This window comes from Pseudomonas sp. SO81 (assembly GCF_030374125.1).
GTDB lineage: Bacteria > Pseudomonadota > Gammaproteobacteria > Pseudomonadales > Pseudomonadaceae > Aquipseudomonas.
In genome coordinates this window covers 3,982,997-4,204,169 of sequence record NZ_CP126126.1, presented here as the reverse complement: position 1 = coordinate 4,204,169, position 221,173 = coordinate 3,982,997, and the positions used below count along the sequence as shown (strand labels likewise).

Genomic DNA, 221,173 nt, shown 5'->3' with positions numbered 1-221,173 from the left:
GTACTCGGCGGTAAAGAGGTCGCCGTGCAGCTGGTTGAACAGCCGGCGCTGGCCGATATCGACGAACAGGAAGCGCGGGAACTCCTCGGGGAACACGTCGTTCGGCCCCACCGAATACCAGGGCTCGCTGGACATCTCATCCTCGTCGTAGCGTGGCGGCGGGATGCGGCGGAAGTTCACCTCAGTCAGGTAGCTGATCTCGTCGTAGTCGTAGAACACCACGCGACCATGGCGGGTGACGCCGAAGTTCTTCAGCAGCATGTCGCCGGGGAAGATATTGGCGGCGGCCAGTTGCTTGATGGCCAGGCCGTAGTCTTCCAGCGCCTCGCGCACCTGGGCCTCGTTGGCATGCTCCAGGTAGATGTTCAGCGGGGTCATGCGCCGCTCGGTCCAGCAGTGGCGAATCAGCACGGTATCGCCGTTCTCGACCTCCACGGTGGACGGCGCCACTTCCAGCAGCTCGGCCAGGCACTCCGGATCGAACTTGGACAGCGGGAAGCGGAAGTCGGAGAACTCCTGGGTATCGGCCATGCGCCCGACCCGGTCGACGCTCTTCACCAGGCGGTACTTCTCGATCACCGTGTTGCGGTCGACGTTCTTCGACGGCGAGAAGCGGTCCTTGATGATCTTGAACACGGTGTTGAAGCCCGGCAGGGTGAACACGCTCATCACCATGCCGCGCACGCCGGGGGCCATGATGAATCGGTCGTCGGTGCCGGCCAGGTGGTTGATCAGGGCCCGGTAGAACTCCGACTTGCCGTGCTTGTAGAAGCCGATCGAGGTGTACAGCTCGGCGATGTGCTTGCCCGGCAGGATGCGCTTGAGGAAGCCGATGAACTCCGCCGGAATCTCCACCCGCACCATGAAGTAGGAACGGGTGAAGGAGAAGATGATCGAGACTTCCGCCTCGTCGGTGATCAGGGTGTCGATCTGCACGCCCTGCCCCTCGCGGTGCAGCAGCGGGAATACCAGCGGCCACTGTTCGTCCGGGGTGAAGATGCGCCCCACCAGGTAGGCGCCCTTGTTGCGGTACAGGGTCGAGGAGAACAGCTCGATGGTCAGGTCCTGGTCCTTGCACACCCAGTCCGGCAGGTTGCTGCGCAGCTGCTGCTCGAGCTTGGCCAGGTCGCGGTCCAGGTCCTCGAACGGGGCGTTGTAGCTGTAGTCGGTGAAGATCTGTCGCAGGGCCTGGTTGAGGTCGCCGCGCGGCTGGTAGCTGCGGGTCTGCGGCGTGCGCTCGTGGGGGCGCAGCGAGGGCCGGGTGGTGTGGATGAACATGCAGCCATCGCTGATCTGGTCATGGCTGAACAGGCCGCAGAAGATCGAGTTGTACCAGGTCTCGGCCAGCTCATCGTCGTTGCGCAGGTCGATCAAGCCGATGTAGGCGCTCTTGGCCAGCGGCCACAGGTCGATGTCCAGCAGCTGCTCGTCGGCGAAGGTCGCGCGCAGGCGCCCACTGACTTCCGCCACCTTCTCCTCGTAGAGGTTGATGCGCGCTGCCGAGGCGAGCTGCGCCTCCTGCCATTGGGCCAGTTCGAAGCGGGCGCGGGCGCCGTTGGTGATCTCGCGGAAGTGCGCGCGATAGTCGTCGAAACCGTCGAGGATCATTCGGGCGATATCGGCGGCCGGCCGTTGCTGCGACATGGGAAAGCCTCTGCTGCATGTGCGGAACCGCGAGCTTAGCCACAGCCGACGCCAAGGAAAAGCCGCAGTGTCGAGGAGTCCGGGTGGCCAGATTGCGAATGGGCAAAAAAAGAGGCGATGCCGGGGAGGACATCGCCTAAAGGCTCTCGGGTCGAGCAGAAGGGTCAGATCAGTGCGGGCTGGCTGCCGACGTGATCGAAAATGCGGGCGTCATCGGCGCAGGAGAAAGCGCTGCGAGCGGCTACGCCGAGGCAGGCAGGAAGACTGGACAGGCAGTGATTGGTGCAGTGCCGCAGCAGCATGGCTTCGGCTTCGCGGGACGCAGAGGCGCGCGGTGGGTTCGACATGGCATCCGTTCCAGAGTCGTTACGCAGGCCGCATTTATGCCCTGCGCCGCCCCGCTTGGCTCGCGCCATGTCGCCAGGCTGTGAAGCCGGTCAAACAAATGTTCACTGAAATAAAAAAAGCCCGCAGGGGAGGACGGGCCAGGAGAGACCGCCCGCAACGCGGGCGGTGAGAAAACACTCAGACGATCTCGGCGCTGGCCGGCAACTGCGGCTTGCCACCACTGGCTAGCTGGCGCTGCAGGGTGTCCTCGTCCAGCTGCTTGCACCATTTGGCGACCACGATGGTGGCCACGCCGTTGCCGACCAGGTTGGTCAGGGCGCGGGCCTCGGACATGAAGCGGTCGATGCCGAGGATCAGCGCCAGGCCGGCCACCGGCAGATGGCCCACGGCCGAGAGCGTCGCCGCCAGCACGATAAAGCCGGACCCCGTCACCCCCGCAGCGCCCTTGGAGGCGATCAGCAGCACGGCCAGCAGGGTCAGCTGGTGAGTGATGTCCATCGGCGTGTCGGTGGCCTGGGCGATGAATACCGCGGCCATGGTCAGGTAGATCGAGGTGCCGTCCAGGTTGAACGAGTAGCCGGTGGGGATCACCAGGCCCACCACGTTCTTCTTCGCGCCGAGCTTCTCCATTTTATCGAGCATGCGCGGCAGGGCCGACTCCGAGGACGAGGTGCCGAGCACGATCAGCAGCTCCTCGCGGATGTAGCGGATGAACTTGAGGATGCTGAAGCCGTGGGCGCGGGCGATGCCACCGAGCACCACCAGCACGAAGAACACGCAGGTGATGTAGAAGCACAGCATCAGCTGGCCCAGCTGCACCAGCGAGCCGACACCGTACTGGCCGATGGTGAAGGCCATGGCGCCGAAGGCACCGATGGGCGCGACCTTCATGATCATATTGATGATGCCGAACATCACCTGGGCGATGCGATCGATGAACTCCAGCACCGGCTTGCCGTAGTCGCCCATGCGCTGCAGGGCGAAGGCGAAGATCACGGAGAAGAACAGCACCTGCAGGATGTCGCCGGTGGCGAAGGCGCCGACGATGGTCGCCGGGATCACGTTGAGCAGGAAGGCCACTGTGCTCTGCGCCTCACCGGCCTTGGCATAGGCGGCGATGCCGCTGGCATCCAGGGTGCTCGGGTCGACGTGCATGCCCACGCCAGGCTGCACCACGTTGACCACCACCAGGCCGATGACCAGGGCCAGGGTGGAGACGATCTCGAAATACAGCAGCGCGTAACCGCCAGTCTTGCCCACCGCCTTCATGTCCTGCATGCCGGCGATGCCGCTGACCACGGTGCAGAAGATGATTGGCGCGATGGCCATCTTGATCAGCTTGACGAAGCCGTCGCCGAGCGGCTTCAGCGCCACGCCGGTCTCGGGGTAGAAGTGGCCGAGCAGTATGCCGATGGCAATGGCCACCAGGACCTGGACATACAGGCTCTTGTAGAAGGGTTTGCGGGTCATGGCAGTTCCTCGCTCGCTGCCGCCGGACCGCCATCCCTGGGTGATCATGCGACTGCTCAAAGTGCTAACCCTCCTGCTCTGGAGGGATTTGTTGTTGGTGCCCGACTGCGGGGCTGTAGCACTCATGGCAAGCGTTATGCCAGGCCATCGAAAAATAAAAATCCCTTTATTTACAATGACTTATTAGAAAAACGAATTCGAGCGAGATGGATTTTGGCGGCTTTCCGCCAACGGCGCGGCGGGATTTCGCCCACGCGAGGGTGGCGCGGAAGGTCAAAGCCATCGCCCTGCCGAGGCGACCTGGCGAAGTGCGTCCGGCGATGCACCAGCGCGGATCACAATGGGGCAACGCAACGCTGCCGCGCCTCCTTTTGGGTCCGTGATCCGGCCGCACCCTACCCCGCCAGATCGCCGCCAGGCCGCGCCGGCAAAGGGCTGCAGCCCTGCCAGGTGAAACTGGCACAGCCACTGCATAGTCCGCTCTGAGCCCGCTACATCCGGGCCGTCCATTCGATCAAAGGCGATCGACAGCCAACGCTGGCAATGGGCATTACGGCGCCTCTCGCAGGCGACGGACAGAACAGGCAAAGGCGCCTGAGACCGAGAGGTTTCAGGCGCCTTTTTATTTGCCGGGAAAAAAACTGATGAGCTTTGGCCGGGAAACGCTATGAACAGCACAGACGCTACCACTGACAAGCAACGACTGATCGTCGTCGGCAACGGCATGGTCGGCCACAACTGCGTCGAGCAACTGCTCGCCAATGGCGCCCTGGCGCACTACCGCATCGAGGTGTTCGGCGAGGAGGCGCAGCGCGCCTACGACCGCGTGCACCTGTCCGAGTACTTCGGCGGCCGCGATGCCGAGTCCCTGGCCCTGAGCGCCGCCTCCCTCTATGAAGAGGACGGCCTGACCCTGCACCTCAGCGCCCAGGTGCTGGAGATCGACCGCGCCAAGCGCGAGGTGGTCACCGCCAAGGGCCGCTTCGGCTACGACAAGCTGGTGCTGGCCACCGGCTCCTACCCCTTCGTGCCGCCGATCGAAGGCGCCGAGGGCGACTCGCGCCTGGTCTATCGCACCCTCGACGATCTCGACGGCATCCGCGCCGCCGCCAAGGGCAAGCGCCGTGGCGTGGTGGTCGGTGGCGGCCTGCTCGGCCTGGAAGCGGCCAACGCGCTGAAGTCCCTGGGCCTGGAAGCCCACGTGGTGGAATTCGCCCCGCGCCTGATGCCGGTACAGCTGGACGACTTCGGCGGCGCCGCGCTGAAGCAGCGCATCGAGGACCTGGGCGTCGGCGTGCACCTGTCCAAGGCCACCCAGAGCATCAGCGCCGGCAGCGAGTACCGCTACCGGATGAACTTCGCCGGAGACGACTTCCTCGAGACCGACCTGATCGTGTTCTCCGCCGGCATCCGCCCGCAGGACGCCCTGGCCCGCGCCTGTGGCCTGGAGCTGGGGCCGCGCGGCGGCATCAACATCAACGACCAGTGCCTGACCAGCGACGAGCACATCTTCGCCATCGGCGAATGCGCGGCCTGGAACGGCAGCATCTTCGGCCTGGTCGCCCCCGGCTACCAGATGGCCCGCCTGGTGGCGGCCCAGTTGTGCGGCCAGGAAGGCTTGCCCTTCCTCGGCGCGGACATGTCGACCAAGCTCAAGCTGCTCGGCGTGGACGTCGGCTCCATCGGCGACGCCCATGGCGCCATGCCCGGCGCCAAGAGCTACCGCTACATCGACGAGGCCACCTCCAGCTACCGCCGCCTGGTGGTCTCCGCCGACGGCAAGCAGGTGCTCGGCGCCGTGCTGGTGGGCGACAACAGCTACTACGACACCCTGCTGCAGTACGCGCAGAACGGCATCAAGCTGCCGGAGGACCCGGCCAGTCTGATCATGCCCGCCGGCGAAGGCGCCCCGGCGCTGGGCGCCGACGCCCTGCCGGACACCGCCACCATCTGTTCCTGCCACAACGTCAGCAAGGGCGCGATCTGCTCGGCCATCGACGGCGGCTGCAGCGACATCGCCGGGGTCAAGTCCTGCACCAAGGCGGCCACCGGCTGCGGCGGCTGCGCGGCGCTGCTCAAGCAGGTGGTTGAGCACGAGCTCACCGCCCGCGGCGTGGAAGTAGACAAGAGCCTGTGCGAGCACTTCGCCTACACCCGCCAGGAGCTCTACCACTTCGTTCGCGTCGAGGGTCACGAGACCTTCGAATCGCTGCTGGCCAAGCACGGCCGTGGCCATGTCGGCTGCGACATCTGCAAGCCGGCGGTGGGCTCGATCCTCGCCTCCTGCTGGAACAAGCCGATCATGAACCCGGCGCTGGTGCCGCTGCAGGACACCAACGACACTTTCATGGCCAACATGCAGAAGAACGGCACCTACTCGGTGGTGCCGCGCATCCCCGGTGGCGAGATCACCCCGGACGGCCTGATCGCCATCGGCGCGGTGGCGAAGAAGTACGACCTCTACACCAAGATCACCGGCGGCCAGCGCATCGACCTGTTCGGCGCCCAGCTGCACGAGCTGCCGGAAATCTGGGGCGAGCTGATCGCCGCCGGCTTCGAGACCGGCCACGCCTACGGCAAGTCCCTGCGTACCGTGAAGAGCTGCGTCGGCAGCACCTGGTGCCGCTACGGCGTGCAGGACAGCGTCGGCATGGCGCTGCTGCTGGAGGACCGCTACAAGGGCCTGCGCTCGCCGCACAAGATCAAGTTCGCCGTCTCCGGCTGCACCCGCGAATGCGCCGAGGCGCAGAGCAAGGACATCGGCGTAATCGCCACCGAGAACGGCTGGAACCTCTACGTCTGCGGCAACGGCGGCATGCGCCCGCGCCACGCCGAGCTGTTCGCCACCGACCTGGATGACGCCACCCTGGTGCGCTACATCGACCGCGTGCTGATGTTCTACATCCGCACCGCCGACAAGCTGCAGCGCACCTCGGTGTGGCGCGAATCGCTGGAAGGCGGCCTGGACTACCTCAAGGACGTGGTGATCCACGACAGCCTGGGCCTGGGCGCCGAACTGGAAGCGCAGATGCAGCTGGTGGTCGACCGCTACGAATGCGAATGGGCCAACGCGCTGCAGGACGAGGAGAAGCTCAAGCGCTTCCGCACCTTCGTCAACGAGAAGGGCGGCGACCCGGACATCCACTTCGTCCGCGAACGCGGCCAGCGCCGCCCGGCGCGTGACAACGAACTCGAACTGATCCCCGTGACCATGGAGGCCGTCTGATGAGCACAGCAACCCAACTCGACAACGCCTGGCAACCGCTGTGCAGCACCGCCGACCTGGTGGCCAACTCCGGCGTGGTCGCCCTGGCCGGCGGTGAGCAGGTCGCCCTGTTCTACCTGCCGGATACCGAGCAGAAGGTCTTCGCCATCGGCAACCGCGACCCCAAGTCCGGGGCCAACGTGATCGGTCGCGGCATCATCGGCCACCTCGGCGGTGACCTGGTGATCGCCTCGCCGCTGTACAAGCAGCACTACCGCCTGAGCGATGGCGGCTGCCTGGAATACCCCGAGCAGCAGCTGCCGGTATGGCCGGTGCGCCTGCACGGCGAGCAGGTGCAGATCCTCCGCTGAGCCCTGGCGCCGCCCCGCGGCGGCGCCCTCCCCGTTTCCGACAGAGAGCACTGCCATGTCCTATCTGGTCCCTGCCGAGTTCGCCACCAAGATGGTCGATGCCGGCGAATCGAAGATCTACATGTCCACCCGCGACACCCTGATCCGCGCCTTCATGGCCGGCGCCATCCTCGCCCTGGCCGCCGTGTTCGCCGTCAGCATCAGCGTGCAGACCGGCTCGCCGCTGCTCGGCGCCGTGCTGTTCCCGGTCGGCTTCGTGATGCTCTACCTGATGGGCTTCGACCTGCTCACCGGGGTGTTCGTGCTCACCCCGCTGGCCCTGCTGGACAAGCGCCCCGGCGTCACCGTCGGTGGTGTGCTGAAGAACTGGGGCCTGGTATTCACCGGCAACTTCGCCGGCGCCCTGACCGTCGCCTTCATGATGGCCTTCGTCTTCACCTACGGCTTCTCCACCACGCCGGGGGTGATCGGCGAGAAAATCTCGCACATCGGCGAGGCCCGCACCCTGGGCTACGCCGAGTACGGCGTGGCCGGCTGGCTGACCATCTTCCTGCGCGGCATGCTGTGCAACTGGATGGTATCCATGGGCGTGGTCGGCGCGATGATCTCCACCACCGTCAGCGGCAAGACCATCGCCATGTGGATGCCGATCATGCTGTTCTTCTACATGGGCTTCGAGCACTCGGTGGTGAACATGTTCCTGTTCCCCTCGGCGATGATCATGGGCGGCGACTTCTCGGTGATGGACTACATGCTGTGGAACGAGATCCCCACCGCCCTGGGCAACCTGGTCGGCGGCCTGGCCTTCACCGGCCTGACGCTCTACGCCACCCATGTGAAGACCGCACCGAAGCGCTCCTTCGTCTGAGCCCCGCGGCCCCGCCAGCCGGCGGGGCCCGCATCGTTCCAGCATGAGCAGCCAACTGCGGATTTCCGTCGGCCAGCACTCCGACAAGGGGCGCAAGGAGGTCAACCAGGACTTCCACGGCCTGTGCATCCCCGACGAACCCCAGCTCTCCACCAAGGGCATCGCCATCGCCCTGGCCGACGGCATCGGCAGCAGCTCGGTCAGCCATGTGGCCAGCGAGGCGGCGGTGAGCAGCTTCCTCGAAGACTACTACTGCACTTCCGACGCCTGGTCGGTGAAGAAGTCCGCCTGGCGCGTGCTGATGGCCGCCAACTCCTGGCTGCACGCGCAGACGCGGCAGAGCCAGTACCGCTACGACATGGACCGCGGCTACGTCTGCACCCTCAGCGCCCTGGTGCTCAAGGCCACCACCGCGCACCTGTTCCATGCCGGCGACACACGCATCCAGCGCCTGCGCGACGGCGCCCTGGAACGCCTGACCGAGGACCACCGCCTGTGGGTCTCGCGTGACACCAGCTACCTGAGCCGCGCCCTCGGCGTGGGCCCGCACCTGGAGCTGGACTATCGCCAGCTGGCCATGGAGCCGGGCGACATCTTCCTACTGACCAGCGATGGCGTGCACGAATACCTCGAACCAGCCGCCATGGCCGCCCTGATCCGCGCCTATGGCGACGACCTGGACGGCGCCGCGCGCACCCTGGTGCAGCAGGCCTACTCACGCGGCAGTGACGACAACCTCACCGTGCAGCTGGTGCGCATCGACCAGCTGCCACGCCAGGACGCCGGCGAGCTGCAGCAACGGGTCGGCGACCTGGCCCTACCGCCGCTGCTGCAGGCGCGCATGGAGTTCGACGGCTACCGCATCGTGCGCGAGATCCACACCAGCAGCCGCAGCCACGTGTACCTGGCGCTGGACGGCAAGACGCCGGTGGCGCTCAAGGCCCCGGCCACCGAGCTGCAGCACGACCGCGCGCACCTGGAGCGCCTGCTGACCGAGGAATGGATCGCCCGCCGCATCGACAGCGCCCACGTGCTCAAGGCCCCGGCACAGACCCGCCGGCGCAGCTACCTGTACAGCGTCACCGAGTACATCGAGGGGCAGACCCTGCGCCAGTGGATGGTCGACAACCCGCGGCCGGGCGTGGAGAAGGTGCGCGCCCTGGTCGAGCAGATCGCCCGTGGCCTGCAGGCCTTCCACCGCCTGGAGATGCTGCACCAGGACCTGCGCCCGGATAACCTGCTGATCGACGCCACCGGCACCGTCAGGCTGATCGACTTCGGCTCGGCGCGGGTCGCCGGCCTCAGCGAGCAGGCCCCGCAGCGCGTGCAGAACCCGCTGCCGGGCACCCTGCAGTACATGGCCCCGGAATACTTCATCGGCGAGGCCGGCTCGCCGCGCTCGGACCTGTTCTCCCTGGCCGTGATCGCCTACCAGCTGCTCAGCGGTCGCCTGCCCTACGGCGCGGAAGTCGCCAAGTGCCGCAATCGCAGCGAGCAACTGCGCCTGGTCTACCACTCGGTGCAGGACGCCGAGCGCAGCATCCCGCCCTGGATCGACGAAGTGCTGCGCAAGGCCCTGCACCCCGACCCGAACCGGCGCCACGCCGAACTCTCCGAGTTCGTCCATGACCTGCGCCAGCCCAGCGCCGAATACCTCGACCGCGCCCGCCCGCCGCTGCTGGAACGCAACCCGCTGCTGCTCTGGCGTGGCGCCAGCCTGATCCTGGCCGCACTGCTCGCCTGGCAACTACTGAGTCGTTGATCTCTGCAGACCAACACACCCTCACCCCCGGCCCATCTCCCGGTGGAGAGGGGTGACTGACCTCAACGGCCACGCGCTTCTATCCCCTCTCCCCCCGGGAGAGGGCTAGGGAGAGGGGCTTCCACAGCCTCGCCCACGAAACTTGTTCCCTTCCGCCATGCCGCCTTACCATCCGGGCACCTTCACGCCGAGCCACGCCATGCGCGAACGCACCATCGCCAGCCACTTCGTCCGCGCCGCCTTGCGCGGCGCCGACCGCCAGGGCTACGACTACGCCGCCCTGCTGCGCGAAGTGGGCATCCAGCCGGCGCTGCTCGAAGAACCGCGCGCCCGCCTGGCCCCCGAGCAGTTCACCCGCCTGCTGCAAGGCCTGTGGGCGCTGCTCGACGACGAGTACATGGGCTTCGGCGCCATCCCCAGCAAGCGCGGCACCTTCGCCATGATGTGCCACGCCATCATCCACTGCCACAGCCTGGAAAAGGCCCTGGTGCGCGGCATGCTGTTCTATGGCCTGTTCCCCGACGCGCCGCGGGTGCAACTGCAGCGCGAAGGCGAATGGGTGCGCCTGACCCTGGACAGCTCGGCCCTGTGGGACCCGGACCACTTCCTCACCGAGAGCCTGCTGGTGATCTGGCACCGCCTCGGCAGCTGGCTGATCGGCCAGCGCATCCGCCTGGAAGAAGCCAGCTTCGTCCACCCCGAGCCATCGCACAGCGCCGAGTACGACCTGCTGTTCCCAGGCCCGCGCCGCTTCGACGCCGCATACACCGGCCTGCTGTTCCACAGTCGCTACCTGGGCATGCCGCTGCTGCAGGATGAACGCACGCTCAAGCAGTTCCTCGAACACTCGCCGGCCGACCTGCTGGCCCGTCCGGATGGCGGCGACAGCCTGACCAGCCGCATCCGCCGCCTCCTCGGCCGCGACTGCGCCCATTGGCCGGACCTGGAGAACGTCGCCATGCAGCTGCACATCAGCCCGCAGACCCTGCGCCGCCACCTGCGCGAGGAAGGCAGCAGCTTCCAGGAACTCAAGGACCATCTGCGCCGCGACCTGGCGATCTACCACCTGGGCCGCGACGAACTGTCGATCCAGGACCTGGCCGAACAGCTCGGCTTCTCCGAGCCTTCGGCCTTCCACCGGGCGTTCAAGAAATGGACGGGGCTGACACCGGGAGCCTATCGGGCTCAGGAAAGCTGATTCGCCGCAGCCCCGATTTCGCCAGCTTCCACCAAGCCAGAACTGCCGCCCCTTCACCAACAGACCCGCCGATGACCACATCTCTGCAGATCGACCGCAACACCGGCCACGTGCACGTGGCGGGCAGCCTTATCACCCCCGCCACCACGCCTGAGCAACTGGGCGCCGGCTTCCAGGTCGGCGACTCGCGCCCGGTGTTGGTCGGCGAGCGCGAGGTACCCTGCCGCTCCACCCGCATCAGCCTGCAGGAGGGCCGCCTGGGCATCGACCTGAGCCTGCGCTTCGAGGCGGAGCAACTGGTCAGCCTGTTCATCGAACTGGCCGATCCGAGCATCCCGACCGATTCCGACGACGACTTCTACGCCTCCATCCCCCTGCGGGAAAAGCTGCACCAACGCTGGCTGAGCGAGCAGCTGGGCAAACTGGACGGTACACTCGCCCACTTCCCCTGGGGCACCGCCGGCGTCGCCCGTGACAAGAGCGAGAACGTCTTCATCTACCTGCATAATCGCAACAATAGTTGGGTGTTCGGCGACTGAACCCCTGAGACAACACCGCATGGATGCGCGATGAAAATAAAGAAACCCCGCAAACGCCATCTGCTTCTGGCCCTGCTGCTAGCCTGGCTGATCGCCCCCGAATGGCTGCGCGTGCCGGTACAGGGCGCCACCGCCCGCGACTGGAACCAGCAGAGTTTCTGGTTCGAACCCTGGGGCCGCTCCGGCGTGCACAAGGGCATCGACATCTTCGCCCGCAAAGGCACCCCGGTAGTGGCCCCAACCTACGGCCTGGTGCTGTTCCGCGGCGAGATCGACATGGGCGGCAAGGTCGTCTTGATGCTCGGCCCCAAATGGCGCCTGCACTACTTCGCCCACCTCGACGACTACAACGCCCTGCCTGGCCAACTGGTATCGTCCGGCAGCCACATCGGCAGCGTCGGCGACACCGGCAACGCCCGCGGCAAACCACCCCACTTGCACTACACCATCCTCAGCCTGCTGCCCTATCCGTGGCGTTGGGATAGCAGCACTCAGGGCTGGAAGAAGATGTTCTACCTCGACCCAAACGAGGCCTTGGGTGGTGTGCGTGAAGCACCGTAGACAGCTGGAAAACAAGTCAGTAGCGTCGGCTACAAGTCAGCAGAGTGCTGGCATCAGGTCTTGCCGCTCTCGTGTCGCTTTTCATCCCGCTGCTGTCGCGTTTGGCGAGGTGGTAGCGTGGAGAATCAAGGACTTGCAAGGTGACAAGGAACATTATCCGACATTCGATCGGATGTTATGCGACAGCAATGTCGCCTAATAATAGTTAGAGGTCGCAGTGGAAATTCACGGATATTCCAAGGAAGAGCAGGATGCAGAGGATCTAATTCCGGCCGAACTAGCAGAAATCACGCTAGTTGCATCTCCTAATGAGCTACGGCGCATTGCTAAATTTCTTGAAAATTGTGCGAGCGGAATCGAGGAGCGCGGAAAGTCTTGGACTCATGAGCACTTATCTGACCAAGACAAGAGCTTTGAAAACTCGCCACACTTCGTTGTTTACAACCCGGAGTACGAGCTGTGACCTCTAACAAGTCGCTCAAAGCGCTCACTTCGTTCGCTGGGACCGGCGAAGCCGGCCCCTTAGCTTAATCGTTAGAGGGTCAGCACATGGCAGTGCAGCAACTCGGGCCAACAACAGTTTCCGTAACCGAAATCACATGGAATGGGAGCGGCTTCGAACACACCAAGGCCAATGAATTTTGGTTACAGCTATCGGCTCAGCTACAAGAAATAGCCACTTCTGAGTTTTTAGCAGGAAATCTTCCAAGGAATATTCTGCGCAACGATGCACGAAAAATTATTATTCTTACTTTCTCATTACCACCAAAGTCACTAAAGCAAACATCTGATTCGTTGCGCGTGCACACAGAATTTCACCAAGGCAATTACTGTTACGACGAAACCGTCTGTACTTACGAAGATTTAGAGTCTGGAGACTTTCTTGCATTCGACACAGCGGAGTCGGCGCATGCCCACTAACAAATGGTTCAAGCCGTTCGCTTCGCTCACTCGGGACCGGCTAAAGCCGGCCCCTTAACCAAACGTTATGCACCAAAGGTGAATCAGTGTTCGTAATTGGCCAGCGCGACCAAATCCGTTTTGAGCTTGAGAACACGCCACAAAACGGCCTGCTCCAAGTAGAAATATGGTGCGCAGGTCTCCACGTAACCTACTTCGACAATCATGTTCACATCCCATCTTTTAAGCACTCAATGCAATGTGAGCTAGAGCGTCTGCAAACTGTAAAGCAACAAAGTAAGCAACCGGTTCTGCGCTTAGGGCCAACAACTGACGACGCAAGCTCTTCAATCAAAGTCAAAGGCTCAGCAGCATACATTGAAACTAACCTTTCAAATGGCAAAAAGGGAAGCATCACTATCCCCCTAGCGGATCTTCTAAATATTTATTCAAAGGTCATTACCCAACTGGAGGTCACTACAAGTGCATAACAATGCGCTCAAAGCGCTCACTCCGTTCGCTGGGACCGGCGAAGCCGGCCCCTTAGCTTAATCGTTAGGCAGCAAGAGCAATCAGGAAAGTAAATGCATGGAAAGCTCGCAGGCCATCTTCAAAAATGCGCAACAAAGAAGCAGCCGATTAAGTTCATGGCTGCAGCCATCGCGCCGCCTGCAAGGCCATTGCGGTAAAGCAAATGCGGGGTTTTCAGCGGCAGTGTCCGGCTCAGCTCCGAGCCTAACAATTGCCTCAAGTCGTTCGCTCCGCTCACTTGGACGTCCGCAAGCTACGCTCGCGGCCGCCCCTTAGCCAAACGTTAGGCCCACAACAGAGATTCATCCACCCAAACCTCAAGGAAGAAAATGAAGTACATCATCCTCATAATCCTGGTCGCCGGCGGTTACTACGCATACAAAAACTATGCAGTAGAAAACGTCACCGTAGATAGCTATCAAGCGCTACTCAAGAAAGTAGAAAAAACAGAGGTAACGCTGCAGGAGGTAAAATCAGGCTCAAACATGTTGGCCGAATTCTTCTGCAATGACGCTGAATTCCAAAAAAGTGGCGGCTCTAGCGTTAGCGCTTGCCTGAGTAAGCTCAACAATTATCGTGAAATGTGTGAGTCCCGCATATTTAGTGATGCACCCGCCACCTTTACCACCAAAGAACAAGTAACAACCATCGCCAAAAGCTATGCCGCTTGCACTGGCAGCACCAGCTAGTCTAACAATTGGCTCAAGTCGTTCGCTCCGCTCACTCGGGACGTCCGCAAGCAGAGCTTGCGGCCGCCCCTTAGCCAAACGTTAGGTGCCAAAAATGTTCAGTAGCCACGCTAAAGGAATAGCACGCGACAGCCTCCTATTTTTTATCACGGCAATGGTGCTGACTGTAGGGGCAGTCGCTTTGTACGGACTAATTATTGGAATTGGGTTTTTCATCATTGGCATTCTTACCAAAACCGGCGCCGGAGCTGCGGTAGGAGCATTCTCAGTAGTCGGCATGCCCTTTGTGTTTGCGCTATTTATTGGGATATTTAGCATTCTGCCATCAGCAATTGCCGGCATAATTTTTGGATTTTCAGCGTTCATATCACGCTCGCTAAACCTCCCTAAAGTGGCACTACTACTATTCTCAATGGGGGCAGGATATTTGGCAGGTCACATCGGAATGCCAGCAAGTGCTAAAGACTACATACCATCACTGGCCTTATGTGCCGGCCTGGCAGTATCAGCAACAATCTGCTATGCCAGCTACTTCAAGAAATTTTTCAACTATCCACTGTAGGCACCTAACAATGCACTCAAGTATCGCTCACTTCGTTCGTTGCACGGTCAAAAGCTACGCTTTTTCCTGCCCGCTAGCTTAATTCTTAGACCACAGCGAGTTTCTCGATGACCTATGAAAGCTTTGATCAATACTGGCTTGCATACCTCGCCGCTCACTCAAAACCGGCTACCCGTGTATGCCACTACATTGGTACTGTTCTGGGCCTGTTCCTAGGCATTGCGGCGTCATTTTTTGTGGTTTGGTGGGCGCTCCTAGTCCTCGGCCCAATCGGTTATGGCATTGCGCTAGCTAGCCATCCCTTGGTTCAAGGAAATCGCCCATTTGCTACCCGCCCACTTTGGGGCCTAGCTAGCGACTTGCGCATGCTTTGGTTTGCAGTTACCAATCAACTTCGCCCGCATATTGAAAGGGCTGTGCGTACTGCCACCTAACAAATGGTTCAAATCGTTCGCTTTGCTCACTCGGGACCAGCTAAAGCCGGCCCCTTAACCAAACGTTAGGCACTCATAGCGGAACGTCATCATGGAATTTAGAGTTAGACCAGTAACCGCTGATGATCTTGCCAAAATAAATTCGGCCATTGAGCACTCCTCCTCACACAGCGGAGGAGCAATTGATCTTAGATATCGAGTTAGCCCAAACCGGCTTTTCGAGCACAAAATATGCTCAAGCGCCAATCAAAATCATCTACTTATAAATCTGCCGTCACACCCGGAACCATAGAGCAGTATTGGTGCAACCAAGACACACTGCATGAAGCAATGCTTGGCCTAACCCAAAACTCTCCAAAACTAGGAGCACCCGATGCACCTGCGTAAGCTCCTAACAATGCGCTCAAAGCGCTCACTTCGTTCGCTGGGAATGGCTAAAGCCGGCCCCTTAGCTTAATCGTCAGGGCATATGAAAATAATCCGTACACTTTTGCTCCTACTAGCTGCAATAAGCACTACGTTACATGCTGAAAGCTGTTCAGTTTCAGAAAAAGATATTTTAGGAGCTTGGAGTAGAGCAGGAGACCAAGGGTTTTTCGAGGAGTTCTCACTCGCGACATACTCTGGCTCAAACGATTTCAGCTCATGGATTCACCATAGGCCAGAGATTTTCGGTGCAGCTTGGGAGGTCAAAGATTGCCGATTATTAATTACAGGTCGCCACAATGAATTTCCGCCATTTCAACTAAAAATTCTTGGCCTTAAAAAAGACCAGCTCCACCTGCATGATGAGTCAGAGAATTCACAATCAGTGTACAAACGAATTCCGAGCCAGCCCTAACAACTGGTTCAAGCTGTTCGCTCTGCTCACTCGGGACCAGCTAAAGCCGGCCCCTTAGATTAATCGTAAGGGCCCACTAACTCATGCACATACCAGCCCTGATCATCATTGATATGCAGCGCGGCATGCAGGAGCCTTCCGCAGGCTCTCGCAACAATCCCCAAGCGGAGCAGGCAATCGCTACGACGCTCAAGGCATGGCGGGAGGCGAAGGCGCCTGTTGTGCATGTGCGTCATATCTCGCGTACACCGGGCTCTCCGTTCTGGCCTGGGCAATCTGGCGTCGAGTTCCAGGAGCAGCTGCAGCCACTGGATGCCGAGCATGTGGTTGAGAAGAATGTCCCGGATGCATTCATCAACTCCGGGCTCGAGCGCTGGCTTCGCACCAGAGGTATCGAGGCCGTTGCGATCGTGGGTGTCAGCACCAACAACTCGGTCGAGGCTACGGCTCGTACGGCTGGCAACCTTGGCTTCGCTACATACGTCGCTGCCGATGCGACGTTCGCCTTCGCCAAAGCCGACTACAACGGCGTTATGCGTAACGCCGAGGACGTACACGCGATGGCTCTGGCAAACCTCAACGGCGAGTACGCCACGGTGGTCACCTCCAGCGAACTACGAGACTTGCTCTAGCCATGAGTGCACAAGCGACTCTCGACATCTTCGGCCCCGCGGCGGCCCTTGCGTCGCTGGAAGATATTGAAAGCCTGATCCTGAGCAACCCTGCGAACCCGAGGCTGTGTACCCAGGCTGCGGCATTCGGCCTGTCGCTCGCGGCCGCTCAAGCCGTGAGAGGAACGAGCTTCCTCGAGGACGCTCGCCATGTGGTGGACGCGGTCGCCAAGGCGAAGGCTCCTATCGACATCGCTGCGTGGCATTCCCTGGAGGGGGTGCGGACCACGGCGGCGGTGCTCCTTGCTGCGCAGCTGTTCCTGGATGAACAGACCATCGCCTGTACGGAGTGGCCGGCCCCTGGCGAGGTGGCAACGGCGGTGCTGGAGTCCGCTCGCCGCGCGGTGGAGACCTGATCCTTGCCCAGAGCCATGCTGTTGCTCATCAAGATCGCCCTCAGCCTACCCATCGCCTATGGCCTGGCCTATCCCTTCCTGCATCCAGAATCAGGTGGCGGCATCCTCAAGGAAGTGGAGATGCTCGGCACGGTCGGCAGCCTGATCGCGGTGCTGCTGTTCCTGATCCTGGTGGCGCTCTACTGTCGCGATCTGCAGCGCGCGCTGGCACTGGTTCGCCCCGAGGCGCGCAAGGCGCGGCCGCGCAGTGTGTGGCTAATGTTCCTGCTGCCGTACAACTTCATCGAGGACTTCTTCATCGTCGCCAACGTCGCCGCCTCGCTGCGTGAAGAAGTAAGACATAACGAGCGGCTGAAGTTGCCGCGCGATGCAGGGCTGGTGAGCGGTTGGGGCTGGTGCGCGGCGCAGGTCGTCTCGCTGGTTCCTCACCAGTTGGGCTCGGCGGCCGGCGCGTTGGCGATTGTGCTGTGGATAGTGCATTGGCGCTTCGTGCGCAGGGCCAACGCCGCGCTGACGCATGCGCCTTGAGCCAGGACTGCGATCGCCGCCCTGCACAAGAGCGGCGCTTTGCAATAGCCTTGGCGTGCCTTCGCCACGGACTCCCGCCATGTTCAAGAACAGCTTTCACTCCATCGCCACCACCTGGCTGGCCGGCGTGCTCGCCCTGCTGCCGCTGGCCCTGTCGCTGGCCCTGCTGGGTTGGGTGGTGAGCCTGCTGAATGGCCTGGTCGGCCCCTCCAGCATGGTCGGCAAACTGTTCGCCGAGCTCGGCCAGCCCTTTGTCAGCAGCCAGGAACTGGCCTGGCTGCTCGGCACCCTGGTGCTGCTGGTGGCGCTCTACCCGCTTGGCCTGGCCGTGCAGCTCGGCCTCAAGGGCCCGCTGAGCCGGCTGTTCGGCTACACCCTGCGGCGCATCCCTCTGATCGGCCCGTTGTATGGCCTGGCCGACCGCTTCGTCGGCCTGCTCGACAAGAAGGAGGATGCCGACCTGGCGGCCATGAGCCCGGTCTGGTGCTTCTTCGGTGGCGACGGCACTGCCGTGCTGGCCCTGCTGCCCAACCCGCAGCCGATCGAGATCGACGGCCGCGCCTATCACGCCATCCTGGTGCCCACCGCGCCGGTGCCGGTGGGCGGCGGCCTGCTCTACGTGCCGGTGGAATGGGTCAAGCCGGCGGAGATGGGCATGGACAGGTTCACCAGCATCTACGTCTCGATGGGCATTACCCCACCCTCTCAACCCCACGCATAAGGAACCGCTCATGGGCTACTTCGAAGGACTCGCCGATGCCGTCTTCAAGCAGGACAGCAACGGCGAAACTGTGTTCTATCCCTGGGGCGTACTCGGCAAGGGGCGCATCATTCGCGACCCGGCCACCCGCGACGCCCTACGCAACTTCATCATGCTCTACTACAAGGTCTCGCTGCCGCTGATCGTGCTGCTGGTGGTGTTTCGCCTGTGGTGGCTGGCAGCGCTCGCCTTTCCGCTGATGCTGCTGTGGTTCGTGCTCAAGTCGCGTGAGCTGCTCAAAGACTGCCCACCGAGCAGCGAGCGCCTGACCCTCAGGGAGGGTTATCGCAACTCTGCGGCCAGCCACAACAGCCTCACCCTGTGGCTGCTGTTGATCGTCTCGCTACTGTTCTGCGCCGGCAGTGTGCTGCTCCTGGTCGCCGGCAACCCCCTGTTCGGCATCTTCGGCCTGGTACTGTTCGGCGCCTGCAGCGGGGCCTTCGTCTACATGATCAAGGCCAAGCGCGAGCGGCGTTGAGCTGCCCAAACAGGTGAACATGCATAACCGATCCGGGCTGGCTAGGCTTGCCCCTTACCCACCTTTCAGGAGATTCCCATGCGCACCCTGCTGACCGCTCTGCTGCTGTGTTGCAGCCCCCTCGCCCTGGCCGCCGTGCAGACCCAGGAGATTTCCTACACCAGCGCCGACGGCACGCGCCTGATCGGCTACCACGCCTGGGACGACGCCATCGAGGGCAAGCGCCCCGGGGTGATCGTGGTGCATGAGTGGTGGGGCCTGAATGATTACGCCAAGCGCCGCGCCCGCGACCTCGCCGCCCTCGGCTACAGCGCCCTGGCCGTGGACATGTATGGCGACGGCAAGCACACCCAGCATCCCAAGGATGCCGGTACCTTCATGCAGGCGGTGATGGCCGACCCGGCCACGCCGCGTGCGCGCTTCCAGGCCGGGCTGGACCTGCTCAAGGCGCAGCCGCAGACCGACGCCCAGCGGATCGCCGCCATCGGCTACTGCTTCGGTGGCCGCGTGGTGCTGGACATGGCCCGCCAGGGCCTGCCGCTGGCAGCCGTGGTGAGCTTCCACGGCGCGCTGGTCACCGACACCCCGGCCAAGCCCGGCAGCGTCAAGGCCAAGGTCCTGGTGGAGCATGGCGCGGCGGACAGCTTCATCACGCCGGAGCAGATCGCCGCGTTCAAGACCGAGATGGACCAGGCCGGCGCCGACTACCGCTTCGTCGAGCTGCCCGGCGCCAAGCACGGTTTCAGCAACCCGGACGCCGATGCGCACAAGGGCCATGGCCTGGACCTCGGCTACCAGAAAGAGGCTGACCAGCGCTCCTGGGCCGATATGCAGCAGTTGCTGAAACAGGTTTTCTGAGCAAAAAAAACGGGAGTCCCGAAGGACTCCCGCACTCGATCAGTAGAGTAAAACCACGGTGGCGACAGGCCTGCCGTGGCTGCAACCTCACCAGCGTTCATAGGGAACGCATGGCGCATTCTTACCAAAAACAAGCGCTTGCTCTGTAGCGCTTCGTTATCGCCGTGCAAAGAAATGTAAACGGCTGGCCCGGCCACCCCGGCCACGGCAGAATGCCGGCCATGAATTCGCACATCCCGCCCTTCTGCCAGCTGCTGCTGGAGCCCGCGCCGCTGCAGCTGCCCGGCGCCCGCCTGGTGCGCGCCAGCTTCGATCCTGCGCGCCTGGCCGCCGAGGACTTCCCGCGTTGCGCCATCGAGCCGGTGCGCGGCGTGGCCAAGCGCCAGGGCGAATACCTGGCCGGCCGTCTGTGCGCCCGCGAGGCCCTGCGCCAGCTGTGCGGCCAAGCGCTGGTGCCCGGGCGCGACGAGGACGGCGTGCCGATCTGGCCGGCCGGTGTGGTCGGTTCGATCACCCACGGTGCCGGCCAGGCGGCCGCCATGGTCGCTTCGCGCCAGGATTGGCAAGGCCTGGGCCTGGACCTGGAGAAACAGCTGAGCGCCGAGCGCGCGGCCAAGCTGGCCGGCGAGATTCTCACCGCCGCCGAAATGGAGCGCACCGCGGGCCTGGACCAGCAGGCCTTCGCCCGCCTGGTCACCCTGACCTTCTCGCTCAAGGAGAGCCTGTTCAAGGCCCTCTACCCGCTGGTGCTGACCCGCTTCTACTTCCACGACGCGGAGCTGCTGGAAGTCTGCGGTGAGCAGGCCCGCCTGCGCCTGCTGCTCGACCTGCACGCCGACTGGCCACGCGGCAGCGAGCTGGATGGGCGCTTCGCCGAGTTCGACGGCTATCTGTTGAGCCTGGTGGCGGTCTAGTCCCTCCTCCCTGGGAGAGGGATGAGGAGTGAGGGAAATACCGCGAGTTGCCTGGAAGTCCCTCACCCCTGCCCCTCTCCCATAGGGAGAGGGGAGTTCTACGCCAGCTCCGCCCGCAGCTGCCGTGCCGCGGCCACCATGTTCACCAGCGCCGCTTCGGTCTCCGCCCAGGCGCGGGTCTTCAGGCCGCAGTCCGGGTTGACCCACAGCCGCTCGGCCGGCACGCGCTGCGCGGCCTTGCGCATCAGGCGGACCATCTCGGCACTGTCCGGCACCCGTGGCGAGTGGATGTCGTACACGCCGGGGCCGATCTCGTTGGGGTACTCGAAGCGCTCGAAGGCGTCCAGCAGCTCCATGTCCGAGCGTGAGGTCTCGATGGTGATCACGTCGGCGTCCATGGCGGCGATGGACTCGATCACGTCGTTGAACTCGCTGTAGCACATGTGGGTGTGGATCTGCGTCTCGTCGCGCACCCCGCTGGCGGTCAGGCGGAAGGCCTCGGTGGCCCAGGCGAGATACTGCTGCCACTGGGCGCGGCGCAGCGGCAGGCCCTCGCGGAAGGCCGCCTCGTCGATCTGGATGATCTTGATGCCGGCGGCTTCCAGGTCGATCACCTCGTCGCGGATGGCCAGCGCCAACTGGCGTGCCTGCTGCTCGCGGGAGATGTCGTCACGCGGGAAGGACCACATCAGCATCGTCACCGGGCCGGTCAGCATGCCCTTCATCAGCTTGTCGGTGCAGCGCTGGGCGTACTCGATCCAGGACACGGTCATGGCCCGTGGGCGCGACAGGTCGCCATAGATCAGCGCCGGTTTCACGCAGCGCGAACCGTAGCTCTGCACCCAGCCGAAGCGGGTGAAGGCGTAACCGTCGAGCTGCTCGGCGAAGTATTCGACCATATCGTTGCGTTCCGCTTCTCCATGCACCAGCACGTCCAGGCCCAGCTGCTCCTGGATGCTCACCGCATGGCGAATCTCGCTGTGCATGGCCTCGGTGTATTCGGCCGCCGACAGCTTGCCGGCCTTGAACGACTGGCGCGCCAGGCGGATCGCCGAGGTCTGCGGGAAGGAGCCGATGGTAGTGGTGGGGAACGGCGGCAGATCGAGCAGCGCGCGCTGCTTGGCGATGCGCTCGGCGAACGGCGACTGGCGCTGGCTGTCGGCGGCACTGATGGCAGCCAGACGCGCCTGCACGGCCGGCTTGTGGATACGCGGCGACTGCGCCCGACTGGCCTGCACCGCGCGGCTCGCGGCCAGTGCTGCCTGCACCTCGGCAGCCTGCGGCTCGCGCAGGGCCTGGGCCAGCACGGCGACCTCCCGGCACTTCTGCACGGCGAAGGCCAGCCAGCTCTTCAGCTCGGCATCCAGCTGGTCTTCGCGGCCCAGGTCGACCGGGCTGTGCAGCAGCGAGCAGCTAGGCGCCACCCACAGCCGCGAGCCCAGGCGCTCATGGGCCTGCTGCAGCACGACCAGCGCAGCCTGCAGATCGGTACGCCAGATGTTGCGGCCGTTGACCACGCCCAGCGACAACACCTTGTATGAAGGCAGGCGATCGAGGATGGCCGGGAACTGCTCCGGCGCGCGCACCAGGTCGATGTGCAGGCCATCTACCGGCAGGCTGGCGGCCAGGCCGAGGTTGTCTTCCAGGCCGGCGAAGTAGGTGGCGATCAGCTTCTTGCCCGGCTCCTTCTGCAGCAGGTTGTAGGCACGCTCGAAGGCGTTCTTCCAGGCCTGCGGCAGATCGAGGGCGAGGATCGGCTCGTCGATCTGCACCCACTCGATGCCCTGGGCGGCCAGACGCTGGAAAATCTCGCCGTAGACCGGCAGCAGACGTTCGAGCAGGTCGAGACGATCGAAGTCACCGCCCTTCTCCTTGCCCAGCCACAGGTAGGTCAGCGGGCCGATCAGCACCGGCTTGAGGTTGTGGCCCAGGGCCTTGCCCTCCTCCACTTCCTCGAACAGCTGCTCCCAGCTCAGGGCGAACTGCTGATCAACGGAGAATTCGGGGACCAGGTAGTGGTAGTTGGTATCGAACCATTTGGTCATCTCTTGCGCATGGGCACCGCCGCAGCAGCTGTTATGCGTAACGCCCCGCGCCATACCAAACAAGGTGTCCAAAGTCGGCTTGCCGCCATGGCTGTGGAAGCGTTCGGGGATCACGCCGAAGGTCAGCGAGTGGGTCAGCACCTGGTCGTACCAGGCAAAGTCGCCGACCGGCAACAGCTCGATGCCGGCGTCCTTCTGCAGCTGCCAGTGCGCGGCGCGCAGTTCGCGACCCACGGCGCGCAGGCCGGTCTCGTCCAGCTCGCCCTTCCAGTAGGCCTCCAGGGCCTTCTTCAGCTCGCGGTCGCGACCGATGCGCGGAAAGCCGAGGTTGTGTGCCAATGCCATCTGTCCATCTCCAGTGTTCGTCAATGGCGCTCATTCTCGACAGCGAAGGCATCATGAGACAAACTCAACCTATTCGTGATGATCACAAGTTTCATTCATTGAGATTCGCTCATGTTGGAATTGCGCCACCTCAAGACCCTGCACGCCCTGCGCGAGACCGACAGCCTGGTGGAGGCCGCCGAGCGCCTGCACCTGACCCAGTCGGCCCTGTCCCACCAGTTCAAGGAACTGGAGGAGCGCCTGGGCATGCAGCTGTTCGTGCGCAAGACCAAGCCGGTGCGCTTCACCAGCGCCGGCTTACGCCTGCTGCAGCTGGCCGACAGCCTGTTGCCGCAGCTGCGCGCGGCGGAGCGCGATATGGCGCGCCTGGCCGGCGGCACTGCAGGGCGCCTGCATATGGCCATCGAATGCCACAGCTGCTTCCAGTGGCTGATGCCGACCATCGACCAGTTCCGCGACGCCTGGCCAGAAGTGGAGCTGGACCTGGCCTCGGGCTTCTCCTTCGCCCCGCTGCCGGCCCTGGCCCGTGGCGACCTGGACCTGGTGGTGACGTCCGACCCGGTGGACCTGCCCGGCATCACCTACGTGCCGCTGTTCACCTACGAGGCGCAGTTGGCGGTAGCCAACCAGCACCCGCTGGCCAGCCGCTCCTACATCGTCGCCGAGGACCTGGAGAAGGAAACCCTGATCACCTACCCGGTGGAGCGCGACCGCCTGGACATCTTCACCCGCTTCCTCGAGCCGGCCGACGTGGAACCGGCACAGGTGCGCACCTCGGAGCTGACGGTGATGATGATGCAGCTGGTGGCCAGCGGCCGCGGCGTGTGCAGCCTGCCCAACTGGGCGCTGCATGAATACAGCTCGCGCGGCTACGTCACCGCCAAGCGCCTGGGCGAGCGCGGCCTGTTCGCCACCCTGCAGGCCGGCATCCGCAGCGACATGCTCGATGCGCCGTTCATGCGCGACTTCCTGCTGACCGCCAAGGACACCTCCTTCGCCACCCTGGCCGGGGTCAGCGCCGCACGCGGTTGAAGCGAGGCGGCAGGACGGCGCCGCTGACGCTACCCTTGCCTGGCCGCACCCGCCATAAGGAAGCCCCATGAGTCTGTCGCTGCTGAACCGCTATGCCTTCTTCGCGTTCTGCGTGCTGTTCACCCTGCTCAGCCTGCCCTTTGTCGGCGCCCATGAGTGGCTGTGGGCGCTGACCCTGCTCGGCGGCGTGCTCAGCCTGGTCGGCATCAACGACCTGCTGCAGACGCGCCAGGCGGTGCGGCGCAACTACCCGATTCTCGGCAACATCCGCTACCTGGTGGAGAGCATCCGCCCGGAGATCCGCCAATACCTGCTGGAGGCCGATGGAGACAAGCTGCCGTTCTCCCGCGCCCAGCGTTCGCTGGTGTATGCGCGGGCCAAGAACGAGGGCGCCGACAAGCCGTTCGGCACCCTGAGCGACGTGTACCAGAGCGGCTTCGAGTTTATCGGCCACTCCATGCTGCCGGCCGACCACTGCGACCCCGCCACCTTCCGCGTCAGCGTCGGCGGACCGCAGTGCACGCAGCCCTACTCGGCCTCGGTGTTCAATATCTCGGCGATGAGTTTCGGCTCGCTCAGCGCCAACGCCATCCGCGCGCTCAACCAGGGCGCCCAGCTCGGCGGCTTCTACCACGACACCGGCGAGGGCAGCATCAGCCCCTACCACCGCGAACATGGCGGCGACCTGGTGTGGGAGCTGGGTAGCGGCTACTTCGGCTGCCGCGGCGAGGACGGTCGTTTCGACCCCGCGCGCTTCGCCGAACAAGCCGCCAGCGCCCAGGTGAAGATGATCGAGATCAAGCTGTCGCAGGGCGCCAAGCCCGGCCACGGCGGCATCCTGCCCAAGCACAAGGTGACCGAGGAAATCTCCCTGACCCGCGGCGTGCCCATGGGCCAGGACTGCATCTCGCCGGCGCGCCACAGCGCCTTCGCAACGCCGATCGAGCTGCTGCAGTTCATCGCGCAGTTGCGCGAGCTGTCCGGCGGCAAGCCGGTGGGTTTCAAGCTGTGCCTGGGCCACCCCTGGGAATTCATGAGCATCGCCAAGGCCATGCTGCAGACCGGCATCCTGCCCGACTTCATCGTTATCGACGGCAAGGAAGGCGGCACCGGCGCGGCGCCGCTGGAATTCACCGATCATATCGGCGTGCCGCTGCGCGAGGGCCTGCTGCTGGTGCACAACACCCTGGTCGGCATCAATCTGCGCGACAAGATCCGCCTCGGCGCCAGCGGCAAGATCGTCAGCGCCTTCGACATCGCCAGCGTCATGGCCCTGGGCGCCGACTGGGCCAACTCGGCGCGCGGCTTCATGTTCGCCATCGGCTGCATTCAGTCGCAGTCCTGCCACACCAACAAGTGCCCGACCGGCGTGGCCACCCAGGACCGCCTGCGCCAGCGCGCCCTGGTGGTGCCGGACAAGGCCCAGCGCGTGCACAACTTCCACCGCAACACCATGATGGGCCTGGCCGAGATGATCGCCGCCGCCGGCCTCAGCCACCCCTCGCAGATCGAGGCCAAGCACCTGGTGCGGCGCATGTCGGCCAGCGAGATCAAGCTGTACTCGCAGCTGCACGTGTTCCTCAAGCCAGGCGAGCTGCTCGATGGCCGTATCGACGGCGAGTTCTACCGGCGCATGTGGGCGATGGCGCGGGCCGACAGCTTCGCGCCGAGCGCGACTTCGTAGTCAGCTGAGGCTTCATTACACTGCGGCCCTTCCTCCCGCGAAAGGCCGCCGCCCATGCGCACCCTGTACCAGTTCCCGATCTCCCACTACTGCGAGAAGACCCGCTGGCACCTGGACCACAAGGGCCTCGACTACCGCGTGGACAACCTCTTCCCGGGCTTCCACCGCCTGCAGAGCAAGCGCCTGGCCAATATCGTCACCCTGCCGATCCTGCGTGACGGCGAGCAGGTGGTGGGCGATTCCACCGCCATCGCCCTGCACCTGGAGCAGCGCTACCCCGAGCAACCGCTGCTGCCGCAGGACGCCGAGCAGCGCGCGCAGATCATGGAGCTGGAAGAACGCTTCGACCGCCTCGGCGTACACGTGCGCCGCTGGCTTTACGGCCAGATCGAGGACTGGAGCACGGTGATGCACGCCATGCTCAAGGTCTACCGGCCCTGGTTCGGTCTGCGCGACTTGATGAAGCCGCTGCTGATCGACGGTGTGAAGAAGCTCTACGGCATCCGCCCGGACCGGGTGGCCAAGTCCCGCGAAGAGCTGCTGGCAGGCCTCGACCTGATCGAACAGCTGACCGGCGGCGACCCGGCGCGCTACCTGGTCGGCGACCAGCTGAGCCTGGCCGATGTGGCCGCCGCTTCACTGTACGGCCCACTGTTCACCCCGGCCGGCACGCCCTGGGAACATATCGCCGGCCATGGCCAGGAGACCCAGGCTTTCCTCGACCAGCTGTTCGCCCGCCCGGCCGGGCAGTGGGTGCTGCGCCGCTACGCGGAAGACCGCCAGCGCCGCACCTGAAGGCTTATTCGCTCCAGGGATCGTAGCTGCCCACGCTCCACAGCTGGCCTTCCAGGTCGCGGCAGGTGAAGCCGCGGCCGCCGTATTCCTCGTCCTTGATCGGAATGAGGATCTCGCCGCCGGCGCGCTGCACCCGGGCGTAGGCGCCGTCGACATCCTCCAGCAGCAGGTAGATGCCCTGGGTATTGCCGCCGATCTGGCGCGGATCGCGCAGGTTGCCGGCGTATTCGCCGTCGCGCAGGGTGCCGAGCATCAGCATGCCGTTGCCGTGCAGCAGCTGGGCGTGGTGGATGCTGCCGTCCTCGCCCGGCACGCGCAGCTGCTCGCGCAGACCAAAGACCTCGCCCAGCCAGGCGATGGCGGCCGGGGCGTCGCGATACAGCACGCAGGGAATCAGGCTGGAACCCTTGTCCATGGTCGTTCTCCTTGAGGGGGTTGCCGCGACAGTCAAGCAGGGTTGACCGCGGCGCGCCGCTGCCCGTTCGCGCCAGCCGACGAACAGCCGCCGCAGAGCAGAAAGCGCTCTGCAACGGGCGATAAAAAGCCGTGCGGCGCCCCGCGGCGAACTACGCTTGAAACAAGAGCAGGCATCCAGGCCAGTCGATCATGGGCGCACTTTGGCAATCGGACGCACCCCAGACTGCGCTCCCCGTGAGCGACCCGGAAGCGCTTTACACCCAGAATCCCCCGCCTCGCCGACGCAAGCTGAAAACTCTGTTCTGGGTGAGCCTGCTGGGCGTGGTCGTGCTGCTCGGCCTGGCCGTCCATCGCGAGATCGAAACCGCCTATTTCCAGGCCCGCCAGTTCAGCCAGTACGCCAGCGAGCTGGGCTACAGCCTGCAGCCCGGCCCCAGCGAAGACATCGCCTTCCCGGCCGACGGGCCGTTCGACAAGCGCCTGGGCTACGCCCACCTGCCGCTGCTGCTGGAGCGTCTGCAGCAGCGGCATTTCCTGATCACCGCCCAGGTCCAGCAGTCGCCGGCCCTGCTGGCCTATGGCGAACACGGCTTCTTCCCACCGTTCAGCGAGAAGGTGCAGGCCGGTCTGGCCATCAGCGATTGCCGTGGCGAGCCGCTGTACCTGTTCCAATACCCGCAGCAGCTGTATCCGAGCTTCGCCGACATTCCGCCGCTGGTGGTGAACAGCCTGCTGTTCATCGAGAACCGCCACCTGCTCGACCAGGACCAGCCGCGCGCCAACCCGGCGGTGGACTGGCCGCGCTTCGCCAAGGCGGCGCTGTCGCAGGTGGGCAAGAGCTTCGCCATCCAGGAACAGTCGGCCGGCGGTAGCACCCTGGCCACCCAGCTGGAGAAATACCGTCACTCGCCGGACGGCCTGACCCTCTCGGCCATGGAGAAGCTGCGGCAGATGATCTCCGCCAGCGTGCGCGCCTATCGGGCGGGACCGGAAACCTTTGCCGCGCGCCAGCAGATAGTGCGCGACTACCTCAACAGCGTGCCGCTCTCCGCCGCCCCCGGCCACGGCGAGGTGCACGGCCTGGCCGATGGCCTGCGGGTTTGGTTCGGTGCCGACTTCGCGCGGGTCAACGCCCTGCTCGACCCGGCGCGCACGCCGGTGGCCAGCAGCGCCGAGCGCGGCCTGGCGCTGCGCCAGGTGCTGGCGCTGATGATCGCCCAGCGCCGCCCCTCCTATTACCTGGCCCAGGGCCGCAAGGAGCTGGAGGCGCTGACCGATAGCCATATCCGCGTGCTGGCCAACGGTGGCGTGATCAGCTGGGCCCTGCGCGACGCGGCGCTGGCGCAGAAGCTGCGCTTCCGCGACCTGGAACAGCACCCGGCGATCCAGCCGGTGCAGGGCAACAAGGGCATCAGCGTGGCCCGCTCGCGCCTGTCCAGCCTGCTCAACATGCCGCTGTACGACCTCGACCGCCTCGACCTGGCCGCCAGCAGCACCCTCAACGGCCCGCTGCAGGACCAGGTCAGCGCCTACCTGCGGCGTCTGGCCGACCCCGAGTTCGCCGGGCAGATCGGCCTGTACGGCGAGCGCCTGCTGTCACCGGAAAAGACCGCCGACGTGCGCTACAGCTTCACCCTGTTCGAACGCAGCCCGGACGGCGCGCGGGTGCGGGTACAGACCGACAGCACCGACCAGCCCTTCGACATCAACGAGGGCAGCAAGCTGGAACTGGGTTCCACCGCCAAGCTGCGGGTGCTGACCACCTACCTGGAGGTGATCGCCGAGCTGCATGCCCGCTACGCCGGGCAGAGCCCCGAGGCGCTACGCAAGATCGAGGTGGCGCCGCAGGATCACCTGAGCCGCTGGATGCTCGACCAGCTGATCGCCAAGCCCGAGCAGAACCTGCGCGACACCCTGGAGGCGGCGCTGGAGCGCAAGTATTCGGCCAGCCCCTACGAGACCTTCTTCACCGGCGGCGGCGCGCACACCTTCGGCAACTTCAAGCGCGAGGACAACGCGCGCATCCCCACTCTGCGCGAGGCCCTGCGCGAGTCGATCAACCTGCCCTTCATTCGCCTGCTGCGCGACCTGGTGCGCTACAGCACCTACCACGGCGAGAGCAGCAGCGCCGCCCTGCTGCAGGACGACAAGCACCCGCTGCGCGAGGGCTACCTGAAGCGCTTCGCCGACCGCGAGGGCACCACCTTCCTCCTGCGTTTCTGGCGCAAATACCAGGGGCAGAGCGCCCAGGAGCGTCTGGACACCTTCCTCGAGGGCCTGCGCCCCACCGCGGTGCGCCTGGCCGCCGTGCACCGCTACCTGATGCCGGAGGTGGACGAGGCGACCTTCGCCGCGTTCGTCCGCGCCCACGCCAACGTCAAGACCGAGAAGCTGACCGAGAAGAAGCTGCACAGCCTGTACCTGGACTACGGCCCCGGCGCCTGGAGCCTGCCGGATCAGGGCTACATCGCCCGGGTGCACCCGCTGGAGCTGTGGCTGCTGGGCTACCTGATCGAACAGCCGCAGGCGACCTTCAAGGACGCCGTGGCGGCCAGCGCCGAGGAACGCCAGGAGGTCTACGGCTGGCTATTCAAGACCCGCCACAAGAGCGCCCGCGACAGCCGCATCCGCACCCTGCTGGAAGTCGAGGCCTTCCTCGATATCCACCAGCGCTGGCAGCGCCTGGGCTATCCGTTCGAACACCTGGTGCCATCGCTGGCCACCGCCATCGGTAGCTCCGGCGACCGCCCGGCGGCGCTGGCGGAGCTGATGGGCATCATCCAGAACGATGGCATCCGCCAGCCCAGCGTGCGCATCGACCGCCTACATTTCGCCGCTGACACGCCCTACGAGACGCTGCTGCAGCAGAACAGCCAGCGTGGCGAGCGGGTACTGCCCTCGGAAGTGGCGGCGGCGCTGCGTGGCGCCCTGTCCCAGGTGGTCGAGGCCGGCACCGCTCGGCGCCTTCATGGCAGCTTCCAGCTGGCCGACGGCACCCCGCTGGTGCTCGGCGGCAAGACCGGCACCGGCGACAACCGTATCGAGAGCACCACCCGCGGCGGCCATGTGCTGAGTTCGCGGGCGATGAATCGCACGGCGACCTTCGTCTTTTACCTGGGCCCGCGCCACTTCGGCACCCTCACCGCCTTCGTCCCGGGGCAGGCGGCGGAAGGTTTCCGCTTCACCTCGGCGCTGCCGGTGCAGGTGCTCAAGGGCATGGCGCCGATCCTTACGCCCTACCTGGAGCCGGCCGGGCAGACCGGCTGCGGCCTGCCGCCTGCTCCATCGCAGGTGCGCCTGCTGTAGATCCCGCGGGCACAAAAAAGCCGATGCAGGGGCATCGGCTTTTTCTGAAGCGACTCGGCTTATTCGGCCTTGGCCTTCTCGGCGGCGTCCTTGATCAGGGTCTGCAGCTCACCCTTCTCGAACATCTCGGTCATGATGTCGCTGCCGCCGACCAGCTCACCGGCCACCCACAGCTGCGGGAAGGTCGGCCAGTTGGCGTACTTGGGCAGGTTGGCGCGGATTTCCGGGTTCTGCAGGATGTCCACGTAGGCGAACTTCTCGCCGCAGGCCATCACCACCTGCGCGGCGCGGGAGGAGAAACCGCACTGCGGCGCGTTCGGCGAGCCTTTCATGTACAGCAGGATGGTGTTGTTGGCGATCTGCTCTTTGATGGTATCGATAATATCCACGACTCACCTCGTCTGAACTTCCCCGGACCAGCGCCGGGCGGGATGGCTCGATTGTAACCGAAAGAATCTGCAATTCCGATTGCACGATGATTCAACCACCCGCCGCAGCGCGGGCTTGCTCAAAAAGACCTACATGCTTCGTGAGCTTGGCATCGTCGCAATGACGACAAAGGACTGGTTTCCCTTTGCCAGTAACCATAACCATGGACTTCTCTCCGCAGGAAGCGCATGGAGAGTAACCAGATTCAGATAGATCGAGGTACGGCTGGAACCACTGACATTCGGTGTTCGGAAGCTTCGCCGATAGCCAAGCGTACTCATCATAAGGAAGGCGCCCACCAATGCCTAAGCTCTTCAGGTTGGCGAGCGGCTCAAGAGCCCGCAGGGACTTCACGTTGGACGTATCAACGCAGAGCGAGGATAGCCAAGTCATCTGCCCAAACGGCTCGAGGCTGGCTGCGGCTTGCTTGCTCCACATACTGCCTGAGACGGACAAGTGACGAAGTGAGCGAAGGTCAACCAAGGGCGAAAAATCCGTGATCAATTTGAAGTTCTCAATTTCGAGAAGCTCCAGGGATTGCAGCGCAGTCAGCGGAGCAATTGATTCGACCTGGGTTGAACTGCCAATCGACAGTGCCTTGAGGGCGGATAAGTTCCTGATCGCATCCAAACGGCAGACGTTGCTCCACTTGATCTGAAGCACTTGAAGGTTGCTTAGCTCGCAAATCGCGTCAAAAAGAGGCTGAGTCACGCGCGACCACACGCGCAGATGTGTGAGGTGGGAAAGCGAGGGCAGCGCCTTTACCCAAGCGGCAATAACCCTTTTCTTCTCTGAATCAGAGATATCACCTAGATCCCAACTGAGGCTAAGCGTGGTTCCCGACTCGTATTGGTCGGCATGTGTGATCGACTTTGGCCAACGACTGGTATGAAACGGCTTATCCGTAACCATGCTTTCACCTAGAAGAGATGGGGAACGAGTTGAGGCGATTGAGCAAAAATCCAGAAGCGCAGCCTGGGGGCGGTCCTTTTGACGGAATGGCAATGTCGCGTTTTCAACGCTTTCACCTGCTGAACCTTAGGAAAACCAGACGCGCCAGCAGCAGAAGTGCGATGCCATATGTCGACCGTGCAATACGCCCGCGCCGTGTTTGACTCTCATCGTGGAAGGTGACCGCCAGTTCCCAGCGCATGGGTTTAGCGTCCGACATCTTAGTGATTCTAGAAAGTCGCCGCTCTGCGTCGCGGTCTAACGGATCAACCGATCTTTCTCGTGCGTACACAACGGCAGGTGTGAAGTACGCTTTTTCACCCAAAACGTCGACCTGAACAGCCCCAGGCAGAGTGGCGCCGTTTTTGAGGCGATAGGTTGCAGCGACTAGGTAGCTTCCAAACGTGCCGAGAGCGAGTGGCTCGTTGTGTGGAGCTACGTGCGATTCATCCACTTCCTCGCCACCCTCCGCATCTGTGCGGAAGCGCCATATCGGGTTGGTTCTCAGGTCGGCGGCGGAGAGCTTGTTGGCGGAGATCAAGCCACTGCTGGTCATGTGCTACCTAACGGCAGAGCTCAGCGGCCGGCCGCTGAAATGGACTCTCAGGCGCTATGTGCGAATGTACTTGTTGCGCTTAGATGGCCTGCTAGAGCCCTAGCAGCTTGAGCGTTGAACTTTGGCCATGCCATATCAAGGCTAGGGCGACTGCCATGAAAGCTACAAACACCCAAATAATCGCCCCATTCTGTCGCTTGCTCTTTGCAACAAAGGAATCAGCATTGGCCGCGTACTCCAGACTTTTGGTGTTTTGCGCCATGGCTCGCTCATTCATCTCTGCAATACGTGTCATGAGCTTGTTCTGCTCTGCCAGCAAATCGCGAATCTCAATGAGCAAGCCTTCGTTGTCCATGACATCCCCTGTAGCGCTTGGATCAGCGCAGTGACGAACTTGAAAACGTTATTGGAATATTGCCCCAGATAGCCACAAAGCAAACAGACCTGTCCACACGGCAGCGATAATCCACAACCAAAAACCCAGCAGCGGGCCCGGGGATGGCGCGCCACTCCCTGGCGAGCCGCCGGATGGCTAGACTGGGTGGCAGGCGACGGCGGGAGTCGAGGACGATGCAGTGAAGTGGCTGATCAAGGCGATGGCCATGTTGTGCCTGTGCGGCTGCGCGCAAGGCACTGTCGCCGAGACCTTCCGGGTGGGCTTCTACGATTATCCGCCGATGATGATCGAGAACGGCAGGCGCGGCATCTACCAGGACATCCTCGATGAACTGGCCAAGCTCACTGGCGATCGCTTCGACGTGCAGTACTACCCCTACCCGCGCATCGGCCTGCTGTTCAACGAAGGGCAACTGGACATCGAGCCCGGCGTCTATCCCGGCTGGGTGCAGAACCAGGCGACACCGGGCGTGTTCTCGGTGCCGTTCGGCAAGGTGGTCGACGTGCTGGCGTTCGCCCCGCACAAGGCCTTTCCGGTCAAGCAGCCTGAGGACCTGCGCGGCAAATCGGTGGGCATGGTGCGCGGCTACGCCTATCCCGAGCTGGCGGCGCTGGTGACCTCGGGGCAGATCGATCGGCGCAATGGCCTGAACGAACAGCAGCTGCTGAGCATGCTGGCCAAATCGCGCTTCGATCAGATCATCGTCAACAAGGCCATCGCCCAGTACCACAGGCGCGAAGTGCCGGAGTACCGCCGCCTCGAGATCGGCGATGTGATCAGCTCATACGACGTGAGCATGCGCGTCCACCCGAGGCATGCGGCCTGGCTGAACAAGCTGGACGCGGCGATCGTCCAGCTCAAGCAGCGCGGCATCATCGAAGAGATCTACGCCCGCTACGGCGTTCATCTCTGACCCGCAAGCGCTAGGCGGCTTCCACCCGCACAGGCACCCCGTTCAGCGCCGCGTTGCCGGACACCGCGTCCAGCTGGCGGTCGTCGGTCAGGTCGTTGGCGCTGGCGCCCGGCTGGGCGCTGGCGATGCCCATCTGCACGCCAGGCCGCGCATGGCCCCAGCCATGCGGCAGGCTGACCACGCCGGGCATCATCTCGTCGCTGGCCACTGCCTCGACTTCGATCTCGCCGACCCGCGACTGCACGCGCACGCGCTGGCCGTCACTCAGCCCTCTGCCGGCCATATCCTGCGGGTGCATCAGCAGCTGATGGCGCGGTTTGCCCTTCACCAGACGCTGGTAGTTGTGCATCCAGGAATTGTTGCTGCGCACGTGGCGGCGGCCGATCAGCACCAGCTCGCCCTCGGCCGGCAGCGGCTGGGCGGCGAAGCGCGCGAGATCCGCCACCAGCAGCTCGGGCGCGGCCTCGATGGCTTTCGATTCGGTCCTCAGCCGCGCCGCCAGGTTCGGCTGCAGCGGCCCCAGGTCGATGCCGTGCGGGGCGTCGCGCAGGGTGGCCAGGCTGAGCTTGTGCTCGGACTTGTCGCCATAGGGGCCGAAGCGCAGGCCCATGTCGATCATCTGCTGCGGCGGCATGGTCGGCTTGAGCTCGGTGCCCTGCTTGGCGGCGAAGGCCTTGGCCAGACCGACGAAGATCTCCCAGTCGTCCAGCGCGCCTTCCGGTTTGGCCAGCACCGGCTCGTTGAAGCGAGTGACGTTGCGCACGGCGAACACGTTGAAGGTGGTGTCGTAATGATCGTGTTCCAGCGGTGCGGTGGGCGGCAGGATCAGGTCGGCGTGGCGGGTGGTCTCGTTGATGTACAGATCAACCGAGACCATGAAGTCCAGGCCGTCCAGCGCCTGTTCCAGCTGGCGACCGTTGGGCGTGGACAGCACCGGGTTACCAGCCACGGTGACCAGCGCGCGGATCTGTCCTTCGCCGGGGGTGAGCATTTCCTCGGCCAGGGCCGCCACCGGCAGCTCGCCACCGTATTCCGGCAGGCCGGAAACGCGGCTCTGCCAGACATTGAAATGACCGCCAGAGGTAGTCGCCACCAGGTCCAGCGCCGGGCTGGTGCACAGGGTGCCGCCAACCCGGTCGAGGTTGCCGGTGACCAGGTTGATCAGCTGGATCAGCCAGTGGCACAGGCTGCCGTAGGCCTGGGTGGAAACACCCATGCGCCCGTAGCACACCGCCGACTCGGCGGCGGCGAAGTCGCGGGCCAGCTGGCGGATGTCCTCGGCCGGCACGCCGCAGCGGGAGCTCATGACTTCGGCGGTGAATGGGGCCACGGCCTCCTTCACCTGATCCAGGCCATGGACCGGCAACGGGCCATCACGGGTCAGGCCCTCGTCGAACAGGGTGTTGAGCAGGCCGAGCAGCAGCGCCGCGTCATTACCCGGGCGCACGAAGATGTGCTGGTCGGCCATGGCCGCCGTCTCGCTGCGCCGCGGGTCGACCACCACCAGCTTGCCACCACGGGCCTTGAGCGCTTTCAGGCGCTTCTCCACGTCGGGCACGGTCATGATGCTGCCGTTGGAGGCCAGCGGGTTGCCGCCGAGGATCAGCATGAACTGGGTGTGGTCGATGTCCGGGATCGGCAGCAGCAGGCCGTGGCCGTACATCAGGTAGCTGGTCAGATGGTGCGGCAGCTGGTCCACCGAGGTGGCGGAGAAGCGGTTGCGCGTCTTCAGCTGGCCGAGGAAGTAGTTGCTGTGGGTCATCAGCCCGTAGTTGTGCACGCTGGGGTTGCCCTGGTACACGGCCACGGCGTTCTTGCCGTGCTCGGCCTGGATAGCCGAGAAACGTTCGGCGACCAGCTCGAAGGCCTCGTCCCAGGCAATCGGTTGCCACTGGCCATTGACCTTGCGCAGCGGCTGACGCACCCGGTCCAGGTCGTTCTGGATGTCCTGCAGAGCCACCGCCTTGGGGCAGATATGGCCACGACTGAACGTGTCCAGGGCGTCGCCCTTGATCGACAGGATCTGGCGGCTGCCGTCGTCGTGGTCTTCGGTTTCGATGGTCAGGCCGCAGATGGCCTCACACAGGTGACAAGCACGGTGATGGAGGGTCTTGGTCATGGCCTAGCCTCTGTTGTTCTGATCGAGACGACCGGTCTAGTCGCATGGACCTGACTATGGCGGCTGAAGCCGGGCTTGGCCAGGGTTCTCAGCCTCATGAATCGACGAGCATCATAGCCGCCGATTCAGCCCCGCCCGAGCCGCCGGTACATCCGGAAAACCTGCCAACCGGGGCTAATTTGCTCCAGTGCGTCCTTTCCTTATAAGATCGCGCCTCCCCCATTTGTCGCCCTCTCGCGGCTCCAGCCGCTGTGTGGGCTGCTTTTCCCCTGAAAAACGGGGCCGCGACAGTTGTCGAATTAAGGTAGTGAACAAGATGAGCGCCAGGCACTTTCTCTCGTTGATGGACTTCAGCCCGCTGGAACTGAGCGGCCTGATTCGTCGAGCCATCGAGCTGAAGGACCTGCGCCGACGCGGCGTGCTGTTCGAGCCGCTGAAGAGCCGGGTGCTGGGCATGATCTTCGAGAAGGCCTCCACCCGTACCCGCCTGTCCTTCGAAGCCGGCATGATCCAGCTCGGCGGCCAGGCCATCTTCCTCTCCCCGCGCGATACCCAGCTGGGCCGTGGCGAGCCGATCGGCGACACCGCCATCGTCATGTCCAGCATGCTCGACGTGGTGATGATCCGTACCTACGCCCACAGCAACCTCACCGAGTTCGCCGCGCACAGCAGCGTGCCGGTGATCAACGGCCTGTCCGACGACCTGCACCCCTGCCAGCTGCTGGCCGATATGCAGACCTTCGAGGAGGCCCGCGGCAGCATCAAGGGCAAGACCGTGGCCTGGGTCGGCGACGGCAACAACATGTGCAACACCTATCTGGAAGCCGCCGTGCAGTTCGACTTCCAGCTGCGCATCGCCTGCCCCGAGGGTTACGAGCCGAAGGCCGAGTTCCTCAAGGCCGCCGGCGACCGCGTGCGCATCGTCCGCGACCCGAAGGAAGCGGTGGCCGGCGCCCACCTGGTCAGCACCGACGTGTGGACTTCCATGGGCCAGGAAGAGGAAAGCGCCAAGCGCCTCAAGCTGTTCGCCCGCTACCAGGTCAACCGCGCCCTGCTGGACGCCGCCGACCCGAGCGTGATCTTCCTGCACTGCCTGCCCGCCCACCGTGGCGAGGAGATCAGCGAAGATCTGCTCGACGATCCGCGCTCGCTGGCCTGGCAGCAGGCCGAGAACCGCCTGCATGCACAGAAGGCGCTGATGGAAATGCTGGTCGCCCCGGGTTGCCGCCCGGCATGAGCGAACTGCTGCTGTCGCTGCGCGACCTGGCCTGCGGTTACCACGAGCACCGCATCGTGCAGTCGCTCGACCTGCACCTGAACGCCGGCGACATCGGCTGCCTGCTCGGCCCCTCGGGCTGCGGCAAGACCACCACCCTGCGCGCCATCGCCGGTTTCGAGACGGTGCTGCAGGGCGAGATCGAGCTGGGCGGCGAAGTGATTTCCCGCGCCGGTTTCACCCTGGCCCCGGAGAAACGCCGCATCGGCATGGTGTTCCAGGACTACGCCCTGTTCCCCCATCTGTCGGTGGCGGACAACGTGGCCTTCGGCATCCGCAAACACCCGCAGCGCGACAAGATCACCGCCGAGCTGCTGGAGCTGGTCAAGCTCAGCCAGTTGGGCAAGCGCTTCCCCCACGAGCTGTCCGGTGGCCAGCAGCAACGCGTGGCCCTGGCCCGCGCGCTGGCACCGGAGCCGCAACTGCTGCTGCTCGACGAGCCCTTCTCCAACCTCGATGGCGAGCTGCGCCGGCGCCTCAGCCATGAGGTGCGCGACATCCTCAAGGCGCGCGGCACCAGCGCCATCCTGGTTACCCACGACCAGGAAGAGGCCTTCGCCGTCAGCGACCATGTCGGGGTCTTCCACGAAGGCCGGCTGCAGCAGTGGGACACGCCTTACAACCTGTACCACGAGCCGCTGACGCCCTTCGTCGCCAGCTTCGTCGGCCAGGGCTATTTCATCCGCGGCCAGCTGCAGAGCCCGGACACGGTGCAGACCGAGCTGGGCAGCATCCGCGGCAACCGCGCCTACACCCTGGCGCCCGGCAGCGCGGTGGACGTGCTGCTGCGCCCGGACGACATCGTGTATGCACCGGACAGCGACCTGCAGGCGCAGATCGTCGGCAAGACCTTCCTCGGCGCCGCCACCCTGTACCGCCTGCAGCTACCCACCGGCACCCAGCTGGAGGCGATCTTCCCCAGCCACGCCGACCACGCACCGGGGCAACAGGTAGGCATTCGCGTCGCCGCCGATCACCTGGTGGTATTCGCCGCCCAGGGCAGCGTGGCCGCGCAGGTCAGCCTGGGTGAGTCCGGCGTGCGCCGCCACAGCAGCAGCTGATCGTCGAACCCACCTTCCGAACACAGTCAGCAGACGACCGTAGGCGGATGAAACCCGCGCCTGAGGTGATGGTGCTCGCGGGCTGCGCCCGCCCTACTCCGGTTTAGACAAACAGCTTGCCGCTGGCCACCAGCACGGCCTGGCCGGCGATCTTCACCCGCTCGCCTTCCAGCCGGCAGTGCAGCTCGCCGCCGCGGGCCGAGCACTGGTGGGCGCGCAGCTCGCTCTTATCCAGGCGCTCGGCCCAGTAAGGCGCGAGGATGCAGTGGGTGGAACCGGTAACCGGATCTTCATCGATACCGATGCCCGGGGCGAAGTAGCGCGAGACGAAGTCGTGCTCGCGGCCCTGGGCCGTGACGATCACCCCGAGGCCCGGCAGTTTCGCCAGCGCCGCCAGGTCCGGCGTGCACTCGCGCACCGCCTGCTCCGACTCGAGCACCGCCAGCAGCTCCTTGCCGCCCTGCACCGCCAGTACCTTCTGCCCGAGAATGGCCGCCACCTCGGCCGCCATTTCCACCGGTTCCAGCCACATGGCCGGGAAATCCAGCACCAGCCGGCCACTCTCGCGACTCACCGCCAGCGCGCCGGACATGCAGACGAACTGCAGCCGCTCGCCCGGCTCGTCATACAGCTCGAACAGCGCATGGGCGGTGGCCAGGGTGGCGTGGCCGCACAGCGGCACTTCGCATGCCGGGGTGAACCAGCGAATCCGCCAGCCCGCACCCTCGCGCACGGTGAAGGCCGTCTCGGCCTGGTTGTGCTCGGCGGCGATGCGCTGCATCAGCTCGTCCTCCAGCCAGGCGTCGAGCCGATAGACCACGGCCGGGTTGCCGCGAAACGGTCGGTCGGTGAAGGCGTCGATCTGGTGGAATTCGAGTGGCATGTGGCGCTCCCTGGCATTTGGTCTTGAGGTCGCCAGCATGCCGCGCCCCACGCCCGGCGACCCGATACAGTCGGGGCCGATTGCGCCATTACAGCTGCACTGTCTCAAGGCGTCGCGAGCGAGCGCGGTGCAGACGCTTTATCGCGAAAGGCTCTAGATAGTCATTAATTCGCAATAAATCAGTCACTTGCCAATCCTGGCATGCCGCCTGCTATTGCCGACCCCGGTCAGCACAACGGCGTGTCTGCCAACTCAACCGACAACGACGTCACGGAACCCTTCCCCTTACCGGGAGCGCGGGTGCTGTGGCGTTTTTTTTTGCGTTAATTGGCTAACAGGAAAGACCCCCATGTGCATGAAACCAACCCTACTGTCGCTCGCCATCGCCTCCGCCACCCTCGCCCAGGGCGCCTTCGCCGCCGAGGACTTCAGCAACCTGTTCACTCAGGGCAAGCCGATCCTCGATGCCCGCTACCGCTTCGAGAACGTCGACCAGGAAAACGCCCTGCGTGACGCCAACGCCCAGACCCTGCGCACCCGCGCCGGTTTCCAGAGCGGCAAGTGGTATGGCCTGTCCGGCCTGATCGAAGTGGACAACGTCAGCCGCCTGGGCGACGCCGCCTATAACGACACCCGCAACGGCCAGCGCGAATACGCGGTGGTGGCCGACCCGGACGGCACCGAGGTCAACCAGGCCCTGCTGCGCTACGACCACAAGCTCGGCAGCGCCGTGCTCGGCCGCCAGCGCATCAACCTGGACAACCAGCGCTTCATCGGCAGCGTGGCCTGGCGGCAGAACGAGCAGACCTACGACGGCGCCCTGACCCAGCTCAAGCCCATCGACGGCCTGACCCTGAGCTACGCCTACATCGACCAGGTCAACACCATCTGGGGCCCGGAGAACGGCCGCTATGACAACCGCACCAACCCGGCCAACATCGACGGCCACAGCCACTTGGTCAACGCCCAGTACGTGTTCATGCCGCAGCTGACCGCCACCGCCTACAGCTACCTGCTGGACCTCGACAACATCGCCGTGGCGCCCACCGCCGCCGAGGGCACGCTGTCCAGCCAGACCAGCGGCCTGCGCCTGAACGGCGCCGTCGCCGGCATCAACTATGTGCTCGAATATGCCCAGCAGAAGGACTACGGCGACAACCCGCTGGACCTGGACAGCGAGTACCGCCTCGCTGAACTTGGTTATACCTTCAAGGGCGTGCAGCTGAAGGCCGGCTACGAGGTGCTGGGCGGCGACGGCGGCTCCGGCAACCGCGCCTTCCAGACTCCGCTCGCGACCAAGCACCTGTTCCAGGGCTGGGCCGACCAGTTCCTCACCACCCCGGCCGACGGCATCGAGGACGCCTACTTCGGCGTCACCGCGCCGTTGTTCGGCGGCACCCTGCAGGCCTGGTACCACGACTTCGCCACCGAGCGGGGCAGCGATGACTACGGCGACGAGATCGACCTGTCCTACGCCCACCCGATTCCCGGGGTGAAGGGCCTGGTTGGCCTGGTCAAGTACGCCACCTACGATTCCGCGGACGAGGCCCGCACCGTGGATACCGACAAGGTCTGGCTGCAGCTGCAGTACACCTACTGAGCCGCCTCGCGGCCTTCACCGGCGGCCCCGCAACGGGGCCATTGCAGCGCGCGGCCCGGCCGCGCGCCTTCGGAGATATCCATGATGAGTCGTCTTGCCCTTCTGTTCGGCCTCGCCTGCGTCCTGCTCGGCCAGCCCGCCAGCGCCGCCATCGGCGATGCCGAAGCGATGAACCTGTCCGGCATGCAGCGCATGCTCAGCCAGCGCATCGCCAAGCTCTACCTGGCGCTGAGCTGGAAACTGCCGGCCGAGGGCCTGGAGCAACAGCTGCAACAGGCCACCACGGAATTCGAGGCCGCCCAGCAGGAGCTGCTGGCTGCCGAGCAGAACACTCCGCAGATCGCCGCCGCCCTGAAGAAGGTCGAGGCCCAGTGGCGCTTCGCCCGCGCCGGCTTCCAGCTGTCCGCCGACTCGCGCTATGTGCCGACGGTGATCACCACCACCACCGAGACCCTGCTGTGGCAGATGAACGAGCTGACCAGCGCCTATGAGCAGGTGATGCAGCGCGAATCCTAGCGTTCCTCGACGCCATAGGCCTTGAGCAACGCCTGCAGACGACCGTCGGCGTGGTAGCGCTGCAGGCCCTGCTCGAACAGCTCGACATAGCGAGCGCTGTCCGCGCGGGTTGGCGAGAAGGCCAGGTAGATCGGCACGTCCGGCTCGCGGCAACCGGCCTCGCGTAGCTCGCCGCTGCGGCCGAGCTCGGCCAGGCGCGACTGGATCACCCAGCTGTTTTCCACCAGGGCGTCCAGCCGACCATGGCGCAGCTTGGTCAGGTTGAGGTCGAGGGCGTTGTCGCCGGCCGCCACCTGCACCCGATCGCCGTCGCGGTGGGCGGCCACATAGGCATTGAGCGGCTCGCCGTAGCTGTAGTTGTTGATCACGCCCAGGCGCACCGGCGCCAGCGAGTCGACGCCGCCGAAGCGCCAGGTGGAATCCCGGCGGGTGTAGAAGCAGTTGCGCGACATGGCCACCGGCGTGCGGGTGAACAGGAAGTCCGGGGCATCCTCGTGGCCGGCGCCCACCGCGGCGTTGAGCTCACCGCGGCGCACCTCCTGCAGCACCCGCGCCCAGTTGCGCGTCTCGTAGCGCACGGCGATGCCGACCTCGGCGAAGATATCGCGCGCCAGCTCGACGAAGATGCCCGGCCGTGGCGAGTCGGCCGCGCAGTTCACCGGGCACCAGAGATCGGCGGCGATGATCAGGGTTTCGTCACGCGCGCTGCCCGCCGGCGCAGGGCCGGCGAGCAAACACAGGGCGAGAGCAAGGAGCGGCAGGCGACGGCGCGGCTGCATGCGGCGACCTCAAGGGGAACTTGGCACCCTTGTACCACCTCAGCCCTCGCTGCGCACCCTCTTCACCGCGTCCAGCCAGCCGGCGTAGAGCTTGCCCCGATGGGCGTCGGCCATGCGCGGGGCGAAGCGCTGCTGGCGGTGCCAGTGGCTGGCCACTTCATCCAGATCGCGGTACAGCCCGGCCTGCAGGCCGGCCAGGTAGGCCACGCCCAAGGCCGTGGTCTCGGTCACCACAGGGCGTTCCACCGGCACGCCGAGGATGTCGGCGAGGAACTGCATGACCCAGTTGTTAACCACCATGCCGCCGTCCACGCGCAGCGCGCTGGGCTCGGCGGCGCCATCCTGGCGCATGGCCTGGAGCAGGTCGCGGGTCTGGTAGCACACCGACTGCAGGCCGGCGGTGACGATCTCCTTGATCCCGGTGTCGCGGGTCAGACCGAAGATCGCGCCGCGCGCCTTGGGGTCCCAGTACGGCGCACCGAGGCCGGTGAAGGCCGGCACCAGGTACACGCCGCAGGCATCGCCGGTCTGCTCGGCGAGCAGCTCGGTGTCACGGGCGTCGCTGATCAGCTTGATACCGTCGCGCAACCACTGCACTGCGGCGCCGGCGACGAAGATGCTGCCCTCCACCGCGTAGGTGACCTTGCCATTGAGGCGGTAGCCGACGGTGGTGAGCAGGCGGTTCTTTGACACCACCGGCTTGTCGCCGGTGTTCTGGATCATGAAGCAGCCGGTGCCGTAGGTACTCTTGACCATGCCGGGCTCGAAGCAGGTCTGGCCGATCAGCGCGGCCTGCTGGTCGCCGGCCATGCCCAATACCGGAATGCCGGCGCCGAGCAGCGCAGGCTCGGTGACGCCGAAATCGGCGGCGCAATCCAGCACCTCCGGCAGCAGGCTGCGCGGGATGTCGAACAGCTGCAGCAGCTCGTCGTCCCACTGCTGGCTGTGGATGTTGAACAGCAGGGTGCGCGAGGCGTTGCTGGCGTCGGTGCGGTGCGACTTGCCATCGGTCAGGCGCCACAGCAGGAAGCAGTCCACGGTGCCGAAGCGCAGCTCGCCGCGCTCGGCGCGCTCGCGGGCGCCGGGCACGTTGTCGAGAATCCAGCGCAGCTTGGTCGCCGAGAAGTACGGGTCGATCAGCAGACCGGTCTTGTCGGCCACCTTGGCCTCGTGACCCTCGGCCTTGAGCCCGGCGCAGTAATCGGCGGTACGCCGGTCCTGCCAGACGATGGCCGGGTGGATCGGCGAGCCGCTGACCGCATCCCATACCACGGTGGTCTCGCGCTGGTTGGTGATGCCGATGGCCAGCACCTCATCGGCCTTCAGGCCCTTGCTGGCCAGGGCCTCGCGGCAGACCTTGAGGGTGGTCAGCCAGATTTCCTCGGCGTCGTGCTCGACCCAGCCGTCCTTGGGAAAGTACTGCTTGAACTCCTGCTGGGCGCTGGCCAGCGGCAAACCCTGGGCACTGAAGACGATGGCGCGGGAGCTGGTGGTGCCCTGATCGATGGCAAGCAGGTATTGGGACATGCGCGTTTCCTTGTTGTTATGCGTGAGCTCCGCTCGGGAGCCGGATCATTCCCTGCCGATGGCGGCGAAGGTGCCCTGGGTGTGCAGGGCCAGCACCTCGGCCGCCAGCTCCACTTCCAGGCCACGACGGCCGGCGCTGACATGGATGGTCGGGTACTGGCGTGCGGATTCGTCGATAAAGGTGCGCAGGCGCTTCTTCTGCCCCAGCGGGCTGATCCCGCCGACCAGATAGCCGGTGCTGCGCTGGGCCTGCTGCGGGTCGGCCATGTCGGCCTTCTTCGCTCCGGCGGCATGCGCCAGGGCCTTGAGGTCGAGGCTGCCGGCCACCGGCACCACCGCCACCAGCAGCTCGCCCTTCTCGGTGGCGGCGAGCAGGGTCTTGAATACCCGCGCCGGCTCCAGGCCGAGCTTCTCGGCGGCCTCCAGGCCATAGGACGGGGCCTTGGGGTCGTGGTGGTAGCTGTGCACCTGGTGCTCGGCCTTGGCCTTTTTCAGCAGATCGATGGCAGGAGTCATGTTCGAATGTGAAAATCCCTGACGAAGGCGCGTACCTTAGCGGAAAAAACCTGGCGGGAGCAGCCCTCGCCGTCACACCGGGTGGCCACCACGGATGCCAGGTCATAACGGTCGCCAGCAGGCGGCTCCTCGCTATAATCCGCCGGCCGATAAAAAAGGAAAGCCCATGAGCCTCCCACCTCGCCAGCAGAGCATCCTCGAACGCGCCCGCGAGCGCGGCTACGTCAGTATCGAAGAGCTGGCCCAGGCCTTCGCCGTCACCCCGCAGACCATCCGCCGCGACATCAACCAGCTGGCCGAACAGGGCCTGCTGCGGCGCACCCATGGCGGCGCGGCGAGCGAGGCATCGAGCATCCAGAACACCGCCTACGCCATGCGCGCCGGGCAGATGCGCGACGAGAAGCAGCGCATCGCCGAGGCCATCGCCGCGCAGATCCCCGACTACGCCTCGCTGTTCATCAGCATCGGTACCACCACCGAAGCCATCGCCCGTGCCCTGCTCGGGCGCAAGCACCTCAAGGTGATCACCAACAACCTGCACGTGGCGGCCACCCTGGCCGACAAGGCCGACTTCGAAGTGCTGGTGGCCGGCGGCAGCGTGCGCAGCGACGGCGGCGTGGTCGGCCAGGCGGCGGCGGACTTCATCCAGCAATTCAAGGTCGACTTCGCCATCATGGGCATCAGCGGCATCGACGAGGACGGCAGCCTGCTGGACTTCGACTACCAGGAAGTGCGCGTCTCCCAGGCCATCATCGATAACGCCCGCCAGGTGCTGCTGGCCGCCGACTCCAGCAAGTTCGGGCGCAACGCCGTGGTGCGCCTGGGCTCCATCGCCCTGGTCGACCACATCTTCACCGACGCTCCGCTCTCCGCCGGCCTGAGCCGTCTGCTGGCCGAGCAGAAGATCCAGCTGCATATCGTCTGATCCCGCCCCTTAGCCAATCCGGGAACAGAGTCACCTGCACTCCCGGATTGCATCCGGCTACGCGCCCCCTCGTAACCCGCGCTGCGCTTGTGCGAGTCATCTCGCCTTTCTGATGGTCGGCCGCCCTTCGGGCTGGCGGAAGCGCGCCTGCTCGGCTAGCATATTTTCGAAATCGAACATTCATACGTTCACATTACAACTTACGGTGCCTTGCCATGTCGCTCAGTCAGACGCCCCCCATCGCTGAAATCTACGACCTGGCCGTGGTCGGTGGCGGCATCAACGGTGCCGGCATCGCCGCCGATGCGGCCGGCCGCGGCCTCTCAGTGTTCCTTTGCGAACGCGACGACCTGGCCCAGCACACCTCCTCCGCCAGCAGCAAACTGATCCACGGCGGCCTGCGCTACCTCGAACACTACGAATTCCGCCTGGTCCGCGAGGCGCTGGCCGAGCGCGAAGTACTGCTGGCCAAGGCCCCGCATATCGTCAAACCGATGCGCTTCATCCTGCCGCACCGCCCGCACCTGCGCCCGGCCTGGATGATCCGCGCCGGCCTGTTCCTCTACGACCACCTGGGCAAGCGCGAGAAGCTGCCGGGCTCCAACGGCGTGCGCTTCGGCGCCGGCAGCCCGCTCAAGGCCGAGATGGCGCGCGGTTTCGAGTACTCCGACTGCTGGGTGGACGATGCGCGCCTGGTGGTGCTCAACGCGATGGCCGCCCGCGAACGCCACGCGCATATCCACACCCGCACCCGCTGCGTCAGCGCGCGGCGCAGCAAGGGCCTGTGGCACCTGCACCTGGAGCGCGCCGATGGCAGCCTGTTCTCGATCCGCGCCCGCGCCCTGGTCAACGCCGCCGGTCCCTGGGTGGCGCGTTTCATCCAGGACGACCTGAAGCAGAAGTCGCCCTACGGCATCCGCCTGATCCAGGGCAGCCACATCGTGGTGCCGCGCATCCACGAGGGCGAGCAGGCCTACATCCTGCAGAACGAGGACCAGCGCATCGTCTTCGTCATCCCTTGGTTGGAGCGCTTCAGCCTGATCGGCACCACCGATCGCGAGTACCAGGGCGACCCGGCCCAGGTGCGCATCAGCGAGGAAGAAACCGACTACCTGCTCAAGGTGGTCAACGCCCACTTCAAGCAGCAGCTGCAGCGCAGCGACATCCTGCACACCTACTCCGGCGTTCGCCCGCTGTGCGACGACGAATCCGACGAACCCTCGGCAGTGACCCGCGACTACACCCTGTCGCTGTCCGGCGCGCCGGGCGAGGCGCCGCTGCTGTCGGTGTTCGGCGGCAAGCTGACCACCTACCGCAAGCTGGCCGAGTCGGCCATGAGCCAGCTCGCGCCTTACTTCCCGCGCCTGTGCCCGGCCTGGACCGACCAGGCGCCACTGCCCGGCGGCGAGAACATGGACAGCCGCGAGGCCCTGGTGGACAAGCTGATCGCCCGCTTCGGCTGGCTCGACCGCGAGCTGGCCACGCGCTGGGCCGGCACCTACGGCAGCCGCACCTGGCGCCTGCTGGACGGCCTGCAGTGGCAGAACGAACTGGGCGAGCACCTGGGCGCCGGCCTGTATACCCGCGAGGTGGACTACCTGCGCCGCGAGGAATGGGCCGTGGAGGCCGAGGACATTCTCTGGCGCCGTACCAAGCTCGGCCTGTTCATGACGCCCGGCCAGCAGGCCAAGCTGCGGGACTACCTGCAGGCCAGCCGCCAGCCACAGCCCCTGGCAAGCGCTCGCGCCATCTGATCAGAGCGGCGACTGCGCCCCACTCTCCTGCCGTTGGGCCAGCTGCGCGTCGTCCATGCGATGGGCGCGCAGGTGCGGCAGCACGGCGGCCAGCAGCGGCTCCTTGAACGCCGCCTGGAAGCGATGGGCCAGACCCGGAATCAGCTTCAGCTCGCTGCCCTTTATATGGGCGGCCACGTGTACGCCATGCATCACCGGCAGCAGCGGGTCGGCGGTGCCGTGCACCACCAGGGTCGGCACCCGCAGGCGATTGAGCAGCTCCACCCGGCTCGGCTCGGCCAGTATTGCCAGGATCTGCCGCTGCACGCCCTGGGGATTGAAGGCGCGATCGTAGCTGTGCTCGGCCTCCACCAGCAGCTGTGCGCGATCCACCGCCAGACTCGGACTGCCGAGCGCGGCCAGCAGGTCGGCCTGTTGCTCGATGGCCGCGGCGCGATCCGGTGCCTCGCGCCGCGCCAGCTGCTGCCGCAGGCGTGCATCCGGTGCCGGCAGGCCCGGCGCGCTGGAGCTGGTCATCAGCAGGGTCAGGCTCTCCACCCGCCGCGGTGCCAGGTCGGCCATGTGCTGGGCGATCATCCCGCCCATGCTGGCGCCCAGCACATGGAAGCGCTGGACACCCAGCAGATCCATCAGCCCCAGGGCATCGCCGGCCATGTCGCGCAGCGAATAGGGCGCGGCGGCGCCGAGCCCCACCTGATAGCTGAGTAGCTCATAGCCCAGGTTGACCTCGGGAGCGGCGCCCGCCCAGGTCGATAAGCCAACGTCGCGATTGTCGAAACGGATCACCCGGAAGCCCTGCTCGCACAGGCGCGCGAGTACCTCATCGGGCCAGTGGATCAGCTGGCCACCGAGCCCCATGACCAGCAGCAGCGCCGGATCGCTGTCGCGGCCGATGCTCTGGTAGGCCAGGCGTACCTCGCCGACATCCGCCATGGCGGTCGGCACCTGCAGATCACAGCGAGAAGCCGCCAAGGACGGCACGCCGCACAGCAGCGCGACGAGGAAGAGCAACGCACGCATCGAGAACACCCAGAACGCAGAACCCCAGTGAAGCGCGAGTCTGCGGATGTTCGTGCGTTGGCGCTGCCACAGTTCGATGACAATTTGATGAAGGGTGCCGAACGGTAGTGACTCGGCCTCAGAGCGGCTCCGTCGTCGCCGGCTGCTCACGCGGCCACACCAGGCTGAAGTGGGCGCCACCGAGGTTGGCGCTGCGGCCGACGTGGGCGCGGCCGGCGTGCCAGTAGATGATCCGGCGCACGATGGACAGGCCCAGGCCGTGGCCGCCGGAGGCGCGGGTGCGGCTGTCGTCCAGGCGCAGGAAGGGGGTGAAGATGCGCTCCCAGGCGTCCTCGGGCACGCCGGGGCCGTCGTCCTCCACGTCCACCCGGCAGCGCTCCGGGCCGATGTTGTAGGTCAGGCGCACCCGGGCCTCGGCGTGGCGCATGGCGTTGCTCACCAGATTCTGCAGGGCGCGGTGCAGATAGCGCGGCTCGGCTTCCACCAGGGCGCTGCCGTCCGGTGCATCGCGGCACTGGCCACGGTCGACGCGGATCTCGGCACGCAGCGGTGCCAGCTCCTTGATCACCTGGTCGAGCAGCGCGCGCAGGTCCACCCGCTGATAGATCAGCTCCGGCGAGCCCTGCTCCAGGCGGGCGTAGACCAGCATCTCGTCGACCAGCTTGTCCAGCTCCTGGATGTCGCCGTCCATGCCGTCCATGTACTTGCGCCGCGCCTCGTCGCTTTCCGCGTCGCCGACCATCTCCAGGCCGAAGCGCAGCCGCGCCACCGGCGTGCGCAGCTCGTGGGACACGGCGCGCACCATCTCGCGCTGCACGTTGAGCAGGCGCTGCAGCTGCTCGGCCATGGCGTTGAAGGTGGCGGCCAGGCGCCCCACCGAGTCGGCACCCTGGGTCGGCGCGCGGGCATCCAGGCGGCCGCTGGCCAGGTGCGAGGCGGCGTTTTCCAGGGCCAGCAGACGACGTTCCAGGCGCCGCACCAATAGATAGAGGATCAGCCCGGTGAGGGTCAGGCCGAGCACGCCGATCAGCACCAGCAGCTCGGTGGGATAGGGATTCATCTGGTAGATCGGGCCGACTTCCAGCACCCAGGGCGTGCCGACCATGCCGGCGATCACGCGGATCGAATCGCCGCCCTTGCCCAGCGCCAGTACCGTGTCGCCCTCGTCCACCCGGCGCTGCTGGTCCTCGTCCAGGTCGACCCTCTCCAGGGTGACCAGGCGCAGGTCGAAGCCGAACTGCTTCTCCTCCTTGAGCGCGGCCAGGCGCCTGGGCTGCTCGACAATGGGGTAGCGCACCAGTTCGTCCATCAGCAGGTAGACGGTGGCGCGCGCCAGCTGCTCGCTGATCTGCTCCACCTCGGTGGTCAGCACCAGCTGCTGCTCGGCGCTGACCAGCGCGTAGACCCGCGCGGCGTGCGGGCCGGTCTGCTCCACCAGCACCTGGCCGCGCAGCAGACGCCCGCGTGCGCGGCCATCCAGCGGTTCGGCGGTCAGCTGCTGCAGCTCCAGCGACACGCCGATCAGCCGGCTCCAGGTCACCAGCGCCCGGCGCCGGTCCACCTCCCCCATCGGCTGCAGGCTGTCCGCCATCAGGCGGAAGGTGCCGCGCGCCAGTTGCTCGCGGTATTGATCGCTGCGCACCTCGTTGGTCAGCTGCAAGGCGCCGACGCCGAGCAGCGCGACCAGCACCAGGGCGGCGATGATGCCGCCATAGATGCGCAGGAAAATGGTGTTCATTGCAGCGCGCTGGCGGCCTCGGCGACGAACAGGTAGCCCTTGCTGCGCACCGTCTTGATCAGGCGCGGGTGCATCGGGTCATCGCCGATCTTCGGGCGGATGCGCGAGATGCGCACGTCGATGGAGCGGTCCTGGCCGTCGTACTCGATGCCACGCAGGGCGGTGAAGATCTCCTCGCGGGAGAGGATGCGCCCGGCGTTGGCCACCAGCAGCCAGAGCAGGTCGAACTCGGCGCTGGTCAGCTCGATGCCCTCGCCACGCAACCAGGCCTCGCGCATGGCACTGTCGATCACCAGCGGACCGAACTCCAGGCGCCGCTGGTTTTCCGCCGCCGGTGCCTCGGCCACGCCCTCGCTGCGCCGCAACAGGGCACGGATGCGCGCCAGCAGCACACGGGGGCGCACCGGCTTGCACACATAGTCGTCGGCGCCCATCTCCAGGCCGAGCACCTCGTCCATGTCATCGGTTCGCGCGGTGAGCATCAGGATCGGCCCGGCGAACTGACCACGCACCTTGCGGCAGATGGACAGGCCATCCTCACCCGGCAGCATCAGGTCGAGCACCACCAGGTCCGGCTGCTCCTTGAGGATGCGCGCCGCGGCCCGGGCGCCATCGGATTCGATCGCCACCTGCAGGCCATTGCCTTGCAGGTACTCCTGGGTCAACTCCGCCAGCCGCTGATCGTCCTCGACGATCAGGATTTGCCAGGCCTCTTGCTCCACGAATTCTCTCCAGCGGGAACGCCATAGTGGCGGCATTGTAACAACCGCGAACGGTTAGCACAGCGCATGCCAGAAACACTAGATATTGTGTTAGCTTCCATGCCCGCAGAATACTTTTCCCGGCCGGCAAACCCGCTCACCAGGGTCGACGAACGGTAGAAGCCAGGGTTCATGGGGCCTGCCGCGATTCCGGCGAATTTCACCCACAATTCACCCACAAGTTATCCACAGAATTGCCTTCCACCCTTCCCTTGCAATGCCCCCGTTAGCGCATTATCTTGTATCCCCATCGCGCCTCACACCTACATATGGTGTTTTACGAGGCACCGGACACTAAGAAAAAAGAATGCAGAGGGGCCCGATCCGCTCGCTACCGGTAGCACTTCCCACGCATCCGCCGCAGCGGTGGATGGTCGCGGCACGGACAGCGCAGCAAGCCCCCCAGATACACCGAACCGGTACGCAGCCACAGGCACCCACCACTATCCCTAGTGGTACAGCCCTCGGCCTCGTCACCGACTTTGGAGCCAGGAAGGCGCTTGAAGTCCGCGCCCTTACCGCCCCAAAGAATGCTTTTCTCGATGCCTGGCTGGAACGCCGGATTTCGTGACGTTTTTCAATGGAATGAACACAAGGCACCTCGGGTGTCCAAACCAATTAGAAGTGGAGAACCTCATGCACACCGACACAACTCGCGAGAACCCGCAGGCCGTGGCGCCGCAGGCAGCCGAATCCAGTCAGGATCTGGTCGCCACCGCCCCGGGCCAGCTGCGCGTGATCAAGCGCAACGGCACCGTCGTCCCCTACACCGACGACAAGATCACCGTGGCCATCACCAAGGCGTTCCTCGCAGTTGAAGGCGGCAATGCCGCCGCCTCGTCGCGTATCCATGAGACCGTCGCGCGCCTGACCGAGCAGGTCACCGCCACCTTCAAGCGCCGCATGCCGTCCGGCGGCACCATCCACATCGAAGAGATCCAGGACCAGGTCGAACTGTCCCTAATGCGCGCCGGCGAGCAGAAGGTCGCCCGCGACTACGTGATCTACCGCGAGGCCCGCGCCAACGAGCGCAAGAGCAGCACCGCCGACGTGGCCCAGCCGCACCCGAGCATCCGCGTGACCCGCGCCGACGGCAGTGTGCAGCCGCTGGACATGGGCCGCCTGCAGACCATCATCCGCGAAGCCTGCGAGGGCCTGGCCGAAGTCGACGGCTCGCTGATCGAAGCCGAGACCCTGAAGAACCTGTACGACGGCGTGGCCGAGAAGGACGTCAACACCGCCCTGGTGATGACCGCCCGCACCCTGGTCGAGCGCGAGCCGAACTACTCCTACGTCACCGCCCGCCTGCTGATGGACAACATCCGCGCCGAGGCCCTGAGCTTCCTCGACATCGCCAGCAGCGCCACTCACCACGAGATGGCCGACCTCTACGCCAAGGCCCTCCCGGCCTACGTGGAGAAAGGTGCCGAGTTCGAGCTGATCGACGCCAAGCTGAAAGAGTACGACCTGGAGAAACTGGGCCGCGCCATCAACCACGAGCGCGACCAGCAGTTCACCTACCTGGGCCTGCAGACTCTGTACGACCGCTACTTCATCCACAAGGACGGCATCCGCTTCGAACTGCCGCAGGTGTTCTTCATGCGCGTGGCCATGGGCCTGGCCATCGAAGAGCCGCAGAAGGAAGAGCGCGCCATCGAGTTCTACAACCTGCTGTCCTCGTTCGACTACATGGCGTCGACCCCGACCCTGTTCAACGCCGGCACCCTGCGCCCGCAGCTGTCCTCCTGCTACCTGACCACCGTGCCGGACGACCTGTCGGGCATCTACCAGGCCATCCACGACAACGCCATGCTGTCCAAATTCGCCGGCGGCCTGGGCAACGACTGGACTCCGGTGCGCGCGCTGGGCTCCTACATCAAGGGCACCAACGGCAAATCCCAGGGCGTCGTGCCCTTCCTGAAAGTGGTCAACGACACCGCCGTGGCCGTGAACCAGGGCGGCAAGCGCAAGGGCGCCGTCTGCGCCTACCTGGAAACCTGGCACCTGGACATCGAGGAATTCCTCGAGCTGCGCAAGAACACCGGTGACGACCGTCGCCGTACCCACGACATGAACACCGCGAACTGGATTCCGGACCTGTTCATGAAGCGCGTGTTCGACGACGGCCAGTGGACCCTGTTCTCCCCGTCCGAAGTGCCGGACCTGCACGACCTGACCGGCAAGGCCTTCGAAGAGCGCTACGAGTACTACGAAGCCCTGACCCAGTACGGCAAGATCAAGGTGTTCAAGACCATCGCCGCCAAGGACCTGTGGCGCAAGATGCTGTCCATGCTGTTCGAAACCGGCCACCCGTGGCTGACCTTCAAGGACCCGTGCAACCTGCGCAGCCCGCAGCAGCACGTGGGCGTGGTCCATAGCTCCAACCTGTGCACCGAGATCACCCTGAACACCAACAAGGACGAGATCGCAGTCTGCAACCTGGGCTCGATCAACCTGGTCAACCACATCGTCGACGGCAAGCTGGACACCGAGAAACTCGGCCGCACCGTGAAGACCGCTGTGCGCATGCTCGATAACGTCATCGACATCAATTACTACTCGGTACCGCAGGCGCGTAACTCCAACCTCAAGCACCGTCCGGTCGGCCTCGGCCTGATGGGCTTCCAGGACGCCCTGTACCTGCAGCACATCGCCTACGGCTCCGACGCGGCCATCGAGTTCGCCGACAAGTCGATGGAAGCGATCAGCTACTACGCCATCCAGGCTTCCTGTGACCTGGCCGACGAGCGCGGCAGCTACAGCACCTTCGACGGTTCGCTGTGGTCCAAGGGCATCCTGCCGCTGGACTCCCAGCAGATCCTGATCGAGGCCCGTGGCCAGAAGTACATCGACGTCGACCTGAGCGAGTCGCTGGACTGGGCGCCGATCCGCGAGCGCGTGAAGAAAGGCATCCGCAACTCCAACATCATGGCCATCGCGCCGACCGCGACCATCTCCAACATCATTGGCGTGTCGCAGTCGATCGAGCCGACCTACCAGAACCTGTACGTGAAATCGAACCTCTCCGGCGAGTTCACCGTGATCAACCCCTACCTGGTTCGCGACCTGAAGAACCGCGGCCTGTGGGACAGCGTCATGGTCAACGACCTGAAGTACTACGACGGCTCCGTGCAGCAGATCGAGCGCATCCCGCAGGACCTGAAAGACCTGTACGCCACCGCGTTCGAAGTGGAAACCAAGTGGATCGTCGACGCCGCCAGCCGCCGCCAGAAGTGGATCGACCAGGCCCAGTCGCTGAACCTGTATATCGCCGGCGCCTCGGGCAAGAAGCTGGACGTGACCTACCGCATGGCGTGGTTCCGTGGTCTGAAAACCACCTACTACCTCCGTGCCCTGGCCGCCACCAGCACCGAAAAATCCACCATCAACACCGGCAAGCTCAACGCCGTGTCCAGTGGTGCGATCGACGAGGGCAACTTCGCCGCTCCGGCCGGTCCGGCGCCAGTGCCAAAAGCCTGTGCCATTGACCAGCCCGACTGCGAAGCGTGCCAATAAGCGCACGAACCTGAGCGGCGCCCGCGTCGTTGCCCGGCAGGTCCGCCCCCATCACGTGCAGTAGCACGCTCAGGGGCTCGGACCAGCCAGGCGCCTAGCGCTCACTCGCTCAGCTTCGCGCTTGCTGCGTGTTGTTTGTAAGTAGAAGCCGCAAGCAACACGGACTGCTTCTAGTCCCCTCTCCCTCTGGGAGAGGGCTAGGGAGAGGGGCCAACAAGCAGCACCGCCCTCCCCCACGAATACAGCCCAAGCCAGTCCACCGGCAGGGGCGCCGCCCAGACAGGCGGCACGGTTTTACCCTTGCGTGCAGATCGCAACGGAACATAATCAGAATTACTGGACATTCATACAGGCCGCACAAGCCCGGCCCGATGACCAAGCAGGAGACCACCATGCTCAGCTGGGACGAATTCGATAAGGAAGATGCCACCGAAGCGGCCGCCAAGCCCGCCGCTCCCGTAGTCGGCGCCGCCATCGACAAACTGGACGACGAAGCCGCCGGCTCCGTGGAAGACGCCCGCGCCGTATCGGCCGACGACTCCGACGCCGTCGCCCGCGCCAAAAAGGCCCTGAACGACCTGGACGTCCAGGAAGGCCTGGACGATCTGGAAGGCTCCGCCGCCCGCGTACACGTCGGCGACAAGCAGATGATCAACGCCCGCGCCGACCTCAACCAGCTCGTACCCTTCAAGTACGACTGGGCCTGGCAGAAGTATCTGGATGGTTGCGCCAACCACTGGATGCCGCAGGAAGTGAACATGAACGCCGACATCGCTCTGTGGAAGAGCAAAGACGGCCTCAGCGACGACGAGCGCCGTATCGTCATGCGCAACCTCGGCTTCTTCTCCACCGCCGACAGCCTGGTTGCCAACAACCTGGTGCTGGCCGTCTACCGCCTGATCACCAACCCCGAGTGCCGCCAGTACATCCTGCGCCAGGCCTTCGAGGAAGCGATCCACACCCACGCCTACCAGTACTGCATCGAGTCGCTGGGCATGGATGAAGGCGAGATCTTCAACATGTACCACGAGATCCCGAGCGTCGCGAAGAAGGCCTCCTGGGGCCTCAAGTACACCCGCTCGATCTCCGACCCGCAGTTCCAGACCGGCACCCCGGAGACCGACCGCCAGTTCCTGCGCAACCTGATCGCCTACTACTGCGTGCTGGAAGGCATCTTCTTCTACTGCGGCTTCACCCAGATCCTCTCCATGGGCCGCCGCAACAAGATGACCGGCACCGCCGAGCAGTTCCAGTACATCCTGCGCGACGAGTCCATGCACCTGAACTTCGGTATCGACGTGATCAACCAGATCAAGATCGAGAACCCGCATCTGTGGGATGCCCAGATGAAGGACGAAGCGACCCAGATGATCCTGCAGGGTACTCAGCTGGAAATCGAATACGCGCGTGACACCATGCCGCGCGGCGTACTGGGCATGAACGCGGCCATGATGGAGGACTACCTCAAGTTCATCGCCAACCGTCGTCTGACCCAGATCGGCCTGAAGGAAGAGTACCCAGGTACTTCCAACCCGTTCCCGTGGATGAGCGAGATCATGGACCTGAAGAAGGAGAAGAACTTCTTCGAGACTCGCGTCATCGAGTATCAGACTGGTGGTGCGTTGAGCTGGGACTAAGCTCGAAATCGCCAGAAATAAAAAGCCCCGCACAGTGCGGGGCTTTTTATTTCTCTATGGAGAAAAAGCTATACCCCCCCACAGGCAAACAGCTTGCACCGTCTAACTCCTGAGCTATCGTCATCATGTATACACATCCATTACAAGGAAATACATAATGGCGAAACAATTACCATACATGAGCGCACCAGGAACCCTAACAAAAATACTGAATAAAGTTAAAGACGCAGCAGTACCAAGCACATTCAACTCAGACTTTCTCTCCACAGTACTAGGATTTAAAGGTGGAAACGCCAGAACATTTATCTCCTGGGCAAAGAAGTGCGGAATACTCAACACTGACGGGTCACCCTCAGATATCTATAAAAAATTCCGAAACCCAGGCACCTCTGGCGCCGCGATGGCTAGCGCATTAAAAATAGGCTACGAAGAACTATTTAGAAGAAACGAGTACGCGCACAAACTAAAACCTAATGAGATAAAGGGCCACATAATAGAAATTACAGGCGCCGAAGCAAAAAGCCGCACTGCAGAAATGATTCAACAGACATTCATGAATGCCCTCGCATTTGCAAATTTTGACACTGCAAATGAATTACATCTCAACACCGACACTCCTGATGAAGAGATACAGCAAACTCCAGATCGGCTAGAAAGCCTTGGCGCACCTAAAGCCCATAGCTCGCAGCTTAAGCTAGGCCTGAATTACACCATTAATCTTGTCTTACCAAAGTCAGATGACCCCAAAGTTTATTCAGCCATATTCAAATCAATCAGAGAACATCTTCTGGATTAAAGATGAACGATCTCGAGAAAATCCAGCTATTTCAAATGAAAAATATGCTACTCGAAAGCTCATTAGATGAGATCGAATCAGCACACTCATACGACTTAGGGCGAAATACACAAAAGCCTCTAGAGAAAGATCAAAGCTACTACCCTCAATTTGATCAAGACCTGAGAGTTGAAGCCAAGATAATGTCTAGCCACTACGAAGCCTTCTACTGCTTAGAGCGCTCCATCAGAAGGCTTGTCACAGAAAAAATGATTGACTTCTATGGCGCCAACTGGTGGAGCGATCAAGTCAAAGAGGAAATACAGAAAAACGTAGAAGCAAATATAAAACGTGAAATAGATGCAGGAATAACCCAGCGCTCAGAAAATCAAATCGACTACACCACATTCGGAGAACTAGGAGACATAGTTAGAAAAAACTGGGAAGCATTTGATGATCTCTTTAATTCTCAAAAAGCATTCAACCGAATAATGACAAACCTCAACATACTGCGCGGCCCAATTGCACATAGCTGCCCACTCCACAGAAGTGAAGCCCTACGACTTGGTCTTTCAATAGAAGACTGGTTCCGACTTATGGAGTAGCAAGTAAAATTGTGAAGCTTTCCAACCTACACAGTGACTTTGTTGATTGGACAATGCCGAAAGCCTGTGTCAACTGAGGTCACTCAAGACTTTTAATTCGGCCGAATCACCACTTTTCGCCCTTATGGCGAGTCACTTTCTCTTGCGTGCCCAAGAGAAAGTAACCAAAGAGAAGGGCACCCCGACATCCGGGTCTGGCCTGCGGCCAGACTTCCCTCCTTCCGGTGCCGCTCCGGGGGCCGGCGTACAAGGGGCGTCCCTGCCCCTTTAAGCGGGGACGCCTAGTTCTCTCGCCGCATCCATGCGGCTCGTCCCCCTGCGCAACACCTCCACTCGGCCTCCTGACGGGGACTCAACTCCGAGTCGCTTGAGGGTTTGTCCAAGCGCTGCGCGCCCTAACCAAGTTAGCAGGACTCGCTTTCGTAGGGTGGTCTCGCCGCAGGCAGCCCACCACACCGGAACGGTGTACTGCCCTTCGGGCACCCTACAGAAGCGACACCGCAGCCACAGGCAACTCCTCGCCCCTTCAGGAGGGTGAGCGGAATCGTTGTGTAGAGGGGTGAGCCGCATGGATGCGGCGAAAGGCTTAAAGGGCCAGGGACGGCCCTTGTAAGCCGACCCTCGGAGCAACGATGGAGCGAACGAACCCGGAGCGAAGCGCAGGGCCGGATGTAGGGGCAAGCGTTTTTGGTTACTTTTTCCGCGACTGGAAAAAGTAACCCGCCCAGCAGGGCGGAACTGATGCCACAGCCAACACGAAAACCAGCAGCGGCACGAAAGCCCCAGAACCAAAGATCAGGCCGAGCCGCCAAAGCGATCTCGGCCTGAACACACCGCCGTCAGCCAGCCCTAACCAGCACCATCGTCACCCTCCTCACCAGCGGCAACACCAGCAACAGCACGGGAAACGCGATCACCCAAGAAAGCCCCCAAGCGGCGAGCCACTTGTGCGCAAACTGCGGCGACCAGCCGATGCCCTTGAGCGTACTGATCAAGGACACGATGCAGGTCATGAAGATGGACAACAGCAGCGGCATGACCCATGCGCCATAACGCGCAGGAAGCTTGGGAATGCCGAAGACGATGGTGGATTTGGTAGAAGCGTTCATGGAGTGATCTCCTGATCCGGTCAAGCAAAGGCGCCTTTCGCCCAGCGATGGGCAAACAGCCCCGGCAATGCCGGAGTTGATGGGGCGCGTTGGTTGACGTGAACGCTTACGGTCGACGCGGAACGCGTGGACGGGGCGATGCTAAACCGCCCGGCGAACGGCTGGCAAGGCGAACGGAGCCATCTAGCAGGCAGCCCGGATATCCCGGTGGAAAACGCTTCGCGGTTTCACCACCCCAATGCGGGCCGGGTGGATAACCCTGAGTATTCCTACGTGGGACGCGGGAACGCAGCCCTCGACACTCCAGCTGCCAAGTGCCAGAGCCTTGCTATCAGGCCTTGTCGACGCCTTTTTTGATCGCGTCCTTGACGTCGCCCTTCACCTGCTGGGCTTTGCCCTTCACCTGCTGGGCATCGCCTTCGCCCTCAAGACGAGGGTTATCCGTGGCCTTGCCGACACCCTCTTTGACTTTACCGATGGCTTCGTTGGCGTTGCCTTTGATCTTGTCTTTCGTGCTGCTCATGGGGCACCTCATTCTTGATGGCTTACGGAGAATGGAGCCCGGCCGGCTTCAATCGTTTCGTTTTTCTTTTTGACCGTTCGGCCCGCCTGGAAATCAGTGGCAGTCAGGGTTGATCGAGATGGTCAGCTGGGTGTGAGGGGACGCGGAGCGTCGGGGAATGCTCAACGCGAGCGGAGCCGACGAACCTACAGCGTACAAAGCCCCCCAGGCACCGCCATCACCCAATCCCGCACCGCCCGAATCGCCGGATCATCCCGCCGGCTCTCCAGATACACCAGAAAGAACGGCTTGCCCTCCACCTCCGGCCCGAATGGCTGCACCAACCGCCCTTCCCTCAGCTCATCCTCGATCAGCTGCCGGCTCATCAACGCCACCCCCTGCACACCGATGGCGGCGGAGACCGCGTGGGTCTCGTCGGAGAACACCAGCCCGGCGCTGACATCCAGCCCCGGCACCTTGGCCTGCTTCTGCCACAGCGCCCAGTCCAGCGGCGAAGAGACCACGGCTTGGTTACGGAAGTGGATCAGCGTGTGCTTGGGCAACTCTGCCGCATCCTGCAAACCAAGCCGCGGGCTGCAGGCCGGGATGAAGGTGTTGTCGAACAGCTTCTCCGCCACCAGCCCCGGCCAGCGGCCGTCACCGTAGCGGATGGCGATGTCCGCGGTGACGCCATCCAGCGCCACCGGCTCGTGGGAGGCGTGGATGCGCAGGTCGATATCCGGGTGGGACTCACGCAGCAGGCAGACCCAGGACAGCAACCAGCGCACCGCCACGGCCGGCGTGGTGCTGAGGGTGATGGCCTGGCGGCAGGGCAGCGCGCTGAGGCGCATGGCCGTGGCGCTGATGCTGTCGAACGCCGACTCCAGCGTCTGTTGCAGCTCGCGGCCCTGGGCGGTGAGTTCCAGCTGGCGCGGCTTGCGCAGGAACAGCGCCACGCCCAGCGATTCCTCCAGGGCACGAATCTGGTGGCTGATCGCCGTGGCGGTCACCGAGAGTTCTTCCGCGGCCTGCTTGGCGCTCTCGTGGCGAGCGGCCGCCTCAAAGGCGCGCAGAGCCGAGAGCGAGGGTAGCCAGCGCTGACTCATGAATGAATTCCTCTCAGGTGTAGTGAAAAATAATGATCGTTTGTCGCCGCCACTGGCCGACCAGTGCCTGAGTCTGCTGCGAATTACAGATGAGCACAACTTCAAGCAGGAGACTCGACATGCCACACCTACTGCACCTGGATGCCAGCGCCCGCCCCGGCCTCGCCGGCAAAGACCTGCACGGCTCGCACAGCCGCAACCTGAGCCAGCGCTTCGTCAGCCAGTGGCTGGCCCGCCGCGCGCAGGACAGCCTCACCTACCGCGATATCGGCCAGAACCCGCCGACCATCATCGACCACGACTGGATCGCCGCCGCCTTCACCGCGGATGAACAGCGCGAGCCATGGATGAACGACACGCTGCAGGAGAGCGAACTGCTGATCGACGAACTGCTGGCGGCGGACGTGCTGGTGATCGGCACGCCGCTGTACAACTTCAGCATGCCGGCCGCGCTCAAGGCGTGGATCGACCAGATCGTGCGCACCGACCGCACCGTGGCGTTCGACGCCAGCAACCCACTCGATCCGTACATCCCGCTGCTGGCCGACCGGCCCCGGCACGCGGTGATCCTCGTGGCGCGCGGCGGGGTCGGCTTCGACGCGGGCGGGCAGATGGCGCACATGAACCATCTGGAAGCCAGCCTGATCACCGCCCTCGGCTTCATCGGCATCACCCGCGTGCACCAGATCGCCATCGAGGGCCAGGAAGTCGGCGGCGAGCTGCTGGCCGCGTCGGTGGCCCAGGCCATGGGCCAGGTCGATGCGCTGGTGGAGCATTTGCAGGAGGAATTGCAGGCGCGGCGTACGCCGGAGCCGGCCTGAGACGGGCTTGGGGAAACCATCGGCGGCGGCGGACGCTACAATACCGCTCCGCCGATTTCCCAAGCGGGCCTCCCCGCCTCGGAGCCACCCTGCCGATGTTCACCCTCACCCACCTGACCACCCCGCCGCCCGAGTCGCTGAAGAGCCAGGTGCTGCAGATGGTGGTCGACTACTTCAGCGACATCAGCCCCGCCCCGCTGACGCCGAGCAACCCGCTGTACCAGCTGTACCAGTACGTGATCGGCTTCGAGGTGCACCTGTACCTGCAGGCCATGGGCAGCGAGCCGGAGAGCAGCGCCCGCCTGATTCTCGCCCTCGACAATCAGGATCCATCCCTGGTGCTGGGCTTCGCCCTCTACCTGCCCAGCGCGGATGATCCGCACGCCTGCACCCTGGCCTATATGGCCGTGCAGGCCAGCCAGCGCCGCCAGGGCATCGCCCGCGCCATGCTGCAGCAGATGCAGCTGCTCCACCCGCACGCCGCGCTGGCCTGCGTGGCGAGCCGCGTGCCGACCTTCGAGGCCATGGGCTTCCGAGTGCTGGCCGCGCGCGGGCCGCAGGTGCTGATGAACACCCGCGACCACGCCTCGGACGGCCTGGTCGCGGTGCAGGACCTGGCGCCGATCTTCCAGTCCAAGGAAGTCGGGCAGATCCACGCCTACCTGGTCAAACAGCATGGCCAGAAGGCCATGCGTGACGCCGAGAAGCAGCGCGACCGTCTGCTCGACCATCTGGCCCGCCAGGCCGAGGCGGTGGTCGAGGAGCGCCGCAGCACGCGCCTGCACTGAGCAGCATCGGGGCACTAGACTGTTCGCAGAACCGCACAGGAGCCCCGCATGCACGGAATCACGATCACGCTTTTGCTCGCCCTCGCCTTGGCTGGCTGCGCCGGTGGCGGCGGCTCCGGCGATCACGTTCAGGTCAAGCTGGCCGGCACCGCCAAGAACGCCGGCAGGATCGGCCAGGCGACCCTCTCGCCGCGGGGCGATGTAACCGACATGTCGGCCTTCGTCAGCGGCGTGCCCTTCGGCGTGACGCTGCCGGTACGCCTGCTGGCCTTCATCTACCCGGGCAGCTGTCAGCAGCCCGGCGCGCAACCGGCCTACGAGCTGAACGACACGCTGCTGACCCAGCACCGGGGCTCGGCCGATGGCTGGCGCCTGTCGCGCACTGCCAAGGTGCCGCTGGCCACCCTGCGCGCGACGCCCCATGCGCTGGTGCTGCGCACCTCGGCGTCCGACGGCGGTTACGACATCTTCTGCGGGGATATCCGCTGACCGACCCAGCCTGCGCATGCCCTGGCAGCTCATCCACTTAGACAGAGGCGTATCCGGCGGCCTGCTCGGCCACCGACGGCGCTCAGCCCGGCACCCGTCGCTGGCGGGCGGCGAGCGCCTTGCGCGCGGTGTCGACGAAGGGCAGCACGATCAGGCTGTAGAGCGAGAGATAGCGGTGCGGGTCGCGCTCGGCAGTGCCGAAGTTGAGCCGCTCCGGTTCGGCCGTGGTGGTGTAGAGCGTGCCGAACATCCAGTCCCAGATCGACAGATTGGTGCCGAAGTTCTTGTGGAAGTGCCGCGGCGCATCGCTGTGGTGGATCTGGTGCTGCGCCGGGCTGTTGATGACGTGCTCCAGCAGCGGGCCGAACGATAGCCAGACCTGGCTGTGACGCAGGTTGGCGGCCAGGCTGTTGAAGATGAACACCAGATAGGTCACGCCGAACAGGGTGTAGCGACTGACCTCGCCACCGCACAGGTACCAGAACGCCCCGGCATAGGCACCGAGCAGCACAGCGGTGAGCAGGTTGTCGGCGAGCTTCTCGAGGAAATGCACGCGGCTGGCCGTCAGCGGCACCAGCACCGGCGCCGAGTGATGCACCTTGTGGAACTCCCACAGCCAGCGCGAATGGAAAGCGCGGTGGCTCCAGTAGCTGGCGAAGTCATTGATCAGGAACACACCCAGGCCATAGAGCAGGCTCAGGCCCAGATTTTCCCCCAGTTGCGGGCGGGCGCCCCAAAGCTGGGTGAAGAAGGCCACGTAGTCAGCCGAGCGCAGCACATAGGGATCGACCAGCCCGATAATGGGCACCACCAGCAGCACCTTGAGCAGGGCGCGCACGAAGTAGTAGCGGTAATCCAGCAGGGCAGACGGATGCAGATGCACGCGCCAGCCGCCGAGGAACTGCCAGAAGGAAGGCGCCTCGGTCAGCCCCTGCCGCCGGCGCCAGCGGTACAACAAGTAGGCGGTGCCGTAGGATAGGCCAATGAAGAACGCACCGATGCGCCCGTTGAGGTCGAACAGCCCCTTGAATTGCTTAACCACTGCAGCCAGCAGCCAGCTCAGCTGCTCGTAGGCAAGCGACAACTCGTCCACGTCCGGTGCCCTCCCCATTGAAAGCGGCAGCCATGATAGGCAAGTCGATCTCGTTGGCAAATGAGAATTTGTCCCCTCAGCTCATGACCAGGAGACTCCGCAATTTCAGGAGTGGATCACTCGCCCGTCATCGGGTCGGGCACAACGCCGTACGGCACGGCCCTGCGCTAGAACCCCCGCGCCAAGACGATATCGAACACCCCACGCCGCCCTGCTTCCGCCATCTCCAGCGCGATCACGTTGGCCGGATGCTGGCTGGCCCAAGGGTCCTTGGCGATGAAGGGGTCGCCGGCGAAGTACAGCTGCAGGGTCACCGGCACGTGCAGCGCTTCCATCACCCGGAAGTGGATATGCGCCGGCCGGGTGATTCCGCCGTACTGCTCCAGCCCCGGCAGGTTAGGCGGCACCGGGTAGCGGCCGGGCATCACCGTCTCGATGCGGTAGCGGCCCTGAGCATCGGTGTAGAGCATGCCACGCAGGTGGAAGCGACCCTTGTCGGTGTAGTTGCCGGGAGTCTGGGTGTCGTACAGGCCGGCACCGTTGGCCTGCCAGATTTCGACCAGGGCATTGGCAACCGGTGTGCGGCAGTCCGCGCTGAGCACCGTGCCGCTCACCACCAAACGCTCGCCTGTCTCCTCCGGCCCGGCCAGTTTGGCCAGGAAAGGCGCGCCGAAGCGGTAGTAGGGCCCGAGGATATCGCCCTCGGCGGGCCGGCAGAGCTGCTTCGCCAGGGCCGGCGCGGCCAGCAGGCCACCGCCCAGGAACATCGCACCACCGCAGAGGAAATGGCGCCGAGAGAGGCCGGCGCCTGCCTTTCGCTGCTTGTCCACGCCAACCTCCCGGCTCGCCGACGCTGCGCTTCGTTCAGCCTAGGCCGCCGCTACCGGTACCGCTGCGCCGTTCATCCGCGCTCGCCGCGTGCAGGGTTCACAGTTGAACGAAGCGGAGCGGCAAGCGAGGAACCTTCCTGGGTTGCCTGACCCTAACGCGCTTTCGCCACTACCACAGGACCCGACCATGCATACCCTCGCCCGCCTCTGCCTGCTCAGCGCCGCCGCCTTCTCCCTCGGCGCCTGCTTCGACCAGGAGCAGAACGAAACCCAGAGCAAGATCTGCATCTACAACACCGACCCTCAGGCCGAACGCTGCAAGGCCGGCCAGATGGCCTGGTTCCGCCCCGATGACGGCCAGCTGATCAGCGAACAGATGGCCCTGAGCGTCGCCGCCGCTTACTGCGACTTCGACCACCAGGTGATGCACAACCGCGCCGGCGTGGTGTGCGTGTTCACTGACCAGCGCCTCGGCAACGTGCAATAGCAATCGATCGAGCCGACTGCATGGCATGCGTTCGGCTCGAAATCCCACCTCGTTCCCTCGGCACGAAGCCGGAAAATGATCGGAATCTGCCGGAAGCAGCTTGCTTTCCCGAGTCGCCACAGTAAGGTAGCGACCGCTGGCAGAATGATATCGCGCCGGCCATACACCAAAACTCAGGAACGAGTAATTCATGTCTAAGAAATCGATGATGTGTGCAGCAGCGCTGAGCGTTGCCCTGCTGTCGGGTTGTGCATCTGTTCCCATGGAATCCAACGAGAAGGATCAGGAACTCAAGACGTTCCCCGCCCCGCCCCAGGACCAGGCTGGGCTGTATATCTTCCGTGACTCCTCCATGGGCCCGATCCTCAAGAAAACCGTCAAGGTTGACGATCAGGTGATCGGCGAGACCGCAATCAACACCTACTTCTATCGCCCCCTCGCTCCCGGCGCGCATGTGCTAGCCACCGAGTCCGAATTCAGCGACAACAAGCTGAACCTGAACGCCGAGGCCGGCAAGAACTACTACGTTCGCCAGTACATCAAGTTCGGCGTCTTCGTCGGCGGCGCGAACCTGGAGCAGGTGTCCGAAGCCGAAGGGCAGAAGGGCGTAGCCAGCACCAAGCTGGCCCGCTAAGCAGAACGTCCGGCCATGCCCAACCGAGCGGGCATGGTCGGAACCGACCAAACGCAGAATCACCCAACAGAATCCAGCCATCCGGCACCTCGGCGTGCCACCCTCCCCTCGCCCCGCTACAATGCGCGCCTTGCCGTGCCACGCCTATAAAGAAGAAACACCATGTCCCTGCCCAAGAACCATCTGGAACTGCTCAGCCCTGCCCGTGATGTAGCCATCGCGCGGGAGGCCATCCTGCATGGGGCCGATGCCGTGTACATCGGCGGGCCGAGCTTCGGCGCGCGGCACAACGCCTGCAACGAGGTCAGCGAGATTGCCGAGCTGGTGAAGTTTGCCCGCCGCTACCACGCGCGGGTGTTCACCACCCTCAACACCATCTTCCACGACGACGAGCTGGAGCAGGTGCGCACGCTGATCCACCAGCTGTACGACGCCGGAGTCGATGCGCTGATCGTGCAGGACATGGGCGTGATGGAGCTGGATATTCCGCCCATCGAGCTGCACGCCAGCACTCAGACCGATATCCGCACCCTGGATCGGGCCAAGTTCCTCGACCAGGCCGGCTTCTCCCAGCTGGTACTGGCACGCGAGCTGAACCTGCAGGAAATCCGCGCCATCGCCGACGCCACCGACGCGGCCATCGAGTTCTTTATCCATGGCGCGCTGTGCGTGGCCTTCTCCGGCCAGTGCAACATCTCCCACGCGCAGACCGGGCGCAGCGCCAACCGTGGCGACTGCTCGCAGGCCTGCCGCCTGCCCTACACCCTGAAGGACGACCAGGGCCGCGTGGTGGCCTTCGAGAAGCATCTGCTGTCGATGAAGGACAACAACCAGAGCGCCAACCTGCGCGCGCTGGTCGAGGCCGGCGTGCGCTCGTTCAAGATCGAGGGACGCTACAAGGACATGGGCTACGTGAAGAACATCACCGCCCATTACCGCAAAGAGCTCGACGCCATCCTCGAAGACCGCCCGGACCTGGCCCGTGCCTCCAGCGGCCGTACCGCGCACTTCTTCCTGCCCGATCCGGACAAGACCTTCCACCGCGGCAGCACCGACTACTTCGTCACCGACCGCAAGGTCGACATCGGCGCCTTTGACTCGCCGACCTTCACCGGCCTGGCTGTGGGCAACGTGGAGAAGGTCAACAAGCGCGACCTGATCGCCGTCACCCATGAGCCGCTGTCCAACGGCGACGGCCTCAACGTGCTGGTCAAGCGCGAGGTGGTGGGCTTCCGCGCCAACATCGCCGAGCTCAAGAGTGAGTTCGAGGAAGACGGCGAGAAGCGCTACCGCTACCGCGTCGAGCCCAACGAGATGCCCGAGGGCCTGTTCCGCCTGCGCCCCAACCATCCGCTCTCGCGCAACCTGGATCACAACTGGCAGCAGGCGCTGCTCAAGACCAGCGCCGAGCGCCGTATCGGCGTGAACTGGAAGGCCGAACTGCGCGAGGAACAGCTCAAGCTGACCGCCACCAGCGAGGAAGGCATCGCCGTGGAGGTCGCCCTGCCCGGCCCGTTCGGCGTGGCCAACAAGCCGGAACAGGCGCTCGACGGCCTGCGTGACCTGCTGACCCAGCTCGGCACCACCGAATACCACGCGCTGGACGTGGCGCTGGACGCCCCGCAGGCATTCTTCGTGCCCAACTCGCAGCTCAAGGCATTGCGCCGCGAGGCCGTCGAGAAGCTGACAGAGGCCCGCGTCGCTGCTCACCCGCGCGGCAGCCGCAAGGCCGAGACCACCCCGCCGCCGGTGTACCCGGAGTCGCACCTGTCGTTCCTCTACAACGTCTACAACCAGAAGGCCCGCGACTTCTACCACCGCCACGGCGTGCAGCTGATCGACGCGGCCTACGAGGCCCACGAGGAAGAAGGCGAAGTGCCGGTGATGATCACCAAGCACTGCCTGCGCTTCTCCTTCAACCTGTGCCCCAAGCAGGCCAAGGGCGTCACCGGCGTGCGCACCAAGGTGCAGCCGATGCAGCTGATCCATGGCGACGAGGTACTGACCCTCAAGTTCGACTGCAAGCCGTGCGAGATGCACATCATCGGCAAGATGAAGGGGCATATCCTCCACCAGCCGCAACCGGGTAGCGCGGCCCACAGCAAGATGGTCGCCAGCATCAGCCCGGAAGACCTGCTCAAGACTATCCGCAACAAGCCGACCGGCTATAGCCACTAGGCCGCGGGCCCGGATGCAATTCGGGAAACGCCCTGCCCCGGATTGCATCCGGGCTACAACCGAGCCACCAGCCAGCCCGTCAGATACAGGCCCAGGCCGAACACCAGATGGGTGAGCAGCGCCCGCGAGCGAACCTGCCAGGGCTTCGCCGTGCGCGCCGCGGCGATGCCCATGCCGAACGCCGGCTGCATCAGCAGCAGCGGCGCGGCCACGGTAAGCCCGCCAAACGCCAGCGCCGGCCATAGCGTCGGCCACTGCAGCCATTCGCCGCCCACCAGCGCCAGAAACGCTCCGGCGAAGGCCAGCCCGGTCAGGTAGTGAAAGGCCCAACCCAGCGGCCGCTCGCCGCGTACCGACGGCGCCTTGCCGATGGCCGAGTGACGAAACCGGCCGTGACGCATATGCCCCAGCCAGCGCCCGACCAGTCCGTAGTCCAGCGCGGGCACGCCGAAGAAGCGTTTGCGCGCCAGCGCCCACAGGTCCATCACCAGCGTCGCGCCGATACCCAGAACGATTGCCTGCACGATCATCTCGACTGCCATAGCCACCTCCATCTACCCTGTCTGAAAAGCCTGCAAAGCAAGGCTGCCAGTTGAAGTCGACTTGAGGTCAAGCGATGAAAGAGATGGATATCGGCAAGGTCGCGCGCTGGTCCGGCCTGCCGGCCTCGACCCTGCGCTACTACGAGGAAAAGGGGCTGATCCGCTCCATCGGCCGCAACGGCCTGAAGCGGGTGTTCGGCGAGTCGGTGCTACAGCGTCTGTCGCTGATCGCCCTGGGCCGCACCGCCGGCTTCTCGTTGGACGATATCGCCGAGATGCTGGCGGCCGAGAACGGTCCGGCCATCGACCGGCAATTGCTGGAAGACAAGGCCGATCAGCTGGACTTGACCATCAGGCGCCTGTCCGCCATTCGCGACGGCCTGCGCCACGCCGCGGTCTGCCCGGCCGAAAATCACCTGGCCTGCCCCAAGTTCCAGCGCCTGATGGGCATCGCCGCCAGGCAGGCGGCGAAGAGCAAGCAGGCGCCCACGCCGCCGGAAAAGGCTTAGAACCTATTTACGATCTCCTGGCCGTCGGCCATACGGCGTTAAAAACAGTCTCGGAATGCTCATTTACAGCTCGTAAACTCCGCTTCCTCGACTGTTTTTGCCTTGTCTGGCTCTAGCCCAGAAGATCGTAAACAGGCTCTTAGGCGCTGAGCATCTCGATCTCGCGAATCTCGAAGTCGCGGCGCAGGTAGTCCATGCGCCGCTCGCTGAACTCGCGCATATGCGGCATGGCCGTGTGTTCGGCGAAGGCCTCCCGCGATGCCCAGACCTCGAAGAAGATGAACAGCGTTGGATCGGCCGCATCGCGCAGCATGTGGTACTGCACGCAGCCGGCCTCGGCGCGGCTGGGCTCAACATAGGCGCGGAACAGCTGCTCGAAGGCCTCGGCCTGCTCGGCTCTGGTATGGGCGTGAAGGATAAAGCCGTACATGGTGCGCTCCGGGATGGGTGATGGGCACACCCTAGCGCAACAGCAACCTCTGCATTCATGACTTGTCAGCAACAATCATTTGCCCGGGAGCGGCTGTTTCCAGCGGGAGCGCCTGCGTAACCTGCCGGCCATTCGATATGCCCGGAGGCTCCCATGAAAAAGATCCTGCTTCTCAACGGCGGCAAGCAGTTCGCCCATTCCGACGGCCGCTACAACGCCACCCTGCACGACGCGGCCGTGGCCTACCTCGACCGCGCCGGTTTCGACGTGAAGACCACCTTCATCGACGGTGGCTACGACGCCGAAGAGGAAGTGCAGAAGATCCTCTGGGCCGACCTGGTGATCTACCAGATGCCGGGCTGGTGGATGGGCGCGCCCTGGACCGTGAAGAAGTACCTCGACGAGGTGTTCACCGCCGGCCACGGCAGCCTCTACGCCAACGACGGCCGCACCCGCTCGGATGCCTCGCAGAAGTACGGCAGCGGCGGCCTGATCCACGGCAAGAAGTACATGCTATCGCTGACCTGGAACGCCCCGCAGCAGGCCTTCGACGACCCCACCGACTTCTTCGAGGCCAAGGGCGTGGACGCGGTGTACTTCCCCTTCCACAAGGCCAACCAGTTCCTCGGCATGAGCGCCCTGCCGACCTTCCTCAGCACCGACGTGATGAAGATGCCGAACATCGAGCGCGACGTCGCCCGCTACGAGCAACACCTGACCGAGGTGGTGAAGGCGCTGTGATTCAAACCATATGCAGCGCCATCATGGTGCTGCATCGCTTCACCTTAGACGCGGCCTTGAGATAGCCTTGCGACCACTTTTTTCGCAAGGAAGCTCCCATGTCGCAGGATCTCCAACCACATCCCCTCACCAAGCCCATTCGCCGCCTGACCTTCGCCGTTTGGGTGGTTGCCGCCGGGCTGTTTTTCAGCACCCTGGCGCCCTACATCGCCTTATTCTTTCCGCAAATCTATGTCGCCCAGGCGGAAAATATCGAAGAGTCACTTAACAAGACGCTAAGCAAAGAGAAATTCAGCGTCAGCACCAAGCCCACCGTCGAGAAACAACCATTCAGCACTATTCCCGGTGAACAATTTCATGCCATGTCACTGGACGAAAGGATTGAGCACGCCAGCGCGATAGCAGTGACCCGCATTGAAAAGACCAGCGATGGGAAGCAACGCCAGGTTATCCAGGAGTTCCTGAAAAAGGCCCCCGGTGTAACCCTCTACCACGAGGTGGGCAGCGAATTCCAAAGCCGCTATGCCAGTGGCGATGACATGGACTATGGAGACGGCGCCATCGTCTTCTTTCTAGGCTCGCCAGCGCGCGCCATCTCTTGGTCGTACTTCAGCGGCGACCGTGTCGATAGCCTCGAAGGCATTCCCCTCACGCTGCTGCGTGAAAAGTGCAAACAGGCTCAGGGCGCGCCGAACAGCGCCGTCCAGTAGATGCCGGCGTCGCTCTTCGGGTCCACCGCGTAGGCGGCGCCCAGCTCGCTGAGTTCGGGGCTCATCAGGTTGGCGCAATGGCCGGGGCTGGCCAGCCAGCCATCGACCACGTTGCGTGCGCTGTCGCGCCCGGCGGCGATGTTCTCGCCGATGCGCTGGCCGGAGTAGCCGGCCAGTTCGGCGCGGTCCCCGGGGGTGCGGCCATCACGGTCGCGGTGGTCGAAGAAGTTGCCGTTGGCCATGGCCCGGCTGTGCGCCTCGGCCGTGCTGCCCAGCACGTCGTTCCAGGCCAGCGGCGCGGCGGCGGCGAAGGGCTGCTCGCCACAGTTGCGCGCCTGGCCGCGGGCCACGTTGATCTCCGCCAGCAGCTTCTTGCCCTCCGTCTGCCAGTCGCCCAGGCGGCCGCCCAGCAATGGGCGCGCCAGCACGATGCGCCAGTCGCGGTCCGCGCGGCTGACGCCGACATCGACGAACTGCGGGTCCAGCACCACCTTGCAGAAGCTTTCGCGCAGCGCCTGCATGGCTGCGGCCGCATCGCGCGGGCCGGACAGGGTGATCGCCTGCACGTTGACCATCGGGTAACCGGCGCGGGCCAGGGCGTCCTGCAGGTCGCCAGCGCCAGTGGCCGGCAGTACCAGGCGGATATCCGCGGTCAGCGGCGGCAGCTCCGGCGAGGCCTGTTCGGCGCAGCGTTGCACCTGGCTGCGGTAGGCGTTGATCGACTCGATCAGTTCGGCCTCATCGGCGGCCTGTACGGTCGTGGCGAGCAGACCGAGCGACAGGGCGGCGAGGCGCAGAGCGGATGACATCAGGTGCATTGGAATCCCCAGTTCTTGTGGCCCCATCATGCCGCTTATGGCGGCGCCGGGAAATGCCGAGCTTGCCCGCTGAAGACCAGCAGACTACCGTCGCGTTCCCGAGCAACGGAGTGCCGCCATGGACAAGTCCCCCGACCTGAACTCGTTCGCGCTGAACAGGGCCAACTGGAACGAGCGCGCCGACCTGCACGCCGCCTCGCCGGACTATGAAGCGGAGCGCTTCGTCGCCCAGCCCGCGCATCTATCCGCCGTGGTGCGCTTCGACCTGCCACGCCTGGGCGATATCGCCGGGCTGCGCGCGGTGCACCTGCAGTGCCATATCGGCACCGACACTCTGTCGCTGGCGCGGCTCGGCGCGAGCATGACCGGCCTGGACTTCTCCCCCGCCTCACTGCAGCAGGCACGCCGGCTGGCGGCGCGCTGCAGCACCGCCATCGACTATGTCGAGGCCTCGGTGTACGACGCTGCCACGGTACTCGCGCCCGCCTCGTTCGACCTGGTGTACACCAGCATCGGCGCGCTGAACTGGCTGCCCCGCATCGACGACTGGGCACGCAACGTCGCCGCCCTGCTCAAGCCGGGCGGGCGCCTGTTCCTGCGCGAGGGCCACCCGCTGCTGTTCTGCCTGGACGAGGACTGCCAGGACCAGTTGGTGATCCGCCATCCCTACTTCGAACAGACGCAGCCCATGGTGTGGGACGACGAAAGCACCTATGTGCAGACCGACCAGACGCTGAGCGCCACCATTACCCACGAATGGAACCACGGGCTCGGCGAGATCATCTCAGCGCTGCTGCGCCACGGCCTGGACATCAGCGGGCTGGAGGAGCACGACAGCATCCCCTGGGAGGCCCTGCCCGGGCAGATGGTCCTCGGCGAGGACGGTGAATGGCGACTGCGCAGCGGGCGTGAGCGCGTGCCGCTGAGCTACACGTTGCAGGCGGTCAGAGCCGGTTTACGGTCTTCTGAATTAGAGCCAGACAAGGCAGAAGCGGTCGAGGAAGCGCAGTTTACGAGTGGTAAATGAGCATTCCGAGACCGCTTTTAACGCCGTATGGCCGACAGTCAGGAGATCGTAAATCGGCTCTCAGACGTAGATGCTGATGCCGCCCTTTTCCTGCAACCAGTCGCGGTAGGTGGTCAGCGAGTCGGTGCTCTTGTCGCCGTTGCTGCCGGTGAAGGCCTTGCTGTCGCCCAGGCCCGCGTCGATCAGCTTGTTCACCTGCACCAGCAGCTTGGCGGCGTCCTCGCGATCCAGCGTGGCCACGTCCGGCAGCTCGATCTGGGTGCTGTCGCCGTTCAGGTTGGGATCCAGCGAGGCGCGATCGCTGGCCAGCTGAGGGCCGCTGCCACCCTGCAGCGCCCGCAGCAGGCCGCCCTCGCTGCGGGCGACCATCTGCCGGGCCAGGCTGCGCAGCTCGGCAATCGGGTCCTTGGTGCTCTCGGCGGGCTTTTCCTGGCTGGCTGGCGTGGCGGCGGTGGCGGCCTTGCCACCACTGGCGAGGTAGCTGGCCAGCGGCGAGTTGGTGCTGATGGTGGTCATGGCGGTTCCCTGCTGAAGTCCGTTGCCCCTTCGCAAGCAGAATGCGGGCCAGGCCGCCGCAGGCCCCATATTTACTGGCTTCGACTGAGTTTTCCGACACGCTGGACAGGAAAGACTTTGCCGTCGCGGGCAAGGCCTTGCCGTCTCAGCCGGGATGGCCATCTACTCGCGCCGTCCAGAACATCGCCGCGTAGTGACGCAGGAACAGGGCGAACGCCAGGCACCAGCCCGCCGCCGCCAGCCACAGGCCGTAGACGCTGAAGCCAGCCAGCAGCACACGGCACAGCGTCGCCCCGTGCAGCAGGGCGAAGGCCCAGGCGATGGCTGGCGGCGGCGTCAGAGGCCGGCCGGTATGACCGAGGCTGACGCGTGTCAGCATGGCCAGGATCAACCCACCCATGGCGCCCACTGCCAGCGCGTGGCTGGCCAGGCTCGGCTGCTGCACCAGGCCCAGGTGCCACAGGGTCATGCCGAATGCCGCCACGGCCATCCAGGCATAGGCCAGGTGCAGCGACCAGAGCAGCGGCACGCGCCAGATGCCCGGTTCGTACCAGCGCCACAGGCGCAGGCCGTGCAGAGCGGCCACCAACAGGAACAGTGGCACCAGCAGTGGCCGCGGCTGCAGGTTCAGCCCGGCGGCGGTGAGTGCGGCGATGGCCAGCGAACCGCCGAGCAGACTCCACATCAGCCAGAGACTCATTGGCACCTGGCTGGCCAGGCCCAGGCCGCGCTGGGTAAAGAACGGAATCACCCGCCCGCCGATGACGCCCATCAGCGCCGCCACCAGCCACAGCGCGGCCAGGGTGCCACGGCGCTGCAGGGCATCATCGCCCAGGGCCACGCCATACAGGGTCAGGGCCTGGCAGGCGGCGAGCAGCGCGAGTACCAGGACGATGGGCGCGTTGTGCTTCTGCCGCGCCTTGAACACCAGACGGCCAAAGGCCCACGGCAGGGCCAGGGCGAAGGCCAGCTCGATAGCCGCCAGCGCGACCATGGGTAGCGGCAGGAACCAGGCCAGACGCCCGGCAGCCCAGATGGCGAACAGCGCGATCAGCGGACGCCCGGACAGGCTGGGCAGCCCGGTCCAGGTCTGCACGGCGGTGAGCAGGAAGCCGGCGATGATCGCCAGGCCGAAGCCGAACAGCATCTCGTGGCGATGCCAGGCCAGCAGGCCTCCCAGCGGTTGCAGGCCGGCGTGGCCGGACAGCGCCGCGCCCCACAGGGCCACGGCGATCAGGGCGAACAACGCGCCGCCGAGGAAGAAGGGCCGGAAGCCCAGGCGCCAGAGCGGCGCGATGGCCAGGGCGGCGTGGCGATCAAGCAACTGCACAGTTCGCCTCCCAGCCAGCCTTGCGCATGTAGTGCTGGGCGATCAGGCGCATCACATAGCCGATCTTCAGCATGGTCGGGCCGATCACCACGCCGGAGTGGGCGACCACCAACGCCGGGATGCTGAGCTGGCCCTCCATGCCGTAGCCGGCGCCGATGCCGGCCAGCAGAATCGCCAAGCCGGCGACCAGCAGTTGAGTGGATACACGCAGAACGTTTTTCGGGCAGCTGAGGAACTCGATCATGGCGATGTCTCCCTGGAGAGCGGGGGCGGTAGACCCCCTTTGCTCTGGCTGTATCAGGAAGCGTGCCAGTCATTTTTCTCATTATTTTCATATAGTTGAAAATATATGTGTTCGAATGACACGCAGGCATTCGCAGTCAAGATGACTGCAAGCTGTCATCTTGACTGCATCGAATCCAGATCTCGGCTACTCATTAATGGCCTCTCGCGCCCCTACGCCGTAGGAACTTACCAGCGCCAGCGAACCCCAATCCCAGGTAGCCCACTCAACGAGCCCATGCCATGGCCGACGACGAAGCCACCCCGGAACCAGCAGCCGAGCCAGACGCCAGCACCGAGGAACTGTCGGAGGAAGTGCTGGAAAACCTCGAGGAAGTCGCCCCGCTGCCCGCTCCCATCCCCGAACCGGGGCCGCTGTAGCGCCGCTGCGCTTGCCGCGCTGCCGCTTCGCTAGATCGACCGGCGGTATATCCGCTCGTCCCTGATCGCTTAAACCGCCGTGGCCGATGCCGATAATCCGCTCGCGTGCCGAATCGCTGCTATTGCAGCGGCCTCTCGCGAGCGGAGCTCGATGCCGCCTGGATTGCCCACTCGTGGGCGCTGTATGACTGCACTCCGGGATCGCCATGACCAAACGATTTATCCACCGCCACCGCCGCCTGCTCGGTGGTGTTTCGCTCTGTGTCGCCCTGCTCGCCATGGTCGCCGTCGGCTACTGGCAGTCGATTCGCCCGACCACGCCGCCTGCCGGCGATGTCTCGGCCGTCATGCTGGTCGAGCTGCAGCGTTCCACCGCGCCCTGGACCGCCAACCGCCGCGACCTCTCCACCCTGGTCGGCGACATGCGCGGCGGGCGCATCGCCAGCGCCGCCCTGAGCGACGAGGCGGTGTACGTCTCCACCCATGACGGCCGGCGCTACTGGCTGGCCGACCAGTCCGGACGCATCGGCGAGATGATCCTGCGCGACTACGGCAGCGGCGCCGCGCTGTTCCCCATCAGCCTGTTCGATACCGACGGCGAGGCGCCCTGGTACCGCGAGCTGCAGAGCCAGTGGCCGTTCCTCCTGCTGCTGTTGCTCGGCGCCGGGTTCGGCGTGTGGAAGCTGCGCCCGCAGCAGGCGCTGAAGCACAACACCGGCATCCGCTTCGCCGACGTGATCGGCGCCAGCGAGGCCAAGCAGGCCCTGCAGGACGTCACCAGCTACCTGCGCGACCCGGCCGCCTTCGCCGCCCTCGGCGCGCGGCCGCCCAAGGGCGTGCTGCTGACCGGCGAGCCCGGCACCGGCAAGACCCAGCTGGCCAAGGCCCTGGCCGGCGAGTGCGGCGCGCACTTCATCCAGGTCACCGGCAGCGACTTCTCGTCGATGTACTTCGGCGTCGGCATCCACAAGGTCAAGACGCTGTTCCGCACCGCGCGCAAACATGCGCCGTGCATCGTGTTCATCGACGAGATCGACGGCATCGGCCGCCGCGGCGAGCAGAGCCGTGCCAGCGACGCCGAGGCCAACCGCATCGTCAACCAGTTCCTCACCGAGATGGACGGCTTCGCCGCCGACAGCGGCGTGCTGGTGCTCGGCGCCACCAACTTCCCCAACTCGCTGGACCCGGCCCTGCTGCGCGAGGGGCGCTTCGACCGCAACATCGCCGTGGGCCTGCCCAGCCTGGCCGATCGCGAGCAGCTGTTCCGCCTGTACGTCGGCAAGGTCAAGGCCGCCGGCGACATCGACCATGCCCTGCTGGCGCGCAACAGCGTCGGCCTGACCCCGGCGGCCATCGCCTACATCGTCAACCACGCCGCCCTGCTGGCCGCCCGTGGGCGCTCCGCCCAGGTGAGCATGCGCCACTGCGTGGAGGCCCTGGAAACCTGCCGCATCGGCGAGCAGCCGCTGGGTGTCAGCGCCCTGTCGGAGGCCGAGCGCACGCGCATCGCCGTGCACGAGGCCGGCCACGCCATCGTCGCCGCCGCACTCAACTGCGGGCGGGTGGAAAAGGTCACCATCCTGCCGCGCGGCCAGGCCCTGGGCGTGACCCTGGTCACCCCGGTGGAGGACAAGCGCCTGCACTTGGAATCCGAGCTGCGTGCACGCATCCAGATGCTGCTGGCCGGCCGTGGCGCCGAGCGCCTGCACTTCGCCGAGATATCCTCCGGCGCCGGCCAGGACCTGCACGAGGCCAGCAAGCTGGCCCTGTCCATGGTCGCCGCCCTCGGTATGGGCCCGAACGGCTCGCTGCTGAGCCTGCAGGCGGTACGCGAGGCGCACCTGGACAGCGACCCGCGCGAAGCGTTGGCAGCCGCCGACCAGCTGCTGCAGGACCTGGACCGCGATTGCCTGGCCCTGCTGCAACGCCTGCGCCCGGCACTGGAGCACATCACCCAGCGCCTGCTGGAGGAGGAGACGGTGGCCGGAGAGGAAGTGCTGGAAGCGGTACGCGCGCTGCTCGACGATCCGCTCGCCGCGCCTCGCCCGCATCCCGCCCGCCCCTGCCACCTGGAGCGGGTCGCCGCCAGCCCGATGGTCGAGCTCGATCCGTTCTTCGACCTGGCGGTGGAGGAAGCGCAACCCGGCCCGGGCATGGCCTGAGGTCGTCGACAACCCGGCACCGCCCGGCGCCGGGCGTGCCATGGACGGGCCGTTTGCGTTAGGCTCTGCGCCTCTTCAACTGGAGGTAATTCCCATGGCTCGCGCCACTGCCCGTCACATCCTGGTTTCCAGCGAAGCCAAGTGCAATGAACTGAAAGCCGCCATCCAGGGCGGCGCCGACTTCGCCCAGGTGGCCAAGGACAACTCCACCTGCCCGTCCAGCCGCGACGGCGGCAATCTCGGTACCTTCGGCCCCGGCCAGATGGTGCGCGAGTTCGACCAGGTGGTGTTCAGCGCCCCGGTCGGCGAAGTCCAGGGCCCGGTCAAGACCCAGTTCGGCTACCACTTGGTGGAAGTCACTGCCCGTCAGGACTGATGCATCCGGCGGAGGCTAGTCCTCCGCCACCCTCCACAACGTCGGCCACTCTCCCGGGTTGCCCGACGCACAGCGCGACATCAGCTGGTAGGACTGCACCCGGAAGCGCTCGCCATCGAAGCGCCAGCTGCCGGCCTCGCCGCAATCCCCTACGCCCCGCGCCTTCACCCGGTATTGCAGGATCCCCGTCTGCGGGTCGTAGTCGACCCAGCCGGTCGGCTCGCTGCCCTGCAGCGGCAGCGCATCCAGGCGCAACTCCACTTCCTCGTAGGGCGGCTTGCGCTGCAGCCGGTACAGCGAGTACTCGCAGTTGTAGGCCGCACACCAGCTGCGCACCAGCACCAGCGCCTCGCTCGGGCTCAAGGCGAAGGCCTCGCCCACGGGAGCCTCGCCCATTTCCTCTTCCTGCTGCGGATCACGGGTCGCCTGCAATACCGCCTGCACGATGCGCTCGGCCTCGGCTGCCGGCATCGGTGCGGTTACGGGATAGGCCGGTAGCTTCGCTACCGGCGGTGGCGGCGGCACCTCGGAGTCCGCGCGGGCGCCAGGGCGATAGAGTGCGCCGCGGGTGTCCAGGCGGCCCTGCACCGAGTCCATCAGCAGCAGCGCGGCGGACAGGCCACTCAGCGACACCGTCACCTCCTCGTCGCCATCCACCGCCATGCGCAGCCGACCGGCGTTGCGCAGCTCGCCCAGCAGGCCCCGCGCCGCCTCGCCCTGGGCTTCCAGGATCAGCTCGTTCTCGGCCGGTACCAGCTGCAGGGCGTTGGTCAGCGCATCGGGCAGCAGCCGCTCGTCCGCCAGCAGCGGGAAGTACTGGGTCTGGCCGGCATACACCAGGCGCAGCCGCGGCTGGCCCGCCGCGCCGGCGTCACGCTGCAGCACCAGCCGCAGCGCGCTGTAGTCGCTGGTCTGGCCGGCGCTGAGGGCCTGGCAGCTGCGCCGGTTGTCGCAGGCCACCACCCAGTCCTTGATCTCGCGATACAGCGGTACATCCTCGGGCTCGGGCTCGGCCTGAGCGACGCAGGCCAGCAGGCACAGGGGTAACAGACGTAACGAAGCGGGCATGTTGGCTCCTTGCACATGGCCTGATGCAGCAGCTTGGCACAGCCGCGGCGAAAACTGGTTGAGCGTTCCGCCCGCTTCGCCGGTCGCAAGTTAGGAAGTACCTTGCCGAGGACTCTTCCATGACTCGCCGACTGCCCTGCCTCTCCGCCCTGCTACTCGCCATCTGCGCCCCGCTGTACGCCGCCGACGAACCGCTCGACAGCACTGGCCAGATCAAGGACGACCAGTACCACGCCGTCCTGGCCGGCGACTGGCGCTCCCCCGAGCATCGCCTGCGCGACCCGGATCGCCGACCGATGGAAACCCTGCGCTTCTTCGACCTGTCGCCGACCCAGACCCTGATCGAAGTCGGCCCCGGCGATGGCTGGTACAGCGAGATCCTCGCCCCGCTGCTGCGCGAGCGCGGCCAGTACAGTGCGGCGTTGCCCAGCAGCGGCGATGCCGAGCAGCGCGAAGCCGCCAGCGCGCTGCGCAACAAGTTCGAGCAGGATGCCAAGCGCTTCGACAAGGCCCGCATCATCGAATTCGACCCGCAGGCGCCCAAGCTCGGCGAGCCGGAGTCGGTCGACCTGGTGGTGAGCTTCGACGACCTGCACAACTGGGCAGAGGCCGGCAGCGAGAAGGCGATGTTCGGCGCCATCTACCAGGTGCTCAAACCCGGCGGCAAACTCGGTATCACCGCCTACCGGGCGGCCAAGAACGCTACTCTCGAGCAGACCAAGGGCAGCGGCTACCTGCCCACCGACCACGTGATCGGCAAGGCCAAGGATGCCGGCTTCGTCCTCGCCACCATCGAGCAGATGCACTCCAATCCCCGCGACACCCGCGACCACCCCAACGGCGCCTGGAGCCTGCCGCCCCACCTCAAGGGCGGCGCGGAGGAGCGCAGCAAGTACGAGAAGATCGGCGAGCCCGACCGCATGACCCTGCTGTTCGTCAAACCGAGCGGGCCGAGGCCCTGAGTGATCAGCGCGCCGAGAAGCGCCGGTCCAGCCCCTGGGCGCGGAACTGCTCGACCAGGAAATCGATGAACACCCGGGTCTTGTGCGGCAGCAGTCTCTGCGCGGCGAAGTGGATGGAGATGATGCCGGTGTCCACGTACCAGTCCGGCAGCACCCGCTGCAGCGTGCCGGCCTGCAGGTGCGGTAGCGCGTGGGGCATGGCTACCAGGCAGATGCCGAGATGCATGAGCGCGGCCTGACAGGCCGCCTCCGGGTCGCCCATGACCAGCCGTGGACGCAGCTCGATGCCAGCCTGCTGGCTCTCGCGATTGCGCAGCAGCATGGAGCGGATGCGACCGGTCTGCGCAGCGCGGATCAGAATTCCGTCGTGTTCCGCCAGCTCGTCCGGTTCGCGCGGCTGGCCGCGTTCGGCCAGGTAGGCCGGCGAAGCCAGCAGCACCCGATGCGCCGGCGCCAGCTCGCGCGCCACCACGCCAGGCGCCTGCTCGAAGCCGCCGCCGATGGCCGCGTCGAAACCTTCGGCAATCAGGTCCACCGGGCGGTTGTCGAAGTGGAAATCCGGCTGCACGCCGGGATAGCGGGCGAGGAACTCTGGCAGCAGCGGCATCACGTAGTAGCGACCGAACGCGTTGCCCATGCTCACCTTCAATACCCCGGCAGGCTGGCCCTGGCGGCTGGCCAGATTGGCCATGGCCGCCTTCAGGTCGTTCAACCCGCCTGCCGACTCGCTCAGGAAGCGCTCGCCGGCCTCGGTCAGCGACAGGCTGCGGGTGCTGCGCTGGAACAGCCGCACCTTCAGCTCCGCCTCCAGGCGCGCCACGTTCTTGCCCACCGCTGCCGGCGTCAGACCCAGGCGCCGCGCGGCCTCGGCAAAGCTGCCGGCCTCCGCGCTGCGGATGAAACATTCGATGCAATTGAGCGTATCCATGCTGCGACTATAAACCTTTTGTATCGAAAGAAACGCAGAAATACCGACTAATCAGAATTCAATCGACGGCAGATACTCGTCTCCAGCAACCCACCTCACTCGGAGACATACACCATGAGCCAGACTCTCAACCTGCAAGACAAAGTCGCCTTCATCCAGGGCGGTTCCCGCGGCATCGGCGCCGCCATCGTCAAACGCCTGGCTCGCGACGGCGCCGCCGTGGCCTTCACCTACAGCCAGTCCGCCGCCAGCGCCAACGCGCTGGTCGCCGAAGTCGAAGCCGCCGGCGGCCGCGCCCTGGCGATCCGCGCCGACAGCGCCAGCGAGCAGGAAATCCGCGGCGCCATCGGCGAAGCGGTGCGCACCTTCGGCCGCCTCGACATCCTGGTCAACAACGCCGGCGTGCTTGCCATCGCGCCCATCGAGGAGTTCAGCATCGACGACCTCGACCGCACTCTCGCCATCAACGTGCGCAGCGTGGTGATCGCCAGCCAGGAAGCCGCCCGGCACATGGGCAACGGCGGGCGCATCATCAGCATCGGCAGCACCAATGCCGATCGTATGCCCTTCGGCGGCGGCGCCGTGTACGCCATGAGCAAGTCCGCCCTGGTCGGCCTGACCAAGGGCCTGGCCCGCGACCTCGGCCCGCGCGGCATTACCGTCAACAACGTGCAGCCCGGCCCGGTGGACACCGACATGAACCCGGACAACACCGACTTCGCCACCTCGCTGAAACCGCTGATGGCCGTCGGGCGCTACGGCCAGGTCGAGGAAATTGCCAGCTTCGTCGCCTACCTGGCCGGCCCGGAAGCCGGCTACATCACCGGCGCCAACCTGCTGATCGACGGCGGCTTCGCCGCCTGATCCATCAGCCAACAACCCCGTGCCGGCCTGCCGTGCACGGGGTTTCTTGCATTGCCCCTCAACCCTGCTGGACCTGGCCATCGCTTTCACCAAGCATCCTGGCAAAGGCGTCGACCTCCCCCGATGGCGAACAGACGCGGCAACCCGCTAGAATCTGCCCCCTCAATTCGCCTCGCACGTGCGGGGCTCCGTCAGACGCAGCCAGCGAGAACACCGCCATGGGCGCACAGTGGAAAGCCAAACCTAAAGAAGCCGCAGCCAACGCCAGGGGCAAGATCTTCGGTCGCCTGGTCAAGGAGATCATGGTCGCCGCCCGTAACGGCGCCGATCCGGACACCAACGCCAAGCTGCGCGTCGCCGTCCACGCGGCCAAGAAAGCCTCGATGCCCAAGGACACCCTGGAGCGCGCGATCAAGAAAGGCGCCGGCCTGCTCGGTGAGACCGTCAACTTCGAGCGCACCACCTACGAGGGCTTCGCCCCGCACCAGGTGCCGGTGATCGTCGAGTGCCTGACCGACAACCTGAACCGTACCGTCGCGGAAATCCGCGTGCTGTTCCGCAAGGGCCAGATGGGCGCTTCCGGCTCGGTGAGCTGGGACTTCAGCCACGTTGGCATGATCGAAGCCTCCACCGACAGCGGTGCCGACCCGGAGCTGGCCGCCATCGAAGCCGGTGCCCAGGATTTCGAGCCGGCCGATGAAGGCGACACCCTGTTCATCACCGAGATGACCGACCTCGACGCCGTGTGCAAGGCGCTGCCGGAGCATGGCTTCACCGTCAACTCGGCGAAGATCGGCTACATCCCGAAGAATCCGGTGAGTGGCCTGAGCGACGCGCAGATGGAAGAAGTCGAAGCCTTCCTCGAAGCCCTCGACAACCACGACGACGTGCAGAACGTCTACGTCGGCCTCGCCGGCTAACCGCCGCGCGTGAGCCGCAGCCAGTTCCACCAGCAGCACGCCGCACGCGCCGAGGCCGAAGCCCGGCGCCTGCTGGCAGAGCGCACCAACCTCGGCACGCGCTGGCTGGACTGGGTGGCCGCCGAGCTGTACCGCCTCACCCCGCCCGAATACGCAGCCATGGTGCGCCGTGAGCTGCAGCGCCTGAATACTCCGTAAGCCCTCTGCATATCGCCGCACACAGTCAGCTGCCTCCTTGTCGCCCAGCGGCAAAGCCTGGCGACGCACGACCGAACCACCCGCGCACTTCGCGACTATGCTCTAAGCAGTGTACGGATCAGGCTGGCTCAGCCTGGGAGGTGGAGATGACCGTCGAAGCATGCCATTCAAACTGAATCGCCATTTTCGGAGGACTCCACCATGAGCAAAGGTCTGGATCGACACAAAGAGGCGAAGAAAAAGCCTCTCAAGACCTCCCAGGAAAAACGCATGGCCAAGCGCAGCAAGAAATCCGGCACCACTCTGCTCGGCAGCCACGCCCCATCCAGCTAACCCTTCTCGCACCCGGCCAGCGCCGGGTGCTTCGTTTCAGCCCCGTGGAAAACCGAATGTCTCCAGAGGCCTGGCCAGGCGCCAGTACCCATTCGTCCAGAATCAAGCGCAACGCTGAACTTCCCGGCGTAGACGGGTCGGAACCCCGACCGTTACGTTTACTGCAAGGGGGACCCGATGCTCGACCTGACTACCTGGAACTTGACCATTCCCGCCACCGAATCGGCCACGGTGATCACCACCGAACGCCTCAAAAAGGGCTACAGCAGCCAATATTTCCGCCCGCAGAACAGCAGCGTGCGCTTCTGGGTGCCGGTCACCGGCTCCTCCACCGAGAACTCCCGCTACCCGCGCAGCGAGCTGCGCGAAACCTGGCCCAACGGCGAGCTGCGCAACTGGCACCACGGCGACGCCGACAACCTGCTCAGCGCCGAGCTGACAGTCAACCAGGTGCCGAGCAAGAACAAGCTGGTGATCGGCCAGATCCACAGCATCAACCGCCCCGGCGATGTCGGCGAGCCACTGGTGAAGCTGCAGTATCACTACCGCCCGGAGCTCAACAGCGGCAGCGTCGAGGCCCTAGTGCGCAAGCATCCCGACGATAAGCACGTGCAGAACATCATGCTGGTGAACGATGTGACACTCGACGAGCGCTTCGCCTATCGCCTGCGCCTCACCCCTAGCGGCCGCCTGGCCATCGCCGTGTACAGCGACGAGGACAATGGTGCCTACCACCGGCAGATCGCCTCCAGCTGGAGCAGACAGCTTCTTTACTTCAAGGCCGGCACCTATGCCCAGGACAACTCCGGAAGCAGCGCCGAGGGGGGCCGCGCGACCTTCTACCACCTCGATATCGAGCACCGGAAGCCGTAACCGTGGCGTCGGCGCCGGGCTTGATCCAGAGCAAGGCGCCGCCGCGACCATTGGCTAGGATGGCCGGCAAAAATAACGACAGCTCCTTGCGCGCAATCCTCGACAACATCCACAGGAGGTTTGCATGAGCATCACATCGTCCACCATCTGCGCCGCCGCCGAAGCCCTGCAGGGCCTGGTCGGCTACAACGCCAAGAGCGAGCAGCACATCGTGCGCTTCAGCGAGGACTCCTTCGGCCTCGACGTGACCGAAGAGAGCATCCAGCCCTGCGCCGAGTTCGTCTGGCAGCCGCTCAAGGGCGCGCTGATGACCCTCAGCCGTGAGCGCCTTGGCCTGCTGCTGGAACAGCGCATCGACGAGCGCCTGAACATCTCCGAGCCGCTGCTGGTGTACCTGCGCCGCAGCGATCTGCCGGAGATCATCGCCGAGCGCCGCCGCACCTGAGCGGCCGCACGAGCCAGTGCAGTCGGCGCGCACCACCCGGGCTGGCATAATGCGCGCACCGTAAGGTGCGCCGGCGCGCATCGCCCACGATTGAAAGGATTGCAATCGATGCCTGTGCGGCGTCTGACCTGGCTGCTGGCCCTGCTGCTGAGCGCCGCGCCCTGCCTGGCCGCGGAAGGCGTGCTGCGCTACCCGCGTGCGCCAGTCGGCGACGAGTTCCGCCCAGCCTATCCGCTGGCGCAACTGCAGCTGGCCCTGGACAAGGTCGGCAGCAGCCTGCGCATCGTCCCCTCGCAGCACCATATGGAACAGCAGCGCGCCCTGCTCAGCCTGGAACAGGGCGAGGCGGTGGACGTGGTGTGGACCATGACCAGCCTGGAGCGTGAACGACGCCTGCTGCCGGTGCGCATTCCGCTGGACAAGGGTCTGTACGGCTGGCGCATCGCCCTGCTGCGAGCGGACCAGCCGAACCTGCTGCAAGGCGTGCGCACCCTGAACGACCTGAGCCGGCTGCGCGCCGGCCAGGGCCACGACTGGCCGGATACCGACATCCTGCGCGGCCACGGCCTGCGGGTGGAAGTCAGCTCCAGCTACGAGAGCCTGTTCCTGATGCTGGAGGCCAGGCGTTTCGACTATTTCCCGCGGGCCGTGCTGGAGGTGGAGGACGAGCTGAGGCACAACCGGCAACGCCCGCTGGTCGCGGACAGCCACCTGGCGCTGCACTACCCCACCGCGCTGTATTTCTTCTTCTCGCCGCACGCTCCGCAGCTGGCGGAAACCGTGCGCCGGGGCCTGGAGCTGGCCCTGGCCGATGGATCCTTCGAACGGGTGTTCCAGCAGTACCACGGCGCCGACCTGCGCCGCGTTGCACTCGAGCAACGCCAGATCATCGAGCTGGACAATCCGCTGCTGCCGCCGCAGACCCCGCTGCAGCGCCGCGAGCTGTGGTATCGCCCCTGAGGCTTACTGCTTGGGCACAGTGGCGCTGAGCGCATTGCGGCTGTGCGCACCGAAGTGGCGGAACAGCTGCACCAGCAGCGCCTCAAGGGCCGGATCGGGCTCCACCGCCTGCAGGCGGTTGCCCTCGCTGAAGCCCTTGGCGGTATCGCCGCGGGCCAGCCACTCGCCGATCAGCGCATCGAACTCGCCGGCGCGCTCATGCGACTCCGCCGCCACCACCTGGGCCGCGTAGTCCACGTCGAAGGCCGGGTAGTCGGCATCGCCATCGCGTTCGGCATAGGCCGTGAGCAACGGATGCTGCGCCTGGCCGCTCTCCAGCAACGATTGCATGCGGTCGAACTGGTATTGCTCGATGGCGGTATGGCGGTCGGCCACGCGCTTGATCGCCGCCTCGCGGTCCTCGGGGTAGCCGGCCTCGGCCTTGGCCGCGATCAGCACCATGCCGGCGGTATCCACGCCCGGCAGCACGCTGGCGTGGTACGGCTGGGTGAGGTCCTGCAGGTAGTGCATGGCCCAGCCGAGGAAGCGATAGCCCCAGTAAGGATGACCACTGGCAAAGGCCAGGCGCGCCAGGCCACTGTACTGATACACGCGCCAGTGCGGCAGGGTCTGCCCCAGGTAGGGCGCGGCGGCGAAGATCAGCGCCGACTCGTGGTAGTAGCCGATATGGAACGGCGCCTGGGAGGAATACTCGAAGCGCGCATCGCCGAACGGCTGCGGACCGAAGTTGTAGCGCTGGCCGACGGCGCCGGGGTTGTCGCTGAACAGGTTGATGTCATGACCGTAGTCCGGCTCGTCGGCGGCACTGGCCACCACCTGCAGGGCCGCGACCTTCTCGCCATCCTTCAGCCCCAGGTAGCGCCAGTGGGTCCAAGGACCGACCTTGTGGAACACCAGCACATCCTCGCCGCCCAGCAGCGGCCGGCCGCCGGCATCCTGCCCCGGCAGCTGCTGGATGAAGCTGGCCAGCTTGATCTCCGGATTGACGCGCAAGGCCTGGAGGAAGGCGGTACGCCGATCGCCGCCACCGGCCGCCTGCCAGCGCAGCTGGTCCGGGCGCGGCGGGTAGTAGGAGAAATGCTCGCGGGCGTAGCGTTCCTGCTCGTCCAGCAGGCGCTCGATGGCCGGCGCCTGATCGGCGAGGAAGGCCTCCAGCGGCTCCACCGTTACGTCCTGGCGCAGCTCGGGCATCTCACGCAGGGCCAGCAGGCTGCCCAGCGAGTGGTTGGACCAGGCCAGGGCATGGGAGGACAGGCCGACCAGCAGGCAGGCGCAGGACAGCAGAACGAGTGACTTCACGGCTACTCCGATGCGTGAGGCGAATCGGCCAAGGCTAACCCCGCCAGCGTCGCCAGACACTGTCAGGCTGCGCCAGCGGCACTCACCGATCGGGCATCAGAGCAGCGCGGCAGCGGCCAGCCCACCGACGATCAGCAGCACGCCGATCACCAGGGCGACGCGCAGCGCCCCGCTACCGGCCTTGACGGCGGGTGCCGGGGCGGCCTGGGCGCGTGCGGCGGCGCGCAGCGGGTTGGCCGTGGGGGCGGCGCTGCTCGCCGGTCGCGCCTGGGGCTTGGCCTTGGGCGCGGGCAGGTCGACGGCGCGCACGAACACCGTGGCGTCCTCGCTCTCCTCCTCCACCTCCTGGGCATCCACCTTCGGCCCGATCACCAGCAGGATCACCGAGCCCATGCGCACCTGGTCGCCCGGTTTGAGCACGGCGGCGGCGCTCTTCTCGCCGTTGATCAGCACGCCGTTGGCCGAGGCCAGGTCCTTGACCTCCAGCACGTCGTCGCGCAGGAAGAACTCGCAGTGGCGGCGCGACAGCTGGGCATCGCTGAAGCACAGCTCGCACTTGACCGAGCGGCCAAAGGTCATCGAGCCGCTGACGTGGAATTTCTTGCCCTCGTGCTCGCCCTGGATCACCTGGAGGAACCAGCGCTGGCTGGCCTCGGCATGGGACTTGGCCTTGCCCGGGTCGACCAGCAGCAGCTCGACCTCGCCCAGGCGCACACGATCCTCGGAACGCAGCTGGTAGCGGCTGCCGATGCGCTCGTCGTTGACGAAGGTGCCCAGCTCGCTGTCGCAGTCGCTGATGTAGTAGAGGCCGCCGTCCTGGCGGATTTCCGCATGGAAGGCGTTGATCCCGGCATCCTCCAGGACCAGGTTGTTGCGCCGGTCCTGGCCCAGGGTGAAGCGTTCCTCCACCAGCCAGACCGGGGCCTGGCGACTGTCTTTGAAGTGCAGCTTGAGCATGTCTGGGTCCTACTGGCCGAAGATGTTGTTCCAGGCCCGCTTGATCGGGTTGCTGTTGCGCTCGCGCTCGGCCTGGGCCGCGGCGGCGCGTGTTCGGGCGGCACGGGCCTCGCCGAGCAGCTGTTCGTGTTCGCCGCGCATCTGCAGCAGCTCGGCGTTCTGCGGCTCCACTTCCAGGCCGCGATCGATCATCGCCAGCGCGCCGGGGAAATCGCTGCGCCGGTAGGCGGCGCTGGCCAGGTCGCGGTACAGCTGCGCCACGTGGCTGAGTCCGGCCAGGGCGTCGGCGTTGTCCGGGGCCCAGCCGAGGATCTGCCGGTAGTAATACACCGCGCTGTCCTCCTCGGGCAGCAGCAGGCGCTTGTCGGCGATGCTCTGCTCGGCCAGCTGCAGGTAGCGGGCGATGCGCGCGTCCAGCACGCGCTGCAGGCCGGCCAGCGTGGCGGCATGCTGCGGGTCGATGGCCAGGGCCTGGCGGTAGTAGTAGTCGGCGCTGTCCTCGGCCGGCTCGGTCAGCAGGCCATCGGCCAGGCGCTGTTCAGCGAGATCAGTGAACACCTTGATCCGCGCCTCGCGGATGCGCTGCAGGCCGGCCAGGGCCTCGTCGCTGTCGTCATCGAGCGCCAGCACCTGGTTGAAGTAGTGCTCGGCGCTGTCCTGCGCCGGCTCAATCAACTGACCGGCGGCGAAGCGCTGCTCGGCCTCGGCCAGCAGCGCGTCGATCTGCCGCTGCTCCTTGATGTACAGGCCGGCCGAGGTCAGGGTGCCGATCAGCACCAGCACGCTCAGCGTTATCAGCAGAGGCATGGCCGAGCGACGCTGGCGCGGCGCTGGCGCCTCCACGGCAACCGGCTCGCTGACCGGCTGGGCCGGGCGCAACTGGGTCTCTTCCAGGTCGCTCAGCTCCATCTCGTCCAGTGCGGCGAGCAGGGCGCGGCAATCGGCGAAGCGCTCGTCCGGCTTCTTGGCCAGCATGCGCGCCAGCAGACCACGGAAGGCACCGAGGCTGTCGGGCAGCGGCGGCGGCTCCATCTGCACGTGGTTGACCACGGTCTGGGTGTAATTGCCGCCGCGATAGGGATTGCTGCCGGTGAGCAGCTCCAGGAGGATCACGCCCAGGCTGTAGATGTCGCTGCGCGCGTCCAGCGGCTGGCACTGGGCCTGTTCGGGGCTGCTGTAGGCCGGGCTGCCGACGGCAACGCCGAATTGGGTCAGCTCGCTGTCGATGTCCAGGTCCTTGGCCACGCCGAAGTCGGTGAGCACCGCCGTGCCGTTGCTGCGAAACAGCACGTTGGCCGGTTTCACGTCGCGGTGCACCAGGCCCTTGTCGTGCACCACCGCCAGGCCGCTGGCGATCTCGCGGATGATCTGCAGCGCGCGCTCGGGAGCGAAAAGTTCGCCCTTGTGCCGCGCCAGGTCACCGCCGGGGAGAAACTCCATGGCCAGGTAGTAGCGACCATCGGCCAGGCGGTCGATGTCATGGATGGTGATGATCGACGGATGGTTGAGCGAGGCGACTATGTGCGCTTCCTGGATGAAGCGCTTGCTGAAGGCCTCGTCCTCGGCGCTGCGCAGGACCTTGATCGCCACCTTGCGGCTCAGCGACTCCTGGGTAGCCAGGAAGACTTCGGCCATGCCGCCTTTGCCCAACTGGCCGTGCACCCGGTAGCCGGGGATTTCAAGCAGAGTGGTGCTCATGGATGTGCGTCGATCATTCAATGCTTGCGGGAATGGAGCCAACGGCTGAGGAAGTTGCGGGGCTTGGCGTCGATCTCGGTCGATTCGGCCATGCTGCGCCCCAGCACGATGCAGGAGATATTGTCCTTGCCGCCCAGCTGATTGGCCAGCCCTATCAGCTGTTCGACCAGATCATCGAGGGTCGCCGCCCCAGCACAGACCTCCTGGATCTGCTCATCGTTCAGCTCGCCGGTCAGGCCGTCGCTGCACAGCAGCAGCAGTTCGCCGGGCGCCAGGCTGCCCTGCACGCGGCCGACTTCGAGGGCCTGTTCGCTCTGCCCCAGGCACTGGGTGACGATGTTGCGGCGTGGATGCTGACGGGCCTCCTCGACGCTCAGCTCGCCGGCGTCGATCATCGCCTGCACCCAGCTGTGGTCACGGGTCAGACGGGCAATGCCGTCCAGGCTGATGCGGTAGGCGCGGCTGTCGCCGATCCAGGCCACCTCAAACTCGCTGTCGAAGAAGCGCGCGGCGACCACCGTACTGCCCATGCGCCGGCCACCGTCTTCCTGCACCGCATCGAGGATCGCCTGGTTGGCCGCGTGGATCGCCGCCTCCAGGTCGCCGCCTGCCGAAATGGCCTGGCGCAGGGTGTCCAGGGCCATGGCGCTGGCCACTTCGCCGCACTCGTGGCCACCCATGCCATCGGCTACTGCCCACAGACCAAGCTCGGGGAGGCAGAGCACGGCGTCTTCGTTATGCCCTCGAACCCGACCCGAGACGCTCTGCGCCGCGAACCCCAGGGACTGCATCGACATGACTGCTGGCTACCTTCTGAATCTGCACTGCCGTGCATGATGCTGCGCCGAACCGAGACTGTCAGCCCGAAGCGCGCGAACTGTTAAGCAGTCGTCAGCGGCTGCGCTGTACTTCGTAGCTGTTCTGCCCGGGATACCGCTGCACCTCGATGCCACCGGGGTACTCGGTGCTCTGCCGAATGCCACCGTTCTGGCGCACGCTGGAGCCGCCCTGGATGATCTGCACCTGACGGCCATAGCCCTGGCTGGGTACCGCATGGCCTCCATAAACGTCGTAGCTCTGGCTGCGACTGGAAGAGCTGACGCTGCCGGAGGCACCGGGGCTGACGTACTCGATGGGAATCTCGCGGCGCACCGGCTCGGCGCCCAGCGCCGCGCCACTGAGTGTGGCGGCCAGCAGCAACAGAATGGTTCGCATGAGGTTGCTCCTCGTCGATCGATAGCCTCGATGCTACGCCCCAAGGCTCCCGGCGAGTAGCCTTGGCCAGCGCCGTGCCACGATTGGCAGGCACTTCCCGATCGGTATGATGCGGCGCTTTTTCCGGGATGCCGCATTCATGCCCACGCGCTTTGCCCTGCTGTTGCTCGCCTGCTGTCTCGCCCTGCCCGCAATTGCCGCGCCACCACGCACCTTCAGCGAGGCCAAGAAGATCGCCTGGCAGCTGTACGCCCAGCAGTCGGTGGAGTTCTATTGCGGCTGTCGCTACAGCGGCAATCGGGTGAACCTGAAGAGCTGCGGCTACCAGCCACGCAAGAATCCGCAACGCGCCGCCCGTATCGAGTGGGAGCACCTGGTGCCGGCCTGGGTCATCGGTCACCAGCGGCGCTGCTGGCAGCAGGGCGGACGCAAGCACTGCGCGCGCAGCGACGAGACCTTCCGCCGCGCCGAGGCTGACCTGTTCAACCTGGTGCCGAGCATCGGCGAACTCAACGGTGATCGCAGCAACCTGCCCTTCGCCTGGCTGCCGCAGCAGCCGAGCCAGTATGGCGCCTGCCCAATGGTGGTGGACTTCCAGGCGCGCAAGGCAATGCCGCGCCCCAAGGTGCGCGGCATGATCGCCCGCACCTACTTCTACATGAGCCAGCGCTATGGCCTGCAGCTGTCGCGCCAGGAACGCCGCCTGTTCGAGGCCTGGAGCAGGAACTATCCGGTCGAAGCCTGGGAACGCCAGCGCAACCAGCGTATCGCCTGCGTGATGGGCTGGAGCAACCCCTTCGTCGGCGCCGCTGATCTGCGTCGTTGCCCGGCACCGTTTACCGGAAAAGGCAGAAATGATTAGGTAAATCAGCGCAGTGCCTGTAAGGTGGCGGGACTGTGCTGCATGTGTCACCGCAAATCGACCGGTTTAGATCTCGGTCCAACCCCCCTCGGTTTCTTTACTCTTTGCACTCAGTCATGGCCTGGGCTGTTCCAGCGCCGTGTTAACTTTGTTCAAGGAGATTTTCCATGTCCGCACGTCAAACCGGCACCGTCAAGTGGTTCAACGACGAGAAAGGCTTCGGCTTCATCACTCCGGAAAGCGGTGCTGATCTGTTCGTTCACTACCGTTCGATCCAGAGCACCGGCTTCAAGAGCCTGCAGGAAGGCCAGAAGGTTTCCTTCATCGCCGTCCAGGGCCAGAAAGGCATGCAAGCTGACGAAGTCCAGGTCATCTGATCTGTACGACGTCCAAAGAACCGGCCTTCGGGCCGGTTTTTTTATCCCTGCTACTTCGCTGCGCCCCGCGTAGCCAATCATTCCTCGAGGGGGAACCATGCGAGTCAAGAAGTCCACCCAGCAGCCCAAGCCTCAGCCGGCTTCGGAAACCAGCGAATCCCTCGAAGCCCAAGTCGCCGCCTTCCTCAAATCCGGCGGCGAGATCCAGCAGATCGCCAAGGGCGTGAGCGGACAATCCTGGGCCCCCAGCCGCCAGATCAGCCTCGGCAAGAAGTAATTTTCGCGGCAATTCGGTAAGCGCAACGATACTGGCACTTTGCCTAACAGTTCCTTGCCGATACGAGCAAAGCCCTGCATCCTTGGTCCATAACAATGAAATGGGCCATGAGCCAGAGAGCCGCGCTGATGTTCAAGCGACTGCGTAACGACTTCCAGCTGTCCATCATCACCCTGATGGGCATCATCGGCGTGCTCGGCATTTCACCCTATGCGGTCTATCGCCTGCTGCACGGCAATCTCCTGGTCGGCATCGCCGATGCCGTGATCGTGCTCTCCACCCTGTCCGCCGTGGTCTATGCCTGGCGCACCGGTGACACGGAGAAGCCCGGCCTGTACCTGGCCGGCGTGTTTTCCGTGGGCTCCACGCTGATCGCCATCAACCTCGGCGTCAACGGCCTGTTCTGGATCTACCCGCTGATCCTCTTCAACTTCTTCATGGTCTCGCCCGGCAAGGCCATCGCCGCCACCCTGCTGGTGCTGGCAGGCCTGGTAGGCCACGCGCTGTGGGTGCCCGGCAGCGTGTTCGAAAGCCACTACCAGATGATCTCCTTCCTGGTCACCAACGCCATGGCCGGAGTGCTGACCTTCATCTTCGCCTACCGCACCCGCATCCAGCGCGAGCAGTTGCAGTTGCTGGCCATCCAGGATCCGCTGACCGGCGCGCGCAACCGCCGAGCAATGAACGAGGAACTGAAGATCGCCGTGTCCAGCAAGCGCCGCCACGGCCGCAGCTACGGCGCGCTGGCCATGGACCTGGACCACTTCAAGCAGATCAATGACCTCTATGGTCACCAGGCCGGCGATCAGGTGCTGATCGACTACGTGAAGCTGATCAAGGCCTGCTCGCGCCAGGAGGATCGACTGTTCCGCTTCGGCGGCGAGGAATTCCTCCTGCTGCTCCCGGACACCGATGCGGAGGGCCTCGAATCGGCAGCAGAGAACCTGCTGGCGACGGTCCGCGACAACCTGCGCGGGCCCGGCGGACCGGTCACCATGTCCATCGGCGGCGCCCTGCTGCGCGACGACGAGCCCTGGAGCCACTGGCTGCAGCGCGCCGATCAATGCCTGTATCAGGCCAAGAGCAGCGGTCGCGACCGCACCATCATCGACCGCCCGACGGTCAACCTCACTCCCAGCCACTGACTAAAATGTAACCAGGTCAACGTCGACCTGAGCACCGGCCGGCCGGGGGACCGCCAAGCAGAAGGTGGGAGGTATGCCATGAACCGGCACTACTACATCAGTGACAACCTGGACGATCTGGAGAACCTGGAAGGCGAGCTGGAGGCTCGCGGCATCAATACCGAGCAGATCCATGTGCTGAGCGAGCAGGACGCGGCAGTGGAACAGCACCAGCACTTGAACGAGGTGCCATCGATCCTCAAACAGGATGTCGTCCACTCCGGCTCGATTGGCAGCCTGATCGGCATCGCCCTGGCCGTACTGGTACTGCTGCTGGCCTGGCTGAACGACTGGGCCTCGACCCCGGCGGGCTGGATTCCGTTCGTCTTCCTCGCCGTGGTATTGCTCGGCTTCAGCATCTGGGAAGGCAGCCTGTTCGGCATGCAGCAGCCCAACAGCGCGTTCCGCCGCTTCGCCGACCGCCTGCACGAAGGCAAGCACCTGTTCTTCGTCGATGTCAGTCCAGCCCAGGAGCCGATACTCAGCCAGGTGGTGGCGCACCACCCTGGCCTGGAACTCGCCGGCACCGGCCCGGCCAGCCCGGGCTGGGCGGTGGGCCTGCAGCACCGCTGGCACCAGTTCCGCCGCATGATGTGAGATCTGGCAGGCGGGCCGCTGCGGCCCGCCACCTCATGCTGGGCTAGAATAGGTGGGCGGCCACCCCGGCCGCGCATGACCCAAGGCCCCTGCGCGCCCATGATGATCCGCCTGCTTCTGCCGCTGGCCACCGGTCTGCTGTTCGGCAGCCTGGCCAACGCCGCCTCGATCAGACTGGTGACCGGCGACGAATATGCCCCCTTCACCGGGCAGAACCTGCCCAATGGCGGCATGCTCACCGAACTGGTGCAGCAGGCCCTCCAGCAGGCGGGACACCAGACCAGCCTGACCTGGCTGCCCTGGAAGCGTGGCTATCAGGCGACGCTCAAGGGCCAGTTCGATGCCACCTACCCCTATCTGCCGACGACGGAGCGCCAGGCGGACTATCTGTTTTCTGCAGTGCTCTACGAAACCACCCAGCGACTGTTCAGCAGAGCGGGGCAACCGCTGGAGCCAGACCTGCAACAGCTGGCGGGCAAGCGCATGTGCCTGCCGCTGGGCTGGCAGCCCCCTCCCCGTCTCGCACCGCTGCTGGCGGCAGGCACGCTGCAACGCCACGAACCGCAGGATCTCACCGCCTGCGCACGCCTGATCGAACTCGGCCGCGATGACTTCTTCGTCGCCGACAGCCTGCTCGGCGAGCGCGCCATTCATCGCTCCGGGCTGGCCGCCGAACGCTTCAGCGAGTCGCAGGGGGTGGTCGGCAGCAACACCCTGCACTTCCTGGTGCCGCGCAACCGGCCGGGAGCCCAGCAGCTGATCGAAGAATTCGACAAGGGCCTGCGCCTGCTCCAGGAGAACGGCAAATACGCGCGGATCTTGCGCACCCACCGCCAGCACGCGCTGAACGCAGAGTGATCAGCCGCGAACGGACGCGGCCAGGATCAGCTGCTTCATCTCAGCCACTGCGCCCTTGAAGCCGACAAACAAGGCATGCGCGACGATGGCGTGGCCGATATTCAGCTCGTGCACGCCAGCAATCGCCGCCACCGGCTCGACGTTGTGATAGTGCAGACCATGGCCGGCATTGACGATCAGCCCATGGGCCAGGCCGCAGGCCACGCCGTCACGGATGCGCGCCAGTTCCCGGGCGGCCTCTTCCGGGGTATGGGCGTCCGCATAACGGCCGGTGTGCAACTCGATGGCTGGCGCACCGATGCGGCGAGCCGCCTCGATCTGCCGCTCCTCGGCATCGATGAACAGCGACACCTCGCAGCCCAGCTTGGCCAGACGCTGTACGGCGGCCTTGATTCGCTCCTCCTGACCGGCGACATCCAGGCCACCTTCGGTGGTCAGTTCCTGACGGGTTTCCGGCACCAGGCAGACGTGCTCGGGGCGAATGCTCTCGGCGAAGCCGAGCATGAACTCGGTGACGCCCATCTCGAAATTCATGCGCGTCTGCAGCACATCCTTGAGCAGGCGTACATCGCGTTCCTGGATATGCCGACGATCCTCACGCAGGTGCACGGTGATGCCGTCGGCGCCAGCTTCTTCGGCATCCAGCGCGGCCTTGACCGGGTCCGGATAGCGGGTGCCGCGGGCCTGGCGCAGGGTGGCGACATGGTCGATATTGACGCCGAGGAGGATGCGATTGGCTTCAGTCACGAGCGGGTTCCTTGAGATTCATGAAGAGTTCGCGGCTGACCAGCGGTCGACCGCCCAGATGAGGAGCGAGGGCCTGGCGCATCAGGCGCTTGGCCGCAGCCAGGGCGCCAGGTGAGGACCAGTCGGCGTCGGCCATGGCCAGCAGATCGGCGCCCTGAAACAGGCCGGGTTGCAGCTGGGCCACCGCCTCCAGACCGGCATCCGGCCGCAGGCGGTAGAGGCCATCGGCGGCAATCGGCTGGCCGGCAATATCGATATCCAGGGCGAAACCATAGCCCAGCTCGTCCAGCAGACGCCACTCAAAGGCGCGCAGCAGCGGCTCCAGCGGCGGGTTGGCAGCCAGGGCCTGGAGCGTCAGGGCGTAATGCTCGAACAGAGCTGGATGTGGATCTTCGGCGGGTAGCAGGCGCAGGAGGAGCTCGTTGAGGTACATGCCGCTGTAGAGCGTCTGCCCCTGCAACCAGTGCGCGATGCCGCTGGCTTCGAGGCGGCCGACGTTCTTCAACTCACCCCGCCCGCGCAACTCCAGCTCCAGCGGTGCAAACGGCCGCGCCAGGCTGCCGGCCTTGCCACGGGCGCCTCGCAGTACCGCGCGCAACCGCCCTTCGGGAGTGAAGAAATCGACCAAGGCGCTGGTTTCCTTGTAAGGCCGACTGTGCAGGACGAAGGCCGGCTGCGCGCTGGCGAGCATGGATCAGAAGTCGGTGTAGCCCAGCGAACGCAGGGCCCGCTCGTCGTCGGACCAGCCACCCTTCACCTTGACCCAGAGATTGAGCATGACCTTGGAGTCGAACAGCACCTCCATGTCCTTGCGCGCATCCTGGCCGATGCGTTTGATGCGCTCGCCCTTGTCGCCGATGATGATCTTCTTCTGGCCGTCGCGCTCCACCAGGATCAGACCGTGGATGTGCAGCACGCGCCCCTCCTGCTTGAACTCCTCGATCTCCACGGTGATCTGGTACGGCAGCTCGGCACCGAGCTGGCGCATGATCTTCTCGCGGATCAGCTCAGCAGCGAGGAAGCGACTGGAACGGTCGGTGATCTGGTCTTCCGGGAAGAAGTGCTCGGACTCCGGCAGATTCTCCGCCACCAGGCGTTCCAGGGTGTCGAGATTCTGCCCGTGCAGGGCGGAAATCGGCACCACTTCGGCCTGCGGCAACTGGGTGGCAAGCCACTCCAGGTGTGGCAGCAGCTCGCTCTTGTCGTCCAGCCGGTCGGCCTTGTTCACCGCCAGCAGGATCGGGCATTTCACGTACTGGACCTTCTCCAGCACCATCTGGTCCTCGTCGGTCCAGCGGGTGCGATCGACCACGAACACCACCACATCCACGTCCTTGAGGGCCGTGGATGCACTGCGGTTCATGTAGCGGTTGAGCGCCTTGTCGTTGTGCTTGTGCAGGCCCGGGGTATCGACGTAGACAGCCTGCACCTCACCCTCGGTCTTGATCCCGAGCATGTTGTGGCGGGTGGTCTGTGGCTTGCGCGAGGTGATCGCCAGCTTCTGCCCGAGGATATGGTTAAGCAGCGTCGATTTGCCCACATTGGGTCGGCCGACGATGGCGACGTAGCCACAACGGGTCACGGGTGCATCAGTCATGGCTATTCTCCACGCCCAGCGCCACCAGCGCGGCGGCGGCGGCGACCTGCTCGGCAATGCGCCGACTGGCGCCATGCCCCTGGGTCTTGTCGGTCAGCAGCGCCACTTCGCACTGCACGAAAAAGGTACGGCAATGGGGCTCGCCCTGGATATCCACCACCTCGTAGCGCGGCAGCTCAGCGGCGCGCGACTGAAGGAACTCCTGCAGGCGAGTCTTGGGATCCTTGTTGGTATCCACCAGAGTAAGACTGTCCAGCTCATTGGTCAGCCAGGCCAGCACCCGCTCACGAGCCACATCCATGCCGGCGTCCAGATAAATGGCACCGATCAGCGCCTCGAGGGCATCGGCGAGAATCGACTCGCGGCGGAAACCACCACTCTTCAGCTCTCCGGAGCCCAGACGCAGGTATTCACCCAACTCGAAGCCACGCGCAAGTATGGCCAGGGTCTCGCCTTTAACCAAACGCGCACGCAGACGCGAAAGCTGGCCTTCTCGGGCCTGGGGAAAGCGTTCAAATAGCGCTTCGCCAGCGACGAAGTTGAGGATGGCATCGCCGAGGAACTCCAGACGTTCGTTGTTGCGCCCGGCGAAGCTGCGGTGAGTCAGCGCCAGGAGCATCAGCTCCTGGTTCTGGAAGGTGTGGCCGAGCTGACGCTCGAGGCGAGGAAGGGAATAACTCACTGGACGCGGATTCGGAATTCTTTGTCGAACTTGGCAACAAGGTCGAGGTTCTCGATCAGCGGCTCACGCTTTTCATACTTCAAATGCACCAAGAACTCATTGCCTTCCATCTTGATGTCCAGCGCTTCATCCAGATTGAGATCGCGGATACCGTTCACGGTCATCATCTTGTCCACATGACCGTAGAAATCCGACACCGTGCTAATACCCAAGGCACGATCAGTCTCGACAGACTTGATGGACTTCTCCAACGACCAATAGTCCATATAGTGAGGCCCTACTTTGAACGCCGTACTGGCCAGGAATGCCACGATTGTCAGTACTACTACCCAGCCCAGCATGGACATGCCTTTCTGCGAACGCGCAAATGTCATGGTCGATTCCAATTTTCGGTGTTGTTGTAAGGCGATGACTATATATAAGCAGGCGCCGCACGATTGAACAGCGCCTCGCAATTTCGGAGCGTCAGCGGATCAGACCGACCCGGGAGAAGTTCGGCAGGCTGCGCAGCTTGGGATCAGGCCAGCTCAGCCATACGGCGAAAGCCTTGCCGACAATATTGCGGTCGGGAACCATGCCCCACAGCTCCTTGGGAATCGCACCATCATTCCAGTAGCGGCTGTCGTTGGAGTCATCCCGGTTGTCGCCCATCATGAAGTAGTGTCCTTGCGGCACCACCCACTCGTCACCCGGGCGTACATTGCGATGCAGCTGCTTGCGGATCAGATGCTCGGCTTCACCCAGCTTCTCGCGATAGACCAAGGTGCGCCCCAGGGAGCGCGGCTCCTCACCCAGCAGCTCCTCGGCAACCGACTGGCCATTGACCAACAGGCGCTTGTCCTGGGTATAGGCGATGCGATCCCCCGGCAGCCCTACTACACGCTTGATGTAGTTGATGCTGGGGTTGCTCGGATAGCGAAACACCATCACGTCGCCACGTTGCGGATCACCCACCTCGACCACCTTGGTATCGACCACGGGCAGGCGGATGCCATAGGCAAACTTGTTGACCAGGATGAAGTCACCCACTTCCAGAGTCGGCTTCATCGAGCCCGACGGAATCTGGAAGGGTTCCAACAGGAAGGAGCGCAGCACCAGAACAATGGCCAGCACCGGGAAGAAGGATTTGCCGTACTCGACCAGCAGCGGCTCCTTCTTCAGGCGCTGCAGCACCAGTTCGTCCGGCTGACCGACCTGGCCTTCGTAGGCCGCGATTGCCACCCGACGGCGTGGCGCCAAGAGCAGCAAGTCGATCAGAGCCAAGGCGCCGCAAACCGCAACGGCAATAACCAGAATCAGCGGGAAGTTGAACGACATAGGTCTTAGCTATCCACTTTGAGTACGGCGAGGAAGGCTTCCTGCGGGATTTCCACGCTGCCTACCTGTTTCATCCGTTTCTTACCGGCCTTCTGCTTCTCCAGCAGTTTTTTCTTACGGCTGACGTCACCGCCGTAGCACTTGGCCAATACGTTCTTGCGCAGCGCCTTAACCGTGGTCCGGGCGATAATCTGGCCACCGATGGCCGCCTGGATCGCCACATCGAACATCTGCCGCGGGATCAGTTCTTTCATCTTTTCGGTCAGCACCCGGCCCTTCTGGTGGGCACGGTCGCGGTGCACGATCAGCGCCAGGGCGTCGACCTTCTCGCCGTTGATCATCACATCCAGGCGCACCAGGTTGGCCGACTGGAAGCGGTCGAAGCTGTAGTCCAGCGAGGCGTAGCCGCGGCTCACCGACTTCAGGCGATCGAAGAAATCGAGCACCACCTCGTTCATCGGCAGGTCATAGGAAACCTGTACCTGGCTGCTGAGGAACTGCAGGTCGCGCTGCACGCCACGCTTCTCGATGCACAGGGTGATGACGTTACCCAGATGCTCCTGCGGCACCAGGATATTGGCGCGCACGATCGGCTCGCGCATATCGAGAATGCCGGCAGGATCGGGCAACTTGGATGGGTTGTCGACGGACAACGTCTCGCCGTTCTTCATCTCGACTTCGAAGATCACCGTCGGCGCGGTGGTGATCAGGTCCAGGTCGTACTCGCGCTCCAGGCGCTCCTGGATGATCTCCATATGCAGCATGCCGAGGAAGCCGATACGGAAGCCGAAGCCCAGGGCGTCGGAACTCTCCGGCTCGTACTGCAGCGCGGCATCGTTCAAGGTGAGCTTCTGCAGAGCCTCGCGGAAGTCCTCGAAATCATCCGAGCTGACCGGGAACAGACCGGCGTAGACCTGCGGTTTGATGCGTTTGAAGCCCGGCAGCACATCCACGTCGGGGGTGTTGGACAGGGTCAGGGTGTCGCCCACCGGGGCACCGTGGATGTCCTTGATACCGGCGATCACGAAGCCCACTTCACCGGCCTTGAGGTCGGCGGTCTCGGTGTGCTTCGGGGTGAACACGCCAACGCTGTCGATCTGGTGCGTCTTGCCGGTGGACTTGACCAGGATCTTGTCGCCCTTCTTCATCCGGCCATGTTTGACCCGCACCAGGGAGACAATCCCCAGGTAGTTGTCGAACCAGGAATCGATGATCAGCGCCTGCAGCGGCGCCTCGATGTCACCCTCCGGCGGCGGAATAACCTGGACCAGACGCTCCAGCACATCGATCACGCCCATGCCGCTCTTGGCACTGCAGGGCACCGCGTCGGTGGCGTCGATGCCGATGATGTGCTCGATCTCGTCCTTGACCCGCTCCGGCTCGGCCTGGGGCAGGTCCATCTTGTTCAGTACCGGCATGACCTCGAGGCCCTGCTCGATGGCGGTGTAGCAGTTGGCAACGGACTGGGCCTCGACGCCCTGACCGGCGTCGACCACCAGGATCGCGCCTTCGCAGGCGGCCAGGGAGCGACTCACCTCATAGGTGAAGTCGACGTGACCGGGGGTATCGATGAAGTTCAGCTGGTAGGTCTTACCGTCCTGCGCCGGGTAATGCAGGGTGACGCTGTGAGCCTTGATGGTGATGCCACGCTCGCGCTCCAGGTCCATGGAGTCGAGGACCTGAGCTTCCATCTCGCGGTCGGACAGACCGCCACAGATCTGGATGAAGCGGTCGGCCAGGGTCGACTTGCCATGATCGATGTGGGCGATGATGGAGAAATTGCGGATATGACTCAGATCACTCACGGATCAACACTCGAATAAAGCCGCAGGCAGGCTGCCCGCCGAAAAATAGCCGGAGATTCTACCCGATCGGCGACCGACCCGTCACGCGCGCCACACGGCCGGCAGCCACAAAAAAAGGGCGGCCAACGCCACCCTTCTTGCTTCCAACCAGGCCTATTCGGCCAGTTTGAAGGTAATGAAGCTGGCGCGTCCCTGGCGCAGCACGCGCATGGACACCGAGCGATTGACCGGCAACTCCTTGGCCACCTGAGTGAAAGTCTTGGCCGAATCGATGGCCTGGTTGTTCAAATGAGTGATGACATCGCCAGGGCGCAGGCCGATCAGCGCGGCCGGGCCGCTCTGCACTTCCTTGATGACCACACCACCGCGCAGGTCGAAGGCCTTCTTCTGCTCGGCGCTCAGCTCCGCCACCGACACCCCCAGGCGATTGCTGCTGCGCTCGACACCCGCCTCGCCAGCCACCGGCATCTCCTCGCCCTCTTCCGGCAGGGCGCCGATGCTCAGCGCAATACGCTTGCGCTCACCCTCGCGCACCACTTCCAGATCCGCCTGGCTGCCGGGCTTGAGAGCCCCGACCAGATGCGGCAAATCGGCCGACATGATGATCGGCTGACCATTCAGGCTGAGGATCACGTCTCCGACCTGCAGACCACCCTTGGCAGCCGGCCCCTCCTCCAGTACCTGAGCCACCAGCGCACCGGCCGGCTTGTCCAGACCGAAGGATTCGGCCAGGTCCTTGTTCACCTCCTGAATCACCACCCCCAGCCAGCCGCGACTGACCTTACCCTCGGACTTCAGCTGATTGGCGACATCCATGGCCACGTCGATGGGAATGGCGAACGAGAGCCCCATGAAGCCGCCGGAGCGGGTGAATATCTGCGAGTTGATACCAACCACTTCGCCGTCCAGATTGAACAGCGGTCCGCCGGAGTTACCCGGATTGATCGCTACGTCGGTCTGAATGAACGGCACGTAGCTCTCGTTCGGCAGGCTGCGCCCCTTGGCCGAGACGATGCCGGCGGTGACCGAGTGATCGAAACCGAAGGGCGAGCCGATGGCCAACACCCACTCGCCCACCTTGAGCGCCTGCGACTTGCCCAGCTTGACGGTCGGCAGGCCCTTGCCCTCGACCTTGAGCAGAGCCACATCGGTGCGCGGATCGGCACCGATCAGCTTGGCTTCCAGTTCGCTGCGGTCGGACAGGCGCACGATGATCTCGTCGGCATCCGCCACCACATGATTGTTGGTCAGTACATAGCCGTCGCCGGAAATGATGAAGCCGGAACCCAGCGACTGCGCCTCGCGCTGGCGACCGCCCCCCGGGCTACGCGGCATCTGCGGAATGTTGCGCTCGAAGAACTCACGGAACATCGGCGGCATGCCCTCGAGGTCCGGCATCTGCCCCGGAGCTGCCACCTCACGCTGCGGCAGGTTCTGTCGCGTACTGATGTTCACCACGGCCGGCGAGGCCTCCTCCACCAATTCGGTGAATTCGGGCAACTCGGCACGCGCCAGAGACATCTGCCCGAGCAACAGCAGGGCGCACAGACCGGACAGCGAGGATTTCAGGCTAAGCATCGACTTCAGCTCCATCCACTTAGAAGACAGGAATTTTCACGATCATTACAACAGATGCAACGAGGCCGACTCGGAGAAAGAAACCACCCCGAATCGGCCCATACCGCAGCAGATCACTGTGCAGAGCTCTCGACAGCCGTCGCAGTCTGCATAGACAGGGCCACGCGCTCGGCGGTACCCAAAGGAATCTCACCCACCACGGTGACCATCATGTCGCCGTCAGCGGTACTCATGCGGCGCGAGACAACAGCAGTCGGCCCCAACTGGCTACGAGCATCTTCCGCCCCAGCCCCACGCAGCGGCTCGAGGAACACTGTGAAGCGAGCCAGACCATCACCATACAGCAGGCAAGCCACCGGCTCGGACGAGGCCGGGCTGGTACGTTGCAGCGCCTGGCTCAATTCGAAGCCCGGCGGGACCCAGCCGGCCTTCCAGGACTGTGGCAACTCGGCCACCTTGCCCAGGCTGACCGGCTTGCACGACTCCCCCGGCTTGAGCGCGGCGTCATCGACATCGGCAGTCAGGTCCAGGCTGACGAACTGGAAGCGCTCCAACAACTGCCCCTTCTCGCTGATCAACAGCGACTTCAGAGGCAGCGCGGTCTCGTCGTCTAGATGCAGTTCGAAGGCGTATCGATGCTGGTCACGGGGAATCAGCGCCAGCACCGTGGCGGAACGCCCGGCCACCCGAGAACGCCCCAGCACGCGCATGTCGTAGCGCTGTTCCAATTGATCCGCATTGAGTTCACGTGCAGGCCACTGAGCATCGACCACCTGCTCGGCCAGCGCGCCACTCATGCATTGCGGCTTGCCATCGACCCGCAGCACTTCTTGCGCGGGTCCATCGAGCTGCAGCAAACGCTCGCTGACGCCAGATTCGCTACCCCGGTGCCAGATGCCATGGGTAGAGAAGCTGCCATTGCGCTCGTAGATGAAAGTACCTTGAAAGCTTTGCCGGTCGGCCTGAGCCAACCGCTGCAACCAACTCTCGGCAGCCTGTGCGGGCAAAACCAGACAGCTGCCGAGTAGAGCTATAAGGGGGATGACGCGCATGTACCCTCTCAGCGATTTTCCAGGCTGGCGGCTCGGGCGTATGGCAGCGCGGTATCAGCACCGGTGGCGGCAGCCTGTTGCGCATGCTGACGCAGATAAGCAGGCAGACGCTGTTCGTGCCAACCCGAACTGGACTGTTCGGCGCTCTGTTGCAACGGCGACGCTGCCTCAGTATAGCCAGCCAGCACAGCGGGGCCTTGCACTTGCGGCAGAGTCAGGCTGGGCTGTACGCCCTGCTGCGCCAACTGGGCGCCGGCCAACTCGTCCTGATTGTAGAAGCGCACGCCAGCCAGCACGGCCAAGGTCACCGAGGCAGCTACCGCCACTCGTCCAACCATGCGCCACGGACCACGAGCAGTCGCAGTCGGCATTGCCTCTTCGGCCAGCGCCGCAGAAACGGCGGCCGCGATATCGAGACGCGGCTCGAGCAGTTCTTTGTGCATCACCGCACGCGCGATCTGGTAACGCGACCAGGTGCCACGCAGTTCGGCATCGTCGCCGGCAGCCGCCAGCACTCGACGCAGTTCCAGTTCGTCCGCTTCGTTATCCATCACCGCGGACAGCGATTCCTGCAGGGCTTCACGACTCATGGTGTTTCCTCTCTTGGCTGTCGCCGCTGTCTCACATTCAGGCTTCCTGCAGCAAAGGCTGCAGGGCTTTGTCGATGGCCTCGCGGGCCCGGAAGATCCGCGAGCGCACGGTACCGACTGGACACTGCATGACGCTGGCAATGTCCTCGTAACTCAGTCCATCGAACTCGCGCAGGGTCAAGGCCGTGCGCAAATCCTCAGGCAGTTGCTGGATGGTCCGATGCACCGTGGCCTCGATCTCATCCCGCAGCATGGCGCGCTCGGGCGACTCTATGTCCTTGAGCGCGTGATCTCCGTCGTAAAACTCCGCATCCTCGGAACTGACATCACTGTCTGGCGGACGCCGCCCCCGCGAGACCAGATAATTCTTCGCCGTGTTGATGGCGATGCGGTACAGCCAGGTATAGAACGCGCTGTCACCGCGGAAATTACCGAGTGCCCGGTAGGCCTTGATGAAAGCTTCCTGGGCGACATCCTGGGCCTCATGGCTGTCGTGAACGAAGCGCACCACCAGGCCGAGGATCTTGTGCTGGTACTTGAGTACCAGCAGATCGAAGGCCCGCTTGTCGCCGCGCTGCACCCGCTCGACCAGCTGCTGATCGTCTTCCTGGGCTAGCATGAATACTCCTCGTTCGTTCCGGAGGAGATCCGCGCCGGCCAGTCTTTCCGTCTGCCAAGATAGACTCGGGCGTTGCGCAAAAGTTCTCCCCTCCGAAGAAGCTTTGCTCGGCTCTCGATGGCCTTGCAAAGCGTTACAGCATCGTCGATTCGACTACTGCATGAATAACCTGGCCAATCTGGCCGCCGCTCCAATACGACAGGCACATTTGGCAACTGTCGTTGGAACTTGAACGACTAAGAAAGTTCCAGAGTGTTCTTCTACGTCATAAGCCCAGCTATTGTGCCGGCCACCCCCTCTATATACTAGGCGGCGCCATTTCGATCCCTGCGGAATCAGCAGTAGATGAGCCAACACTATCAGCACGACGTTCTGGTCATCGGCAGCGGCGCTGCCGGCCTGACTCTGGCCCTGACCCTGCCCGAGCACCTGCGCATTGCCGTGCTGAGCAAGGGTGACCTGGCCAACGGCTCCACCTACTGGGCCCAGGGCGGTGTTGCCGCGGTGCTGGACGATGCCGACACCGTGGAGTCCCACGTCAGCGACACCCTCAACGCCGGCGGCGGCCTGTGCCGCGAAGACGCCGTGCGCTTTACCGTAGAGCACAGCCGCGAAGCCATCCAGTGGCTGATCGAACAGGGCGTGCCCTTCACACGCGACGAAGAACAGGATCGCGAGGACGGCGGCTTCGAGTTCCACCTCACCCGTGAGGGCGGCCACAGCCACCGGCGCATCATCCATGCCGCCGATGCCACAGGCGCGGCCATCTTCAACACCCTGCTGCTGCAGACCCGCCAGCGCGCCAACATCGAGCTGCAGGAGCAGCGAGTGGCGGTCGACCTGATCACCGAGCGCAAGCTCGGCCTGCCCGGCCAGCGCTGCGTCGGCGCCTACGTGCTCAATCGCAACAGCGGCGAAGTGGATACCTATCACGCGCGCTTCGTGATTCTCGCTACCGGCGGCGCGGCCAAGGTCTACCTCTATACCAGCAACCCGGACGGCGCCAGCGGTGACGGCATCGCCATGGCCTGGCGCGCCGGCTGCAGGGTTGGCAACCTGGAATTCAACCAGTTCCACCCGACCTGCCTGTACCACCCGCAGGCCAAGAGCTTCCTGGTCACCGAGGCCCTGCGCGGCGAAGGCGCGCACCTTAAGCTGCCCAACGGCGAGCGCTTCATGGCGCGCTTCGATGCGCGCGAAGAACTGGCCCCGCGCGACATAGTCGCCCGCGCCATCGACCACGAGATGAAGCGCCTGGGTATCGACTGCGTGTACCTGGACATCAGCCACAAGCCGGCCGAATTCGTGAAGGCGCACTTCCCCACCGTGTATGAACGCTGCCTGACGTTCGGCATCGACATCACCCGCCAGCCCATCCCGGTGGTGCCGGCGGCGCACTACACCTGCGGCGGAGTCCTGGTCGACCAGCACGGGCGCACCGACGTGCCAGGCCTGTATGCCATCGGCGAGACCAGCTTCACCGGCCTGCATGGCGCCAACCGCATGGCCAGCAACTCGCTGCTGGAGTGCTTCGTCTACGCCCGCTCGGCGGTCGAGGACATCCTCGCCCAGCTCGACGAGGTACCGATGCCCCAGTCCCTGCCGGCCTGGGACGCCAGCCAGGTGACCGACTCGGACGAGGACGTGATCATCGCGCACAACTGGGACGAGCTGCGGCGTTTCATGTGGGACTACGTCGGCATCGTGCGCACCAACAAGCGCCTGCAGCGCGCCCAGCACCGGGTGCGTCTGCTGCTCGACGAGATCGACGAGTTCTACAGCAACTACAAGGTCAGCCGCGACCTGATCGAGCTGCGCAACCTGGCTCAGGTCGCCGAGCTGATGATCGAGTCGGCCATGCTGCGCCGCGAGAGCCGCGGCCTGCACTACACCCTGGACTACCCGCAGCTGCTGCCGCAGGCCCACGACACTATCCTGGCGCCGCCCACCTACGCCGGCTGAACTTCAGCCGCACGCGCAGGCGCCGGTGCGCCTCGCGCGGCAATGCGTCGCGCGGGATGCACAGACCACGCACCCGCCGCTCGCCGGCCAGGCGGAAACGCAACACCACGACCAACGGCAGGGCAAGGCTGTCCGGACGCAGCTGCACCGGCTGCCAGCCATCGCGACTATTGAACAGCTGCCAACCCTCCTCGTCGCGACGCAACCCGGTGAAGGCCATCGGATGGCGCAGCAGGATCTGTCGCGGCACCACCCAGGCGGCATGCAGCAGGCAGGCGCCGACACCGAGCAGGGACGCCCAGAGCGGAACTTCGACGACGAACAGGGTGATCAGCGCCAGGACCAGCGCCGACAGGTAGACCGCCAGCAGCAGGCGCGAGGCCTGCCAATGGCATTCGAAGACTTCACTTCGGCTGGACACGATCCAGGATCATGCGAACCATGCGGCGCAGATCGGGGTCTTCCGGCTCGCCGCGCTGCATGAACCAACCGAACATGTCCTGATCCTCGCACTCCAGCAGCTTGCGGTAGCGCGCCTGATCCTCGGCATCCAGGGTGGCGTAGACCTCCTTGACGAAAGGAACCAGCAGCACGTCCAGTTCCAGCATGCCGCGGCGGCTGTGCCAGAAGAGTCGATTGAGTTCGGTAGCGTCGGCCATGCAGCGGCTCCTGTGCAAAGGAGCGGCAGTATACCGACGCCGCACGCACTCGGCACGCTGACAAGGCTCCGGGGGGCCTCTATGATGACGCCCTTGTCTTTTGCAACCAGCGATCGCCCATGGCCGACTCCGCCTTCTTCACCCTGCTGAACCACGAAGCCCTGCTCGCCGTGCGCGGCCCCGACGCCGCCAAGTTCCTCCAGGGCCAGCTCACCTGCAACCTGAATTATCTCGACGAACGTACCTCCAGCCTGGGCGCGCGCTGCACGCCCAAGGGCCGCATGACCTCCAGCTTCCGCATCCTGCAGGACGGCGACGGTTACCTGCTGGCCATGGCCAGCGAACTGCTGGAGGCGCAACTGGCGGACCTGAAGAAGTACGCGGTGTTCTCCAAGTCCACCCTCGCCGACGAATCCGCCAGCTGGGTGCGCTTCGGCCTGGACGGTGGCGACGGCGCCCTGCTCGACCTCGGCCTGGACCTGCCGCAGCAGGCCGATGTCGTGGCCCGCGCCAACGACCTGACCGCCATTCGCCTGCCCGGCAGCCGCGCCGAACTCTGGGCGCCGGCAGACCAGGCCGAGAGCCTGCACAGCCGTCTGGCCGCGCAACTGCGCGAGGCGCCGCTCAACGACTGGCTGCTCGGCCAGGTGCACGCCGGCGTCGGCCAGGTGTTCGGTGCCACCCGCGAGCTGTTCATCCCGCAGATGATCAACCTGCAGGCCGTCGGCGGCGTCAGCTTCAAGAAAGGCTGCTACACCGGCCAGGAAATCGTCGCGCGCATGCAGTACCTCGGCAAGCTCAAGCGGCGTCTACAACGTCTGAGTCTGGCCCAGGGCGAGCTGCCGGCCGTGGGCAGCGAGCTGTTCTCGCCGGTCCACGGCTCCAGCGTCGGCGAAGTGGTGCTGGCAGCCGCTACCGAAGGCGGTGCCGAGCTGCTGGCGGTACTGCAGGAGGATGCGGTCGCCGATGGCCGAATCCACCTCGGCAGCAATGACGGCCCTGGCCTGAAGCTACTGGAACTGCCGTACCAACTGGACGCGGATCGCGAAATCCAGCGCTAGGTAAAAAAGCTGATGCATGACCCCGGGCAAACGCGGTACAACCCCGGCATCCCTGAACGAAGTCCGCTTCAGCACCTAAACTGAAGCGGTCGAGTGACCCGAGAACCGAGATGAGCAAGCTTGCCGAGAAAGTCCAGGAAGAACTGATCCACGCCATCGAGAACGATGAGCTGGTGCTGCCGACCCTGCCCGAGGTGGCATTGAAGGTGCGCGAGGCGGCGGAAGACCCGAACATCAGCATCCCTGCCCTGAGCAAGGTGATCGGCAACGACGCGGCGCTGACCGCGCGCATCATCAAGGTGGTGAACAGCCCGCTGCTGCGCACCAGCAAGGAAATCACCGACCTGCAGATGGCCGTCGGCCGCCTCGGCATCAACTACACCTGCAACCTCGCCACCGGTCTGGCCATGGAGCAGATGTTCCAGGCCACCAGCGACGTGGTCGACCGCAAGATGCGCGAAGTGTGGAACAAGAGCACCGAGATCGCCGGCATCTGCCACGTGCTGTGCCGCCACTACACCCGCCTGATGCCCGACCAGGCCACCCTGGCCGGCCTGGTACACCAGATCGGCGTGCTGCCGATCCTTACCTACGCGGAAGAAAATAACGCCCTGCTGGCCGACTCGATCAGCCTCAACCACGTGATCGAGAAGATCCACCCGATCATCGGCGACAAGATCCTGCGTGCCTGGGAGTTCCCCGAGCCGATCGCCATCGTACCCAGCCAGCACCTGGACTTCAGCCGCAACTCGCCGAAGGCCGACTACGTCGACATCGTCCAGGTCGCCACCCTGCAGAGCTACCTGGGCAGCGAGCACCCCTACACCCAGCTGGACTGGAGCCAGATCCCGGCCTTCGCCAAGCTCGGCCTCGACCCGAACGTCGACATGCAGGCCGACGAAGACCTCTCCGCGGCGATGGAAGCCGCCGCCAGCATGCTGCAATAAGCGCAACGGGCGACGCTTGGTCGCCCGCTCCCGCAAGCCACGCATATCCTGACTAGACTGCAAGCAAGCCCGGCTCACCCCGGGCGGCGATAGAAGCCGTACGCCACGGCGCCGAAGGACCCGGCTCCGCCCCGCTCAGTCAAGGAAACCTGCCATGCGCCTGCTGCCACTGCTGCTCGCCCTGCTCATGCCTCTGGCCGCCACGGCCGACGAGGTTCGCCTGACCAACGGCGAGTGGAGCCCCTACCTCGGCCAGAACCTCCCCCACCATGGCGTCGCCTCGCGCATCGTCGAGGAAGCCTTTGCCCTGGAGGGGGTGAAGGTGAAATGGGAGTTCTATCCCTGGGCCCGTGCCCTGCGCAGCGCCGAGCGCGGCAACAGCGAAGGCAGCGCCGTGTGGCTGCGCAGCCCCGAGCGCGAACAGGCCTTCTTCATCAGCGATCCGGTGGTGGAGAGCGGCTACTACCTGTTCCACCGCAAGGACCAGCCGATCGAATGGAGGGAGGTCGCCGACCTCAAATCGCTGCGCATCGGTGGCGCCATCGACTACGACTACGGCCAGGCCTTCCAGCAGGCCGAGCGCGACGGTCAGCTCAAGGTCAAGCGCCTGAGCAACGAGGAACAGGGGCTGCGTATGCTGCTGGCCGGCCGCCTGGACGTGTTCCCGATGGACAAGGTGGTGGCCTTCGACCTGCTGCACAGCCAGTTCAGCCGCGAGGCGCGCAGCCAGCTGAGCTTCCACCCGCAACCGCTGCGCAGCGACAGCCTGCACCTGCTGCTGTCGAAAAAAGTGCCCGGCAACGAACAGCGCATGGCGCAGTTCAACCGCGGTCTGAAGGCCCTGCAGGACAGCGGCAAGGTGTCCCAGTACCTGCTGGAAATCCAGCAGCCCCTCAGCCTGGCCTACTGAGCGACTGGGAAACTCACCCGCACCAGCAAGCCACCCAGCTCGCCCTGCGCCAGCTCGATCTCGGCGCGATGGGCACGGCAGATTTCGCCGACTATCGCCAGCCCCAACCCGGCGCCACTGCCCTGTGGATTGCGCCGGTAGAAGCGCTCGAACACCCGCTCGCGCTCCTCGGCGGGAATGCCCGGGCCGTCATCCTCCACCTCCAGCACGGCCGGGCTCAGCACCCGCAGCACCACATTGCCGCCGACCGGCGTATGGGCCAGGGCGTTGTCGACCAGGTTATAGATCAGTTCGTGCAGCAGCATCGGCTCGCCGCGCAGCGGCACTTCCACCTCTGCCTCCAGGGCCAGGGCGATGCCACGCTGGTGCGCCAGCGGCGCCAGGGCCAGGCCCAGCTCGCGGGCCAGCTGGGCCAGCTCCACCCGCTCCGCACCGCCCTCTTCGACGGCGCGGGCGGCCCGTTCGATGCGCGCCAGCGACAGCAGCTGGTTGGCCAGATGGGTCAGACGGTCGGTGCTCTGCGCCGCCTTCTCCAGGGTGCTGTGCCACAGCGCCGGCTCGCGCTCGCGCAGGCCCAGCTCGATGCGCGCCTTGAGCGCGGCCAAGGGCGTGCGCAGCTCGTGGGAGGCGTCGGTGATGAACTGCGCCTGGCGTTCGAACTGCTGGCGCAGGCGCTCGGTGAAGTGGTTGAGGGAGGCCACCAGCGGGCGCAGCTCGTCCTGCGCCTCGACCAGCGGCAGCGGGCGCAGGTCGTCCGGCTGGCGCTCTTCCACCGCCGCGCGCAGGCGCTCCAGCGGACGCAGCGCGGCGCTCACCGCCAGCCACACCAGGGCCAGGCTGATCAGCGCCAGCAGGCCCATGCGCCACAGGGTATCGAGCAGCAGGCCACGGGCCATGCGCACGCGGGCCACGTCGGTCTCGGCCACGCGGATCTCGGCCATGCCGTTCATCCCCGGCTCGCTGACCGGCTGCAGCAGACTGACCACCCGCACGCCGACGCCGTCGAACTCTCCGTCGTAGAAACGCGCCAGGGCCGGATAATCATCGGTGCGCGGCGTGGTCGGCGGTGGCGGCGGCAGCCCGTCGTAGCCGGACACCAGTTTCCCCTGCAGGTCGCTGACCTGATAGAAGATGCGCCCCTCCAAGTCATAGGCGAACGGGTCCAGCGCCACATAGGGCACGTCGGCGCGCAGCAGCCCGTCCTCGGTGTACAGGCCGTCGGCGATGGCCCGGGCAGAGGCCAGCAGGGTGCGGTCATAGGCGGCGTCGGCCGCATGCCGGCCATTCCAGTAGGCGCTCAGGCTGCCGATCAGCAGCGGGATGGCCAACAGCGCTGCCAGGCGTCGCAGCAGCCGGCCACGCAGGCTGCCGGCGCTGGCCTCACTCACCCGCAGACTCCAGCAGGTAGCCGAGGCCGCGGAAGGTGACGATGCGCACCGCATCGCCCTCCAGCTTCTTGCGCAGGCGGTGGATGTAGATCTCGATGGCGTCCGGGCTGGCGTCCTCGTCCAGGCCGAACACCTGGTCGGCCAACTGCTCCTTGCTCATCACCCGCCCCGGCCGGGCGATCAGCGCCTCCAGCACGGCCTGCTCGCGGGAGGTCAGGTTGAGCAACTGTTCGCCCAGGGTGAAGCGCCGCGTGCCCAGGTCATAGACCAGCGCGCCGCAACGCTGCTGTTGCTCGCCGCCGAGCACGCTGCGCCGCAGCAGGGCCTTTACCCGCGCCTCCAGCTCGGTCAGCTCGAAGGGCTTGGCCAGGTAATCGTCGGCCCCCAGGTTGAGGCCGTGGACGCGATCCTTGACCTCGCCACGGGCGGTCAGCATCAGCACCGGCAGGGTCTTGCCGCGCCCGCGCACACGGGCCAGCACCTCGAAGCCGTCGAGCCGCGGCAGGCCCACATCGAGCACGGCCAGGGCGTAGTCCTCGCTGGCCAGGGCGTGTTCGGCGGCCACCCCGTCATGCAGCACATCGACGGTCAGGCCCGCGCCACGCAGAGCCTGGGCCACGCTTTCGGCCAGGGGCAGATGGTCCTCGACCAGCAGGATTCGCACGGCGGCACTCTCCACAAACCTCGTATTTATTCGCCGAGTGTAACCAGCGCCGGCGGCCTGTGAAGGCCGCCGCGGGTTTCTTTCACCCTGAAAGGCTGGCGAAAGTTTCGCCCCCTAGGATCGCGACCAGGGTGGCAAGAACCACCCATAAAACGCCGGGTGCGTGGTTGCCCCGGCGTGACAAGAACAACAATCGGAGACCACATGATGCGATCTGCCCATCGGCAGGCCACGGCGCCTGTCCGTCGCTTCAGCCTCAGCCTGCTCGCCTGCGCCCTGGCGCCTGCCGCCGCGCAAGCCGCCTTCGTCGAAGACAGCAGCGCCACCCTCACCACCACCAACATCTACCTCAATCGCGACTTCCGTGAAGGCAGCGGCCAGAACAAGCGCGAGGAATGGGGCCAGGGCTTTCTGCTCGACATCCAGTCCGGCTACACCGAAGGCACGGTCGGCGTCGGCCTGGACGCCCTCGGCATGCTCGGCGTCAAGCTCGACTCCGGCGGCGGCCGCACCGGCACCGACCTGCTACCGGTACAGGACGACGGCGGCACCCCGGACGAATTCGGCCGCCTGGGCCTGACCGGCAAGGTCAACCTGTCCAAGACCGAGCTGCGCTACGGCTCGCATATCCCCGAGCTGCCGGTGGTCAAGGCCAGCGACAGCCGCCTGTTGCCCCAGGTGTTCGAGGGCGGCCTGCTGAGCTCCAGCGAGATCGACAACCTGAGCCTGCTCGGCGGGCGTCTGGACAAGGTCATCGACCGCGCCTCGACCAACTCCGAGGACATCATCCTCAACAGCAAGAACGGCCGCTTCGCCGGCGGCGTCACCGCCGAGCACATGGACCTGGCCGGCCTCGACTGGACCTTCGCCAAGGGCCTGACGGCGCGCTACTACTATGCCGATGTCGAGGACATCTACCGCCAGCACTTCCTTGGCCTGCTCGCCAGCCAGCCCCTGGGCGGCGGCAGCCTGAGCGCCGACCTGCGCGTCTCGATCAGCGACGACAGCGGCTCGGCCGAGGCCGGCAAGGTCGACAACAACGCCTGGAACGGCCTGGTCTCCTACGCCCACAGCGGGCACAAGGTCGGCCTCGGCTACCAGCACCTGACCGGCGACACCGGCTTCGCCTACGTCGATGGCAGCGACCCGTTCCTGGTCAACTTCGTGCAGATCAACGACTTCGCCAACGCCGAGGAACGCTCCTGGCAGGCGCGCTACGACTACGACTTCGCCACCCTCGGCGTGCCCGGCCTGAGCTTCATGACCCGCTACATCAAGGGCGACAACGCCCAGGTGACCGGCAGCAGCGAAGAAGGCCACGAGTGGGAACGCAACACCGAGGTCAAGTACGTGGTGCAGAGCGGCCCGCTCAAGGACCTCTACGTGCGCCTGCGCAACGCCAGCTTCCGCTCCAGCTTCGCCCGCGATGCGGACGAGAACCGCTTGATCGTCGGCTACTCCCTGCCGATCTGGTAAGCCACAATAAAACTCCACAGGAGAAGATGATGAACACTGCCCTGTCGCGTATCGCCCTGGCGTTCGGCGCCCTCGCCCTGTCCGGCCAGCTGCTGGCCGAACCCAAGCGTCCCGAATGCATCGCCCCGGCCAAGCCCGGCGGCGGTTTCGACCTGACCTGCAAGCTGGCCCAGAGCGGCCTCAAGGACAACGGCCTGCTCGAGGCCCCGATGCGCGTGACCTACATGCCCGGCGGCGTCGGCGCCGTGGCCTACAACGCGGTGGTCGCCCAGCGGCCGAAGGACGCCGGCACCATCACCGCGTTCTCCTCTGGCTCGCTGCTCAACCTGGCACAGGGCAAGTTCGGCCGCTACGACGAGAATGCCGTGCGCTGGCTGGCCGGCATCGGCACCGACTATGGCGCCATCAGCGTGCGCGCCGACTCGCCGTACAAGACCCTCGACGACTTGGTCCAGGCCCTGAAGAAAGACCCCGGCGGCATCGTCTTCGGCGCCGGCGCCACCATCGGCGGCCAGGACTGGATGCAGACCGCGCTGATCGCCCGCGCCGCCGGCATCGATCCGAAGGCGCTGCGCTACGTGGCCTTCGAGGGCGGCGGCGAGACCCTCACCGCCATGCTCGGCGGCCATGTGCAGGTCACCTCCAGCGGCCTCGGCGAAGTCACCCCGCAGCTGGCGGCGAACAAGATCCGCATCCTCGCCGTGCTTTCCGACCAGCGCCTGCCGGGCAAGCTGGAGGGCCTGCCGACCGCCAAGGAACAGGGCTACGACATCGTCTGGCCGGTGATCCGCGGCTTCTACATGGGCCCGGAGGTCAGCGATGCCGACTTCGCCTGGTGGAAGGCCCAGTTCGACACCCTGCTGGCCAGCCCGGAGTTCGCCAAGCTGCGTGAACAGCGCGACCTGTTCCCGCTGAACATGACCGGCGACGAGCTGAAGGCCTACGTGTTCAAGCAGGTGCAGGACTACAAGGCCCTGGCCGGCGAATTCGGCTTGGTTCAGTAGGGAAGCTGCTGCGCCAGGACAGGCTGTGTTGGAAGGCGGCTCGGCTCGGTCATTGGGTTAACCCAACTCCCTCCCCTCGCCGCCTTCCGCCTTGCCTTTCCCGGCGCTCGCGACGCTTCCCGCCGCCCCCTATCACGAGGAATTCCTCATGTACGTCCGCCTGTTCGCCGCGGTGTGGCTGCTCGTCTGCGCCTTTCTCGCCGTGGTCGCCTGGGGCTTCCAGGCCCCCTTCTCGTATGACCCGGTCGGCCCGCGTGCCTACCCGCTGTTGCTGCTGACCCTGATGGCCGCCTCGGCCCTGTGGCTGCTGTGCAAACCCAGCGGCGAGCCGACCCTGCCGATCTCCTGGGCCCTGGCACGCAAGGTGGCCCTGTGCATCGGCGCCCTGCTCGCCTACGCCCTCTTGTTCGAGCCACTGGGCTTCATCCTCAGCACGGCCCTGATCGGCTTCGGACTCGGTTTGCTGTTTGGCGGCCGCGTGCTGCTCAGCGCCGTCAGCGGCGTGCTGATGGGCGTCCTGCTCTATGGCCTGTTCGACTATCTGCTGGACGTGCCGCTACCGCTCGGCCTGTTCGCCGCTTTCCTGGAGAGCTGAGATGGAAACGCTGAATTTCTTGATGCAGGGCTTCGATGTCGCCACTCGCCCGGTCAACCTGCTGGTGGCGCTGTTCGGCGCCTTCGTCGGCACCGTGGTCGGCCTGCTGCCGGGCCTGGGGCCGATCAACGGCGTGGCCATCCTGCTGCCGCTGGCCTTCGCCCTCGGCCTGCCACCGGAGACCGCGCTGATCCTGCTGGCGGCCGTGTACCTGGGCTGTGAGTACGGCGGACGCATCTCCGCCATCCTGCTCAATGTGCCGGGCGACGCCGCGGCCATCATGACCACCCTCGACGGCTACCCGCTGGCGCGTCAGGGCAAGGCGGGCATCGCCCTGTCGCTGTCGGCCATGAGTTCGTTCATCGGCAGCACCATCGCCACCATAGGCGTGGTGCTGTTCGCGCCGATCCTGGCCAACTGGGCGATGGCCTTCGGCCCGGCCGAGTACTTCGTGCTGATGGTGTTCGCCATCGCCTGCCTGGGCGGCATGGTCGGCGACAAACCGATGAAGACCCTGCTCGCCGCGCTGATCGGCCTGGGCCTGGCCACGGTCGGCGTGGACGCCACCACCGGCGTGTATCGCTTCACCTTCGACAGTGTCGGCCTGTCCGATGGCATCCAGTTCGTCATCGTGGTGATCGGCCTGTTCAGCGTCAGCGAGGTGCTGCTGATGCTCGAACACACCGCCACCCGCCAGCAGGCGGCCAAGGCCAGCGGGCGCATGCTGTTTAACGCCAAGGAATTCGCTTTCACCTGGTGGAGCAGCGTGCGCAGCTCCCTGGCCGGCTTCGTCATCGGCGTGCTGCCGGGCGCCGGGGCGACCATCGCCAGCGCCATCACCTACATGAGCGAGAAGCGCATGGCCGGTGCCAGCAGCCGTTTCGGCGAGGGCGACCTGCGCGGCGTGGCAGCGCCGGAGGCGGCCAACAACGCCTCGGCATGCGGCTCGCTGATCCCCATGCTGACCCTCGGCGTGCCGGGCTCGGGCACCACCGCGGTGATGATCGGCGCCCTGACTCTGTACAACATCACCCCCGGCCCGCTGCTGTTCGAGCAGCAGCCGGACGTGGTCTGGGGCCTAATCGCCTCGCTGTTCATCGGCAACGTCATCCTGCTGGTGATGAACATTCCGCTGGTCGGCCTGTTCGCCCGCATGCTCAGCGTGCCGACCTGGATCCTTGTGCCGGCCATCACCATCATCTCGGTGGTGGGCGTGTACGCCGTGCACAGCACCACCTTCGACCTGGTGCTGATGGCCGCGCTCGGCCTGTTCGGCTACCTGCTGCGCAAGATGGACTTCCCGCTGTCGGCGCTGATCCTCGGCTTCGTCCTCGGCGAGATGATGGAGTCCAACCTGCGCCGCGCCCTGTCGATCAGCAACGGCGACCTGGCGATCCTCTGGTCCAGCCCGATCACCGTCGGCCTCTGGGCCCTGGCCGCGCTGATGCTGGCCCTGCCCGGCCTGCGCTGGTGGCGCAACCGGCGCAAACTGCAGGCGGCCCGTGCCTAACTGGCTGCTCACCCCGGTCGCCGGCGCCGCCGGCGGCTACCTGGCCAGCCTGATCGGCTGGCCTTTGCCGTGGATGGTCGGCTCCCTGCTGGCGGTCATGCTGCTGCGCTGCCTCGGCGGCCTGGAGCTGGGCGAGGTGCCGGGTGGGCGCAAGCTCGGCCAGTGGCTGGTCGGCACCGGCATCGGCCTGCACTTCAGTCCGGCGGTGCTGGAACAGGTGCTCGCCCATGGCGGCGTGCTGCTGATCGGTGCACTGGCCACCAGCCTGACCTGCATGATCGGCATCGCCCTGCTGCGCCGCGCCGGCGTCGACCGCGCCACGGCGTTCTTCGCCAGCATGCCCGGCGGTGCCAGCGAGATGGTCAACCTCGGCCAGCGCAATGGCGCCAAAACCGGCGAGGTGGCGGCCGGGCAAAGCGTGCGCCTGCTGCTGGTGGTGCTCTGCGTGCCGGCGCTGTTCCAGTGGTGGCTGGGCGCAGCTCCCGCACTCGCGCATGCCGGTGGCGCCAGCGATCTGCCCACGCTGGCGCTGCTACTGGCCGGTGGTGCGCTGTTCGCCCTGCTCTGGCAGCGCCTGCGCCAGCCCAACCCCTGGCTGCTGGGGCCGATCTTGTTCGCCGGCGCCGGCGCGGTGTGGCTGGATCGCCCGCTGAGCCTGCCGCCGGGCACCAGCGAGATCGGCCAGTGGCTGATCGGCAGCGCCCTGGGCTGCCACTTCAGCCGCGAATTCTTCCGCCGCGCGCCGCGCTTCATCGGCCTGGTGGTGCTCGCCACCCTGCTGGCCATGCTCGCCGCCGCGCTGGTGGCCGAGGCGCTGAGCTGGCTGGGCACCCTGGATCACCGCTCGCTGATGCTGGGCATGATGCCCGGCGGCATCGCCGAGCTGAGCCTGACCGCCGAGGCGCTGGCCCTGTCGGTGCCGCTGATCACCGGGCTGCAGGTGCTGCGGCTGATGTGCGTGCTGTTCCTCGCCGAGCCGGCCTTCCGCCTGTGGCAGCGGCGCCGCTAGACCACGTTTAGGCCCGCAATGTGCGGGCCTCTTTTTTCGCGGGCAAAAAAATGGGCGACCGGAGTCGCCCTAAATGCCTTGCGTGCACTGTTGCGGAGGGATTACTCGGCCTTGACGATTGCCTTGGCCTTCTTGTGTGAATCCTTCCAGATGAAGAGACCGACGCCACCGAAGAAGGCGACCATCAGGGCGACTGTGCCGATGCCAGCGAGAACTACGGTATCGAGGAACATGGCTGCCTCCTGAGCTGTGCCGTGTCGTGATGGGCTCAGATTAGAGGAGGCGTGGCGGCGGCAATTGATCCGGATCAATGTCCGGTGGGGTGGGCGCCGCGACAGGGCGCCGCAGGCGGATGGCAGCTAGCGTGCGAGGACGCTCAGCGCTTCTTCTTCGGCTTGGACTTGCTCTTGCCCTTGAGCGGCATGGCCTGCTCGAAGGCCTGGCGCATGTCGTCCAGCTTCTTGTCGTGCAGGTCGTGGATGCGCTTGCCGCGCTCCGCGATGAAGTCGATCAGCTTGTCGTCGCTCATGGTCGGGACCGGATCAGGCGGAAAGTGAGGTTGATGCGTGGCGCTACCGGCTTGCGGGTCTTCGCCACCTGGTGCTGCCAATGATGCTGCGTTGCGCCGGCCATGACCAGCAGCGAACCGCTATCCAGTTGCAAAGAATGCTCGATGCGCCCGCTGCCCTTGCGCCGCAGATCGAAACGGCGCGGCCCGCCGAGGTTGAGCGAGGCGACCAGCGGATTGCGCCCCAGTACGGACTCGTCGTCGCTGTGCCAGCCCATGGAGTCGTTGCCGTCGCGATAGAAATTGAGCAGCACGCCATTGAACGGCTGACCGGCCACCTCTTCGACCCGCGCACGGATCTCGGCCAGCAGCGGCGTCCACGGCAGTGGTTGATGCAGCAGGCCGGAATAGCGGTAGCTGGCCTCGGGGTCGCCATACCAGGCCAGTAGACGCGGCACGGGAAAGTGCTTGCCGTGGATCAGCAGCCGCGGCTGCTCCCAGGGCGTCTCGGCGGTCAGTTGCTGCAGCCATTGGTCGGCGGTGGCGACATCCACCCAGTGCGGGCGGAAATCCAGCTCGGCGTCAGGCAGTTGCAGTACTTGGGAATCGAACAGGTCCACGGGGGTCAGACTTCCACGTCCACCCACAGGCCCTGGCGCGGCAGCTCTTCCAGGAGCTTTTCCTCTTCGGGGCTGTGGGCCTCCAGCTCGGCCAGCTCCTCGGGGGTGTAGCCGCGGCGCCGGCGGCGGCGCTGCTCCTCGCGCAGCAGCTCCTCGGCCTCTTGCGGGTGCCGCTTGTCCAGCTCCACCTTGCCCTCGTTGGAGCTCTCGTTGGTCGGCGTCACCGGCGGAATTTCCGGGCGCGGCTTGACCACGTCCTGCTGGGCGGTGACCGGGACCAGGCTGTGGGGGATGGGCGGCAGCATCGATGCTCTCCGTGGTTAACCCAACTGTCGGCCGGACAGACTCCAACTTGAACCGGCGCTCGCTACACTTTCGACTCAGGCCGCACGCATTGATTCAGCCGCGGGCGTCGCCCTCGACGCGGCGTTCCGCTAACATACGCGGCTTTTTTCGCAGCTGGGGCATTTCATGGCAAGTAGTGGCATTGTGCAGTATCAACCGGGGCAACGCTGGATCAGCGACAGCGAGGCGGAACTCGGCCTGGGCACCATCCTCACTTCCGACGGCCGTCTGCTCACCGTGCTCTACCCGGCAACCGGCGAGACCCGCCAGTACGCCCTGCGCAACGCTCCACTGACCCGCGTGCGCTTCGCCCCGGGCGACGAGATCACCCACTTCGAGGGTTGGAAGCTCACCGTGCAGGAGGTCGAGGACATCGACGGCCTGCTGGTCTACCACGGCTTCGACGCCCAGCACGAACCCTACAGCCTGCCCGAGACCCAGCTGTCCAACTTCATCCAGTTCCGCCTGGCCAGCGACCGCCTGTTCGCCGGGCAGATCGACCCGCTGAACTGGTTCGCCCTGCGCTACCACACCCTGGAGCACCAGAGCCGCCTGCTGCAGTCCAGCCTCTGGGGCCTGGGCGGCGCCCGTGCCCAGCCGATCGCTCACCAGTTGCATATCGCCCGCGAGGTTGCCGACCGCATGGCCCCGCGTGTCCTGTTGGCCGACGAAGTGGGTCTGGGCAAGACCATCGAGGCCGGCCTGGTGATCCACCGCCAGCTGCTCTCCGGTCGTGCCAGCCGAGTGCTGATCCTGGTGCCGGAAAACCTGCAGCACCAGTGGCTGGTGGAGATGCGCCGCCGCTTCAACCTGCAGGTCGCCCTGTTCGACGCCGAACGCTTCGCCGAGAGCGATGCCAGCAACCCCTTCGAGGACACCCAGCTGGCGCTGGTCTCCCTGGAATGGCTGAAGGACAGCGAGAAGGCCCAGGACGCCGCATTCGCCGCCGGCTGGGACCTGCTGGTGGTCGACGAGGCCCACCACCTGGTGTGGCACCCGGAAAAGGCCAGCGACGAATATCGCCTGGTCGAGCAACTGGCCGAAACCATTCCCGGCGTGCTGCTGCTCACCGCCACCCCCGAGCAGTTGGGCCTGGAAAGCCACTTCGCGCGCCTGCGCCTGCTCGACCCGGACCGCTTCCATGACCTGGAAGCCTTCCGCGCCGAGAGCGCCAACTACCGTCCGGTCGCCGAGGCGGTGCAGGAGCTGCTCGACGAGGGCCGCCTGTCCGAGAAGGCCCATGCCACCATCGCGCGCTTCCTCGGCGCCGAGGGCGAGGCCCTGCTGGCCGCCGTTACCGATGGCGACAGCGAGGCCGCCGCGCGCCTGATCCGCGAACTGCTCGACCGCCACGGCACCGGCCGCGTGCTGCTGCGCAACACCCGCACCGCCGTGCAGGGCTTCCCCGAGCGTCAGCTGCACCCCTATCCGCTGCCGCATCCGGCCCAGTACGCCGACCTGCAACCCGGCGAGCACGCCGAGCTGTATCCGGAAGTCAGCTACCAGGCCCAGGGCGAAGACGAGGCCTGGTGGCGCTTCGACCCACGTGTCGACTGGCTGATCGACACCCTGAAGATGCTCAAGAAGTTCAAGGTGCTGGTGATCTGCGCACACGCCGAGACCGCCATGGACCTGGAGGACGCCCTGCGCGTGCGCTCCGGCATCCCGGCCACGGTGTTCCACGAGGGCATGAGCATCCTCGAGCGCGACCGCGCCGCCGCCTACTTCGCCGACGAGGAATTCGGCGCCCAGGTACTGATCTGCTCCGAGATCGGCTCCGAGGGCCGCAACTTCCAGTTCAGCCACCACCTGGTGCTGTTCGATCTGCCGGCCCACCCGGACCTGCTGGAGCAGCGCATTGGCCGTCTCGACCGCATCGGCCAGAAGCACACCATCCAGCTGCACGTGCCCTACCTGGAAGGCAGCCCGCAGGCCCACCTGTTCCACTGGTACCACCAGGCACTGAACGCCTTCCTCAATACCTGCCCGACCGGCAACGCCCTGCAGCATCAGTTCGGCCCACGCCTGCTGGCACTGCTGGAGAGCAATGGCGACAAGGCCTGGCAGGCCCTGCTGGACGAAGCCCGCGCCGAGCGTTTGCGTCTCGAAGGCGAGCTGCACAGCGGGCGCGACCGCCTGCTGGAACTCAACTCCGGCGGCGCCGGCGAAGGCGAGCGGCTGGTCGAGGAAATCCACGAGCAGGACGACCAGTTCGCCCTGCCGATCTACATGGAAGAGCTGTTCGACGCCTTCGGCATCGACAGCGAGGACCATTCCGAGAACGCCCTGGTGCTGCGCCCCAGCGAGAAGATGCTGGACGCCAGCTTCCCCCTCGGCGACGACGAGGCGGTGACCGTCACCTACGACCGCAACCAGGCCCTGGCCCGCGAGGACATGCAGTTCCTCACCTGGGAACACCCCATGGTGCAGGGCGGCATGGACCTGGTGCTGTCCGGCTCGATGGGCAACACCGCCGTGGCGCTGATCAAGAACAAGGCGCTCAAGCCCGGCACCGTGCTGCTGGAACTGCTCTACGTCAGCGAGGTGGTGGCGCCCAAGGCGCTGCAGCTGGGCCGCTTCCTGCCGCCGGTGGCGCTGCGCAGCCTGCTCGATCCGAACGGCAACGACCTGGCCAGCAAGGTCGCCTTCGACACCCTCAACGACCAGCTGGAGACCGTGCCGCGCGCCAGCGCCAACAAGTTCGTGCAGGCCCAGCGTGACGTGCTGTCCAAGCAGATCAACGCCGCCGAGGCGAAGATCGCACCGCGCCACAACGAGCGGGTGAGCGAGGCGCGTCAGCGCTTCACCGCGACCCTGGACGAGGAAATCGCGCGCATGACCGCCCTACAGGCGGTCAACCCGACGGTGCGCAGCAGCGAGATCGAGGCCCTGCGCAAGCAGCGCGAGAGCGGCCTGGCCTTCCTCGACAAGGCGGCCCTGCGCCTGGAGGCGATCCGGGTGTTGGTGGCCGGCTGACCTGTTCGGCAAAAACAAAAAAGGGCAGCCTCGGCTGCCCTTTTTGATTGCCGCGCGACTCAGGCGCCGCCGATCTTGGCGCGCATCTTCTCGCACATCTTGGTCATCTCGTCGTAGATGACCTGCGGTTGCTGGCGCTTGATTGCCCAGGCCATGCGGCCCTGCTCGTGGGGCAGGATCATGAACTCGCCCTTGGCCACTTCGTCGTAGACATAGGCGGCGATGTCCGCGGCGCTGATCGGGCTGCCTTCCAGCAGCTTGCCGACCTGCTGCTTCATCTCCGGGGTCGGGCCACGGAACGAGTCCAGCAGGTTGGTCTGGAAGAACGACGGGCAGACCACGTGCACCGCCACGTCCTCGGGCTTGAGTTCGATCAGCAGGCTCTCCGAGAGCGCCACCACACCTGCCTTGGCCACGTTGTAGTTGCTCATCGCCGGGCCCTGCATCAGCGCCGCCATGGAGGCGATGTTGATGATCTTGCCCTTGCTGGCGCGCAGCAGCGGCAGGAAGGCCTTGCAGCCCTTGATCACGCCCATCAGATTGATCGACAGCTGCCAGTCCCAGTCTTCCAGGCTGAGGTCGGCGAAGAAGCCACCGGCCGCCACGCCGGCGTTGTTGACCAGCACGTCGAGGCCGCCGAAACGCTCCTCGCAGGCCTGAGCCACGGCGGTCAGCTGGCTGTAATCGCGCACGTCGCAGCGCAGGGTGAAGCCATCGCCACCGGCCTCGCGCACCAGCTTGAGGGTTTCCGCCAGGCCGGGTTCGTTGACGTCGCACAGCGCCAGGCGCCAGCCTTCACGGGCCCAACGCAGGGCGATCTCGCGTCCCAGACCGGAACCAGCGCCGGTGATCATCATGCGGTTCTGCATACTGCTTTGCCTTTGTTCTGTGGTGAAGTTGGGCCGAGTGTAGCCAAGGCATCCCGCGCGGCGGCACTGAATCAGGCGGCTGAATGACGGGCCACAAGTGGTCTATTGCCCTGCCCCGTCGAGGCGTTGGGTCACCGCCAGGATCAGGCTGGCGGTGAGCTTGCTGCGCTCCACCGTGCCCATGAAGAAGCCCTCGGCATTGATCACCGGCAGGCTGTCGGTGCGCAGCTGCTCCATGCGCTCCAGCGCCTCGCGCCGCGAAGTGCTGCTGGCCACCGCCGACTGCACGCCGACGAAGCCCGGCAGCTTGCTCAGCTCGTCCCAGCTGGCCGCGTCGCTGCTGTTCAGCAGGCGCTCGAACTGCTGATAGCCGGCCTGATCGGCCACGCGCAGGTAGCCAATCAGATTGGCCGCATTGAACATGCCGAACAGCTTGCCGTCCGGCCGATTAACCACCACCACACGCAGATAGGAACTGCCGGACAGCGACTCGAGGTAGGTCTTCAGTGCCTCGCCGTAGTAGCCGCCATGGCCCAGGCGCAGCTCCAGGGCCTCGATGCGCCTTTCGATCAGCACGCGCAGCTCGTTGATGCCGCCCTTGCCGGCCATCTGCACCACCTGCACGGCGTCCTGCACGGTCAGCTGCTTGGCCGGCGCCACCTGCTCCTTGATCTTGCCCTGGGCGGCATCGGCCAGCAGCTCGCTGAGGTCGGCCTTGACCCCGAACATGTCGATGCCCTTGAGCTTCCCAGTGGCCAGCGCCACCACCAGCAGCGGGATGACCAGGAACACCAGGTCGATGGTCTTGATCTCGTACTTGCCGGCGGAGAACACCCGCAGCAGCAACGAGCCGGCCACCAGCACCGCGCCGGCGATCAGCAAAAAGAGGATGGTTGAGGCTTGCATGGCGTGCGCTCCTTGCCGATCCGGGGTTCAACCCGCACCCGACACGCCTCCTCCGGCGCGCCACGGCAAGTGCAAAACGGGTACCGCAGTTGTAAAGCTAGGCCTGCGGAACCCTTGCGTTAGAGCAGTTCGCGATAACCGCTCCGCTCAGCGCCGTAGCAGGCGCCAGAGCAGCCACAGGTAGACCGGCACGTTGATTGCCAACACCACCGCGCCGAGCCACAGCTGGATCTGCGGGGTCAGCCCGGCCGGGTAGATCAGCGGGATCAGATAGTGCTCGACGAAGCCGCCGTCATAACCGGCCTGCCCCGCCGCCTGGCGCAGCTGGTTCTCCAGCGGCGTCAGCGGGCAATACAGGTGCAGCAGTTCCACTGCCACGCCCCAGGCCGCCGCCGGCAGATGCAAGAACGCCAGGTGCGGCCAGCGCAGCGCCAGCAGACCGCCGCCGAGCACGAACAGGATGAACAACAGGTGCACCACCACGACCGCATCGGCGGCCAATCGCAACAGCATTTCATTCTCTCCAAACAGCCTGTTGCGCCCGCCTCGTGAAATATTCGGCGAGCAGACTCGGCGCCATTAAACAGCCGCCCAATCTTTATCGCCATATATCAATGAGTTAGCGCCAAAACGCGGAAGCTAAACATTCTTATTTATATTAATTTTTGTATATAATTCAAAGACTTATATTTGACCGAAAGCAACTTCAGGCGCAAACTTCAAGCCTATCCAGCCGTATCCAACAATCACCACTCAGGGCGAGGCGCATCATGAAAGGCGACAAGAAGGTCATTCAGCATCTGAACAAGATCCTCGGCAATGAGTTGGTGGCGATCAACCAGTACTTCCTGCATGCACGCATGTACGAAGACTGGGGCCTGAAGAAACTCGGCGAGCACGAGTATCACGAGTCGATCGACGAGATGAAGCATGCGGACAAGCTGATCAAGCGCATCCTCTTCCTCGAAGGCCTGCCCAACCTGCAGGACCTGGGCAAGCTGATGATCGGCGAGAACACCAAGGAAATGCTGAGCTGCGACCTCAAGCTGGAGCAATCCGCGGTACCCGACCTGAAAGCCGCCATCGCCTACTGCGAGAGCGTCGGCGACTACGGCACCCGCGAGCTGCTGGAAGACATCCTCGAATCCGAGGAAGAGCACATCGACTGGCTGGAAACCCAACTGGGCCTGATCGACAAGGTCGGCCTGGAGAACTACCTGCAGTCGCAGATGGACGAGTGATCCGTCCGCAATGAAAAAGCCCCGCCAGCGCGGGGCTTTTTCGTTTCTGCCATCACGGCTTCGTATTGGCCGCCACGTAGGGCGGCTCGTCGGCCTGCATGATCTCGTCGATGATCTTCGCCGACAGCGCCTGCACCTGGCGTTCGGTCATGTTGGAGAAGAAGGTGCCCCAGCCAGACGAGGTGGTCCGGTAGGTACGGTTGCCCAACAGCTCTCCCGACTGCAGATCGTAGAAGGCCACCTTGGCATCGACCCAGGCGTTGCCGGTGGTGGGCCCGAGGAAGCTACGGCTGAGCTGGCTCAGGTAACGAAAATCGACCACGTCGACGCTGACCAGCACGCCCGGCGTCGGGATGATCCGCCGATCAGCGACATGGGTCATGCGGTAGAGCGAATGGAAGGCCTGGTCGTCGAGGTTCGAGTGCAGGGAATGGCGCAGGTCCTGCCAACTTTCGTTGCTCTCGGCCTGCTCACTGCCATTCAGGCTGACCAGCACATTGCGCCTGGCCGGCTTGTCGATGACCAGATCGCCCGAGGTGGCGCTGGTATCCACCTGAGAGGCACAACCGGTCAGCAGGGCAACGGCAAGCATCGTGATCGTGGCGCGCATGGCGGCTCCTTGTTTGATGGCGGGTGAGTTGTTCACAGGCAGTTCATATCCGAGCCACAGGCATCACCGTCGGCCAGTGCCGGCGACTGCATACGCACCATGGCTTCGGAGGTGATGACGATACCGCGCCGGCCGGCCTGGCAGATGTCCGCATAGTTGTCGACAGCAGCCCGCGAAGCCTCGCTGAAGCTGCCCTCGGTGCCGGAGCTGTTGAAGCTCGAGGCAGCGCTGAGCAGACGATCGACAATCGGCACCACCAGCTTCAGGCAGTACTGCACGCGAATCTTCAGCAGGTTGGCGTCCTGGATGCCGGTGCCCGGGCGATACATCAGGTTGTCGTTGGGTATGGCGTAGTCCGATTCGTCTGCATCGAACTCGCCATAGGCGCTGAAGTCACCCAGATTGGGGCTGATACGGGTAACCAGCATGAAGTTATCCACCTCGGCACCCGCCTCGATATTGGCCAGGTCCTTGCTCTCATCGGTGTTGTGGTGGACGAACATCGGCGTCATGCCGCGAATCAGGCCGCGGCGGATATCGTCGTACTTAGCACTGTTCACCGCTCCCAGGCGGGCGGCCTGGAAGGTGGCAAAGTTAAGGGTGTTCTTCGCCGAATAGATAAAGGCCGCCTGGATGGTACCGAAGATCAGCATGACCAGCACCGGCAGCACGATGACGTACTCCACCAGGGCCTGGCCATGCTGACTGCGTGGGCTCATCTCAGGGCTCCTGGCGATCCAGCGGCTGGAGAGGCACGTCGAAGGCCTGCATCACCGCCTCGGCCTTCTGTGCCACCGGGGCAACGCGTGGATCGTCGCGGTTGATGTGCAGATACATCTCCGCCACCGTGTGGCCGACTCCCTGCAGCTGCAGATAGATCAGGTTGTGCCAGGCCTTGGCATGCTTGGAGTCGCGTACCACCGCCTCGCGGTAGGCCTGCATGGCACCCTCGACGTCACCCTGCTTGGCCAGGCTGTTGCCCAGGCGATAGCGCACCTCGGCATCCTGAGGCAGCTCCTCGACCAGGGCGCGATAGCCGCGAGTGGAGCGGGCAAAATCGCCTTCGTTGTAGGCCGCGTTCGCCTGGCGCTGCACTTCCAGCAGATCACCACTCGGCATGCCGGCGCAGCCGGTCAGTGCCAGCAGCACGCCACAGATAATCAGGCCACGCATGTGATCACATCCCCCTCACCAATCTTCAGCCTTTCCGCTTCGCCCGCGGCCAGCTCCACAACGCTGCGCGCACCGCGACAGGCCGCCATGCGCCATGGCCGAAGCTGCGAGCAGAGTTTGAGTACACGCCCTTCGCCATCGAGAAACAGCACATCGATGGAGTAGCCCATAAGCCAGCAATGTACGGCATTACAGGGTTTCAGCCAGATACCCTGGCCGGGCAATGGCTGCGGTCGCCCGAGCAGGCCGCGGGCGCGGCGCAGCATGTCGTAGGCGGACAGCAGATGCAGCTCGGCAATCGCCTCGCCCTCTCTTTGCACCTGTACCACGCGATATCCCGCTTTCATCTTCATTGCGCCATGAACTTGACCGCGATCGGGAACAGCAGGATCACGAAGGTCAGAGGGAAGATGAACAGGATCAGCGGGATGATCAGCTTTACCGGCGCCTGCATGGCGGTCTTCTCCGCACGCTGGAAGCGCTCTTCGAGGCGCTGCTGGGCCTGGATCTGCAGGGTCGACTTGAGGCTGGAGCCCATCTTCTCGGCCTGCACCACCGCGCGGACGAAGGTCGCGATGTCCTTCAGGTTGACCCGCTGCTCCATGCGTGTGAGAGCCTCGGCACGCGGAAGGCCAGAACGTATATCACGCAGGACGATGCGAAACTCGTTCTTCATCGCGCCGTTGGGGCCTTTCTCTACCGCCTGCTGCAGAGCACCGAGGAAGTTGAGGCCGGCGTCCACGCACATGGTCAGGTACTCGAGGAACACCGGCAGGTTGCGCACGATGTCGCGGTCGCGGCGGTTGCGCGTGTCGTTGATCCATAGCTCGGGCAACACGGCGCCCAGGGCGAACATCAACAGCAATACCGACCACATCACCCCGCTCTTGCCACTGACCATCGGCAGCAAGGCAATCAGCGGCAGCAGGATGGCCAGGGACACGCAGAGACCGAAGTAGTCTTCCGGGGTCAGCACGTAGAGCGCCCCGGTGCGCTGCAGACGCTTGTCCAGCCAGTCGAGGAACTTGGGCGGCAGCATCGAGCCGATGAAATAGGAGACCAGACGCACCAGCGGCCAGATCGGCTTCATCAGCGGCGGCACCGGGTCCATGTAGGAGCGGTTTTCGTCCGGCAGGTAGCGGAACAGCGCCATGAACACCAGGATCGAGCAGGTGACCGCGACGCCGGTGCCGGCGCCGCTCAACAAGGCAAGTAGCTCGCTCATCAGGCGTCGATCCGGGTGATTTTCTTGATAAAGACGAAGCCAAGCACTTCCATCACCACCATCACCGCCAGCACCATCAGGCCCATGCGTGTGGTGTAGAGCTGGCTCATGGCCTCCGGCTCGATGGCGCTGAGAATGCCGGCGAGGAAGATCGGCAGCATGGCCATGAAGATGCCCTGGGCGCGGCCCTGGGAAGTCAGGCTGTCGATCTTGCCCTCCATGACCTTCTTGCGCCGCAGCATGGTGGCCATGCCGTTGATGGTCTCCACCAGGTTGCCGCCCACTTCGCGGCTGATGCGCACGGCCGAGCTGGCCATGATGAAGGACGGCAGCGGGATGCGTTCCTCCATCTTCACCAGGGCGTCCTCCAGGGTCACACCCAGACGCAGCTTCTTCACCAGCAGGCCGAACTCCTGGTTGAGAGGTGCCGGAGACTGCTGCACCACGTTCTCCAGCGCCATGTTCAGGCTGGCGCCAGACTGCAGGCTGCTGGACAGCAGCATGAATGCATCCGGCAGTTGCTCCTCGAACTTCATCAGGCGCTTGCGCTTGAGCATGCGGAAGAACATGCCCGGGACGAACAACGTGAGAATCGCGCCGGCAACGGTGATCACCAGGATGTCGAACAGCACGTGCAGAAACAGCGGTACGAACGCCAGCAGCATCAGGTTGAAGATGAACAGCTGCTGGCCGCTGGCGAAGATGAACATGTCGGCTAATTCCACCTCGGCGCTGGCGCTGAACTGGCGACGGTAGAAGCCCATGTTGGCCAGGATTACCCGGCCGAAGATGAGTGCCAGGCAAAAGGCGCAGAGGGCGATCGCCGCCACGCTGAGAATCAGCATCAGGCCGCCCATGTCAGACCTCCTGATCGCTCTTGAAGATGCTCATGTCCACCGGGATGCCGCGGCTGCGCAGCTCCTCGTAGAACTCCGGCACCTGGCCGGTGGCCAGGTAACGCCCCTTGACCCGGCCGTTCTGGTCGAAGCCCTGCTGGCGGAAGCAGAAGATCTCGTTGAGCAGAATGGTGCCCTGCTCCATGCCGGTGATCTCGGTGATGCTGGTGATGCGCCGCGAGCCGTCGCCGAAGCGGGTCTGCTGCACGATGATGTGCACCGCCGAGGCGATCTGCTCGCGAATCGCCTGCACCGGCAGGTCCATCCCCGCCATCAGGACCATCACCTCCAGGCGGCGCAACATGTCGCGCGGCGAGTTGGCGTGGCCGGTGGTCAGCGAACCGTCGTGACCGGTGTTCATCGCCTGCAGCATGTCCAGTGCCTCCCCGCCGCGGCACTCGCCGACCACGATGCGGTCGGGGCGCATCCGCAGGCAGTTGCGCACTAGGTCGCGGATGGTCACCTGGCCCTTGCCCTCCATGTTCGCCGGACGCGACTCCAGCGACACCACGTGGGGCTGCACCAGCTTCAACTCGGCGGCGTCTTCCACGGTCACCACCCGCTCCTCCGGCGGGATGAAGTTGGACAGGATATTCAGCAACGTGGTCTTGCCCGAACCGGTACCGCCGGACACCACCACGTTGAGGCGCTGCTCAACCGCGGTACGCAGGAACACCACCATGGGCTCATTGATCGAGCCGTAGCGGATCAGGTCGTCGGTGGTCAGCTTGTGCTGGGAGAACTTACGAATGGTCAGGCAAGGACCCTTGAGCGCCAGCGGCGGGATGATCGCGTTGACCCGCGAGCCGTCCTTGAGGCGCGCATCCACCATCGGCGAGCTTTCGTCGATGCGGCGGCCGAGCGGCGAGATGATCCGCTCGATGGTCGCCATCACCGTGGCGTCGGAGCTGAAGTTGATGCTGGAGCGCTCCAGTCGACCGGAGCGCTCGACGTAGATGTCGTCATGCCGGTTGACCATGATCTCGGTGATGCTCTCGTCGGCCAGCAAGTCCTCCAGCGGGCCTAGACCGACCGCCTCGTCCAACACGATCTTGTGCAGCACGGCGCAGTCGATGCACTTGGGCAGGCGCGCGCGGATCTGCTCCATGATCTCGTCGACCAGTTCGGCCAGCTTGGCCCGTACCTCGTCGTGGGCCATGGTCTCCAGGTCCATGCGGCGCAGGTCCATGGCACGGAACAGCTCACCATGGATGTACTTGGACCATTCCATATAAGCGGCCTGGTCGTGGCTGACGATACCGGCGGCCTCCGACTCGTTGAGCGGCTGCCCCTCGTCGGTCGGCGGCATGTCCTCGCTCTCGACCACCAGCGGGCGCACCCGCACCAGATAGCCACCGATGCCGATCTGATCGTTCTCGCTGAGCGGACCATAACGCCCCACCAGCTTGCCGTTGACCTCCAGCTCATAGCCACGACTGAGATCCTCGACGAACAGCCCGGCCAGGGAACGCTCAATGCGTGCATGCACCGGCGCCACCCGCCAGCCACGCAGACGCAGGATGCAGGTGCGCGCCTTGCCCAGCTCGCACTGGCTGGCGGCGCAGGTAACCTTGTCGACCGGCTGGCCGTTGCGGTAGCTGACTTCTAACTCGAACATCCGTCGCTCCTCAGTCCAGCAGGCCTTTCTTCACCGACTTCTCGAAGTCGCCGAGCATGCGTTCGGCACGATCCAGCTCACGCTGGTTGGCCGTGGCGGTGGCGCCGGTCATCAGCTCCGGCGTGATGAAGATCACCAGCTCGGTCTGGCCGCCCTTGAAGCTCTTGTTGCGGAAGAAGGGACCGAGTACCGGGATGTCCTGCAGCCACTTGACGCCCTCGTAGGTCTGCTGGGTGTCCTTGTTGACAAGGCCGGACAGCACCAGGGTCTCGCCGATCCTTAGCTGCACCTCGTTGTCGGTGCGACGGGTCTTGAACGCAGGGTAGTCGCCTACCTGGTTGGCCTTATCCAGCTGGCTGATCTCGGCCATCACCTTGGCCGCGACCCGGTCGCTGCCGTAGATCTGCGGCGAGATGTTGAGGATGATGCCGAACTCCTTGTACTCCACCGAGGGGCCGTTGATGCTGCTGGTCACCACCGGCACTTCGCCGCCCACGGTCAGCTCGGCGACGCCACCGCTGCGCGCGGACAGGCGTGGCGAGGCCAGCGTCAGGGCCGAGCCATTCTTCTCCAGGAAGTTGATGCGCGAGGTGATCTCCGTGGCGATGCCCCAGTAACCGTTGGTGCCGGTGTTGCCGACCTCTTCGTTGAGGTCGTCAAAGGTGCCCGAGTCGCTGGGGAACTGGCCACGGAAATAGGGGTTGGTGCGCTGGTCGGAGGAGAACACGAAGCTCGGACCGTTGATGCTGGTGCTCCAGTTGATACCCAGCTCTTCCACGTCGTCCTTGGCGAACTCGGTGATACGCACGTCGAAATAGATCATCGGCGCGACGAACTGCGACATCGGCTGGGCCAGCACCAGCATGTCCGGATAGCGCTCCTGCAGCAGCTTGATGCGATCCATATCGATCTGGTTGAGGTCGCCGTCCACCACGATCTGGCGGCCGACGGTCTTGATCGAAATGCCCGGAATCTGCCCGAGCATCGCGCGCACCTCCTCCAGCATCAGACCGGAGTCGGATTTGGTGGCGGCACCGTTCTGCTCCTCGGCCAGCACCAGCACATTGTCGTAGAACTTCACCGCATCCTTGACCCGCTGCAGGTCCTGGCTGTGCAGGCGCCCTTCCATCACCACCTGACGGCCTACTGTGCGAATCTTCAGGCCAGGAATATCGCCAAGCAGGGCGCGCAGTTCGCCAACCTGGCGATAGCCGTTGGCCTTCACCACCACCACGCCCATCTGCTCGCGATGGCCATCGGTGAACCAGGCCTGCACCGTGGTCTCGCCCTCGGTCTCGGCGGTGAGGACCATTTCCTGGTTCTTCAGCAGAGTGGCGCTGACCAGCTCCACGTTGCCGACCGCTAGGCGCTCGATACCCGGCGCCTCGATCACCCGCACATCACCCTTGTACAGCGTCAGCTGCGCCGGCAGGCTTTCTGCCGAGGCCAGCGGCACGGCCAGCATCCCCATGAACAGCAAAAGAAATCGTACTTTCATCGTTATTGTCTCGAGGCCCTAGCGTCTTTCTTGTTCATCGAGCGGCACTCTCGGTGCCGCTTCATCTTGCGATCTATTCCAGGCGCAGGTTCTGCACCGGGATGACGCCGTTCTTGCCGGTCCCCCCCGGAATGAACTGCACCATGCGGCTGGTCTGCTGAACAACGGCCTCGCCCTCCCCGGCTCCGGCCAGCGCAGTATCGGCCTGGGATTGGCCCTCGACCGCCGCATTCACTCCCGAGGCGACCACGTTGCCATTGGCATCCACCACCTTGCCGCCCACCAGTTTGCCAACCACCTTGCCACTGGCGTCGTAGACAGTGTCGCCCTTGACCGTGCCGATGGCCTTGCCGGAGGCATCGCGGGCCACGCGCACGGCGTTCTGCTGGATCTCGACCTCGACACCGTCGGCCAGGACCTGGCCATCCGTGCCGATCACCTTGCCGTCCACCAGCTTGCCGACTTCGCGGCCCTGCTCGTCCAGCACCCGGTCGCCGACCACAGTGCCGAGCACCTTGCCGGAGGCGTCACGAACCACGCGCACGGCGTCGTCCTTGGGCTTGCCACTGGCGTCCAGCGGCACCTTGTCCAGTTGGCCGATGGCCTTGCCGTCCACGCCCACCGCCTTGCCGTCGCGCACTACGCCGAGCACCTTGCCGCTGGCATCCACCACCTGGCCGTCGACCACTCGACCGATGATCTTGCCGTTGGCGTCGCGCACCACTTCGCCCATCTGCCCGACCACCTTGCCCTGGGCATCCACCAAGGTGGTCTCCACCTTGCCCAGGCTCTGCCCGTCGAGGCCAATGGCCCTGCCGTTCTTGACCTGGCCGATGACCTTGCCGCTGGCGTCGACCACCTTGCCGTTCACCACTTTGCCGATCACCTTGCCACTGGCATCGCGCACCAGCTGCTGCTCGCTGCCGCGTTTCTGCGGCGCGGCCTGGGCGCTGGACTTGCTCATGTCGATCACCCGGCCCTGGGCATCCAGCGCCGCGTTGCGCTCGACGCTGCCCAGGCTCTCGCCCTTGAGGCCCACGGCCTGGCCGTTCTTGACCACGCCAATGACCTTGCCCTCAGCGTCCAGCACCTTGCCGTCGACGATGCGGCCGATCACCTTGCCGTCGGCATCGCGCACCACATCGGCACGCTCGCGCATGCGCAGCAGCGGGTCATCGGCGGCCACGTCCTTGACCACCGAGCCGAGTGCCTTGCCATCGAAGGCCACCGCCTTGCCATCGACCATCTTGCCGACGATGCGGCCCTGGGCATCCACCACGTTGTCGCCGACGATGCGGCCAACCAGCTTGCCATCGGCATCGAGCACCACATCGGCCTTCTCGGCAGGCGGCGGCTCCAGCAGGTTGGCGACGGTGATCTGGCCCAGCTTGGCGAAGCTGGTGTCCTTGGGGTGGCGCAGCACCGCAACCAGGTCGCCGCTACGCTCGGCCAGCTCGACGCGCGCTACCTGTTGCGGGGTGAGCATCAGGCTGACGGTGGAGAAGTTCATGTTGAAACCGTCTGCCGAGTTCTGGTCGTAGAAGGTCTCGTACTTGCGGCCACTGGCATCCTCGCGGCCAGCGGCGACCACCACCACGTTTTCCAGCACGGTCATGATCACATCGTCGGCCAGGTTGGGTTGTTCCTGCAGGCCGATGTCGGTAGCGGCGAAGCTGCCCAGTAGGTCGACGTGGTCCCCCGGACGCAGCAGGCCGTCGAAGGAGTTGACCTTGCTGATCTTGACCGTCTTGGCGCGCTTGCCCAGCTCGACATTCTCGGAGAAGCGCGTCACCGAGCTGCCTTCAACTGCGCTCCAGGTGATCGGTTTGCCCTTCTGCAGCGGCGCTTCCACCATGCGCCCATCGAGCTTCTTCCAGTCCTGAGCCAGAACGGCGCCGGACGGCACGAACTGCGCGGGCACCTCCAGGACGGCCACCTTTTCCTTGCTGATCACTTCGGCCTTGCCGATATCCTGGCGCGGCACGATCAGCGCCACCTTGCGCTCCACTGGCGGCCTGTAGGCCTCACGGTACTGGGCCTCCTTGCTCTTCAGGTACATCCACGCCGCACCACCCGCGAGTACCCCGCAGATCACGGCGATGATCAACAACTTGCTCCCCGAAACCGGTTGCATGCCCTATCCCCTAGCGAATCAAAACTCTTGTTATGTCGGCCCGCGCCAGCACGGGCCTGTATTCTTTCGGCGGCTCTAGTAAGGCCCGCTCAGTGTCCAGTCGCTGGCACCCTCGGTGAGCAGCCAGCGGCCTCCGCAGCTGCCGCCCATATCGGCGCTGTCGATGTAGCCCAGGTTGTTGGTCGGCGACTCCACCACGGCGTTGTCGGTGGTGGTCACCTGATTGCCCGAGCCGTCGTCCTCGGTCTTGTCGAAGGTGTAATTGCCACTGCCCGGATAGGCGCTCAGCTCCGTATTGACCCAGTCCAGCCCGCGCACGACGCAACGTGAATAGCCATCCCAGTCGGCGATGGTGGAAGACTGGCTGAGAACCATCTCCACCAGCTCGCCATCGGGCACCTTCGTCGTGGAGTAGGTTTCGCCTGACACTTGGACCTTGGACAGGGAATAGATATAGCCGTCCACCTCGTAGCCGAAGTCGCTGGCCTTGCCGCTGCCGTCAAGCACCTTGACCGGGCGAGTGTCTACAACGGTGGCATTGCTCGGCACTTTGTCGGTCAATTCGCCTTCGAGCGGATCATAATATTGGTCGTTGACCTCATAGCCGAAGCCCACCACCTGGCCACCAACCACAAATGCCTTGAGCTCGAGCACGTTGCCATCCTCATCAACGAATACGCTGCCGGTACTGACACCGGTTAGAGTCTCCCCGTTGACTACGGCCACTGCCTCGCCGGTTTCTTCGTTGTAGGAGTAGATTCCGATGGCATCGCCATTGGCATCACGGATCACGTCGCCAGCCACGGTGCCGATCACATTGCCCTGCGCGTCGTATACGTAGTTGACCTTGCTCAGGGTCTCGGCCGGTGTGGGAGTGTCTCCTGTGCCGTCACCACCGGAAGTGTCGTCCTCTTCTTCTACCGTACCGCCATCGCCCTCGGGAGGGTCCGCTACCGCTACATCCTCGTAGTCCTGCACGGCACCGATGGTCGCTGAGTACCCTTCGTAGTTATTGTGCAAGGCATCAATCAGGGTCGGAATGCAACCACGGGTGGTGCCAGCAGGCTCGCAGGGCGCCAGGGTCAGGGCGGCGATGATGCTGCCCCCGACACCCAAGGCGACCAGGTACTCGGTCATCGATTGCCCGCACTGACGCTTCATCAGTGATCTACCCGGTTGAGCAGGATCTGCGTCTGGTCATCAGCAGCGGTTCGCAGGAAAACCACCGACAGCTGCTCCAGACCCTTGCTGTAGATCAGCGTGGCATTGTTCTGACTGAACGCTCGGCGGCTGAGCTGCCAGCCACTGCGTACCATTTCCGTCTGATACCAGCTCACCGCGCCGGCAATGCTGTCCGGGTGCAGCAGCATCACTAGCTGACCATCGCGATGAGCGTCCTGGCTCTGCATATCGGTCACCACCACGGCATCCGGCGGCACCGGCACGCCGGCGCCGAGCACGCGCCGTACTTGTTCATCTGCGGGAGGATTGACCAGCATCAGGCGCCCGGTGGTCTGGGAGCCAACGGTGCGAGCCTGAACCATCATCATGCAGTCTTCGTTAAGATGCAGTACCTGCTGCCAGGCGCCAAAGGTAGTGATGTCCTCCGCGCCCGCCCAGCGCTCTTGGTAAAAGGCGAGTACCGTCTGCAAAGCGGCATCGGTGCGAAAGCCCTTCACACTCATCGGCATGTTGTTCCACTGCATGGCCTCGGCCACTGTGGTCAGCTGCATGTCGTCCATGGTCGGGAAATCGTCGAAATCGCACTCACCCCGCGCGACCAAAGGCATCGCGAATACGGTGAGCAGCAGAAGAAGGTCGCGCTTATTCATCGAAGTAACAGAAGCCCAGGTCGCACTGCACATCGGCATCAGGAATCGGCTCGGTACCCACATAGCCGAAATCCACGTCGGCGAAGCTGGGCTCGAAGATGCCGATGAAGTCGATCACCGTGTTGATGACTGCGTTGTCCATCATGGTGCCAATGGCGAAGTCATCCACCCGTTCCTTGAAGTGGTGTTCACCCTGGGCGTTCCAGCCATCGGCGAGGATGGCGCCGTTGGCGGTCATGGTCAGCCCACCAGGAAGGAACTCCGGTCCGAGAAAACCAGCACCAGTCCTGGCCTCCAGGCCTGCATTGCCGAGATTGACATTGGCGCTAATGGAAGGCTTGAAATAGTTTTCTTGTGGGTGGGCGACCTGCAAGAAATTCTCATCGTCTTGCAGCTTGAGCATGGTCAGGGGACTGATCAGCGCTTCCATGCCGGTGTTGTAGAGTCCCAGCACGTCGTAAGCGACAGATTCGGTCTTATGCGGGTTGAGGCTGCCATTGTCGACCCCGCCGTCGCCGAGCATTGACGCACCGTTGCTCCAGCGCCACAAGGCATGTTGGCTGCCGGCGGCGATACCGGACACATCGCTACTGGCCAAAGGCTCCGGGGCGCTGGCGAAGCTCAGCAAACGTTTCTCACCACTGGCGCTGATGGCCGCGTCACTGCGTACCGCAACATCGTAGCCTGGCTCGGTGGTTTCGCCGGGCTGGTCGCCGTTGTCGAACCAGACGGTTCGTTCCCAGGTCGCATAGCGCCCCAGCTGCTGAGTCTGGAAGCTCATGTCGAGCAGCTTGCCCAGGGTTGGCACCACCAAAAACAGGATCAGCAGCACGCCCGCAGTCATCACCACGAACTCGGCCATCGCCTGTCCGGCGCAGCGACGATCAGGGCGCATATTTTTCCAACTCACTGAGTACCGCATCCTTGGCCGTGCCGGTGACCTGATCGAAGACCTCGTCGACTATCTCCTCGGCATAGGGTTTGACCGGGTCGTCCACGTTCTTCAGCAGTTGTTCCTTGGCCGGCTCGGTGAGCGACTCCATGGCCAGATCGATCACCCACTCGGCGACGCCCATCACTCCACTGGATAGATCCAACTCGCCGATCAGCTCGAAGGGGTCGATTTCGCCTGTGGCAATCATCATGACGATAGGGCTCGGCTCACGCAGGCGCGCGTCCCAGAACGGACTGAACTGGCTGGCCACCTCATCCGCGTCGCGCGGGCTGGCGAAGTAGGTCTCGGCCGAGGACACAGTCATCAGCGCGTCGGTTTCCTGCCACATGACAGTGGCGTAGGCACCGTCCAGCGCCCCGTCGATCGGTCCCTGGGTATCCAGCTGGAAGCGGTGCAGGTTATTCCCAGAAGAGCCCATTAGATTGAGCCCGTCCTGGCTGTCGGTGGTCGGCACGTCCCTGAGTTTCTTGGCCACCGCGATACTGAACTCGTGACTGGTGCCGGACTCGGCGAACGAGTCGTTGAGAGCGAAGAAGGACGGCGGCCCGGCGTAGTTGGTCTGCACATCGGCCGGCAGGGTGCCGTAGATGTTGCGCACCTGTCCCCAGCCATAGGTGACTAGATGCACCATGTCGAAGGCCTCGCCGTACATGCCCGGCGCCAGCCCGAATTCATCCATCAGCGGGAAGCCCCACTGTGGCGCGCTTAGCATGGCGTCCTCCTTCTCCGCCACCAGCTGCTGGGTCGCGCCGCTGATCGGCATGCCGAAGCCCAGGGGAATGTTGCCGTCGATCAGGGTGAGGCACTTAGTACCGACGAAGGGGAACCACAGGCATAGTTCGACCGCCAGGTCGACGTCCAGCTTGAAGCCCAGCGAGGTGTAGTCGATCGAAGTCCAGCCATAACGCTCGATACCGTCCGGGGTGGAAGCCGTACGTGCGGGATTGAAGCGGTATGCGGTACCACCGTCGTTGAACGAGCCCATCTCCAGAGTCAGGCTGAAGGTGATGCTGATGGGGCCCAGTGGCAGAGTGATCTCCGGTGTAGTCACTGCTGGTGGACCGAGGTTGAAGTGGCGGTCGCTCAGCCAATCGTTGCGATTGTCATTGATCACGGCCGCGAAGCGCTTGTAGGCCTCCTTGGCATCCTCATTGTCTGAAGGTTCGCTGGCACCGGGCTTGGGCTTCTTGTAACTCTCCGGGTTGGTATCCACCAGCATGGTTTCGGGACCATTGAGGCCACCGAGGAAGGAGCCAACTACTTCATCGGTAGTCGAGGGTTCCTCGTTGGCTGCGCCCGCACTGCCATTCGCGCCACCACTACTGCTCATGGCACTGCTAGCCTGGGAGTAGAGGCTTTCGTAGCTGAACATATCGCCGAAGTAGGTCAGCGCCGTGTTCTGGGTAAGGAAGTAGTAGCCCAGCAGAGGGATGTAGAGATCATCGCTGGGGTCGGCATCATTTCGGTTCTGGTGCGCCTCCACCACATCGATCATGCCCTCGATCTGCGACTCCACCGTGGCCAGGGCGAAGGCCTTCTGGAACAGGGACAGGGCCATGTTGAAGTAGGAGACGACGGTCGGATAGAAACCGATCATCGGATTGGCCACCATATCGATGCCGTAACCGATGGCAATGTAGGGGAGATACGCCAGCTTCAGCATGTCGGCCAAATTGGGCCGCGGCGCGGGTGGAACTACCGGAATTTGGTAGGCGGGAAAGGAATCCAGCCAGCTGGGAATATCCCTGTAGCGTTTGGCCCAGGAACCCATGGCCACCATCTGCCCCACGGACAGCTCGTTGGCGATCATCGCGCGATTGGTATAGGCGATGAAGTTCTGGTTACGGGCGAACAGCTTGGCCTGGGTGTAAACCGCCGCATCGGCGGCGTTTTCCAGCTGCACGCGGTCGCGGGTGAGGATGCCATGGTTGTACACCAGCAGCATCGCCACCACGGCCACACCCAAAAAGAGCAGGCCAAAGACGATGGCCTGCCCTCGTTGGGCAGCGCGACTGACCACCTGAGCCTCGCGAACGGGCTAGACGCTAATCAGTCTTCAGCTTGCTGGAAGTTGCCGAGATCGTAATCCTGGGAAGCTTCGGCGCCGGCAGCGGTACCGGAGGCGGCACCCTGGTTGGTGGCGGCCTGTCCCCCCAGCTCCGCTGCCATATCACCCACCTGACCGCGAACGGTATCGCCGAACAGGTTGTAGACGACGATGGCGGCGATCGCGATCAGCGCCACGATGATGATGTACTCGGTCATGCCCTGGCCGAGCTGGCGCGCGCGTGCTTTGAAATTCATGAGATTGCTCCTGTTTTCTTATGGTGATGGCGTATCTATGGCAGATGGCCAATACACTACCAAAGTTGTAGGAAATCGTCTCAAAAAACCTCAGAGAAACGCTTGACTTTGACCAAATGATCAGGTTTCAAGTCAAGGAAAAGGGCTGAGATAACCACCCTTGAGCGGCGCAAACCAAATCAGATGAGAAGCGATTGCAACAGCGCTTTGCCTTCCTGCCACTCGCCCAAGCCACTGTCGCCGTTGATATGCCCCTTCGCGCCGACGTTGTGCCAGCGGCTTCCCCAGCGCGTGGCGGCGCCATGGGCGTGTTCCAGGCTGCTGTAGGGATCGTCGCTGCTGGCCACCACCAGGCTGGGGAAAGCCAGTGGCAGGTCGGGCACCGGCACGAAGCCCTGGATGTTCAGCTCCTTCGCCGGCCCTTCCGGGTCGGGCGGGGCCACCAGCATGGCGGCGCGGATGCGCTGGCGGGTCTGCGCGGCCCAGTGGGCGACCAGGCCGCAACCCAGGCTGTGGGCGACCAGCACGGTCTGCGGTCCGCTGGCTGCCACGGCTTGTTCCAGGGTCTCGACCCACTCCGCGCAGACCGGATTCCACCAGTCGCGCTGCTCGACCCGGCGAAAGCGCGGGTCCTGTCGTTGCCACAGGCTCTGCCAATGCTCGGGGCCGGAGTCGCCGTAGCCGGGGATGATCAGAAAGGTGGTATCCATCGCGTTGACTGCCTTGTCGAAAAACCCGCGCACACCATGCCGCAAGCACGGCGCAGGCTCAAGCGCGGGGCTCAGCCGGCCCTGGACTGGAAGTAGAACACCCGCCAGCGCCCTTCCCTATCGCGGCGCAGCTCAACCGTCATCAGGCAAGGACTCTTCTCGAAACGGAGTTGAACGCTGGGCATTTCCACCTCATGGCCCGCCAGCCAGCGGCGCAGGCGATTGCCGTTGGACTGGGGCGGATGCGGCTCTCCAACCAGGGGCAGATGCTCCGCCGAACACAGCTGGCGAGCGGCAAAGGGCTGGAACTCCTTCAGGTCACGCCCTACCAGGCTTTGCCTCTTGAGCGTCAATTCGTAGGCCTGCTCCAGCCGTCCCTCCTGCAGCAGCGTGAGAAATTCGCGGGCCACGCCAGCCGCCGTCGAATAGGCATAAGGCACCTTCAGCCAGGCATAGCCGCCCGCCACGGCCACGGCCACGGCCAGCAATACGATCAATCCGAGCAGCCCCGCCGTACGCCGTTTCATAGATCCACCCCATCCACGTCACGAAACAGCCGACCGGGTTGACGCAGCAGCCAAAGCAGCAGGTTCACCGGCAACTCGACCAGCAGCTCCAGCGCATCGAACCAGGGGCTGTCCGCCTGCCGATTGCGCGGCCACAGCCAATAGGCCAGCAGGAAGCACAACGCCATGCCGAGCAGGCAGGGCCACAAAGGCCCGCCCGACAGGCCATGCACCAGGCAGGCGATGCCGGCGAGCAACACCAGCGTCGCCAGGAGCGCGCGCAGCGTCTCCATCAGCCGATCACTCGCGAATGACGAACAGCTTGACCACGAACCACTCCGCGCCCTTGTACAGGTAGCCCAGGGGCCCGTAGATGGTGGCCGGCTTCGGTGGTTCCTGCTGCTGCAGCGCCACGCGGATGGTGGACATCTGGATCTGGTCCTTGAGGATGCGCATGCGCGCCTCCATCGAGTCGATCTCGGACTGGATGCGATTGAGCTCCGCCTCGATCAGCAGGATGTCCTTGACGTCCTTGGCCTTGGCCAGCAGCTCGCGGAAGCGGTCGCGCAGGGCCAGGTTGTTCTTCAGGCGGGTTTCCACGTCGACGTACTGTTCGGTGACATCCTCGCCCTTGACGTGGCGACGCTGCACGGTACCGCTGCGTTCGACGTCGCCCAGCGCTTCATTGAAGGCGTCCTTGGGCACGCGGTAGACGAAGCTCTGGCTCTGGCTGCCGTAGTCGCTCTTCTCCTCCACATAGCCGCCGAGGGCGATCATGCGCGCGCTCAGCTGCTCGGCGGACTTGGCGAGGTCGGCCACTTCCACGGAAAAGTCGGCGGTCCACACCAGCAGGCGGCCGCTGGTCTTGCCCTGGGTGGGCGCATAACCGGCACTGACCGGCTCGGCACCTGCGCCGCCGACATCGCCGCCCCTGGAGGAGCAGCCCATCAGCAGGCTCAGGCAGACAGTCAGGGCAATGGCGCCCCAACGGCAGAAAGACGTGTTCATCCCTGAGAGTCCTCGGTTCATCCATACGAATGGGCGGCGATCATACAGACGCCCATAAAAAAGGGCAGCCCGAAGGCTGCCCAGTCACACGGAGATATCGCTATCAGTGAGCCGAGGCACCGCTGGCGCCGAGACCGGTCTGCGAGCGCACGAACTGCGGGTAGAAGCGCGCACGCTCCTCGTCCGCGGCGGTGGACTTGTCGGTGATGGAGAAGAACCAGATACCGACGAAGGCAACCAGGATCGAGAACAGCGCCGGGTACTCGTAGGGGTAGATCGGCGTGGCGTTGCCGAGGATCTGCACCCAGATGGTCGGGCCGAGGATCATCAGGCCAACGGCGGTGATCAGACCCATCCAGCCGCCGATCATGGCGCCGCGGGTGGTCAGCTTCTTCCAGTACATGGAGAGGATCAGCACCGGGAAGTTGCAGCTGGCGGCGATGGAGAAGGCCAGGCCGACCATGAAGGCGATGTTCTGCTTCTCGAACGCGATGCCCAGGCCGATGGCCAGCACACCGAGGATCACGGTGGTGATCTTCGACACGCGCAGCTCATCCTTCTCGTTGGCCTTGCCCTTCTTGATCACGCTGGCGTAAAGGTCGTGGGACACCGCCGAGGCACCGGACAGGGTCAGGCCGGCGACCACCGCGAGGATGGTGGCGAAGGCCACGGCCGAGATGAAGCCGAGGAACAGGCTGCCGCCCACGGCATCGGCCAGGTGCACCGCCGCCATGTTGTTGCCGCCGATCAGCAGGCCGGAGGCGTCCTTGAAGTCAGGGTTGGTGCCGACCAGCAGGATCGCGCCGAAGCCGATGATGAAGGTCAGGATGTAGAAGTAACCGATGAAGCCGGTGGCGTAGAACACCGATTTGCGCGCTTCCTTGGCGTCGGAGACGGTGAAGAAGCGCATCAGGATGTGCGGCAGGCCGGCGGTACCGAACATCAGCGCCAGGCCCAGGGAGATTGCCGAGATCGGGTCCTTCACCAGGCCGCCGGGGCTCATGATCGCCTCGCCTTTCGGATGGGCCTTCACTGCCTCGGAGAACAGGGTGCCGAAGTCGAAGCCGACGTGCTTCATCACCATCAGCGCCATGAACGAGGCACCGGACAGCAGCAGCACGGCCTTGATGATCTGTACCCAGGTGGTGGCCAGCATGCCGCCGAACAGCACGTAGCAAACCATCAGGATGCCGACCAGCACGACGGCCACGTGGTAGTCGAGGCCGAACAGCAGCTCGATCAGCTTGCCGGCGCCGACCATCTGCGCGATCAGGTAGAAGGCCACCACGACCAGCGAACCGCAGGCGGACAGGGTACGGATTTCCTTCTGCTTGAGGCGGAACGAGGCGACGTCGGCAAAGGTGTACTTGCCCAGGTTGCGCAGGCGCTCTGCGATCAGGAACAGGATGATCGGCCAGCCGACCAGGAAGCCGATCGAGTAGATCAGGCCGTCGTAGCCGGAGGCGAATACCAGGGCGGAAATACCCAGGAAGGACGCCGCCGACATGTAGTCACCGGCGATCGCCAGGCCGTTCTGGAAGCCTGTGATGCCGCCGCCGGCGGTGTAGAAATCAGCCGCCGACTTGCTGCGTTTGGAGGCCCAGTAGGTGATGTAGAGGGTGAAGCCGACGAAGGCGACGAACATGACGATGGCCGCCATGTTCAGCGGCTGGCGTTGCACCTCGCCTTCGAGGGCGCCGGCGGCCCACAGGGCCGGGGCGGCGACCATCAGGCCGACGGCGGTGAGGAGACGCGCGATCATTTCTGCACCTCGTCCAGGATTTCCTGGGTCATGCGGTCGAATTCGCCGTTGGCACGCTTGACGTAGATGCCGGTCAGCACGAAGGCCGAGAGGATCAGGCCGACACCCAGGGGAATGCCCAGGGTCATCGGCGAGTCGTCGCTGATGCGCGTGCCGAGCAGTTGCGGATCGAAGGCGATCAGCAGGATGAAGGCCACATAGAGGCCGAGCATGATGGCGGAGAGAATCCAGGCGAAGCGGTCGCGGGTGGCGACCAGCTCCTGGAAGCGCGGACTCTGCTCGATCCGCTTGTAGACGCTGTCGTTCATTGTTGTTGTCCTCCACAGCACGAGTTACTGGTGAGGCCACTCTGCGAGCGACTGGCGGGGCGAGACAGACGACCTTAGTCGTAACTGCCATGCGCTTTCGACCAAAGTCTTAGCGCCATCGGCGGCGGCCTTGGCATTTGGTACGAGCGTCTATACTCACCAACTCCCGAGCCTGTAGTCCCCTCCTTGCACCCTGTCCGCTGAGGTCGCCTGCTATGGATTGGCTAGGTCTGCGCTTTCTTACCACTCAGCCCGATGGGGCACAGATTCTGCTCGATTGCAGCCACGCCCCGGAGCTGGTGGTGCTGGCCTATGTGCTCGCCTGCGTCGCCGGTTACGCCACCCTCAGCTTCGCCGAACGGGCCGGCCATGCCGACCGCGCCGACGCGCGGCGCAACTGGTGCGCGGTCGGCGCCCTGAGCCTGGGTGGTGGCGTGTGGGGCATGCACTTCGTCGCCATGCTCGCCTTCCAGGCGCCGGTGGCGGTGCGCTACGACCTGCCGACCACGGTGTTCTCCCTGCTGATCGTGATCCTCGCCGCCCTGCTGGCCATGCCGGGCCTGGCCAAGGATCGGCCGACCCTGCGCCAGCGCCTGCAGGCGGCGCTGTGCATCGGCTTCGGCATCGGTCTGATGCACTACAGCGGCATGGCCGCCATGCGCTCGGAGGCGCAGCTTTACTACCGGCCGGGACTATTCGCCCTGTCCCTGGTGATCGCCGTGGTCGCCAGCCTGGCGGCCCTGCAGCTGTCATTATTCTTCCGCGGCCGCGAGGGTTTCCTGCATCAGCTGCTGCGCATCATCGCCAGCCTGGTGATGGGCGGCGCCATCGTCTCCATGCACTTCACCGGCATGTGGGCCCTGGAGATGGTGGTGCCGCTGGGCACGCCGCTGCAGTTGCAGAGCCCGGCCAATGCCCTGCAGCTGGGCCTGAGCATCGCCCTGATCGCCCTGCTCGCCATTGGTGGCGGCCTCGGCGCGGCCTGGGCCGACCGCAAGCTGCAGCGCAAGGAGCACGACCTGCTGCGGGTCAACTCGCTGCTCAGCCAGCTCAACCAGGCCCGGGCCTCGCTGCAACAGGCCGCCCACTACGACCCGCTGACCAACCTGCTCAACCGCCGCTCGTTCAACGAGGTGTTCGCCGAGAAGCTGCGCAGCCACGCCCAGCAGGGCCAGGCGCTGGCGCTGATGTTCCTCGACATCGACCACTTCAAGCGGATCAACGACAGCCTCGGCCACGACGCCGGCGACCAGTTGCTCAAGGAAGTGGCCGAGCGCATCCGCCATACCCTGCGCGACCAGGACGTGGTGGCGCGCTTCGGTGGCGACGAGTTCTGCATCCTGGTCAGCCTCAGCCGCATCGAGGAGGCCCGCGCCCTGGCGCGGCGGATCATGGCGCGGATGAAGAAGCCGATCACCCTGGCGCGCCGGCATATGGTAATGACCACCAGCGTCGGCATCGCCATCTACCCCCGCGACGGCGAGACCTGCGAGGAACTGCTCAAGCACGCCGACCTGGCCCTCTACCAATCCAAGGGCAGCGGACGCAACGCCGTGCACTTCTTCAGCGAGCACCTGCGCAACAAGGCGAGCATGGAGCTGGAGCTGGAAGAGGAACTGCGCCAGGCCCTGAAGAAGGACCGCGGCCTGCTGCTGCACTACCAGCCGATCCTCGACCTCGGCAGCGGACGCATCGGCAAGCTGGAGGCCCTGGTGCGCTGGCAGCATCCGCGCCTGGGCCTGCTCAGCCCCGACCGTTTCATCGGCATCGCCGAGGCCAACGGCTTTATCGGCGAGCTGGATGCCTGGGTGCTGCGCCGCGCCTGCCAGGATCTGCGCCAGCTCACCGCCAGGCATGCGCACCCGGACCTGCGCGTGGCGGTGAACTGCTCGGCGCTCAACCTCAGTCACGACGACCTGCCGGACGAAGTGGCGCGCGCCCTGAAAGCCTCCGGCCTGCGCGCCCAGCGCCTGGAGCTGGAGGTGACCGAGAACGCGCTGATGAGCAACGTCAATCAGGCCCTCACCCTGCTGCAGCGCATCCGCGATCTGGGCGTGGGCATCTCCATCGACGACTTCGGCACCGGCTACTCGTCGCTGGCCTACCTCAAGCGCCTGCCGCTGGACACCCTGAAGGTCGACCGCTCGTTCATGCTCGAACTGCCCGGCGCCAACGCCGACCGGCAGATCGTCCAGGCCATCGTCGGCATGGCCCACACGTTGAATCTGCAGGTGGTCGCCGAGGGCGTAGAGAATGCCGAGCAGCTGGCCTTCCTGCGCCAGCTGGGCTGCGACTATATCCAGGGCTATCTGCTCAGCAAGCCGCTGCCGCTGGAGTCGCTGGCGCAGTTCCTCACCGACTTCGAGGCCGGCCAAGCGGGCACCGAGGTGCTACCGGCCGGGGAGCGCGCGGAGAAAATCGATTTCCTGAAATCGATATAGTCTGACTATCGAAATCATGACCAAGGTCGATTTCCCCGGATCGGCAGCCAAGACTAAGGTTCACCTCAACGAAGAACAATTCTCATTCATCGAGGTGCGCCATGCTCAAGACAGTGACCTTCACCCTCATGCACTTCTGCATCGCCTTCAGCGTGACCTACGCGCTGACCGGCAGCGTCGCGGTGGGCGGCCTGGTCGCGGCGGTGGAACCGCTGTGCAACTCGGTGGGCTTCTACTTCCATGAAAAGATCTGGCAGCGCTTCGAGAAGCCGGGCCAGTCGCGCGATGCGATTCCCAAGCACGCCTGGTTGCATCATCACGCCTGACATCGCATTGCGCCCGAACTGTCCGCGGGCGCCCGGCTTCCGCTAAGATGCGCGGCTTTGCCACCTCGCAGCAGCAGCCGACATGACCTCAAGCCCACGCGCCACTCTTCTGCCCTACCTGTTCGCCCTCCTGCTCGCCCTCGCGGCGCTCGGTGCCGTCTGGTATGGCGTCGGCCGGCCCTTGGAGCTGGGCGACGTGGCCACGCCCACGCACAAGCTGCAGTGCGCCTCCTACACGCCGTTCGGCAAGGACCAGTCGCCCTTCGACCAGCCCCTGCAGATCCGCCGCGAGCAGGTGGAAATCGACTTCGCCCAGCTGGCCACCCGCTTCGAGTGCGTGCGCACCTACTCGCAGATCGGCCTGGAGGCGCTGCCGGAGCTGGCCCGCAAGCACGGCCTGAAGCTGCTGGCCGGCGCCTGGGTGAGCAGCAACCCGGTGGACACCGAGCTGGAAATCAAGGCGCTGATCGCCAACGCCAAGGCCAACCCGGACGTGATCCAGGCCGTGATCGTCGGCAACGAGGCCCTACTGCGCAAGGAAGTCACCGGCGGCCAGCTGGTCAAGCTGATCGAGCGGGTCAAGGCCGAGGTCGAGCAACCGGTGACCTACGCCGACGTCTGGGAATTCTGGCTGCAGTACCCGGAAGTGGCGCCGGCGGTGGACTTCATCACCATCCACCTGCTGCCCTACTGGGAAGACGATCCCACCGGCATCGACGCCGCACTGAACCAGGTCGCCAACGTGCGCCGCACCTTTGGCAATGCTTATGCCCCCAAAGACATCCTGATCGGCGAAACCGGCTGGCCCAGCGAGGGCCGCCAGCGCGAGACGGCGCTGCCGAGCCGGGTCAACGAGGCGCTGTTCATCCGCGGCTTCGTCAAGATGGCCGAGGAGAATGACTGGCACTACAACCTGATCGAGGCCTTCGACCAGCCGTGGAAGCGCGACAGCGAAGGCGCCGTCGGCGGCTACTGGGGCCTGTTCGACGCCGACCGCCAGGACAAGGGCATCCTCGCCGGCCCGGTGTCCAACCTGCCGCATTGGCCGCTGTGGCTGGGCGCCAGCGGGCTGCTGCTGCTCGCCGCACTGATCCTCGCCGGTCGCCCGGCCTCGACCCGCGCCGCCCTGCTGCTGCCGCTCACCGCCGCCTTCGGTGCTGCCTGCGCCCTGGGCTGGAGCGAACTGGCGCTGATCACCAGCCGCTACTGGAGTGAATGGCTGTGGGCCGCCGCCCTGCTCGGCCTCAATCTGCTGGTGCTGGCCCATGCCGTGCTGGCCCTGTCGGCCCGTGGCGGCTGGCGCGAACGCGCCTTCGCCTGGCTGGAGGCCCGTGGCGGCTGGTGGCTGGCCGCGGCCGGTTTCGCCGGTGCGGTGCTGATGCTCGGCCTGGTGTTCGACTCGCGCTACCGCAGCTTCCCCAGCCTGGCCCTGCTGCTGCCGGCGCTGGTCTACCTGTGCCGCCCGGTACGCGCGCCACGCCGCGAGATCGCCCTGCTGACCATCATCGTCGGCGCCGGCATCGCCCCGCAGCTGTATCAGGAAGGCCTGCACAACCTGCAGGCCATCGGCTGGGCGCTGACCTGCGCCCTGCTGGTCGGCGCCCTGTGGCGCAGTCTGCGCCTGTCGCGCGACTGAAGGACGGGGCAAGGATGCCCAAACTGCTGCTTCTACCGCTCCTGGCCTTCAGCCTGAGCGCCTGCGTGCCCTACCCCGCCTACCGCACCACCCAGCCCAAGGCCGAGCTGCGCGTGCTGGACGAACAGGGCCGGCCCCTGGTCGGCGCCAGCGTCACGCTGATCGGCCGCGCCCACCCGACACCCGTCGAGCAGTCGCGCGAAACCCGCCAGACCGATGCCGACGGCATCGCCCGCTTTGCCAGCCGCCACGCGTGGCAGAGCGAGGTGCTGTTCCTGCACGGCCGCCTGGATTACTACTGGGAGTGGTGTGTAACGGCGCCGGGCAGCGGCACCGTGCTCGCGCCCTATCAGGCGCAACAGCAGGTAGTTCAGCTGAAGCCAGGCGTTGTCGAGCCCTGCCCGACACCCCGCCACTGAGAATCAGGCGACGCGCGGCGCTCGCACTAGGCGCAGGCCGGCCAGCACCAGGGCGAACACCGCCAGGCTGGCGCTGTACAGCACCAGGGCCGGTATGCCGACGAACAGGGCCAGGCCGGCCAGCACGCGACCGACCTTGCCCGGCGCGATGAAGCCGAGCACGGCCAGCACCAGCGCCGTCCAGGCGATCACCCGGAAGTGGATCAGGTAGCCGAGGCTGGCACGAGCCTGGCACTCCCAGCGCGCCGCCTGCTCCACGCAGGTGCCCACCCACTGGCCGTCCTCCATCAGGGCGAAGCGCACGCCATAGCTGGCCGCCAGCCATAACGGCAACACCAGCAGCAACAGCAGAAGGGGAAAATGGCGGGACATCATGGCGCTCCGGTGGTCCGAAAAAGGCGCCCAGCTTAATCCGCTCGCGCCCGAGCGCAAGACCGGAACACTAGAATTGCCGTCATGAACGCCCGCCGCCTGATATTCACCCTGCTCCTGCTGACCGTCCTGGCGCTCGGTTGGCAGTGGCTGCGCCCGTCTCCCGAGCCGCCAGTGGCCACGCCGGACGGCGTGATGCGCATCAACGGCCACACCATCACGCCGCTGCAGCCGTTCCAACTGGAGGCCCTGGTGCTGGGCCGCGAGGACTATCGCTTCGACCGTGGCGCGCGGGTCTCGCCCACCGACCTGGCCCTGGGCTGGGGACCGATGGCCGATCCGCAGGTGCTGGCGCGCATCGACATCAGCCAGGCCAATCGCTGGTACCGCTGGCGCACCGACGACTTCCCCATCCCGCGTCGCGACATCGAGACCCACAGCGCCAACATGCACCTGATCCCGGCCGACGCCGCCGTGGCCCACGCGCTGGAACGGGTCGAGCCCGGTCAGCGCATCACCCTGGCCGGGCAGCTGGTACGGGTGGATGGCGACGACGGCTTCCACTGGCAGAGCTCGCTGAGCCGCGACGATATCGGCGAAGGCGCCTGCGAACTGATCTGGGTGCAGAGCCTCAGCTCGCTCGAGTAAACGAAACGGCACTCCCGCCGCTTGCACTTGTCATAAGCCCGGTATTCACTTCAGCAGTCCTTCGCCAAGGAATCCGGCCATGCCCCGCCTCCCCCTCCTTGCCGCCCTGTTCGGCGGTCTGTTGTTCGGTGCGCCCGCGCTGGCGGCCGATGTTCCTCTCGCCGGCTACGGCTACCCGCTGGACAACCCCTTCGAGGCGACCATCGCCAGCACGCCGCCGGAGCTGCGCCCAGAGCTGCCCAGCGACGACGACATCGACCAGGCCGACTACGACCTCAAGCTGCGCCCCGAACGCGAGTTCGAGCTGCCGGAAAACTTCTGGCCGGTGACCAAGCTGCGCTATCGCCTGGCCGAGCAGGACGGCCGCGCGCCGCTGATCTTCATCATCTCCGGCACCGGCGCCAGCTACGCCAGCGGCAAGACAGAGGAACTCAAGCGCCTGTTCTACGGCGCCGGCTACCACGTGGTGCAGCTGTCCTCTCCGACCAGCTACGACTTCATGAGCGCCGCCTCGCGCACCGCCACTCCCGGCCTGTCGCGCCAGGATGCCGAGGACCTGTACCGGGTGATGATGGCCGTGCGCGCCCAGCACCCCAAGCTGGACGTCAGCGAGTTCCACCTCACCGGCTACAGCCTGGGTGCGCTCAACGCCGCCTTCGTCAGCGAGCTGGACGAGCGCCTGCGCAGCTTCAACTTCAAGCGCGTGCTGCTGCTCAACCCGCCGGTCAACCTGTACACCTCGGTGACCAACCTGGACCGCCTGGTGCAGACCCGTGTCGCCGGCATCGACAGCAGCACCACCTACTTCGAACTGGTGCTGAGCAAGCTGACCCGCTACTTCGAGGAGCAGGGCCACATCGACCTGAACGACGCGCTGCTCTACGACTTCCAGCAGTCCGGGCAGAAGCTCAGCAACGAGCAGTTGGCCATGCTGATCGGCAGCTCGTTCCGCTTCTCGGTGTCGGACATGGCCTTCACCGCCGACCTGATCAACCGTCGCGGCCTGATCACCCCACCGAACTATCCGATCAAGGAAGGCACCAGCCTCACCCCGTTCTTCAAGCGTGCCCTGCAGTGCGACTTCGACTGCTACATAGTCGAACAGCTGATGCCCTACTGGCGCGAGAAGTACAGCGGCGGCAGCCTGCCGCAGCTGGTCGATGAGGTCAGCCTGTACGCCCTGGAGGGCTACCTGAAGAAGAGCCCAAAGGTGGCGGTGATGCACAACGCCGATGACCTGATTCTCGGCCCCGGCGACATCGGCTTCCTGCGCCGCACCTTCGGCGAGCGCCTGACCCTGTACCCGCGCGGCGGGCACTGCGGCAACCTCAACTACCGCGTCAACAGCGACGCCATGCTGGAGTTCTTCCGTGGCTAGAAAATGGACTCTCTCGCTCGCCCTGCTGCTCGCCAGTGGCCTGGCCCAGGCCGATACCGCGGTGGATGAAGACGGCTTCACCAATCCGCTCGACCGGCTGCAGTTCAACCCCTACCTGGACCAGCGCGAGTTCGAGCGCTCCACCACCAGCGCGCTGCATGTCTACGACCCCTGGGAGCCCTGGAACCGCCGGGTCTACCACTTCAACTACCGCTTCGACGAGTGGGTGTTCCTGCCAGTGGTGCGTGGCTATCGCTACGTCACCCCGGGCTTCGTACGCAGCGGGGTGAGCAACTTCTTCGGCAACCTGGGCGATGTGCCCAACCTGCTCAACAGCCTGCTGCAGCTCAAGGGCAAGCGCTCGCTGCAGACCACCGGGCGCCTGCTGGTCAACACCACGGTCGGCGTCGTCGGCCTATGGGACCCGGCCACCCGCATCGGCCTGCCCAAGCAGAGCGAGGACTTTGGCCAGACCCTGGGCTTCTACGGCGTGCCGGACGGCCCCTACGTCATGCTGCCGCTGCTCGGCCCGTCCAACCTGCGCGACACCGGCGGCAAGGTGTTCGACTTCGTCGCCGAGAGTCAGATCAACTACCTCAACGTGGCCGAGGTCAGCAGCGATCATCCGGAGATCACCGCCCTGCGCGTGGTCGACCTGCGCAACACCACCAACTTCCGCTATGGCCAGCTGAACAGCCCGTTCGAGTACGAGAAGGTGCGCTACGTGTACCGCGAGGCGCGCAAGCTGCAGATCGCAGAGTGATCTATTTGATCGATATATAAGCGGTAGATTTCGCAACCATTTATTCAATTCATGGCGATAGCATGGGCACATTCCACAGATGAAGGTGCCCCATGACCCAGTTTCGCCAAGTGATCGCCCAGCACATCGGCCAGCCCGCCTCGGACGGCGCCGGCGTGCGCCTGACCCGCGTATTCGGCGGTGCCGGCATCGAGCGTTTCGATCCTTTCCTGATGCTCGACGAGTTCGGCTCGGAGAACCCGGACGACTACATCGCGGGCTTCCCGCCGCACCCGCACCGCGGCTTCGAGACCATCACCTACATGCTCGAAGGGCGCATGCGTCACGAAGATCACCTGGGCAACGTCGGCCTGCTGGAAAGCGGCGGTGTGCAATGGATGACCGCCGCCCGCGGCATCATCCACAGCGAGATGCCGGAACAGGAGGAAGGCGTGATGCGCGGCTTCCAGCTGTGGCTCAACCTGCCGGCCAAGGACAAGCTGGGCGACGCCGGCTACCGCGACTACGCGCCAGGGGAAATCCCGCGTTTGACCACAGAGGGCGGCGTAGACGTGACGGTGATCGCCGGCCGTTTCGACGATGGCCAGGTGCAGCAGGATGGCGCCGTGCAGCGCCCGCATACCGCGCCGCAGCTATTCGACCTGCACCTGCCGGCAGGCAGCCGCCTCTCGCCGCGTCTGGCCAATGGCCAGCGGGTGATGCTCTACGTCTACGAGGGCGAGCTGGCGGTCAACGGCCACACCGTCGGCCAGAGCCGCCTGGCGCGCCTATCCGACGTCGGCGCCATCGAGATGGGCAGCACCGGTGGTGCGCGAGTACTGCTGATCGCCGGCATGCCGCTGAACGAACCGATCGTGCAGTACGGGCCCTTCGTGATGAACAGTCGCGAGGAGATCGAGCAGGCCCTGCGTGATTTTCGCGACGACCGCCTGACGGCCTAGCTCACCGACGCCGCTGCAGCCTCCGCCGCCTCTTCGGCCACGCCGAGAAAGCGGCACAGGGCGCCCTTCTGCGCCATGGCGTCCTGGTAGCCCAGCTCGATCAGCTCATTGCAGTAACCCGGCTCGAACAGCAGGTAGCTGAGCACGCCGGCGCCGCTGGCGCGGGTGGCGCCCGGGCCGCGCAGGAAGAAACGCATGGCCTTGGGCAGCTCGTGGCGGTGACGCGCGGCGATCTGGTCCAGCGGCTGGCTCGGCGAGATCACCAGCACCTCCACCGGCTTCAGGCCCAGGCCGCGCGGATGCAGCCCCGAGGGCACCAACTGGCTCATATGGTTGAGCCGCTCCAGGGTCTCGATGTCGCCTTCCAGGCTGTCGATAAAGGTGCTGTTGAGCATGTGCCCGCTGATCTGCGCCAGGGTCGGCGGCAGGCCGCTGCGCGGACGCACCACCTGCTGGTTGGCGCCCTTGCCCAGTGGATTGCCACTCACCCCCACCACCAATACCCGGTTGGCCCCCAGGTGCAGCGCCGGACTGATCGGCGCCGACTGGCGCACCGCGCCATCGCCGAAGTATTCGCGGTTGACCTTCACCGGCGGGAAGATCAGCGGGATGGCCGCGCTGGCGAGCAGGTGCTCCAGACTCAGGCGGGTGGGCACACCGACGCGACGGTGACGGAACCATGGATCGATGGTGGCGCGGCCCTGGTAGAAGGTCACCGCCTGCCCGCTCTCGTAGCCGAAGGCGGTCACCGCCACCGCGCGCAGCTGGCGCATGCGCACCGCCGCGGCGATGCCGGAGAAGTCCAGTTCGCGGCCGAGCAGGCCACCCAGCGGCGAGCTGTCGAGCAACGCCACTGGCAGGTCCTTGCCCATGCCCAGCATGCTGTGGCCGAAGAAGCGCCCGGCCTGGCGCAACACGCCGGACCAGTCGCTGCGATACACGTCGCCACAGTGGAAGGCCTGCCAGACCTCGGTCAGCCGGCGCACCGCGCTGGCGAAATGCAGGGCGCCACAGGCCAGGCCGACGGCGTTGATGGCGCCGGCCGAGGTACCGACGATCACGGGGAAGGGATTGCGGCAGGATTCGCCGAGCAGATCGGCGATCGCCCCCAGCACGCCCACCTGATAGGCCGCCCGGGCTCCGCCGCCGGAGAGGATCAGCCCGGTGACGGGCCGCGCTACTGCTACTGCTTGGGTCATGGAGCGGCTTCCGCTTTTTTCTAGCGAGTATAGGGGCCCGCTACTTGCCGCGCTTGCGATACAGCTTGGGCTCGCCTGGCGGGCGCGTCTTGAAGCGCCGATGGGCCCACAGGTACTGCTCGGGGTGCTGGCTGACCGCCTGCTCGATCCACTGGTTGATGCGCAGGCAGTCGGCCTCCTCGCTCTCGCCGGGGAAGTCCTCCAGCGGCGGGTGGATCACCAGGCGGTAGCCGCGGCCGTCGGCCAAGCGCTCCTGGGTGAAGGGCACCACCCGTGCCTTGCCCAGGCGGGCGAACTTGGTGGTGGCGGTGACGGTGGCGGCGCTGATGCCGAACAGCGGCACGAAGATGCTCTGCTTGGGGCCGTAGTCCTGATCCGGCGCATACCAGATGGCGCGGCCGGCGCGCAGCACCTTGAGCATGGCGCGGATGTCCTCGCGCTCGATGGCGGTGGCGTCCAGGTTGTGGCGCTCGCGGCCGCGGCGCTGGATGTAATCGAACAGCGGGTTCTTGTGCTCGCGGTACATGCCGTCGATGGTCTGCACCCGCCCCAGCAGCGCCGCGCCGAGCTCCAGGGTGGTGAAGTGCAGGGCCATGAGGATCACCCCCTGCCCCTGCTTCTGAATCTCCTGCAGGTGTTCCAGCCCCTCGATATGCCCCAGGCTGGCCAGACGCGGCTTGGCCCACCACCAGCCCATGGCCGTCTCGAAGAAGGCGATGCCGGTGGAGGCGAAGTTCTCCTTCAACAGACGCTCGCGTTCATCTGCGCTCAGGTGGGGGAAGCACAGTTCCAGGTTGCGTGCGGCGATACGCCGACGCGAACCGGCCACCCGGTACATCAGCGCGCCCAGGCCACGGCCCAGCACCAGCAGCATCCGGTACGGCAGCTGGGCGATCAGCCACAGCAGGCCCATGCCCAGCCACAGGGGCCAGAAGCGCGGATGGAGGAAATAGGCGCGAAATTGCGGGCGATCCATAGTGATTCCGGGCAGACAACGAGGCCCAGCATTCTACAGAAGTCCTCGCGGCTTGCGGCGCTGCGGCCTTCTCGTTATAAGTCGTGCCCATTCAATGCAGTGGGCGAACCATGAGCCAAGCCGATCTCCTCGACCAAGACCCCGTGTTCCAGCTCAAGGGCAGCATGCTCGCCATCACCGTGCTGGAACTGGCGCACAACGACCTGGAGCGCCTGGACCGGCAACTGGCCGAGAAGGTCGCCCAGGCGCCCAATTTCTTCCAGAACATCCCGCTGGTGCTGGCACTGGACAAGCTGCCGGAAGGCGAAGGCGAGCTCGACCTGGGCAAGCTGATGAAAGTCTGCCGCCAGCACGGCCTGCGCACCCTGGCCATCCGTGCCAGCCGCGAGGACGACATCAAAGCCGCCGAGGCCCTGGACATTCCCGTGCTGCCGCCATCCGGCGCGCGCGAGAAGCTGGTCGAGCCGGTGGAGGCGCGCAAGAAGGAAGTGAAGCCGGCCGAGCCGCAGTACAAGCCGACCAGAATCATCACCACGCCGGTACGCGGCGGTCAGCAGATTTACGCCCAGGGCGGCGACCTGGTGGTGATGGCGCCGGTCAGTGCCGGTGCGGAACTTCTCGCCGACGGCAATATCCATGTGTACGGTCCGCTGCGCGGCCGCGCCCTGGCCGGCGTCAAGGGCGATGCCAAGGCGCGGATCTTCTGCCAGCAGATGGGCGCCGAGATGCTCTCGGTGGCCGGCCAGTACAAGACCGCCGAGGACCTGCGCCGCGACCCTTTATGGGGGCAATCGGTACAGGTCAGCCTGTCGGGTGACGTGTTGAACATCACCCGCCTTTAACGGATACTGCGGCCCAATTTCAGGGACCAAAAGGGGCATTCGGAAGCCAGTTTACCGGCGCCGGATTTCCCGATTTTTCATATATTTGGGGTGAATCACCTTGGCCAAGATCCTCGTAGTCACTTCCGGCAAGGGCGGCGTGGGTAAAACCACCACCAGCGCCGCCATCGGCACCGGCCTCGCCCTGCGCGGCCACAAGACCGTTATCGTCGACTTCGACGTGGGCCTGCGTAACCTGGACCTAATCATGGGTTGCGAGCGCCGCGTGGTGTACGACTTCGTTAACGTGATCAACAACGAAGCGACCCTGACCCAGGCCCTGATCAAGGACAAACGCCTGGAGAACCTCTACGTCCTGGCCGCCAGCCAGACCCGCGACAAGGACGCCCTGACCAAGGAAGGCGTCGGCCGCGTGATCGACGAGCTGGCGCAGAACTTCGAATACGTGATCTGCGACTCCCCGGCCGGCATCGAGACCGGTGCCCACCTGGCCATGTACTTCGCCGATGAAGCGATCGTCGTGACCAACCCGGAAGTCTCCTCGGTACGCGACTCCGACCGCATGCTCGGCCTGCTGGCCAGCAAGTCGCGCCGCGCCGAGCAAGGCCAGGAGCCGATCAAGGAGCGCCTGCTGCTGACCCGCTACAACCCGGAGCGCGTGACCAAGGGCGAGATGCTGGGCGTGGAAGACGTCGAGGAAATCCTCGCCATCAACCTGCTGGGCGTGATCCCCGAGTCCCAGGCCGTGCTGAAGGCCTCCAACCAGGGCGTACCGGTCATCCTCGATGACCAGAGCGACGCCGGCCAGGCCTACGGCGATGCCGTCGACCGTCTGCTGGGCAAGGATGTGCCCCATCGCTTCCTCGATGTGCAGAAGAAAGGACTCATGCAACGCCTGTTTGGAGCGCGCTAATGAACATTTTCGACTTCTTTCGTGAACGCAAGAAAGAAACCCCTGCGTCGATCGCGAAAGAGCGTCTGTCGATCATCGTCGCCCACGAGCGCGGCCAGCGCAGCCAGCCGGACTACCTGCCGGCCCTGCAGAAGGAACTGGTCGAGGTGATTCGCAAGTACGTCAAGATCGAGCAGGATCAGGTGCACGTGGCGCTGGATAATCAGGGCAGCTGCTCCATTCTGGAACTCAACATCACCCTGCCGGATCGCTGATCCGCCCGTGGTGAGCGACGGCGGCCCTGGCCGCCGTTGTCATTTGTGGAATGCCCATGCCGCTGTCGAACATCGAGATTCTCCACCAGGACGACGCCCTGCTGGTGATCAACAAGCCCACCCTGCTGCTCTCGGTGCCCGGCCGCGCGGAGGACAACCGCGACTGTCTGGTGACCCGCCTGCAGGAAAACGGCTACCCGGAAGCGCGCATCGTCCACCGCCTGGACTGGGAAACCAGCGGCATCATCGTCCTGGCCCGCGACGCCGACAGCCACCGCGAGCTGTCCCGCCAGTTCCACGACCGCGAGACCGAGAAGGCCTACACCGCCCTGTGCTGGGGACAGCCGGAACTGGACAGCGGCAGTATCGACCTGCCCCTGCGCTACGACCCGCCGACCAAGCCGCGCCATGTGGTCGACCATGAACAGGGCAAGCACGCCCTGACTTTCTGGCGCGTGCTGGAGCGCTGCGGCGACTGGGCGCGCGTGGAGCTGACGCCGATCACCGGCCGCTCGCACCAGCTGCGCGTGCATATGCTGTCCATCGGCCACCCGCTGCTCGGCGACGGCCTGTACGCCCACGAACAGGCCCTGGCCGCCTGGCCGCGCCTGTGCCTGCACGCCAGCATGCTCAGCCTGACCCACCCGACCAGCGGCGAGCGCCTGCGCTTCGAGTGCCCGGCGCCGTTCTGACGCGACACCTGGCCGACGCAGTGCGATAAACTCGGGCCATCGCTGTCCGGAGTCCGTTATGCGCGCTGAGCTGAATCAAGGCCTGATCGAGTTCCTCAAGGCCTCGCCCACCCCCTTCCACGCCACCCGCAGTCTGGCCCAGCGCCTGCATTCCGCCGGCTTCCGTCCGCTGGACGAGCGTGAGCCCTGGCATACCGAGCCGGGCGGGCGTTACTACGTGACGCGCAACGACTCCTCGATCATCGCCTTCCGCCTCGGCAACCGCGCGCCGCTGGAAGGCGGCCTGCGCCTGGTAGGCGCGCACACCGACAGCCCCTGCCTGCGCGTCAAGCCGCAGCCGGAATTGCAGCGCCAGGGCTTCTTCCAGCTCGGCGTGGAAGTCTACGGCGGCGCCCTGCTCGCCCCCTGGTTCGACCGCGACCTGTCGCTGGCGGGCCGCGTGACCTTCCGCGAGGGCGGCAAGGTGCAGAGCCAGCTGATCGACTTCGAACAGCCGATCGCGGTGATCCCTAACCTGGCCATCCACCTCAACCGCGAGGCCAACCAGGGCTGGGCGATCAACGCACAGAACGAGCTGCCGCCGATCCTCGCCCAACTGGCCGGCGACGAGCGCGGCGACTTCCGCGCCCTGCTCGCCGACCGCCTGGCCAGCGAACACGGCATCGCCGCCGACGCGGTGCTGGACTATGAGCTGAGCTTCTACGATACCCAGGGCGCCGCGGTGATCGGCCTCAACCAGGACTTCATCGCCGGCGCGCGTCTGGACAACCTGCTGTCCTGCTACGCAGGCCTGCAGGCGCTGCTGGCGGCCGAGGGCGACGAGAGCTGCGTGCTGGTGTGCACCGACCATGAGGAAATCGGCTCCTGCTCGGCCTGCGGCGCCGACGGCCCGTTCCTCGAGCAGGTGCTGCGCCGCGTGCTGCCGGAGGGTGACGCCTTTGTCCGGGTGATCCAGAAGTCGCTGCTGGTGTCGGCCGACAACGCCCATGGCGTGCACCCCAACTATGCCGAGAAGCACGACGCCAACCACGGCCCCAAGCTCAACGCCGGCCCGGTGATCAAGGTCAACAGCAACCAGCGCTACGCCACCAACAGCGAGACCGCCGGCTTCTTCCGCCACCTGTGCCTGGCCGAGGAAGTGCCGGTGCAGAGCTTCGTGGTGCGCAGCGACATGGGCTGCGGCTCGACCATCGGACCGATCACCGCCAGCCAGCTGGGCGTACGCACCGTGGACATCGGCCTGCCGACCTTCGCCATGCACTCCATCCGCGAGCTGGCCGGCAGCCATGACCTGGCCCACCTGGTACGGGTGCTGACTGCGTTCTACGCCAGCGCCGAGCTGGCCTGAAGGAAGTAGCCCGGATGCAATCCGGGAGCGGAGCTGCCTGCCTCCCGGATTGCATCCGGGCTACGGGCTGGGTGAGGAAATAAGGGCGAGCGGCCTGCAGCTCCCCTCACCCTACGCGGGCCGCCCTGCCCCTCTCCCAAAGGGCGAGGGGAAATCAGCCGCTTCCTCCTTCTTCAATCCGGCACTTCGACACTGACCCGCACGGCGTCGTGGCGCCAGTACTCCACGTCGCAGTCGATGATCCGGCCGTGCTGGTCGCGGTTGACCCGGGTGATGCACAGCGCCGGGCTGCCCGGCGTCGCCTTGAGGTTGAAGGCGGCGTCCACCGGCAGCGCGGTGGGTAGGATGTCGAAGCCGACCCGGCCATAGCGGATGTCATAACGGCTGGCGTACAGCTCAGTCAGCGACGCGGTCAGGTCGGCGTCGAGAATGCCGGGGAAGTAGGTCGGATTGAGGTAGTGCTCGACGTACAGCACCAGCCGCCCATCGATGCGCCGCACCCGCCGGATCTGCAGCACCGCCGACAGCGCCGGCAGCTCCAGGCGCTCGCAGATATCCACCGGCGCCGGCATCAGCCGCGCACTCAGTACCTCGGTCGACGGCACTCTGTCCTGCTCGCGCACCATGGCGTGGAAGTGGCTGCGCACCAGCGGGTTGTAGGCCAGGCGTTGGGGCGAGACGAACCAGCCACGGCGCTCCTCGCGGTAGATCAGCCCCTCCGCCTCTAGCTGCCCCAGCGCCTCACGCAGGGTGATGCGGGTGGTCTCGAACAGTTCGCTGAGCTTGCGCTCGGCCGGCAGCTTGCCGCCCTGTGGCAGCAGGCCGTGGTCGATCTGTTCCTGCAGCGCACGACAGATGGCGGTGACGGTACGGGGCGCTTCTTCGCGCATGCATTTCTCCCAATCTGGCATAGACCAGCACCAAGCCGGTGCAGGCGCCGCCCATGCTAGGCAGCCTAGATGAATGTCCGATGACAGCCAGATTTCCTCGCCAACGACCTGCATGCCGCATGCCAGCTACCTCCTGGCAACTCTACCAAATCAGCCACTTAGCCATGGTCTACGCTTTCCAGCGCGTGCCTGGGTGCGCGGCATCGCCATAAAAGCGTCATACAAAGCCTCTAGATTTGGCCTGGGTCTTGCTGATCTAGACCAAACTTTCACCCTGACAAGGAGCTCCACATGAAACGCCTGCTGCTGGCTTCACTGCTGGGATCGGCCATCGTTCTGGGCAACCAGGCCATGGCCAACGAGGACTTGAAAGCATTGGAACAAGCCGCCCGCACCGAGGGCGAAGTCAACAGCGTCGGCATGCCCGACAGCTGGGCCAACTGGAAGGACACCTGGGCCGACCTGAACAAGCTGTACGGCCTCAAGCACCTGGACACCGACATGAGCTCGGCCCAGGAGATCGCCAAGTTCGATGCCGAGAAGGACAACGCCACCGCCGACATCGGCGACGTCGGCGCCGCCTTCGGCCCCATCGCCGTGCAGAAGGGCGTGACCCAGCCCTACAAGCCGAGCACCTGGGAACAGATCCCGACCTGGGCCAAGGATGCGGACGGCCACTGGATGCTGGCCTACACCGGCTCCATCGCCTTCATCGTCAACAAGCAGCTGGTCAAGGACGTTCCCAAGTCCTGGGCCGACCTGAAGCAGGGCAAGTACAAGGTCGCCATCGGTGACGTCAGCGCCGCCGCCCAGGCTGTCAACGGCGTGCTGGCCGCGGCCATCGCCAACGGTGGCGACGAGAAGAACATCCAGCCGGGCCTGGACTTCTTCGCCGAGATCGCCAAGCAGGGTCGCCTGTCGCTGTCCAACCCGACCATCCAGACCCTGGAAAAAGGCGAAGTGGAAGTCGGCGTGGTGTGGGACTTCAACGGCCTGTCCTATCGCGACCAGATCGACCCGAGCCGCTTCGAGGTGCTGATCCCGTCCGACGGTTCGGTGATCTCCGGCTACACCACCATCATCAACAAGTACGCCAAGCACCCCAATGCCGCCAAGCTGGCGCGCGAGTACATCCTCAGCGACGCCGGCCAGATCAACCTGGCCAAGGGCAATGCCCGGCCGATCCGCGCCGAGCACCTGACCCTGCCGGCCGAGGTGCAGGCCAAGCTGCTGCCCAACGAGCAGTACGCCAAGGTCCAGCCGATCAAGGACGCCGCCGCCTGGGAAGCCACGTCCAAGGCCCTGCCGCAGCAGTGGCAGGAAAACGTGATCATCGAAATGCAGTGATGCCGTGCGGGGCCCACCCGGGCCCCGCTTTCGCTGAGGACTATCGCGATGAAACACAAAGTCATCCTGGTGCTGCTGGACGGCCTCAACTACGAGGTCGCCCGCCACGCCCTGGGCCATCTGCAGGCCTACTGCGCCGCCGGCCGCGCCGCGCTGTACAAGCTCGAATGCGAGCTGCCGGCCCTGTCGCGCCCGCTCTACGAATGCATCATGACCGGCGTGGCGCCGATCGACAGCGGCGTGGTGCACAACGACGTGGTGCGCCTGTCGAAGGAGCGCAGCATCTTCCACTACGCCCGTGACGCCGGCCTCTCCACCGCCGCCGCCGCGTACCACTGGATGAGCGAGCTGTATAACCGCGCGCCCTTCGTAGCCGCCCGCGACCGCCACACCAGTGACGCTGCCCTGCCGATCCAGAACGGCCACTTCTATTACGCCGACCATTACCCGGATTCGCACCTGTTCGCCGATGCCGAGAGCCTGCGCCTCAAATACGCGCCGGACTTCCTGCTGGTGCACCCCATGAACATCGACGACGCCGGCCACGGCCATGGCCTGGATTCGCCGCAATACCGCAACGCCGCGCGCCGCGTCGACGTGATCCTCGCCGACTACCTGCAGGGCTGGCTCGATGCCGGCTACCAGGTGCTGGTGACCGCCGACCACGGCATGAACAACGACCGCTCGCACAACGGCCTGCTGGCCGAGGAGCGCGAGGTCCCGCTGCTGGTCCTGGGCGAGGCCTTCAGCCTCGACGCCAGCGCTCGCCCGCGGCAGACCGAACTGTGCGGCACCGTCTGCACCCTGCTCGGCGCCGCCCACGACAAACCCCTGTGCAAGGAACTGCTCAAGTGATGTCCGCGCTTCGCGGCAAGTGGCTAGCCCTGCTGTGCCTGCTGCCGTTCGCCGTGTTCTTCTTCGCCTTCCAGATCGCCCCGCTGCTGTGGGTGGCCGTGAACAGCCTGGTGGTCGGCGACACCTGGGGGCTGGGCAATTTCCATAAGATCTTCGCCTCCAAGTTCTATCTGCAAGCGATCAAGCACAGCCTGCAGATCGCCTTCTGGTCGAGTCTGTTCGGCATCGCCATCGCCATCCTCGGCAGCTACTCGCTGCGCCAGGTGGACTCGAAGCTGCGTGACTTCGTCATTGCCTTCTCCAACATGACCAGCAACTTCGCCGGCGTGCCGCTGGCCTTCGCCTTCATCATCCTGCTCGGCTTCAACGGCGCGCTGACCCTGATGCTCAAGCAGGCCGGGCTGATCGAGGACTTCAACCTCTACTCCAAGACCGGCCTGATCGTGCTCTACACCTACTTCCAGATTCCCCTGGGCGTGCTGCTGCTCTACCCGGCCTTCGACGCCCTGCGCCAGGACTGGCGCGAGTCGGCCCAACTGCTCGGCGCCAGCACCTGGGACTTCTGGCGACACATCGGCCTGCCGGTGCTGACCCCGGCGCTGCTCGGCACCTTCGTCATCCTGCTGGCCAACGCCCTCGGCGCCTACGCCACCGTGTATTACCTGACCACCGGCAACTTCAACGTTATGCCGATCCGCATCGCCGGCCTGGTGGCCGGCGACATCAGCCTCGACCCCAACCTGGCCAGCGCCTTGGCGATGGTGCTGGTCGGCCTGATGGCGCTGATCACCGTGGTGCACCAGTGGCTGCTGCGCAGGAGCTATCACGATGCGCGCTGAGGCCAAGTCCGTCGCCCTCTACCACCGCGTGGTGGTCTGGTTGCTGTTCCTGATCCTGCTGCTGCCGCTGGCGGCCACCCTGCTCTACTCGCTGTCTACCAGCTGGTCGGCGACCATTCTGCCGGACGGCCTGACCTTCAAGTGGTACCTGGCGCTGTGGAGCGACAGCCGTTTCCTCGCCGCCTTCGGCCAGTCGCTGCTGGTGTGCTTCGGCGCGCTGCTGCTGGCGGTGCTGCTGATCCTGCCGCTGCTGTTCGTGGTGCACTACCACTTCCCCAGGCTCGACGGGCTGATGAACATCCTGATCCTGCTGCCCTTCGCCGTGCCGCCGGTGGTGTCCTCGGTGGGCCTGCTGCAGGTCTACGGCTCCGGGCCGCTGGCGATGGTCGGCACGCCGTGGATCCTGATCGGCTGCTACTTCACTGTGGCCCTGCCGTTCATGTACCGAGCCATCACCAACAACCTGCAGGCGATCAACCTACGCGACCTGATGGACGCCGCCCACCTGCTCGGCGCCAGCACCTGGAAGGCCGCCTTCCTGGTGGTGCTGCCCAACCTGCGCAACGGCCTGATGGTCTCGCTGTTCCTCTCCTTCAGCTTCCTGTTCGGCGAGTTCGTATTCGCCAACCTGCTGGTGGGCACCCGCTACGAGACCCTGCAGGTGTACCTGAACAACATGCGCAACAGCAGCGGCCACTTCAATAGCGCGCTGGTGATCTCCTACTTCTTCTTCGTACTGGTCTTCACCTGGGCGGCCACCCGTCTGAACAAGGACAAGGCATGAGTTACCTTTCCATCCGCAATCTGCACAAGAGCTACGGCGCCACCCCGATCTTCAGCGATATCCAGTGCGAGATCGGCCAGGGCGAGTTCGTCACCCTGCTCGGCCCCTCCGGCTGCGGCAAGTCCACCCTGCTGCGCTGCATCGCCGGCCTCACCGAGGTAGATGGCGGGCAGATCCTCCTCGACGGCCAGGACCTGGTGCCGCTGTCGCCGCAGAAGCGCGGCATCGGCATGGTGTTCCAGAGCTACGCGCTGTTCCCCAACATGACGGTGCAACAAAACGTCGCCTTCGGTCTGCGCATGCAGAAGGTCGGCAAGGACGAGAGCACCCAGCGCGTCGACGAGGTGCTGCGTCTGGTGGAGCTGCACGATTACGCCGCGCGCTACCCGCACCAGCTCTCCGGCGGCCAGTGCCAGCGTGTGGCCCTGGCCCGCTCACTGGTCACCCGCCCGCGCCTGCTGCTGCTCGACGAGCCGCTGTCGGCCCTCGATGCACGCATCCGCAAACACCTGCGCGAGCAGATCCGCGCCATCCAGCAGGAGTTGGGGCTGACCACCATCTTCGTCACCCACGACCAGGAAGAGGCGCTGACCATGAGCGACCGCATCTTCCTGATGAACGCCGGCAAGATCGTGCAGAGCGGCGACGCCGAGTCCCTCTACACCGCGCCGGTGGATGCCTTCGCCGCCGGCTTTATCGGCAACTACAACCTGCTCGATGCCGACACCGCCAGCCGCCTGCTGCTGCGCCCGGTCAGCAGCCGCATCGCCATCCGCCCCGAGGCCATCCGCCTGGAGGACAGCGGCGCCATCGCCGCCGAAGTGCTCGGCCACAGCCTGCTGGGCAACGTGATCCGCTACCGGGTGCAGGCCAACGGCGTGGAACTGCTGGTGGACGTACTCAACCGCAGCGAGGGTGCGCTGATCGGCAAGGGCCAGTGCATCGGCCTGTCCATCGACGCCAACGCAATCCGGGAGGTGGCCTGATGGCCCTGGCAATCTTCGACCTCGACGAGACCCTGATCCACGGCGACTGCGCCTCACTCTGGGCCCAGCACATGGCCGATATCCAGTGGGTCGACCGCGACTCCTTCGTGCCGCGCGAGCAGGAACTGATGGCCCTCTACTCCCAGGGCAAGCTGGCGATGGAGGACTACATGACCTTTACCCTGTCACCGCTGGTGGGGCGCACGCCGGAGGAAGTCGAGTTCGTCGTCGGACCCTTCGTCGAGGACGTGATCGAGCCAATCATCTTCAGCGACGCCATGCGCTGCCTGGCCGCCCACCGCGCCGCCGGCGACCGCCTGCTGGTGATCTCGGCCTCGGCGCATTTCCTGGTCAGCGCCATCGCCGAGCGTCTGGGCATAGAGGAAGTGCTGGCCATCGACTGCGAGCAGCAGCACGGCTGCTACAGCGGCAACACCGTCGGTGTGCTGACCTACCGCGAGGGCAAGGTCACCCGCCTGCAGGCCTGGCTGGAAGCCGAGGGTGAAACCCTGGACGGCGCGCACTTCTACTCGGACTCGCGCAACGACCTGCCGCTGCTGCAGCAGGTGCCACACGCCCATGCGGTCAACCCGGACCCGACCCTGCGCGCCCACGCCGAGCAGGCCGGCTGGGAAATCCTCGCCTGGAAATAGCCCTAGCTCAGGCTCTCGTCGAGCAGCAACACCAGCTTGCCGGCCACTTGGTTGCTGGCCAGCGCGGCGAAGGCCGCCTCGGCATCCTTGCGGGGAAAACTTCGCTCCAGCTGGGGCTTCAGCCGGCCCTCGGCGAATAGCGGCCAGACATGCAGTTGCAGGTCGGCCATCAGCTCGGCCTTGAACTGCTCGTCGCGGTTGCGCAGGGTCGAGCCGGTCAGCTGGATGCGCTTGCCGAGCAGCAGAGCCATGTCCAGTTGCGCCTTGGTGCCGCCCATCAGACCGATATTCACCCAACGCCCATCGCGCGCCAGCAGCTGCAGATTGAGCTCGGCGTAGCTGGCGCCCACCGGGTCGAGAATCACGTCGAACGGGCCGAGGTCGCGCAGGCTCTCCAGCGCCTCGCCGCGAATCGCGCCGCCCTGGGCGCCCAGGCCCTCGCAGTAGGCCAGGCGCTCCGCCGAACCGACGCTGACCCAGCACGGATTGCCGAAGGCCTTGCACAGCTGGATCGCCGCCGAGCCCACGCCGCTGGCGCCGGCATGCAGCAGCACCTTCTCGCCGGGCTTGAGCGCGGCCAGCTGGAACAGGTTGAGCCAGGCGGTGGCGTATACCTCCGGCAGCGCCGCGGCCTCGGCCAGGGACAAGCCTTCCGGCACCGGCAGCACATGGCGCGCGTCCACCACCACTTCCTCGGCCATGCCACCACCGGCCAGCAACGCGCAGACCCGCTCGCCGACCTGCCACTGACTGCCGGGACCGACTTCGGCGATCACCCCGGAACACTCCAGGCCGAGGATATCGCTGGCCCCCGGCGGCGGCGGGTAATGGCCGGCACGCTGCAGCAGATCGGCGCGATTGAGCCCCGCCGCGGCTACACGAATACGGACCTGGCCCACATCGCAGACCGGAGAGGCGCGTTCGGCCCACTCCAACTGCCCTTCGACGCCTTGCAATGCCTTCATGCTGCCTCCATAGTGAGTGAGACCCCGGCATAGACAGCACGCGGCTTTGCGCCTGATGCCGGGCTTTTGCATTTTGCCGCCGGGATAGATGGAACCCGGCGCTCTACCAGACGGCCTAATATGCGTTATCACCTGCCTTCGCGTCGAACCAACATGCAGCGTTTCCTCCCCGCAACAGCCCTGGCCTTGCTTCTCGGTCTGCACGCCCTGCCCGCCGCCGCCAAGGCCGCCGCGGAGAACTGGGCCTACCTGCAGCCGGACCGCGAGCAGGTGATCGCCAGCCTCAACGTGGTCGAGCTGCTCAAGCGCCATCACTACAACAAACCACCGCTCAACGACCAGCGCTCGGCGAAGATCTACGACGGTTACCTGAAGATGCTCGACCCCGCGCGCAGCTACTTCACCGCCGCCGACATCGCCCAGTTCGACCGCTGGCAGGCCAAGTTCGACGACCTGCTCAAGAGCGGCGACCTGGAACCCGGCTTCATCATCTACCGCACCTACCTGCAGCGCGCCGAGGAACGCCTCGACCACGCCCAGGCCCTGCTCGAAGCCGGCGTCGACAAGTTCGACTTCAGCGTCGACGAGAGCCTGCTGGTGGACCGCGAGAAGGCGCCCTGGGCCAAGGACAAGGCGGAGCTGGACGACCTCTGGCGCAAGCGCGTGAAGGACGAGGTTCTGCGCCTGAAGATCGCCGGCAAGGAGCCCAAGGACATCCAGGAGCTGCTGCTCAAGCGCTACAAGAACCAACGCAAGCGCCTCGAGCAGACCCGCGGCGAAGACGTGTTCCAGGCCTACATCAACGCCTTCGCGCAGACCTACGACCCGCACACCAACTACCTCTCCCCGGACAACGCGGAGAACTTCGACATCAACATGAGCCTGTCGCTGGAAGGCATCGGCGCCGTGCTGCAGACCGACAACGAATACGTCAAGGTGGTGCGCCTGGTACCGGCCGGCCCGGCCGAGAAGAGCAAGCAGATCGTTCCGGCCGACAAGATCGTCGGCGTCGCCCAGGGCGACAAGGAAATGGTCGACGTGATCGGCTGGCGCCTGGACGAGGTGGTCAAGCTGATCCGCGGGCCCAAGGGCTCCAAGGTGCGCCTGGAAGTCATCCCGGCCAGCAACGCGCCAAGCGACCAGACCAGCAAGGTGGTCACCATCGTGCGCGAGGCGGTCAAGCTGGAAGAGCAGGCCGCGCAGAAGTCGGTGCTCAAGCTGCAGCACGAGGGCCGCGAGTACAAGCTCGGGGTGATCAAGGTCCCGGCCTTCTACCTCGACTTCAAGGCCTACCGCGCCCAGGACCCCAACTACAAGAGCACCACCCGCGACGTGAAGCGTCTGCTGGGAGAACTGAAGAAGGACAAGGTCGACGGCGTGGTCATCGACCTGCGTGACAACGGCGGCGGCTCCCTGCAGGAAGCCACCGAGCTGACCGGCCTGTTCATCGACCAGGGCCCGACCGTGCTGGTACGCAACAGCGACGGCCGCGTCGACGTGCTGGCCGACGAGGAACCGGGCGTGTTCTACGACGGCCCGCTGGCCGTGCTGGTGGACCGTCTCTCGGCCTCCGCCTCGGAGATCTTCGCCGGTGCCATGCAGGACTACCACCGCGCGCTGATCCTCGGCGGGCAGACCTTCGGCAAGGGCACGGTGCAGACCATCCAGCCGCTCAACCATGGCGAGCTGAAGCTGACCCTGGCCAAGTTCTACCGCGTCTCCGGGCAGAGCACCCAACACCAGGGCGTGCTGCCGGACATCGCCTACCCGGACATCGTAGACACCCAGGAGATCGGCGAGAGCGCCCTGCCCGAGGCCATGCCGTGGGACAGCATCAACCCGGCGCTGAAACCGGACAGCAACCCCTACAAGCCGTTCCTCGCCGAGCTGAAGTCGCGTCACGAATCGCGCACCGCGGGCAACCCGGACTTCGTCTTCACCCGCGAGCGCCTGGCGCTGGCGCAGAAGCTGATGGCCGAGACCAGCGTCAGCCTCAACGAGCAGGCGCGCCGCTCCCAGCACGCCGACATCGAGGCCAAGCAGTTGGCGCTGGAAAATACCAAGCGCAAGGCCAAGGGCGAGGAGTTGCTCAAGGAGATCAAGGCAGAGGACGAGGACGCCGCGCCGGTCGAGCCCGAGAAGACCAAGCCGGAAGACGACGCCTACCTGACCGAGAGCGGGCATATCCTGCTCGACTACCTCGGCCTGGAAGCCACCCTGGCCAAGCACTGACCCAGGCGTAATCAAACAGTCATCGTTCTGTCGTGAAATAAGGGGGCCGGTAGCGATACCGGCCCTTTTCTTTTCCGGCAGACCGAGACACCTCCATGACCGTCACCGAGCAGTTGAGCGCGCTGGAATCCATCCTCGCTCACGGCGACCTTCACAGCCTGTTCCAGCCCATCGTCAGCCTATCCGAGCGGCGCATCCTCGGCTACGAGGCACTGACCCGCGGCCCTTCCAACAGCTCACTGCACGCGCCCCTGGCGCTGTTCAGCGTGGCGCGCAATGTCGGCCGCTTGAGCGAGCTGGAGCTGCTGGCACGCAAGAGCGCCTGCCGCCGCTTCCGCGATCAGCAGCTGGGCGGCAAGCTGTTCCTCAACGTCTCCCCGGAGTCGTTGCTGGAGCCCAGCCATCAGCCCGGCCGCACCCTCAAGCTGCTGCAGGACTTCGGCATTCCGCCGGATCAGGTGGTGATCGAGTTGACCGAACAGGCGCCGATCGACGACTTCCAGCTGCTCGACACCGCCCTGCACCACTACCGCGCCATGGGCTTCTCCATTGCCCTGGACGATCTCGGCGCCGGTTATTCCAGCCTGCGCCTGTGGTCCGAGCTGCGCCCGGACTACGTGAAGATCGACCGCCACTTCATCGACGGCATCCACCAGGACGCGGTGAAGCGCGAGTTCGTCGATTCGATCCTGAAGATGGCCAAGGCCTCCCGCGCCCAGGTGATCGCCGAGGGCATCGAGCTGGTGGAAGAGCTGGCGACCCTGATCGAGATGGGCGTCGATCTGGTCCAGGGCTACCTGCTGTGCCGGCCTCAGGAGCAACCGCCACGCGACGCGCAGAAGCTGTTACCGCGCCTGGAAAGCGTGGCGCCATCTCTGGGTGAGGACAGCGGAGACCTCTCCGCCCTGCTCAACGAGCAACCCGCGGTGGCCCAGGACACCGCCATCGCCGTGGTGCTGGAGGCCTTCCGCGCCCAGGCCAATCTCAACTCCCTGGCGGTGCTGGACAGTCAGGGTCAGCCGGTCGGCATCGTCCATCGCCACTCGCTGTCCGATGCGCTGCTCAAGCCTTTCGCCACCGACCTGTTCGCGCGCAAACCGATCAGCCGCCTGATGAGCACGGACTTCCTCGCCGTAGACGTCAGCCAGTCGCTGCAGCAGGTCAGCCGCCTGCTCACCAGCCGCGCGCGCCAACGCATGGAAGAGGACTTCATCATCGCCCAGCAGGGTCGTTACCGCGGCCTGGGCCGGGTGATCGACGTGCTCAAGCTGATCACCGAGCTAAAGATCCAGCAGGCCCGCCACGCGAACCCGCTGACCCTGCTGCCGGGCAACGTGCCGATCCAGCAGTGCCTCGGCCGCCTGTTGCAGCAAGGCCGCGAGGCGGTGGTGTGCTATGTGGATATCGACAGCTTCAAGCCGTTCAACGAGTTGAACGGCACAAAAAGAGAAAACGATGAGCAGCTTGCGGAGCTGATCGCAACGATTGTGTCCACTATTGAGGAAAATTTTGAGTTAGTGCCAAAACAGAAGCTAACGCAGATAAAAAATGATCGACAGTGCAGTTGAGTAAGAACCTAAGCACTCAAATCCATAGCAGCAGATGAGAGAAAAAATCAGCCAACTTGAAAAATAAAAACCAAAATCGCTATTTATCACCCGCTATCTTTCTTATTAGCGCAATTGCAGCACCCACCCCAGTATGGGAAAGATCAAAACAAATCTTCCCACCCTTAACATAAGCCTCAAAATGAGGGCTAAAGCGCTGATTAAAGAATCTACTTACATTATTCTTATCTACAGGCATAGATTTCTTACCCTTCCGTCTAAGCCCCGGTATGTTCTCCTGCATATTCCTTGCAATTTGAGTTGTAGTTAGCGGCAATAGCCCCCTCTTACGATCAATAAGCATTGAAACAAGAACAGCCTGCTCCAAGAGCAAAAAATCATTAACTCCGGACACATCACACTTAAAAGGAATCAACTGCGCACCATTGGTCAAATGATCTAACGATGACCTTATATAACCAATCAAAGAGCCTTCATTCAAAATTATTTTTGCACTAGAGGCAATCTCGGACAGCCCCATAGAGTTTTGAACCTCATTCTTACTTTCAAAATCCTCTATAGTCATGAGAGCATCAGATCTTCTCCTTTTAATATTTCGCTCATATCGAACCTGAAGACTACTCTCAATAAAAATCACTTCCAGATCTATACCTGAGAGCTCAGATCGCAGTATCTCGATTTCCTTCGGCGAACGAAAACCCGTAATAACCAAGCCCGTCTTAGGCCCACCCTTCACATAATCAGATATTTGCCTTGCAACTATACCAGGATCTTTCTCTAAAGCATTTTTAGCAAAATCCTGAGTCTTCATATTATTATTGTAGCCATGCCTTGCATACAAGGCACACCTCATGAAATCACTTGCCTCAATATGTCTGTAGGCGTGCAGCCTAGCCAGCGCAGATGCTAAAACTGTTTTACCTGCACATGTTGGACCACATATGATGTAATTTCTTCTTGGAAAAAGCTCACCTTGAATCGGGCTTTCTTGTAGAGACTTACTCTCAATCAAATCTTTTGATTTAAGAAAATCCACAAGCCCTTGCACAGCCTTGCTTCTAAAGTCATATTTCAGAGCAACATTGATTGGAAGCAGGCTTATTGGTTTCCTTGCACCCTTCGGGACAAACCACTTATTAAATGTTTTATTATCCAACCAAGGATATAGCGTATTAGTCTTAAACTCTACCTCCTCACTAACCACCTCTCCCTCTGACTTCCCAACAAAAACCTTATAAATTTCGTCAGGAAACTCTCGCAAACGAGGTGGAAGATACAGAACTATATCCGACCTAACAGTTACCCTTCTATTATTTCCAAGCCTTTTAAGCTGCTCATCCAACTGCGAAAATGTTGTTTCTCTCATCCAATATTTTACATCTACGCCCGGAAACTCCTTTTCCCCACTTAAAGCCTCAATAGCTATAGAGGTATCTTCTATAAAAAAAAGCCGGTGCTGATGCAGCGAGGCATATTTTTCTAAGAGATCATCCCTTTCAATTTTTCCTTCGACAAAAATACCACCCTGCTGTGATTGATCACCGCTAATCGGGCTCTTAGCTAGCTTTACATTTGCGCTCTGTATACTCTCTTTAAGCAGTTTATCCCTATCTTCTATGCGCGGCTCATAATATGGCTTACCATAATTAGGGGGTGGAAGCAGCATAATCGGCTGCTCCCGTAGCAAATATTCAAAGTGAGCAATCTTTGTAAGATTGGATGAGAGAAAAACTAATTTAATCAAGCTTTATTTCTCTTCCAGAATTGTTAGGAGAGCAGCACATTGCAATATAACTATTCGGCAAATCTATTTTATCTATAACATTACCAACATCTGATGCCAGAAAATACAATGCAGGCCCAAAGCTAGAAAGACCAACACTTTCTGCACCTGAATCTTTCAATTTATCTCTTAGGCTACAAACCAAACTTGGCTGAATCGCCCACTCAGCTCTTTTCCACTCAGTCATTTGAATAGCACTTACAGATGCACCGAATGTTAAATAGTCATTTTCTAACGCTGCGCAAGCCATTCCCGATACAGCGTGATATATTGACGCATGCACAGATTGCTGAGAAACAGGGCAAGTTCTATTAAAAAAATCAATCTCATCTTTAGCAGAAACGCCACGAGCACCGAGAAAGACAATTACACCAAACTTCCAGCTTGTTGGAAGCTTAATATTCAACAACTGAAGCGGCTTTGCTAAAGGAGATGTTCTAGCCGAAGAAGGGGCTAGAGATAGACCGCTAGCCTTGATTCCAAAATCAACACTTAGCCCCCCATGGAAATAAGTGTTAATCCCTACACCTGAAGTACCTCCTCTACCTGAAGCCGATACTAGCTGCTCCTGATTAACTTTAATATTATTAATAAGAAATGCAGCCTCAACACACGCTAGCTTTGTGGCCGTGCCTGTACCAAAGCCACTGTGAGGAGGAGGACCAGAAAGAATATCGACAGCTACCTTTTTAGAAAGATCATTCACCCTATAAAGTTCTTGTAAATGATCGACAAGCGAAGCTATTTCAGCAGCAGAAAGCCCATTATCCCGCCTATCAATAACAGCAAACTCGTCACTAACTTTGAAATCAATAACAGTATCAAAACCACTTACACAGAAGCCCACACCGCCATTCTGTCTGTAGCCACAATCACTTAGATCAAATAGATTTACATGAAGCCTCGCAGGAACAGAAATCCTTATCATCCTACTCATATGCTTCACTTGCACCAGCCCAAGTTTCATCGACATACGAAAGATAGGGCTTAATATACTGACCTCCCTTATCAAACGTAATTGCCGGAGTATCTTTACTGCTTATATTCTTAAATATTGGCCCAACGATACAACGTGAGCCCGCAAGAAATATGCTGTGCGATGGCTCGAAGTCATAATAGCGAATGGAAAACTTATCAGGGTACTCTCTTTTTAATTTTCCAGCTATTTCCAATGTCTTGTTCGTAAAATCAGACTGATTTTTTTTATCAAGATAAGATATTTTTGGGAGCAAGAGCTTAACCTCTACCCCTCGAGACAATGCCTCTAACAAATCAGTAGATCCCGCAACATCAGAATTTGCAAAATCCTCGAGTAACCGATTACACGTCACTCCCACTACAATTATTTGATCACCAACTTCTGTATCTCTTATAAGCTGACGATAATAATCGGTATTCTTTCTATTTACCTGAAACTCTACAAGCCCATGCTTTCTATACTCGGCCAAAGCTTTTTGCTCTAAGTATTGAGTTAGGAACTGCAAAGAGGCAATTATAAGCCCCGCAAACAAGCCCGTAGCAACACCAATAACTCGACCGTCGCTTTTCTCCGTACTGAAAAAAACCAGAAGAGCAAGAATTATCAAAGCCAAAGCTATGAGCGACAAAAGATAGACAATCGGCGCCTGCACTACGAAATTTTTCTCGTTAATTTTCATCTCGGACTCCCTATTATAATAACTTCCTTCTTAGGGCTCTTGCTAAGTGCATGCGGCATATCGCACTCCAGCAGCGCAACCTTCTTAAACATCGAAGAAAAAAAATCATTGATTTCTTGAATGCTTGGATATGCTCCATGCACATAAGACAAGCAAACTATGGAGCGCCTATGCTTATCAACTAACTCAAATAAACTTTCCTTGAAGTGTTTTTTGGTATTCCATTTTAATATCTCATCCGAGCTACTAATCGGGAGATTCTTTTTTGAGTAATCTATACGCCCTTCCCAGTCACCCGGAAGGCATAACCCCTCTAAAAAATGATATCTATCCATATAGGATATATCTTGCTTTTTAGCCGGAACATACGGCGGATCAAGATATACAAAATCATAATTACTAGGCAAATCAATTGCGTCAGTACAGGGCATAATCACAGGCTTATGCTTAGACTCCCACCTAGCTTTTTGGACTTCACCGAGAGCCCGAACCATCAAAACAGAGAATGGCTTTTCCCAAGTAGCCCAATTACCAAACTTTGTATCCTTCTTGTTATTCTCCCTCAAATATAAATTTTTACGATGAAATAGATTAAATGGCCGCTTCTGCAAGCAAGCCTGCATCAAACAATATAAGACTTCAGACTTCTGTATAGGGTTTCTAATAGCCGACAAGGCGCTTAACGCTCCATCAAGCCATTTGTTTTCCTCATCCGTGTAATATACGCCATGGTAATTCTTCGATATAAAGCCTTTCCTTGGCTTAACACTCCCAATAAAATCCTCTAATCCTTGAACAGTTGTCACACATGGCTCATTCGAGAGCAATGCTACAGCTATATTTCTATTTGACTCCAATATATCATTATAAGTGACTTTTTTATTAAGGCGCTTTAATGCCAAAGACACAGTCGATGTCCCGCCAAAAACATCTAGCGCAGTCTCAAACTCATAATTTTTAAACTCTCTCATCATCCACTGAATCAGTCTTCGCTTACTACCATAGTATCGTGTCTGAGGAAGGTATACTTCCTCATTAACCGAGACTGCGGACTTTAAAAGAGTTTCATTTACTACTGTCTGAATTTCTACTCCGCCAGCAACACAACTTGATTGCGACAGAGCTGCTGTTAGGCCACAAGCGTCTCTATCCATGACAATTCTTAGCAATTCGCTTTTATCAGACTCAAGCATTCGAACTTCCAGCGCATCAACTAATAAACCACCCATAAATCTCATAACCCAGCAAGCTTCAACCTTGAAGCGCACCACTGACTCATGCATTCAACAACAGTTACCAACCATATAAAACAAAGTAAGTCGACACTAGGATATCAAAGTGTATACTTATAATTTTACTCATATTATTATTAGCCTTAACTCAATCATCGCTTATCTTTCACCTGAATTTAAACACTTAGAGCGATGACTCTGAGCAAGTTATATGCGAGCTGTTTAGCTTGCAAGCTTAACCTACCTACCGGCTGGGTTGTTCTGAGCGGTTGCAGATGAAGCTCACGTCGCTCTATGTAGAGCACGGCCTGCTGACCAGCCCGTAAAGGCTGGGCTGTATTGAGGTCACAATGGCGGATTTTCAGCTATACGGCTGGCATTTTTAACAGATTCGTCATCGACCTCTACGGCTACGCCCGCGGCGACGAGATACTGCTGTGCCTGGCGCAATGCCTGAACGAACGGGTCGACCCCAGCCGCGACTTCGTCGGCCATATCGGTGGCGATGATTTTCTGCTGGTACTCGGCCCGGGCAACTGGCGCGAGCGGCTCAACCAGCTGCTGGAGGACTTCCAGGCCCAGTGCCGGCGCTTCTACCGTGAGGAACACCTGCAGGCCGGCTGCTTCGTCAGCCACAACCGCCAGGGCAAGCGCGAGGAATTCCCCCTGCTATCACTGTCGATCGGCGTGGTGCATCTGCATCCGCAGAACTGCCCGCAGCTGGATGCCAGCCAGTTGGCCGGTTTGGCCTCGGAGGCCAAGCGTCACGCCAAGGCGGTGCCGGGCTATAGCCTGCACATCCTCGATACGCTCAGCCTCTCGGCCTGAAGCCCAGCTCCTCGGCACGCCGGGCATAGCGCTCGGCCAGCAGCGCATCCGCCGTCAGGCCGGGGCCGCCATCGCGATAGAGCTGGCACAGACGCTGCGCCGCCAGCGGATGGGCGAGCGCGGCGGCTCGCTCCCACCAGCGCGCCGCCTCGGCCGCATCCGGAGCCTGGCGGCTGTCGCCGGTGAGGTATTGCACACCGATCTGATAGGCCGCCTTGCCATCACCGCCCTCGGCGGCCAGACGCAGCAGGCGCAGGCCCTCCTCGCGCGCACCGAAGCCCTGGCCACGAAACAGCAGCAGATGTCCGTAGAAGCTTTGCGCCGGCGTATCACCGAGCGCGGCCATGCGCGCGAACTGGCCCTGCATCCAGCCCCAGGCGCGCGGCTGTTGCATCAGCCAACGCCAGTGAAACAGGCGCCGCGCCACCCAGTAGCCCAGGCGCGCACGCAGGCGCCAGAGCATCAAGGCTCCTCGGGGTAGCTGAACTCGAACACCCGCGCCACTTCCGCCGCGTGCCAGGAGGCGGCGGCGATGCCGTCGGAGGGGCCGGAGAAACGCCCGAGACGGTTCACGCACTCGAAGAAGCCGGTGCGCGGCAGGCGACTGGCGCCCTGGCTGATCACCAGCGCGCTGCGCAGGGGTCGCTCGGCGCGGGCATCGAGGGCGGCCAGGTGTTCCAGAGCGGCGGTCAGGGTCTGCATGGCCGGCGTCGGCAGCTGCAGGCGCTCGACCAGCGCACGGTAGGTCAGCAGATGGCGCTGGCGACGCGCATCTTCCAGTTCGCCGAGCAAGGCCTGCCAATGTTGCCGATGGATACGCACACTCAAGACGACTGCTCCCAGTCGCTCACACCCAGCACCCGCCCCAGCGAGCGCAGGATGGCGCCATCCGGCGCACGCTCACCGGTCTCGAACAGATTCAGATAATGCGGGCTGATGCCTACCGCACGCGCCAGGTCGGCCTGGGACATGCCCTTGGCCTCGCGCAGGCTGGCCAACTGATCGAGCCCGGAACCGGTGGTCGCCGGCGCGACGCTGGCGATGGATGCGGAGGCCTGACCGGCGGCCTTGAGCAGGGCCTGGTATTCGGCCCAAGGCAGCACGGCGTACTCCGCCTCGCCGTCGCGCGTGATCACTTGCACACTCATACAACTCTCCGTGGACCGCAGTGCCGAAACGCTCGGCACCTCCCTTCAGGCGCTCATGTTAACCGCCCGATGCCCCAAGAGCGTGACCTATACTGACCCAGCAGACAAGAGTCTGCGCCCTTGGCGCAGCGCGAATGCTGAGCAAGTCGCATGCAGTTCACAGCGACAGGCGATCGCGATAGATGCGCGGATTCGAGCAGAGGAATGTGGCTCGCACATGGATGTGGGCAGGATGAGCGCCCGATAGCGCGAACGGCATTGCGCCGCCACGCACATTAATCGTCTGGCAGTTACTCGGGGCGCCCTTCGTCCAGCGCCGGCAACGCCTCGACCCGCCGCAGCACCTCGGGCGCCTGTGCATCGCGCCAGACACGGTAGGCCTGCAGCTCCGCTTCCCAGGTACGCAGCACCCAGGCCAGCACCGCCAGATCATCCAGCAGGCCGACGCCCAGCAGCCAGTCCGGCACCATGTCCAGCGGCATCAGGAAGTACATCAGCGCCGCGACCACGGCCACCAGCGCCTGGCTGCCGATGGCGCGGTACTCGCCACGCCACCAGGCCGCACACAGGCCCTGCAGCAACTTCAGATCGCCGCGCAGGCGGGCGAAACGCGCGCCGCCCTCGCCCTTGCGGGTCACCGCCAGCAGCAACGCCGGTAGCCGGCCACGGGCCAGCACGCGCTGCGCCAACCTGAGGTAACGCATGGAATTGAACGGGGGATTCATGACCAACCTCCGCGATGACGCATGCCTGCTGGGCTCTGCCTGGTTATCCACCGAAGCTGTGGATAACCCTGTGAACAGTTGTTTGATGACTCGATCAAACGCCCGTACCACGCGGTCTCTCCACAGATCGGGTGTTTTTTGCTCACGAACAAAAAACAATATAAATCAGCTAGTTACGATACGAGCATTGCTCATGAAAGGCGTAACGGGCCTGGCAAGCCTGGTAACCGGCGCAATGTGCATAACCGTAACACCACAAGCGGCGTTACCTTCGTTCAGACCGACGGGTCGCCTGCCGGTTCGGCAAAAGAAAACGCCCCGGCAAGCGGGGCGTTCTGTGCAACCGAGGACTGTTACTGGGCAGCGCCAGGAGCAGCCTGGTCCTTGATGGCCAGCAGTTCCAGCTCGAATACCAATACCGAGTTGGCCGGAATGGCCGGGCTCGGGCTCTGGGCGCCGTAGGCCAGCTCGCTGGGGATGTACAGCTTGTACTTCTCGCCGACGTGCATCAGCTGCAGGCCTTCGACCCAACCCGGGATCACGCCGGAGACCGGCAGATCGATGGGGCTGCCGCGCTCGACGGAGCTGTCGAACACGCTGCCGTCGGTCAGCTTGCCCTCGTAGTGCACGGTGACCACGTCGGTCGGCTTCGGCTGAGCGCCATCGGCCTTCTTGATCACTTCGTACTGCAGGCCAGAGGCGGTGGTGACCACGCCATCCTTCTTGCCGTTCTCCTCGAGGAATTTCTTGCCGGCCTGGGCCGATTCCTCGTTGAGCTTGGTCATGCGCTCTTCGGCACGCTTCTGCAGGAAGGCGAAGGCCTCGGCCAGCTCCTCATCATTCAGCTTCTGCTCTTTCTTGCCGATGGCGTCTTCGATACCCATGGCCACGGCCTTGGAGTCCAGATCGGACAGGCCTTCCTGGGACAGGCTCTTGCCCATGTTCAGGCCGATGCCGTAGGAAGCCTTCTGCGCCGGGGTCTTGAGTTCCACTTCGCTGGTCTGCGCATCGCAGCCGGCCAGTACCAGGCCGACCAGGGCAACCGCCGCCGCTAGACGATGTTGTTTCATGCTTGTTCCTTGTTGTAGCCGCAGGGGCCGGAGAGAGACGCGAGCTTAGCAGCCTGCGGCAAGCACTGGCTACGGCACTGTAGGAGCCGCAGAAAGCGGATAAGTTCAGCCACCCCGGCCTTGTCTGGCACGCTCTGCGCGCTGAATGGAAATCGCGGGCAAAAAAAAAACGACCTTTCGGTCGTTTCTTCCAGTCCTGGTCTTCAGTCTAACCAAGGCTTATGTATGGCGCAGCGGACGGGACTCGAACCCGCGACCCCCGGCGTGACAGGCCGGTATTCTAACCGACTGAACTACCGCTGCGCGTAACTGCGAGATGGTGGGTGATGACGGGATCGAACCGCCGACCCTCTGCTTGTAAGGCAGATGCTCTCCCGGCTGAGCTAATCACCCTTCACTCTCGAAGTGGGGCGCATTCTAGAGAGCGACCCTGACCTTGGCAAGCTCTTTTTTAAAAAAAATCTGCAATTGTTCCAAAGGCTTAGCGATGGGTTGGCCAATCCGCCCCGGCGGAGAATAATGCGCGCTTTGCGTAATTGGAGAGTCAACCCCCATGTGGTTCCGCAACCTGCTCGTTTATCGCCTGACCCAGGACGTGCCCTTCGACGCCGAGGCCCTGGAAGCGGCACTAGCCGCCAAGGCCGCGCGCCCCTGCGCCAGCCAGGAGCTGACCACCTACGGTTTCATGGCGCCGTTCGGCAAGGGTGGCGATGCACCGCTGGTGCACGTCAGCGGTGACTTCCTGCTGATCTCCGCGCGCAAGGAAGAACGCATCCTGCCCGGCAGCGTGGTGCGCGATGCGCTGAAGGACAAGGTCGACGAGATCGAGGCGCAGCAGATGCGCAAGGTCTACAAGAAGGAGCGCGACCAGCTCAAGGACGAGATCGTCATGAGCTTCCTGCCGCGCGCCTTTATCCGTCGCTCCAGCACCTTCGCCGCCATCGCGCCGAAGCTCGGCCTGATCCTGGTCGACAGCGCCAGCGCGAAGAAGGCCGAAGACCTGCTGTCCACCCTGCGCGAGGCCATCGGCTCGCTGCCGGTACGCCCGCTGAGCGTGAAGATGGCACCGACCGCCACCCTCACCGACTGGGTCAAGACCCAGGCCGCCGCGCCGGACTTCTTCGTGCTCGACGAATGCGAGCTGCGCGACACCAGCGAAGACGGCGGCGTGGTGCGTTGCAAGCGCCAGGACCTGACCAGCGAGGAAATCCAGCTGCACCTGTCCGCCGGCAAGCTGGTCACCCAGCTGTCCCTGGCCTGGCAGGACAAGCTGTCCTTCGTGCTGGACGACAAGCTGACGGTCAAGCGCCTGCGTTTCGAGGACCTGCTGCAGGACCAGGCCGCCCAGGACGGTGGCGAAGATGCACTGGGTCAGCTGGATGCCAGCTTCACCCTGATGATGCTGACCTTCGCCGACTTCCTGCCGGCGCTGTTCGAGGCGCTCGGCGGCGAAGAGATCCCGGAAGGCATCTGACCTGCCGGATAACTTCCGCAACAACTGCACAGGGCCCGCCCGTCCTTCCGGGCTTGCCCTGTGCAGCCCTCTGTGCAGAATAGCGAACAACGCGAGGACGACCTCGCGACTCCTTTCGAGTGATCATCCGGGACGGCCCGTCGCCTTTTCAGCAGTACGGAGCTACCGCCATGTCCTGGATCATTCTGTTATTCGCCGGTCTGTTCGAGGTGTGCTGGGCCATCGGCCTCAAGTACACCGACGGCTTCAGCCGCCCCCTCCCCACCGTGCTTACCGTTGGCGCCATGATCGTCAGCCTGGCCCTGCTCGGCCTGGCCATGAAGGAGCTGCCGCTGGGCACCGCCTATGCGATCTGGACCGGCGTCGGCGCCGTCGGCACGGTGATCGCCGGCATCGTCCTGTTCGGCGAGTCCATGGCGCCGATGCGCCTGGGCAGCGTAGCGCTGATCGTCATCGGCCTGGTCGGCCTCAAGCTCAGCCACTGAGTTCGTAGCCATTAAAAAACGGCAGGACAGCCCTTTTCACAGCGAAGCTGCCCGAGGGGTGGCGCACAGGGATGTGCGCCATGAAAAGCCCGCCGATCGGCGGGCTTTTTTGTGGGCATCGAGCTTAGCGCTGGTCGCCACGCAGCAGGCTGACCTGCTCCTGCAGCGCCAGCCGTCCGGTGTCCGCCGGCAGCGCCGCGCCAGCGACTATGTTGACCCGCGACCAGAAGCGTTTGAACAACCCTTTGTGCGGCGCGCGACTGAAGAAGCTGCCCCACAGGCCCTGCAGCGCCAATGGAATCACCGGCACCGGGTTGGCGGCGAGGATGCGCTCGACCCCGGCCTTGAACTCGTCGATATCGCCGCTGGTGGTCAGCTTGCCCTCGGGGAAGATGCACACCACCTCGCCCTCGGCCAGGTACTGGGCGATACGCGCGAAGGCCCGCTCGAACACTTCCGGGTCCTCGTTGCGCCCGGCTATCGGCACCGTGCCGGCGGTACGGAAGATGAAGTTGAGCACCGGCAGGTTGTAGATCTTGTAGTACATGACGAAACGCACCGGCCGGCGCACCGCGCCGCCGATCAGCAGCGCATCGACGAAGGACACATGGTTGCACACCAGCACCGCCGCGCCCTCCTCCGGGATCACCTCCAGGTTCTGATGACGCACCCGGTACATCGAGTGGCTGAGCATCCAGATGAGGAAGCGCATGGTGAACTCGGGAACGATCTTGAAGATGTACAGATTCACCGCGATGTTCATCAGCGAGATGGCCAGGAACAGCTGCGGGATGCTCAGCTTGGCGACGCTGAGGAAGAGGATCGACACCAGCGCCGCCGCCACCATGAACAGCGCGTTGAGGATGTTGTTGGCGGCGATCACCCGTGCCCGCTCGTGCGCCTCGGTACGCGACTGGATCAGCGCGTACAGCGGCACGATATAGAAGCCGCCGAAGATACCCAGGCCGAGGATCGAGGCCAGTACCCACCAGGCCTCGCCCATCTGCAGCAGGCCCAGCCAGTCGCGCGCCGCGGCCGCCTGCGGGAAGCTGCTGGAGGTGGCCCACAGCAGGATGCCGAACAGCGACAGGCCGAAGGAGCCGAACGGCACCAGGCCGATCTCCACCTTGTGCCCGCTCATGCGCTCGCAGAGCATCGAACCCAGCGCGATGCCCACCGAGAACACGGTGAGGATCAGCGTCACCACGCTCTCGTCGCCATGCAGCAGATCCTTGGCTAAGGTCGGGATCTGCGTCAGGTAGATAGCACCGAGGAACCAGAACCACGAGCTGCCGATCAACGAGCGCGACACCGCCGGGCGCTGGCCGAGGCCCAGGCGCATGATCTGCCAGGACTGGCGGAAGATGTTCCAGTCCAGCTGCAACTGCGGCAGCACCGCGGCAAAATGCGGGATGCTGCGGCTGGCCAGGTAGCCGGCCGCAGCCGTGGCGATGATGGCGACGCCCACCGCCACGCGGTAGCCCTCGCCGGACATCAGCAGACCCGCACCGATGGTGCCGGCGAGGATGGCGAGGAAGGTGCCCATCTCCACCAGCGCGTTGCCCCCCACCAGCTCCTGCTCGCGCAGGGCGGCGGGCAGGATCGAGTACTTCACCGGGCCGAACAGCGCCGAGTGGGTGCCCATGGCGAATAGCGCGGCCAGCATCAGGTAGAGGTTGTCAAGCAGGAAGCCGGTGGCGCCGACCGCCATGATCACGATCTCGGCCAGCTTGATCGCGCGGATCAGCGCGTCCTTGTCGAACTTCTCGCCGAACTGGCCGCCGAGGGCGGAGAACAGAAAGAACGGCAGGATGAACAGCAGCGCGCAGAGGTTGACCAGCAGATCGCGGTCGGCGCTGACGCTGAGCTTGAACAGGATGGCGAGGATCAACGACTGCTTGAAGATGTTGTCGTTGAACGCGCCGAGCAGCTGGGTCACGAAGAACGGCAGGAAACGCCGGGTGCCGAGCAGGGCGAATTGTGAATTCTGGGTCATCGTCCTTGTACCTGTGAGAGGCCGAGCGGGCCGTCCGATATTGGACAGCATCTGTCCCAGGCAAAGCCACACCCGCCGGCCACTTTTGCCGCATCGGGCAGAAAAAAGGCGCCTCGCGGCGCCTTCTTCGTCGGCCTCAGAAACTGAGACTGGCCTGCACGTATAGCGTGCGCGGCTGCCCTACGTACTTGCCGTAGTTGTTGTCCAGCGAGCGGGTGAAATACTGGCGGTCGAACAGGTTCTTCACCCCGGCACCCAGGGTGAGGTTGGACAGCTGCGGACCGAAGGCGTATTCGCCACGGGCACTCCAGATGCCATAGCCGGGGATGTCACCGTAGCGACCGTCGGCGGTCTCGTCGCGGTAGTAGATGCGGTTGGCCAGATCGGCGACGTACTGGCGCGACTGGGCGTAGCCGTCCAGGTTCCAGGTCCAGCGATTGCGCTCGTAGCGCAGGCCCAGCGTCGCGGTCTGCCGCGAGTAGAAGTTGAGATCCTGGCCGGCGAAGGCGCCCTTGTCGGCGGTCGCCTTGGTGTAGGCGAAGCTGGCGTAGGTGGACAACCCCTCCAGGCCGCGGCTCAGCGTGCCCAGATCGTAGCTCAGCGCGGTCTCCACACCTTCGTGGGTGGTGGCGCCCATCTGGGTCCAGCCGTCCTGCTTGGCGTACTGCAGCTGGCTGTCGAACTCGATGCGGAACAGGGTGACCTCGCCGCTCCAGGCGCCGTTGTCGTAGCGGGTGCCGACCTCGTAGGTGTGAGCCTTCTCCGGCTCCAGCCCCGGGCCCACCTCGTTGCCATAGGACGGCAGCGGCGCGCCAGGGTCCTGACCCAGCTGGAAGTACTGCAGGCTGCCGAACGAGGTGTTGTAGTTGGCGTACAGCTTCCACTCATCGGACAGGTGATACATAACGTTCAGCGATGGCAGCGGCTCGAGGTAGTTGACCTCGCGCTGGTAGCCGTTCACCCGGCTGTGCCAGGTGGTGCGCACGCGCTCGTAGCGCAGGCCGGGCGTGACGGTCCAGTCGCCGACGTCGATGCGGTCGTCGATGTAGAGCGAGTGCGCCTCGGTGCCACCGGTGTTGTCCGCGGTCACGCTGAACGGGGCACTGTAGGGGTCACCGCCATCGCGCAGATAGGTAGCACCGCGCTCGGTGCTCTCGTGCATGCCCTCGTCGACGTAGCGGTAGCCGACGCCCACCTCGTGGGCCACGTCGCCCCAGAAGAACAGCTGCGAGTAGCGCGGCTCGATACCGAACACGTGGTAGTAGCGCGGATAGGAGAACAGCCGATCATCGGTGGCGCTCTGCTCGGTGACGATGTTGCTGCCGCGATAGCTCTCGTAATAGTAGGAGCCGAGTTCGAAGGTGCGCTCGTCGTCGGGCTTGCGGGTGTACTTGACGGAGATGTCCTTGCGCTCGCCCTCGAAGCTGTCGTAAGGCCGCACCGACTGATAGGGGTCCTCGTTGTACTGAGCGGCGCTCAGCCCGCCCGGCATGTCGGCGTCGGCGCGGTAGTAATGCAGGCTGGCCGCCAGCTCGTCGATCTCGCTGAGGGCGAACTTGCTCTTGAGCAGGAAATCATCGACCAGGGTGCCGTCGTTCTCGTCGCGATAACCGGCTCCGCGGATACCGGAATACATCAGCGCGGCACCGATGCCGTTGTCGGCGGTGCCGCCGAGGAAGGCGCTGGTCTGGGTCTTGAAGCCGCCGGTTTCCGCCGCCTCGGTGCCGATGCTGACGTTGCCGGCCGACTCTTCGGGAATATCGCGGGTGACGAAGTTGATGATGCCGCCGACGTTCTGCGGGCCGTAGCGTACGGCGCCGCCGCCACGCACCACGTCGATCGACTGCAGGTTGCCCACCGCCACCGGCGCCAGCGACAGCTGCGGCTGGCCATAGGGGGCGAAGGCCATGGGGACGCCATCGATAAGGATGGTCGAGCGCGGTGACAGGCGCGAGGTGAGCCCGCGTGCACCGACGTTCAGGGCCAGATCGCTGCCGCCGGTGCCATTGCTCTCCTGCACCTGCAGGCCCGGAACCCGGCGCAGCACATCACGCACATGCTTGGCGCCGCTCTCCTTGATCGTCTCCTCGCGAATCACCGTACGCGCACCGGGGTGATTCTTCACATCCTCGTTGTTCGCTTCGCCGAGCCAGTCGCCGACCACTTCCGCGCCTTCGAGCTCCAGGTTTTCGGCGATGGCCGGCAGGCCGGTGAACGCCAAGGCGACTGCCAGGGCCAGACGATTGTGCTTGCTGACGAGCATGTGTTCCCCCAGTGAACAGGCATAGCCTGAAAAAGGGGCGCACCTTAGGAGAAACGGCAACGATTGTAAATAGCAATTAATATCAATTGAACAAAAAGTCTCTTCTAGACAGGAAACTGTCCCAGCCACCAGCGCAACAGGAAGAACACCAGCAGCCCGCCGCCGATGGTGGCCAGCAGATGGCGGGTCACCGCGGCGATGGCGATGGTCGCAAGGCCAGCCAGCAGATAGGCGTTGTCCAGGCTCAGCGCCCAGCTCTTGCCATCCGGCAGCAGCATGCCGGGCACCACGATGGCGGTGAGCACGGCGGTCGGCACGTAGTGCAGGCCCTGGCGGATCAGCGGCGGGAAGCGCAGGTCGGGGAAGGCGAACAGGCTGTAGCGGGTGGTGAAGGTGATCACCAGCATGCCGAGGATCAGGATCCAGTTTTCCATCAGAACACCTCGTCCTGCAGCAGGCGGTAGCGACGCTCCAGCACCACGCCGACGACGATGCCGGCGAAGGCCGCGGCCATCAGACCGAGCTTGTAAGGCAGCCCGTGGCAGGCCACGGCAACACCCGCAGCGACAAATGCCGCTGCCACCTGCGGGCAGTTGCGCAGCATGGGCACGACGATGCCGATGAAGGTGGCGAGCATGGCGAAGTCCAGGCCCCAGTCACCGATGTTCGGCACCGCCTGGCCGAACACCAGGCCGACCAGGGTGCAGGCCAGCCAGTTGCCGTACATGGCCAGGCCCGCGCCGAGGAAGTACCAGTGCTTGTGCGGCGAGGCGTCGGTCTCGGCATAGCGGTGCTGGACCACGGCAAAGGCCTCGTCGGTCAGCCAGAAGGCCAGCGGCACACGCCAGCGCTTGGGCAGGTGGCGCACGAAGGGTTGCAGGCTGGCGCTGTACAACGCGTGGCGCAGGTTGACCACCAGGGTGGTCAGCCACAGCACGGCAAGGGTCGCGCCGCCGCCGAGCAGGCTGATGGCGATGAACTGGGCGGAGCCGGCGAACACCAGCACCGACATGCCGATGGTCTGCCAGGGCGTGAGCCCGGCCGCACCGGCCAGGCTGCCGTAGATGATGCCGAAGGGCATGGCGCCGAGCAGCATCGGCAGCATGTCGCGAGTGCCCTGCAGGAATTCATGATGACGGGACATGGGACCTCCTTGAATCGAGGAGGCTAGCCGGGCGTTGCGGCCGCTGTCTTGAACGATCTTGCGCGTCTGCCTCAGAAATCGGCACAGGCGCGGCGATACTCGCCGGGGCTGACGCCATAGCTCTGCTTGAACTGCCGACTCAGGTGACTCTGGTCGGAGAAGCCTAGCTGCAGGGCCACCTGCAGCGGCGCACAGCCGGAACGCAGCAGCGCCCGCGCCTGTTCCAGGCGCCGTTGCTTGAGCCAGGCATGCGGCGGCAGCCCGGTGGCGCGGCGGAACACCCGGGCGAAGTGGAAGGGCGAGAGATTCACCAGCGCGGCCAGCTCTTCCAGCGACGGCGGCTCGCCCAGGCGCGCGGCCAGCAGCTCCTTGGCCAGAGCCACGGCGCGTGGCTCGCGACCGGGCTCGGCCGGCTGGGATATCCGCGCGTGGCGCTGGAACAGCAGCAGGATCGCCTCGCGCCAGGCCGTCTGCTGCTGCAGGGCATCGGCGTCGCTGTCGAGCAGGCGGTGCAGCTGGCCGAAGGCCTGGTGCAGATCGAGGTCCTGCAGCACGCTGACGCCAAACGATGGCATGCCGCCACCGGCCAGTCCCAGCTCCGCCAGCACACCCTGGACCTGCGCCGGCGCCGGGTAGAAGCCACGGTACCACCAGCCCTGCTCGTGGGCCTTGGAACCGGTGTGCACCTCGTCCGGGTTGATCAGCACCATGCTGCCGACCGGCGCCAGATGATCGCTTCCGCGATGGCGGAAGCGCTGGGCGCCGCCCTCGATCACGGTGAACACGAAGCCCTCGTGCACATGTGGGGCGAAGCGCTGTTCGATGTAGCGCGCGTGCAGCAGCTCGACGCCGGTCAGCGCCTGGCTCTCCCAGAAGCGGGTTCGCTCGCCGCCGGCCAACGCCTCACGCGCCGAAGCGCGCCTCCAGACCGGCCTTGACCTGCGGCCACTCGCTGTCGGTGATGCTATACATCACGGTGTGATCGAGACGGCCATCGGCCAGGCGCCGGTGGTTGCGCAGCAGCCCCTCGCGCTGGGCACCGAGCTTCTCGATGGCGCGCTGCGAGCGCAGGTTGCTGGCGGCGGTCTTCAGCTGCACGCGCACCAGCTGCCACTCCTCGAAGGCGTGGCGCAGCATCAGGTACTTGATCATGCGGTTGAGGCCGGTACCGTGCTGGCGGGCGTCCAGCCAGGTCGCGCCGATCTCGGCGGCCGGCAGCACCGGATTGAAGTCGAAGAAGCTGGTGGTGCCGACCAGCTCGCCGGCCAGGCGGATGGCGAACACCACCTCGCGGCCCTCGCGCTGCTCGGCCAGGGCGTTGCGGTACCAGTCCGGGCGCGTGGTGCCGCTCATGTACTGCTGGGACTCGCGGTTGGCCTCGGCCAATTCCAGCAGGCCCGGCAGATCGCTCTCGCTCAGCGGGTCGAGGCGCAGGGCCCCCTGCTGCAGGGCGACGGGTTGAGGCTTGAACATGACACGAACTCCGGTAAAGCGACCACGGCCGGCCACGCTAGCAGGCGCCTGGCGGCGACTCAAGCCGTTGCGACCTTGGTCGGCCTGACGATTGCGGCGCCGCGTGCGAGACTAAACCCATAGCCAATGGTCTTGCTGACCATGCCCCACACGCGGAGTTCGCATGTCGCTGTCCGGCGGATTGATCGCCTTCGTCGCCCTGGCCTACATGGCCATCCTCTTCGCCATCGCCTTCTATGGCGACCGCCGCCGCACGCCGCTCAAGCCGCGCCTGCGCGCCTGGGTCTTCAGCCTCTCGCTGGCGGTGTACTGCACCAGCTGGACCTTCTTCGGCGCTGTCGGCCAGGCCGCCGGCCAGCTGTGGTCGTTCCTGCCGATCTACCTGGGGCCGATCATCGTCCTGCTGTTCGCCCCCTGGGTGCTGGAAAAGATGGTGGCGATCAGCAAGCGCGAGAACATCACCTCCATCGCCGACTTCATCGCCGCCAGATACGGCAAGTCGCAGAGCCTGGCGGTGGTGGTGGCGCTGATCTGCCTGGTCGGCGTGCTGCCCTATATCGCCCTGCAGCTGAAAGGCATCGTGCTCGGCGTCAACCTGCTGATCGGCACTACACCCAGCCCCACCCGCAGCCAGGACACGGCGCTGATCGTGTCGCTGATCCTGGCCCTGTTCACCGTGCTGTTCGGCACCCGTAGCCTGGATGTCACCGAGCACCACCGCGGCATGGTGCTGGCGATTGCCTTCGAATCGCTGGTCAAGCTGCTGGCCTTCCTCGCCGTCGGCGTGTTCGTCACCTGGGGCCTGTTCGGCGGTTTCGGCGACCTGCTCGATCGCGCCAGCCAGGCCCCGGCGCTGGAGGACTACTGGTCGCAGACCGTGAGCTGGCCGGCCATGCTGGTGCAGACCGGCCTGGCCATGACCGCGATCATCTGCCTGCCTCGGCAGTTCCACGTCAGCGTGGTGGAGAACATCGAGCCGGCCGACCTGCGCCTGGTGCGCTGGGTGTTTCCCGCCTACCTGCTGCTGGCCGCGCTGTTCGTGGTGCCCATCGCCCTGGCCGGCCAGCTGATCCTGCCGCAGGGCGTGCAGCCGGACTCCTTCGTGATCAGCCTGCCGCTGGCCGAGGCGCACCCGGCCCTGGCCATGCTGGCCTTCATTGGCGGCGCCTCGGCCGCCACCGGCATGGTGATCGTCGAGGCCGTGGCGCTGTCGACCATGGTCAGCAACGACATGTTGCTGCCGGCCCTGCTGCGCCGGCAGAACGCCGAGCGGCCGTTCGAGGCCTTCCGCCAGTGGATGCTCAGCGCGCGGCGCCTGAGCATCCTGATCATCCTGCTGCTGGCCTATGTCTGTTATCGCCTGCTCGGCACCAACGCCAGCCTGGCCACCATCGGCCAGCTGTCCTTCGCCGCCATCGGCCAGCTGGCGCCGGCCATGTTCGGCGCCCTGGTGTGGAAGCAGGCCAACCGCCGCGGCGTGTTCGCCGGCCTGGCTGCCGGCTGCGCCCTGTGGTTCTACACCCTGGTGCTGCCACTGGTGGCCGGCGGCCTGCGCTGGTCGCTGGACAGCTTCCCGCTGCTGCCGGAGCTGCTGTACTACCCGGTCGGTTTCGAGATCGATCCGCTGACCCGTGGCGTGGTGCTGTCGCTGGCCGGCAACTGGCTGCTGTTCGCCCTGGTCTCGTCGTTTTCCCGCACCCGCGTCTCCGAGCACTGGCAGGCCGGCCGTTTCATCGGCCTGGACACCGGCGCCAAGTCCGGCAGCCGCAACCTGTTGGCCGTGCAGGTGGCCGATCTGATGGCCCTGGCCGCGCGCTTCGTCGGCGAGGAGCGGGCGCGGCAGAGCTTCGTGCGCTTCGCCTACCAGCAGGACCGCCCGTTCAACCCGACGCAGAATGCCGACCCCGAGTGGATCGCCCACACCGAGCGCCTGCTGGCCGGCGTGCTCGGCGCCTCCTCGACCCGCGCTGTAGTGCGCGCGGCCATCGAGGGCCGGGAGATGCAGGTCGAGGACGTGGTACGCATCGTCGACGAGGCCAGCGAGGTGCTGCAGTTCAACCGCGCCCTGCTGCAGGGCGCGATCGAGAACATTACCCAAGGCATCAGCGTGGTCGACCAGAACCTGCAGCTGGTGGCCTGGAACCGCCGCTACCTGGAACTCTTCGAATACCCGGACGGGCTGATCGGGGTCGGCCGGCCGATCGCCGACATCATTCGCTACAACGCCGAGCGCGGCCTGTGCGGCCCCGGCGATGTGGAAGAGCACGTGACCAAGCGCCTCTACTGGATGCGCCAGGGCAAGCCGCACACCTCCGAGCGCCTGTTCCCCAACGGCCGGGTCATCGAGCTGATCGGCAACCCCATGCCCGGCGGCGGCTTCGTCATGAGCTTCACCGACATCACCGCCTTCCGCCAGGCGGAGCAGGACCTGCTGGCGGCCAACGAGGGCCTGGAGCAGCGGGTGGAGGAGCGCACCCACGAGCTGTCGCAGCTGAACCAGGCCCTGGGCGAGGCCAAGGGCAACGCGGAGAGCGCCAATCAGTCGAAGACCCGCTTCCTCGCCGCCGTCAGCCACGACCTGATGCAGCCGCTCAACGCCGCGCGGCTGTTCTCCGCCTCCCTCTCCCACCAGCAGGAGGCCCTGCCCGCGGAGGCACAGGAACTGGTGCGCCATCTGGACAGCTCGCTGCGCTCGGCCGAAGACCTGATCACCGACCTGCTGGACATCTCGCGCCTGGAGAGCGGGCGCATCACCCCCGAGCGCAGCCAGTTCCCCCTGGCCCAGCTGTTCGAGGCCCTCGGTGCCGAGTTCAAGGTGCTGGCCCAAGAACAGGGCGTGGACTTCCACCTGGTGCCCAGCCGCCTGCGCATCGACAGCGACCCCAAGCTGCTGCGCCGGGTACTGCAGAACTTCCTCACCAACGCCTTCCGCTATGCCCGCGGCCACGTGCTGCTAGGCGCCCGCCGCGACGGCGAGTTCCTGCGCCTGGAGGTGTGGGACCGCGGCCCGGGCATTCCCGAGGACAAGCGCAAGGTGATCTTCGAGGAATTCAAGCGCCTGGACAGCCACCAGACCCGCGCCGAGAAGGGCCTGGGCCTGGGCCTGGCGATTGCCGACGGCCTATGTCGGGTGCTCGACCATCGCCTGGAAGTGCGCTCCTGGCCGGGCAAGGGCAGCGTGTTCAGCGTGCGCGTGCCGCTGGTGCGCGGCGCCGCACCGCAGGTCGTACCGGCGAGCAGCGAGCTCAACGGCCACACTCTCGGCGGCGCCCAGGTGCTGTGCATCGACAACGAGGACAGCATCCTCACCGGCATGCACAGCCTACTGTCGCGCTGGGGCTGCCAGGTGTGGACGGCGCGCAATCGCCTGGAATGCGAGCACCTGCTCGACGAAGACGTGCGCCCGCAGCTGGCGCTGATCGACTATCACTTGGACGAAGGCGACACCGGCACCGAGCTGATGGCCTGGCTGCGCACCCGCCTGGGCCAGCCGCTGCCCGGCGTCGTGATCAGCGCCGATGGCCGCCCCGAACTGGTGGCGGAGGTGCACGCCGCCGGCCTCGACTACCTACCCAAGCCGGTCAAGCCAGCGGCCCTGCGCGCGCTGATCAGCCGGCACCTGCCTCTGGCATAAACCATTTATTTAATCGATAGGAAGTAGCGGTTTTTTGCGATTTTTATCCATAGATACTCGATAGATGATGCTCGCCATCCCTGCGGCGCAATACGGCGCCGCAGCCACGGAGTCATCACCATGATCGAAGTACGCCCGTTCGCTTCGCTCGGCCGCGCCCACCATGGCTGGCTGAACGCCCGCCACCACTTCTCCTTCGCCGAGTACCAGGACCCGCAGCGGGTCAACTGGGGCCGCCTGCGCGTGTGGAACGATGATGAGATCGCCGCCGGCTCGGGCTTCCCGCCGCACCCGCACCATGACATGGAGATCATCACCTACGTCCGCGAAGGCGCCATCACGCACCGCGACAACCTGGGCAACCAGGGCCGCACCGAGGCCGGCGACGTGCAGGTGATGAGCGCCGGCACCGGCATCGCCCACTCGGAATTCAACCTGGAGGACGTCACCACCAAGATCTTCCAGATCTGGATAATCCCGGACCAGCAGGGCGAAGCGCCGTCCTGGGGCGCCAAGCCCTTCCCGCAGGGCGAGCGCGCCGGCCAGTTCGTGATCCTGGCCAGCGGCCACGCCAGCGACGAGGAGGCCCTGCGCATCCGCGCCGATGCCCGCCTGGCCGCCGCTACCCTGAGCGCCGGGCAGAGCGCCGAGTACCCGCTGGGCCGCCTGCGCAAGGGCTACCTGGTGGCCGCCAAGGGCCGTATCGAAGTCAATGGCGTGCAGGCGCTGGAGCGCGACGGCGTGGCCATCGCCCAGGAAGAAGTGGTGCGGGTCACCGCGCTGGAAGACAGCGAGGTGATTCTGGTCGACGTGGCCTGAGCCGCGAGGCGGGCGAGTTACTCGCCCGTCTCGTCCAGCAGGGGCATGCCGGCGGCACGCTCGATGAGATCCGCCGGCAGGCTCTTGCTGGCGCGGGCGCCGAGCAGCTTGAGATTCTCGACCCGGTTGATCAGGTTGCCGCGGCCTTCGCACAACTTGTTGCGCGCCGCGTCATAGGCCTTGTCCAGCTGTTTGAGGCGGCTGCCCATCTCGTCCAGGTCGGCAATGAAGGCGACGAACTTGTCGTACAGCTGGCCGGCCCGCTCGGCGATATCGCGGGCGTTCTGGCTCTGCCGCTCCTGACGCCACAGGCTGTCGATGACCCGCAGGGTGGCCAGCAGCGTGGTCGGGCTGACGATCACCACATGCTGCTCGAAGGCCTCCTGGAACAGCCCCGGATCGGCCTGCAGGGCCGCGGCGAAGGCTGCCTCGATAGGTACGAACAGCAACACGAAGTCCAGGCTGTGCAGGCCCTCCAGACGCTGGTAGTCCTTCACCGACAGCCCCTTAAGGTGGCTGCGCAGGCTCAGTACATGCTGCTTCAGGGCATGGGCGCGGACCGCGTCGTCCTCGGCGACGATCATCGCCTGGTAGGCGGTCAGGCTGACCTTGGCATCGACGATCACCTGCTTGTCGCCGGGCAGCTGGATCAGCACATCCGGCTGGAAACGCTCGCCGTCGGCGCCCTTGAGGCTGACCTGGGTGTGATACTCGCGCCCCTTCTCCAGGCCGGCATGCTCCAGCACCCGCTCCAGCACCAGCTCGCCCCAATTGCCCTGAGTCTTCTGGCCCTTGAGCGCGCGGGTCAGGTTGGTCGCCTCGTCGCCCAGACGCTGGTTGAGCAGCTGCAGGCGCTCCAGCTCCTTGGCCAGGGAGAAGCGCTCGCGTGCCTCGTTCTGGTAGCTCTCCTCCACGCGCTTCTCGAACGCCTGGATGCGCTCCTTGAGCGGATCGAGCAACTGGCCGAGGCGCTGCTGACTGGTCTCGGCGAAGCGCTGCTCGCGCTCGTCGAAGATCTTCCCGGCCAGCTCGGCGAACTGCGCACGCAGCTCGTCGCGGGCGGCCTGCAGATCGCTCAGGCGCTGCTGGTGATGTTCCTGCTGCTCACGCAGCTCGGCGGCCAGGCCGGCGCGCTGGCTCTCCAGCTGGCGCAGCTGGCCTTCTTTATTCTCGCGCTCGCGCGCCCATTCCAGGGCTGCCGTCTGCGCGGCCTCGCGCTCGCGGCCGAGCAACTCGCTCTCGCGGCGCAGGGCGGCCAGTTCGGCCTGCTGGCGAGCGCTTTCCTGCTGCTGGCTGCGCAGATCATCGTTGGCGCCATCGAGCTGGGCGCTCAGGCCTTCCTGAGCCAGGCGCGCCTGGCTCAGGCGCTCTTCAAGCAACAGGCGCTCGGCCGCCTGGCTCGCCAGCCCGCGCTGCTGGCGCCACAACAGCACGGCCAATGGCGCGGCGCCGAGCAACAGGCCGAGCAGCAGATTGGGCAGATCAAGAACGAAGGAAACGGGCACGGGCGAACTCGCTGGCGGAAGGAATGCCCGGCAGTATACCCGCGTCGATCAGTGATCGAGACGCTGCAGCAGGCGCACGGCCTCGTGGGAACCCTGGGCAGCGGCCAGCTCCAGCCAGTGCCTGGCCTGCAGCGGCTCGCGCTGGCGCGGCTGGCAATAGAGACGGCCGAGCTCCAGCTGAGCGCGCAGATCGCCGGCGCGGGCCGCCTGACGCAGCAGCTCCTGACCGATGCGACGATCGCGGGCGTTGCCGCAGTCGCGACACAGCAATTGGCCGAGGCGGCTCTGCGCCGCGACCACGCCCTTGCGGGCCGGCTGCTTGAGCAGGCCTCCGGCGAAGCGCTTGATGGTGGAGTGGTGCCCCAGGCGGGGGCGATCGAGCAGCCAGAAGGCCAGACGAACCGGCAGATGATTGCCCATGTCGGGCTGATGCTGGACGGACAGAACGCGAGACTTCATGTAAGCGACGGCTGGCTTCGGGGCGCGCCACTCTACTCTCTTTTCCCGCCCGGTAAAGACTTGCCAAACGCGCAAAACCGCGCTCTAGAGCAACTACTCTGACAATCCACAGAAGCTGTGGATAACTACGTGGACAACTTGGTGGAAACCTTTCTTATCGCCCAGTGCCTGCGGCCTCGGCTCAAACTGATGCTTTTTTCACCAATGAAAAAATTCCTTATTTTTCATTGACTTGAAAAATGATCACGGAGAATCAAGCGGTTACGACGCTTTGTGACAGAAGCTTGACAAGCTGCTTCGCCAATGTGCACAAGTGCGCCGCCCTCGCCCTCTTTCAGCGCACGCGCAGGCCCTAGGCAGGCTGCGGCAGGTGCCCCTCGACCAGGTACAGCTCTAGGCCGAACAGGCGGGGAATATCCGGCGTCTGGGCACTCTTGAAGGCCACATATCCGGAGGTGGTTTCGCACAACCAGGGCTGCAGGTTGCGTGGACGTTTCTCGCTGAACGCGGCAGGTGCATACAGGGCGACATTGGTGCCCCGCAATGGGCAGCGCGCCGAGGGATACTCGAACGCCTCCACCCCCGCCTCGCGCATGGCGCTGCCCAGTTCATGGGTAGCCCGGTAGTCGCTGCGATGAGTCAGCGCCTGGCGGTACCGATCGAACGGCGGCAGCTGCAGGCGAATGCCGCGCTGCACCTGATAGCGCGCCTCGAAGGAAGAATGCTCGGAGAGGATGCGCCCGCTGGGCGGCGGCTCGGCCATGCCGTACCACAGCACGAAACGGTAGAAGGCGGTCTCGGCCATCGCCGTTTCCAGCTGGCAGGCGGCATAGAACAGGCTCGGCTCATGACGCCGGCCGAAGCGCGACCCCCAACGCAGCGGCGGGTAACGGAACGGCGTGTGCAACAAGTAGTGCAATGGCTCGTCGCTGGGTGGTAGCGGCGGCTTGCTGCCCTCCAGCAACTGCTCGAGCAGCGCCTGCTCTTCCAGGGTATCCACCAGCTGCAGGGTGGCCACCTGCTCCTGGTTCTCCACCAGGCGTACCAGCCGGCCGCGCAATGGAGTCAGCTGTTCTGCGCCGGCACAGGCCTGCCAGATATCCATATCGGAAACTCGCTTAGCTCCGCCAAGGCGGGGCATCGGGAAAGGAAGTCAGACCTTGCCGCGGATCGCGTCGAGGTACTCCACCACACGCACCAGCCCCTGCACCTGGCCCATCTGCTCCAGCGGCACACCGGCCAGATGGCGGTTCTCGGTACGCAGGAAATGGCGCATGTCATCAAGATTGCCGCCAAACAGGGCAAACAGGGCGCGGTAGATACGGATCAGCAGCAGCGCCAGTTCGCCAGTCTTGCTCTGCGGACGCAGACCGCCGCTATCGCCCCAGCGGCTGATGGCAGAACGGTTGACTCCGACTATTCCCGCCAATTCCTGCTGGGTCAGCCCCAACTGCTCGCGGGTACTGAGCAGGGCCTTGAGCAATACCGCATCGGCATCGACGCCGGGCTTGCTGAGCGCACTCATGTTCGCCTCCATATGTTCGTTTGAAACAAACATAGCAAATTAATTGCAAAACAAACACTAGAGAAGTTATTTGGGAGGTGAGCCTCAATACTAAACAGCGCACTGGCAGGCAACTTTTCCATGCCTAGAAACGCAAAAACCCCTGAAGTCCGAAGACTTCAGGGGTTTTGCACTTTGTATGGCGGGAAGATAGGGATTTGAACCCCGAGCGCCGTTCAGCGTGTACGCCGCAGGCCGCATTAGTCCAGGGATGATGCGCTGTAGCCTGGCCACGGGCGGACCTATCCGGCCCGCGTTTGGTCCTAAAATGGTCCTAAACCGTTTCGAGGACCAGGCATGTGCGGTCGATACGTCACACCAGATGAAGCAGCCATGGAGCGCCGCTGGCACATCGGGGCGCGAAACGTGGGGAAGTGGATCCGGACCGGATTCAATGTGGCGCCGACCCGGCAGGTGCCGCTGGTCCTGCTGAACGACGAAGGGCAGCAGGAGGTCGTGTCTGGGAGGTGGGGCCTAATTCCCCACTGGTGGAAGCAGCCGAAGCCGCCGACGCTGAGCTTCAATGCGCGCAGCGAAGAGGCGGCGACGAAGCCGATGTGGCGGGACGTTATCCGCCGGCAGCGCTGCCTGATGCCCGCAGCCGGCTGGTATGAGTGGAACGAGCACGAACAGGTACGGAACCGCGCCGGCAAGATCGTTAACCAGCCCTACTACCACCACGCGGCCAACGACGAAGTGCTGGCGATCGCCGGGCTATGGTCAGTTTGGAAGGGGCCCGAAGGTCAGGATGTCCTCAGCTGCGCACTGATCACGAAGGAGGCTGCAGGCCCGGTGGCAGCGGTCCACCACCGAATGCCTGTCATCCTGGCGCCTGAGCAGTTTGATCTGTGGCTCTCCCCGTCGACGTCGTCCGAGCAGGTGCACAGCGCGATCGCGCTGAGCCGTGAGGACTTCGAGGCATATCCAGTCAGCACCGACGTGGGCAATACCAAAAACGAGTACCCGGAACTGCTCGACCGGGTGCCCGTCACCCTGGCGTAATCAGTTGGAATGGATGCTCACCACGCCCTCTCCCCGAGCAATCCAGGTCTCCTCCGGGGCGTTTGGGGATGGCATCAGGAATACTTCGACGGTTTTGCCATCTGCCGGATCCGCTGGCCGGATGCGGGCATAGCGGTATGTCGTGCGGCCGTGGTCCACGGTGTAGGTGCTGGCCGAGCGATGGAAGTCCCAAACACCCCACCCGCCCGCGTCGCTCAGCTTGCGATCGAGGTGGTAAGCCGACCCGTGATTCATGCGGATGAGCAGCATCAACAAACTCCAGCTTTGATATGGCCGGCGATTGTACGGGCGACTACCCGCCACGCACAGCGCCGTAGGCCGCCTCGCATTGCCGGCCAGCTACTCGACTTCGGTCAAGCGCTGCCGCCAGCTCTCCCGCTCGGTGGTCAGCGCGCTCGAACAGGTCGGCGAGCACAGTGAAAGCTCGGTCTCCTGCCTGGCGCTGCTGGGCAGCGATGGTATTGCAGGTGGCTGCGCGGCTGGCGCGCAGTCGGTTGACCTCGAGCTGCAGCCGGTCACGAGCCCCAGCAGCATCAGCAGCATCCCCGCGCGCAGCGGCCAGTTTCCGTTGCCCATCTTCCTCTACCTCGTCTACGGCCACCTGCCGGCGGCGCTCCTCTTCTCTGGCTGCAGCAGTCGCGCGGCGATCGCGCTCCGATACCTCCAGCCGATAGTCACTCAGGCGCGTTTCGGCCTTGGCCTGCGCCGCTTGAGCATCCGACACATCCCCACGCAACCCGATCACCCGCAGCTGTTGCGCGCCGCCGACCAGGCAGGCCAGCAGCAGACCGCCCAGCAGCGCCCAGGCCCAGCTGGGGACCAGTTTCGCCCAGGTGATCACTGGAAGACCTTCAGGGCAGCGGCGTAGTTCTTAGCCCACTTATGCCGCAGCTCGGCGCGCTTCTCGGCTGTGCCTTTGGTGTATGCACCAGGCCGCCAGGTGTCCAGGTACAGCTGCCAGGCATCCTCCTCGTCGCCGATCGCCGGCAGCTTGTGCGGGTCCGTGTACAGCAGCAGGCGCGCACAGCCGGCGGCCAGCACGTCGTCATGCTGGAGGCGGTTGTAGATGGCCACCGGCTCGAACGCCACCCCGCGCGCGGCACACAGGTCGCGGAGTGGCGCTCGGCTGGCGTCGTGCAGGTAGATGCCCCACACGCCACCGCGCGATATCTCGGTGCCCAGCTCGAACTGCCAGAGCCCGCGTGCCGGGCCGGTGGGCCATTGGCGGCGCCGCTGATCGGGGTCTTCCTGCAGGGTGGTGGCCAGCAGCTGCAGCTCAGCCAACACGCTGGTCATTTTGGCAGGCAGCAGCAGAAGCGCCTCGGCCAACGGGCCGTTGCGAATTTCACGAAGAGTCATGGTGGCTCCAGAGACAAAAAAGCCCGCACAGGGCGGGCTGGGTGTGACGGGAAGGCGCTAAATCGTGGGCGGGCAGCTCGGAACGAAGGAGATGGCCACCGGTGGCTTCTTCAGGGTGTAGCCGCCCCACATGCCCATGGCAGAGGCGAGGCAGAAGAACAGCGTGAGGGTGAGGAGGTTCTTGAGGCGCATAGCAGATCCTTTGCTGGCGGTGCCGTCGTTGGCCGGGAGAGCGTAGATGACTTCCCCGCTGTTGCGCTACAGCAGCCCCTCAGAAGTCAGCAGGGCCTTCCATGCATTCGCGATGGTCTGGCGCCCAGCGTTATTGGGGTGGATGCCATCGCCGCCGTCGTAGGCCGCAGCCAAGTTCCCCACCCCGTCGTCCAGCGCAATGGTATGTGCGTTGATCCGGCCGTCCACGCCGGTGATCGGCGACCCGCCACCATTCATGATCGCGGTGTTCATATCGTTCCACTTGGCGAGGCTCGCCAGCGCCGGCGCGCCAGCGCCGTACCGGGTGATCATCCGCGCGTAAGCTGGCGTCATGGTAGCTATGAACACCTTGCAGCCGGCGGGCTTGCTGGCGTTCACCGCGTTGACCAGCGACTGCAGGGCGGCGATGGAGGTGGCGGTGGCCACGGCAGGATCGATGTCGTTGAGCCCCACCTCGATCATCACCCAGCGCAGGTCTGCTTTGCCGGCAAAGGCGTTCCAGTTGGTTGTTTGCTGGGCGATAGTCGCGCCGCCAATCGCCAGCGAGGCGATGGCGGAGTTTCGGCTGTCCGCTGCAGCGCGCAGCAGCGAAGCCGTGGGGACGCCTGCTGCCACATCGTAGCTGGCAATGGTCGAGTCGCCCAAGACGCACCCGTTGAAGGACTGCACCCGAGACGCCTGACGACTCATTACCGAGAAGGCCACCTGGGTGATGTCGGCGTTTGGCGAGCCGCCCGACAACGAGTTGAGATAGCCGGTGGACACCGCCCCAGAGAGCGGCGATGCGGCGGTGCCAAGCTTCGCGTAGGCGTACACCCCGTTCACAGCCATGTAGATGCCGGTGCTGTTGTTCGGGGCGTCCCACCAGGCGCGAACGGTGATGAACTGGCCGGCCACGGCGCGCTGCCCCGCCGCCGCGGTTGTGTCTATGGCGTTGGCGGTCAACACGTCGACGCCATTGATGCGCAGAATCCAGTTACCACTGACGCCGCCCGTGTAACGCAGAGAGTGGGCACCGCCGTTCAGGGACCAGGCGTAGAAGGCAGTGCTGCTCGACTGCGAGGCCCACTCGACCATCGCAGTCCATTCGATATCGAGGTAACCGCTGATCAGCGCCAGCACCGGCGCAGGTATCGCGCTGTCGGTAGTGGGCGTGGACGAGTTGTAGACGGCCAGCACCGGCGGGTCGAGCACGTCGGCGGTGAACCCTTGCGCGAACCCAGCCGGCGGCGTGCCCGACCAGGACGAAGGGGCGAACTTCGCTACCAGCCTGTTGCGGTCGGTCACTGTGCTGGCGTGGCCACGGCGCGGGCAGCCCATCGGGTAGACCGTGGAGTTTGGCGTGAAGGTGAAAGTCGGGGACGTACCCGCCGCCGGGTCGCCGCCGCCGATCCAGGCGCCCGAGTTGCGGTTGGAGATACCGCACCACGCCTTGCCCGCGCCGATGTCTACGGCCCACTTGTGGTAGTGCGCCAGGTTGGCCGCGCCGCCGGCGTTGTTGTTTGACGCCGATCCGTTCGACCAGGTGTCGGAGCCGGTGGAGGTGCTGGCCAGACCGAAGCTCGAGGCGGTGGCGCCGGGGTAGGAGGAAGTCGTTCCGGTCCCGATGCTGATGCCCGTCAGATACCCGGGGTTGGCCGCATAAAACTGGTCCGGCTGGACCTCGAAGTAGTACTTCCCACCGCTGGCGCCGATAACGGAAAGCACGCTGCCGCCACCGGTAGTGATGCCCGACTCGCACTGCATGTTGCCGGAGCGCAGCGTGATGTCGGCGGCCTTCTTGGCCGGATCCCAGGTCGTGTAGGTAACCGGCGAAGGCGGCGCGACGTTGGCGCCTGCCACCGCGGCCAAGAACATACTCATAGCGTGTTTCCAGCCAAGAAGAAGTCGTCGGCACCGCGGCGCTTCAGCGCGCAGGTACCGCCAGACGGGATCACCAGCGAGCCGCCGGCAGGGGCGCTGATGGTGACACCAGACCCGGCGACGACGGTCAGGTTGCTGGCTCCCTTGTTGTTCAGGATCAACTCCCAATCGCTCGGCAGTGCCGTGGTCGCCTCGGGGTCTATGGTCGCGGCCTTCGCTGCGGTGTTCGTGAAGACCAGGGTCTTCCTGTTATCCGACGCTGCCCCGGTATAGGTCGTTCCGGAAATGACGGACACGGGGGAGCTCGCGGCGCCGCTGGCTGCACTGACTGTCAGCGTACCCGCTGTGTCGTTGTAGCTCACGCTGACGTTGGCACCGGCAACGATCATGGCGCCGACTGTATCCTGGGTTACTTCGACCAGGTCGCTGATGGTGCTGGCCGCCTGCGTGCCAGTGTGGGTGCTGCGGTCGCGCAAGGCGGAGTCGGTAGCGTTTGCGGTGGCTCCGGCGGCAATACCGTCCAGCTTGGTTTTCATCGCCGAGGCGGCCCACCAGGCCGCGATGGCCTGCCAAACCCGTTGGGCCGTCCAGCTGCGCAGCACAGTGCTTGAGCCGGCCTCGGCCTCGGCCTGATCAACCGCGGCGTAGTTGACCTGGGCGCCGGCCTCGATGTCGTCGAGCTTCGCCTCGTCCGCATCGGTGAAAGCGTTGGTGTCCGGGTTGCTCTCGTAGAGAAGCTTGATGTCGGCAGCGGTCAGCGGCGCGCCGCTGCCAGAGGCGAGCCATTCGGCATCGCTCACGTCCCACAGATACCGCGCCGTCGCGCTACCCTCACCAGCGTCCACGTCCGCGTAGTCACCAGCTTCGGCACTGGGGAAGGCCGTCATCAGGGCGCCAAGGCTGGTGAAGAGGCCCTTGAAGTGGTTGCCTTCCAGGCCGGCCAGCTTGCTCTTCTCGGCCGGCGTGAAATTCTCCTGGCTCAAGCCGTAGCCGGTGAGCTTGTCCACCTTGGTGGCCAGGCCGCTGGCCAGCTCGGCAGGCTGCACCGCCGAGTCAGCCTTCGCGCCCTGGGCGGCTGTAGCGGCGCCGATGTCAGCCGGTGATGGGGCCGGATGCTGATGATCCTCGCGCGAAGCAGCTGCAGCCACGCCGGGGTCCGCCACCGGAGCCAACGGCAACGGCTCAGCATCCCCAACCACCGCGCGGACCTGCAGAGGCTCCGCGTAGCCTGCAGTGATGGTGCAACGCACCACAGTGCCAGCCGACCAGGTGGCAGGCGTCGGCGTGCCCTCGCGCCCGCGAGCACCGATGCTCAGCACACCACCAGCAGCACCAACTACCCGAACAATTTCAGGCGCCGCTCCCAACGGATCACAGGTGAGATCGACAAAGTCGCCAGCACCCAGAATCAACTGAGCGCCTTTGTCGGTTTCCACCACCAGCTCCACATCGGAGGCAAACAGGGGCGCCTGGAGCGTGGCGCTCCAGTTGTTGAAGAGTTTCTGCATGGGCTAAATCCAGTTGACTGGGCTGATGGAGCCGATCACGGCCTGCTCCGTCTTGGGGTTGAAGCTGCCGTAGTTGTTGACGGCAGGCGCTGCATCGCCAGCCATGGGAAGGAACGCAGTGCGCACGGCGGCGCCGACATACACCTGCGGGCCTGAACCGACCTTGCACGAGATGCCCACCAGATTGTTGCTGTAAAGGTCCAGCGCAACCCGGTAGCTGATGGGGCTGGGCAGCAGGCCGACCTCGCCGATCGACGCCACACACAAGGGCTGCCGGGTTGCTCCATCCCCCTGCAGTACAGCCGAGCTGACCGGCTGCATGTTCTCCAGCGCCAAGCCCGCCTGCACCAGGGTGAGCCCGCCGCTGGTGCCAGCAAGGCTGTAGCTGTTGCTCACCGCCGCAGACGGCAAGGGCGCCCCGTATGCGTACTCACCGGTATCCACCGTGCTGGTGGTGGTGATGGTCACGTCATCGGACCACGCACCACACTCCAGCCGAGCCACTGTAGTCACCACCGTCTCGCCCTGGATGGCGATTCTGCCGGTTTGGAGCACGTTGTTAGATCCGCTCAGGAACTCACGCACGATCCGACTCTCGATCGTCACACGCTCCAGCTCCGGCGCCGGCACCTCGCAGACGGACTCAACGCGAGCGCGCACAGGCACCGGAGTCTCGCCGTCAAACCCTACCTGCACCATCAGCTGGCGCGCGCCGGAGTATGTGCCGGGCTTGGTGTACGGGGTCGAACTGGGCGAGGCCTCCAGGGTTACCGCACTGTCCAGGGAGTATGTTACGTCGTAGGCCACCAACGAGCCGCCGCCACTGAACACGGGCACCCGGCTCACCTCCACCGGATCCTCGAAGGCCAGACGAACGAAGCCCGAGGGGCTAGCGCTTTCCGCGGGGGGCGCTATGTCGTCGATGCCGTACAGCAACGAGATGCTGACGGTGAGCGCCCCGCCCTCGCCCGTCACGGTGGCCAGGAAGAACCGGTAGGCACGAGGGCGGCGGTCGAGTGCGCCGCTGCCCGCGTTCTGGTAAGTCACCAGGGCCAGCACCGCATGCCTACCGGTTGGGCTCACTGCATGCAGCCGCAGCACCCCATTGGCAGCCGTTCGCAAATCGGCAAACACACGAGCCGCCTCTGAGCCTGTTGCCCGTCCTGCGGGCAGCGTGAAGCTCTGCAGGCGCTCCTCGGGCTCTCCACCGGCAACACCGAACCGGCGGCTGCGGATCTGCAACGCGGTTGAGGATGTCCCGACGGTGATGTTCTGCAACCGCAGCCACCACTTGCTTCCGCTGACAGCCTGATAGATCCAGCCATCCAGCCGCTTTCCGTAGAGATCTGTTCCGCTCAGCAGCGCCCGCCCCGCCCACCACTGGCCACCGGCAGGCGCCTGAGCGACCTCCTCGGCGGTGATGGCTGGGATACCGGCCACCTCAATCAGGTGCGTATCGCCAGGGCCGCTGGATTCCCCCACGTCATTGGGCGGCATCGGGTGAGCCCGCAGGCTGCCGTCCGCCAGAGTGATCAGCCCATCGCGCAGGCGGCCATGCCAGGGCCAGGTCAGGATACGTCGACTCATGCGGGCGGCTCCGCTAGGTAAAGATCTCCCGTGCGCCCCTCCGCGTCCGTAAGCACCAGTCGATCGATGGCGGGGAAGAAGAACAGACCGTCACTGCTCGCCATGCCGGATGAGTGATAGGTTCGGGCGCTGTAATCTGTCTCCACCAGAGGCCAGGCCACTCCCGCACCACCGCTCGAACTCGGGCGGCTCTCAGCCCAATCGGCGCGCCCGCGCTGCGCGGCGAGTGCGCCTCGCGGATCCAGCAGGCGCAGCGCCTTGGCTTGCTTGGGCCGGGCCACCACGCGATTCAGCGCATCCACCGTGCTCTGCCCGGTGCGCTGCTGCACCAGGGAGCGCCCGATGGCGCGGCGCTCGTCGGCAAGGCTGACCATAGTCACAGCTCCAGCAAGTCATTGGGTATGGCGATGCGGTAGGTCTGCCCCACCTGGATGATCTGCTCGTCCACCATCTCGGCCGCAATCTCTGGCGCGGTGATGGCGAAGCGGCGAGGAAAGCGCGGATAGGACGGATCGAAGTTGTCGTAGTTGCCGCTGAAGCCATCGGCATCGTCGTCGTAGTCGCCGCTATCCGGGCTGCCGCCAAGCTGAGTGATAAGACCTGGCGTCACAGGCTCCCCACCGGAACCAGGCGGGGGCTCGGCGGGGATGGGCGGCGGCGTGAGCGGGTCGTTGACCGAGCCGCCGCCGCGCATTACCGCAATCGTGAGCGTGGTCATAGCAACGCCGGAGGCCTTGTCGAGGCGGTGCTGGAGCCGGCTGCAGCGCCCGATGCCGGCCACGCCCTGATCGTTCATCTTGAGCGTATGGCCCAAGTCCACACCCATCACCAGGCTGGTCGGCGTGTCCCAGGCCAGGCCGCTGGCATTGTGAGCGCGCACGATGGTGGTGGCGGCCTGGTTGAGCTGGCAGCGCAGGAACAGCTGCCGACGATCCTCGGCCCGCAGGTCGTCATCCTCGGTGTCGTAGGAACCCTCGACAAGGCCGCCGCGCGACATCCGCTCCAAGCTCTGCTCCCAGCGCTCAGTCCGGTCGCTTTCAATCTCAACCGCCGAACCTTCGCGGACTATCACTTCGCCTACCGCGCTCACGCTGCTGATCGCCTCGACGCGCAACTGGTACTGCTCTGTGACGCTCTGCACCCAGCGCCGAATACCGCCCCAGGTGGCACCCAACACCAGCTCGGAATAGCCGTTGACCCATGGCACGCCCGTGCCGCAGGGGTCTCCGGCGCTCGGTGGCAGCCGAGTGAAGCTGGCGTTCACCATCACCTGGCCGCTGCTGTCGGTGGCCGAGCGCAGCATCTCCACATCCGGCAATTCAGTGGACTCAGGCCGCCAGGCGCAGAACCCAGGGATACCCGTTGCACCGCCGGTGCCAGGGTGCTGCCAACTGTAGTTCGTCACCAGCTGCCGCAGCCGCGGGTAGCGGTAGTCGGCCTCGATCTCTACGACGTTGGTAAGCGTGGACAGGTCGGCATAGATGACCTCGACGCTCTGGTACACAGTGGTGTCGGGCCCGAAGTCGTAATCCACCGGGCCCGCGTACCAGGTTGTCAGCCGGGGCGTGCCATTCACATCGCAGTCCAGGCTCGCGCGCACGGTGCTCAGCCGCTCCTCGGCGTACTCCCAGCGGCTGCGCCCCTCGGCTGGCTCAAACACGTCAGCCGACCAGTAGCACGGTATCAGCGCATCCACCTCGGCGATGGTCAGCCGTTCCACCCGCTGCTGCAGGCGATCGCTGCAGGCGCAGGAGAGCAGGCGTTCGTTGGGGTTCCAGCTGGTTTCCTCGATGTGCCCCGTGAACAGCCGCGCCGATGTAGTCACACCACCCGACGTGCTGAGGTAGTTGATGATCACCTCGCGCCCCACCCACTCGGCAGGGTTCGGATCATCGGCCATGAACATATCGAAGTCGGCAATGCCAGCGGCGCCGCGCTCCCGGTCAACCTCCGGCACGCCGGTGACCTGGGCACTCACGTCCACGCCAGCCACCAGCACCTGGTCGCGCCAGGTGAAGGCAACGCCGGTTGGGATCGGCTGCGGCGCCGGAGGGCTGCCGCCGTCGGCCGTGCCGTTGAGCGGCGCCGTGTTGAGGGCGTCTGCGCCTACCTGCATGTCAGACCTCTTCCCATGGGATGGACCAGCTGTGCGGCCGGGATGGGTCACCCGGGTTCATCTGCTGCACCGGGCGCTGCGCGAACACCCAGTAGCGCGGCATCCACTGCACGCTGTACATCGTGGCGCCTGGCACTGGCGTTACGGTGGCAGCCAACCCGGCGAGCACCATAGGCGTGCGCACCCATTCCCGGCCGATCAGGGCCTGGGCCCAAGGCGCGAAATCAGGCCGCGGTGTGCTGGTGAGCATGATGCCGATGTGGGTCGGCTGCGCGATGCTCTCCTGCTTCGTCAGGCGCAGATCCAGCGGCTGGCTGTAGTCCAGCCCATCGAGCCCCGGCGGCATCCAGCCTTGGCCGCTGATGCTGCCGCCGGCCTTGCGGAAGTGCGTCAGCTTCACGCCGCCGCCCTGCCCCATGCGCACGATCGCCTCCGCCAGAATCGGCGCATCGGCCTGCTCCGGCACGCCGGCGTGCACAACGATCTCGACGCCGCCGAGCATCACTCGCGGTAAGGCCATAAAAACTCCGGGCAAAAGAAAGCCCGCCGAGGCGGGCTATGGTCAGCGGCTGGTCGCGCCCAGCTTGCGGGCCGTTCGGTTCAACTCTTCAGCGGTACTGCGCGGCGCCTTCACCGAAAACTGCTGGCCGCCCAGCTGTAGCACCAGAGTGCCCAGGCTTTCGGCGCTCCCGCCGCTAGCCTCCAGCAGGCTCGGCGGAATCGGCGGGATGGCCGGCAGGCTGCGCGGCCCGACCAATCCACCCTCGGCGTAGCCATCTCGCAGGCTGGCCAGTGTGCTGCGGAAGCCATCCCGGCGGATACGCTCCAGAAAGGAAAGCGCCCCAGGCTCCCGCACAATGCGTTGAGGCTGAACGTGCTCGCCGGCATGCACCACACCTGCAGGCTGGTACTTGCCACCCGGGCCGGTCCAGCCCCCATCGGCGAAGCCGGGCGGCGTCAAGTTGGGTTGCTGCAGGATGTAGTCGCCAGAGACGGGGTCGAAGTCGCTTTGCTTGTAGGTCACCGGGATCGTCATGATGATCTTGGCCTGGTCGGCCAGTCTCGCCATCTGATCCAGCAGCGCCTGCTGCGCTTCGGCATCCAAGGTGGGCTGCACCTTGATGTCCTTCAGCTCCTCGAGCGCCGCCTTGGTTTGAGCAACGATATCCTGCGTCTGCTTCAGCTGCTTCTGGGCATCCTCCACATTCGAGCTGTCCGCAGAGTCCTCGATCGACTTCAGCTCTTTGATCATGCCGGCAAAGCCATAGGTGTTCTTGCCGGCATCTTTCAGCTGCTTCAGCACCTCGAGCGCTGCCTGCGCCTGCTGCTTTGCCTTCTCAACATCGCCACCCTGCAGTGCCTGGCGCGCTCCGGCCTTCAGCGCAGTCGCCTGGGCGAAGCTCGGCTCGCTGGCCTGGCCGCCTCCAGCCAGACTGGCAAGAGCGTCCTTGTATCGCTTTTGGGTGTCCAGCTGCGCCTGCTTGGCCTTTGCCAGTTCGCTGGCGGCCTTGCGCTCGGCGGCGATCTGCTGCTGAAGTGCAGCCTTAGTATCCTTGAGCTGCTGCTCCTTTATGGCCTTGCCGTCCTCACCTGCCTGCTGCTCCATATCGCGAACCCTTGCGTGATGCGCCGCAAGCCGCTCTGCCCGGAAGTCGTAGACCTTCACCTCCTCCTGCACCATCTCTTCGGCGTTCTCGGCAAATGTGCCCATGCCAGTCACGCGCCCCAAATGCTCTACAGCCAGCGCCATCGTGTTCAGCAGCGGTACTGCCTTGGCCGCCTCAGTTGCGACGTTACCAACCCCAACAGCCGCCTTCTTGGCACTACCTGACCCAAGTAGATCGAGGGAAGTGGCCAAGCTGTTGATCTTGTCGATCAGCTTCTGCGAGGCGCCGGTGCTCTCGTCGAACTTGCCCAGTAGCTGCTGGAAAGAGTTGGTCAGGCGTGTAGTGGCTGCCGCCCAGGTTTCAGGCATTTGCTCAGCTTCGGCGCGCAGCGCGGGCAGCACTCGGTTGGAAAGGTCGATCAGCATTTCGCTGGTGATCTCCCCCGCCAGAACCATGTTACGGAACTCGCCGACTGTCACCCCAAGTTCTTCAGCAAAGGCGCGAATCAGTCTGATGTTTCCATCGGAAACTGAGTTGAACTCTTCCGCCTGGAAGACGCCTCGGTTGAGAGCCTGCACGTACTGCTGCATGGCTGCTGCCGACTGTTGGGCGTTGGCGCCGCTGATTCGAAGGCCAAGGGCAAACGCCTCAGTACTGTTCGCCGCATCCTGTTGGCTGCCGCCAAGTTCTTTCACTGGCGGGACCAGTTTGGCATAGAGTTCTGCGGTGTCAGTTAGCGGCGCGCCGGCGGCGTCAGCAATACGCGCGGAGTCAGCCAGAGCTTTGTTCAGCTCCTCCTGGCTATCCGTGGCCAGATCCAGTTGGGCGCGCATGTTCTTTATTGGATCGATAGCCGCCGCGTACTGACCTGCCAAGGCCGCCGCACCAACTACTCCGCCCGCTACCCCTGCCAGTCTCCCCGCACCGATCCCGGCCAGCGCGCCGCCACCCTGAGCGCTTGATAGGGCCTGAAGCTCGCTCTTGCTATCGCGGATTCGCTGTGTGAGTTGCTGCTGGGCGACAGCCAGTTCCTTGGTGCTCAATTTTCCGCTTGTCCGCAGCAGCTCATACTGCTGACGAGCTCCCTGAATCTCGCCCTGTATCGCGCGGAGGCGGTTGATTCCCAGGTTGTCGCGCGCAGCTTCAATGTTCGCCTGACGCTGAGCGATGGCCTGTTGCTTGAGCGCGGCGGCACGGTCGCGGATGCCACGTGCTGCTGCATCCTGGCGGCCGTCTCCTTGCGCGCGGGTCATCTCAGCGTTGAGGCGCCGCTGTTCGGCGGCAAGCCGGGTAGTATCAACACCAGCGCCCTTCAGCTCAGACCGAACCCGCGCCAGTTGATTGGCCTGCACCGCCTCTGCACGCTCCAGGCGCTGCAGTTCCTTAGTGGCCTCCCGGAAGGATTCCTTAAGGCGCTCCGTTGGGGACTCGGTATTGATCAACTCGCGCTGCAGTGTCGCGAGGCGCACCCGGGCGGACTGAACGGCCTTGCCGCTGGCCTCCAGGTCGCGCTCAAGGTCGCGAGCCATGTTTACCTGGCGCAGAGGCTTCTCGATTTGGGTGACTAGCTTCGCGTATTCCTTGCTGAAGCCACGCACCTCGTTGAGCGCCTGGTCCAGGTCAGCAGTCATCCGCAGTTCGACTTCAGCCATGCTGGCCACCTTTCAATGCGTGCTGAAACAGCGTCCACGGGTATTCAAGAACCGAGTGATGCCCGGCCCTCACAAGCAGCACCACGGCCTGGTCAAGCTGGCTCAGGAAGCAGCCCGTAGGGATTTCACCCTGGCCAGCATCTCGAAAAAATCAGCGTTTGCCTCGCGGCACCCATCGATCACCACCCGCACTGCGCTGGGCGGTAGGGCGTCGACTTGAGCAAGGGTCAGATTGGTGAAGGTGGGCAGGTCGCAGAGACGCAGATCCTCGAAGAGAAAATCATGCACCACGTCCATTTCCGAAGCGGCGGTGACCAATGCGCGCAACCGGCCCACGGTCAGCTCGCGACACACCACATCCAATTCACCGATGCGCCGGTTAACTACCTTTCCAATGTCGCTCATGCCGTTCTCCAGGCAACAAAAAGCCCGCCGAAGCGGGCCAGAAAAACTCGCGCCACGCCTATCGCGATAGAGCGCCGAGGAATCCGCCAAACATTGCAACTAGCATCACGCCGATGATGAAGAGAATGATGAGCGCCGGTATGGACGCTATCGCCCACTTCACCATGAACCACACCATCGAGTTGAAGCTCATGTTGAGGTCCATGATGACGACCGGTTGGGCACCTCGGAACTCGTCCATCACTTTCCGCACGTGCGGAGCAACAGCCGCGTCGGCTGCCTTTCTTCGCTGCTCCGCCTGGCGGCGCTCTTCACATCGAGGGCAGAGAGCAGACTCCTGCACCTCCTTCATGGAGAACTCGTATCGACAAAACTCGCACTGCATGGGGCATCCCTCCCGGTTGAACTGCAAGGGACTCTAGCAACATACGTCACTCGTGCAAAATCACAGCTGGCGCACAGGCTTAACGGTGGCTAGATTCGTGCAAACGATAAGCAGGGATCGCAAATGCCGAACAGACCAGCAGGCACTATCGCCACGCTTACCATCGGGTATACCGATGCTGGCGGTGTAGCTACTCAGCGCGGGGTGTCCGTTACCGCGTTCGATCCATACGAGATGTTCGGCTTCTGTCACCTGCGCGAGCGCTACCGCTCGTTTCTCCACGAACGAGTCACCTCCTGCGTCGACATCAACACTGGCGAGCTCGTGAGCAACACCTACAGCCATCTGCTGCGGGCCTGGCAAGGCTCCCCCGGCTACGCCCTTGAGCAGTTCGCCGCGAACAAGCGCGCCGTTCTTCAGATCCTGGTGTACGTCGGCAAGGCGGATGGCCGCCTGACTGCCGCCGAGCGAAAGGTAATGACGGCGGCATGCAGGGTGCTGAGCGGAGACGTGCGCATCAACGATGAGATGACGGCCGCCCTGTTCCGCTCAACAGCAATCCCCGCCCTGTCCACCTTCAAGCGTGTTGTAGGCTCAATCGCCAGCGGCGGTGACCAGACGCTGATGAAGCGCCTATTGATTGCCTGCAACACCATCGTCAAGACAGAGAAAAAAGCATCTGCAGCTGAGCAAGAAGCGCTCGATTACATGGCGAAGCGCTTCAATCTCTCTTAGCTCGGCGCAGGGGCAGCCACTCGGCAACCCCTACTTCGATCACACCGCCAGCCGCTGCTTCTGCAGCTTGCCGTAGGCCGACTTGGCGTCGCCGGTGGAGCGGGAGTCCTCGCGGAGCACCTCGGCGCGCACGGTCATGGTCATGAAGTCCTCGTTGCCGATCACGTCGCGACTCTCGGTCGGGCTGAACTTCACGCGCCAGTAGTGGGCGTTGAACTTGCCCTTCTCGCCCACGGCGTTGGCGCCCTCCATCAGGAGGTACCACTCCTCGCCGGAGTTGGTGAGCAGCTCAATCTCGTCGAAGGCGGCGCTGGTGTAGTCCACCTCGGCCACCACTTCGGTAACTTGCACCACGGTGATGGTGAAGCCGTCACCGGCCACGAACGGAGTGGCGCCAGCGTTGATGGTGAAGCTCAGGCCACCCGTGTTGAACAGAGTGCCGGTGGTACCGCTGCCCACCGACCCGGCCGGGCCGGTGACGTTGAAGGCGGTGGCAGAGGTGAAGGTGACGGTGTAGGCGCCGACGGCGGCGCTGCTCACGGTGACCGCACCCATGGTGCCGTTGCCGGTGTTGCCGCCGGCCTTCGGCGCGCTGCTGGCGGACTTGGTGCCCAGCTGGGCGGCGATGTAGTCGGCGAGGTCGCTGTTCTCGATCACCTCGATACCAGCGCCGGTGATGCGCCAGTCAATGTCCTCGTCGTACTCGGTGCTGTCGATCTCCACCTTGGTGATCTCCAGCGGCATCAGGGCCAGGGCGGTGGTTTGGCCCACGCCGAGCACAACCTGCTCGGCGACTACCGCGGTGCTCGGCACCTCGGCGATATCGGCATAGAGGGCGTTGGCCAGGTTACGGGAGTTGATCTCGCGCAGGGCAAGGGTCAGGAAGAAGCGATCGACCCGGGCGAAGGTGTCGTAGGTGCCGCCCTGCGGGGTGGTGGTGTCCGGCAGGCGGATCTCGGTCTGCTCGATCTGCTCCTGGGCGGTGGATACCAGGCCGATAAAGTCGGTCGGCGCGCGGCCACCGGCCTTGCCCAGCTTGAAGCGGCCGCCGATCAGGGCGGTTTCTTTGATATGCGGCATGGTGTAGCCCTCAGGGATAGGTCGAGCCGGATGCCTCGACAATGGTCCGGATGTGGATGGGGATCAGTACGGTGGCGGCGGGCAAGCCATCGCCGGGCGGGTATGGGTCGGGCGCGCCAACGGCAAGACCGGGAGCCCCGCGAGGCAGCCAGTCAACGAACACGCCATCGATAGGTGTCAGGCACTGGAGCAGGTCCAGCTCGATATCCTCGATCGCTGGCTCGTAGCCCTCAACGCCGGCGGTCACGGCGCCGATCACCGAAAAGCCGATGTGCATCATCAGCTCGTGCGCCCCGGCCTTCGGCTCTTTGCCCTTGCCACGCTGCACAACCACCATGCCGGTGGCCGGCACGCTGCCAGGCTTGGCGATCTCGTTGAACCACCCCGCCTTCACAGCACCGCCGATGTTGGTGCGGTACCCGTTGCGGGTGAGGATGGTGCCCAGCCTGGCGAGCAGCGCCTGGCGAACCTCAGTGATGATGTTGCTCATGACTGCACCATGCACGCCGCGGTGACCATGTGGCCGTCGTCGGCAAGGATCTTCTCTACGAGGAACCGCTCGGTACCGACGAGGAACAGGCCGCCGGTAGAGGCTGAATCGAGGCGGCACTTGTGCCAGGTGACGAACTTGACGCCAGCGGCGAATGCATCGCCGGCGCCAAACTCGCCCCACTGCTGATCGACCTGCAGCTCCAGGTCCTCAGCTACTGTGGCGCCGTTCTCCTGGTAGCGGCCGATCGAGTCGGCCAGGCGAGCCGCCCCCACGCGGTGCAGGCGGGCCTGTGCCCGCGCGAAGCGGCCTTCCACGGTCAGTTACTCAGGCGGCAGTCGGCGAAGCCGTCATCCTCGGCAGCGGTAAGCTTGCCGAACGGGAAAGACGAGGCGGTGCCATCCGCAACCAGGCCGCCCTCTTTCAGGCTGACCTTGGCGCCCTGGGTCAGGCCAGTGGCGCACGGCAGGCGGAAGACGCCAGTCGCGCGAGCCGCGAAGGGTTCGCCGGCGGCGGCGGTCACCAGCGCAACAACTGCGAGGGTACCAATGACATAGGGGTTGCCGGACACGACGCCGCCAGCGGGAGCGATCAGGGTCAGCGAGTCGCCGTCCTGCACGTAATTCTTGGCCATGGGGTTCTCTCCTGTGGCTTGGGGGAAGCGGAAACAAAAAGCCCCGCTCTATGCGGGGCTCTCTGGGGCGAACGGTGATTAGGCGCCGTTGGCCTTCTGCAGGCCGCGGAAGTCCAGCGGGGCCACACCAGCATCGATGCGCACCTTGGTGGCCACGCCGTCGACGGTGAAGCCCTGCTGCTGCTCCATGTACGGCAGTTCGTTGCCGTCGAGGTAGGCCACCTCGATGGTGTCCGAACCCTGGCGGGCGGCCTGATACCAGGCAGTGGCGGAAGCGTCATCCAGACGCGCCTCGCCGATCACCTTGGCGAAGCCGCGGATCGGGTTGACGATGCCGCTGTTCGAGTCAGCGCCCGGCACCGAGGCAGACTCGATGATCTGGCGGGCCTTGTCTTCCAAGGCTACCGGGGTGATCACGAACGCCGGACGGATATTCAGGGTGCGGGCTTTGGCGTCGCCCTCGACCTGCGTCTTCTGAGTGGCCATCTGGGTCTTCGCCTTGCTCAGGGACTCGAGCGAGAGCGCAGAGGTGCCGCCGGTGAGCAGGTTCTTGTGGTCGGCATGGAACAGGGCCTTGCCATCGGACAGCGCCGGGTTGCCGGTCAGTACCGCGTACACCAGGTCGCCGATGGTGCCCTTGGCGGCGATACCCATCTTGCGCGGGATATCGGTCAGCATGCTCAGGTCATCGTTGATGATGGTCTGGCGGGTGATGCTGAACAGCTCGCCGTAGGTGGCCAGAACGATCTGCTCGGCACGGTCACCGACGGTGACGTACTTGTACTCGGCACCCTCGCGCACTTGGCGCAGCGCGGAGAACTCACCCAGGCCAACGCGGCGGGCGGTCTTGAAGTCGCTCAAGAAGCCCTTCTTGGTCCACAGCTGGAAGGTCTCCTCAGCCTCTTCCCAGCCGGCCAGCAGCGAGCGGTGGGCCACATCGATCAGGATGTTGCCGAAGTCGCTGGTGGTGTGGGTGAAGGCCAGGCCGTACATCTGCATGCGGTTCTGGCTCGCGACACCGACGCCGCGATCCACCAGGGAGGCGCGGGCCAGCTCGCCAAGGCTCATGTAGTTGTAGCGGTTGTCGGCCTGCAGTTCCTCGAGGCCAGCGCGGGCCAGAATGGAAGCGCGCACCGAGTCGCCAACCAGATTGCCGTTGCCGGCGTGGATGTGAGCGTTGGCGCCGCTGCGGCCCTGCGGGCCAGCCGACGGGGTGGTGTTCTCCGCGATCTTGGCCAACAGCTTGGCTTGGGCCTGCTCGACGGTGACAGTCTGGTCCAGCAACAGCTCATTGAGCATGTCGCCATGGCTGGCGGCGAACGGCGTAAACACCGCGCGGATGCCATCGCGGCGAACGTCCTCGGCAGCCTTAGCGCGGGCCAGGATGGTGGCTTCGTCAGTGACGGCTGCAGCAGGTGCCGCAGGCGCGGAGGGAGCAGCAGGCGCAGCAGCTGCCGGCGGCTGGTTTGGGGCAGCGGCTACCGGGGTAGTAGAGGCGCGCGGCTGCATCAGGTTTTTCATTGCTTCGGGCATGTGGGCGAACTCCTGCATGCGTTTGGAGGTGAGTTGAGCTGCCGCGGCGAGCGGCTCAGTGAGCAGGTCGGCAAAGCCGGCCTCGACAGCCTCGCGGCCATCCATCCAGGTCTCGGCCTTGAGCAGAGCCTTGATTTCCTCTTCGGACTTCCCGGTCTTGGCCATGTAGGCCGCCACCATGGTTTCTTCGATCTTTTCGAGCAGGTCGGCGTAGCGGCGCATGTCGTCCGCTTCGCCGCCCTGGATGCCCCACGGCCGGTGGACCATCATCAGCGCGTTCTCGGGCATGTAGATGGTGTCGGCGGCCATGGCGATAACCGACGCCATCGAAGCGGCCAGTCCGTCCACGTGGGCTTCCACGCGGGCCGGGTGATGCTTGAGCAGGTTGTAGATCGCCGTGCCCTCGAACACGTCGCCGCCGGGCGAGTGAATGCGCAGGCTGATTAGCGACAGGTCTCCCAGAGCCTTCAGCTCGCGGGCGAACTGCTGGGCGGTGATGCCCCACATGCCGATCTCGTCATAGAGCAGGATTTCGGCAACGCCGCGGCTCAGCGCCTTGATGCTGTACCAGCTGCCCTCGGGCTTGGTCTCTTCGGTCAGGGCGGCACTGGTGGCCACCGCCATAGCCAGCGGCGCCAGGAGCGCGCTAGTCAGCTTCCGATGGCTCCCCATGGGTGCCTCCTTGTTGATTGGGTTCAGAGAAATCGGGGGTCGGACCGGTGAGGCCCGCACCGTGCTGGTTGACCAGCTCGCGCGCCTCCTCGGCGGTAATCATCTTCCCGACGCCCAGATAGGCCTTCTGCACTGCCTCTACGGCTGTGAGCTGGTCCGGCACCGGCAGGTCGTGGAACGCGTCGGAGCTGAACACCAGCCCCGCCTCGCGGTTCTTCTTGATCTCGCCGATGCGGGCGCGCTTGAGCTCCTGCGGGTCGCGGCCGCGCGAGCGGGCAACCTCTGCCTCGTCGGCGAAGCCCGCCTTGACCAACAGTTCCCAGGCCTGGGCCTCGTGCATCGGGTTGATCCACGGCATCACCGGCCCCTGGTAGACAGCCGCATAGAGCGTGCGCAGGTCTACGTCGGCCGGCGGCTTGAGCACGCCGGCGGCGATGGCCAGCGGCAGCCATGTGCGATAGACCGGCCGGCACCAGTAGTCGATGAACTCGTGCTGCAGCAGGTCGTAACCCAGCTGAGCCTCGACCAACTCCTGGCGCTGCGCCGAGTAGGTTCCGTCATAGGAGCGAGAGGCGGTCGAGTAACCAATACGGCCGGCAGCCGACACAGCCCGGATCATTCCGTTGCGGAAGCCCTCCAGCATCGGGTTCGGGCGGTTGCTCTCGAACATGCCGATGTCTTCGCCCGGCAGCAGGTCGTCGAAGACCATGCCGGGGGCGATGGGGAAGGAACCGCGCTTCTCGGGCGCATTCTTCTCGTCGTAGTCGTGGGGCTCGCCCTTCTTGATGTAGAAGGCCATCGCCGCACAGATCCGCGCCGCGATGCGCTCGCTCTCCTCGTAATCCTTCAGGTCAGCCAGGCGGATCAACGCGGCATGCAGCAGCGGCACGCCACGGTTCTGGCCGATTCGCTTGCGATAAGCGATGTGGATGACGCGATCCGCGTCCACTCGCTTGGTGTTCTGGTAGATGCCCTGCCCCAGATCGCCCGGGTGGGCCTTCAGCAGGTGATAGGCTCGCACCCGCCGCCAGGCATCGCGCTCGATGCCTTGGATGATCCCCTTGGAGATATCGTTGTAGTCGTATGGCAGGTAGTCCGGCTCGAGCAGCTCCAGGGCAAACGGAACCCTGGTCAGGTGGCGATAGTTGGCCACGTTGCCCATTACCTTCTGCGCCAGGCCCTCGCCGTCACGCAGCCAGGTGCGGCAGACCATGCGTTCCATCTGCGGGCGCGTCAGCTCACCAGCGGTTTCTGGCTTCAGCGACCACTCGCCCCAGGCGGTTTTGATCTGGGCGCAGAACTCCAGGTGCACTTCGCCGTCTAGGCCAAGCACCAGTGGTTCGATACCGATTCCCGCGCCGCCCACCACCCGCTCTTCCAGGCGATCGAAGATCCCGGTCACGATGTCGTGGTTCTCGTCCAGCCAGCGGCACTGCTCCCGCAGCGAGCGGCCGGCGGCCTGCAGCGCAGCATTCGCGCTGCGCGTCTCGCCCTTGGCCTTGTGCGTGCGAGTCGGGCGCGCTGCCTCATAGGCCTGGATAACGGCCTGGTGTCGCAGGCGCTGCGCCACGAAGCCAGGCGCCAACGGTGCCAGCAGCCGATCGAGCCAGTTCATTCGAAAGTCGCCAGCTTGTAGCCAGCGGAACCACCGCCGGACAGCCGATTGACCTTGCGCTCCCACTCCTGGCGGCCAACGCGGATCTCGTCCAAATCGGCCATGCCCAGCGTGCGCCCACCGAAGCTGACGGTTCGACCCTCGAGCACCTCCTGCTCGGCAGTGAGGTAGCGCTGCAGCATGTTCTGCGCCTGAGTAAGTGTCACAGCCATGGGCTATTACCTGTTGTGCTCAGGAACGCGGCATTAGCGTCCTGGGCGGATTGGTCATTGATTCGCTTGGCCACAACCTCGGCCTTGATCGGGCGCGCCGCGGCGAGGCGTTGAGCTTCGAGTGCATCGAGGTCGAAGCCGAAGCGCAGCTGGCTGATGCGCAGCGCGGCGATGGCGTACACCAGGCAGTCGAGGGCCTCGTTTCGGCGGCCGCCTGAATCCCAGCGCAGCTCGCGCTTGCCCTTCACCATCACTGGCTTCTTCCGCTCTGCGGTCAGCTGCTTGAGCTCGTCTTCATCGCACCAGTCGATCAGCGGTAGGTGGATGCAGCCTGGCGTGGCCGACCAGGGCTGCGGCACCTGGATACGCAGACGGCTGTAGATCAGCTCCTTGGCGTTGTCGGTGCCGACCTCGGTCTTGTAGACCTTGTTCTTGCGGCGCCGCGGGAAGTTGGCGATGGGCTTGCCGTAGGTACTGGCCCCGAAGATCGGGATCACCCAGCGCACGCCGTGCTTCACGCTCTCCTCGGCAACCTCGTCCGAGTAGTGGCCGCCGGCATCCCAGCACCACCGCTCCACCCGCATGGGCGTGCCGTCCGGGCGCTTGAACTCGCGCTGCAGCTCTACGCCCACCTTGCGGCGCAACTCTGCGCTCGCCGGGTCGCCGCCGAGGATGAATCGGTGGATGAGCCACTTTTCCTCGCCGGCGCCGATTGCCCAGACCCGCCCCTCGTATCGGTCGTCCTGGGTGTCGATACCCCCGAACAGGCCCAGGGCCTGCTCGGGGACCTGCGCCGTGTTCGGGTAGATCTCCCGTCGACCGTAGAGCAGCTCCCACTCGACGCGGTCGCCCTGGTCCTCGATCCACACCTCACCGCGGGTGGTATTGATGAAGGTGATCAGCTTTTCGCGATCACCCTTAACCTTGAGCCACTCGTCCACCAGGGACAGCCAGGTGGACCAGGTGCTGTATATCGCCCAGCACAGGAAAGTGACGGAGCGCGGCGTGCGGATCGGCTCGCCATCGGCCCCGAACCAGTCCATCGAATCCCGAGTCCAGATGCCGGTGACTTCGCAGACCCAACGGCCGGCTTCGGATGCCAGCACCATGTCCTGATGGAAGAAGATGCCGGCGCAGTACTCGCACAGGTACCAGGCTTTTTCAGCCTCGCCGAGGGCGTTCTTTTCCCACTTCAGGCCGTAGGCGCAGTCCTTGCCGCCCCACTTCAGCATCTGCTCCTGCCGGCAGTGCGGGCAGGCGATCTGAAAGTTGAGGCGGTACGGTGACTCGTCGGAGGCTTTGGAGATCTGGCAGGTGTCTTCCTTGCCCGGGGTGGAGCCACGGATGGACTTGGGGTACACGGCGCCGTTCAGGCGCTTGTCGCCCAGAGTGACTGGGTCGCCCTCGCCTTCTACGTCGGCATCGAACTTCGACAGCTCGTCGTAGATCACCTCGTCCGCCGACTTCTCGCGGTAGTTGCGAGAGGCCTTGCCGCCGCGAATCCACAGCGTGCGGCGGTTCGAGAAGACCTTCTGGTCCAGGGTGTTGTCGCTGTGCTTCCGCCCGAACCAAGGTGCCAGGTCCAGCAGTACCGGGACATCCCGAATCAGGCCGTTCACGTGGCTTTTGCTGATGTCTTCGGCGTCCGGGTCAGTCGGACTCCACATCATCACGTTGCGGCGCTTGTGCTGGATCTTGTAGCCGATGTTGGCCATCAGCAGCTTGGTGTAGCCGATCCGCGCTGACTTCCGGAAGTTCACTACCCGGATGAGGTCGTTTCCCATCGCGTTCAGGATCGCGACCTGGAACGGGGCGGTCTTCCATCGTCCCTCGTTGTACGAGGACTCGGCGGACATATAGAAGTGCTTGTCCGCCCACTCCACCGCCGTCATGGGCGGCTCTTTGTACAGCCCCTGCAACCCTAAGCTGACCGCCTTCTGCAGGTCATTGATCCAGGGTCGCAAGATACTCATCGAGGATTTCCGGAAGGTCGTCGCCGAAGTGCGCGGCGAGGTTGCGCGCCAGGGCTATCTCCCGCTCGAAGGCCTCCAGCACCACCGGGTCAAGATCGGGGAACCGACGGCTGACGGTCTTGCAGACTGTCTCCAGTTTCGAGCCGATCTGGGCGGCGATCTTGGCCAGTGAATAGGTGGCGAACGGGACCGGGACGAGGATTCGCTCGTTCACCTGATTCTTTTGTTCCTGAGCGTCTGCCTGCGCCGAAGTCAGTCGTAGTCGTTCACGGAGTAGCTCGGACTCGACCTTGCGATCGGAACCTTCGCCATCAGGGTCGTCAGGTTGGTATTTCCTCAGCGCGTGGTCGATGCGGTTTTGCACGACATCCTGCACCCGGTAGAACGCCTCGCGGCCAATCCGGGCAATGGGCTCAACGTCCCATTTATCAAAGGCTTGCGGAGAAATGCCGAGGCTTTTGGCCATCTCGGACTTGTTTAACCATCCCGGCTGCCTGGTTGTTTCGTTCTTGGCCATGACTAAACAACAACCAACCTCCGAAAATCGGTCATACATAATTCGCGCGCGGGGCTCGAATTACCCTCATAGGGGGCCCCACCCAGGAGGACCCAAAGCCATAGGGTGGCCCTATCGACGGCGCATGGTGGCCAGCGCCTGCGCCATCGCCTTCTCGAACTCGATAGGCAACGACTGCTCTGCAGAGCGCTCAGCGATGGCATACCAGTCGAGCGCCTTGCTGTAGCTCGGCCTCTTGGTGAAGGCCAACACCACACGCAACCCAGACCTGCCCGAGCCAGTGCGCTCGGCAATGGCGAACGGCTTTCGGTTGCTGTCGTGCATGACGAAGTAACGCTTGGCGTTACCCTTGGCCCGGCTGCGCTTGCTGCCTGTGGCGTTGGCGCTGTAGCCCTCCTGGGTGAACAGGCTGGCACCGGACAGAATCTTGTTCAGCGTGCCGCGGCTGACGTTGCCGTACTGATCCAGCGGCAGCTTCTCCCCGGGCACCACGTACTGCCCTTGGGCAAGCACACCACGCCGACGCAGTAGACGCTCGACACCCTTGTCATCACGAGGCCCGCCGAAGACTTCAGGCGTCAGCCACTTGATGGCTGCCCTGCCCTTACCCCATGTACCAGTGCCACCCACCGAGCGGCCAGCAGGGCCTGCTGATCCGCCATCCTTGATCCAGACCCGCGCCTCCATCCTCTGCTTGGTGGCAGGCTGGATGAATAGGCTGTTGAGGGTCGCTGGCGTTGGTCTATCAAATACCACCTGCATCTCGGCACGCAGGTCATCCGCCACCACCTGGGCAGTGCGGGTCAGCGCCAGAGCAGCAGCAAATGGCAGCTGTTCACGCTCCAGGCGGTCCAGCGTCTGCAGGCGTTCCCGCAGGCCGCTGAACGCCACCTTGATCATGGTCTACTCCTCGCGAGCGACGGACACACGCCCCTTCACTGCACGATTGGCCCAGAACAGTACTTTGCGCGGGTCAGCAGGCAGCCCCGTGACACTGCAAGCAACGCGAACACCCATCACATAGAAGGGCCACCACCAGGCGATCCGAACGCGCAGGCGGAGTTTCAGCTTCGAGGCGGCCATCAGCTAGAAGCCTTGCGCCTATCGCGCCCTCGCCATGGGCCAGTGCTCCAGTCCACACGCAAGAACGAGGCGACATTTCCACGAGCGCGCAGCAACTGAACCAGCACGATGCCCAGCACCACCACCAGAGGTGGCGAGACGGCCGGCACCAGTTCCCCGTGCAGGGGCGCCATGCCTACAAGCAAGGCGAATCCACCGGTCGAGAACGCAAGCAGCCAGGCCACGAAGGCGGCCCACAGATCCGTGCGTTGATTCTCGGTCGAGCGCCAAGTTAGCACCCGCAGGCAAATGGCAGCGCATATCACTGCGGCCGCTACTGTCCACAGATCCACCTGAATCACAGCCACCACAGTGTTAGCCATTTGAGCCTCCAGTGCGGAACTCCCGCCACCAGCCCCAAACAGTCTTGATCCATGTCGGTGTCTGGCCTGTGGTCATCCATTCCAACGCACTGGTGATGATCATAATCAGAGCCGCGGCGCCGACGAGAGCCGGCAACCCGCTGTACTGCGTCCAGCCACGCCCGACCGCCTCTCCACCGGCGAAATACCCAGCAATCCAGCAAGGGAACAGATATAGCAGGCGGACCATAATGGGCAGGCTCTTGGCCCACAGCACGAACAGGACCGCACCGCCGAAGGCGCCCACCACGGCATTGAGGTCAACGCCCGGCAACAGCGCGGCGCCGCCGATACCCACAATGCCGGTGCCAGCCACGACAGCCAATGTGCTTGGCTCGGCCATAAGGGGTATCTCCAGAAGAAAACGCCCCAGGAGCTGGGGCAGAGGGCGCAGCCTGGGGGGGAACTGCGCGGAGCAAGAACGAAAAAGCCCCGGCATCTCTGCCAGGGCTTTTGAGTGTGGTGTCGCTGTCCGGAAAGCCAGACACGGTGCCATGAAAGCAGGTGCTTATCCGCGCGGAAAGCTTTTTCTACGCAGCCTCGCGAAATTTCTCCATCGCCCCATCGATCCACGCCACACCAGCCTTGATCAGCTCCCGCGCCTTCGCTTCACCCATGCCGCTCTCTCGGCCGATTCGCAGTGCCGGCCACTTCGCGCCGAAGTACAGCCACACGAACGTGCCCATCTGCTCATCCCTGCTCGACAGCCTGGCCACAGCAGCATCCACCGCCAGCGCCACGTCATCGATGATCGCGTAGTTCTTGATGCCGCCCATGCAGTTCGTGTTGTCCCGGATCAGCACATAGGACGGCGACACATACCGCGGCACTCCCATCCCATCCATGCGCCACCAGCCCCACTGCTCCAGCAACCACTCGGTGTCACCCAGCGCCTTTCCTGCATACGTCCGCTTCTTCATCTCACCCCTCCCCGCCCTTTTCCTGATCTTCCTCTGGTAGAAATCCCAAAAACGCTCGAAAGCCCCGCCCCGTCTGGGCTAGGCGGCGTTTGTGGAAATTCCGGTTTGTTCGCTTTTCAGGCCGTGCGCAGCGGTGAACCCGCGCGCATCGAGCCATGCATGCCACCGCTCCAGCGCCTCCCGGCGCAGCTGGTCAGCGGTGGTGCGGATGTACGTCTTCGCCAGCGTGCCCACCGAGTGGTTCAGCAGCATCTCCCCCACCAGGTAGTCGATGCCGATCTCAGCCCACACCGTGCGCGCCAGCTTGCGCAGGTCGTGGCTCGTCCACTCCCCGCCGCTCAGCTCCTTGATCAGTGCGCTGGCCTGCTTGGCGCTCACCGGCCTGCCATTCACCCCGGGGAACACCCACGGGCTGCCCTGGCGGGACGGCGGCAATGCCTGCCAGTACCGAGTCAGCAGTGCGCACATCTGCTCGGTCAGCGGCACCACCAGCTCCTCGCGGGTCTTCGTGTTCTGCGATGGGAAGATCCAGACTCGCTCGATCATGCTGATCTGAGCCCGGCGGGCCTGGCACGACTCGCCGATGCGGTTACCCTGGGCCAGCATCGTCAGCGCCAACATCACCGCCACCGGCTGCTGCTCGAAGGCCTCGCACAGGTTGGCCAGCAGGGTCGGCACCGCCACCGGCAGCAGCCCGGCCGCCTTCGGCTGCAGCTTGCCGGACCAGAAGTCCTTGAAGCTCACCCCCGCCAGCGGGTTCCGGTCGATGCGCTTCTGCACAGCGGCCAGCTCCAGCGCCATCAGCAGCACCTGCAGCGCCTTGTGCGCGGTGTGCGGGGAGAGCCCCTCGGCCTGCATCGGCCACACCAGCTGATCGTCCACCGTGGCGCGGTCCAGCTGCTTCAGCGTCACCTTGCCCAGCCTCGGCACCACCTGCCGGCGCGCCAGGCTCAGCATCGTCGCCCTGTAGCTGGCGCTAACCGAACGGTTCGCCTCCAGCCGCCCACACCACCAGGTCACCACCTGGGCCACGTTGCGCAGCTGGGCGGCCTTCGTCATAGGCCCACCAGCTTGTGCGCGTTGCAGCGCTCGCACACCCTCAGGCGCAGCTGCTCCCCGCCCAGCACAATCACCACACCGGCGTCCCACCGGCAGCCGGCCAGCAAGCAGATCAGGCGCATACGCCCTCCCCGGCCCTGGCCTGCTGGTCAGCCTGGATCATCCGCACCACCTCGGCCTCGTCGCCCAGGTAGGCGAACGGCGCGCGATCGCCGGGGCGGATCACCGTGAAGGGCGTCTTCGTCAGCCGGCACAGGCTCACGATGTACCCCTCAGGCGTCACCCAGCAGCCAGGCACCGCCCGGCCTTCGTCGCCCCGCATCTCCGACCAGCAGCGTTCACCGGCCATGCTCATGCCGCTCCTCCTCGGTCATCAAAGAAATCTGCACCACCGCCAGCACCACCTCGCGCCGCACGTACTGGCGCACCAGGTCCGGCTGGCTGAACGTCGCCAGCGCCTTGGCCACGATCTGGTCCAGCTGCAGGCCGTCAAACCGCGTGGCCAGCTGGAAGCAGTCCGCGTCGTCGTCGAGGGGTGCGAACCAAGGGCGCTCACCCCAGCCGGACACAACCGCAAAGCGCCCGGCCAGGTCGAACTGCCCGACCACCCCGGCCTCCTTCGCTGCAGCCTCGACCAACTGCGGATCAGCCATGCACTGCGCCCGGCGCCACTCAGCCACGATCCACCTCCCGCCGCGCACTTGCCCAATCAAACACCGCCGCCAG

The 221,173-nt window shown here is 64.6% G+C and carries 231 protein-coding genes, 2 tRNA genes and 3 pseudogenes (2 of these 236 cut by a window edge); 101 read left to right on the top strand and 135 right to left on the bottom strand.

The genetic code is table 11. The features are described from left to right. The 3 genes and pseudogenes from aceK to OH686_RS20055 all read right to left on the bottom strand — a co-directional run. Positions 1-1,644 (bottom strand): annotated as a pseudogene (gene aceK / locus OH686_RS20065) (bifunctional isocitrate dehydrogenase kinase/phosphatase) (it extends 113 nt beyond the left edge of the window). Positions 1,645-1,808: 164 nt separating this feature from the next. Next, complete coding sequence (locus OH686_RS20060) at positions 1,809-1,991, bottom strand: hypothetical protein (RefSeq protein ID WP_289534742.1); 183 nt, start codon at positions 1,989-1,991, stop codon at positions 1,809-1,811. A 178-nt stretch (positions 1,992-2,169) separates the two neighbouring features. Beyond that, positions 2,170-3,462: a dicarboxylate/amino acid:cation symporter gene (locus tag OH686_RS20055; protein ID WP_289534740.1), complete on the bottom strand. Its 1,293-nt coding sequence runs from the start codon at positions 3,460-3,462 to the stop codon at positions 2,170-2,172. A 667-nt stretch (positions 3,463-4,129) separates the two neighbouring features. Between OH686_RS20055 and nirB the strand changes: the two genes are divergently transcribed. From nirB to OH686_RS20005, 10 genes are all read left to right on the top strand, one after another. Further along, positions 4,130-6,688 carry a nitrite reductase large subunit NirB gene (nirB, locus tag OH686_RS20050; protein WP_289534739.1) on the top strand — a complete coding sequence of 853 codons (2,559 nt, stop codon included), beginning with the start codon at positions 4,130-4,132 and terminating at the stop codon, positions 6,686-6,688. Further along, complete coding sequence (gene nirD, locus OH686_RS20045) at positions 6,688-7,038, top strand: nitrite reductase small subunit NirD (RefSeq protein ID WP_289534738.1); 351 nt, start codon at positions 6,688-6,690, stop codon at positions 7,036-7,038. The genes nirB and nirD overlap by 1 nt, the downstream gene beginning before the upstream one ends. Before the next feature lie 55 nt (positions 7,039-7,093). Beyond that, positions 7,094-7,906 carry a formate/nitrite transporter family protein gene (locus OH686_RS20040; protein WP_289534737.1) on the top strand — a complete coding sequence of 271 codons (813 nt, stop codon included), beginning with the start codon at positions 7,094-7,096 and terminating at the stop codon, positions 7,904-7,906. Positions 7,907-7,949: 43 nt separating this feature from the next. Further along, positions 7,950-9,668: a bifunctional protein-serine/threonine kinase/phosphatase gene (locus OH686_RS20035; protein ID WP_289534736.1), complete on the top strand. Its 1,719-nt coding sequence runs from the start codon at positions 7,950-7,952 to the stop codon at positions 9,666-9,668. A 199-nt stretch (positions 9,669-9,867) separates the two neighbouring features. Next, the gene (locus OH686_RS20030; RefSeq protein ID WP_289534735.1) at positions 9,868-10,866 is read left to right on the top strand and encodes an AraC family transcriptional regulator; all 999 of its coding nucleotides are present in this window, start codon (positions 9,868-9,870) and stop codon (positions 10,864-10,866) included. A gap of 71 nt (positions 10,867-10,937) precedes the next feature. Then, positions 10,938-11,405, top strand: a complete 468-nt coding sequence (locus OH686_RS20025) for a hypothetical protein (protein ID WP_289534734.1) — start codon at positions 10,938-10,940, stop codon at positions 11,403-11,405. Positions 11,406-11,441: 36 nt separating this feature from the next. Continuing rightward, entirely contained in the window at positions 11,442-11,966 is a 525-nt protein-coding gene (locus OH686_RS20020; protein ID WP_289539060.1) for a M23 family metallopeptidase, read from the top strand. A 217-nt stretch (positions 11,967-12,183) separates the two neighbouring features. Next, positions 12,184-12,429 (top strand): Imm32 family immunity protein, encoded by a 246-nt coding sequence (locus OH686_RS20015; RefSeq protein ID WP_289534733.1) that lies wholly within the window; start codon positions 12,184-12,186, stop codon positions 12,427-12,429. Positions 12,430-12,515: 86 nt separating this feature from the next. Beyond that, complete coding sequence (locus OH686_RS20010) at positions 12,516-12,887, top strand: hypothetical protein (protein WP_289534732.1); 372 nt, start codon at positions 12,516-12,518, stop codon at positions 12,885-12,887. Positions 12,888-12,973: 86 nt separating this feature from the next. Further along, positions 12,974-13,357 carry a hypothetical protein gene (locus OH686_RS20005; RefSeq protein ID WP_289534731.1) on the top strand — a complete coding sequence of 128 codons (384 nt, stop codon included), beginning with the start codon at positions 12,974-12,976 and terminating at the stop codon, positions 13,355-13,357. Positions 13,358-13,476: 119 nt separating this feature from the next. Here OH686_RS20005 and OH686_RS20000 read toward each other — a convergent pair whose 3' ends face one another. Beyond that, complete coding sequence (locus tag OH686_RS20000) at positions 13,477-13,635, bottom strand: hypothetical protein (RefSeq protein ID WP_289534730.1); 159 nt, start codon at positions 13,633-13,635, stop codon at positions 13,477-13,479. A gap of 91 nt (positions 13,636-13,726) precedes the next feature. Here OH686_RS20000 and OH686_RS19995 point away from each other — a divergent pair, with 91 nt between their 5' ends. The 10 genes from OH686_RS19995 (at position 13,727) to OH686_RS19955 (ending at position 20,488) form a co-directional block, all read left to right on the top strand. Beyond that, the gene (locus OH686_RS19995; protein WP_289534729.1) at positions 13,727-14,086 is read left to right on the top strand and encodes a hypothetical protein; all 360 of its coding nucleotides are present in this window, start codon (positions 13,727-13,729) and stop codon (positions 14,084-14,086) included. A gap of 94 nt (positions 14,087-14,180) precedes the next feature. Continuing rightward, on the top strand, positions 14,181-14,648 hold the full coding sequence (locus tag OH686_RS19990; RefSeq protein WP_289534728.1) for a hypothetical protein: 468 nt from the start codon (positions 14,181-14,183) through the stop codon (positions 14,646-14,648). Positions 14,649-14,755: 107 nt separating this feature from the next. Then, on the top strand, positions 14,756-15,082 hold the full coding sequence (locus OH686_RS23245) for a DUF962 domain-containing protein (protein WP_354005263.1): 327 nt from the start codon (positions 14,756-14,758) through the stop codon (positions 15,080-15,082). A 924-nt stretch (positions 15,083-16,006) separates the two neighbouring features. Beyond that, positions 16,007-16,555 carry a cysteine hydrolase family protein gene (locus tag OH686_RS19985; RefSeq protein WP_289534727.1) on the top strand — a complete coding sequence of 183 codons (549 nt, stop codon included), beginning with the start codon at positions 16,007-16,009 and terminating at the stop codon, positions 16,553-16,555. Between the two features lie 2 nt (positions 16,556-16,557). Next, entirely contained in the window at positions 16,558-16,950 is a 393-nt protein-coding gene (locus tag OH686_RS19980; protein ID WP_289534726.1) for a hypothetical protein, read from the top strand. A gap of 21 nt (positions 16,951-16,971) precedes the next feature. Further along, positions 16,972-17,478, top strand: a complete 507-nt coding sequence (locus tag OH686_RS19975; protein WP_289534725.1) for a hypothetical protein — start codon at positions 16,972-16,974, stop codon at positions 17,476-17,478. Between the two features lie 79 nt (positions 17,479-17,557). Then, complete coding sequence (locus OH686_RS19970) at positions 17,558-18,199, top strand: DUF502 domain-containing protein (RefSeq protein ID WP_289534724.1); 642 nt, start codon at positions 17,558-17,560, stop codon at positions 18,197-18,199. Between the two features lie 10 nt (positions 18,200-18,209). Beyond that, a complete protein-coding gene (locus tag OH686_RS19965) occupies positions 18,210-18,716 on the top strand; it encodes a hypothetical protein (RefSeq protein WP_289534722.1) in 507 nt (168 codons plus the stop codon). Between the two features lie 78 nt (positions 18,717-18,794). Continuing rightward, the gene (locus tag OH686_RS19960; protein WP_289534721.1) at positions 18,795-19,574 is read left to right on the top strand and encodes a dienelactone hydrolase family protein; all 780 of its coding nucleotides are present in this window, start codon (positions 18,795-18,797) and stop codon (positions 19,572-19,574) included. Between the two features lie 221 nt (positions 19,575-19,795). Then, on the top strand, positions 19,796-20,488 hold the full coding sequence (locus OH686_RS19955) for a 4'-phosphopantetheinyl transferase family protein (RefSeq protein ID WP_289534720.1): 693 nt from the start codon (positions 19,796-19,798) through the stop codon (positions 20,486-20,488). Between the two features lie 98 nt (positions 20,489-20,586). Here OH686_RS19955 and metE read toward each other — a convergent pair whose 3' ends face one another. Further along, entirely contained in the window at positions 20,587-22,878 is a 2,292-nt protein-coding gene (gene metE, locus OH686_RS19950; RefSeq protein ID WP_289534719.1) for a 5-methyltetrahydropteroyltriglutamate--homocysteine S-methyltransferase, read from the bottom strand. Positions 22,879-22,989: 111 nt separating this feature from the next. On the opposite strand from metE, the gene metR reads away from it, so the two are divergent. The 3 genes from metR (at position 22,990) to OH686_RS19935 (ending at position 26,389) form a co-directional block, all read left to right on the top strand. After that, the gene (gene metR / locus OH686_RS19945) at positions 22,990-23,910 is read left to right on the top strand and encodes a transcriptional regulator MetR (RefSeq protein WP_137971563.1); all 921 of its coding nucleotides are present in this window, start codon (positions 22,990-22,992) and stop codon (positions 23,908-23,910) included. Between the two features lie 67 nt (positions 23,911-23,977). Beyond that, positions 23,978-25,594, top strand: a complete 1,617-nt coding sequence (locus OH686_RS19940; protein WP_289534718.1) for an FMN-binding glutamate synthase family protein — start codon at positions 23,978-23,980, stop codon at positions 25,592-25,594. 54 nt (positions 25,595-25,648) lie between these two features. Beyond that, positions 25,649-26,389 (top strand): glutathione S-transferase family protein, encoded by a 741-nt coding sequence (locus tag OH686_RS19935; protein WP_289534716.1) that lies wholly within the window; start codon positions 25,649-25,651, stop codon positions 26,387-26,389. A gap of 4 nt (positions 26,390-26,393) precedes the next feature. On the opposite strand, the gene OH686_RS19930 is transcribed toward OH686_RS19935, so the two are convergent. After that, positions 26,394-26,804 carry a VOC family protein gene (locus tag OH686_RS19930; RefSeq protein ID WP_137971560.1) on the bottom strand — a complete coding sequence of 137 codons (411 nt, stop codon included), beginning with the start codon at positions 26,802-26,804 and terminating at the stop codon, positions 26,394-26,396. Positions 26,805-26,995: 191 nt separating this feature from the next. On the opposite strand from OH686_RS19930, the gene OH686_RS19925 reads away from it, so the two are divergent. After that, positions 26,996-30,112: a transglycosylase domain-containing protein gene (locus tag OH686_RS19925; RefSeq protein ID WP_289534713.1), complete on the top strand. Its 3,117-nt coding sequence runs from the start codon at positions 26,996-26,998 to the stop codon at positions 30,110-30,112. Positions 30,113-30,171: 59 nt separating this feature from the next. Here the strand turns inward: OH686_RS19925 and grxD are convergent, their stop codons facing one another. The 4 genes from grxD to OH686_RS19905 form a co-directional block, all read right to left on the bottom strand. Then, positions 30,172-30,501 carry a Grx4 family monothiol glutaredoxin gene (gene grxD, locus OH686_RS19920; RefSeq protein ID WP_137971558.1) on the bottom strand — a complete coding sequence of 110 codons (330 nt, stop codon included), beginning with the start codon at positions 30,499-30,501 and terminating at the stop codon, positions 30,172-30,174. Positions 30,502-30,592: 91 nt separating this feature from the next. Beyond that, positions 30,593-31,453, bottom strand: coding sequence for a leucine-rich repeat domain-containing protein (locus OH686_RS19915; RefSeq protein ID WP_289534710.1), 861 nt, complete (start codon positions 31,451-31,453; stop codon positions 30,593-30,595). Positions 31,454-31,565: 112 nt separating this feature from the next. After that, positions 31,566-32,048 carry a hypothetical protein gene (locus tag OH686_RS19910; protein WP_289534709.1) on the bottom strand — a complete coding sequence of 161 codons (483 nt, stop codon included), beginning with the start codon at positions 32,046-32,048 and terminating at the stop codon, positions 31,566-31,568. Positions 32,049-32,139: 91 nt separating this feature from the next. Continuing rightward, positions 32,140-32,403, bottom strand: a complete 264-nt coding sequence (locus tag OH686_RS19905; RefSeq protein WP_289534708.1) for a hypothetical protein — start codon at positions 32,401-32,403, stop codon at positions 32,140-32,142. A 220-nt stretch (positions 32,404-32,623) separates the two neighbouring features. Between OH686_RS19905 and OH686_RS19900 the strand changes: the two genes are divergently transcribed. Continuing rightward, complete coding sequence (locus OH686_RS19900) at positions 32,624-33,358, top strand: substrate-binding periplasmic protein (protein WP_289534707.1); 735 nt, start codon at positions 32,624-32,626, stop codon at positions 33,356-33,358. A gap of 10 nt (positions 33,359-33,368) precedes the next feature. On the opposite strand, the gene OH686_RS19895 is transcribed toward OH686_RS19900, so the two are convergent. Continuing rightward, complete coding sequence (locus OH686_RS19895) at positions 33,369-35,477, bottom strand: molybdopterin oxidoreductase family protein (protein WP_289534706.1); 2,109 nt, start codon at positions 35,475-35,477, stop codon at positions 33,369-33,371. Between the two features lie 316 nt (positions 35,478-35,793). Between OH686_RS19895 and argF the strand changes: the two genes are divergently transcribed. After that, positions 35,794-36,714, top strand: coding sequence for an ornithine carbamoyltransferase (gene argF / locus OH686_RS19890; protein WP_289534705.1), 921 nt, complete (start codon positions 35,794-35,796; stop codon positions 36,712-36,714). Then, complete coding sequence (locus tag OH686_RS19885) at positions 36,711-37,814, top strand: ABC transporter ATP-binding protein (protein WP_289534703.1); 1,104 nt, start codon at positions 36,711-36,713, stop codon at positions 37,812-37,814. The genes argF and OH686_RS19885 overlap by 4 nt, the downstream gene beginning before the upstream one ends. 103 nt (positions 37,815-37,917) lie before the next feature. Here OH686_RS19885 and OH686_RS19880 read toward each other — a convergent pair whose 3' ends face one another. Continuing rightward, on the bottom strand, positions 37,918-38,697 hold the full coding sequence (locus OH686_RS19880; protein ID WP_289534702.1) for a PhzF family phenazine biosynthesis protein: 780 nt from the start codon (positions 38,695-38,697) through the stop codon (positions 37,918-37,920). 355 nt (positions 38,698-39,052) lie between these two features. Between OH686_RS19880 and OH686_RS19875 the strand changes: the two genes are divergently transcribed. Then, entirely contained in the window at positions 39,053-40,297 is a 1,245-nt protein-coding gene (locus OH686_RS19875) for an alginate export family protein (protein ID WP_289534701.1), read from the top strand. Positions 40,298-40,378: 81 nt separating this feature from the next. Continuing rightward, positions 40,379-40,813 carry a type IV pili methyl-accepting chemotaxis transducer N-terminal domain-containing protein gene (locus OH686_RS19870; protein WP_289534699.1) on the top strand — a complete coding sequence of 145 codons (435 nt, stop codon included), beginning with the start codon at positions 40,379-40,381 and terminating at the stop codon, positions 40,811-40,813. Here the strand turns inward: OH686_RS19870 and OH686_RS19865 are convergent. Genes OH686_RS19865 through ybaK form a run of 3 tightly spaced genes read right to left on the bottom strand, consistent with a single transcriptional unit; the run spans position 40,810 to position 43,635 of the window. Then, positions 40,810-41,592 (bottom strand): substrate-binding periplasmic protein, encoded by a 783-nt coding sequence (locus tag OH686_RS19865; protein WP_289534698.1) that lies wholly within the window; start codon positions 41,590-41,592, stop codon positions 40,810-40,812. The genes OH686_RS19870 and OH686_RS19865 overlap by 4 nt on opposite strands. Before the next feature lie 39 nt (positions 41,593-41,631). Beyond that, on the bottom strand, positions 41,632-43,119 hold the full coding sequence (glpK, locus tag OH686_RS19860; protein ID WP_137971548.1) for a glycerol kinase GlpK: 1,488 nt from the start codon (positions 43,117-43,119) through the stop codon (positions 41,632-41,634). A 45-nt stretch (positions 43,120-43,164) separates the two neighbouring features. Beyond that, complete coding sequence (ybaK, locus tag OH686_RS19855) at positions 43,165-43,635, bottom strand: Cys-tRNA(Pro) deacylase (RefSeq protein ID WP_137971547.1); 471 nt, start codon at positions 43,633-43,635, stop codon at positions 43,165-43,167. 166 nt (positions 43,636-43,801) lie between these two features. Here ybaK and OH686_RS19850 point away from each other — a divergent pair, with 166 nt between their 5' ends. Then, a complete protein-coding gene (locus tag OH686_RS19850) occupies positions 43,802-44,560 on the top strand; it encodes a DeoR/GlpR family DNA-binding transcription regulator (protein WP_289534695.1) in 759 nt (252 codons plus the stop codon). A gap of 215 nt (positions 44,561-44,775) precedes the next feature. Next, positions 44,776-46,314 carry a glycerol-3-phosphate dehydrogenase gene (gene glpD / locus OH686_RS19845; RefSeq protein ID WP_289534694.1) on the top strand — a complete coding sequence of 513 codons (1,539 nt, stop codon included), beginning with the start codon at positions 44,776-44,778 and terminating at the stop codon, positions 46,312-46,314. Here the strand turns inward: glpD and OH686_RS19840 are convergent, their stop codons facing one another. The 3 genes from OH686_RS19840 to OH686_RS19830 all read right to left on the bottom strand — a co-directional run bounded on the left by OH686_RS19840 (position 46,315) and on the right by OH686_RS19830 (position 49,794). Next, positions 46,315-47,334 carry an alpha/beta fold hydrolase gene (locus tag OH686_RS19840; protein ID WP_289534693.1) on the bottom strand — a complete coding sequence of 340 codons (1,020 nt, stop codon included), beginning with the start codon at positions 47,332-47,334 and terminating at the stop codon, positions 46,315-46,317. A gap of 118 nt (positions 47,335-47,452) precedes the next feature. After that, the gene (locus OH686_RS19835) at positions 47,453-49,072 is read right to left on the bottom strand and encodes an ATP-binding protein (protein WP_289534692.1); all 1,620 of its coding nucleotides are present in this window, start codon (positions 49,070-49,072) and stop codon (positions 47,453-47,455) included. Beyond that, positions 49,069-49,794, bottom strand: a complete 726-nt coding sequence (locus OH686_RS19830) for a winged helix-turn-helix domain-containing protein (RefSeq protein WP_289534691.1) — start codon at positions 49,792-49,794, stop codon at positions 49,069-49,071. The genes OH686_RS19835 and OH686_RS19830 overlap by 4 nt, the downstream gene beginning before the upstream one ends. Before the next feature lie 675 nt (positions 49,795-50,469). Between OH686_RS19830 and OH686_RS19825 the strand changes: the two genes are divergently transcribed. The 4 genes from OH686_RS19825 to OH686_RS19810 all read left to right on the top strand — a co-directional run bounded on the left by OH686_RS19825 (position 50,470) and on the right by OH686_RS19810 (position 56,366). Continuing rightward, positions 50,470-53,349: a ribonucleoside-diphosphate reductase subunit alpha gene (locus OH686_RS19825; protein WP_289534689.1), complete on the top strand. Its 2,880-nt coding sequence runs from the start codon at positions 50,470-50,472 to the stop codon at positions 53,347-53,349. Between the two features lie 392 nt (positions 53,350-53,741). Then, the gene (locus OH686_RS19820) at positions 53,742-54,986 is read left to right on the top strand and encodes a ribonucleotide-diphosphate reductase subunit beta (protein WP_289534688.1); all 1,245 of its coding nucleotides are present in this window, start codon (positions 53,742-53,744) and stop codon (positions 54,984-54,986) included. Positions 54,987-55,143: 157 nt separating this feature from the next. After that, positions 55,144-55,782, top strand: coding sequence for a DUF5343 domain-containing protein (locus tag OH686_RS19815; RefSeq protein ID WP_289534687.1), 639 nt, complete (start codon positions 55,144-55,146; stop codon positions 55,780-55,782). Positions 55,783-55,784: 2 nt separating this feature from the next. Next, entirely contained in the window at positions 55,785-56,366 is a 582-nt protein-coding gene (locus OH686_RS19810) for a Swt1 family HEPN domain-containing protein (protein WP_289534686.1), read from the top strand. An 839-nt stretch (positions 56,367-57,205) separates the two neighbouring features. Here OH686_RS19810 and OH686_RS19805 read toward each other — a convergent pair. From OH686_RS19805 to OH686_RS19795, 3 genes are all read right to left on the bottom strand, one after another. Then, a complete protein-coding gene (locus OH686_RS19805) occupies positions 57,206-57,475 on the bottom strand; it encodes a DUF2798 domain-containing protein (protein ID WP_289534685.1) in 270 nt (89 codons plus the stop codon). A gap of 331 nt (positions 57,476-57,806) precedes the next feature. Continuing rightward, entirely contained in the window at positions 57,807-57,998 is a 192-nt protein-coding gene (locus tag OH686_RS19800) for a CsbD family protein (protein ID WP_289534684.1), read from the bottom strand. 185 nt (positions 57,999-58,183) lie between these two features. Beyond that, on the bottom strand, positions 58,184-59,083 hold the full coding sequence (locus OH686_RS19795; RefSeq protein ID WP_289534683.1) for a LysR substrate-binding domain-containing protein: 900 nt from the start codon (positions 59,081-59,083) through the stop codon (positions 58,184-58,186). A gap of 119 nt (positions 59,084-59,202) precedes the next feature. Here OH686_RS19795 and OH686_RS19790 point away from each other — a divergent pair, with 119 nt between their 5' ends. The 3 genes from OH686_RS19790 (at position 59,203) to OH686_RS19780 (ending at position 61,181) form a co-directional block, all read left to right on the top strand. After that, on the top strand, positions 59,203-59,904 hold the full coding sequence (locus OH686_RS19790) for an FMN-dependent NADH-azoreductase (RefSeq protein WP_289534682.1): 702 nt from the start codon (positions 59,203-59,205) through the stop codon (positions 59,902-59,904). Between the two features lie 95 nt (positions 59,905-59,999). Beyond that, positions 60,000-60,692, top strand: a complete 693-nt coding sequence (locus OH686_RS19785; protein ID WP_289534680.1) for a GNAT family N-acetyltransferase — start codon at positions 60,000-60,002, stop codon at positions 60,690-60,692. Positions 60,693-60,740: 48 nt separating this feature from the next. After that, entirely contained in the window at positions 60,741-61,181 is a 441-nt protein-coding gene (locus tag OH686_RS19780) for a hypothetical protein (RefSeq protein ID WP_289534678.1), read from the top strand. Between the two features lie 82 nt (positions 61,182-61,263). Here the strand turns inward: OH686_RS19780 and OH686_RS19775 are convergent, their stop codons facing one another. Together OH686_RS19775 and OH686_RS19770 are read right to left on the bottom strand one after the other, a co-directional pair. After that, positions 61,264-62,274: a sterol desaturase family protein gene (locus OH686_RS19775; protein ID WP_289534677.1), complete on the bottom strand. Its 1,011-nt coding sequence runs from the start codon at positions 62,272-62,274 to the stop codon at positions 61,264-61,266. A 167-nt stretch (positions 62,275-62,441) separates the two neighbouring features. Beyond that, complete coding sequence (locus OH686_RS19770) at positions 62,442-63,104, bottom strand: dioxygenase family protein (RefSeq protein WP_289534676.1); 663 nt, start codon at positions 63,102-63,104, stop codon at positions 62,442-62,444. A 187-nt stretch (positions 63,105-63,291) separates the two neighbouring features. Between OH686_RS19770 and OH686_RS19765 the strand changes: the two genes are divergently transcribed. The 3 genes from OH686_RS19765 to OH686_RS19755 all read left to right on the top strand — a co-directional run bounded on the left by OH686_RS19765 (position 63,292) and on the right by OH686_RS19755 (position 66,403). Then, positions 63,292-63,591 carry a hypothetical protein gene (locus OH686_RS19765; RefSeq protein ID WP_137971531.1) on the top strand — a complete coding sequence of 100 codons (300 nt, stop codon included), beginning with the start codon at positions 63,292-63,294 and terminating at the stop codon, positions 63,589-63,591. A gap of 190 nt (positions 63,592-63,781) precedes the next feature. Further along, entirely contained in the window at positions 63,782-64,225 is a 444-nt protein-coding gene (locus OH686_RS19760; RefSeq protein ID WP_289534674.1) for a DUF2846 domain-containing protein, read from the top strand. Positions 64,226-64,387: 162 nt separating this feature from the next. Next, positions 64,388-66,403, top strand: a complete 2,016-nt coding sequence (locus tag OH686_RS19755) for a peptidase U32 family protein (protein WP_289534672.1) — start codon at positions 64,388-64,390, stop codon at positions 66,401-66,403. Between the two features lie 53 nt (positions 66,404-66,456). Here the strand turns inward: OH686_RS19755 and OH686_RS19750 are convergent, their stop codons facing one another. After that, the gene (locus OH686_RS19750) at positions 66,457-66,945 is read right to left on the bottom strand and encodes a DUF2938 domain-containing protein (RefSeq protein WP_289534671.1); all 489 of its coding nucleotides are present in this window, start codon (positions 66,943-66,945) and stop codon (positions 66,457-66,459) included. 74 nt (positions 66,946-67,019) lie between these two features. On the opposite strand from OH686_RS19750, the gene OH686_RS19745 reads away from it, so the two are divergent. Further along, positions 67,020-67,454, top strand: a complete 435-nt coding sequence (locus OH686_RS19745; protein ID WP_289534670.1) for a helix-turn-helix domain-containing protein — start codon at positions 67,020-67,022, stop codon at positions 67,452-67,454. Positions 67,455-67,593: 139 nt separating this feature from the next. Here the strand turns inward: OH686_RS19745 and OH686_RS19740 are convergent, their stop codons facing one another. Next, positions 67,594-67,884, bottom strand: coding sequence for a putative quinol monooxygenase (locus tag OH686_RS19740; protein ID WP_289534669.1), 291 nt, complete (start codon positions 67,882-67,884; stop codon positions 67,594-67,596). A 153-nt stretch (positions 67,885-68,037) separates the two neighbouring features. Between OH686_RS19740 and mdaB the strand changes: the two genes are divergently transcribed. Then, positions 68,038-68,625: an NADPH:quinone oxidoreductase MdaB gene (gene mdaB, locus OH686_RS19735; protein ID WP_289534668.1), complete on the top strand. Its 588-nt coding sequence runs from the start codon at positions 68,038-68,040 to the stop codon at positions 68,623-68,625. Positions 68,626-68,723: 98 nt separating this feature from the next. Continuing rightward, complete coding sequence (locus tag OH686_RS19730) at positions 68,724-69,335, top strand: hypothetical protein (RefSeq protein WP_289534666.1); 612 nt, start codon at positions 68,724-68,726, stop codon at positions 69,333-69,335. Here the strand turns inward: OH686_RS19730 and OH686_RS19725 are convergent. Beyond that, positions 69,305-70,153: a CAP domain-containing protein gene (locus OH686_RS19725; RefSeq protein ID WP_289534665.1), complete on the bottom strand. Its 849-nt coding sequence runs from the start codon at positions 70,151-70,153 to the stop codon at positions 69,305-69,307. The two genes, OH686_RS19730 and OH686_RS19725, sit on opposite strands and share 31 nt — an antisense overlap. 118 nt (positions 70,154-70,271) lie before the next feature. Here OH686_RS19725 and OH686_RS19720 point away from each other — a divergent pair, with 118 nt between their 5' ends. After that, the gene (locus tag OH686_RS19720) at positions 70,272-71,180 is read left to right on the top strand and encodes a class I SAM-dependent methyltransferase (RefSeq protein ID WP_502942752.1); all 909 of its coding nucleotides are present in this window, start codon (positions 70,272-70,274) and stop codon (positions 71,178-71,180) included. Positions 71,181-71,240: 60 nt separating this feature from the next. Here the strand turns inward: OH686_RS19720 and OH686_RS19715 are convergent, their stop codons facing one another. The 3 genes from OH686_RS19715 to OH686_RS19705 all read right to left on the bottom strand — a co-directional run bounded on the left by OH686_RS19715 (position 71,241) and on the right by OH686_RS19705 (position 73,270). Continuing rightward, positions 71,241-71,696: a hypothetical protein gene (locus OH686_RS19715; protein ID WP_289534664.1), complete on the bottom strand. Its 456-nt coding sequence runs from the start codon at positions 71,694-71,696 to the stop codon at positions 71,241-71,243. A gap of 145 nt (positions 71,697-71,841) precedes the next feature. Continuing rightward, on the bottom strand, positions 71,842-73,026 hold the full coding sequence (locus OH686_RS19710; RefSeq protein ID WP_289534663.1) for an NnrS family protein: 1,185 nt from the start codon (positions 73,024-73,026) through the stop codon (positions 71,842-71,844). Beyond that, positions 73,013-73,270 (bottom strand): transmembrane sensor/regulator PpyR, encoded by a 258-nt coding sequence (locus OH686_RS19705; RefSeq protein ID WP_289534661.1) that lies wholly within the window; start codon positions 73,268-73,270, stop codon positions 73,013-73,015. Before OH686_RS19705 ends, OH686_RS19710 begins: the two co-directional genes overlap by 14 nt. Before the next feature lie 281 nt (positions 73,271-73,551). Here OH686_RS19705 and OH686_RS19700 point away from each other — a divergent pair, with 281 nt between their 5' ends. From OH686_RS19700 to OH686_RS19690, 3 genes are all read left to right on the top strand, one after another. After that, a complete protein-coding gene (locus OH686_RS19700) occupies positions 73,552-73,689 on the top strand; it encodes a hypothetical protein (protein WP_289534659.1) in 138 nt (45 codons plus the stop codon). A gap of 206 nt (positions 73,690-73,895) precedes the next feature. Continuing rightward, complete coding sequence (locus OH686_RS19695) at positions 73,896-75,851, top strand: AAA family ATPase (RefSeq protein ID WP_289534657.1); 1,956 nt, start codon at positions 73,896-73,898, stop codon at positions 75,849-75,851. Positions 75,852-75,945: 94 nt separating this feature from the next. Then, on the top strand, positions 75,946-76,227 hold the full coding sequence (locus tag OH686_RS19690) for a peptidylprolyl isomerase (RefSeq protein WP_137971520.1): 282 nt from the start codon (positions 75,946-75,948) through the stop codon (positions 76,225-76,227). A gap of 15 nt (positions 76,228-76,242) precedes the next feature. On the opposite strand, the gene OH686_RS19685 is transcribed toward OH686_RS19690, so the two are convergent. Continuing rightward, positions 76,243-77,295, bottom strand: coding sequence for a DUF1176 domain-containing protein (locus OH686_RS19685; RefSeq protein ID WP_289534654.1), 1,053 nt, complete (start codon positions 77,293-77,295; stop codon positions 76,243-76,245). A gap of 119 nt (positions 77,296-77,414) precedes the next feature. On the opposite strand from OH686_RS19685, the gene OH686_RS19680 reads away from it, so the two are divergent. Further along, positions 77,415-78,257: a class I SAM-dependent methyltransferase gene (locus OH686_RS19680; RefSeq protein WP_289534652.1), complete on the top strand. Its 843-nt coding sequence runs from the start codon at positions 77,415-77,417 to the stop codon at positions 78,255-78,257. Between the two features lie 4 nt (positions 78,258-78,261). Here the strand turns inward: OH686_RS19680 and OH686_RS19675 are convergent, their stop codons facing one another. Next, entirely contained in the window at positions 78,262-79,185 is a 924-nt protein-coding gene (locus tag OH686_RS19675; RefSeq protein WP_289534651.1) for a LysR family transcriptional regulator, read from the bottom strand. Positions 79,186-79,299: 114 nt separating this feature from the next. Between OH686_RS19675 and OH686_RS19670 the strand changes: the two genes are divergently transcribed. The 7 genes from OH686_RS19670 to OH686_RS19640 all read left to right on the top strand — a co-directional run bounded on the left by OH686_RS19670 (position 79,300) and on the right by OH686_RS19640 (position 83,778). Continuing rightward, a complete protein-coding gene (locus tag OH686_RS19670) occupies positions 79,300-80,049 on the top strand; it encodes a 3-oxoacyl-ACP reductase family protein (RefSeq protein ID WP_289534650.1) in 750 nt (249 codons plus the stop codon). Between the two features lie 218 nt (positions 80,050-80,267). After that, positions 80,268-80,969 (top strand): YebC/PmpR family DNA-binding transcriptional regulator, encoded by a 702-nt coding sequence (locus tag OH686_RS19665; RefSeq protein WP_289534648.1) that lies wholly within the window; start codon positions 80,268-80,270, stop codon positions 80,967-80,969. Positions 80,970-80,978: 9 nt separating this feature from the next. Further along, positions 80,979-81,167 (top strand): hypothetical protein, encoded by a 189-nt coding sequence (locus OH686_RS19660; RefSeq protein ID WP_289534647.1) that lies wholly within the window; start codon positions 80,979-80,981, stop codon positions 81,165-81,167. A 201-nt stretch (positions 81,168-81,368) separates the two neighbouring features. Continuing rightward, positions 81,369-81,500 (top strand): hypothetical protein, encoded by a 132-nt coding sequence (locus OH686_RS19655; protein WP_256662109.1) that lies wholly within the window; start codon positions 81,369-81,371, stop codon positions 81,498-81,500. 177 nt (positions 81,501-81,677) lie between these two features. Further along, a complete protein-coding gene (locus OH686_RS19650) occupies positions 81,678-82,373 on the top strand; it encodes a polysaccharide lyase family 7 protein (RefSeq protein ID WP_289534634.1) in 696 nt (231 codons plus the stop codon). A 124-nt stretch (positions 82,374-82,497) separates the two neighbouring features. Next, complete coding sequence (locus OH686_RS19645; RefSeq protein WP_137971512.1) at positions 82,498-82,818, top strand: DUF2025 family protein; 321 nt, start codon at positions 82,498-82,500, stop codon at positions 82,816-82,818. Between the two features lie 108 nt (positions 82,819-82,926). Continuing rightward, positions 82,927-83,778: a transporter substrate-binding domain-containing protein gene (locus tag OH686_RS19640; protein ID WP_289534632.1), complete on the top strand. Its 852-nt coding sequence runs from the start codon at positions 82,927-82,929 to the stop codon at positions 83,776-83,778. 3 nt (positions 83,779-83,781) lie between these two features. Here the strand turns inward: OH686_RS19640 and OH686_RS19635 are convergent, their stop codons facing one another. The 5 genes from OH686_RS19635 to OH686_RS19615 all read right to left on the bottom strand — a co-directional run bounded on the left by OH686_RS19635 (position 83,782) and on the right by OH686_RS19615 (position 88,947). After that, positions 83,782-85,077, bottom strand: a complete 1,296-nt coding sequence (locus OH686_RS19635; protein ID WP_289534630.1) for a phospholipase C/P1 nuclease family protein — start codon at positions 85,075-85,077, stop codon at positions 83,782-83,784. A 96-nt stretch (positions 85,078-85,173) separates the two neighbouring features. Then, positions 85,174-86,034: an FHA domain-containing protein gene (locus OH686_RS19630; protein ID WP_289534628.1), complete on the bottom strand. Its 861-nt coding sequence runs from the start codon at positions 86,032-86,034 to the stop codon at positions 85,174-85,176. Positions 86,035-86,043: 9 nt separating this feature from the next. Next, positions 86,044-87,732, bottom strand: coding sequence for a serine/threonine-protein kinase (locus tag OH686_RS19625; RefSeq protein WP_289534627.1), 1,689 nt, complete (start codon positions 87,730-87,732; stop codon positions 86,044-86,046). A 17-nt stretch (positions 87,733-87,749) separates the two neighbouring features. Further along, positions 87,750-88,529 (bottom strand): PP2C family protein-serine/threonine phosphatase, encoded by a 780-nt coding sequence (locus OH686_RS19620; RefSeq protein ID WP_289534626.1) that lies wholly within the window; start codon positions 88,527-88,529, stop codon positions 87,750-87,752. Positions 88,530-88,623: 94 nt separating this feature from the next. Further along, on the bottom strand, positions 88,624-88,947 hold the full coding sequence (locus OH686_RS19615; RefSeq protein ID WP_289534624.1) for a hypothetical protein: 324 nt from the start codon (positions 88,945-88,947) through the stop codon (positions 88,624-88,626). 139 nt (positions 88,948-89,086) lie between these two features. Between OH686_RS19615 and OH686_RS19610 the strand changes: the two genes are divergently transcribed. The 6 genes from OH686_RS19610 to OH686_RS19585 all read left to right on the top strand — a co-directional run bounded on the left by OH686_RS19610 (position 89,087) and on the right by OH686_RS19585 (position 93,102). Beyond that, positions 89,087-89,809: an endonuclease gene (locus OH686_RS19610; RefSeq protein WP_289534622.1), complete on the top strand. Its 723-nt coding sequence runs from the start codon at positions 89,087-89,089 to the stop codon at positions 89,807-89,809. A 167-nt stretch (positions 89,810-89,976) separates the two neighbouring features. Next, the gene (locus tag OH686_RS19605; protein WP_068825417.1) at positions 89,977-90,186 is read left to right on the top strand and encodes a cold-shock protein; all 210 of its coding nucleotides are present in this window, start codon (positions 89,977-89,979) and stop codon (positions 90,184-90,186) included. Between the two features lie 97 nt (positions 90,187-90,283). Beyond that, positions 90,284-90,463: a PFL_1563 family small protein gene (locus OH686_RS19600; RefSeq protein WP_137971504.1), complete on the top strand. Its 180-nt coding sequence runs from the start codon at positions 90,284-90,286 to the stop codon at positions 90,461-90,463. Between the two features lie 107 nt (positions 90,464-90,570). Next, positions 90,571-91,608, top strand: coding sequence for a GGDEF domain-containing protein (locus OH686_RS19595; protein WP_289534618.1), 1,038 nt, complete (start codon positions 90,571-90,573; stop codon positions 91,606-91,608). 78 nt (positions 91,609-91,686) lie between these two features. After that, positions 91,687-92,244 carry a magnesium transporter gene (locus tag OH686_RS19590; RefSeq protein WP_289534616.1) on the top strand — a complete coding sequence of 186 codons (558 nt, stop codon included), beginning with the start codon at positions 91,687-91,689 and terminating at the stop codon, positions 92,242-92,244. Positions 92,245-92,319: 75 nt separating this feature from the next. Then, positions 92,320-93,102 carry a substrate-binding periplasmic protein gene (locus OH686_RS19585; RefSeq protein WP_289534615.1) on the top strand — a complete coding sequence of 261 codons (783 nt, stop codon included), beginning with the start codon at positions 92,320-92,322 and terminating at the stop codon, positions 93,100-93,102. On the opposite strand, the gene pdxJ is transcribed toward OH686_RS19585, so the two are convergent. The 11 genes from pdxJ to rpoE all read right to left on the bottom strand — a co-directional run bounded on the left by pdxJ (position 93,103) and on the right by rpoE (position 103,089). Beyond that, positions 93,103-93,849: a pyridoxine 5'-phosphate synthase gene (gene pdxJ / locus OH686_RS19580; RefSeq protein WP_289534614.1), complete on the bottom strand. Its 747-nt coding sequence runs from the start codon at positions 93,847-93,849 to the stop codon at positions 93,103-93,105. Beyond that, on the bottom strand, positions 93,842-94,540 hold the full coding sequence (gene recO, locus OH686_RS19575; RefSeq protein WP_289534612.1) for a DNA repair protein RecO: 699 nt from the start codon (positions 94,538-94,540) through the stop codon (positions 93,842-93,844). The genes pdxJ and recO overlap by 8 nt, the downstream gene beginning before the upstream one ends. A gap of 3 nt (positions 94,541-94,543) precedes the next feature. Further along, the gene (era, locus tag OH686_RS19570) at positions 94,544-95,446 is read right to left on the bottom strand and encodes a GTPase Era (protein WP_289534611.1); all 903 of its coding nucleotides are present in this window, start codon (positions 95,444-95,446) and stop codon (positions 94,544-94,546) included. Then, on the bottom strand, positions 95,439-96,128 hold the full coding sequence (gene rnc / locus OH686_RS19565) for a ribonuclease III (protein ID WP_137971498.1): 690 nt from the start codon (positions 96,126-96,128) through the stop codon (positions 95,439-95,441). The genes era and rnc overlap by 8 nt, the downstream gene beginning before the upstream one ends. Continuing rightward, positions 96,125-96,502: a DUF4845 domain-containing protein gene (locus OH686_RS19560; RefSeq protein ID WP_289534609.1), complete on the bottom strand. Its 378-nt coding sequence runs from the start codon at positions 96,500-96,502 to the stop codon at positions 96,125-96,127. The genes rnc and OH686_RS19560 overlap by 4 nt, the downstream gene beginning before the upstream one ends. 91 nt (positions 96,503-96,593) lie before the next feature. After that, positions 96,594-97,445 (bottom strand): signal peptidase I, encoded by an 852-nt coding sequence (gene lepB / locus OH686_RS19555; protein ID WP_289534608.1) that lies wholly within the window; start codon positions 97,443-97,445, stop codon positions 96,594-96,596. A 5-nt stretch (positions 97,446-97,450) separates the two neighbouring features. Continuing rightward, a complete protein-coding gene (lepA, locus tag OH686_RS19550; RefSeq protein ID WP_137971495.1) occupies positions 97,451-99,250 on the bottom strand; it encodes a translation elongation factor 4 in 1,800 nt (599 codons plus the stop codon). Between the two features lie 153 nt (positions 99,251-99,403). After that, positions 99,404-100,828 carry a DegQ family serine endoprotease gene (locus tag OH686_RS19545; RefSeq protein ID WP_289534606.1) on the bottom strand — a complete coding sequence of 475 codons (1,425 nt, stop codon included), beginning with the start codon at positions 100,826-100,828 and terminating at the stop codon, positions 99,404-99,406. A gap of 113 nt (positions 100,829-100,941) precedes the next feature. Next, positions 100,942-101,880, bottom strand: a complete 939-nt coding sequence (locus OH686_RS19540) for a MucB/RseB C-terminal domain-containing protein (protein WP_289534604.1) — start codon at positions 101,878-101,880, stop codon at positions 100,942-100,944. A gap of 8 nt (positions 101,881-101,888) precedes the next feature. Then, complete coding sequence (locus OH686_RS19535; protein WP_289534603.1) at positions 101,889-102,470, bottom strand: sigma-E factor negative regulatory protein; 582 nt, start codon at positions 102,468-102,470, stop codon at positions 101,889-101,891. A gap of 37 nt (positions 102,471-102,507) precedes the next feature. Then, positions 102,508-103,089, bottom strand: coding sequence for an RNA polymerase sigma factor RpoE/AlgU (rpoE, locus tag OH686_RS19530; protein ID WP_137971491.1), 582 nt, complete (start codon positions 103,087-103,089; stop codon positions 102,508-102,510). A gap of 345 nt (positions 103,090-103,434) precedes the next feature. Here rpoE and nadB point away from each other — a divergent pair, with 345 nt between their 5' ends. Further along, positions 103,435-105,051, top strand: coding sequence for an L-aspartate oxidase (gene nadB, locus OH686_RS19525; protein WP_289534602.1), 1,617 nt, complete (start codon positions 103,435-103,437; stop codon positions 105,049-105,051). On the opposite strand, the gene OH686_RS19520 is transcribed toward nadB, so the two are convergent. Both OH686_RS19520 and OH686_RS19515 read right to left on the bottom strand, forming a co-directional pair. Next, positions 105,020-105,472, bottom strand: a complete 453-nt coding sequence (locus tag OH686_RS19520; protein WP_289534601.1) for a protein YgfX — start codon at positions 105,470-105,472, stop codon at positions 105,020-105,022. The two genes, nadB and OH686_RS19520, sit on opposite strands and share 32 nt — an antisense overlap. Further along, the gene (locus OH686_RS19515) at positions 105,456-105,710 is read right to left on the bottom strand and encodes an FAD assembly factor SdhE (protein WP_137971488.1); all 255 of its coding nucleotides are present in this window, start codon (positions 105,708-105,710) and stop codon (positions 105,456-105,458) included. Before OH686_RS19515 ends, OH686_RS19520 begins: the two co-directional genes overlap by 17 nt. Before the next feature lie 119 nt (positions 105,711-105,829). Here OH686_RS19515 and ygfZ point away from each other — a divergent pair, with 119 nt between their 5' ends. The 3 genes from ygfZ (at position 105,830) to OH686_RS19500 (ending at position 108,628) form a co-directional block, all read left to right on the top strand. Further along, a complete protein-coding gene (ygfZ, locus tag OH686_RS19510) occupies positions 105,830-106,771 on the top strand; it encodes a CAF17-like 4Fe-4S cluster assembly/insertion protein YgfZ (protein ID WP_289534600.1) in 942 nt (313 codons plus the stop codon). A gap of 110 nt (positions 106,772-106,881) precedes the next feature. Continuing rightward, a complete protein-coding gene (locus OH686_RS19505; RefSeq protein ID WP_137971486.1) occupies positions 106,882-107,718 on the top strand; it encodes an HDOD domain-containing protein in 837 nt (278 codons plus the stop codon). A 154-nt stretch (positions 107,719-107,872) separates the two neighbouring features. Further along, positions 107,873-108,628, top strand: coding sequence for a substrate-binding periplasmic protein (locus OH686_RS19500; protein ID WP_289534599.1), 756 nt, complete (start codon positions 107,873-107,875; stop codon positions 108,626-108,628). Here the strand turns inward: OH686_RS19500 and tctE are convergent. After that, positions 108,622-110,016: a two-component system sensor histidine kinase TctE gene (gene tctE / locus OH686_RS19495; protein ID WP_289534597.1), complete on the bottom strand. Its 1,395-nt coding sequence runs from the start codon at positions 110,014-110,016 to the stop codon at positions 108,622-108,624. The genes OH686_RS19500 and tctE overlap by 7 nt on opposite strands. Beyond that, positions 110,009-110,680, bottom strand: a complete 672-nt coding sequence (gene tctD, locus OH686_RS19490; protein WP_289534596.1) for a two-component system response regulator TctD — start codon at positions 110,678-110,680, stop codon at positions 110,009-110,011. The genes tctE and tctD overlap by 8 nt, the downstream gene beginning before the upstream one ends. Before the next feature lie 207 nt (positions 110,681-110,887). On the opposite strand from tctD, the gene OH686_RS19485 reads away from it, so the two are divergent. The 5 genes from OH686_RS19485 to OH686_RS19465 all read left to right on the top strand — a co-directional run bounded on the left by OH686_RS19485 (position 110,888) and on the right by OH686_RS19465 (position 116,274). Beyond that, complete coding sequence (locus OH686_RS19485; RefSeq protein ID WP_289539054.1) at positions 110,888-112,156, top strand: OprD family porin; 1,269 nt, start codon at positions 110,888-110,890, stop codon at positions 112,154-112,156. Between the two features lie 29 nt (positions 112,157-112,185). Continuing rightward, on the top strand, positions 112,186-113,160 hold the full coding sequence (locus OH686_RS19480) for a Bug family tripartite tricarboxylate transporter substrate binding protein (RefSeq protein ID WP_289534595.1): 975 nt from the start codon (positions 112,186-112,188) through the stop codon (positions 113,158-113,160). A 148-nt stretch (positions 113,161-113,308) separates the two neighbouring features. Next, positions 113,309-113,755 carry a tripartite tricarboxylate transporter TctB family protein gene (locus OH686_RS19475; RefSeq protein WP_289534594.1) on the top strand — a complete coding sequence of 149 codons (447 nt, stop codon included), beginning with the start codon at positions 113,309-113,311 and terminating at the stop codon, positions 113,753-113,755. A gap of 1 nt (position 113,756) precedes the next feature. Beyond that, the gene (locus OH686_RS19470) at positions 113,757-115,265 is read left to right on the top strand and encodes a tripartite tricarboxylate transporter permease (RefSeq protein ID WP_289534592.1); all 1,509 of its coding nucleotides are present in this window, start codon (positions 113,757-113,759) and stop codon (positions 115,263-115,265) included. Continuing rightward, on the top strand, positions 115,258-116,274 hold the full coding sequence (locus tag OH686_RS19465; RefSeq protein WP_289534591.1) for an AbrB family transcriptional regulator: 1,017 nt from the start codon (positions 115,258-115,260) through the stop codon (positions 116,272-116,274). The genes OH686_RS19470 and OH686_RS19465 overlap by 8 nt, the downstream gene beginning before the upstream one ends. Before the next feature lie 101 nt (positions 116,275-116,375). Here OH686_RS19465 and ccoM read toward each other — a convergent pair whose 3' ends face one another. The 4 genes from ccoM to OH686_RS19445 all read right to left on the bottom strand — a co-directional run bounded on the left by ccoM (position 116,376) and on the right by OH686_RS19445 (position 117,707). Further along, positions 116,376-116,507, bottom strand: coding sequence for a cytochrome c oxidase subunit CcoM (ccoM, locus tag OH686_RS19460; RefSeq protein WP_289534590.1), 132 nt, complete (start codon positions 116,505-116,507; stop codon positions 116,376-116,378). 143 nt (positions 116,508-116,650) lie between these two features. Beyond that, positions 116,651-116,803, bottom strand: a complete 153-nt coding sequence (locus OH686_RS19455; protein ID WP_289534588.1) for a hypothetical protein — start codon at positions 116,801-116,803, stop codon at positions 116,651-116,653. After that, on the bottom strand, positions 116,800-117,402 hold the full coding sequence (locus tag OH686_RS19450; RefSeq protein ID WP_289534586.1) for an alpha-ketoglutarate-dependent dioxygenase AlkB family protein: 603 nt from the start codon (positions 117,400-117,402) through the stop codon (positions 116,800-116,802). Before OH686_RS19450 ends, OH686_RS19455 begins: the two co-directional genes overlap by 4 nt. Positions 117,403-117,407: 5 nt before the next feature. Beyond that, a complete protein-coding gene (locus OH686_RS19445; protein WP_289534584.1) occupies positions 117,408-117,707 on the bottom strand; it encodes an aspartate-semialdehyde dehydrogenase in 300 nt (99 codons plus the stop codon). A 166-nt stretch (positions 117,708-117,873) separates the two neighbouring features. Here OH686_RS19445 and rapA point away from each other — a divergent pair, with 166 nt between their 5' ends. Then, positions 117,874-120,723 carry an RNA polymerase-associated protein RapA gene (rapA, locus tag OH686_RS19440; RefSeq protein ID WP_289534582.1) on the top strand — a complete coding sequence of 950 codons (2,850 nt, stop codon included), beginning with the start codon at positions 117,874-117,876 and terminating at the stop codon, positions 120,721-120,723. 59 nt (positions 120,724-120,782) lie between these two features. On the opposite strand, the gene OH686_RS19435 is transcribed toward rapA, so the two are convergent. From OH686_RS19435 to OH686_RS19425, 3 genes are all read right to left on the bottom strand, one after another. Then, positions 120,783-121,592, bottom strand: coding sequence for an SDR family oxidoreductase (locus tag OH686_RS19435; protein ID WP_137971475.1), 810 nt, complete (start codon positions 121,590-121,592; stop codon positions 120,783-120,785). 102 nt (positions 121,593-121,694) lie between these two features. After that, on the bottom strand, positions 121,695-122,498 hold the full coding sequence (locus OH686_RS19430) for a CBS domain-containing protein (RefSeq protein ID WP_289534581.1): 804 nt from the start codon (positions 122,496-122,498) through the stop codon (positions 121,695-121,697). A gap of 147 nt (positions 122,499-122,645) precedes the next feature. Then, positions 122,646-123,011, bottom strand: a complete 366-nt coding sequence (locus OH686_RS19425; protein ID WP_289534580.1) for a DUF2784 domain-containing protein — start codon at positions 123,009-123,011, stop codon at positions 122,646-122,648. Positions 123,012-123,268: 257 nt separating this feature from the next. Between OH686_RS19425 and bfr the strand changes: the two genes are divergently transcribed. Further along, the gene (gene bfr, locus OH686_RS19420; protein WP_137971472.1) at positions 123,269-123,739 is read left to right on the top strand and encodes a bacterioferritin; all 471 of its coding nucleotides are present in this window, start codon (positions 123,269-123,271) and stop codon (positions 123,737-123,739) included. 52 nt (positions 123,740-123,791) lie between these two features. Here bfr and OH686_RS19415 read toward each other — a convergent pair whose 3' ends face one another. The 20 genes from OH686_RS19415 to OH686_RS19320 form a co-directional block, all read right to left on the bottom strand. Further along, on the bottom strand, positions 123,792-124,349 hold the full coding sequence (locus OH686_RS19415; protein ID WP_289534578.1) for a DUF4410 domain-containing protein: 558 nt from the start codon (positions 124,347-124,349) through the stop codon (positions 123,792-123,794). Positions 124,350-124,381: 32 nt separating this feature from the next. Continuing rightward, entirely contained in the window at positions 124,382-125,068 is a 687-nt protein-coding gene (locus OH686_RS19410) for a TadE family protein (RefSeq protein ID WP_289534576.1), read from the bottom strand. 1 nt (position 125,069) lies between these two features. Then, entirely contained in the window at positions 125,070-125,522 is a 453-nt protein-coding gene (locus OH686_RS19405) for a tetratricopeptide repeat protein (RefSeq protein ID WP_289534575.1), read from the bottom strand. After that, the gene (locus OH686_RS19400) at positions 125,510-125,875 is read right to left on the bottom strand and encodes a DUF192 domain-containing protein (RefSeq protein WP_289534574.1); all 366 of its coding nucleotides are present in this window, start codon (positions 125,873-125,875) and stop codon (positions 125,510-125,512) included. The genes OH686_RS19405 and OH686_RS19400 overlap by 13 nt, the downstream gene beginning before the upstream one ends. Then, the gene (locus tag OH686_RS19395) at positions 125,872-126,747 is read right to left on the bottom strand and encodes a type II secretion system F family protein (RefSeq protein WP_137971468.1); all 876 of its coding nucleotides are present in this window, start codon (positions 126,745-126,747) and stop codon (positions 125,872-125,874) included. The genes OH686_RS19400 and OH686_RS19395 overlap by 4 nt, the downstream gene beginning before the upstream one ends. After that, the gene (locus OH686_RS19390) at positions 126,747-127,604 is read right to left on the bottom strand and encodes a type II secretion system F family protein (RefSeq protein WP_289534572.1); all 858 of its coding nucleotides are present in this window, start codon (positions 127,602-127,604) and stop codon (positions 126,747-126,749) included. Before OH686_RS19390 ends, OH686_RS19395 begins: the two co-directional genes overlap by 1 nt. 1 nt (position 127,605) lies before the next feature. Further along, positions 127,606-129,261, bottom strand: coding sequence for a TadA family conjugal transfer-associated ATPase (locus tag OH686_RS19385; protein WP_289534571.1), 1,656 nt, complete (start codon positions 129,259-129,261; stop codon positions 127,606-127,608). 10 nt (positions 129,262-129,271) lie between these two features. Next, positions 129,272-130,759 carry a type II and III secretion system protein family protein gene (locus OH686_RS19380; protein WP_289534569.1) on the bottom strand — a complete coding sequence of 496 codons (1,488 nt, stop codon included), beginning with the start codon at positions 130,757-130,759 and terminating at the stop codon, positions 129,272-129,274. A gap of 73 nt (positions 130,760-130,832) precedes the next feature. Continuing rightward, complete coding sequence (gene cpaB, locus OH686_RS19375) at positions 130,833-132,869, bottom strand: Flp pilus assembly protein CpaB (RefSeq protein WP_289534567.1); 2,037 nt, start codon at positions 132,867-132,869, stop codon at positions 130,833-130,835. Positions 132,870-132,968: 99 nt separating this feature from the next. Next, positions 132,969-134,054: a hypothetical protein gene (locus OH686_RS19370; protein WP_289534566.1), complete on the bottom strand. Its 1,086-nt coding sequence runs from the start codon at positions 134,052-134,054 to the stop codon at positions 132,969-132,971. Beyond that, positions 134,054-134,725: a hypothetical protein gene (locus OH686_RS19365; protein ID WP_289534565.1), complete on the bottom strand. Its 672-nt coding sequence runs from the start codon at positions 134,723-134,725 to the stop codon at positions 134,054-134,056. Before OH686_RS19365 ends, OH686_RS19370 begins: the two co-directional genes overlap by 1 nt. Next, positions 134,718-135,587, bottom strand: coding sequence for a hypothetical protein (locus tag OH686_RS19360; RefSeq protein ID WP_289534564.1), 870 nt, complete (start codon positions 135,585-135,587; stop codon positions 134,718-134,720). The genes OH686_RS19365 and OH686_RS19360 overlap by 8 nt, the downstream gene beginning before the upstream one ends. Positions 135,588-135,609: 22 nt before the next feature. Continuing rightward, positions 135,610-137,700 (bottom strand): Tad domain-containing protein, encoded by a 2,091-nt coding sequence (locus tag OH686_RS19355; protein ID WP_289534562.1) that lies wholly within the window; start codon positions 137,698-137,700, stop codon positions 135,610-135,612. Positions 137,701-137,729: 29 nt separating this feature from the next. Then, a complete protein-coding gene (locus tag OH686_RS19350; RefSeq protein WP_289534560.1) occupies positions 137,730-137,984 on the bottom strand; it encodes a hypothetical protein in 255 nt (84 codons plus the stop codon). 179 nt (positions 137,985-138,163) lie between these two features. Further along, positions 138,164-138,694: an RBBP9/YdeN family alpha/beta hydrolase gene (locus tag OH686_RS19345; protein WP_289534558.1), complete on the bottom strand. Its 531-nt coding sequence runs from the start codon at positions 138,692-138,694 to the stop codon at positions 138,164-138,166. Positions 138,695-138,765: 71 nt separating this feature from the next. Continuing rightward, on the bottom strand, positions 138,766-139,221 hold the full coding sequence (locus OH686_RS19340; RefSeq protein WP_289534557.1) for a hypothetical protein: 456 nt from the start codon (positions 139,219-139,221) through the stop codon (positions 138,766-138,768). Beyond that, a complete protein-coding gene (locus tag OH686_RS19335) occupies positions 139,218-139,493 on the bottom strand; it encodes a hypothetical protein (protein ID WP_289534556.1) in 276 nt (91 codons plus the stop codon). Before OH686_RS19335 ends, OH686_RS19340 begins: the two co-directional genes overlap by 4 nt. 7 nt (positions 139,494-139,500) lie before the next feature. Continuing rightward, positions 139,501-140,208, bottom strand: coding sequence for a DUF4349 domain-containing protein (locus OH686_RS19330; RefSeq protein WP_289534554.1), 708 nt, complete (start codon positions 140,206-140,208; stop codon positions 139,501-139,503). Positions 140,209-140,311: 103 nt separating this feature from the next. After that, positions 140,312-141,970, bottom strand: coding sequence for a cation acetate symporter (locus OH686_RS19325; protein WP_289534553.1), 1,659 nt, complete (start codon positions 141,968-141,970; stop codon positions 140,312-140,314). After that, positions 141,967-142,278, bottom strand: coding sequence for a DUF485 domain-containing protein (locus OH686_RS19320; protein WP_137971454.1), 312 nt, complete (start codon positions 142,276-142,278; stop codon positions 141,967-141,969). The genes OH686_RS19325 and OH686_RS19320 overlap by 4 nt, the downstream gene beginning before the upstream one ends. 215 nt (positions 142,279-142,493) lie before the next feature. On the opposite strand from OH686_RS19320, the gene OH686_RS19315 reads away from it, so the two are divergent. The 4 genes from OH686_RS19315 (at position 142,494) to OH686_RS19300 (ending at position 147,100) form a co-directional block, all read left to right on the top strand. Further along, the gene (locus OH686_RS19315; RefSeq protein WP_289534551.1) at positions 142,494-144,719 is read left to right on the top strand and encodes a putative bifunctional diguanylate cyclase/phosphodiesterase; all 2,226 of its coding nucleotides are present in this window, start codon (positions 142,494-142,496) and stop codon (positions 144,717-144,719) included. A 101-nt stretch (positions 144,720-144,820) separates the two neighbouring features. After that, a complete protein-coding gene (locus OH686_RS19310; protein ID WP_289534549.1) occupies positions 144,821-145,045 on the top strand; it encodes a DUF2061 domain-containing protein in 225 nt (74 codons plus the stop codon). Between the two features lie 82 nt (positions 145,046-145,127). Further along, positions 145,128-146,681, top strand: a complete 1,554-nt coding sequence (locus tag OH686_RS19305) for a glycoside hydrolase family 17 protein (RefSeq protein ID WP_289534548.1) — start codon at positions 145,128-145,130, stop codon at positions 146,679-146,681. Positions 146,682-146,695: 14 nt separating this feature from the next. Further along, positions 146,696-147,100: a carboxypeptidase-like regulatory domain-containing protein gene (locus OH686_RS19300; protein ID WP_289534547.1), complete on the top strand. Its 405-nt coding sequence runs from the start codon at positions 146,696-146,698 to the stop codon at positions 147,098-147,100. Between the two features lie 3 nt (positions 147,101-147,103). Here OH686_RS19300 and OH686_RS19295 read toward each other — a convergent pair whose 3' ends face one another. Then, positions 147,104-147,472 (bottom strand): hypothetical protein, encoded by a 369-nt coding sequence (locus tag OH686_RS19295; RefSeq protein ID WP_289534546.1) that lies wholly within the window; start codon positions 147,470-147,472, stop codon positions 147,104-147,106. Between the two features lie 84 nt (positions 147,473-147,556). Here OH686_RS19295 and OH686_RS19290 point away from each other — a divergent pair, with 84 nt between their 5' ends. From OH686_RS19290 to OH686_RS19275, 4 genes are all read left to right on the top strand, one after another. Beyond that, positions 147,557-148,120: a hypothetical protein gene (locus OH686_RS19290; RefSeq protein ID WP_289534545.1), complete on the top strand. Its 564-nt coding sequence runs from the start codon at positions 147,557-147,559 to the stop codon at positions 148,118-148,120. Between the two features lie 79 nt (positions 148,121-148,199). Further along, positions 148,200-149,498 carry a lipid asymmetry maintenance lipase MlaY gene (gene mlaY, locus OH686_RS19285; protein ID WP_289534544.1) on the top strand — a complete coding sequence of 433 codons (1,299 nt, stop codon included), beginning with the start codon at positions 148,200-148,202 and terminating at the stop codon, positions 149,496-149,498. Next, a complete protein-coding gene (locus OH686_RS19280; RefSeq protein WP_289534543.1) occupies positions 149,491-150,261 on the top strand; it encodes an MlaA family lipoprotein in 771 nt (256 codons plus the stop codon). Before mlaY ends, OH686_RS19280 begins: the two co-directional genes overlap by 8 nt. A gap of 92 nt (positions 150,262-150,353) precedes the next feature. Next, a complete protein-coding gene (locus OH686_RS19275) occupies positions 150,354-151,202 on the top strand; it encodes a pirin family protein (protein ID WP_289534542.1) in 849 nt (282 codons plus the stop codon). Here OH686_RS19275 and OH686_RS19270 read toward each other — a convergent pair. After that, the gene (locus tag OH686_RS19270; protein WP_289534541.1) at positions 151,199-152,401 is read right to left on the bottom strand and encodes a patatin-like phospholipase family protein; all 1,203 of its coding nucleotides are present in this window, start codon (positions 152,399-152,401) and stop codon (positions 151,199-151,201) included. The two genes, OH686_RS19275 and OH686_RS19270, sit on opposite strands and share 4 nt — an antisense overlap. Positions 152,402-152,441: 40 nt before the next feature. Then, entirely contained in the window at positions 152,442-153,377 is a 936-nt protein-coding gene (locus tag OH686_RS19265) for a lipid A biosynthesis lauroyl acyltransferase (protein WP_289534540.1), read from the bottom strand. A 110-nt stretch (positions 153,378-153,487) separates the two neighbouring features. Between OH686_RS19265 and minC the strand changes: the two genes are divergently transcribed. The 5 genes from minC (at position 153,488) to OH686_RS19240 (ending at position 157,426) form a co-directional block, all read left to right on the top strand. Then, on the top strand, positions 153,488-154,219 hold the full coding sequence (gene minC, locus OH686_RS19260; RefSeq protein ID WP_289534539.1) for a septum site-determining protein MinC: 732 nt from the start codon (positions 153,488-153,490) through the stop codon (positions 154,217-154,219). 100 nt (positions 154,220-154,319) lie between these two features. Beyond that, the gene (gene minD, locus OH686_RS19255) at positions 154,320-155,132 is read left to right on the top strand and encodes a septum site-determining protein MinD (RefSeq protein ID WP_137971441.1); all 813 of its coding nucleotides are present in this window, start codon (positions 154,320-154,322) and stop codon (positions 155,130-155,132) included. After that, on the top strand, positions 155,132-155,386 hold the full coding sequence (gene minE, locus OH686_RS19250) for a cell division topological specificity factor MinE (protein ID WP_289534538.1): 255 nt from the start codon (positions 155,132-155,134) through the stop codon (positions 155,384-155,386). The genes minD and minE overlap by 1 nt, the downstream gene beginning before the upstream one ends. A 56-nt stretch (positions 155,387-155,442) precedes the next feature. Next, positions 155,443-156,078: an RluA family pseudouridine synthase gene (locus OH686_RS19245; protein ID WP_137971439.1), complete on the top strand. Its 636-nt coding sequence runs from the start codon at positions 155,443-155,445 to the stop codon at positions 156,076-156,078. A 58-nt stretch (positions 156,079-156,136) separates the two neighbouring features. Further along, positions 156,137-157,426, top strand: a complete 1,290-nt coding sequence (locus tag OH686_RS19240; protein ID WP_289534537.1) for a M18 family aminopeptidase — start codon at positions 156,137-156,139, stop codon at positions 157,424-157,426. Between the two features lie 173 nt (positions 157,427-157,599). Here the strand turns inward: OH686_RS19240 and OH686_RS19235 are convergent, their stop codons facing one another. Next, positions 157,600-158,316, bottom strand: a complete 717-nt coding sequence (locus OH686_RS19235) for a UTRA domain-containing protein (protein ID WP_289534536.1) — start codon at positions 158,314-158,316, stop codon at positions 157,600-157,602. Positions 158,317-158,607: 291 nt separating this feature from the next. Here OH686_RS19235 and OH686_RS19230 point away from each other — a divergent pair, with 291 nt between their 5' ends. The 6 genes from OH686_RS19230 to OH686_RS19205 are packed head-to-tail and all read left to right on the top strand — an operon-like array spanning position 158,608 to position 163,780. Beyond that, the gene (locus OH686_RS19230) at positions 158,608-159,663 is read left to right on the top strand and encodes an ABC transporter substrate-binding protein (protein ID WP_289534535.1); all 1,056 of its coding nucleotides are present in this window, start codon (positions 158,608-158,610) and stop codon (positions 159,661-159,663) included. 48 nt (positions 159,664-159,711) lie between these two features. Further along, positions 159,712-160,518, top strand: coding sequence for an alkaline phosphatase family protein (locus OH686_RS19225; protein ID WP_289534534.1), 807 nt, complete (start codon positions 159,712-159,714; stop codon positions 160,516-160,518). Beyond that, a complete protein-coding gene (locus OH686_RS19220) occupies positions 160,518-161,357 on the top strand; it encodes an ABC transporter permease (RefSeq protein ID WP_289534533.1) in 840 nt (279 codons plus the stop codon). The genes OH686_RS19225 and OH686_RS19220 overlap by 1 nt, the downstream gene beginning before the upstream one ends. Next, complete coding sequence (locus OH686_RS19215; protein ID WP_289534532.1) at positions 161,347-162,141, top strand: ABC transporter permease; 795 nt, start codon at positions 161,347-161,349, stop codon at positions 162,139-162,141. The genes OH686_RS19220 and OH686_RS19215 overlap by 11 nt, the downstream gene beginning before the upstream one ends. Further along, positions 162,138-163,127 carry an ABC transporter ATP-binding protein gene (locus tag OH686_RS19210; RefSeq protein ID WP_289534531.1) on the top strand — a complete coding sequence of 330 codons (990 nt, stop codon included), beginning with the start codon at positions 162,138-162,140 and terminating at the stop codon, positions 163,125-163,127. The genes OH686_RS19215 and OH686_RS19210 overlap by 4 nt, the downstream gene beginning before the upstream one ends. Continuing rightward, positions 163,127-163,780, top strand: a complete 654-nt coding sequence (locus OH686_RS19205) for an HAD family hydrolase (protein WP_289534530.1) — start codon at positions 163,127-163,129, stop codon at positions 163,778-163,780. The genes OH686_RS19210 and OH686_RS19205 overlap by 1 nt, the downstream gene beginning before the upstream one ends. Before the next feature lie 2 nt (positions 163,781-163,782). Here OH686_RS19205 and OH686_RS19200 read toward each other — a convergent pair whose 3' ends face one another. Then, positions 163,783-164,745, bottom strand: coding sequence for an NAD(P)H-quinone oxidoreductase (locus tag OH686_RS19200; protein ID WP_289534529.1), 963 nt, complete (start codon positions 164,743-164,745; stop codon positions 163,783-163,785). A 153-nt stretch (positions 164,746-164,898) separates the two neighbouring features. Between OH686_RS19200 and OH686_RS19195 the strand changes: the two genes are divergently transcribed. Next, positions 164,899-166,977 carry a carboxy terminal-processing peptidase gene (locus OH686_RS19195; RefSeq protein ID WP_289534527.1) on the top strand — a complete coding sequence of 693 codons (2,079 nt, stop codon included), beginning with the start codon at positions 164,899-164,901 and terminating at the stop codon, positions 166,975-166,977. A gap of 95 nt (positions 166,978-167,072) precedes the next feature. Continuing rightward, positions 167,073-168,497, top strand: a pseudogene (locus tag OH686_RS19190) (EAL domain-containing protein); the annotation flags it as partial. Positions 168,498-168,624: 127 nt separating this feature from the next. On the opposite strand, the gene OH686_RS19185 reads toward OH686_RS19190, so the two are convergent. From OH686_RS19185 to OH686_RS19170, 4 genes are read right to left on the bottom strand one after another with little or no spacing between them, the layout of a single operon-like run. After that, a complete protein-coding gene (locus OH686_RS19185; protein WP_289534524.1) occupies positions 168,625-170,289 on the bottom strand; it encodes a non-canonical purine NTP pyrophosphatase in 1,665 nt (554 codons plus the stop codon). Then, positions 170,282-171,295 (bottom strand): beta-ribofuranosylaminobenzene 5'-phosphate synthase family protein, encoded by a 1,014-nt coding sequence (locus OH686_RS19180; protein WP_289534522.1) that lies wholly within the window; start codon positions 171,293-171,295, stop codon positions 170,282-170,284. The genes OH686_RS19185 and OH686_RS19180 overlap by 8 nt, the downstream gene beginning before the upstream one ends. Then, positions 171,258-171,986 (bottom strand): hypothetical protein, encoded by a 729-nt coding sequence (locus OH686_RS19175; RefSeq protein ID WP_289534520.1) that lies wholly within the window; start codon positions 171,984-171,986, stop codon positions 171,258-171,260. The genes OH686_RS19180 and OH686_RS19175 overlap by 38 nt, the downstream gene beginning before the upstream one ends. Next, positions 171,983-173,254: a DNA adenine methylase gene (locus OH686_RS19170; protein ID WP_289534519.1), complete on the bottom strand. Its 1,272-nt coding sequence runs from the start codon at positions 173,252-173,254 to the stop codon at positions 171,983-171,985. Before OH686_RS19170 ends, OH686_RS19175 begins: the two co-directional genes overlap by 4 nt. Before the next feature lie 363 nt (positions 173,255-173,617). Here OH686_RS19170 and OH686_RS19165 point away from each other — a divergent pair. Further along, positions 173,618-174,046: pseudogene (locus tag OH686_RS19165) on the top strand (diguanylate cyclase domain-containing protein); the annotation flags it as partial. On the opposite strand, the gene OH686_RS19160 reads toward OH686_RS19165, so the two are convergent. From OH686_RS19160 to OH686_RS19130, 7 genes are all read right to left on the bottom strand, one after another. Then, positions 174,030-174,509, bottom strand: coding sequence for a sel1 repeat family protein (locus OH686_RS19160; protein WP_289534518.1), 480 nt, complete (start codon positions 174,507-174,509; stop codon positions 174,030-174,032). The pseudogene OH686_RS19165 and the gene OH686_RS19160 sit on opposite strands and share 17 nt — an antisense overlap. After that, positions 174,509-174,874, bottom strand: a complete 366-nt coding sequence (locus tag OH686_RS19155) for a hypothetical protein (RefSeq protein WP_137971427.1) — start codon at positions 174,872-174,874, stop codon at positions 174,509-174,511. The genes OH686_RS19160 and OH686_RS19155 overlap by 1 nt, the downstream gene beginning before the upstream one ends. After that, positions 174,871-175,194 (bottom strand): helix-turn-helix domain-containing protein, encoded by a 324-nt coding sequence (locus tag OH686_RS19150; protein ID WP_137971426.1) that lies wholly within the window; start codon positions 175,192-175,194, stop codon positions 174,871-174,873. Before OH686_RS19150 ends, OH686_RS19155 begins: the two co-directional genes overlap by 4 nt. A gap of 290 nt (positions 175,195-175,484) precedes the next feature. Continuing rightward, positions 175,485-175,919, bottom strand: a complete 435-nt coding sequence (locus OH686_RS19145; protein ID WP_137971425.1) for a YkvA family protein — start codon at positions 175,917-175,919, stop codon at positions 175,485-175,487. Positions 175,920-176,272: 353 nt separating this feature from the next. After that, the gene (bamJ, locus tag OH686_RS19140) at positions 176,273-176,989 is read right to left on the bottom strand and encodes a BamJ family beta-barrel-assembly machinery protein (protein WP_289534517.1); all 717 of its coding nucleotides are present in this window, start codon (positions 176,987-176,989) and stop codon (positions 176,273-176,275) included. Between the two features lie 226 nt (positions 176,990-177,215). Next, positions 177,216-177,292 (bottom strand) — tRNA-Asp (locus OH686_RS19135). A 14-nt stretch (positions 177,293-177,306) separates the two neighbouring features. Next, positions 177,307-177,382: transfer RNA gene (locus tag OH686_RS19130), tRNA-Val, on the bottom strand. Between the two features lie 160 nt (positions 177,383-177,542). Here OH686_RS19130 and rdgC point away from each other — a divergent pair. Both rdgC and sugE read left to right on the top strand, forming a co-directional pair. Continuing rightward, positions 177,543-178,463 carry a recombination-associated protein RdgC gene (rdgC, locus tag OH686_RS19125; protein WP_289534516.1) on the top strand — a complete coding sequence of 307 codons (921 nt, stop codon included), beginning with the start codon at positions 177,543-177,545 and terminating at the stop codon, positions 178,461-178,463. A gap of 170 nt (positions 178,464-178,633) precedes the next feature. Continuing rightward, positions 178,634-178,948 carry a quaternary ammonium compound efflux SMR transporter SugE gene (sugE, locus tag OH686_RS19120; RefSeq protein WP_289534515.1) on the top strand — a complete coding sequence of 105 codons (315 nt, stop codon included), beginning with the start codon at positions 178,634-178,636 and terminating at the stop codon, positions 178,946-178,948. 124 nt (positions 178,949-179,072) lie between these two features. On the opposite strand, the gene OH686_RS19115 is transcribed toward sugE, so the two are convergent. The 6 genes from OH686_RS19115 to OH686_RS19090 all read right to left on the bottom strand — a co-directional run bounded on the left by OH686_RS19115 (position 179,073) and on the right by OH686_RS19090 (position 185,824). After that, positions 179,073-180,944: an MFS transporter gene (locus OH686_RS19115; RefSeq protein ID WP_289534513.1), complete on the bottom strand. Its 1,872-nt coding sequence runs from the start codon at positions 180,942-180,944 to the stop codon at positions 179,073-179,075. A 136-nt stretch (positions 180,945-181,080) separates the two neighbouring features. Then, positions 181,081-183,207 carry a TonB-dependent receptor family protein gene (locus tag OH686_RS19110; protein ID WP_289534512.1) on the bottom strand — a complete coding sequence of 709 codons (2,127 nt, stop codon included), beginning with the start codon at positions 183,205-183,207 and terminating at the stop codon, positions 181,081-181,083. A gap of 104 nt (positions 183,208-183,311) precedes the next feature. After that, complete coding sequence (locus tag OH686_RS19105) at positions 183,312-183,641, bottom strand: AzlD domain-containing protein (protein WP_137971419.1); 330 nt, start codon at positions 183,639-183,641, stop codon at positions 183,312-183,314. Continuing rightward, entirely contained in the window at positions 183,641-184,351 is a 711-nt protein-coding gene (locus OH686_RS19100) for an AzlC family ABC transporter permease (RefSeq protein ID WP_289534510.1), read from the bottom strand. Before OH686_RS19100 ends, OH686_RS19105 begins: the two co-directional genes overlap by 1 nt. 71 nt (positions 184,352-184,422) lie before the next feature. Continuing rightward, the gene (locus OH686_RS19095) at positions 184,423-185,250 is read right to left on the bottom strand and encodes an AraC family transcriptional regulator (RefSeq protein ID WP_289534509.1); all 828 of its coding nucleotides are present in this window, start codon (positions 185,248-185,250) and stop codon (positions 184,423-184,425) included. A gap of 4 nt (positions 185,251-185,254) precedes the next feature. Then, complete coding sequence (locus OH686_RS19090; protein WP_289534508.1) at positions 185,255-185,824, bottom strand: GNAT family N-acetyltransferase; 570 nt, start codon at positions 185,822-185,824, stop codon at positions 185,255-185,257. A gap of 163 nt (positions 185,825-185,987) precedes the next feature. Here OH686_RS19090 and OH686_RS19085 point away from each other — a divergent pair, with 163 nt between their 5' ends. Both OH686_RS19085 and OH686_RS19080 read left to right on the top strand, forming a co-directional pair. Further along, positions 185,988-189,458, top strand: a complete 3,471-nt coding sequence (locus OH686_RS19085) for a hybrid sensor histidine kinase/response regulator (RefSeq protein ID WP_289534506.1) — start codon at positions 185,988-185,990, stop codon at positions 189,456-189,458. Between the two features lie 120 nt (positions 189,459-189,578). After that, positions 189,579-190,277, top strand: a complete 699-nt coding sequence (locus tag OH686_RS19080; RefSeq protein ID WP_289534504.1) for a pirin family protein — start codon at positions 189,579-189,581, stop codon at positions 190,275-190,277. Between the two features lie 17 nt (positions 190,278-190,294). On the opposite strand, the gene OH686_RS19075 is transcribed toward OH686_RS19080, so the two are convergent. The 4 genes from OH686_RS19075 to OH686_RS19060 form a co-directional block, all read right to left on the bottom strand. After that, positions 190,295-191,656, bottom strand: a complete 1,362-nt coding sequence (locus OH686_RS19075; protein WP_289539051.1) for a DNA recombination protein RmuC — start codon at positions 191,654-191,656, stop codon at positions 190,295-190,297. A 174-nt stretch (positions 191,657-191,830) separates the two neighbouring features. Continuing rightward, the gene (locus OH686_RS19070) at positions 191,831-192,241 is read right to left on the bottom strand and encodes a tetratricopeptide repeat protein (RefSeq protein ID WP_289534503.1); all 411 of its coding nucleotides are present in this window, start codon (positions 192,239-192,241) and stop codon (positions 191,831-191,833) included. A gap of 352 nt (positions 192,242-192,593) precedes the next feature. Further along, positions 192,594-193,346 (bottom strand): RES family NAD+ phosphorylase, encoded by a 753-nt coding sequence (locus OH686_RS19065; RefSeq protein ID WP_289534502.1) that lies wholly within the window; start codon positions 193,344-193,346, stop codon positions 192,594-192,596. A 48-nt stretch (positions 193,347-193,394) separates the two neighbouring features. Beyond that, positions 193,395-193,766, bottom strand: a complete 372-nt coding sequence (locus OH686_RS19060) for an antitoxin Xre/MbcA/ParS toxin-binding domain-containing protein (RefSeq protein WP_289534501.1) — start codon at positions 193,764-193,766, stop codon at positions 193,395-193,397. A 336-nt stretch (positions 193,767-194,102) separates the two neighbouring features. Between OH686_RS19060 and OH686_RS19055 the strand changes: the two genes are divergently transcribed. Further along, entirely contained in the window at positions 194,103-194,807 is a 705-nt protein-coding gene (locus OH686_RS19055; RefSeq protein WP_289534500.1) for an SOS response-associated peptidase, read from the top strand. Here OH686_RS19055 and OH686_RS19050 read toward each other — a convergent pair whose 3' ends face one another. The 13 genes from OH686_RS19050 to OH686_RS18990 all read right to left on the bottom strand — a co-directional run bounded on the left by OH686_RS19050 (position 194,808) and on the right by OH686_RS18990 (position 207,490). Beyond that, positions 194,808-195,077, bottom strand: coding sequence for a hypothetical protein (locus OH686_RS19050; protein WP_289534499.1), 270 nt, complete (start codon positions 195,075-195,077; stop codon positions 194,808-194,810). It abuts the gene before it with no gap. A 43-nt stretch (positions 195,078-195,120) separates the two neighbouring features. Continuing rightward, positions 195,121-195,669 (bottom strand): DUF2514 family protein, encoded by a 549-nt coding sequence (locus tag OH686_RS19045; protein ID WP_354005260.1) that lies wholly within the window; start codon positions 195,667-195,669, stop codon positions 195,121-195,123. Then, on the bottom strand, positions 195,666-196,187 hold the full coding sequence (locus OH686_RS19040; RefSeq protein WP_289534498.1) for a hypothetical protein: 522 nt from the start codon (positions 196,185-196,187) through the stop codon (positions 195,666-195,668). The genes OH686_RS19045 and OH686_RS19040 overlap by 4 nt, the downstream gene beginning before the upstream one ends. A gap of 57 nt (positions 196,188-196,244) precedes the next feature. After that, positions 196,245-196,379 carry a hypothetical protein gene (locus OH686_RS19035; RefSeq protein ID WP_289534496.1) on the bottom strand — a complete coding sequence of 45 codons (135 nt, stop codon included), beginning with the start codon at positions 196,377-196,379 and terminating at the stop codon, positions 196,245-196,247. Positions 196,380-196,445: 66 nt separating this feature from the next. Beyond that, positions 196,446-198,263 (bottom strand): GDSL-type esterase/lipase family protein, encoded by a 1,818-nt coding sequence (locus tag OH686_RS19030; protein WP_289534494.1) that lies wholly within the window; start codon positions 198,261-198,263, stop codon positions 196,446-196,448. Further along, positions 198,260-199,771, bottom strand: coding sequence for a hypothetical protein (locus OH686_RS19025; RefSeq protein ID WP_289534492.1), 1,512 nt, complete (start codon positions 199,769-199,771; stop codon positions 198,260-198,262). The genes OH686_RS19030 and OH686_RS19025 overlap by 4 nt, the downstream gene beginning before the upstream one ends. 3 nt (positions 199,772-199,774) lie before the next feature. After that, complete coding sequence (locus OH686_RS19020) at positions 199,775-201,358, bottom strand: hypothetical protein (RefSeq protein WP_289534490.1); 1,584 nt, start codon at positions 201,356-201,358, stop codon at positions 199,775-199,777. Then, positions 201,355-201,732 carry a hypothetical protein gene (locus OH686_RS19015; protein WP_289534488.1) on the bottom strand — a complete coding sequence of 126 codons (378 nt, stop codon included), beginning with the start codon at positions 201,730-201,732 and terminating at the stop codon, positions 201,355-201,357. The genes OH686_RS19020 and OH686_RS19015 overlap by 4 nt, the downstream gene beginning before the upstream one ends. Before the next feature lie 2 nt (positions 201,733-201,734). Further along, positions 201,735-203,474, bottom strand: coding sequence for a hypothetical protein (locus OH686_RS19010; protein ID WP_289534486.1), 1,740 nt, complete (start codon positions 203,472-203,474; stop codon positions 201,735-201,737). A gap of 1 nt (position 203,475) precedes the next feature. Beyond that, positions 203,476-203,994: a hypothetical protein gene (locus OH686_RS19005; RefSeq protein WP_289534484.1), complete on the bottom strand. Its 519-nt coding sequence runs from the start codon at positions 203,992-203,994 to the stop codon at positions 203,476-203,478. A gap of 42 nt (positions 203,995-204,036) precedes the next feature. After that, complete coding sequence (locus tag OH686_RS19000) at positions 204,037-206,733, bottom strand: tape measure protein (RefSeq protein ID WP_289534482.1); 2,697 nt, start codon at positions 206,731-206,733, stop codon at positions 204,037-204,039. Positions 206,734-206,835: 102 nt separating this feature from the next. Beyond that, on the bottom strand, positions 206,836-207,138 hold the full coding sequence (locus OH686_RS18995; protein WP_289534480.1) for a hypothetical protein: 303 nt from the start codon (positions 207,136-207,138) through the stop codon (positions 206,836-206,838). Positions 207,139-207,196: 58 nt separating this feature from the next. Next, complete coding sequence (locus OH686_RS18990) at positions 207,197-207,490, bottom strand: hypothetical protein (protein WP_289534479.1); 294 nt, start codon at positions 207,488-207,490, stop codon at positions 207,197-207,199. A gap of 156 nt (positions 207,491-207,646) precedes the next feature. Here OH686_RS18990 and OH686_RS18985 point away from each other — a divergent pair, with 156 nt between their 5' ends. Then, positions 207,647-208,258, top strand: a complete 612-nt coding sequence (locus OH686_RS18985; RefSeq protein WP_289534478.1) for a hypothetical protein — start codon at positions 207,647-207,649, stop codon at positions 208,256-208,258. Between the two features lie 39 nt (positions 208,259-208,297). Here the strand turns inward: OH686_RS18985 and OH686_RS18980 are convergent, their stop codons facing one another. The 18 genes from OH686_RS18980 to OH686_RS18895 all read right to left on the bottom strand — a co-directional run. Next, a complete protein-coding gene (locus OH686_RS18980; RefSeq protein ID WP_289534477.1) occupies positions 208,298-209,338 on the bottom strand; it encodes a hypothetical protein in 1,041 nt (346 codons plus the stop codon). Between the two features lie 10 nt (positions 209,339-209,348). After that, on the bottom strand, positions 209,349-209,828 hold the full coding sequence (locus OH686_RS18975; protein ID WP_289534476.1) for a hypothetical protein: 480 nt from the start codon (positions 209,826-209,828) through the stop codon (positions 209,349-209,351). Beyond that, a complete protein-coding gene (locus tag OH686_RS18970) occupies positions 209,825-210,145 on the bottom strand; it encodes a hypothetical protein (protein WP_289534474.1) in 321 nt (106 codons plus the stop codon). The genes OH686_RS18975 and OH686_RS18970 overlap by 4 nt, the downstream gene beginning before the upstream one ends. A gap of 2 nt (positions 210,146-210,147) precedes the next feature. Then, the gene (locus tag OH686_RS18965; protein ID WP_289534472.1) at positions 210,148-210,462 is read right to left on the bottom strand and encodes a capsid cement protein; all 315 of its coding nucleotides are present in this window, start codon (positions 210,460-210,462) and stop codon (positions 210,148-210,150) included. 78 nt (positions 210,463-210,540) lie between these two features. Next, positions 210,541-212,667 carry a ClpP-like prohead protease/major capsid protein fusion protein gene (locus tag OH686_RS18960; protein WP_289534470.1) on the bottom strand — a complete coding sequence of 709 codons (2,127 nt, stop codon included), beginning with the start codon at positions 212,665-212,667 and terminating at the stop codon, positions 210,541-210,543. Beyond that, a complete protein-coding gene (locus tag OH686_RS18955; protein WP_289534469.1) occupies positions 212,642-214,282 on the bottom strand; it encodes a phage portal protein in 1,641 nt (546 codons plus the stop codon). Before OH686_RS18955 ends, OH686_RS18960 begins: the two co-directional genes overlap by 26 nt. Further along, positions 214,279-214,494 carry a DUF6148 family protein gene (locus OH686_RS18950; protein WP_289534468.1) on the bottom strand — a complete coding sequence of 72 codons (216 nt, stop codon included), beginning with the start codon at positions 214,492-214,494 and terminating at the stop codon, positions 214,279-214,281. Before OH686_RS18950 ends, OH686_RS18955 begins: the two co-directional genes overlap by 4 nt. After that, entirely contained in the window at positions 214,485-216,467 is a 1,983-nt protein-coding gene (locus tag OH686_RS18945) for a phage terminase large subunit family protein (RefSeq protein WP_289534466.1), read from the bottom strand. The genes OH686_RS18950 and OH686_RS18945 overlap by 10 nt, the downstream gene beginning before the upstream one ends. Beyond that, positions 216,439-216,984: a terminase small subunit gene (locus OH686_RS18940; protein ID WP_289534464.1), complete on the bottom strand. Its 546-nt coding sequence runs from the start codon at positions 216,982-216,984 to the stop codon at positions 216,439-216,441. The genes OH686_RS18945 and OH686_RS18940 overlap by 29 nt, the downstream gene beginning before the upstream one ends. Positions 216,985-217,095: 111 nt before the next feature. Then, the gene (locus OH686_RS18935; protein ID WP_289534463.1) at positions 217,096-217,884 is read right to left on the bottom strand and encodes a hypothetical protein; all 789 of its coding nucleotides are present in this window, start codon (positions 217,882-217,884) and stop codon (positions 217,096-217,098) included. Between the two features lie 182 nt (positions 217,885-218,066). Beyond that, on the bottom strand, positions 218,067-218,429 hold the full coding sequence (locus OH686_RS18930) for a phage holin family protein (protein WP_289534462.1): 363 nt from the start codon (positions 218,427-218,429) through the stop codon (positions 218,067-218,069). After that, on the bottom strand, positions 218,422-218,811 hold the full coding sequence (locus OH686_RS18925; RefSeq protein ID WP_289534461.1) for a putative holin: 390 nt from the start codon (positions 218,809-218,811) through the stop codon (positions 218,422-218,424). The genes OH686_RS18930 and OH686_RS18925 overlap by 8 nt, the downstream gene beginning before the upstream one ends. 187 nt (positions 218,812-218,998) lie before the next feature. Further along, positions 218,999-219,388 (bottom strand): antitermination protein Q, encoded by a 390-nt coding sequence (locus tag OH686_RS18920; RefSeq protein ID WP_289534460.1) that lies wholly within the window; start codon positions 219,386-219,388, stop codon positions 218,999-219,001. Positions 219,389-219,466: 78 nt separating this feature from the next. Further along, entirely contained in the window at positions 219,467-220,447 is a 981-nt protein-coding gene (locus OH686_RS18915; protein ID WP_289534459.1) for a tyrosine-type recombinase/integrase, read from the bottom strand. Further along, on the bottom strand, positions 220,444-220,569 hold the full coding sequence (locus tag OH686_RS18910) for a PSPA7_2676 family Cys-rich small protein (protein WP_289534458.1): 126 nt from the start codon (positions 220,567-220,569) through the stop codon (positions 220,444-220,446). The genes OH686_RS18915 and OH686_RS18910 overlap by 4 nt, the downstream gene beginning before the upstream one ends. Next, positions 220,560-220,802 carry a hypothetical protein gene (locus OH686_RS18905; RefSeq protein ID WP_289534457.1) on the bottom strand — a complete coding sequence of 81 codons (243 nt, stop codon included), beginning with the start codon at positions 220,800-220,802 and terminating at the stop codon, positions 220,560-220,562. The genes OH686_RS18910 and OH686_RS18905 overlap by 10 nt, the downstream gene beginning before the upstream one ends. Beyond that, positions 220,786-221,100: a hypothetical protein gene (locus OH686_RS18900; protein ID WP_289534456.1), complete on the bottom strand. Its 315-nt coding sequence runs from the start codon at positions 221,098-221,100 to the stop codon at positions 220,786-220,788. Before OH686_RS18900 ends, OH686_RS18905 begins: the two co-directional genes overlap by 17 nt. A gap of 19 nt (positions 221,101-221,119) precedes the next feature. After that, positions 221,120-221,173, bottom strand: the 3' portion of a protein-coding gene (locus OH686_RS18895) for an ATP-binding protein (protein ID WP_289534455.1). Its footprint extends 774 nt past the window's final position; only the last 54 of its 828 coding nucleotides appear in the window; its start codon lies beyond the right edge, outside the window; it ends in the stop codon at positions 221,120-221,122.

Excerpts from the sequence above, each read along its gene's own strand:
- OH686_RS20060 (WP_289534742.1), bottom strand. The coding sequence starts at position 1,991 with ATGTCGAACCCACCGCGCGCCTCTGCGTCCCGCGAAGCCGAAGCCATG.
- OH686_RS20055 (WP_289534740.1), bottom strand. The coding sequence starts at position 3,462 with ATGACCCGCAAACCCTTCTACAAGAGCCTGTATGTCCAGGTCCTGGTG.
- nirB (WP_289534739.1), top strand. The coding sequence starts at position 4,130 with ATGAACAGCACAGACGCTACCACTGACAAGCAACGACTGATCGTCGTC.
- nirD (WP_289534738.1), top strand. The coding sequence starts at position 6,688 with ATGAGCACAGCAACCCAACTCGACAACGCCTGGCAACCGCTGTGCAGC.
- OH686_RS20040 (WP_289534737.1), top strand. The coding sequence starts at position 7,094 with ATGTCCTATCTGGTCCCTGCCGAGTTCGCCACCAAGATGGTCGATGCC.
- OH686_RS20035 (WP_289534736.1), top strand. The coding sequence starts at position 7,950 with ATGAGCAGCCAACTGCGGATTTCCGTCGGCCAGCACTCCGACAAGGGG.
- OH686_RS20030 (WP_289534735.1), top strand. The coding sequence starts at position 9,868 with ATGCGCGAACGCACCATCGCCAGCCACTTCGTCCGCGCCGCCTTGCGC.
- OH686_RS20025 (WP_289534734.1), top strand. The coding sequence starts at position 10,938 with ATGACCACATCTCTGCAGATCGACCGCAACACCGGCCACGTGCACGTG.
- OH686_RS20010 (WP_289534732.1), top strand. The coding sequence starts at position 12,516 with ATGGCAGTGCAGCAACTCGGGCCAACAACAGTTTCCGTAACCGAAATC.
- OH686_RS19995 (WP_289534729.1), top strand. The coding sequence starts at position 13,727 with ATGAAGTACATCATCCTCATAATCCTGGTCGCCGGCGGTTACTACGCA.
- OH686_RS19990 (WP_289534728.1), top strand. The coding sequence starts at position 14,181 with ATGTTCAGTAGCCACGCTAAAGGAATAGCACGCGACAGCCTCCTATTT.
- OH686_RS23245 (WP_354005263.1), top strand. The coding sequence starts at position 14,756 with ATGACCTATGAAAGCTTTGATCAATACTGGCTTGCATACCTCGCCGCT.
- OH686_RS19985 (WP_289534727.1), top strand. The coding sequence starts at position 16,007 with ATGCACATACCAGCCCTGATCATCATTGATATGCAGCGCGGCATGCAG.
- OH686_RS19980 (WP_289534726.1), top strand. The coding sequence starts at position 16,558 with ATGAGTGCACAAGCGACTCTCGACATCTTCGGCCCCGCGGCGGCCCTT.
- OH686_RS19970 (WP_289534724.1), top strand. The coding sequence starts at position 17,558 with ATGTTCAAGAACAGCTTTCACTCCATCGCCACCACCTGGCTGGCCGGC.
- OH686_RS19965 (WP_289534722.1), top strand. The coding sequence starts at position 18,210 with ATGGGCTACTTCGAAGGACTCGCCGATGCCGTCTTCAAGCAGGACAGC.
- OH686_RS19960 (WP_289534721.1), top strand. The coding sequence starts at position 18,795 with ATGCGCACCCTGCTGACCGCTCTGCTGCTGTGTTGCAGCCCCCTCGCC.
- OH686_RS19955 (WP_289534720.1), top strand. The coding sequence starts at position 19,796 with ATGAATTCGCACATCCCGCCCTTCTGCCAGCTGCTGCTGGAGCCCGCG.
- metE (WP_289534719.1), bottom strand. The coding sequence starts at position 22,878 with ATGGCATTGGCACACAACCTCGGCTTTCCGCGCATCGGTCGCGACCGC.
- metR (WP_137971563.1), top strand. The coding sequence starts at position 22,990 with ATGTTGGAATTGCGCCACCTCAAGACCCTGCACGCCCTGCGCGAGACC.
- OH686_RS19940 (WP_289534718.1), top strand. The coding sequence starts at position 23,978 with ATGAGTCTGTCGCTGCTGAACCGCTATGCCTTCTTCGCGTTCTGCGTG.
- OH686_RS19935 (WP_289534716.1), top strand. The coding sequence starts at position 25,649 with ATGCGCACCCTGTACCAGTTCCCGATCTCCCACTACTGCGAGAAGACC.
- OH686_RS19930 (WP_137971560.1), bottom strand. The coding sequence starts at position 26,804 with ATGGACAAGGGTTCCAGCCTGATTCCCTGCGTGCTGTATCGCGACGCC.
- OH686_RS19925 (WP_289534713.1), top strand. The coding sequence starts at position 26,996 with ATGGGCGCACTTTGGCAATCGGACGCACCCCAGACTGCGCTCCCCGTG.
- OH686_RS19915 (WP_289534710.1), bottom strand. The coding sequence starts at position 31,453 with ATGGTTACGGATAAGCCGTTTCATACCAGTCGTTGGCCAAAGTCGATC.
- OH686_RS19910 (WP_289534709.1), bottom strand. The coding sequence starts at position 32,048 with ATGACCAGCAGTGGCTTGATCTCCGCCAACAAGCTCTCCGCCGCCGAC.
- OH686_RS19905 (WP_289534708.1), bottom strand. The coding sequence starts at position 32,403 with ATGGACAACGAAGGCTTGCTCATTGAGATTCGCGATTTGCTGGCAGAG.
- OH686_RS19895 (WP_289534706.1), bottom strand. The coding sequence starts at position 35,477 with ATGACCAAGACCCTCCATCACCGTGCTTGTCACCTGTGTGAGGCCATC.
- argF (WP_289534705.1), top strand. The coding sequence starts at position 35,794 with ATGAGCGCCAGGCACTTTCTCTCGTTGATGGACTTCAGCCCGCTGGAA.
- OH686_RS19885 (WP_289534703.1), top strand. The coding sequence starts at position 36,711 with ATGAGCGAACTGCTGCTGTCGCTGCGCGACCTGGCCTGCGGTTACCAC.
- OH686_RS19880 (WP_289534702.1), bottom strand. The coding sequence starts at position 38,697 with ATGCCACTCGAATTCCACCAGATCGACGCCTTCACCGACCGACCGTTT.
- OH686_RS19875 (WP_289534701.1), top strand. The coding sequence starts at position 39,053 with ATGAAACCAACCCTACTGTCGCTCGCCATCGCCTCCGCCACCCTCGCC.
- OH686_RS19870 (WP_289534699.1), top strand. The coding sequence starts at position 40,379 with ATGATGAGTCGTCTTGCCCTTCTGTTCGGCCTCGCCTGCGTCCTGCTC.
- OH686_RS19865 (WP_289534698.1), bottom strand. The coding sequence starts at position 41,592 with ATGCAGCCGCGCCGTCGCCTGCCGCTCCTTGCTCTCGCCCTGTGTTTG.
- glpK (WP_137971548.1), bottom strand. The coding sequence starts at position 43,119 with ATGTCCCAATACCTGCTTGCCATCGATCAGGGCACCACCAGCTCCCGC.
- ybaK (WP_137971547.1), bottom strand. The coding sequence starts at position 43,635 with ATGACTCCTGCCATCGATCTGCTGAAAAAGGCCAAGGCCGAGCACCAG.
- OH686_RS19850 (WP_289534695.1), top strand. The coding sequence starts at position 43,802 with ATGAGCCTCCCACCTCGCCAGCAGAGCATCCTCGAACGCGCCCGCGAG.
- glpD (WP_289534694.1), top strand. The coding sequence starts at position 44,776 with ATGTCGCTCAGTCAGACGCCCCCCATCGCTGAAATCTACGACCTGGCC.
- OH686_RS19840 (WP_289534693.1), bottom strand. The coding sequence starts at position 47,334 with ATGCGTGCGTTGCTCTTCCTCGTCGCGCTGCTGTGCGGCGTGCCGTCC.
- OH686_RS19835 (WP_289534692.1), bottom strand. The coding sequence starts at position 49,072 with ATGAACACCATTTTCCTGCGCATCTATGGCGGCATCATCGCCGCCCTG.
- OH686_RS19825 (WP_289534689.1), top strand. The coding sequence starts at position 50,470 with ATGCACACCGACACAACTCGCGAGAACCCGCAGGCCGTGGCGCCGCAG.
- OH686_RS19820 (WP_289534688.1), top strand. The coding sequence starts at position 53,742 with ATGCTCAGCTGGGACGAATTCGATAAGGAAGATGCCACCGAAGCGGCC.
- OH686_RS19815 (WP_289534687.1), top strand. The coding sequence starts at position 55,144 with ATGGCGAAACAATTACCATACATGAGCGCACCAGGAACCCTAACAAAA.
- OH686_RS19810 (WP_289534686.1), top strand. The coding sequence starts at position 55,785 with ATGAACGATCTCGAGAAAATCCAGCTATTTCAAATGAAAAATATGCTA.
- OH686_RS19805 (WP_289534685.1), bottom strand. The coding sequence starts at position 57,475 with ATGAACGCTTCTACCAAATCCACCATCGTCTTCGGCATTCCCAAGCTT.
- OH686_RS19800 (WP_289534684.1), bottom strand. The coding sequence starts at position 57,998 with ATGAGCAGCACGAAAGACAAGATCAAAGGCAACGCCAACGAAGCCATC.
- OH686_RS19795 (WP_289534683.1), bottom strand. The coding sequence starts at position 59,083 with ATGAGTCAGCGCTGGCTACCCTCGCTCTCGGCTCTGCGCGCCTTTGAG.
- OH686_RS19790 (WP_289534682.1), top strand. The coding sequence starts at position 59,203 with ATGCCACACCTACTGCACCTGGATGCCAGCGCCCGCCCCGGCCTCGCC.
- OH686_RS19785 (WP_289534680.1), top strand. The coding sequence starts at position 60,000 with ATGTTCACCCTCACCCACCTGACCACCCCGCCGCCCGAGTCGCTGAAG.
- OH686_RS19780 (WP_289534678.1), top strand. The coding sequence starts at position 60,741 with ATGCACGGAATCACGATCACGCTTTTGCTCGCCCTCGCCTTGGCTGGC.
- OH686_RS19765 (WP_137971531.1), top strand. The coding sequence starts at position 63,292 with ATGCATACCCTCGCCCGCCTCTGCCTGCTCAGCGCCGCCGCCTTCTCC.
- OH686_RS19760 (WP_289534674.1), top strand. The coding sequence starts at position 63,782 with ATGTCTAAGAAATCGATGATGTGTGCAGCAGCGCTGAGCGTTGCCCTG.
- OH686_RS19755 (WP_289534672.1), top strand. The coding sequence starts at position 64,388 with ATGTCCCTGCCCAAGAACCATCTGGAACTGCTCAGCCCTGCCCGTGAT.
- OH686_RS19750 (WP_289534671.1), bottom strand. The coding sequence starts at position 66,945 with ATGGCAGTCGAGATGATCGTGCAGGCAATCGTTCTGGGTATCGGCGCG.
- OH686_RS19745 (WP_289534670.1), top strand. The coding sequence starts at position 67,020 with ATGAAAGAGATGGATATCGGCAAGGTCGCGCGCTGGTCCGGCCTGCCG.
- OH686_RS19740 (WP_289534669.1), bottom strand. The coding sequence starts at position 67,884 with ATGTACGGCTTTATCCTTCACGCCCATACCAGAGCCGAGCAGGCCGAG.
- mdaB (WP_289534668.1), top strand. The coding sequence starts at position 68,038 with ATGAAAAAGATCCTGCTTCTCAACGGCGGCAAGCAGTTCGCCCATTCC.
- OH686_RS19730 (WP_289534666.1), top strand. The coding sequence starts at position 68,724 with ATGTCGCAGGATCTCCAACCACATCCCCTCACCAAGCCCATTCGCCGC.
- OH686_RS19725 (WP_289534665.1), bottom strand. The coding sequence starts at position 70,153 with ATGCACCTGATGTCATCCGCTCTGCGCCTCGCCGCCCTGTCGCTCGGT.
- OH686_RS19720 (WP_502942752.1), top strand. The coding sequence starts at position 70,272 with ATGGACAAGTCCCCCGACCTGAACTCGTTCGCGCTGAACAGGGCCAAC.
- OH686_RS19715 (WP_289534664.1), bottom strand. The coding sequence starts at position 71,696 with ATGACCACCATCAGCACCAACTCGCCGCTGGCCAGCTACCTCGCCAGT.
- OH686_RS19705 (WP_289534661.1), bottom strand. The coding sequence starts at position 73,270 with ATGATCGAGTTCCTCAGCTGCCCGAAAAACGTTCTGCGTGTATCCACT.
- OH686_RS19700 (WP_289534659.1), top strand. The coding sequence starts at position 73,552 with ATGGCCGACGACGAAGCCACCCCGGAACCAGCAGCCGAGCCAGACGCC.
- OH686_RS19695 (WP_289534657.1), top strand. The coding sequence starts at position 73,896 with ATGACCAAACGATTTATCCACCGCCACCGCCGCCTGCTCGGTGGTGTT.
- OH686_RS19690 (WP_137971520.1), top strand. The coding sequence starts at position 75,946 with ATGGCTCGCGCCACTGCCCGTCACATCCTGGTTTCCAGCGAAGCCAAG.
- OH686_RS19685 (WP_289534654.1), bottom strand. The coding sequence starts at position 77,295 with ATGCCCGCTTCGTTACGTCTGTTACCCCTGTGCCTGCTGGCCTGCGTC.
- OH686_RS19680 (WP_289534652.1), top strand. The coding sequence starts at position 77,415 with ATGACTCGCCGACTGCCCTGCCTCTCCGCCCTGCTACTCGCCATCTGC.
- OH686_RS19675 (WP_289534651.1), bottom strand. The coding sequence starts at position 79,185 with ATGGATACGCTCAATTGCATCGAATGTTTCATCCGCAGCGCGGAGGCC.
- OH686_RS19670 (WP_289534650.1), top strand. The coding sequence starts at position 79,300 with ATGAGCCAGACTCTCAACCTGCAAGACAAAGTCGCCTTCATCCAGGGC.
- OH686_RS19665 (WP_289534648.1), top strand. The coding sequence starts at position 80,268 with ATGGGCGCACAGTGGAAAGCCAAACCTAAAGAAGCCGCAGCCAACGCC.
- OH686_RS19655 (WP_256662109.1), top strand. The coding sequence starts at position 81,369 with ATGAGCAAAGGTCTGGATCGACACAAAGAGGCGAAGAAAAAGCCTCTC.
- OH686_RS19650 (WP_289534634.1), top strand. The coding sequence starts at position 81,678 with ATGCTCGACCTGACTACCTGGAACTTGACCATTCCCGCCACCGAATCG.
- OH686_RS19645 (WP_137971512.1), top strand. The coding sequence starts at position 82,498 with ATGAGCATCACATCGTCCACCATCTGCGCCGCCGCCGAAGCCCTGCAG.
- OH686_RS19640 (WP_289534632.1), top strand. The coding sequence starts at position 82,927 with ATGCCTGTGCGGCGTCTGACCTGGCTGCTGGCCCTGCTGCTGAGCGCC.
- OH686_RS19630 (WP_289534628.1), bottom strand. The coding sequence starts at position 86,034 with ATGCTCAAGCTGCACTTCAAAGACAGTCGCCAGGCCCCGGTCTGGCTG.
- OH686_RS19625 (WP_289534627.1), bottom strand. The coding sequence starts at position 87,732 with ATGAGCACCACTCTGCTTGAAATCCCCGGCTACCGGGTGCACGGCCAG.
- OH686_RS19620 (WP_289534626.1), bottom strand. The coding sequence starts at position 88,529 with ATGTCGATGCAGTCCCTGGGGTTCGCGGCGCAGAGCGTCTCGGGTCGG.
- OH686_RS19615 (WP_289534624.1), bottom strand. The coding sequence starts at position 88,947 with ATGCGAACCATTCTGTTGCTGCTGGCCGCCACACTCAGTGGCGCGGCG.
- OH686_RS19610 (WP_289534622.1), top strand. The coding sequence starts at position 89,087 with ATGCCCACGCGCTTTGCCCTGCTGTTGCTCGCCTGCTGTCTCGCCCTG.
- OH686_RS19605 (WP_068825417.1), top strand. The coding sequence starts at position 89,977 with ATGTCCGCACGTCAAACCGGCACCGTCAAGTGGTTCAACGACGAGAAA.
- OH686_RS19600 (WP_137971504.1), top strand. The coding sequence starts at position 90,284 with ATGCGAGTCAAGAAGTCCACCCAGCAGCCCAAGCCTCAGCCGGCTTCG.
- OH686_RS19595 (WP_289534618.1), top strand. The coding sequence starts at position 90,571 with ATGAGCCAGAGAGCCGCGCTGATGTTCAAGCGACTGCGTAACGACTTC.
- OH686_RS19590 (WP_289534616.1), top strand. The coding sequence starts at position 91,687 with ATGAACCGGCACTACTACATCAGTGACAACCTGGACGATCTGGAGAAC.
- OH686_RS19585 (WP_289534615.1), top strand. The coding sequence starts at position 92,320 with ATGACCCAAGGCCCCTGCGCGCCCATGATGATCCGCCTGCTTCTGCCG.
- recO (WP_289534612.1), bottom strand. The coding sequence starts at position 94,540 with ATGCTCGCCAGCGCGCAGCCGGCCTTCGTCCTGCACAGTCGGCCTTAC.
- era (WP_289534611.1), bottom strand. The coding sequence starts at position 95,446 with ATGACTGATGCACCCGTGACCCGTTGTGGCTACGTCGCCATCGTCGGC.
- OH686_RS19560 (WP_289534609.1), bottom strand. The coding sequence starts at position 96,502 with ATGACATTTGCGCGTTCGCAGAAAGGCATGTCCATGCTGGGCTGGGTA.
- lepB (WP_289534608.1), bottom strand. The coding sequence starts at position 97,445 with ATGTCGTTCAACTTCCCGCTGATTCTGGTTATTGCCGTTGCGGTTTGC.
- OH686_RS19545 (WP_289534606.1), bottom strand. The coding sequence starts at position 100,828 with ATGCTTAGCCTGAAATCCTCGCTGTCCGGTCTGTGCGCCCTGCTGTTG.
- OH686_RS19540 (WP_289534604.1), bottom strand. The coding sequence starts at position 101,880 with ATGCGCGTCATCCCCCTTATAGCTCTACTCGGCAGCTGTCTGGTTTTG.
- OH686_RS19535 (WP_289534603.1), bottom strand. The coding sequence starts at position 102,470 with ATGAGTCGTGAAGCCCTGCAGGAATCGCTGTCCGCGGTGATGGATAAC.
- rpoE (WP_137971491.1), bottom strand. The coding sequence starts at position 103,089 with ATGCTAGCCCAGGAAGACGATCAGCAGCTGGTCGAGCGGGTGCAGCGC.
- nadB (WP_289534602.1), top strand. The coding sequence starts at position 103,435 with ATGAGCCAACACTATCAGCACGACGTTCTGGTCATCGGCAGCGGCGCT.
- OH686_RS19515 (WP_137971488.1), bottom strand. The coding sequence starts at position 105,710 with ATGGCCGACGCTACCGAACTCAATCGACTCTTCTGGCACAGCCGCCGC.
- ygfZ (WP_289534600.1), top strand. The coding sequence starts at position 105,830 with ATGGCCGACTCCGCCTTCTTCACCCTGCTGAACCACGAAGCCCTGCTC.
- OH686_RS19505 (WP_137971486.1), top strand. The coding sequence starts at position 106,882 with ATGAGCAAGCTTGCCGAGAAAGTCCAGGAAGAACTGATCCACGCCATC.
- OH686_RS19500 (WP_289534599.1), top strand. The coding sequence starts at position 107,873 with ATGCGCCTGCTGCCACTGCTGCTCGCCCTGCTCATGCCTCTGGCCGCC.
- OH686_RS19485 (WP_289539054.1), top strand. The coding sequence starts at position 110,888 with ATGCGATCTGCCCATCGGCAGGCCACGGCGCCTGTCCGTCGCTTCAGC.
- OH686_RS19480 (WP_289534595.1), top strand. The coding sequence starts at position 112,186 with ATGAACACTGCCCTGTCGCGTATCGCCCTGGCGTTCGGCGCCCTCGCC.
- OH686_RS19475 (WP_289534594.1), top strand. The coding sequence starts at position 113,309 with ATGTACGTCCGCCTGTTCGCCGCGGTGTGGCTGCTCGTCTGCGCCTTT.
- OH686_RS19470 (WP_289534592.1), top strand. The coding sequence starts at position 113,757 with ATGGAAACGCTGAATTTCTTGATGCAGGGCTTCGATGTCGCCACTCGC.
- ccoM (WP_289534590.1), bottom strand. The coding sequence starts at position 116,507 with ATGTTCCTCGATACCGTAGTTCTCGCTGGCATCGGCACAGTCGCCCTG.
- OH686_RS19455 (WP_289534588.1), bottom strand. The coding sequence starts at position 116,803 with ATGAGCGACGACAAGCTGATCGACTTCATCGCGGAGCGCGGCAAGCGC.
- OH686_RS19445 (WP_289534584.1), bottom strand. The coding sequence starts at position 117,707 with ATGCTGCCGCCCATCCCCCACAGCCTGGTCCCGGTCACCGCCCAGCAG.
- rapA (WP_289534582.1), top strand. The coding sequence starts at position 117,874 with ATGGCAAGTAGTGGCATTGTGCAGTATCAACCGGGGCAACGCTGGATC.
- OH686_RS19435 (WP_137971475.1), bottom strand. The coding sequence starts at position 121,592 with ATGCAGAACCGCATGATGATCACCGGCGCTGGTTCCGGTCTGGGACGC.
- OH686_RS19430 (WP_289534581.1), bottom strand. The coding sequence starts at position 122,498 with ATGCAAGCCTCAACCATCCTCTTTTTGCTGATCGCCGGCGCGGTGCTG.
- OH686_RS19425 (WP_289534580.1), bottom strand. The coding sequence starts at position 123,011 with ATGCTGTTGCGATTGGCCGCCGATGCGGTCGTGGTGGTGCACCTGTTG.
- bfr (WP_137971472.1), top strand. The coding sequence starts at position 123,269 with ATGAAAGGCGACAAGAAGGTCATTCAGCATCTGAACAAGATCCTCGGC.
- OH686_RS19415 (WP_289534578.1), bottom strand. The coding sequence starts at position 124,349 with ATGCGCGCCACGATCACGATGCTTGCCGTTGCCCTGCTGACCGGTTGT.
- OH686_RS19410 (WP_289534576.1), bottom strand. The coding sequence starts at position 125,068 with ATGAGCCCACGCAGTCAGCATGGCCAGGCCCTGGTGGAGTACGTCATC.
- OH686_RS19405 (WP_289534575.1), bottom strand. The coding sequence starts at position 125,522 with ATGCGTGGCCTGATTATCTGTGGCGTGCTGCTGGCACTGACCGGCTGC.
- OH686_RS19400 (WP_289534574.1), bottom strand. The coding sequence starts at position 125,875 with ATGAAGATGAAAGCGGGATATCGCGTGGTACAGGTGCAAAGAGAGGGC.
- OH686_RS19395 (WP_137971468.1), bottom strand. The coding sequence starts at position 126,747 with ATGAGCGAGCTACTTGCCTTGTTGAGCGGCGCCGGCACCGGCGTCGCG.
- OH686_RS19390 (WP_289534572.1), bottom strand. The coding sequence starts at position 127,604 with ATGGGCGGCCTGATGCTGATTCTCAGCGTGGCGGCGATCGCCCTCTGC.
- OH686_RS19385 (WP_289534571.1), bottom strand. The coding sequence starts at position 129,261 with ATGTTCGAGTTAGAAGTCAGCTACCGCAACGGCCAGCCGGTCGACAAG.
- OH686_RS19380 (WP_289534569.1), bottom strand. The coding sequence starts at position 130,759 with ATGAAAGTACGATTTCTTTTGCTGTTCATGGGGATGCTGGCCGTGCCG.
- OH686_RS19370 (WP_289534566.1), bottom strand. The coding sequence starts at position 134,054 with ATGAAGCGTCAGTGCGGGCAATCGATGACCGAGTACCTGGTCGCCTTG.
- OH686_RS19365 (WP_289534565.1), bottom strand. The coding sequence starts at position 134,725 with ATGAATAAGCGCGACCTTCTTCTGCTGCTCACCGTATTCGCGATGCCT.
- OH686_RS19360 (WP_289534564.1), bottom strand. The coding sequence starts at position 135,587 with ATGGCCGAGTTCGTGGTGATGACTGCGGGCGTGCTGCTGATCCTGTTT.
- OH686_RS19350 (WP_289534560.1), bottom strand. The coding sequence starts at position 137,984 with ATGAATTTCAAAGCACGCGCGCGCCAGCTCGGCCAGGGCATGACCGAG.
- OH686_RS19345 (WP_289534558.1), bottom strand. The coding sequence starts at position 138,694 with ATGGATACCACCTTTCTGATCATCCCCGGCTACGGCGACTCCGGCCCC.
- OH686_RS19340 (WP_289534557.1), bottom strand. The coding sequence starts at position 139,221 with ATGAAACGGCGTACGGCGGGGCTGCTCGGATTGATCGTATTGCTGGCC.
- OH686_RS19335 (WP_289534556.1), bottom strand. The coding sequence starts at position 139,493 with ATGGAGACGCTGCGCGCGCTCCTGGCGACGCTGGTGTTGCTCGCCGGC.
- OH686_RS19330 (WP_289534554.1), bottom strand. The coding sequence starts at position 140,208 with ATGAACACGTCTTTCTGCCGTTGGGGCGCCATTGCCCTGACTGTCTGC.
- OH686_RS19325 (WP_289534553.1), bottom strand. The coding sequence starts at position 141,970 with ATGATCGCGCGTCTCCTCACCGCCGTCGGCCTGATGGTCGCCGCCCCG.
- OH686_RS19320 (WP_137971454.1), bottom strand. The coding sequence starts at position 142,278 with ATGAACGACAGCGTCTACAAGCGGATCGAGCAGAGTCCGCGCTTCCAG.
- OH686_RS19315 (WP_289534551.1), top strand. The coding sequence starts at position 142,494 with ATGGATTGGCTAGGTCTGCGCTTTCTTACCACTCAGCCCGATGGGGCA.
- OH686_RS19310 (WP_289534549.1), top strand. The coding sequence starts at position 144,821 with ATGCTCAAGACAGTGACCTTCACCCTCATGCACTTCTGCATCGCCTTC.
- OH686_RS19305 (WP_289534548.1), top strand. The coding sequence starts at position 145,128 with ATGACCTCAAGCCCACGCGCCACTCTTCTGCCCTACCTGTTCGCCCTC.
- OH686_RS19300 (WP_289534547.1), top strand. The coding sequence starts at position 146,696 with ATGCCCAAACTGCTGCTTCTACCGCTCCTGGCCTTCAGCCTGAGCGCC.
- OH686_RS19295 (WP_289534546.1), bottom strand. The coding sequence starts at position 147,472 with ATGTCCCGCCATTTTCCCCTTCTGCTGTTGCTGCTGGTGTTGCCGTTA.
- OH686_RS19290 (WP_289534545.1), top strand. The coding sequence starts at position 147,557 with ATGAACGCCCGCCGCCTGATATTCACCCTGCTCCTGCTGACCGTCCTG.
- mlaY (WP_289534544.1), top strand. The coding sequence starts at position 148,200 with ATGCCCCGCCTCCCCCTCCTTGCCGCCCTGTTCGGCGGTCTGTTGTTC.
- OH686_RS19275 (WP_289534542.1), top strand. The coding sequence starts at position 150,354 with ATGACCCAGTTTCGCCAAGTGATCGCCCAGCACATCGGCCAGCCCGCC.
- OH686_RS19270 (WP_289534541.1), bottom strand. The coding sequence starts at position 152,401 with ATGACCCAAGCAGTAGCAGTAGCGCGGCCCGTCACCGGGCTGATCCTC.
- OH686_RS19265 (WP_289534540.1), bottom strand. The coding sequence starts at position 153,377 with ATGGATCGCCCGCAATTTCGCGCCTATTTCCTCCATCCGCGCTTCTGG.
- minC (WP_289534539.1), top strand. The coding sequence starts at position 153,488 with ATGAGCCAAGCCGATCTCCTCGACCAAGACCCCGTGTTCCAGCTCAAG.
- minE (WP_289534538.1), top strand. The coding sequence starts at position 155,132 with ATGAACATTTTCGACTTCTTTCGTGAACGCAAGAAAGAAACCCCTGCG.
- OH686_RS19245 (WP_137971439.1), top strand. The coding sequence starts at position 155,443 with ATGCCGCTGTCGAACATCGAGATTCTCCACCAGGACGACGCCCTGCTG.
- OH686_RS19240 (WP_289534537.1), top strand. The coding sequence starts at position 156,137 with ATGCGCGCTGAGCTGAATCAAGGCCTGATCGAGTTCCTCAAGGCCTCG.
- OH686_RS19235 (WP_289534536.1), bottom strand. The coding sequence starts at position 158,316 with ATGCGCGAAGAAGCGCCCCGTACCGTCACCGCCATCTGTCGTGCGCTG.
- OH686_RS19230 (WP_289534535.1), top strand. The coding sequence starts at position 158,608 with ATGAAACGCCTGCTGCTGGCTTCACTGCTGGGATCGGCCATCGTTCTG.
- OH686_RS19225 (WP_289534534.1), top strand. The coding sequence starts at position 159,712 with ATGAAACACAAAGTCATCCTGGTGCTGCTGGACGGCCTCAACTACGAG.
- OH686_RS19220 (WP_289534533.1), top strand. The coding sequence starts at position 160,518 with ATGTCCGCGCTTCGCGGCAAGTGGCTAGCCCTGCTGTGCCTGCTGCCG.
- OH686_RS19215 (WP_289534532.1), top strand. The coding sequence starts at position 161,347 with ATGCGCGCTGAGGCCAAGTCCGTCGCCCTCTACCACCGCGTGGTGGTC.
- OH686_RS19210 (WP_289534531.1), top strand. The coding sequence starts at position 162,138 with ATGAGTTACCTTTCCATCCGCAATCTGCACAAGAGCTACGGCGCCACC.
- OH686_RS19205 (WP_289534530.1), top strand. The coding sequence starts at position 163,127 with ATGGCCCTGGCAATCTTCGACCTCGACGAGACCCTGATCCACGGCGAC.
- OH686_RS19200 (WP_289534529.1), bottom strand. The coding sequence starts at position 164,745 with ATGAAGGCATTGCAAGGCGTCGAAGGGCAGTTGGAGTGGGCCGAACGC.
- OH686_RS19195 (WP_289534527.1), top strand. The coding sequence starts at position 164,899 with ATGCAGCGTTTCCTCCCCGCAACAGCCCTGGCCTTGCTTCTCGGTCTG.
- OH686_RS19180 (WP_289534522.1), bottom strand. The coding sequence starts at position 171,295 with ATGAAACTTGGGCTGGTGCAAGTGAAGCATATGAGTAGGATGATAAGG.
- OH686_RS19175 (WP_289534520.1), bottom strand. The coding sequence starts at position 171,986 with ATGAAAATTAACGAGAAAAATTTCGTAGTGCAGGCGCCGATTGTCTAT.
- OH686_RS19160 (WP_289534518.1), bottom strand. The coding sequence starts at position 174,509 with ATGCTCTGGCGCCTGCGTGCGCGCCTGGGCTACTGGGTGGCGCGGCGC.
- OH686_RS19150 (WP_137971426.1), bottom strand. The coding sequence starts at position 175,194 with ATGAGTGTGCAAGTGATCACGCGCGACGGCGAGGCGGAGTACGCCGTG.
- OH686_RS19145 (WP_137971425.1), bottom strand. The coding sequence starts at position 175,919 with ATGAATCCCCCGTTCAATTCCATGCGTTACCTCAGGTTGGCGCAGCGC.
- bamJ (WP_289534517.1), bottom strand. The coding sequence starts at position 176,989 with ATGAAACAACATCGTCTAGCGGCGGCGGTTGCCCTGGTCGGCCTGGTA.
- rdgC (WP_289534516.1), top strand. The coding sequence starts at position 177,543 with ATGTGGTTCCGCAACCTGCTCGTTTATCGCCTGACCCAGGACGTGCCC.
- sugE (WP_289534515.1), top strand. The coding sequence starts at position 178,634 with ATGTCCTGGATCATTCTGTTATTCGCCGGTCTGTTCGAGGTGTGCTGG.
- OH686_RS19115 (WP_289534513.1), bottom strand. The coding sequence starts at position 180,944 with ATGACCCAGAATTCACAATTCGCCCTGCTCGGCACCCGGCGTTTCCTG.
- OH686_RS19110 (WP_289534512.1), bottom strand. The coding sequence starts at position 183,207 with ATGCTCGTCAGCAAGCACAATCGTCTGGCCCTGGCAGTCGCCTTGGCG.
- OH686_RS19105 (WP_137971419.1), bottom strand. The coding sequence starts at position 183,641 with ATGGAAAACTGGATCCTGATCCTCGGCATGCTGGTGATCACCTTCACC.
- OH686_RS19100 (WP_289534510.1), bottom strand. The coding sequence starts at position 184,351 with ATGTCCCGTCATCATGAATTCCTGCAGGGCACTCGCGACATGCTGCCG.
- OH686_RS19090 (WP_289534508.1), bottom strand. The coding sequence starts at position 185,824 with ATGTTCAAGCCTCAACCCGTCGCCCTGCAGCAGGGGGCCCTGCGCCTC.
- OH686_RS19085 (WP_289534506.1), top strand. The coding sequence starts at position 185,988 with ATGTCGCTGTCCGGCGGATTGATCGCCTTCGTCGCCCTGGCCTACATG.
- OH686_RS19080 (WP_289534504.1), top strand. The coding sequence starts at position 189,579 with ATGATCGAAGTACGCCCGTTCGCTTCGCTCGGCCGCGCCCACCATGGC.
- OH686_RS19070 (WP_289534503.1), bottom strand. The coding sequence starts at position 192,241 with ATGAAGTCTCGCGTTCTGTCCGTCCAGCATCAGCCCGACATGGGCAAT.
- OH686_RS19065 (WP_289534502.1), bottom strand. The coding sequence starts at position 193,346 with ATGGATATCTGGCAGGCCTGTGCCGGCGCAGAACAGCTGACTCCATTG.
- OH686_RS19060 (WP_289534501.1), bottom strand. The coding sequence starts at position 193,766 with ATGAGTGCGCTCAGCAAGCCCGGCGTCGATGCCGATGCGGTATTGCTC.
- OH686_RS19055 (WP_289534500.1), top strand. The coding sequence starts at position 194,103 with ATGTGCGGTCGATACGTCACACCAGATGAAGCAGCCATGGAGCGCCGC.
- OH686_RS19050 (WP_289534499.1), bottom strand. The coding sequence starts at position 195,077 with ATGCTGCTCATCCGCATGAATCACGGGTCGGCTTACCACCTCGATCGC.
- OH686_RS19040 (WP_289534498.1), bottom strand. The coding sequence starts at position 196,187 with ATGACTCTTCGTGAAATTCGCAACGGCCCGTTGGCCGAGGCGCTTCTG.
- OH686_RS19035 (WP_289534496.1), bottom strand. The coding sequence starts at position 196,379 with ATGCGCCTCAAGAACCTCCTCACCCTCACGCTGTTCTTCTGCCTCGCC.
- OH686_RS19030 (WP_289534494.1), bottom strand. The coding sequence starts at position 198,263 with ATGAGTATGTTCTTGGCCGCGGTGGCAGGCGCCAACGTCGCGCCGCCT.
- OH686_RS19025 (WP_289534492.1), bottom strand. The coding sequence starts at position 199,771 with ATGCAGAAACTCTTCAACAACTGGAGCGCCACGCTCCAGGCGCCCCTG.
- OH686_RS19020 (WP_289534490.1), bottom strand. The coding sequence starts at position 201,358 with ATGAGTCGACGTATCCTGACCTGGCCCTGGCATGGCCGCCTGCGCGAT.
- OH686_RS19015 (WP_289534488.1), bottom strand. The coding sequence starts at position 201,732 with ATGGTCAGCCTTGCCGACGAGCGCCGCGCCATCGGGCGCTCCCTGGTG.
- OH686_RS19010 (WP_289534486.1), bottom strand. The coding sequence starts at position 203,474 with ATGCAGGTAGGCGCAGACGCCCTCAACACGGCGCCGCTCAACGGCACG.
- OH686_RS19005 (WP_289534484.1), bottom strand. The coding sequence starts at position 203,994 with ATGGCCTTACCGCGAGTGATGCTCGGCGGCGTCGAGATCGTTGTGCAC.
- OH686_RS19000 (WP_289534482.1), bottom strand. The coding sequence starts at position 206,733 with ATGGCTGAAGTCGAACTGCGGATGACTGCTGACCTGGACCAGGCGCTC.
- OH686_RS18995 (WP_289534480.1), bottom strand. The coding sequence starts at position 207,138 with ATGAGCGACATTGGAAAGGTAGTTAACCGGCGCATCGGTGAATTGGAT.
- OH686_RS18990 (WP_289534479.1), bottom strand. The coding sequence starts at position 207,490 with ATGAAGGAGGTGCAGGAGTCTGCTCTCTGCCCTCGATGTGAAGAGCGC.
- OH686_RS18985 (WP_289534478.1), top strand. The coding sequence starts at position 207,647 with ATGCCGAACAGACCAGCAGGCACTATCGCCACGCTTACCATCGGGTAT.
- OH686_RS18980 (WP_289534477.1), bottom strand. The coding sequence starts at position 209,338 with ATGCCGCATATCAAAGAAACCGCCCTGATCGGCGGCCGCTTCAAGCTG.
- OH686_RS18975 (WP_289534476.1), bottom strand. The coding sequence starts at position 209,828 with ATGAGCAACATCATCACTGAGGTTCGCCAGGCGCTGCTCGCCAGGCTG.
- OH686_RS18965 (WP_289534472.1), bottom strand. The coding sequence starts at position 210,462 with ATGGCCAAGAATTACGTGCAGGACGGCGACTCGCTGACCCTGATCGCT.
- OH686_RS18960 (WP_289534470.1), bottom strand. The coding sequence starts at position 212,667 with ATGGGGAGCCATCGGAAGCTGACTAGCGCGCTCCTGGCGCCGCTGGCT.
- OH686_RS18955 (WP_289534469.1), bottom strand. The coding sequence starts at position 214,282 with ATGAACTGGCTCGATCGGCTGCTGGCACCGTTGGCGCCTGGCTTCGTG.
- OH686_RS18950 (WP_289534468.1), bottom strand. The coding sequence starts at position 214,494 with ATGGCTGTGACACTTACTCAGGCGCAGAACATGCTGCAGCGCTACCTC.
- OH686_RS18945 (WP_289534466.1), bottom strand. The coding sequence starts at position 216,467 with ATGAGTATCTTGCGACCCTGGATCAATGACCTGCAGAAGGCGGTCAGC.
- OH686_RS18940 (WP_289534464.1), bottom strand. The coding sequence starts at position 216,984 with ATGGCCAAGAACGAAACAACCAGGCAGCCGGGATGGTTAAACAAGTCC.
- OH686_RS18935 (WP_289534463.1), bottom strand. The coding sequence starts at position 217,884 with ATGATCAAGGTGGCGTTCAGCGGCCTGCGGGAACGCCTGCAGACGCTG.
- OH686_RS18930 (WP_289534462.1), bottom strand. The coding sequence starts at position 218,429 with ATGGCTAACACTGTGGTGGCTGTGATTCAGGTGGATCTGTGGACAGTA.
- OH686_RS18925 (WP_289534461.1), bottom strand. The coding sequence starts at position 218,811 with ATGGCCGAGCCAAGCACATTGGCTGTCGTGGCTGGCACCGGCATTGTG.
- OH686_RS18920 (WP_289534460.1), bottom strand. The coding sequence starts at position 219,388 with ATGAAGAAGCGGACGTATGCAGGAAAGGCGCTGGGTGACACCGAGTGG.
- OH686_RS18915 (WP_289534459.1), bottom strand. The coding sequence starts at position 220,447 with ATGACGAAGGCCGCCCAGCTGCGCAACGTGGCCCAGGTGGTGACCTGG.
- OH686_RS18910 (WP_289534458.1), bottom strand. The coding sequence starts at position 220,569 with ATGCGCCTGATCTGCTTGCTGGCCGGCTGCCGGTGGGACGCCGGTGTG.
- OH686_RS18905 (WP_289534457.1), bottom strand. The coding sequence starts at position 220,802 with ATGAGCATGGCCGGTGAACGCTGCTGGTCGGAGATGCGGGGCGACGAA.
- OH686_RS18900 (WP_289534456.1), bottom strand. The coding sequence starts at position 221,100 with ATGGCTGATCCGCAGTTGGTCGAGGCTGCAGCGAAGGAGGCCGGGGTG.